Genomic DNA, 229,532 nt, shown 5'->3' with positions numbered 1-229,532 from the left:
GCGTATTCGCGACAAGCGGGAAAGCGCGGGATGGGACCGGTCGCAGACGACCGGCCCCTGTCCGGATTACATACGGTCGCCGATCACTTTCAGCAGCTTCTGGTGATCCGCGTCAAAGTTGCGGATGCCTTCGGCCAGTTTCTCTGTCGCCATGGCGTCTGCGTTCATTTCCCAGCGGAAGGTCGCCTCGTCCATCGTGACCTTTGCCATGCCGCTTGCCTTGTCCGGGCTCAGCGCGCGGGGCAGATCGGCGTTTTCCTGCCCCAGCGCGTCCAGCAACTTGGGAGAGATCGTCAGGTTGTCGCAACCGGCCAGCGCCTTGATCTGGTCGGTATTGCGGAACGACGCGCCCATGACGACCGTGTCGATGCCGTTCGACTTGTAGTAGTCATAGATCTGCCGCACCGACTGCACCCCCGGATCCTGATCCGGCGCAAAGCCATCGACGCCCTGTGCCTTCTTGTACCAGTCCGTGATCCGCCCCACGAAGGGCGAGATCAGGAAAGCACCCGCATCCGCACAGGCCACCGCCTGCGCCATCGCGAAAAGCAGCGTGAGGTTGCAGTCGATGCCCTCGTCCTGCAGCACCTCCGCCGCGCGGATGCCCTCCCAGGTCGAGGCGAGCTTGATCAGGACACGGTCCTTACCGATGCCGCGCTCGGCATAATCGGCGATGATCGCGCGCCCCCGCGCAATCGAGGCGTCGGTGTCGAAGGACAGGCGGGCGTCGGCCTCGGTCGAGACGCGGCCCGGCACGACCTTGGTCAGTTCAGCCCCCAGTGCGACGGTCAGCTTGTCGGCCTGTTCACCCGCGGTCAGGCCGGCCTTGCGTCCGGCCTCCATCTCTTGGGCGATCATGTCTTCGGATGCCGGATCGGTCAGGGCAGCCAGCACGAGAGACGGGTTCGTCGTGCAGTCGACGGGGGCGTAGCGCTTGACCGCCGCAATATCGCCGGTGTCGGCCACGACGGTGGTCATCTCGCGCAGTTGATCGAGGACGCTTTTCATGTCGTATCTCCTGTAAGTCATGCACCGCACCGTTGGTGCGGGCGTTGGCGGCACATTGCGTGATACGGGCGGACTCGTAAAGCAGCTTCGCCACACGAGGCCGGTCAGCCCTGCACCTTCATGGCCGTGGCGGCGGCAGTATAACCCCCCGCGGCACCGTCGACAAAGTGGATGTGATCGTTGCGCATGATCGAGGGCACGATGCAGGTCATGATGGCGCTGTCCTGGCGGTGCAGGCCATAGCGCAGGATGCCCCGGTCGTGGTAATGCGCCAGCAACGCCTCGATCCGTTTCGACGTCTCGTTGTCGCAATCGAGCGTCATCTTCAGACCGTCGTCCCATTTCCGGAAGTCCGAATTCCCGGCCACCGCGCGATTGTAACGCCGCGCATCGAAGCCACCCACCGTCCAGCCTGTGCGGGTCAGCAACCAGGCCATAAACGTCTGAAACAGGATTCCCGCCCGCTGCCGCAGAAGGGTGCCTGACCTGCGCTGTGCCCGCGCTTCCAAAGCGACACCTTCCGGAGGCCACTGCATCGCGGGGCCGTCACGGGGGACGGGGTGACCGCCCCGGTCCAAGGTCTGCGCCAGCGTCACGATTTCCGCCGCGACCTGTGCATACAGCCTTGCAGAGGCACCGGGCACAGGCACCACGACCAGCGACAGGATCATGTCGTTGCGGGCGGATTGCGGCGCCCAGCGGCACGACAGACCCGTCAGATCGGGCCTGACCCCCGAGGGCGCGGGGTCAAATCCGTAGATACCGTCCTTGAGCGCCTGCTCGGCCCAGGATGCACCGCCGCCGTGGAACATGGCGTAGTCGACGCCGTCAGAGACGCGGTAGCGCGCGACCGCGATCCGCAGCCCCGCGGCCCGAATGTCGCGCACCGGCACCAGCGCGGCGCGTAGCGTGATGCCGTATTCGTCCAGCGCCCAGCGCTGCACCGCGCGCATGGCGTCCGCGGCCGCGCGCGCCTGTTCCGGCCAGATCGCAAAGGTTGCCCCGTCGCCACCAAAGACAAAGGGAAACGGCTGCCCGTCCATCGCATTCATCTGCGCCGAGATGACGGCGGCGCCGACCATGTTCACGGCCTTGTAGCGACCTTTGGCGATTTCGGCAGTCGATCCTTCGATATCGGACACCCCGATCAGCCAATCCTCGGGCAGGGCCGTGAAATTGGCCGTGTCGCTAAGCCTCTCGAAATCGTCGATCAGCGGCAGGGCGGCGTAAAAGCTGGCATGTTCGATCGGTCGGTTCCTTCCCCCAGACCCCGCCGGGATCACCGCCGGATGCGGCGATCATGGCATGAATTTCGTGGACCGTGTGCAATTTCGCGTGTGCCTCGGCGCGCGTCAGTCGCCCAGATTGACGATGGCACCCTTGGCAGCGGCAGCATCCTCGGCATCGTGGGTGACCATCAGGACCGGCAGGGCACGGTCGCGGGCGCGGGCAAAGACAAGGTCGCGGATCTGCGCGCGCAGCGCCGTATCAAGACGGCTGAACGCCTCGTCCAGCAGCAGCGCGCACGGCTCTGCCAGCAGCATCCGCATCAGCGCGACACGCGCCTTCTGCCCGCCCGACAGGGTGGCGGGATCGCGGTCGGCGAACCCCGCCAGATCGACCTCCTCCAGCGCCTGCGCGATGCGTTTGCGGCGGTCGGCGCTGTTGCCGCCCGGCCGCAGGCCGAAGGCGAGGTTCGCGCCGACGGACAGGTGGGGGAACAGCAAATCATCCTGAAAGAGGATGCCCACCATGCGCCGGTGCGGGGCTGCACGGGTGATGTCGCGCCCGTCCAGCAAAACCCGCCCGGTGAAGGTGAACGCAGGCGGCAAGGTGCCCGTCACGACCGACAGCAACGTCGACTTGCCGATGCCGGAGGGGCCCATGACGGACACGACCTCTCCCGGTGCGATATGCCGGTCGAGGGCGACGAGCGGTGTGCCATCCTTGAAGATCGCCACGCGGTCCAGCGTCAGGCCCTTATCCATGCTGTAATCCTTTCCGATTGCGCCAGACGAGGGCGGGGACCAGCAGTGCCAGCGCAAAGGGGACCAGCGCCGCCCCCGTCTGCATCAGGCCGAACACGGCGATGGCCCGGCGATCGCCGCCGGACGACAGCGCCACCGCCTCGGTCGTCAGTGTCGCGACCCGCCCGCCGCCGATCAGCAGGGTCGGCAGGTATTGCCCGACGCTGACCGACAGGCCCACCGCCACCGCCGTCAGCACGGGCCGCAGCAGCATCGGCAGACGCACCCGCCACAGGATGCCGTCAGGCGAGGCGCCCAAGGCCGCTGCGACCGTGCCGTTGCGCATGTCCCACGCCCGGAACGGATCGGCCAGCGACAGAAAGACATAAGGCAGGACAAAGACCAGATGCGCCAGCATCACCGGCGCCCGTCCGACATCGGCGCCAAGGGTCAGCAGCAGCCCCTGCAAGCCCGGCAAAAACGCCGTCTGCGGGATCAGCAGCGGCAAATACAGCAGCCAGAGGCCGCGTTGCGTCAGGGTGCGGCGGTGGCGATACTCTGCCTCAAGGCATCCTACCGTCAGGATCAGTGCTGCAAAGGTCACGACACCCGCGATCAGAGCGGTCTCTCTCAAAGCCGCCAGCACGCCGTCGCCCTGCCGCATCCAGGTCTTGAGCGTAAAGGCGTCGGGCAGCGCGTCGGGAAAGCCCCAGTAGCCGGCAAAGGACCAGACACCCAGCACGCCAAGGCCCAGCAGGACCGACAGCGCGGCCACGGCCCCACCGGTCAGCGCCATGGCGCGGACCGGCGCATCCTGTGCGCCTCTGTGACCGCCGTTTATCCATGCAAGGCCCAGCCGGGCCACCAGCATTTCCCCCACCCGCCAGGCCAGCAAGGCACCCATGACAAGAGCCAGTTGCAGCAGCGCGGCAGACGACGCGAGCAGGCGCGCGGTGAAATCCGGCTGCCCCATCCATTTCACGATCTGAACGGACAGCGGCGGCGGCGTGTTGGGTCCAAGGATCAGGGCCACGTCCACGACGCTCATCCCGTAGGCGAGGACGACGTAGACCGGCAGGCGGATCTGGGCGTAGACCCTTGGAAAGACGGCCTTCAACCAGCCGGTGGTGCGACCATACCCAAGCGCCGCAGCGATCTGGCGGGCGCGGGCCGCGTCAGTCTGGCCAAGGGCTGCAAGGGTCATCAGCAGCAGAAACGGCATCTCCTTCACGACCATGCCGCCGATCATCGTCAGACCCCAGGGATCCTGCACGATCAGCCAGTCGGGCGGGTTCGTCCATCCGGTCACGCCCGGCGACAACAGGCGGGCAATCCAGCCCGATGGCGCGATCAGAAAGGCAAGGCCGAAGGCGGCGGCGGCATGCGGCACGCTGAGGAGCGGCGAGAGCAGGCGTTCGAGAACGCGAAACGCCCGCGTCCCGGACCAGCCCGCGACCAGCAGCATCACCAGCGTCAGCGCGATGACGGTCGTGCCAAGACCGGTCGTCAGCGACAGCATCACGCTGCGCGACAGGCCGGGCCAGGCCAGCAGAGCCCGAAAGGCATCGAGGTTCGGCCCCGTCAGCCCGGCGGCAGGCAGATGGCCAAAGGCCGGCAGGACCGTGCCGTAAAGTCCCGCCAGGACAGGGCCAAGCATCGCAAGCAGCGTCAGCGCCGGCACGACGGGCAAAAGGCGGTTCCTCATGCCAGAATGCGGATGCACGGTTGCACGCGATCATATCTTGCAGCCGCCGTTCGGCCCCGCGAACGGCGGCTGCCCTGATCCGCATGCACCGGCAACGGCAAACCTACTGCGCCACGCCGTAACGGCTGGTCCAGTCGTCGGCGATCCGGGTCATCCAGCTGGGGTGCGGTTCGGCCTGCACGGTGCCAAGCTGCTCTGGCGACAGCGTGGCAATGCCAAGGTCGAGGGCATCGAACAGGGCCTTCTGGTCCGTATCCAGCTTGTCGATCGCCAGCACGGTGCCGTAGCCAAGGATGCCGGGGTCCTGCGCGCGGGCCTGCGCCTCTGGCGACAGCAGGGCGTTGGCTACAACCATCGCACCTTCGGTGTGGGAGGAATTGTAGGGGATCGCCACGAAGCTCGCGTTACCGATGGTGCCCTTGTCCAGCACGAAGGTCCGGACGGTATCCGGCAGCTCGTTGTTGGCAATCGCCGCAGTCGCGGCACCGGGGCTGAAGGAGGTCGACAGATCGATCTCTCCATCAGCGATCAGCGGGAACATGGCGGTGCCGGTCGCGGGATAGGCACGGCCCTCGCGCCACAGCGTCGGCGTCAACTTGTCGAGGTAATCCCAGAGAGGTGCCGTCACCTCGGCGTAGTTTTCATCCGTCGCGGGCTGTTGCAGGACACTTGGATCATCCAATGTATCCACCAACACCTGCTTGAGGAATGTCGTCCCAAGGAAATCCGGCGGCTGCGGATAGGTAAAGCGGCCCGGGTGCGCCGTCGCCCAGTCGAGGATCGCCTGCATGGACCCCAAAGGCTCCATCGTCTCGCTGTCGTAGACGAAAACGACCTGCGCCATTGCCCAAGGGGATTCGTAGCCTTCGACGGGGACCGTAAAGTCGGTCTGCACGGTCTTGCCTGCGGTGTCGACATACTGCCAGTTCGGCAATTGCTCGGCGAAGGGACCATAAAGCAGCCCCGCATCCTTCATCGCGGCGAAGTTCGCGCCGTTGATCCAGATCATGTCGATGGCGCCGCCCGTGTCCGTCCCGGCCTGCTTTTCCGCCAGCACGCGGGTTACCGCATCGGCGGTGTCGGTCAGTTTGACGTGCTCCAGCGTGACGCCGTATTCGGTTTTCACCTTGTCGCCGATCCAGGCAATGAAATCGTTGGTCGTCGTGGACCCGCCCCAGGCGTTCCAGTACACGGTCTGCCCTTTGGCGGCGGCGATCACCGCATCCCAGTCGGCAGGGTCAGTCTGTGCGTGGGCGGACAGAGGCAGGGCCAGTGCGGCCAGAAGGGCGAGGGATTTCATCGGAGTCCTTTCACGTGAACAACTTGGATGCGCCATACAGGCGCAGGGTCGCAGTAAGGTAACATAGCCCGCCGAAGACCCAAGACAGGGGGGCAAAGGCTGCGGGGAACAGGCACAGCAGGACGAAATAGACGATGGTCTCGGTCCCTTCCAGCAGGCCATTGGAGTAATACAGGGACTTCACGCCCTGGGCCTGCGTCGACAGTCCGCGCTTTTCCGCGACGATGGCGTAGCCAAGAAAACTGGTGCCGTTGAAATAGAACGACGCCAGTACAAAGGCCGCAGGTAAACCGTTAGCAGCATCATAGAACACAAAAGCCAATGGTATTGCCCCGTAGAAAGCAAAATCACACGCGATATCAAGATATCCGCCAAAATCGGTCTTCTGCGTTGCCCGTGCGACAGCACCATCCAGCCCGTCGGCCAGCCGACTGGCCAGAAGCGGGATCAACGCCAGCAGCGGCGCTCCAAGTGCGATGGTGACCGCCGCAAGCGCCCCGAGCCCGAGGCCCAGCAGCGTGACGCCGTTGGCGCTCCACCCACGGGCGGCCAAGCCACGGCCCAGCCGGTTCAGGGGCGGGTCGATCAGACGGCGGGCGAGGCGGTCGAGCATCGTGGCATAATCCTGCGTGTTGTCACGTTCTGGCCCGGCGCACTGGCCTGCGCAATCCGCCTGACGCAAACGTGAGGCACTGTCTTAAGACATCCGCGCGGCGGGGCTGCGTCGTCCATCTTGCGCACAGACCGCGTTGTGCAGCCGTCGCGGGCGACCGGTCTGTGTATCAGCAGATCAGCCATGGGCGATCCGCGGACGCCCGCGCGCCGTCGCGCGCAGATCGGCCCCGAAAAACGTCTCTTGCCCTTCGATGCGGGCGCTGTTCACGTCCCGCGTCACGGCAACCTGCGGATCGGTCACGCCCGCAGCATGGGCCTGCGCGGTGGCACTGGCGATCAGGGCCGCTTCCAGTGCCGAAATGGCGTCCTCTGGCGTTGCAAATGTCTGCGGACCGTCGGCCAGATGGGCCACGCATCGCCCGGGCGCCGGCGCCGTCACGCTGCCTCTGGCCTGCATGACAACCTGTCCCACGACCGCGCCGATGGCATTGGCCACGTCCGCATGTTCCGGCACGATCATGCGGGTCGCCAGACGCTGCCCCACTGCGCCGTAATAGGTGGCCGCAGGCGCGCCAAGGCCGACCACAGGCACACCAAGGCCAAGCCGCGTCGTGATCAGTCCCGCGTGCCCGTCCAGACCGGCCACGGTCAACGGATGCCGCGCCAGATGTTCGGGCGTAGCTGTGCCCCAATCACGACCGTCGTCGGCAAAGGCCGCCTGCAGCAGGCAGTCGACCGTCTGCGCCGTGACCTGATCCACGATCGCGCGTGCCAGCGTGTCGGCATCCGGTGCGATCCGCTGACCGTCGCCGCGCCGTCGGCGGGCCAGCAGTGTCATCGCTTTCACGGCCGCCTCCGCATCCCAGACATCCGCCAGCCCCAGCACATGGGCCGCATCGGAGGGCGTGACATCGGCGATCAGCGCGTGACCCTGCGCCACCAGGCGCATCAGGGCCGGCTGTTCCAACCGGGTCGTCACGACGTCACCCATCCGGACAGGACCATGGATCAGACCTGCGACAATGGCCGCCTCTCGCGCGTCACGCCCGACCGGGGGAACATCCCACAGCGGCACGATAAAGGCAGCCCCGTCCAAAGGTGGGCCGTCCAGCGCCAGCGCCGCATCCAGTGCCGGATGCACCAGCGCCGGATGGGTCTGCGCCAAAAGTGCGATCGGCATCACGCGCCGGGGCCCCAACTGCAGGCCTCCCGTCAGGCCTCCGGTCACTGTCACCGCACTGTCGCCGCCCAGGCCGAAGGTCCGCATCGCCACGGCCTCGACCATGGTGCGGAATCCGCCGACCATTGCCCCCTGCGGATCGATCCGCGGACGCCCGCCCTGCAACTGGCAGATGTCGGTCGTGGTGCCGCCGATATCCGAAATCATGGCATCCTGCACATCCGTCAGCCAGGCCGCCCCGGCGACCGAGGCGGCAGGTCCGCTCAGGATCGTCTCGATCGGGCGCACCCGCGCCATGTCCGCGGGAATAAGCGCGCCATCGCCCCGCACGACCATCAACCGGGCCGCGATACCGGACTGGGCCAGATGCCCCTCGACCGCAGTGATCAGTCCGGCAATCATGCCGATCAGTCGCGCATTCAGCACGGCCGTCAGGGCCCGTTTCGGCCCGCCCAGCGCCGCCGAAAGCTCGTGAGAGCAGGTGACGGGCAGGCCGGTCCGCGCCCGGATCGCAGCGGCTGCGGTGAGTTCATGGGCCGGATTGCGCGTGGCGAAATGTGCCGCAACCGCAAAACCGGTGATCCCGCTTGCGTCGTCCAGCGCACGGTTCAGCGCCGCAAGGTCAAGGTCTGCCGCCTCAGTGCCCGCGTGCGTATGGCCCCCTGCGATGGCAAAGACAGGATCGCCCCGCATCGCGTCCTCCAGCCCCGCACGGACGAGGGATGCGGGGTCGAACCCGATCGCCACAAGGGCGACGCGTCCGCCCTGCCCCTCCACCAAGGCATTTGTGGCCAGCGTGGTGGAGAGCGCAACGATCTCGATCTCGGCCGCAGCAATCCCGGCATCGGCAATCGCCGCATCGATCGCCCCGGCCACGCCGATGGCAAGATCAGGGCGACTGGTCAGCGCCTTGGCCCGCGCCAGCACGCGAGTCGCGTCGCCATCCAGCACGACCGCGTCGGTGTAGGTGCCGCCGGTATCGACTCCCAGAAGATAACCCATGACCACGCCCCCTTTCCCTTGCCGGGTTTAGCCACAGCACCCCGGACGCCGCCACCCCCAATCGGCCGCCGTACCGCGTGACCAGTCGCCAAGCGCGCCGGGTGCAACACGTGCGGCGCTGCCCGGCCGCGTCAGACCGACAGACCCGCAGGCACGGCGTCGCACGCGGCCTCGCCCGCCAGCCACAGCGCCAGACGCTGCTGCAAGGCGCCTGCGACATCCGGCAGCGCCAGAACCTCCGGCACATCCGCCATCCGCCAGCCCTGCCCCTCGTCGCCGAACACCACGTCTGCCTGCATCCGCGCCAGCAGTCGCGCGACAAAGAACCAGCGGTCCGACCCTTGGGGTGCTGCGAACCGGCGCTGCCACAGCACGCAAGCAGGTGTCAGCACCAGACCCACTTCCTCGCGGGTTTCGCGCGCGACGGTCTGAAAGGGCGTCTCCTCCCCCTCCCGCCCGCCGCCGGGAAAATCCCACAGTCCCGCATCGACAATGTCGGGCCTGTCGTCGCGCCGGATGATCAGCAACCGGTGCCCGAGGAACAGCGCCACCTTGGCCCCGTCGAACTCCTGCGTTGTCGCCATGCCGCGCACCCCTTATCTATGACCCATGCCCAGCCTGTGCCGCGATTGCCTGACCACATTCGACACCGCACGGCGGTGCCCGGCCTGCCGCAGCCCGCGCGTGACATCACACCCCGAACTCTTCGATCTGACCATTGCCCACATGGACTGCGACGCATTCTATGCCAGCGTGGAAAAACGTGACAACCCGGCCCTTGCCGACAAGCCGGTCATCATCGGCGGCGGCCGGCGGGGCGTCGTCTCCACCGCCTGCTACGTCGCCCGCATCCGCGGCGTGAAATCTGCAATGCCGATGTTTCAGGCGCTGAAGCTCTGTCCCGACGCGGTGATCGTCAGACCGCGATTTGACGCCTACGTTGAAGCCTCTCGCGCGATCCGCGCGATGATGGACGACCTCACCCCCGTCGTCGAACCCCTATCGCTGGACGAGGCCTTCATGGACATGACCGGCACCGCCCGTCTGCACGGTGCACCGCCTGCCGTCATGCTCGCGCGCCTCGTCAAGCGCATGAAGGACGAACTCGGGCTGTCGGGCTCCATCGGGCTGTCGCACAACAAGTTCCTGGCCAAGGTCGCCTCGGACCTCGACAAGCCGCGCGGCTTTTCCCTGATCGGTCAGGCCGAGACGACGGAATTCCTGCGCCCCAGGTCCGTCCGCCTGATCTGGGGCATCGGTGCCGTCGGACAGGAAAGTCTGGCATCCGCCGGCATCCGCACCTTCGACGACCTGCTGCGCTGGGACCGGCGCGATCTGGCCGACCGTTTCGGCGGCATGGGCGACCGGCTGTGGCAACTTGCCCGGGGTCAGGACGGCCGCCGGATCAGTGCGCATACCCCCGTCCGCGGCCTGTCGAACGAGACGACGTTCCACGAGGACACCAGCGATCCCGACATCCTCGACGGGCACATCTGGCGCATGGCCGAAAAGGTCAGCGCGCGGGCCAAGGCGAAGGATATCGCGGGACGCGTGGTCCTGCTGAAACTCAAGCGCAGCGATCACGCGCTGATCTCGCGCCGGCAATCCTTGCGACACCCAACCCAAATCGCCGACACGATCTATCGCACGGCCCGCGCACTGTTCGACGCGGCAGGACCACACCCGACCTATCGCTTGTTGGGTGTGGGCCTGTCGGAACTGACCGCGGGGGCGGATGCCGACCTGTCCGGCGATCTGCTCGATCCCGACGCCGACCGCCGGGTCCGGGCAGAGCGTGCCGCCGATGCGATCCGGCAGCGCTTCGGTGAGGCCGCCATCATCAAGGGGCGCGCCCTGCGCTAAGCCTCAGAACGGAAAGAACAGCGGGATCGCAAGGACCGAGGCCGCACCGACGATCACGTTCATCGGCACCCCGATCTTGAGGAAATCCGCAAACCTGTAATCGCCCGCACCATAGACCAGCGTGTTTGTCTGATAGCCGATGGGGGTGGCGAAACTGGCCGAGGCGCCGAACATCACACCGACCACCAGCGGTCGCGGGTCGATCCCCGCCTGCGCGGCCAGTCCGACCGCGATCGGCGTCAGGATCACCGCGACGGCGGAATTCGTCACCATCTCGGTCAGGATCGATGTCACGGTATAAAGCGCCGCCAGCAGCAGGATCGGTGGCAATCCGTCCAGCACCGGCGCCAGCGTATCGACGATCAACTGCACCGCACCTGTCTCCTGCAGGCCGATGCCCACGATCAACATGGCAAAGATCAGCACGAGGATCTGCGCGTCGATGGCCCCCCAGGCCTCGTCGCTGTCGATGCAGCGCAAGATCAGGATCACGGCGACTGCAACCAGCGCCAGCACCGCGATAGGGGCTACGTTAAAGGCCGCGAGGCCCACGACCGCCAGCAGCGCCAGCAGCGCGATGGGGGCTCGCGCCCGACGATAGGCCCGCCCCGATGACAGCGTCACCGTCATCATGTCGCCCGCAGATGACAGCTGGTCAAAGGCGCCCTGTGTCCCTTCCAGCAGCAGCGAATCGGCCGGGCGCAGCCGGGCGCTGCGCAGATCCGGGCCGACCTGATGGCCGTGGCGGTAGGCGCCCAGCACGCGCATGCCGTGGCGATAGCCGATCGACATCTGATCGAGGGTCTGGCTGCCGCCGCGGCGGCCCGCAGTGACCATCGCTTCTGCAATCACCAGATCGCCGTCGGCCACGTTCATCGGCGCCGCACCGCGCCGGTAACCGGTGATCAGGCCGGGCATCGTATGCAGGGTCAGCAGTTCCGACGTGGTCGCGCGCAACACAATTTCGTCCCCCGCCGTCACGACATGGTCCGACAGATCCGTCCGGCGCAGCACACCGCCCTGCCGGATACCTGTGACCTGCACACCTGCATGGGCGAAATCGGCAATCTCGCTGACCGGCTTGTCGAGGTTGGCGAAATCCTCGGTCACGCGCACCTCGGTCAGATAGATCGCATCACGCTTGGCCGCGTTATCCATGCCACCGCGGCGGGCCGGCAGCAGCAGCGGCCCGAGCACGGCAAGCGCACCGACACCCGCGGCAATCGCGATCAGGCCGACGGGAAAGATTTCGAAGATGCCGAAGGGCTCCAGCCCCTGCTCTGTCGCGACACCGGAAATCAGGATGTTGGTCGAGGTGCCGATCAGCGTCAGTGTGCCGCCCAGAATCGCGACATAGGACAGCGGGATCAAAAGCCGCGTTTCGGCAATATCCAGCGACCGCGCCAGCCGGATCACGACGGGAATCAGCACCAGCACGACCGGCGTGTTGTTGACGAAGGCCGAGGCCACCATCGCCGCCACCACAAAGGCGATACCCGCCACCAGCGGCCGGGTCTCTGCCACACGGACGATGCGATTGGACAGCGCCTCCAGCAGGCCGGTGCGGACCAGCGCGCCGGACAGCACGAACATCGCGCCGATGGTGATCGGGGCGGAGTTCGAGAAGACCGTCATCACCTGGTCCACGGGCACGAGGCCCAGGATGATGAACAGGGCGGCAGCCCCGGCGGCCGTCACCTCTGGCGGGTATTTTTCCCAGATGAAGGCAGCCAGCAGCACCAGAAGAAGGCCCAGCGCCACAAAGGGCGCCCAGTCGGCAGGAATCAGATCGGTCATCATGTCCATCGGAAGAAGGGTTATTCGGCCGCCATCGCCCGGTCGTCGGACGCGCCGTAAGCGGCGACGCGGGCGACGACGTCACCCAGCAGCGCGCGAAGGTCTTCGAAATCGGCACGCCTCTCGAGCGTGACTTCGTTCATGTAGAGGGCGCGGTCCACCTCGATCTGGATCGCGTGGCGCCGGCGTGCGGGCTTGCCATAGGTCTGCGTGACGTAGGCCCCGGCAAAGGGCATGTTGCGCACCACCCGCAAACCCGCGTCGGTCAGCGCGGCTTCGACCTCTGCCACGATGTCGGCACTGGCGGATGCGCCGAAACGATCACCGATCACCACGTCGGGCCGGGCGCTGCCGATCGTGTCCAGCGCTTCGTGCGGCATCGAATGACAGTCGATCAAAATCCCCCGCCCGAACATCTGCCCCGATTCGTCCAGAAGCGCCTGCAGCCGATCATGCCAAGGCCGCCAGAACGTCGTGATGCGTCCGTGCGCCTGCGCGAGGGAAATCTTGCCATCGTAGATCGCCCGCCCCCCGGCCACGACGCGGGGAATCACACCCAGCCCACTGGCCACGCGGGGATTCTGCGACAGGCGCCGCACGCCATCGATGACGGCGGGATCCAGATCCTCTGCCGCGCGGTTGAAATCGACAAACGCGCGCGGCACACGCGCCAGCAAAAGCGGTGCGCCATGGCGGGGTGCTGCATCGAATAGCGCGCCCACATGAGCATCTTCCGACGATCGGATGGTCTGGGCATCCAGCCGGGACTGAGCCAGAAACGCCGCAGAATACTCTGACCCGCTGTGCGGTGACGCGAAAACCACGCAGGTCGACCGGACCGCAGGCAGCAAAAGATCGTAGGCGGCGTGGGTCATGGATGCTCCTGTCTGGGACCATAGATAGCGCGTTTACAGAAAACAGCAAAAGCCCTTGATCCCCCCGGATGATCCTTTTATAGACCGCCTACCCGACGCGGTTCGCCCGTGTCCTTGTTCGTTAAAGGGCGCAGGCAGGTCGCAAACGGAATGGATGATTAGCTCAGCGGTAGAGCACTTCGTTGACATCGAAGGGGTCACTGGTTCGATCCCAGTATCGTCCACCAGAATTCGCGGGGGGCCGGCAACGGTCCCCTTATTTTAACCCAAGGCGCAACCGCCGCGCCGCGACAAGAGGAGCCTTTCAATATGAAAGTTCGCAACTCCCTCCGTTCGCTCAAGCAGCGCCACCGCGATTGCCGCGTCGTGCGCCGCAAGGGCCGTGTCTATGTGATCAACAAGACGCAACCCCGGTTCAAGGCCCGTCAGGGCTGATACCGTGTCGACAGACCAATCGAAACGGGCCGCGACCTTGCAAAAGGGACGTGGCCTTTTTCATGGCGACACCGGGAGGATCTGACTAGATTGCGCTGAAACCAAGCGGAAGATCTGGTCCCATGTCTAATCGCGTACTGCCTCCTACCGTCCTTCTTTCCATCCTGTTCGGCGCGACCGCCCTGTCCGCGCAGGACCGGCCCTGTGCCGATGCCGCCTGGCTTGGCGGGTCAGAAGACGCATCCGACATCGCGACACGCGACACTCCCGCCGAACAGATGGCACTGGTCCTGAACGCGAACACCTTCGTCGGTCAGTTCAGCGTATCGACGCCGCAGGATATCCGGGTCGAGGCTGCCGGTCGCGGCAACGGCGACCCGACGCTGACCTTGCTGGCTGCAGACGGAACAGAGGTTGCGACGGACGACGATTCGGGCGGCAACAGTTCCGCCCGGATCGAAACGACGCTGCAACCGGGTCTATATTGCGCCGTCGTCAAAAGTTTTGACGACACGCCGATGACCGCCTTCGTGCGGGTCGGACGGCAAGAGATGGAGCCGTTGACCCCCGGCATGGACGCTGCGCCCCCGACACCCGACACGGCAGATGTGGCGCAATCCTGTGCCGAGGGTCGCGATCTGGGCACGCTGGGTGATGCGCCGCTGCAATTCACCGCCAGCGCGCAGGATGCGCCCTTTGCGCGTTTCACGCTCGACGCCCCAAGGCAGATCACGGTTACAGCCGACAACGCCGAGGCCGATCCAAAGCTGGTCGTCACCGGCCCCGACGGCAGCGTGGTCGGCGAAAACGACGACTTCGACGGGTTGAACGCGCGGGTCGACGTCAGCACGGACCTGTCCGCGGGGACCTACTGCATCGGCCTTGATGCCGTCAGCGATCCCAGCCTGCCGATCGACGTCGCCGTCAGTGCCTTCGACCCCGTCGCAGCACTTGCCGCCCTCTATGCGAGAGGCGAAGCTGCCCCACCCCTCGACGGGTCCGTGCCGGTCACCGATCTGGGAAACTTGCCACCGCAGATGGTCAAGGATCTGCGCGTCGGCTCTGATACGCAATGGTTCAGCCTGACACTTGACACGCCGGGCCTGCTTTTGGTCGAGGCCATCGCCGCCGGGGCCGACGGCGACCCCTGGCTGGCCCTGTTCGACAGTCTGGGCCGGCAGATCGCACAGAACGACGATGCCGGGCATGGGACCGATGCCCGCGTGACCGCGCGGACGCAGGCCGGTACTTATCTGATTGGCCTCAGGCAGGTCGGCGAGCGGACGGGCTTTGTCCGGCTGCTGACGGAACGGTATGTGAAAGCCCCCTGATCGCCGTGACTTGTGGACGGGCCATGCGGCGCAATGCGGCAGGCCCGTCCGGTCCTCTTGCTTACCGGAACGCGTCAGTCAGCATCTGCGACACGGTGGCCTGATCCAGATAGCCGGTGGCATTGATCTGGCGGTCCCGCTGATACCGCCGGATCGCCCCACGGGTATCGCGGTCGATGTTGCCGTCGACCGTGCCGGGATCAAGGCCAAGCTGCGACAGACGCGCCTCGACCAGCCGCAGGCTGATCGGATCGAGTGCAAGCGCGCGCTCACCTGCTTGGGCCGCGGCTTTGCCTGCCTGGTTGGCATCGGCCTGTTCCAACTGGTTGATCCGCGCCGTGGCTTCGGCCCTGAATGCCCCGCGCGGCTGTTCCGACAGATAGGCCCTGTAGGCACCGGCGTTGTCGGTGCGCACGGCGCGATCCCAGGTTTCCCGGTCCGACTTCGCTGCAGCGGTGCGATTACGTTTCTGGATCGTATCGAGGCTCTGCCGCGCCTCCGCGGCGAATGCGCCATCGGGATAGCGATCCAAGTATGAACGCAATCCCGCCTCCGTGCCGGTACTACCGGTCTGGCCCCAATAGGCCCGGTCAGCGCGTTGTTCAGCCGCGCGCCGCGTCTGCGCTTCTGCTTCCAGTTGAGCCGACCGATTGGCAGCCTGCTGATCGATCAGCGATATCTGTCCCGCGGCAAGATAGCCGGACTGGTCTACGCCATTCTTGCCTTGCCCAGGACTTTACGGCCGCACGCGTGCCGGGACCGAAAATACCGTCGATGCCCCGCGTGTCATAGCCCAGCACCTGAAGATCGCGCTGGATTGCGCGACGCGCCTCCAGCGGCAGGTTCAGCGCATCCTCGACCTGACGGTAGGCGAGGTTCGGATCCCGCAGTTCGGTCAGCCGCTGGACCGCAGCGGCGGCGTGGGGCCCGTCGGGATACCGATCAAGGTAGCGCGTATAGGCCGCCTGATCGTCCACGGCGCGGGTCTGGTCCCAGACCGTCGCCTCTGTCACACTGCTTGGCACAGTGGAGACGGGAGGCGCGGACGGGATCGGACGCGACAATCCCGGTCGGGCATTAGCCTCGATCAGCACAAGACCGGATGGCATGAAGCCCGATCCGGTCAGATCGCGGCTGCCCCGCACGCCGGCGATCACGTCGCCGCCCGGTGTCGCGATGACCCGGGATAACAGGTCGTTTGCAGCGGCGACGCTGCCTTGAACGACGGTCACGCCGCTGGGAATATCCAGATCCCCGATCCCGTTGCGCAGACCGTTTCCCATGTCGCCGTCGGATCGCGTGTCGCGGCCCATGACAAGCACCGCCGCACCCGGCGTCTGTTCCATCGTGGTCAGGACAGTCTCGACAGAAATCGCACCGTTCGCCAGCGTGAAAGGTGCGGGCGTGGCGGCGTTCGCGGGCAGCAGCCATGTGCGCTGACCGTCCGTCACGAACTGGCCCGTCAGCACGACGACCAGACGATCCGCGTTGGGGGCCGCATTGGCAAAGGCATTGGCCTGCGACTGCACATCGCCAGATCCGCCTGTGCCATAGACCGAGAACCCCAGCCGCTGCAGACTCGGCACGGCATCGGTCACCTGCCCGGCCCCCCGCACGTCGCGCAGCGTGTCATAGTCGGAAATGCCGACGATCAGGGCCGCATCCTCTGCCTGCGCCAGCGATGTGGCACAGATCAGGACAGTGGACAGCAAGAGGTGACGCATGATGTGTTGTTCCTTGTTGGATCAGGTGTCGTACGTACGGCGATCCTCGATCACGAGGCCGTCGCGGGGTAATGTGCCAGGGGCATGAAGGGTGACGTCGCCGCGCAACTTCAGGATATCCTTGACCGCCGTTGACAACGCATCCGCGTCCAGATCGGTCCCCTCGATCTGCACGATCATCCGATCCGCATCGCCGTCACGGTCGGCAATGACCCGTGCACGGTCCGCCCCGGTCTTGGCAACCAGTGCGGCGACCTGTTCGGGGCGCACGAACATGCCCTTGATCTTGGTCGTCTGGTCGGCGCGGCCCATCCAGCCCTTGATGCGCATGTTGGTGCGTCCGCAGGGGGACTGACCGTCCATCACGGCACTCAGATCGCCGGTTGCGAAGCGGATCAGCGGATAGTCCGGGTTCAATGTCGTAACGATGACCTCGCCCACCTCGCCGTCCGGGACGGGATCGCCGGTGCCGGGAGTGCAGATTTCGAGGATGACACCTTCGTCCACGATCATGCCGCTGTCGGCAGCGGATTCGTAGGCGATCAGACCCAGATCCGCAGTGGCATAGCATTGCAGGCAGGCGATGCCGCGGTCCGCGTAGTATTGGCGCAGCTGCGGGAACAGCGCGCCGCCGGACACGGCGGCCTTGCTGATCTGCAACGTCACGCCCATCTCGTCGGCCTTTTCCAGAATGACCTTCAGGTAATCCGGTGTGCCCGCATAGGCCGTGACGCCGGCAGCGGCGGCGGCCTGCACCTGCAACTCTGTCTGGCCAGTGCCGGCGGGGACCACGACAGCCCCCACGGCACGCGCGCCATTCTCGAACATCGTACCGGCGGGCGTCAGATGATAGCCAAAGCAGTTCTGCACGACATCGCCCGCCCCGATCCCGCAGGCTGCGAGGAACCGGCCAAAGCGCCACCAGTCACGACCGCTGCCGCCGGGTTCATAAATCGGGCCGGGCGATTGGAAAATATGTGTGATGTTCTGCACCGGAATGCCGCCGAACGGCGGATCCGCCCGCTGCCACTCCACCAGTTGCGATTTGCGAAGAACCGGCAGGCGGATCAGGTCACCGATCTGGACCACCTGTCCACCTGCCAGACAAGACCCCGGCGAATCCTCCACCCGCGCAATCTGCTCTTGAAGGCCCGCAAGCTGTGCTGTCGCACGGGTCTTGGCGTCGCGGGTTTCCAGATCGTCGTAAGGGGCAGTCATCGTGGTCTTCCTCCTGTCCGGGTGTCGCGGCAGTGTGCCGCCCCGGACAGGTGAAAGCTAGGGATTGCACCCTTCGTTATGCAATAACGCCGGGCGGTCAGCCGATAGGATCAGGACGGTTCAGCAGAGTTGCGGCAGATGTTGACCATCGCCCGCACCATGTCAGGAGAGACTTCTGCAGCAACACCCATGTTGTCTGCACCCGTGTCAGCATTTTCCGTCGCCGTCGCGGTATCCACGGGGGCCGCGGCCGCATCGGACGAGGTCATGCTGCCGACCGCGCCACTGTCCATGCCGGCATCCGCGGGCGGCATTTCGCTTGATCCGACTGTCATCAGCGTGGCGATGGCATCCGCTTGCGCGGCCTCGTCCAGATCCAGAAACTGCGTGCAGGACAGCATCGGATTGCCGGCCCCGGTCACGGGTTGCGCCTGCGCCAGCAGCGGTGTGGCCAGCACGGTGAACAGGCCGAACAGATAGGTCGTCTTCATTGGTTGTCTCCCAAAGCGGGACCGCGGAGTGCGGTCGCATCGGTCACCAACGCGCGCACAGGCCCGGGGTCACGGGTCCGCGACACCCTGCCGCAATGGTGGCGCGGGTCCAAAACGAAAAAGGCGCGCGCCCCTGGGGGCGCGCGCCATTTGGCATCAGTACAGTCAAAGATCAGTTCGCCGCATTGCCGGAGTTCCCGCAGATCGTGACAAGCGCCAGCACGATGTCGGAGGATGCATTGTCCATGCTGCTGCCCGTCGCCGTGCCAGAGCTGCTGTCAGCCGACATGGTTGCGCTGCTGTCGGTCACGGTGCTGCCGTCGGCAGGCGTAGTCGCATCGGCCGTGACGGTGCCAGTGTCCGTCGCGGCGGCGCCACCGGTCGCCATGCTACCGTCTGCGGTAGCCGTCGCACCGGCCGTGCCGTCAGCTGGCATGGTCCCATCCATCGTGGCGCTGCCGTCCGCGTTCACAGTTGCGTCGGATTCCGTCGGCGCCGCAGCGCTGTCCGTGGCCAGCGTCCCGGTCGGCGCGCTGGTGTCTGCAGCGGCTGCGGATGTGCTGCTGTCCGTCGAAGCAGGCGCAGGGCTGGAGGCCGTCACATCGCTGCTGCCCATCGCATTGTCGCGCCCGGCAGAGGCGAGCGTCTGCGCACTCATCTCTTGGTCCGCAGGCGCCAGCGCCATGAACTGTTCACAGGCCATCATCGCGCCGTCGGAATGGGCCGCAGCAAAGGCCGGCACAGCCGCGACAGACATCGCGACAGCGCTGATGCCGCGTAAAAGGGTCATTTTCATTTCAGGGTGCTCCTCACCAGATTGCACGCAGCAACGGCTGCCATGTGCATATCCAATGCCAAACACGCAACTTAGTTTCTTAAATCAGATCAAGAAGGCAATAATCAGCCGGCACCTTCAAGCCAACCAGCGCTTGCGCCGGCGATAGCTGCGCACATCGCGAAACGATTTACGGCCCTCCTCGGACACTCCCAAATAGAATTCCTTCACATCGGGATTCTCGCGCAGGTCCGCCGCAGGCCCCTCCATCACGACCCGCCCGCTTTCGAGGATATAGCCATGATGCGCAAACCGCAGGGCGACATTCGTGTTCTGCTCGGCCAGCAAAAAACTCACGCCTTCGCGCTCGTTCAGATCCTTCACGATGCCAAAGATCTCTTCCACCAACTGCGGCGCCAGCCCCATGCTAGGCTCGTCCAGAAGGATCGTTTCGGGCTTGCTCATCAATGCACGGCCAATCGCGCACATCTGCTGTTCACCGCCAGAGGTGTATCCGGCCTGGGATTTGCGCCGCTCGCGCAGCCGCGGAAAGTAGTTATAGACCATCTCAAGGTCGGCACTGACCGCAGCCTTGCCCGCAGTGCGCGTATAGGCCCCGGTCATCAGGTTTTCCTCGATCGTCAGATGCTCGAAGCAATGGCGCCCCTCCATGACTTGGATGACACCGCGCTTGACCAGTGCCTCGGGTGACAAGTCCTGCACCCGCTCGCCACGATAGGCGATCGTGCCTTTGGTCACCTCACCGCGTTCGGAATGCAGAAGGTTGGAAATGGCCTTCAATGTCGTCGTCTTGCCAGCCCCATTGCCCCCCAGCAGCGCCGTGATGCCGCCCTTGGGCACCTTCAGGCTGACGCCCTTCAAGACAAGGATCACGTGGTTGTAGATCACTTCGATATTGCTGACCTCCAGCAAGGTCTCGGTCTCGGCAGTCTCTCCCATGGCGCGGCCCTGTCCTCGCTTTTTCAGAAATACTCGAAAATTCGGGTGGCCCCGTGGGGCCACCCGCGATGGTTCAGAGACAGCCCGGCGTGATGTTGTTCTCGGATGCGTAAGCTGCCGCATCCTCGGCGATCAGCGGGTCGATCACGCTCTTGTCCGGCGTGATGAAATCCGTCAGCGGCACCCAGACCTTGTCGGCCGCGTTCCACTGCTGAACCAGACCTTCGCCGGACCCGGAATGGTTCTGGCAATTGACCGAAAACTCCGGCCCGATGCCTTCCATGCCCAGTTCCGTCATGCGGGCATTGGTGATCTCCAGCGCCTCCATGCCGGCGCGCATCTGGGCGGCGGTGATCTGGGACGTGCCCGCCAGTTCCTGTGCCTTGGCGATCGCCTCTGCGGTCAGCATCGCGTTGTACATGCCGCGGATATACAGCACCTGACCGATATTGGACCCGTCGCCGGCCCCGTTACCCGCGTCGATCACCTGCGTCTTGATTTCCTGCAGCACCGGATAATCCTGCACCCGGTTCATGTTCAGCGCCTTGTACCCGTCCGCGGCCATGCCAGCGGGCAGCACGTCGGGTTCAGCCCCGGCCCACCAGTTGCCGATGAACTGGTCCATCGGATAGCCCACGTTCGCGGCCTCCTGGATGGCGACCTGATTCTGGACGCCCCAGCCCCACATGATGACATAATCGGGACGCTCGCGGCGGATCTGCAACCACTGCGACTTCTGCTCCTGGCCCGGCGGGTCGACGGGCAGCTGCGTCAGGGTAAAGCCGTGCTTGGACGCCAAGGCTTCCAGCGTGCGGATCGGTTCCTTGCCGTAGGCAGAGTTGTGGTAGATCAGCGCGATCTTCTTGCCGGACAGATCGTCGCCATTCTCGCTCAGCAGGTAGTTGATCGCGACGCTGGCGGCGTCCCAGTAGGTCGCCGGATAGTTGAAGACCCAGGGAAAGGTCTCGCCGGCCGCGGCGGACGTCCGGCCATAGCCAAGCGTATGCATCGGGATGCCATCGGCGCTGACCTTCGGGATCAACTGATAGGTAATGCCTGTCGACAGCGGCTCATAGACCAGCGGGCTGTCGCCCTTGGTCGCCTCGTAGCACTCCACACCCTTTTCGGTGTTATAGGCCGTCTCGCATTCGTTGATGCGGATCATCTCGCCGCCGATCCCGCCGTCGCGGGCGTTCAGCAGGGTCAGATAATCCTGATAGCCGTCGGAAAACGGTGTTCCGTTGGCGGCATAGGGCCCGGTCCGATAGCTCAGATCAGGCACAACCAGTTCGGCAAACGCCGGCCCGCTGGCCACAAAGCCGGCCAGGGCCGCCGTGGCAAAGGTCTTCATCTTCATCTCAAGTCTCCTCCCAAAGATTGATCGTGAAAGCCGGGGTGGACCCCGGTCGGCCCCGGCGGCACCGTCGCCGCGCGGTATCAGTATGGAAATGGCCACAGACGCAGCTTCTCCTTTGCGACGCGCCACAGTTGCGCCAGCCCGTGCGGCTCCTTGATCAGGAAGAACATGATCAGACCGCCCACGGTCACCAGCTGCAGGTGCGCGACCGTCGAACTCGGCCAGCCCAGAATATCGACACCCAGCACCTTGAGGGCCACGGGAAGCAGCACAAGAAAGGCTGCGCCGGCAAAACTGCCGAAGATGCTGCCAAGCCCCCCGATGATGCACATGAAGAGCACGAGGAACGATTTCTGGATGCCAAAGGCCTCGCCCACCTCGACCGCACCCAGATAGACGGCAAAGAACAGCGCGCCCGCGATTCCGATAAAGAACGACGACACGGCAAAGGCAGACAACTTGGCGGTCAGCGGGTTCACCCCGATGATCTCGGCTGCGATATCCATGTCGCGGATCGCCATCCAGCGGCGCCCCACACTGCCCCGCGTCAGGTTCCGCGCCAGCAGCGCGCAGAGCGTGACAAAGAACAGGCAGATCAGGTATTGCGCCGCGGGGGCCGTCCCGGCTCCGGTCACGGCAAAGCCGCCCACAAACCGTTCCGGCGCGGAAATCTGGCCAGAGGCGGAATAGTTGTAGAACCACGGCACCTTGTTAAAGAGCCAGACCAGAAAGAACTGCGCGGCCAGCGTCGCCACAGCCAGATAGAACCCCTTGATCCGCAGGCTGGGCAGACCGAAGGCCGCCCCGACCGCTGCCGTGATGAACCCGGCCAGCACGACGTGGATCAGGATGCTGACATCCGGAAACGCAGTCATCAGCTTGTAGACGCTGTAGGCCCCAACGGCCATGAACCCGCCCGTCCCCAAACTGACCTGCCCGCAATACCCTGTCAGAATGTTCAGACCGATCGCCGCGATGCTGTAGATCAGGAACGGGACCAGGATCGCGTTCGCCCAGTAGTCGTTGATGACGAAAGGGATGACCAGCCAGGCCACCGCCAGAACCACCCAGTACCGCCAGCGGTCGAACTTGATCGGGAAGGTCTGACTGTCCGCCGCATAGCTCGTCTTGAAATCGCCGGCCTCACGATAGAGCATCGCATCCTCCCAAAATCGTGCAAAGGCCCTGCGTGGCCGGGTGGGCGGGCGTCGTGAGGCGCAGCCTCACGCGGGCGCACAAGCGGTCACACACGTTCAATGATCCGCTCCCCGAACAGGCCCTGCGGGCGGAACACCAGAAAGATCAGCGCCAGCACATAGGCGAACCAGTTCTCGGTCGCCCCCCCCACCATCGGCCCGATCATGTATTCGAATAACTTCTCGCCCACACCGATGATCAAGCCCCCGACGATTGCGCCGGGGATCGACGTGAAGCCGCCCAGCATCAGCACCGGCAGCGCCTTCAATGCGATCAGGCTCAGGGAAAACTGCACCCCGGATTTCGCGCCCCACATAACCCCTGCAACCAAGGCCACCATCCCCGCCAGCGACCAGACCAGGACCCAGATGAAGTTCAGCGAAATGCCAACCGACAGCGCCGCCTGATGATCGTCGGCCACAGCCCGCATCGCGCGACCCTGCTTGGTATATTGCGCGAACACGATCAGCCCGGCGACCAGAATGGCGGCCACGATGCTGGCCGTGATATCCAGCTTGTCGATGAAGAACCCGTAGAAATCCTCGCCGCCCAGATGGGCCGATACGGTCTCGACCCACTGCGATCCGCCCTGCGGGATGCCAACGTCCAGCGTCTTGATGTCCGACCCCCACATCAGGTCGCCAACACCTTCGAGGAAATAGGCAAGGCCGATGGTCGCCATGAACAGGATGATCGGCTCCTGCCCCACCAGGTGGCGGAACACGAAGGTATGCACCATCCAGGCAAAGACGATCATCACCACAAGCGTCAGCACAATCCCCAACAGCGCAGGCACCGTCCAGCCAAAGGTGTGAATATCCGTTCCGAAGGTCGCGTTGATGATATGCGCAAAGGGCACCTGCCCTTCCATGATCCCGACCAGAGTCAGCGCCGCGAACAGCGCCATGACACCCTGCGCATAGTTGAAGATACCTGAAGCCTTGAAAATCAGCACGAAACCAAGTGCCACAAGCGCGTAAAGCACCCCGGACATCAGCCCGTTGATCATCACTTCGACCAGATAGAGAAAATCAGCGGACATGGATGCGCTCCTCAGTCATGGGCAACTCCCAGATAGGCATCGATCACCTCCTGATTATTGCGGACGTCGTGGGGCGTGCCGTCACCGATCTTGCGGCCGTAATCCATCACCACGACCCGGTCAGACAGGTCCATCACCACACCCATATCATGCTCGATCAGCGCGATCGTCGTCCCGAATTCGTCGTTCACATCAAGGATGAAGCGGCTCATGTCCTCCTTCTCCTCGACGTTCATGCCCGCCATCGGCTCGTCCAGCAGCAGCAGCTTCGGCTCCGCCGCCAGTGCCCGCGCCAGTTCGACCCGCTTCTTCAACCCGTAGGGTAATCGCCCGACCGGAGTCTTGCGGATCGCCTGAATTTCCAGAAAGTCGATGATCCGTTCGACCACGGCGCGGTTCTCGACTTCTTCGCGCTCGGCCCGCCCCTTCCAGATCATCTGCGACAGGAGGCCGGTCTTCATGTGGGTCAGGCGGCCCGTCATGATATTGTCCAACACCGACATCCCGTCGAACAAAGCGATGTTCTGGAACGTCCGTGCAATCCCCAGCCGCGCGACCTCATAGGGCTTCATCGCAGGCCGCTTCTCGCCCCGGAACCAGACCTCGCCCTCCTGCGGGTTGTAGAAGCCCGAAATCACGTTCAGCATCGACGACTTGCCCGCCCCGTTCGGCCCGATAATCGCCCGGATCTCGCCCTCGCGGATATCAAAACTGATGTTCTTGATCGCCTCGACACCGCCGAACCGCAGGGTGATCCCGCGCATGTCCATCAACACCTCGCCAATCTGACGGCCATCGGCGGTGACATAGGGCACACCAGTATCCTTCATGCGCGCTGATCCCCTTCATCTGGCAAAACAAGCGTCTCCCCCTGTGATTTGGCGTAGCCAAATCCACCTGAGAGGCATGGTTTTCCGCGAAAAACCATCATTCGGCCGCCATCCGCGCCGTCTCGACAACCTTCGCGTCGCGGATCGCCAGCGTCGCCTTGATCGCGCCCTTGCGGCCGTCCTCGTAAGTCACTTCCGTTTCGGTATAGACCTCCGCCGCCCCACCGTAGAGCGCCGCAATCAAATCGGCGAACTTGTCACCCACGACCGCGCGGCGCACCTTGCGGGACCGGGTCATCTCTCCGTCGTCGGCATCCAGTTCCTTGTGCAGGATCAGAAAGCGGTGGATCTGACAGGCAGCCAGCATGGGGTCCTGTGCAATGCTTTCGTTGACCGCGTTCACATGCCCTTCGACCAGATCCAGAACGCGCGGGTGCTGCGACAACTCCTGATATGACGAATAGGCGATATTGTTGCGCTCTGCCCAGTTCCCCACCGCATTCAGGTCGATATTGATGAAGGCGACGCAGCTTTCGCGTCCGGCGCCGAACACGACGGCCTCAAGGATGTTGGGGTAAAACTTCAGTTTGTTCTCGACATATTTTGGCGCGAACATCGCACCAGACGCCATTTTGCCCACGTCCTTGGCGCGGTCGATGATCCGCAGATGCCCGCTGCCCTCTTCGATGAATCCCGCGTCGCCTGTGGCAACCCAGCCCTCTGCGTCCTTCGTGGACGCCGTGCTTTCAGGGTTCTTGTAATACTCGACGAAGGTGCCCGGCGAGCGATAGAAGACCTCTCCGTCCCCGGCGATCCGCAATTCCACACCGGGGGACGGCACACCGACGGTGTCCGACCGGACCTCTCCGTCAGGCTGCTGGGTGATAAAGACCGTAGCCTCGGTCTGACCGTAAAGCTGTTTCAGATTGATGCCGAGGCTGCGGTAGAAATCGAAGATCTCAGGCCCGATCGCCTCTCCGGCCGTATAGCCCACGCGCACGCGGGACAGACCCAGCGTATTTTTCAGCGGCCCGTACACCAGCAGATTGCCAAGACCATAGCGCAGCCGGTCCAGCGCACCCACAGGCTTGCCGTCCAGCAAGGCGGGGCCGACCCGGCGGGCGATGGCCATGTAATGATCAAAGAGCCATTTCTTGAACCGGCCCGCATCCTCCATCCGGATCATCACGGTGGTCAGCTGCGTCTCGAACACGCGGGGCGGAGCAAAGAAATAGGTCGGACCGATCTCCCTCAGGTCGGTCAACATGGTGTCGGCGCTTTCGGGGCAGTTCACGCAAAAGCCGGTCCACATCGCCTGCCCAACGGAAAAGATGAAATCCCCGACCCAGGCCATTGGCAGATAGGCCAGCACTTCGTCGCCCGCGCGCAATCCGTCGAATGTGGCAGAGTTCTTTGACGTCTCGATCACGTTGCGGTTCGACAGCACGACGCCCTTCGGCCGCCCCGTCGTGCCGGACGTATAAAGCATGACGCAGGTGTCGTCATAGGTGCGGGCGTCGGTCCGCGCCTGCATCTCGGCCCGCCGGGTCGAGGCGCGCCCCCGCTCCTGCACCTCGGCATAGGACGTCATCGCCGCGTGGTCGTATCGCCGCAGGCCCCGCCCGTCGAGGTAGATCACCTGTTCCAGCGTGCTTAACCCGGCACGCGCCTCTTCCAGCTTGTCGACCTGTTCCTGATCGCCGGCGATGGCGAAGCGCGCGCCTGAATGTTCCAGCGCATAGGCAATCTCTTCGGCGGCGGCTTCCTGATAGAGCGGCACCGGAATGCAGCCAAGCTTCTGCGCGGCGACCATCGCCCAATACAGCACGGGACGATTGCGGCCGGAAATGGCGATATGATCGCCAATGGCGGCGCCCATCTCCAGCATGCCCAGCGCCAGCGCGTCGATCTCATCCGACGCCTGCGCCCAGGTCCAGCTTTGCCAGATCCCGAATTCCTTTTCGCGATAGGCAGGTTTGCTGCCGCGCTGCGCCACGTTACGGGCCAGCAGATGCGGAATCGTCACAGCTCCGGCGTCCGGCGCGGCTGGCGGCATGCAGTCTCCTCCCTCGTCCGGGTTGACCCGGATCGCCGGTGCGCCGCCTCCTCGCGCCGCACCATTCGAAGACCATACTGCGAGGTCGATCCACTTGCGTCAAATATTTTATGAACGCTCGTTCATTTAATTTCAGATCCGCACACGAAAACGGGCGGTGGCTGATGCCACCGCCCGCAGGTCATAAGCTGATCCGTGTGGATCAGTTGAAGTTGTAGACGACCGAGACGCCCAGCGAGTTCTGTGCATCGCCGAAGTCTTTGTCAGACGAGTCATCGTAAGCCGTCGTCAGCGACGTGCGCAGCGACAGCGCGTTCGTCAGCGACACGTTCAGCGCCAGTTCGTTGGTGACCAGGGTGGAGCTGTCCGAGTAGATCACGTCGGTGTCGTTGGTGACGTAGGACGTCTCGCTCAGCGAACGGTAGTAGTTCGACGAGATCGAGGCAGCCGCTTCGGAGTTGTCGCCGTTGTTGACGGACTCGGTGTAGCGGTAGCCGGGGCCTGCCTGGATCGACCACTGGCTGGTGGCATCGTTCAGGATGCGGTAACCGATACCGGCACCCACGAAGACGTCGGTGTAGTTTTCAGTGTTCGGCGCTGCATCGTCAAAAGACGCGTTCAGCTGGCCATAGCCGAAGAAACGCGGGCCGAAGTCGCGACGGTAGTCCGCACCCATCAGCAGTTCCTTGGTGTCGACGACGCCGTTGGTTTCGCTGTAGTTGTAGGTCGCGGTGACGTCGATGCCGTTCACGCCATCGAACGTGCCGTAGCGCAGGCCAAGGCCGACTTCGTAGTTGTCGTCCTTCTGCGTGCCGATCACTGCACCGGTGTTGTCCACCAGGTCACGGCCATTGTTGTCGTTCTGGGCCGTCGCGCGCAGCGCGATCGAGCCGTAGGAACCGACGACGCGGCCTTCGTTCCCGAAACGGCCAACATCGCGCGACGCATCGTTCGCAATCTGCGTCTGCAGGTCGTCGAACTGATCGTTGGCGCCGTTGGATCCATTGAAAGTGCTGGTCTGTGCAGAGGCTGCACCAGCAAGCGTAGCGGCGGCAACGGCAGCCACAAAGATGTTGACGGTCTTGGTCATGGCAAAAATCCTTTTCAGTGCGCCCGCAGCAGCGCGGGGTCTGGCAGGTAAATGCATCTGCAACATGGAAAGTTCGAGGTATTGACCTGATTTAGGGCGTTCGCAGCATGAGGTGTCTTCTTTTTGCGACATGCGCAAAATTCGGCTTATGCTAAACTTATGATTATAAACAAATTTATAATTATCACGGGGCTGTGTTTCAAATACTGACCAATCACCCTTGAACGTGATGGAACATTTCTCGGCCATTGACAGCAGATTTGCGTCGACATGGACAATTCCGCGTTCGTCCACTCGGCCAATGCGCGATGTTCTGTGCAACGCGTATGGTCAAGGCAACAGTCCGCGCGCAAAAAAGCTGCGCGCCCCATCGGATGCCAGGACGCCAGAGCGGCAGGATCGGATCACGCCCGTGAAAAAGCCTTGCGGCAGTTGTCTCAGGGCTCGACGCGCTCTGCGGGTGCGACGCGAACGGCGGCGAACTTGAACTCCGGTATCTTGCCATATGGGTCGATGGCCGGGTTGGTCAGCAGGTTTGCCGCCGCTTCGACATAAGCAAAGGGCAGAAAGACCATGTCCGGCGATACCGCGCGATCGGCGCGCGCCATCAGCTCCACCGTACCGCGCCGGGTGGTCAGCGATACCCTATCGCCCGCCTCCAGCCCCATCCGCCGCAAGGTCGATGGATGCAGCGAACAGTTCGCCTCCGGCTCGACCGCGTCCAGAACAGTGGCGCGGCGCGTCATCGACCCGGTATGCCAATGTTCCAGTTGTCGGCCTGTCGTCAGGATCATCGGATATTCCGCATCCGGCACCTCGTCGGGCGCGATGACGTTGGCGGGGGTGAACTTGGCGCGGCCCGTCTCGCGCGGGAAACCGTCGGCGAACATGATGGGCTGGCCGGGATCGGTGGGCGACAGCGACGGATAGGTTACCGACTCGCGTTCCAGTCGGTCCCAGGTGATGTTGTCCAGCGACGACATCGTCCGCGCCATCTCTGTGTAAACCTCGCGCGGATGGGTGTATGTCCACGCAAGGCCCAACCGCTGCGCCAGATCATTAATGATGGCCCAGTCCTCGCGCGCCTCGCCCGGTGGCGGTACGGCAGGGCGGCCCATCTGCACCTGACGGTTGGTATTGGTCACGGTACCGGTCTTTTCCGCAAAGGCGCTCGCGGGCAGGATCACATCCGCATAGTTTGCCGTTTCCGTCAGAAAGATATCTTGCACGACAAGACATTCCAGCTTGGCCAAAGCCGCACGGGCATGGTCAAGGTCGGGGTCCGACATCGCGGGGTTCTCGCCCAGAATATACATGCCCTTGATCTTGCCCGCATGCACGGCGTCAAGGATCTCGGTCACCGTCAGACCCTTGTTCGGGTCGATCGGCACACCACCCCAGACCTCCTCGAAATTTGCCCGGATCTCGGCGCTGGTGACGGACTGGTAGTCCGGCAGGAACATCGGGATCATGCCAGCGTCCGACGCGCCCTGCACGTTGTTCTGCCCGCGCAGCGGATGCAGGCCCGTACCCGGACGCCCGATCTGGCCCGTCATCAGTGCCAGAGATATCAGGCAACGCGCATTATCAGTGCCGTAGGTGTGCTGGCTGACACCCATGCCCCAGAAGATCATCGCCGACTTCGCCCCGGCGAATGTGCGCGCGACATCGCGCAGCACATCGGCGTCAATGCCGCAGACCGCGCTCATCCGGTCGGGATCGAAGCCTTTCAGATGCAACTGCTCCGCCTCCCAGCCTTCGGTATAGCCGTCGATGTATTGCCGGTCGAACAGCCCCTCTTCGACGATCACGCTGCAGATCGCGTTCAGCATGGCGACGTCCGTGCCCGGCTTGAACTGAAGCATATGCGAGGCAAAACGCTTCAGCGCCTGACCGCGCGGGTCCATGACAATGAGCTTGCCGCCGCGCTTGGTGAACTGCTTGAAATAGGTGGCGGCGACGGGATGGTTCTCGATCGGGTTGGCGCCGATGACGATGGCGACATCCGCGTTCTCGATCTCGTTGAAGGTGGCGGTGACGGCGCCCGACCCCACGTTCTCCATCAGCGCAGAGACGGACGAGGCGTGGCAAAGCCGGGTGCAATGGTCGACGTTGTTGTGACCAAAGCCCTGACGGATCAGCTTCTGGAACAGGTAGGCTTCCTCGTTCGTGCACTTGGCACTTCCAAAGCCTGCGACCGTCGCCCCGCCACCGATGTCGCGCAAGCCGCCAAGGCCGCCAGCGGCACGGCTCATCGCCTCCTCCCAGGTCGCCTCGCGGAACACATCGCCCCAGTTCCCGGGATCGACGTTCAGACCCTTGGCGGGCGCATCATCGCGGCGGATCAGCGGTTTGGTCAGGCGGTGCGGGTGATGGATATAGTCGAAGCCGAACCGCCCCTTGACGCAGAGCCGGCCCTCGTTCGCCGGGCCGTTCAGCCCGTCGACGTATTTCACCCGGCCGTCCTTCACCTTCAGGCTGATCTGGCAGCCCACCCCGCAGAACGGACAGACCGAGGCGACCTCTTCGTCGAAATCAGCACTGTCGCCGACCTGTGCGGTGTCCAGCACAGAGGCCTCCATCAGCGCGCCGGTCGGACAGGCCTGAACGCATTCGCCGCAGGCGACGCAAGTGCTGCCGCCCATGGGATCGTCCATGTCGAAGACCGGATAGGCGTCATGTCCCCGGTACGCCATGCCGATCACGTCGTTCACCTGCACCTCGCGGCACGCACGGACGCAAAGGTTGCACTGAATGCAGGCGTCGAGGTTCACGCGCATCGCGACGTGGCTGTCGTCCAAAAGCGGCACATGATCAGGCCGCTTCGCCGGAAAGCGGCTGCTGCTGACGCCCTCGACCTTGGCCATGTCCCACATGTGACTGGACTTGTCGTGCGACACGTCATGGGCAGGCTGGTCGGCGACCAGCAGTTCCATCACCATGGCCCGCGCCTTCACCTCGCGCGGCTGGTCGGTCGTGACAACCATGCCATCGGTGGGCGTGCGCAGACAGGACGCCGCCAGCACACGCTCGCCCGCGATGCTGACCATGCAGGCACGGCAGTTGCCGTCGGGGCGATAGGACGCCGCGTCCTTGAAACACAGATGCGGAATGACCAGACCGCGGCCATGGGCCACTTCCCAGATCGTCTGGCCGGCAGCCGCAGTCACGGTTTCGCCGTCCAGCGTAAAGGTGATGGTCTCGGTCATGGTGTAGCTCTCCCTCGCCCCCCTGATCTAGGGTGCGACGCGGGCGTCGTCACCCCACAAGTGCGACTATACGTTCACATTTTGCGCCAGCGGGAACAACTCATACCAATGAAGGGCGCGGTCGTCCCCCCGGCCGCCCCCCGTTCCGCGTTCACCTTGGCCAGAAAAACGCCCGCCGGAGGCTGGTCTGGCGCAGCCGGGCCATTCATGCCGGATAGTCGCGCACGAAAGCCCATGTATCGCCCTGCGACAGATCGGCGTCGAACTGGTATCCCCCGGTGCGGAAGTCCTTGATCGCCGCAGGGTCGGTCAGCCGTTCCGTCACCACAAACCGCGCCATTGCCCCGCGCGCCCGCTTGGCAAAGAACGACACAACGCGGGGACGCCCGTCCTTCACCTCCAGAAACTGCGGCGTGACGACCCGCAACGATAATGCCTTGCGGTCTGCGGCCCCGAAATATTCCTGGCTGGCGCAGTTGATCAGCGTGTCTGTCCCCACCTCTGCCGCCCGCGCAATCAATGCCCTGGCGATGGTGTCGCCCCAGTAGTCGTAGAGGCTGCTGCCCCGCCGGGTCTTCAGCCGCGACCCCATTTCCAGCCGATAAGGCTGGATTGCATCGCAAGGGCGCAAGAGGCCATAGAGGCCCGACAGGATGCACAGACGATCCTGCGCAAAGGCGATGTCCTCCGGCTCCAGCGTCGCGGCCTCGAGCCCCTGATAGGTATCGCCGTCGAACATCCATGCGGCGGGCTTGACCGCCTCCGTGGCCGGGTCTGCGCTGAACGCCTTGAACCGGTCCCGGTTCAGGCGCGCCAGATCGTCCGAAATCCCCATCAGGTCGCGCAACTGCGCCAGTGTCTGGCCGCGCATCGTCTTGGCCAGTCGCACGGCATCAGCGGCGAATTGCGGCTCTGTGGGCGTCACGTCGACCGGCGACAGATTCAGCGATTTGGCGGGCGATATCGTGACGAGCATGGAACCTCCGGACAACGTTGCAGGCGTTGTAGCAGGCCCGCCCCCGGATGCCACCCGCCTGCATGTCGCAGGTCAGGCCCTAAACTGCTGACCGGCGATGTCGGCGCGCAGCATGCATGCCCGGCATGGCAACGCTCTGGAATCGGTCAGACTCGCCAAGGTCGCCGCGGCGACGCAACCCGCCGTCCACAACACCTTCCGCGGGCGGAACGAGGTGGAGGACAAGCTGGTCGAAGGGCTGAACGACACGCCCTCTCTGCCGAGCGACACCGTCACCGCCGCCGATCTGCCGATGGTGTCGGCCTTGGGCTGACCTCCCGCTTTCACCCCGACTCCGACGATGTCCGCGACTGGGGAGCATGCTGCGAGGCACGTCCATCGGCAAGGGCCGTCGCGGACCATGACACCGCCCTGCTGTCCGCCGATGCCTACGGGTCCGACAGCACCGCCAGAAAGGCGTGACCGAAGCGTTCGGCGTGCCGGTCACCGATCACGCGGGCCACCGCCCCCACATCCGGCTGACGCAATTGCGCGACCTTGGCCAATTGCGACGCCGAGCATGACATCGGCTTGTCCAACCCGTCGGGCCCGCGCGCCAGATCGGCCTGTGCGGCCAGCAGCCGGTCATAGACGGCACCTTCGGTCCGTCCCGCCAACTTCATGCGGGCGGGGTGGACCTCCTCTACCGCGCCCGCGATGACTTCGAGGAAAGCGCGGCCGTAGCTGTCCAGCTTCTTGGCCCCCACGCCGCCGATCCGCGCCATCTGGTCCAGCGTGGCGGGCTTGCGTTCTGCCATCTCGATCAAGGTCTTGTCGTTGAAGATGATATAGGCCGGACCGCCCGCCTGCTCCGCCAGAGCGCGACGCTTGGCTTTGAGTGCAGACAGCAACGGTGCGTCCTCCTCGCTGACCATCTGGCGCACCGCGGGGCTGAATTTCGCGTTGGTGATCGTGTCCTTGCGCAGGGTGATCGATTCCTCGCCCCGCAGGATGGGGCGCGCCGCGTCCGTCATACGCAGCGCGCCGTGGCGTTCGGGATCGGGCCGGAACAGGTCGCGGCCCATCATCTGGCGAAAGATGGCCTGCCATTGGCGCTTGTCCCATTCCTTGCCCACACCATAGGTCGGCAAGCTGCTGTGGCCCCGCTCTCGGATCTTGGCGGTATCGGCGCCCATCACGATGTCGATCAGGTGGCCCGCACCGAACCATTCTTCCGTCCGCAGCGCGGCAGACAGGGCCATGCGAACGGGCGTCGTGGCGTCGAAGGTCTCGGCGGGCTTGTCGCAAAGGTCACAATTGCCACAGGGCGTCGGGTCCTCGCCGAAATAGCGCAGCAGGTTCAGGCGGCGGCACTCCAGCGCCTCTGCCAGACCCAGCAGGGCATTCAGACGGCCATGATCGGCGGCACGGCGCTCGGGCGGGGCCAGCCCCTCGTCGATCTGCTGACGCCGGTACCGGATGTCCTCGGGACCATAAAGCGTCAGCGTCTCGGCCGGTTCGCCGTCGCGGCCCGCGCGGCCGATTTCCTGATAATAACCCTCGATCGACTTGGGCAGGTCCGCGTGGGCGACCCAGCGGATGTCCGGCTTGTCGATGCCCATGCCAAAGGCGACCGTTGCGGTGACGATCAGACCGTCCTCCTGCTGGAACCGCCGTTCCACATCGCGCCGCGACTCGGCGTCCATGCCACCGTGGTAGTGACAGGCCGAATGCCCCGCCTGCCCCAGCGCCTGGCTCAACGTCTCGGTCTTGGCGCGCGTCCCGCAATAGACGATCCCCGACTGTCCCTTGCGGGCCGCGGCGAACGCCAGAACTTGCGTCCGCGGATTGTCCTTCACCGCAAAGGCAAGGTGGATGTTGGGCCGGTCGAAGCCCCGCAGGAATGTCGCGGGTTGCTGGCCCGCGAACAGTTTCTGAATGATCTCGACCTGCGTCTCTGCGTCCGCGGTGGCGGTAAAGGCCGCCAGCGGGACATCCAGCATCTCTCGCAACTCGCCGATCCGCAGATAGTCCGGGCGGAAATCATGCCCCCACTGGCTGACGCAATGGGCCTCGTCCACGGCGATCATCGTGACATTCGCCTCGCGCAGCATCCGCTGCGTGCCGAAAGACGCCAGTCGCTCGGGCGCCATATAGAGCAGCTTCAGCGTCCCGGCGGCCAGCTGTGCCCAGACCGCCTCCGTCTCTTCCTCGGTATTGCCGGATGTCAGCGCCCCCGCCGCAACCCCGGCCTCTTTCAGGCCGCGCACCTGGTCGCGCATCAGGGCAATCAACGGGGAAATCACGACCGTCACGCCGGGCCGCACCAGAGCAGGCAGTTGAAAGCACAATGACTTGCCACCGCCCGTCGGCATGATCGCCAGCGTATTCTGCCCCGCCACGACCGCATCCACGATCTCTTCCTGACCGGGCCTGAAGCCGTCGAATCCGAAAACATCGCGCAGCAGCGTGTCGGCCTGCATCGTTCACCCGTTTGTCTTGTGCCTGAGCCTGCACAATTTCATGGCGCGAATCGGTAAACAAGTCCTGAACGTCATATGGCCGCGTCGCGCCTCCGCCAGTTGAACCGATCCGTGCAGCGGGGGGATGCGTCAATCGCGGATAGAGGTCGGCTGTGTGCCCATGAAGCCTTTGCATGATGCGTTTATGCCGGACATTACAATTTTGACATGTTGCTGAAAGAACCACGCATTCTCGCAGTGCTCTATCGGGTTAAAGAGATCGGACACGGGGTCGGATCTACGCCGCTTGAGGACCGTTCATGTCAGATTCAACCACCTATCATCAAGCCAATCAGGTCGCGGACGCACCGCGCCATGCGATCGCGACCCGCATTCTGCATGCGTTACTGGCCACGGCGATCATCGTGCAGCTTGCCAGCAGCCAGTTCATGAATCCGGACGACGGCGGCGACAATATCTTCGGCGTTCATGCCTATGTCGGGCTGGCCGCCTTCGCGCTGGTCCTTGGGTTCTGGGTGCAGAGCCTGATGCGCCAGCGCGGCACGCCGCTTGGCATGCTGATCCCGTGGTTCAGCGGTGCGCGCCTCGCTGCGGTCTGGACCGATTTCAAGGCACATCTGTCGGCGCTGACGCACCTTCGCCTGCCGACCCACGATACGCATTCGCCCTTTGCCGCCGCGATCCACGGGCTTGGCCTGCTGCTTGTCACCGCGATGGCTGCGTCCGGGACGCTGTACTATTTCGTCAACACCGGTGATCCAGATGCTGGCGGTCTGGTCAAGGTCGCGATGACCGTTCACACGACGCTGGCCAATCTGGTCTGGGCCTACCTGATCGGCCATGCGCTGATGGCGCTGATCGCCCATTATGGCGGCACGCTTTCCCTGTGGCAAATGTGGTCACTGCGCCGCCGTCCCGAGCTTCACTGACACCGGCGGAAAAGTAATGCGCACGGCCAGGCCGGGCGCATTGTCATCCAGCGTCAGCCGCGCGCGGTGCAGGTCGCAAAGCGCCGCCACCATCGCCAGACCCAGCCCGTTACCATCCGTCGTGCGGCTGCGTTCCAGCCGGTAAAGGCGCTGCAGCACCTTCTCACGCTCTGGCACGGGAATGCCCGGGCCCCGGTCCGTGACAACCAGTGCGACACCGGCCGCCGCGTCCGACAGGTTGACGTGCACCACGCCACCCACAGCCCCGTGCAGCATCGCGTTCTGGATCAGGTTCACCAAGAGTTGGGAGAGCAACTGCCGGTCACCGGTCACGATGGCCACCGGTGCCAGATCAGCTGTCAGGGTCACCCCCTGTGCCTCGGCGTCGGCCTCCATAAAGTCGGTCACGTCGCGCGCGACATCCGCCAGATCGACGGGGATCAGGCGGTCGCGCACGGCGCCGCCTTCGATCTGGGCCAGCTGCAGCAGTGCCTGAAACGTGCGCACGATCCGCACGGTTTCGTCCTTGGCACGCTGTAGCAGAGCGTCCTGCTCTGGTGACAGTATCGGCCCGCGCTCCATCTGGTCCAACAGCACAGAGACGCGCTGGATCGGCGTCTTCAGGTCATGCGCGATATCCGTGGACACCTGCCGCATCGCCACAATCAGGGCCTCTTGCGCGGTCGCCATGTCATTGACCGCCTGTCCGATCCCCGACAGGTCATCCTGCCGCCCGGCCACGTCCGTCACCCGCGCCGAGGTCTGTCCCCCTGTCATAGCGCTCAGTGCGATCTGGATCGTCGCGATCCGGTGCTGCGCCCGACGGGCGATCCAGAATCCCGCACCGCCGGCGATCATCAGCGCCGGCAGCAGGCCCATCAGAAAGACCGCCGTAAAGATCTCGCCCATCTCGATGATCGGCGCGCGGGATTGTCCCACGATCAGCTGACCGTCGCCAACGCGGACGCTGCGGGCAAGATAGCTTTCGGCCACGGGCACATCGCCCTGACCGATGCTGCGGCCGGACAGCGTCACGACGCCGCTGACCGGTGCGATATCTCCGGTGCTGGAGATGACCGGCCCGCGGTCGGGCAGGTAGTGCAGGATGCGGAATGCAGGATCCGTCACGCTGACGGCCTCGGTCAGCCGTTCGCGCAATTCCGCCGGGTCGGATTCCTGCCGGAAGGTGTCGATCGTCTGCTGCAGATCTGAAAGGATCGCGGCGCTCAGGTTGGCCCGGACGACGCCGTAGGCTGTCGCAAAGCAGCCCAGCGAGGCAACAGTGAAGATCAGCAACAGGATAACGGTCAGGCGCAGGGGCGTCGACCGGATCCGCGATATCCGGTCGCGCGGTGTCATGCGGCGTTGATCCGGTACCCGGCACCGCGAACGGTTTCGATCAGCTCTGTCCCGAAGGGCTTGTCGACCTTGGCGCGCAACCGGCTGATGTGGGTGTCGACGACATTCGTGAGGGGATCATAGTGAATGTCCCAGACCGTCTCCATCAGCATGGTGCGGGTCTGCACACGGCCCTTGCGCCGCATCAGGCATTCCAGCAGGGCGAATTCGCGCGGCAGCAGGTCGATGGTCTGGCCGGCCCGCGTCACCTTGCGGGTCAGAAGGTTCATCTCCAGATCCGCGACGGTCAGGCTGACGGGCTCGTCCTGCAGTCTGGGTCGCCGTCCGATCGCGGCAATCCGGGCCGACAGCTCGCCAAATGAAAAGGGCTTGGTCAGATAATCGTCTGCCCCGGCGTGCAGCCCTTCGATCCGGTCATCCACACCGCCCATCGCGGTCAGGAACAGCACCGGAGTTACATTCCGCGTGGCCCGCAGCGTCTTGACCAGCGCCATGCCGTCAAGGCCCGGCAACATGCGGTCCACAACCATGACGTCGTAACTGCCGATCGTCGCCTGCACGAGGCCGTCTGCACCGGACGGGATCAGGTCGACGCTGTGCCCTTCTTCGCGCAGGCCGTCGGCGATATAGGCCCCGGTGGCTGCATCGTCTTCGATGACAAGTATCTTCATTGGCATCCTCCTGAACCGCAAGCGACCGGCAGCCCAAGAAGGGCCTGCCGGTCATGTCTAACATAGGGAACCGGCGTCAGTTACCGTCGTTTTCGCCGTCGTCGTTTTCACCGATGGCCCCGGCTGTGCCGTCCTGATCCTCGGCCTCGGCCGCCTTTGCGTTGACCGCGCCGTCAGCGGGGTCGCGGGCATCAAACGCTGCGACACGCAGCAACGAAACAAGATGGGTGCCCGCCGCCGCTTATTCGTCGACGGTCACCTGCACTGATTGGCGCTGCGGCGTGACCTGACCGAAGCGGAAACAGAACGACACCTCTGCCGCGTCCAGACCGACACCGATACGCGCGGTCTGGTTTGCAGCTGCCATGCCCGTCGCATCGACGAGGTGCCATGTGCCATCCAGATAGACCGCGGCCACCGGGTGGAAACCCTGCGGCGTATCTGCGCAATGCGTGCCCGGCCGCTGGTGCCCGCAAACTCCGCCGCGACGTTGGTCTGCTATGCGTCCGACTGGCAGTAGCGGGACGGCATCAGGTAACGGCTGCGATCATTGGGCAACAGGCTTATGTCCAATGCAGGACGGTCGACCTCGCCCCGATTGGTGTCGTTGCACGCGAAGCCTTTTGCGACCCGCAACGGCGTTGGCGCCCCAAGTCCTTCTTTGGCTGTGTGAAGGGTGTCGGTGGCAAGCCGGGACCGGGGTGGGTTCGAAAGGCTCAGATGACGGACAATCGATCCAGATGCGTATGTCTGACACGCGCGGGCATTGAAGCCTTGTCACGGATTATTCAGGTGGTGAGGCCAATGGCCTGAAGTGCGTGCCGATCCATGCAGGAATCTCGCCAATAATAATCCATTCGATCCTCGAACCGCCGGCTGCGTTTACCAACCATTCATCGCTTGCGGCAACCACAGGACCATCGCCGGAAACAGAAGGATCAGCACGACGCGCACGATTTCAGCGCCGAAGAACGGCATCACGCCCTTGAAGGTTTCGGACATTTGCACATCCTTCGCCATCGACGAGATGACGAAGACGTTCATGCCCACGGGCGGCGTAATCAGCCCAAGCTCTACCACAATCAGCGCAAGAATACCGAACCAGATCTTGAGGTCCTCGGTGCTCATGCCAAAGCCGGAACCGTCTGCACCCATGTAAAGCCCGCCGTTCAGATCGACCAGAACGGGCCAGAAAAAGGGGATGACCAGCAGGATCATGGACAGGCTGTCCATCAAGCACCCAAGCAGGATCAGAGCGACCAGCAGGACGACCATGACCAGCATCGGTGCCATACCAGAGGCAAGGATCCACTCCGCCGTGGCCTGCGGCAGGCCGATGCGCGACATGAAGATTTTCATCAACTCCGCACCCAGCAGGATCAGGTAGATCATGCCAGTGCTTGAAGCGGTTTCCTTCAGAGCGTCCACGATGTCGGGAAATTTGATGTCCCGCGTCGCGGCACCGTAAATCCAGACCAGCGCGACGCCAATCGCGGCGGCGGGGGTCGGATTATAGAAGCCACCGTAGATACCGCCCAGCACAATGCCGAAAATGCCCAGAACAGGGATCAAACCGATGGTGGCCTCACGAAATTCTGCGCGGCCGACGCCGCCGTGGGCGGGACCGCTTTTCGGGCTAACGCGGACGTAAATCGCGATGGTCAGGATAAACAGAAGGACCGCCAGCAGACCCGGCAGCAATGCGGCGGCAAACATGGTCACGATGTTGGCTTCGACGATGATCGCATAGATGATCAGTACGACAGAGGGCGGGATCAAAATCCCCAGCACCCCGCCCGCTGCCAGCGTTCCAGTCGCCAGGGCGCCCGAATAGTTGTAGCGCGCAAGCTCTGGCAAGGCGACGCGGCCCATCGTGGAGGCCGTGGCCAAGGAAGACCCGCAGACCGCCCCAAATCCGGCACAGCCCGCGATGGCCGCCATTGCCGTGCCGCCGCGCATCCCGCCCAGCCATGCGTTGGCCCCGCGAAACAAGGCCTGACTGAGTCCAGCCTTTGCCGCCAATGCACCCATGAGGATAAACATTGGCACGACTGACAGATCGTAGACAGAGAACTGGCCGTAAGCGAGCGTCTTGAGCTGGTTGAACACGGGGGCCACGCCATTCACCAGCGAAACCCCGATTCCGCCGACAAGGATCATGGCATAGGCGATCGGCATCCTGATCGCGATAAGGCCCACCAGCGCGATGAGTGCGATGATGCCAAGGGTAATGGGGTCGGTCATGTCAGCCCTTTCGGGACAGGTCGCGCAGGTCCTGCGCAAGAGTGATCGCCGCGGCGACGGCCAGCAGGGCGAGTGAGATCAGGACAGGCACGAAGGCCATCCAGATCGGCACTTGCAGGATCGAGGTTTCGTAATTGTACTGCTTCTGATCCAGCATCCCCGCATACATCCGCCAAAGCAGCAGCAGACCGAACAACAACGCCACGATGGACGACAGCAGCCGCAGGAAAGCCACCATCCGCGGGCCCGCATTTTGCGTGAATATATCAGCTGTCACATTCGACCGCGTCAGCTGGCAATACGGCAAGAAGGCAAAGGCAGCATTTGCGACTCCCATCTCTGTCAACTCGAAATCGCCGGGAAAAGGTGCGTCGAAAATCGCACCCAGAACAGAGACCACGTTGACAGCGACAACCGCCAGCAACAATGCGCCGCCCAGCAGTGCCCACCCTGTGATCAGGGTGGGCATCAGGCCGGTCTGCGGCGACGAAGACGGGAGCGCCTCGGCCGCCATTACTTTGGGGTCGCGTTGGAGGCCACAAGGCTGCGGGCGCGGTCCACCAGACGGGCGCCGTCGATGCCCTGCCCGCTGACTTCCTCAACCCACTTTCCGACGACCGGCGACATGGCGTCACGGAACACGGTCGTCTCTGCCTCGGTCAGGACGGTATGCGTATTGCCCGCATCGGTCGCGACTTTGATGCCAAAATCATCAGAAGCCCGCCAGATTGCACCGACCTCGCTTAACCAATCGCGACCAGACGCATCGCGGAAGGCCTTCTGGATATCTTCGGGCAGACCGGCCCAGCGCCCAGCGTTCATCGAGACCTGAAACGTCGTATTGCCGAACCGTTCCATCTCGAATCCTTCGATCTGGAATTTGGTCTGTTCCTGCATCTTGAGCGGCGGAATGATCTCCCACGGAATCAGCGCACCGTCTACGACACCCTTTTGCAACGCGGGCGGCAGTTCCGGGACCGGCATCGCAATGGGGGACGCACCCAGTGCTTCGATCACCCAGGCGCCGGTACGCGTCGGAATCCGAAGTTTCTTCCCCACCAGATCAGCGGGCGAATGCACGTCTGAGTCGCGCATCTGCAGGGCCTGACCGGCGTGAACATGCAGGAACATCACTTCCAGACCGGCGTATTCCGGCTTCAGATCGTCCTCGAACATGTCGAACAAGGCGAGGTTCGCGGCAGCCGGGTCGTTCTTGTAAACGGTCGGCAGTTCCATCACCTCTGTCCGAGGGAACAGGCCGGCCGTGTAGCCGTTCGCGGTCCAGACCAGATCGACGATCCCGTCGCGGGCCTGCTGAACCAGTTCCGGCGGACGACCACCAAGTGTCATGGCAGGAAATATCTCGATCTTGACACGGCCGCCGGAATTTTCGGCAACCGCCGCGGCCCAAGGCTCCAGCATCTTGGTCTGGGCCGGCGCCTGCTGGCTCAGGAAATGGTGCAGCCGGAACGTGAATTCAGGCGTCTGTGCGCGGGCGAGGCGAGGCATCGCCAACGTGGAGGCGGCAACCGCCATCGTCCCGATCATTTCACGTCTATTCATTGATCTCTCCCTCTCGTGCTTTTCAGACGTGCCCGACGGATGTCGCAGCACCTTCTCCTCCTGAAAAGATTTGGTGCAGGATCGACCAAGCCCTGATTAAAGTCAAAATGATATATTTGATAAGGAGTATTCATAAATATGATAAATCTACGCTTGATGGATCTGAACCTGCTGTCGTTGTTGATTGCGGTGCACGATACGGGGTCCGTATCCATCGCAGGGCGGTCGTTAGGGTTAAGCCAACCCGCCACATCCAATGCCCTGAAGCGCCTGCGGGAATCGATGCAGGACAAGCTTTTCGTGCGGGGACCGAAGGGAATGGAACCGACTGCGCTGACCGCGCGGATCGTGCCTGAAATTCGGATGCACCTGGACGGTATCAACAACACGCTGACCCTTGCCCCGGTATTCACCCCAGAAACAAGCCAGCGGACATTCCGCACCGCGTTGTCCGGACTGGGCGAACAGATCTTCCTGCCGCCTTTGGCGGAACGTATTTTCAAATTGGCACCCGGCGTACGGCTAAGCAATGTGTCGTCACCGTTCGACGATTTGAACAGAACACTGACCCATCGGCAGGCGGATGTGGCGCTGGGATTGCTGCCACCGCCTGGACTGAACCTGCTTCAGGCCCATCTGTTCGATGAGCATTACCGTGTCATCGGGCCACCATCGCTGAGCGCCGATGCTGCAGCGGCCGTGGAACTGAACCGGTCGCGGCTGATTCTGGCAGTCCCCAGCGCCACCTTTGCAGACGATATCGAACAGGTCGTGGCCGACCATGGCCTGACAGACAATGTGTGCCTGAGATTGCGTCACTTCGGAGCGCTGCCCGATTTGCTGGGGACCATCGACGCGCTTGCCATCGTACCGGGTCAGTTCGCGCGTCGGCTTGCTGCGGCAGGACAGGCGCGGATGCTGGATATCGCGCTGCCACGCGGTCGCCAGAAGGTCTTGATGCTCTGGCACCCCAACACCATGACCGATCCGGCGTGCGTCTGGCTCCGCAGCGTGATCCTGGATCTGTTCCAGGATCCGGACCTGTGCGCCTGATGCCTGCTCTGGCGCGGGAAACGGCAACCGGGTATCACGGTGCGATGGATAGACCCGCGCCCCAGACGCTACGGCAGAGATGAGTACGCTTCAGAACGGATCGCTGATCAAGGCGTTTGCCTTGCTTGACCTGATCTCGGATCAGCAGCCAGAGATTACCGCCGCGATTGTTGCCCGCGATCTGGACATGAGTCCCGCGACTGCGCACCGCTATCTAGCGACGCTTGACGCGCTGGGTATCCTGTCCGCTCAACACCGGGGCGTCTATGGGTTGGGTCATCGGATCATCCATCTGGGGCAAATCGCGGAACGCACGAATCCGTTGAAAAAGCTGGTCCTGCCCATCATCGAGCGCCTTAGCCTGTCACTGGGCGAATCCGTCATGGCGGGCCGACCGGCGCCGGTCGGTATCGTATGTATGGCGACGGCGAGCGCGCCGCGCCCGATTTCGGTGCATATTCAGGTCGGGCGACAACTCGGGCTGACCTCATCGGCGCAAGGAAAGGTCTGGCTTGCGCATCAACCCGCATCGACCCTCGCCACGTTGGACGATATGACTGACGCCCTGCGGCAGGACTTGCAGCGCATCCGGGTTCAGGGTTTTGCCCGCAACTGCGGAGAAGCAGAGCCCGATATCGGTGCCGTCGCGGTTCCGGTGATCAATGGATCGGGCGAGGTCGCCCTGACCCTCTCGGTTTTCGGGATGATCAGCCGCTTTTCGGATAATCGGATCGAGGTCATGGTTGCGGGACTGACGGAGGCGGCAAGCGAAGTCGCTACGGCCTTGCCGGACGTTTAGCCTGCCGCGCAGCAAGCCCGCGCAGGGGTGCCATACCGGGGTGCAGTCCTATCCGTTGCCGACGCCGACATGCGCGCTTAGGGCCAGTCGGAAAACGTCAGGCCGCCGGCACCGGTGCGACGGTCATCGCTGTGGCGGGCCTGCTGGCGGAACTGCCGTGGCGACACACCTGTCGCGCGCTTGAAGAAATGCGAAAACTGCGTCGGCTCCACGAATCCCAGATGTTCGGCGATCCGGCTGATGGTGTCATCGGTCTGCGCCAGCCGCGTCGTCGCATCCAGCAGCATCCTTTGATGCACCAGCGCCAGCGGTGCCCGCCCCAGCCGCCGCTGGCAGATGTCGTGCAACCGATCGTAGGTCAGGTTCAGGTCGCGGCAGTAGTCCACCAGCGCGCGCCGGTCCCTGTAACCCAGCTCCACCAATTGGCGGAAACGGTGCAGGACGGTCGTGTCGGGCGGCAGGTCGGCTGCATCCTCTGGGCGAAGCATGCGCAGGGTTGCGATCAACAGCAAGCGCAGGATCGCGGCAACGGCGGCGTGTGACCGTCTGGCCGGGTCTGCGATTTCCGCGTCCAGCATCGGCAGCAGCGGCAGGACGGCTGACCGCATGCCGCCCGGATCGACCGGCGTCAGGGTCAGATCCGAAAGGATACGGTCAAGCGCCACGCCATCGGTCCCAGTGCCTGTGATCAGCACCTGCATTGATCGTGCAAAGCCAATGATCCAGACCCGTGCGCCGGCATCGACCACGATCTGCCCCTGGGCACCATGCGGCAGGACAAGGATGCAATCCGACGCAACCTCACGCGCGGTTTCCGCCCGCATTAGCCGCGCACGCCCCTGCGCCACGATGGCGATCAGGTTGAAGTCGGCAAACGCGGTCTGCCCCGCCGCATAGGTGCGCTGGCGAAAGCTGGGGGCTATCGCCTCGAAGCGCAGCAGCGCACCCAGATCGGTCAGAGTCGTGTCACGGCGCACGGCGTTTCCCATAAAAAGACAATTAATACCCATTATACGACATTATTTTATCTGGCGATAGGCGACACCATCGCGTTGGGCTGCCGTCAGGCAGGGGAGGACCGGATGGACGACGCAGAGCGCGTAGGGCAACCGACGCGGCCATATCAATTGCATCCCGCGACGGCCGGATTGTTCGCCGACGGCGCACCACGTTGCGCCGCCGCAGGAGGAACGTTCACCCGTCTTAACCCGACCACCGACATGACAGCATCGGTCGCCGCGGCCGGACGCGCCGGTGATGCCGACGATCTGACCCTGATCGCCGCCAGTCGCTTTGCCGAATGGGCCGCCTGCCCCGGGGCGGACCGCGCCGCCGTGCTGCGCCGGGCCGCCGCGCTGATCCCGCAGTATGCCGACCGGTTCGCCGCCAGCATGACCGCCGAGACGGGTGCCACGGCAGACTGGGTCGCCTTCAACCTGACCATCGCCGCCGACATGCTGCGCGTGACGGCGAGCATGGCCGAGGCCACACCCGAAACGCCCGCAAATGTGGTGCGCGTGCCCGCCGGAGTCTGCGTCGCCATCGCCCCTTGGAACGCGCCGGTGGCGCTGGGGATGCGGGCGATCGCCTTTCCGCTGGCCTTCGGCAACAGCGTTGTCTTCAAGGCGTCGGAACTGTGCCCCGTCACGCACGTCTTGCTGGGCCATCTGCTGCATGATGCGGGGCTGCCGCCCGGTGTGCTGAACATCATCACCAACGCGCCTGAACACGCCGAGGAAGTGGTCGAGGCGCTGATCGCCAACCCCGCCGTGCGGCGCGTGAATTTCACCGGGTCCACCCGCGTCGGTCGCATCGTGGCGGGAATTGGCGCGCGGCACCTGAAACGCTGCCTGCTGGAACTGGGGGGCAAGTCGCCCTTCATCGTGCTCGCGGACGCCGACATCCCGCGCGCGGTCGATGCGGCGACGCATGGCGCCTACCTCAATGCCGGGCAGATCTGCATGGCCACGGACCGGATCATCGTCGATCATCGCATTGCCGACGCATTTGTCGCGGCGCTTGTGGACCGCGCGACCCTGCTGACAGCAGGCGATCCCCGCCTGCCCGTCACCCGCGTAGGCCCGCTGGCCACCCCGGCGATTGCCGCGCGTCTGTCGGCCCTGATCGACGACGCGACCGCCAAGGGGGCCACTTTGCGCGCCGGTGGCCCCGCGCGGGGTCAGTTTATGGACGCAACGGTTGTCGACAACGTCTCGCCCATGATGCGGATCTATCACGAGGAATGCTTCGGTCCGATCGTCGGCATCTACCGCACCGGGTCCGTGGACGAGGCGATCACCATTGCCAACGACAGCGCCTATGGCCTGTCGTCCGCCGTCTGGGGCCGCGACAAGGCGGCCGCGCGCGCGGTGGCCGACCGGCTGGACAGCGGCATCTGCCACATCAACGGGGCCACCGTGGCCGACGATCCGACCATGCCCTTCGGCGGGATCAAGGACAGCGGCTATGGCCGGTTCGGCGGTACTGCCTGTCTGGACGAATTTACCGAACTGCGCTGGATCACGACGCAGGACTAAGAACCAAGGCCCGGTACAAGGGCGTTTCACCAAGGGAGAAGAACGATGACACGTCTTAATCGTCGCCAGTTCACCGGCCTGCTGGCCACCACGGGCCTGCTGCTGTCCGCGCGCGCCGCGTTGGCGCAGGACACTGACACCATCCGCATCGGGTTCTGCAGCCCCCGGACCGGCCCGTTGGCAGGCTTTGGCAAGACCGACGGCTATGTCCTTGAACAGGCACGCGCCGCACTGACCGGCGGGATCGAGGTTGCAGGCAAGACCTATGCCGTTGAAATCCTGGACCGCGACACCCAGTCCGATCCCGCGCGCGCAGCACAGCTGGCCAAGGACCTGATCAACGACGGCATCGACCTGATGCTGGCCGTGTCCACGCCAGAGGTCATCAACCCCGTATCGGACGCCTGCGAGGCGGCAGGCGTGCCGTGCCTGTCCACCGTCATGCCGTGGGAGGCGTGGTATTTCGGACGCGGGGCCAAGCCGGGCGAACCCAGCCCGTTCAAATGGACCTATCATTTCGGGTTCGGCGTCGGTGAATTCGCGCAGACCTATCTGTCGATGTGGCCGCAGATCGAAACCAACAAGAAGATCGGCGTGATGTATCCCAACGACGCCGACGGCAACGCCGTGCGCGCGGCCTTGGCCCCGCAACTGGAGGACGGCGGCTACACAATCGTCGATCCGGGTGCCTACGAGACCGGAACGACCGATTTTTCCAGCCAGATCGCCTTGTTCAAGTCCGAAGGTGTGGAAATCATCAACACCTTCCCGATCCCGCCCGACTTTGCCGCCTTCTGGCGTCAGGCGGCCCAGCAGGGTCTGTCGCGGCAGATCAAGATCGTGCAAACCGCCAAGACCGGCCTGTTCCCCGCCGAGATCGAGGCGCTGGGGTCGCTGGGTGAAAAGATCGCCTCTGCTGCCTATTGGCACCGCGATTTCCCCTACAGCTCTTCCGTGACGGGCCAATCCAGCCGCGCGCTTGCGGACGGATGGGAGGCCGAGACCGGCGAGCAATGGACCCAGCAGCTGGGCGCAAGCCTGTCGCTGATCGACGCCGGTATCGCGGCGCTGAAGGCCGCCAGCGATCCGAAATCCAAGGAGGCCGTGCGCGACGCGCTGGCGGTGCTGAACGTGGAGACCATCGGTGGTCAGGTCGATTTCACCGCCGGCCCCGTGCCGAACGTGGCCTACGGCCCGATCCTGGGTGCGCAATGGGTTAAGGCGGCAGAGGGTCCGTTTGCGCTGGATTACGTGCTGGTCGACAATGCGCCCGATCCGAACGTGCCGGTCGCGGCCAAGCTGCTGCCCTACAACGGATGACGGATCGCGTGGCAGACCGGACAGACCTGACCGCCAGCGGCATCCACAAGTCCTTTGGGGCGCTGGCGGTGCTGAACGGCATCGACTTTGCCCTGCATTCGGACGAGGCGGTGGGCATCATCGGTCCCAATGGCGCTGGCAAGTCCACGCTGCTGGCGGTGCTGTCGGGCGCCACACCACCGACGCAAGGCCGGGTGATGCTGAACGGCACGGACGTCAGCGCCTTGCCTGCCCGCGATCGCGCGGCACGGGGTTTGGTGCGCACGCACCAGATCCCCAAGCCGTTTTCCGGCATTACGGTCTTTGAAAACGTGCTTGTCGCGGCGACCCATGCGGGCGCCGCGCGGCACACGGACGCCTATGATCTGGCGCTGGATGCCTTGCAGGTCTGCGGCATGATGGATGTCGCCAACCGCCCGGCGGAAAGCGTGGGCCTGCTGGATCGCAAGCGGCTGGAACTGGCCCGCGCGCTGGCAACCCGGCCGCGCCTGCTGCTGCTGGACGAAATCGGCGGCGGCCTGACCGACGCCGAGGCGTCAGAGCTGGTGGACACGATCCGTAGCCTGCGCGCGCGGCGGATCGGCATTGTCTGGATCGAACATATCGTGCGCATTCTGGTGCAGGTGGCCGAACGGCTGGTCTGCATGGATGCCGGCAAGATCATCGCACAGGGCACGCCCAATGTCGTCATGGCCGACCCGGACGTCGTCAGCGCCTATCTGGGCGGGGTGCCCGCATGACCATCCTGTCCGTCACCGACCTTGACGTGCGGTACGGCCAGTTCCGCGCCGTGCGCGGTGTCAGCCTTGATGTGGCAAAGGGCGAAGTCGTGGCCCTGATCGGCGCCAATGGTGCCGGTAAGACGACCCTGCTGCGCGCACTGGCCGGGGCCAACCGCATTCACGCAGGTTCCGTGCATCTGAATGGCACCGACATCACCCGCAGCCCCAGCCACGCCCGCGTCGTTGCGGGCCTCGCGCTCGTGCCCGAAGGGCGCAAGCTGTTTCTGGACATGACCGTCACGGAAAACCTGATGCTGGGCCGCACCGCCGGTCGCCCCGGCGACTGGACAGTGGACCGGGTGTTCGACACGTTCCCGAACCTTGTGAAACGCCGCCACGCGGCCACCGGCACGATGTCAGGGGGCGAACAGCAGGCCACCGCCATCGGGCGCGCGCTGTTGTCCAACCCCGACGTGCTCATCCTGGACGAGGTCAGTCTGGGCCTGTCGCCGCTGGTCGTCGATCAGGTCTATGCCTCGCTTGACAGCCTGTTGAAAACCGGCACGACGATCATCCTTGTCGAACAGGACCTGTCGCGTGCCATGGCCGTGGCCGACCGCGTGATCTGCATGCTGGAAGGCCGCGTGCAACTGGACAGTGCCATGGCCGCCACCAGCCGCACAGCCATCACGCAGGCCTATTTCGGCATCATGCCGCAGGGGGAACCCGCATGATCAACATCCTGATCCAGGCCGTCCTGCTGGGCGGCTATTACGCGCTGATCGCCTGCGGGCTGGCGTTCATGTTCCAGGTCATGCGCGTCATCAATCTGGCGCATGGGTCGCTGGCGGTCGTCAGCGCCTATCTTGTCTGGACGCTGTCCGATGCCTTCGGCCTGTCGCCCTTCGTCGCCCTGATCCCGGTCGTCGCGATCATGGGTCTTGCGGGCTGGCTGTTGCAGCGCCTCGTGCTGGAACGCGCCGTCCGCGGAGGAGAGTTACTGCCCGTCCTGTCCACCTTTGGCCTGGCCATCGTGCTGGACAACCTGCTGTTCCAGCACTTCGGCGCCGACACCAAATCCCTTGCCCCCTTCATCGGTGATCTGAGCTGGGAGGCCTTTGCGTTGCCCGGCAACATCTATGTCGGCAAGCTGCCGGTCTATATCCTGATTGCCGCCGTGGTCATCATCGGTGGGCTGGATCTGCTGCTGAAGCGGACGGCGCTGGGTCGCCAGATCCGCGCCACCGCCGCAGACCCCGACACCGCCGGTCTGGTCGGCGTCGATGCGCGCCGCGCTGCCGGGATCGCGGCAGCCCTAGCCACCATGACCGTCGCCGTATCCGGCGTGGCCTTGGGCCTGCGCGGCACCTTCGATGCCTATGCCGGTGCCCCGCAACTGCTGTTCGCGTTCGAGGCGACGATCATTGGCGGCGCGCGGTCGCTGTGGGGCGTATTGGGCGGGGCCATCGTGCTGGCCATCGCGCAATCGCTGGGCGCGCAGATCCATCCGCAGGGGTTTCTGCTGGGCGGGCATGTCGCGTTCCTGATCGTGCTGTTCATCCGGCTGGCCCGGCAAGGCAAGCTGCCGCTGCGCCTGTCTGGCATCTCGCGACTGATCCAGAAAGGGCGTGCGCAATGACGATCCATCGCTGGACACGCGCATCGCGCCTGTCGTTTGCCCTGGCCGCCGTGATCCTGGTCGCGCTGGCGCTGGTCCCCGCCATCGCACCCCCCGGCGTGATCGAGCGTCTGACGGTCCTGTTCATCTACGTCATCCTGGCCGCGATGTGGAACGCGCTGGCGGGGTATGGCGGGCTGGTGTCCATCGGGCAGCAGCTGTTCTTTGGCCTTGGCGCCTACATGACGATCCGGCTGGCGGATGCGGGGCTGAACCCCTTTGCCGCGATGGCGCTGGGGGCGGTCATCGTGGCGGGCATATCGTGGGTGCTGTCGCTGTTCATGCTGCACCTGCGGGCGGGCGAATTTGCGATCGGGATGTGGGTGCTGGCGTCGATCGCGCATCTGTGCGTGAACCTCGATCCGCTGATCCAGGGGGAAACCGGAACCTCGCTGATCTCTCTGAATGCCTACGACATCGGGGACCGGCGAATGCTGATCTTCTGGGCCGCCTTGCTGGGCATGACCGGCCTGCTGGTGCTGCTGTTCGCGGTGCTGCGCACACCCACCGGCCTTGCAATGCAGGCGATCCGCGACGACGAGGAGGCGGCGGATTCCATCGGCGTCAACCCGATGCGGACCAAGCGGCTGTTCTTTGTCCTCGCGGGATTCGGCACCGCGGTCGCGGGTGCGCTGTGGCTGGCGCAGGTGTCTGCATTCCAGCCGAAAACCTATTTCAGTGTGCAGTGGACCGCCTACATGATCTTCATGGTGCTGGTCGGCGGCCTCGGCCGGTTCGAAGGGGCGATTCTGGGCGCGCTGATCTTCTTTACGGTCGAAACCTGGTTCGCCGGTACCGGCGTCTGGTATCTGATCGGCCTTGGTGCGGCGGCCCTGCTGTTTTCGCTGTTCCTGCCCAAGGGCCTGTGGGGCTGGATCGCGGATCGCACGGGCGTCAGCCTGATGCCGCTGGGCTACCGCGTGCAGACAGATAAATCACGATAAGGAGAAACAGATGATGTTATTCGGAAAGACCATCGTGGTCACAGGCGTGGCCAGCGGCATCGGCCGCCGCACGGCGGAACTGGCAGGCCAGTTGGGGGCCGAGGTGATCGGCATTGATCGCACCCGGCCGGATCAGACCTTTGGCCAGTTTCTGGAAGGCGACATCGGGACCGCCGACGGCGTCGCGGCCATCGTGGACGCCCTGCCCGACCGGCTGGACGGCTTGTGCAACGTGGCGGGCGTGTCCGGCAACACGGGGGCCGCGAACACGTTGGCGATCAACTTCTTCGGCCTGCGCAGCCTGGCGACCAGGCTGGCCCCGAAACTGCGCGACGGTGGGTCCGTCGTGAATGTGGCGTCCATTGCAGGCTACGGCTGGCGCGACAATGCGGCCCGCGCCGCCGCCATCGCCCGCACGGACGGTTTCCCCGACGCCGCGCAGATCGTGAAGGATCACGCCATCCCGAACGAGGCCGGCTATCCGGTGTCCAAGGAAATCCTGCTGGTCTGGACCATGCTCGCCGCCCATCAGGACCTGTTCAAATCGCGGGGCATCCGGGTCAATGCCGTATCTCCCGGCCCCGTCGATACCCCGATCCTGACCCAGTTCCGCGAGGTTCTGGGCGATGCGCGCGTGAATTCCGACGTGGACCGCGTGGGGCGCGCTGGCACTGCCGCCGATATCGCACCCGCGATCCTGTTCCTGTGTTCCGATGCGGCGCGCTGGATCAACGGCACCAATCTGGCAACCGATGGCGGGCTAGAAGCCGCCATCACCGCCGATGCACATTCATTCTGAAGGAGACAATGATGACCGTACAATTCCTGATCAACAACCAGGACGCGGATGCCGCCGACGGGGCGACCTTTGACCGCATCGACCCGGTGACAGGCGATGTCGCATCGACGGCCGCCGCCGCCAGCGTGGCCGACGTGCAGACCGTGGCCGAAGCCGCCCACGCCGCATTCCCCGCATGGGCCGCGATGGGACCAAGCCAGCGGCGCAAGCTGCTGAACGCCGCCGCCGACATCATGGACAGCAAGTCTGACGCCTTCATCGCCACGATGATCGCTGAAACCGGATCAACCGGACCCTGGGCCGGCTTCAATGTGATGCTGGCCGCCGGTGTCATCCGCGAGGCTGCCGCCATGACCACTCAGATCGGCGGCGAAGTCATTCCCGCCAACAAGCCCGGCACGCTCGCCATGGGCGTGCCCCGGCCCAAAGGCGTCTGCCTTGGCATCGCGCCCTGGAACGCGCCGGTGATCCTTGGCACCCGCGCCATCGCCATGCCGCTGGCCTGCGGCAACACCGTGATTCTGAAAGGGTCCGAAGCCTGCCCCAAGACCCACCGCATGATCGTCGACTGCTTCGTCGAGGCCGGGTTGCCCGAAGGCGTCGTCAACTACGTGTCCAACGCGCCCAAGGATGCGCCCGCCGTGGTGAAGGCGCTGATCGAGGCGCCGCAGGTTCGTCATGTGAACTTTACCGGGTCGTCCGCCGTGGGCCGGATCATCGGGCGTCTGGCCGGTGAAAACCTGAAGCCGTCGCTGCTGGAACTGGGTGGCAAGGCCCCGCTGGTCGTGCTGTCGGATGCCGACATCGACGGGGCCGTGAACGCCGCGATCTTTGGCGCCTTCATGAACCAGGGCCAGATCTGCATGTCGACGGAACGCATCATCGTGGACGAGGCCATCGCCGACGCCTTCGTCGAAAAGATGGCGGCCCGCGCCTCCGCCCTGCCCTACGGCAACCCCCGCGACAAGGTCGTGCTGGGTGCGCTGGTCAGCAAGGAAGCCGGAGAAAAGATGGAGGCGCTGATCGCCGATGCCACGTCCAAGGGCGCCAAGGTTGTCGCCGGCGGACAGCGCGACGGTGCGATGCATTCCGCGACCCTGCTGGACGGCGTGACCTCCGACATGCGCATCTATGGCGAGGAAAGCTTTGGCCCCGTCAAGTCGATCATCCGCGTGAACGGTGACGACGAGGCAGTCCGCGTCGCCAACGACACCGAATACGGCCTGTCGGCGGCGGTGTTTAGTCAGGACATCAAGCGGGCCCTGTCAGCGGCGAACCGCATCGAAAGCGGCATCTGCCACATCAACGGCCCCACTGTCGCGGATGAACCGCAGATGCCCTTCGGCGGTATCGGTGATTCAGGCTATGGCCGGTTCGGCGGTAAGGCAGCGATTGCTGAGTTCACCGATCTGCGCTGGATCACGATCGAGGATCCGAACCAGCACTATCCGTTCTGATGTCACTGCAAAGGCGCGCCCAGCCGGGCGCGCCTTTCACCACCGCAGGGCGCGTTCCACCGTCTTGGCCAGCCGTTCAGCAGGTCTGCCGCGTCATCGCGGAGTGGTGACATTTGCGCCGCGGCGCTGACAAGCGGCGGCTTCTACCCTTTTCCGATAGCAACCTCGATCAACGCCAACCCACGCTTGGCTTCGACATGCGCCAATGCGTCGCGCAGCGCCGCCTCGAACCCGTCCGCATCCGTGACGTGGCGCGCCCAGGCGCGGCTGGCCTCGGCCACTTTGACGAAGTCGGGACTGGGGGACAGGTCGGTCAGCGGCACCACGTTTGCGCGTGCGGCATGACCATCGGGATAGATATCCACCACCGACTGGCGCACGGCCCCCCATTCGGAGTTGTTCATCACCAGAATGACCAGAGACAGCCCCAGGGCTTCGGCGATTTGATGGCAGGCGACGGGGTTGGCGAACATGTAGGACCCGTCGCCCATCGTGGCGACCACGGTTTTTTCGGGCTGCGCGAGCGCAAAGCCCATCGCCGCCGGAAAGCCCCAGCCAAGTCCGCCGGAGTGTGGCCCGTCGAACCAGCTTTGGTGGCGGGTCAGACGCATGGACGGCAGTTGGCAGCCCAGTTCGGAAAAAACCACCGCGTTCCGGTCCGCCAAGGATTCGGACAACGCATGACTGATCCAGGATTTGGTCAGCGCCGCCGCATCGCGCGTCGCCGTGGCGGCGTCAAACCGCTTGGCTTGCGCTGCCGCATGATGCTTGGTCAAGGTCGTGCTGCGGGCCTTGGCGCTTTCCGCGCGGTCAGGCCACAACGTCTCGAGGGCCTGTTCCAGCGCCAGAATGGCCGGAGCGAGTTCCGTCGTGATCCCCAGATCGCAGCGGAAATTGCGCACGCCGGAGCGTTCGGCCAAGGGCCGCGGGCCGATCTGGATGACCACCGCATCCTCTTTCGGTTCGATCTGCGCCGGTGCCCACGGCGCCAAGGCATCAAGGCACAAGATCACATCGGCGCGGTCCAGCAACGCGCGGGTGTCCGATCCGGCCGCCATCGGATGTGTGGTCGGCAGCGACAGCTGCACGGCCCAATACTGGCACACCGGGATGCCCCACTGCTGTGTCAGACGCGACAGCGCGTCGAAGGCGTCCTGGCTTCCTGCCCCGTGCTGGGCAAAGATAACCGGATGAACCGCATTGGCCAGCAATGCAGCGACCTGTTCCATCTGGGATGCATCCGCGGCAATCGAAGCGCCCGTCATTTGTGGACGGCGAGCGGCCCCCTTTGCCGGGATCGTCTCACTGAGCACCTCGCGCGGCAGGCTGACGTAGACCGGTCCTTTGGGTGTCGAGGTGGCGATGCCGTGGGCGCGGTCCATCACGTCAAAAATCTGTTCCGGGAAGCGCAATTCGTAATCCCATTTGCAGGCCTCGCGGATCAGGCCCGCCTGATCCAGCATTTCCTGCCCCCACCCGATCGGCACCGTCCGCGCGCCCAGCCGCCCATGTTCCAGTGTCGGCGTCCGGCCTGACATCATCATCATCGGGATGTTGTCGCAGGCCGCGTTGATCGCGCCCATCGCTGCATTGGCGAGGCCCACATTGGTATGCACCATCACCGCCTGCGGCCGTCCCGTTGCCAGCGTATAGCCATGCGCCATCGCGACGGCCGCGCTTTCATACGGGACCGTGACAGTCTTTGGCAGCGGGATGCCACCGGCCTCGGCCTCGGACAGTCCTTCGATGACAGGAGGGAAATCGGTGCCTGAATTGGCAAAGATATAGTCCACCCCCAGGGTCGCCATACGTGACAGTAGGGCCGCGCCGGCCGTCATCGTCTTGGGCTGATCGGTCATGACAGATATCTTTCAAAGTTATGTCGCATGGGTCGCGCGAAAACACGCGTTCGATTCGGCCAGCCTGATGAACTGCGCAATCATCCGATTGGTAGGCACAGGGATGCCGTTCTGCGCCCCAAGTGCGACGACCGCACCGTTCAAGGCGTCAATTTCTGTGCGTCTTTGGGCTTTGATGTCTTGCAACATAGAGGGTTCGTGCATCAGATGATACGCATAGGCATGAGCCAGCAGGTCATCGACATGTGCCCGCGATGCCGTGACACCGCACGACTTTGCCACGGCAATTGCCTCTGCCACGACGGCATCCGCCAGAGCGCGGCCATCCTTAGACGCACCGACACTGCCGGGGGTGCCGTTCGTCAGCGCACAAATCGGGTTCAATGCGCAATTGAACGCCGCCTTTTCCCAGATCGCGGCGTGGATATCCGGGTTAATGCGCGCCGTCACGCGACCAGCCTGCAGCAGGTTTGCAAGACGATCCAGAATCGGATCAACGTGCCCGCTGGCGGTATAGAAATCGGTGGTCGCCGCACCGTGAGACGCGACATGGCCCGGCCCGATAAATTCTGCCGGGGTCATCGTCATGCCGACGAGGATCCGATCAGGGGACACGTAAGCCGCGATCCGTTCCGCGTTACCAACCCCGTTCTGCAGGCTAAGCACCCAAGCATTTCCGATGCGGTCCGCAATGGCAGCGAGGGCGGCATCCGTATGAAATACCTTGGTGAACAGCAGGATCAAATCGGCCGGACCCACAAATTCATCCGGTGACATTGCGCGGATCTGCACAACATCCTCACCCTCATCGAACGCGACGCGTAGACCATCGCGCGACACCGCCGCCACATGGTCCGCATTCACATCAAGCAGCGTCACGTCCGCGCCAGCACGCGCCAAACGCGCGCCGTAGACCGACCCCATGGCGCCCGCGCCAAGCACCGCGATTTTCATGGCACTGCCATTTAAAGCTTCCACGTCATCATATCTTATATATCAAGATACATATCTTCTTTAGTGACAACAATCCCGGATTGTCACTCGCTGGGCCTTTCCAAGCAGCTGACAGCCGCCTTGTCAGATTAGGTGGGCTCGTTTGATTTGTCTGGATCTGGCAAGAGCTGGAAGCAATGCTCCCCTCCCTGTCGGCTTTCATGGACCAGCCGACAACACGTCGGGAGAAGAGGTACGGCACGACCGATACATAGAGCCAGCCGTCCGCAGTCCGGATGGAGGTGAGGTCTGCCAGTCACGTCTGGTTCGGTCGGTCCGCCGCGACGTCGCGGTCAAGGATGTTGCGGGCGATTACCGAACGCTCGCCGTCGTCCTTCGGGTTGGCGAACACCGGCAAAACTACTCGACCAGCTGCGCAAACGGGGTAGTGTCCAAGGTCGTGCGACGACCGATTAACTCTGCCCAATACTGCTATCACGACTGTCAGAAGATCCTGCGTCGACACGGCTTTCAGGTCTCGATGAGCGGCGAGGGCAATTGATATGAAAATGCAGCCGTCGAGACGTTCTTAGAACCATCAAGGCCATGGAAGACACGGCGGCAAGCTGAGATGACGATCTATGAATACATCAACGGGTTCCACCATCCGCCCCGTCGACACGCAGCACTGGGCTGGAAAAGTCCCGTCTCTTTTAATTAGAATGTGGCCCAAACGAGCACCTGCGACGTCACTAAAGTGAGACAGGTCGAATCGAAGAGCATAAATCTTGCAGGTCTGGTAGCTTCAAGCCCATTGATGAGCTTAGCGCCCAGAAGCCACGGCAGAGATCGCAAGCGTTCCCGGTGCATCCTGAAAATCTGGGAGCACCACAGATCTTCCTATTGCAGCTGAAAATATCGTTCTATTTCGACCACCTGATTTCGCTTGGTAAAGTGCAGCATCCGCTGCTCGAATTGAATCATTGATATCCTGCAGCCTGTCCTTCATAGAGCAGCCAATCGATACAGTGACATGCACTTTCTCTCCTGAAAAAGCTTCCAATGGCGTATTCTCAATACCGCGACGCATCCTCTCGGCGGTGGTGTACCCTTCATCCGCATCGCTCGCTTTCAAAAAGATCACAAACTCCTCGCCACCAAATCGGCAAACGATATCATCTTCCCGTATGATCTGACGCAAGGTATTTGCAACTTCTCGAATGACATAATCACCTACTAAATGGCCATGCCGGTCATTGATCGTTTTAAAATGATCAATATCTACCATGAGTGACACACCGTATGCTTCGGGGTATGTATCCATCGCCATGTAAAAGTAATCACGTGTCGCAACATCTGTCAGACGGTCACGTTCAACCAAAAATTTCAATTTTTCTGCGAGAATTGTGCTCTTTCTGATTTGGTAGAATAAAAAGAAGTTTATCGGGATGGAGGTCAACATGGCACCGATGATTGCTTTCGGCTGAACGATAGCAGCAATATCCGGTGTGTTCTCTAACCCTGTTTGCAGGGCAACGATGCCAACAATCAGACTTGAGAGTAGTAAAGTAGAAGCCCAAACACCCCACCATGTCTTGATCTTGATCATTGGCGACCTTCTAAGGCTGTTGTGAGGTTCACAATTTGACAGAGTCCTCGTCCGAACAATATCTGCGGTACTTTAATTTGTGATTAAATCCACATGCCCCACGTGAAGCCTCGTTTCCGATACCTTGATGCATCTCTGGGTTCAGATCAATAACACCAGCCGCGCCGAGGGGCTCTGTTGATGGGATACCGTGTTGATCCCGCGTGGCAGCGTTGCCCTTATGCGCTAACAAGCAGGCCCGTTGATTTCCACCCGGAAGTGATGGGGTGGATACCCCTCCCGACGGCATCGCGTTATGCCAAAGTGACATAATTCGAGGTCACATCAAGGATGGGGCCATCCGCGGAAGTAGTGACCATCGCTGGACTGCCGCCCTGTCTCGTTGCCATGGAGGCCTGCGCGCCGGCGCATTACTGGACGCGGAAGAACGACGGGACTGATCATACCGTCAGGCCGGCGCCTTCACCTTATGTATAACAATTCGTGAAGCGACAGACGAATGACGACGCGGACGCAGTCGCAGAGGCGGCGTCCCGTCCGACCATGCGTTTTGTTGAACCCAAATCACCCCAGCAACAGGCCCGCGCCAGGGTTTCCAGACCCGGAAACTATTTGTGCGTAGCAGACCCAGCTTGAGGGAATGTTTCGGGGGTCAGGCTTGCCTCAAGACATCCATTGCCTTCCCTCTTTTTTACGCCGAGACGGCGGCACTGGCTTCGAAGCCGAAGCTGTTCTTGCCGGTCTCCAGAATAAGACAGCGATGGGTCAGGAGATCGATGAGCGCGATCGTCGTCCCGGGCGGTCCATTTGCTGAAGCTCAGGTTTGAGGTGATGATGACGCTGGTGCGCTCGTAGAGTTTGCTGAGCAGATGGAAGAACAATGCGACCTCTGATGCGCTGAGCGGCAGTCAGCCAAATGCGTTCAGGATTATGAGATCAAGGCAGATGAGGCGTTCGGTAATGTTTTGGGATAGATTCTGAACTGATTATTCATCTTGTCTCCTTAGAACCGATCGCGACAAAGGTTTCTTTCAGTGGATTCGGCTAATGATCAAACATTTCCGGCGCTTTCGCCATCCGTCTGCGTTTCATCTTGTCGTCAAAACACCTTCAGGGAGTTGTAGCGCAACAGTCGTTGACATCAGTGCAGGCGGCGCACAGCTCAAGAACGTGACTGGTGTCTTGCATGGTGACAAACTGACGCTTCAGGTTCTCGACATAAGTTTGACAGGTTTTGTCCGCTGGACCCGAGGGGACAAAGTAGGGATCGCTTTCACAGTTCCTCCGACCCCCGAACTGCTTGATGCGCTACGAAAAGGCGCACGGCAGATCGCAAATTGAAGCTCTCCGGCCTTGCGGGACAGCAATTCTTGCAGTGACTATGCGTCCATATCTGTTGAAACCTGAATTGCATAAAAGGATACCCCGACGTCGGTGGCTGCAACATGATTCTTGAGGCCGCGTAAGATGTAAATATTTCCGTGCCAGATTCGTCCGCTGTCTGAACCGGATCAGTATAATAACGTCAAATTCATCAATTGAGCCCCGCGCACTTTGGGACACCTCAACGAAATTTTCATCTTATCCGCGCTTCATCTTGTTAACGCGTGTTTGAAGGTATGATGTGAACCGAATAATCTCATGTTTAACGCAAGAGCATCAGCTCTGGCTTGTCGGGGTGGCCGCAGCGATCTGTGTTGTTGGCTCCGTTCTGTCTGTGCGCCTGACCAATCGATACAAAGGTGTATCCGGAACATTGGATCGCGTGTTTCTGGTGTTGATCAGCTTGATTACAGGGGCGACCGTATGGTCAACGCATTTTGTAGCAATGCTTGCCTATGATCCAGGTTATCCACATGGCTTCGAGCCTATTGCAACAGTGCTATCTTTGCTTATCGCTATCTTCGGCATTGCTGTCGCAACAGCTACGTTTAAATACCTCCCGGTCAAACAGCCGTTCATTGCGGCTGGGACGCTGCTCGGCCTCTCGATATCGGTCATGCATTATGTCGGAATATCAGCCTATCGCGTGCCGGGTATTTTGACATTTGACATGACCGCCGTCGTCATATCGATCGGCATGAGCATGCTGTTTGGTATCGCAACGTATCATCGTGTGGCTTATCCCCTAACACGTTATTGCTGGATAGGAGGAATGATTTTCCTCGTCCTGGCGATCTGCAGCCTTCACTTCGTCGGCATGAGTGCAATTACCATCATATTGAACCCAACCGTCGCTGCGCCCACCGCGCAACTCTCGGATATGGTTCTTGCGGGTGGCGTCATTGCGGTTGTTACGATCCTCTTGCTGCTTGGCTTTGCGTCATTCGGAATTGAAGCCAAGCTGACAATGGATGCGAAGAATAACGCGATCTACGCCGCAAATCACGATGGTTTGACCGGGTTGCCGAACCGTCGAAAAATGGTCGAGGATGCGCGGGTCCTTTCGCGAAAGCTGGAACGGGATCCTGGGGCCAGCCTCGCAGTCGTTTTTATCGACCTGAATGGCTTCAAAACCATCAACGACCTGCATGGTCACCACGTCGGTGATGCTGTCATCTGCGCAGTCGCACAGCGCCTGAAGAAAGCGGCGCGAGAGACGGAAATCATCGCGCGCACCGGTGGTGATGAGTTTGTCATTCTATTATCGCCGATAGCAAGCATCGAAAATATAGATAAATTTGCGCGCCGCCTTCATGCTCAGATCATTCCGCCAATACAGATAGGAGATTTGAATGTTGGGGTGGGTGCTGCGATCGGTATTTCGACGAGTTTAAACGATAGTCGCCAATTCGATAGCCTGTTAAATATGGCCGACCTGGCGATGTACCGCGCGAAAAACTCAGGCCTTCCCGTCTGCATATTCAACCCCGATATGGACGTGGAAAACCGCGAAGAACTGCAGTTGATGAGCGATCTGAGGCAGGCCTGCAGCAATGGCGAGTTTGAATTGGTCTATCAGTTGCAGAATGACGTGGTGTCACTCGCCCCAGTGGGCTTTGAAGCGTTGCTGCGGTGGAACCATCCGATCCGCGGCTTGGTAATGCCTAACAGCTTCATTCCCGCTGCAGAAAAATCAGGCTTGATACGCGAGATCGGGCGTTGGGTGCTGGTCACGGCGTGTCACGAAGCCGCGAGCTGGGATTTGCCCCTCACGATTGCCGTGAATGTCGCACCGCAGCAGCTCGTCGAACCCGACTTCGTGGGGCATGTGGTAGCTGCACTGAAACAAAGTGGTTTGTCGCCTGAGCGACTTGAGTTGGAAATGACGGAGGAAGGCATCGTCGAGGATGCTGATCTGACTTTGGATGTGATGACGAAGTTGAAATCGCTCGGTGTGCACATTGCGATGGATGATTTTGGTACAGGGTATTCTTCACTTTCCATGTTGCAGACGTTTCCGTTCGATAAAATAAAAATTGATCGTAGCTTCGTGCAAGATGTCCACCAAAACAAAAAACGTGCCGCAATTGTAAGGGCTACATTACTACTCGGAGGAGCGTTTGACATCCCCATCCTAGCGGAGGGTGTAGAAACCTTGGATGAACTTAGTTTTCTGCAGGACGTCGGCTGCACGACCGCTCAAGGCTACCATTTTGGCAGACCTATGCCGCAGGAAGAGATGCGGAAGATTACGCGTCCGGATAATAGTTGCAGCAGCTCGACCCTCCTGATGGAGCCTGAAATCGCTAATTCAATAAATCGAGACCCCTCAGCTTTATCATTTTCGTAGATAGATAAATTATCATCATCGATGCAATCAGTTTTGTTCAAAATATTATCAACCTTGGACTAGAACCGCAGACTAGACATTTTTAGCCGCATGATACTAATTGCCTGGCCAAGGCTGCGGAAATCAGCCTTGGTGCATCCGAAGGGAAATTTCAGATTTTCCGCAAACCGACTGTTGGTGAAATGCGGTGTTTCGGCCAGCCTCACAGAACGCCTACATCGCGCGCTACAACCGTGCCGTGTTTCATGTCATGGCCAACTCAGGCCATATTCCCTTGATCGGCGCAGGTGTTTGCCGGCCACCCAAAGAAGCAGGATTCGCATCTGATCGACCGCCGAGACCGGCCTCCAAATCATGATCGATTTCTCCCGCTCGACGCCGGTTCTGGTGGTCCGCTGCTTGAGGACTGCCCGGACGGTCTCCCGATGGTTGCATTGCCAGACAATTTCGTCGAGGTAACGCTGGTGGTGAGGTAACATCGGTGCACCTCCAGTGTTGGTCCCCATGATCTCGACGGCTCTGATTTTCATTTCTTACTCATCAATATCGATGCGGATCTTGCGCCAGACACGTCGTTTGGGGCCGCCATGCTTGCGCGCCTTCCCTTTCGACCTTGATGCCAGTGTTGTCGATGAAAAAGTGCCGCGATGCGCTAGCGTCCCAAGGCTCGCTGCGAACTTCGTCCGCATGTGACGATAGCCAAAGTTACACTTACGGGAGGCTCGCCACCTGTTGAGGTCCGATGACACGCAACGTCTGGTCGAAGGCGATGCCAACTGGCGTTAGGCACAATTTGTCATCGACGAGGTTTATCTTAGGTGACTGCCACCCCATGGATACGGATTCGCAGCGAACCACGCTTGTCGTTCGACAAACTGAAGATCGTTAATCATGGCAATCGCCTCGCGCGCGACGGCCGCATTTTCTTTGAAGGTCACGCGCTGGGGGCTGCGCCAATCGACGTTTGCAAATTCGGTGACCCAAATCGGGCGGCGATATTCGTTATAGTCCGAAATGAGCCAATTTCGGAACTCGCTCACATTCCCATTGGTGGAATAATAATGAACGGCTATGAAATCGACGCGAAGGCCACGGGCCTGCACCTGATTCATGAACTGCCTTTGCCAGGAATTAGCGCCGAGCGTCCCGTCCTGGGTTGTCACCGGGCTGCTCAGCCGCAGACCCCGCGCCTCGAGCGCAGGCCAACCCTCCGACCGCCCTCAGCGCATTCCTCCTAACGGCGTAATGGGACCCAATGCACATCGGAGCCAAGGCAGAGGTATAGCCCGCCTGAAAGATGCCGTGAAAGGCCGCTCCAGTATGCAGACGGGTCCGGGCAGCCCAGCTCTGCTTGGCGTTGCTGGAGCAAATGCTGGGTGCACTGAAGCATCCGACGCGCTGCGGTTGCCGTCCGCACCTTTGCATTCGGCTTCGCGATCTCCGCCCCCGGACCCCGGCGGCGCTGCAGCGCCGCACAGGTGGCGCTCCGCCCTCCCGAACCCGCCAGGGTCCCTCCGCCGGACCAAAGAGCGCTCCGCCCCTCTGGACACCCAAGGCAGGGTCGTCGTTCGCCACTCCCCCCTGACCTCGGAACGAAGTGCTGCAAATGTCCGCTTAGTGCCGCGCGCGCCATCGCGACCATGGATGGGTGGATTTGTGATCAGGCTGCTTTCAAAATGACGGATACCGCGCGCCTCGATCAGTCCCGCTGCCGGTTCTGGCAGCCCATCCAGTTGTTCGTGACGGCCGGACAGGTCAGCGACTATGATGGAGCCAGGGCGTTACTGAGCAGCCTTCCGACCGCTGACTGGCTTCTAGGCAATCGAGGATACGATGCGGACTGGTGCCGCGAGGCCCTTATCGACAAGACGATAACGCCCTGCATTCCGGGTCGAAAGTCACGAGAGAGACCCGTCAAATACGACAAGCGCCGCCATCGAAAGCGCAAGGGGATCGAGATCATGGTCGACCGCCTAAAAGACTGGCGGCGCGTTGCCACACGCTATGACAAAAGTCCCCCGGTCTTCCTCTCAGCGATAGCTCTCGCCGCAACCGTCATCTTTTGGATATGAGTCTTGAACCTCAATAATTAAGGATCAAGATTCACCAATGACTCCATTCCGGTTTCAACACGCTATCAGATCTAACAGCGGCGCACTCTGAACTTTAACGGCGGCACGCATTTCCGAAGCAGTCAGGCTGTCGCTCCTGATAAAGGATAAGAAGTTCATGTTGATATTATTGAAAAGAAGCGCCCCGATTGGGTCTGATTCGACGTCTTGCCGAATGTGCCCGTCTGCCTGCATCCGGCGTATGAAATCGCAGACCTGATCCGACAGGCGTTCGTCCAAGGCCACATACCTGCGGCAGAATTCGGACTGCGGGTTCAGCATCGTCTGCGACACGGCCACGCGCCACATTTGACGCGAGGTGCTGGTAAAAGAATAGGTCCAATAGACGCGGCTAAGCGCATCGAACCCTGTCGCCGCATCCGGATAGGACTGGGCAATGCACCGTTCCGCCTGCGCGAGCACCTTTTCGGTTTCCTCGGTGACGCTGCTGAGCAAAATATCGGCCTTGGATCCAAAGTAGTTGTAGAATGTCGCGACCGACAACTCTGCCGCTGCAGCGACATCCTCGATCCGCGTCTCTTCATATCCTGTCTCTTGAAACATCCGGCAGGCCTCTGCGATGATCCTGCGGCTGGTTGCTTCTTTTTTACGCGCCCGAAGTCCGACCATGATGTGCCGCTCTGATTTTCTATAGTGACTACAATTATTGATTGACTTCAATTTAGGTCCAACACAACGATGATTGCAACAACAAGCGACACCCATGGGAGAGTGAAGATGAGAGAGACCGACACACACGCAATGGCCGCTTCTGGTGTGATGCTGCTTCTGGCCGGGGCTGCGCATGCCGAGGGCGAGATCAACGCGCTGGTCTGGTGCGATCACACCGACCCCGCGCTGCTGGAACCGTTCGAGCAGGCGCATGACGTGAAGGTCAATGTCAAGGAATACGAAGGCACCGCTGCCGGTCTGGCGATCCTCGACCAGTCGCGCCCTGGCGATTGGGATGTGATGGTTATCGACACGGTCGACGTCGGCCGCGCCGTGGATCAAGGTCTGCTGGCCGCCCTCCCCGATGACATGGCGACCGAAAGCTTCTTTCCTGATCTGGTGATGGCCGACAGCAACGGCCGCGACGGCACGATCTATGCGGTGACCGAAAAGTTCGGCTACAACACCATCGCCTACGACAAGACCAAGGTCGATCCGGCCGACATGGCCGACATGGGCACACTGTGGTCCGACAAATACGCCGGCCGCATCGCAGTCTATGATTATTACCTGCCCGTGTTGGGCCTGATTGGCCTCGAACAAGGCATCGCAACCGCGGACCTGACCGCCGACAGCGTCGAAAGCCTGCGTGACCGTGCCTACGCGCTCAAGGCGAACGCCAAACTTGTCGGCGATGTCGTGGCGAGCCAGACCGCGCTTGCGACAGGAGAGGTCGATATCCTGGTCGGCGGCGGCGAGTGGGTGACGGCAGCGCTGGCCGCCGAGAACCCCGCGCTGGACTGGACGGTTCCGTCGCAAGGGGCATTGCGCTGGTCCCAATCGATCGCGGTGCTGGAGGATTCTCAGAACAAGGACATGGCGACGGAGTTCGTCAAATATATCGTCAGCCCCGAAGGACAGGCGCGTCTAGCGACATCATCCTGCTATTGGGGCATGCCAGCGAACCGGGCCGCGGGCGACGAACTGACCGACGACCAGAAGACCGCGCTGCGCTGGGACAATCAGGACGATTATCTTGCCAAATCCCAGCTGTATCCGGTCCCTGACGCCGACCTTGATCTTGCAATGCAGGATCTGTGGACTGACATGCTGCAGCAGTAACCCCTGTTTAACGGGCCTTGGCGGCTGACCGCCAAGGCGACCTGCCCCCGGACCGGACCCTCCGCATGACCAGCATCGCAAGCGCAGAACGGCGCACGGCCTTTATCTTCGTCGCCCCTGCCCTGCTGTGGACGCTGGCCTTTTTTATCGTGCCATTTGCCGCGATGGTCTTGCTGAGCCTTGCACATCTGGAGGGGCGCGAGATCGTGCAGGCCTATGATCTGGGCAACTACGTCAAGATCTTCACCGACGCCTCTCTGCTCAAGGGCGTCTTCGTCTCGCTCGAGATCACGGCGACCGTGACGGTGATTTCCGTCATGCTGGCATGGCCGCTGGCATGGATCATCGCGACGCAGGTGCCGCCGCGCTGGCAACGTCTCGCCATCATGTTAGCGGTTCTGCCTTTCTGGACGTCCTACGTCGTGCGGTCCTACGCTTGGGCGCTGGTGCTTGGGCAGAACGGCGTGCTGATGCAAGGCCTGATCGGCCTTGGCCTGCTGGATGCGCCCATTCAGATCATGGCGACGCGGACCGCTACGGTGATCGGCTTCGTGCATTTCTTCGTCATGCTGCTGACCCTGACGATCTATGCCAACCTGATCCAGTTGTCCCCGAATTATGCCCGCGCCGCCGCCGATCTGGGCGCTAGCGGCTGGCAAACCCTGCGGTTGGTCATCCTGCCGCTGACCCTGCCCGGCATCATGACCGGGGCCTTCCTGACCTTCGTGCTGTGCATCGGCGACTATATCACGCCGCAAATTCTGGGCGGCAACAACGAGTTGTCGATGCCGCAGCTGATCATGCTGCAACTGGGGCGGCGGGGCGATTTTCCGATGGCCTCTGCCCTGTCGGTTGTGCTGATGGCGCTGGTGACGCTGGCCTACGCCGCCACCGCCCGTTGGCTCAAGATGGACAGGGTCTGATGCGCATCCTCTCATGGGCCTACCTTGTGGCGATCTTCGCCTTCATCTTTCTGCCCGTCGTCGTGCTGGTGCTGTTTTCCTTTCAGGCAGGCCGCCTGCCCGTGCCGCCCTTCGACGGCCCCTCGCTGAAGTGGTATGCAGAGGTGCTGGGCGACGGCGACCTGATGGCGGCGCTGCGCAACTCGTTCTTCGTGGCACTGGTGTCGTCCACGATCGCGCTGACCCTGGGGTTTCTGGCGGCTCAGGGCCTTGCCCGTGTCCGCCTTCCAGGATCGGTCGTCATGCGTGGCCTGCTGATCGCGCCGATGACCGTCAGCTATCTGATCATCGCGCTGGGGTTGCTTAGCCTGTTCAACCATTTGGGTGTGCGCCCGTCACTCTGGGCCACGGGGATCGGTCACGTCGTTATCAACCTGCCCCTGTGCTTTGCCATCCTTTTTGCGGCCATGGGCGATCATCAGAAGAACGCCGAACGCGCCGCCCGCGATCTGGGCGCGTCTGAGTTGAAGGTCGTCACGCTGATCACCGCGCCCATGCTGAAGCCCGCCCTGCTGGCCGCATTCTTCTTGTCCGTCACGTTCAGCTGGGACGAGTTCATCATCGCCTTCCTGCTGACCCGCTTCGACGTGACCTTGCCAGTCGAGATCTGGTCGATGCTCCGCTCCGGTCTGTCGCCCGCAACCAATGCCATCGGGTCGCTGGTCTTCCTCGTGTCCATCGCGATCCTGATCGTCCTTGAACTGACCATTTTCCGAAAGTCGAAATCATGACCGCCGACGTCGCCCTGTCCGCCATTAGCCAGACCTTCGGCACCTTCCGGGCGCTGAACCGGATCGACCTGTCCTTTGGTGCCGGCGAATTCGTTGTGTTGCTCGGCCCGTCGGGCTGTGGCAAGTCCACGCTGCTGTTCATCCTTGGCGGCTTCCTGACGCCCACCGAGGGCACGGTCATGATCGGCGGCCGCGACATGGACGGCGTTGCACCCAAAAACCGCCCGACCACAACGATGTTTCAGGACTACGCCCTCTTCCCCCACATGACCCTGCGCGACAACGTGGGCTTCGGCCTGCGGATGAAGGGGATGGGGCGCGGCGCCCGCAATGCCAAGGCGGACGATATGCTCGACCTCGTCGGTCTGCGCGACAAGGCAGGTGCCAAGCCCCACGAACTCTCCGGCGGGCAGCGACAACGCGTCGCCCTCGCCCGTGCGCTGGCTGTCGATCCCGATGTGCTGCTGTTGGACGAACCGCTCGGCGCGCTCGACCTCAAGCTGCGGCGCCAGATGCAGGACGAGCTGAAGGCGATCCAGCGCAAGGTCGGCACGACCTTCGTTCATGTCACTCACGATCAGGAGGAAGCGATGGCCATCGCAGACCGCATCGTCGTGATGAACCATGGCCGGGTGGAGGATTTCGGCACGCCGGAGGAGATTTATCTGCACCCCAAGACGCTGTTCACTGCGAACTTCATGGGCGACATGAACCGCATCCCCGCCGGTCTGGTCGCCACCGACGCTGGCGCGATCCATGGTGTGCGTCCGGAAAACGTCGGCCTTTCCGGGGAGGTCGCACTTGGCCACGCGCAGCTTGAGAGCACCGCGTTCTTCGGCACCTATCACCGCTGCCACTTTCGCAGCGACGACAACGCCCATACGCCCTACATCGCCCATCTGCCGCCGGGGGACCTGCCCGCCGTGGATGACACGGTACCCCTGTTCGCGTCCCGCGTCGTCACCCTGAAGGAATCCGCATGATCCATGCCCAGCCAAGCGACTGGTACCGCGTCCGCACACTTTCGGACGGGGTCACATGGATCGACGAGCCGCACATCAAGGAGTTCTTTCGCTGCAACGTCTGGCATGTCCGCGGCCGCGACCGGGACATGCTGGTCGACAGCGGCATGGGCGTGCTGAGCTTGCGCGAATGGGTGCCGCTTGTGACCGAACGGCCCCTTGATGCCGTCGCGAGTCACACGCATTTCGACCACGTCGGCACGCACCACGAATTTCCCTGCCGCCTGTGCCACGCCGCAGAGGCCAACATTCTGGCCAACCCCACCCGCGCCAACACCTACGCCGACGCCTACGTCACGGACGAGATATTCACAACGCTGCCGCCGGCACCCTATCAATCGGCGACCTACACCGTAAAATCGGCCCCCGCGACGCGGATCCTGCAGGACCACGACATTATCGATCTAGGCGACCGCAGTTTCGAGGTGATCCATACGCCCGGCCACAGCCCGGGCGGCATCGCCCTGTGGGAACAGGCGACGGGGCTGCTGATCTCGGGCGACATCGTCTATGACGGCCCCTTGATCGAAAGCGGCGACCCGCAGGACCAAGCGAATTACGTCGCCAGCATGAAACGTCTGCTGGACCTGCCTGTGCAGACCGTTCACGGCGGGCACTTTCCGTCCTACGGCGGCGACCGCCATCGCCAGCTGATCACCGACTGGCTGCGCGACAAGGGCGCCTGACCTTCCTCAATAGACCAGAACCGCAATGTGACCGACTTCGACTCGTCGCTTGGCGGCAACACGATGCCCCGCCTTGGCGACCCCGCCAGGATGGTGCGCCTGCCTGCATAGGACAACGCCGACGGGCTGGACGCCTGCTATGTCGGCATGCCGACCGATGCGATAGCTTGCCTCGGCCCCCAGTATCGTTCCGATGGCCACGAACCAGATCATGTCGCCGATGTGATAAAGCCCTTGTGCCGCCAACGCGCCGCCCAGCACGACCGCGACGGTTCCGGGCGTAAAGACAGAAGTCAGAAACACTGCCGCGAAGAAGGCCATCAGCCCAATGACCCAATAGCCTCAGACGCCCATCGCGACGATGGTCGGCAAAATGCGGGTCATCGCGACACCATCCGCGACAGTCGGGATTGGTCTGTCCGGGTGCCCATCAGCTAAAGGATACCGGTTAAAAAGCGGTCAATTCGGCTGCCCGGCCGATACAGCGCAGTGACGGCGGCGGCGGCCAGCAGGCCGGTCACAGCACCGCCAAGCACGTCCCCGACATAGTGAATACCAATGTAGACCCGTGAAAAAGCCACGACCACAGCGGCCAGCGTAAACCAGACCGCCTGACGTCGGATCACGCTGAACGCGAATGTTGCGGCAATCGCAAAGGCGGCGGTGGCATGATCCGATGGGAACGACGGGTCAGCGCTGGGGGGCACCAGCAACGTCGTGACGCCTGCCACATAGGGCCGCATCCGATCCACGCCCAGCAACACCAGCTGATTGAACCCCAAGGCGAGGATAAAGGCGAGCCCCGCCGCGACCAGCACATGCCGCTTGGCCCGGCGGTCGGCACCGGACCACCACTGACCTGCGACGGCAAGCACAAGCAAGGGCACGCCCCACTGGGAAATGCCGATCATAAAGGCATCCACTACGCCCTGTCCGGAAAGGGCGTTGATCGTCTGCGTGACTGCCACGTCAAGATCATACAACGCCGTCATTTATTGGCCTCCATTGGCATCAAACACACGCTGCGCATAATCCGCCAGCGCCGCTTCACATTGCGTCAATGCCTCACGCGCCGTGCCGGCAAGCGGCGCATGGTAGAAGTCGAGAACCGAGATACGCCCCAGCCAAGCCTGCAATTTCTTTAGCTCGCTGTCCTCTTCTTCAAGTTCTGCGAAGGTGAACTTTTCTTTGGCAATCTCGCGCGCAATCTCGGCCGTAAAGGCATCGCATTTGCCCAGAAACTCTTGATAATGCGAATCCCGGTCTGCCTTGAACCGCGCAGTGACCTTGTCTTCTTGGGTCTTGTCGAGCGAGGTCGTGACCAAAAGAAAAGCCTCGCCCCCCATCTCGGTGGCATCGTTTTCAAGCATCTTCAGCTGGCGCATGTGTTCATCGGTCCGGGGCAGCAAACAGACGCCATTTTGCAGATAGACCGCCCCCATCGCCTTAAGTCGCCGCCAGAATGCTACGCGCTTCGCGGCGGGTTCGGACGGGACCTTATAGGTCATCAAAATCCAGGTTATGTGTTCCATCGTTGCGTGTTAATGTTGCGGCTGTAACAAGTCAATGAAGCCAGCCATCCTCCCGACCGCGCCGATCATCTCGCTGAACTTGTCGGAAAGGCGTCTTGGCTCAACTTTCACTCTGCGAGAGGCTGAAATGGCTATCGTGCCCGTGAGAACCGTGAGACCGGGAGCCGCCAGAGCTTTTTGATCGAAGATTTCAGTGACAGGTGAATGTGGTGGGTTGGATTGATGGCATCAAACGATGGGCGCGATAGCTGAAACGCGAAATCTTCGCGGTCTGGATCACTGCGCGTGACCCCAGAACCCCGGTCGCTGCCAAGGTGGTGGGTGGGATCATTACGGCTTATGCCATTAGCCCGATCGACTTGATACCGGATTTCATTCCCGTCCTTGGATATCTGGATGACCTGCTGATCGTGCCACTTGGTCTTATGCTCGCCGTGCGACTTATCCCAGATGCGTTGATGATCGAGTTTCGGGAACGCGCCGACATTATGTCTGAACGGCCGCGAAGCATCCTCGCCGCGGTCGTCATCGTTGCCATCTGGATTCTTGCAGGTATCGGGGCCGGCTTGCAATTCTTGAACCGATAATCCGCGCAGTGCGGAACGGTCGTGTTTCGACAAATTCTTTGGTGACAGGACGCGCATGGCCGGAATTTGAGGTCTCGTGCCCGCGATGATGCTTGGAGAATCGTAGTGCACTTGCTCCGCTGGCGTGGCCGACGATTTGAACGTTGATCCGCCGGGTGTGAATGCAGGCCACTTCCGCAGAACAAGAAAGGCGGTGTCATGACCGTGGCAAGTGCCGCGTGCCACGGCGTGCATGGGATCGCGGCACTCCGAAAATGACGACGGGCTCACGGATCACGAACGCCGCTGTTTGTGGCCATGAGATATCTGGATCGTCACATAAGATCAGACAGACCCAACCGAAAGGGTCACGTCAACCGCATGCAACCTCTGGCGAGGCAAGTTGTTTATGGCTGCGATGTGCGGAAAAATCGCCCTCATGAGTAAGGTCAGGCCAAATGCAAGAGGCCTTGGCGGATGAGCAAGGTTGGGCATAGCGAAATTTGGAAAACAACATCAATTTTGTCGTTATGTCCGCGAGCCGGACCTAGGTGCCGACTGCAGCGAACGGCAGGAAGGAGCCCTTTGTTACTGAGCGAGCCATACGTAGGCCACGTAAGCGACCAGGACGACGACGCCGATGACCCTGCCGATGACCGGACGCGTCAAAAGCAATGCCGTCAGTGCCAATGATGCTGCAATCATGATCGGCAGGTCGAAGGTCATGAACCTGCCGGCAACGGGCACAGGCTTGATCAAGGCCGTGACGCCCAGAATGCCCAGCACGTTGAAGATGTTGGACCCGACGATGTTGCCGATTGCGATTTCCGACTGGCGCCTGAAAGCCGCAATGATGGATGTGGCCAGTTCGGGCAGTGATGTGCCCACCGCGACGATCGTCAGGCCGATGAACGCTTCGGACACGCCAAAGCCGCGGGCGATGGACACCGATCCATCGACCAGAAAACGTGCGCCAAACATCAAGACGACCAGACCACCAAGGACCCAGAGCGCAGAGACAAGCACGGAGGACGGCACAGACGTGTCAGCGTCGTCATCAGCGGCATCGCCGGGTTGCAGGTAAGCCCAAGTCAGGTAGCCCGCCAAGGCAAGCACCAGCAACCCACCCGCCAGCCGCCCGATTTCGCCGGTTGCAAAGATCGGGACCAAGACGATCGCCGCCGCGACCATGACGGCCGTATCGCGCCGGAGCGTCGCGCCAGAGACTCGGATCGGCCAGACCAGACTGGTCAGGCCGACGATCAGCAGGATGTTGGCGATATTCGATCCGACGATGTTGCCCACCGCGATGTCTGGCACACCGCGCAATGCCGCCTGAACCGAGACCAGAAGCTCTGGCGTCGAGGTCCCGAAACCTACGACCGTCAGGCCGATCAGCAGTGGCGGGATTGCCATGCGCCGGGCAATCCCGACGCTGCCGCGCACCAGCGCCTCGCCACCGAAAAACAGGCCGATCAGGCCAGCCAAAACATAGATGTAATCCAACGAAACAACCCTCGCAGGCAGTTCGTCCGCCCCTCGCCGAAATAGGCGTGACACTCGCGTGACCCAAGAGCATTTGCGAAAGATTTCTTGCCGCGACAGTAATGCACGCCCCCGATCCGCCGGGCTGCCAATTCCCGAAAAAAAGGTGTTACTCATCGGTGCACGTCATTGCGTGCCGCCCTATCTGACAGCGGAACATCATGAGAAGATGAACCCGATGCGAAAAACCTGTATCTGCATTGCCATGTCCTGTCTTGCGCTGACGGGATCTCTGGTTGGTGGTCCGGCCTTTGCCGACGATTCCACCGAAATACGACTGCCGCTTGGCTCTGTGCTCATGACGCGGACGTTTGCGAACGATGATCTGACACTCGCCACCGATGTGGACACGCTGACATTCCAAAGCGCCTATTTTCCAGAGGTCGAAGCGCTGTCGGGTAATTCCTTCCTGATCTTTCTGGCAACAGGCGAACACGCCTGCGCTGGATACTATATCTGGGGCACGCTCGACGACAGCGGACTGCGCGCAGCGCCGCAGTTCGGCAGCTGCTCTGACCGAGGCGAAGTCCTGCGCACCGCCAAAGGATTGATGCTGGTCATGCCCGGCCCGAAAGAGTCCGCTGCCGTGAGCTACTTCCTTAACAAGGATGGGACCGTCACCGAAAACAGCCAGGGCTTGGAAGCGGATGGGATCGTCGATCCGTTTTAAGGCAGTCAAAACTCTCGGATCGACCATATGTCTGCAAATTCCGGTCACCGGACCTTGCCGCTGGCGGCGGCAAACGGCAGGTTCGAGCCCAATGTGCAAAATGCTGCGTTCATTACCAATGGCGGCTTTTCCGTTTGATGAAGAAGAAGCTCTGGAATCTGGCGGAGTTATAGTCTGCGGTGCAGATGTCACAATTTTGCCGTTTCCGTCATTTATCATAATTCACAGAGACGTCTGAGGCGAAGTGCGATGGAACAGAGTATTGAAGTCCGACCAGCGAAATTTGGATTGCTGGGTTCATGCTGGGTATTGCAAGTCTCGTCGTTATTCTGATCCAAATTTCTGTGTTTTTTGAGCCGCAAGAGAAGAGTTCCAGTTCGATCATAGGCGAGATTGCTGCAGATATAAAGCAATCAGCCGCACGTGTATTGGCGGGGGAACCAGCCCCAGAGCCCACTCCGCTGCCCCAAAATTATAGTCAGTTCATCACAATTGCTGCGCTGTGTGTGGCGGCTGTCGCGGTCGTGCTTGGCGCCATTGGAATTTATCGAAACGAACCACACCTGCTTTCATATATGGCTGTTATTTTCGGCGTTTCATCATTTATGATGCAATATATGTTCTGGTTGGCGATCCTGATTTGCGGCGTGGCCTTGCTCATCAGTATTATCGGAAATCTCGACAGTATTTTCGACTAGATACACAAGCTCTTATCTATAAAACAGACCTTTGCCGTTCGAACCGCTTGCAGCGAACGCTGGTAGAAAGCCCAAACTGCATGATGCCGCAAGACCTATGTATGTCATCTGTGGATGGGCCCAGCATGGCACAGAACTCTTTTGGATCGGTGATCACGATATGAATTTGGGATTGGGCGTGCGCTTAATTAAAGTTGGACTGGGAAAACTTAGCGGCATCCAGTAGGGTTTGGTGGTCCCAGAGATTTTCTATCGCAAATGAAGGAACGGAATTTATGTTTGGTTTTCAAAGACTGACGCCTTCCGAAGTCAATTTCTGGGTGGTCGTGCCCTTGGCCGTAGGCATAACGTCAGGGCTATACATCCTCATTTTTGGAGCCCCAGACCCTGTCATTTCGAGCGAAGGTAAGCGCACTCTACAGTGGTATTTGCATTATTCAGAACAGAATTACGGTCGGTTTATGACGGCTGCTGCCCTGATGGGCGTTGGTGTTTTATGTGCGGCCCTTACCAAGCTCTTCCCCTATGGCAGCCCAGATTGACGACAGGTGGATCACGCACTCACAGCGAACCAAGCGATCATTTATCCTAGACGTTGACTTGAGAGTTTTTACTGTGTCTGAGATTTAAAGCGGACACTCGACCAATGAGGTCGGAAAGCAGCTTTGTCCGCTCAATGGAAATTAACTCCGTGAGCGGCGAAGGTCCGGTTCGAGCCCTTCTTACTGAATGCCATTCCGCAGCATTGAGCATGTGCAAAAAATCCAACCTGTCACGAAGGATTCTGATACATGTTAGTGATTACGTCAGAGCGTTTGAGTAGAAAGCGGGAACCCTCGGGAGATAGCAAATCAGTGTTCCCTAGTATTTTGGGATGTTTCGATGGTTCTGAAGACGCTGAAACAACTCTTCGCGCTGCCGCCACTCTGGCGACGAATTTTTCGTCTGATCTTCAGGTTCTCCACATCCTTGAACTCCAGAGTTGTGCGACTTCTGGCATGTCCGATTTCACTCATTTCTCTCTGTAGATGAAGCGACTGTTTGACACCGAGCCGATGACGATTTGCCCGTGCAACCGGTATCGTTGAAGCCGCAGGTTGCGCTGCGTCTCGACACGGCTGCTCAGCGGTATGCCTGCTGAAGCGATCCTCGCTTATGCCCGAAACGAAGCCGTGGATCTGATTATTGCAGGACGCCATGGGCTGGGAACGTTGCATTGCTCACTGCTCGGACGTGTCGCGCAGAAACTGATTTCCCACGCGACATGTCCCGTTTTGACCGTTCAACGATAATTGCTTCTGAGTTGGCTCTCGACTCCATGAGTTGAAGAGTGTGATTTGCGATTTTTAATAAAAGACTATTTCCCATAGGCTAATTTAGTCACAGGTCATATCGATTTCTTGTAGAGCAGCTATCGGCGATATAATTCGCCGGCGCCACCTGCGGTTGCAAAACCAATTGATTGCAATTGTGATCGACATCGAGTCCGCGAAGATCAGTTCAACGTGTCCACCATATTTTCCACCATGATATTATGGTTCAGGCGGAAGAGATTCTTCGGATCGTATTTCGCCTTGATCTGCCGCAGCCGGTCGATGTTGGAGCCATAGGCTTCGGGTATGCGACCGTCGTCGTCGGAGGGCATGAAATTCACGTAGACGCTGCCAGCCCCGTGAGTTGCCGTCTGATCATAGAGCTTGCGCGCCCAGGCAATGCACGATTCATCGCGCGACGTGTCAGTCCAGCGCGTGTGGACGTTCATGACGAAGTGCCGGTTGCGTTGGGGAAACGGTGTCGAGGCTGGATCAACACGGGTCATGGCCCCGCCAAGATGGGCGATGAAGACCTCTGACTGCGGATCGGGCAGCGTTCCGACCGCCGCCAGGATGCTGTCGATGACCTCGTCCGTCAGCTGAAGGAAGTCATTGCTCTTCCAGTAATTGCGCGCGCCGGGCGTCAGCAGCGGATCGAAGGCCTGTTGCCAGTCCGTGTAACTGTGCGGACCTATGACATCGGCAATTGGGTTGCCGAGCTCACGCAGCTGACGCAGCGCCTCCTGACCCTCCCGCATGTCGCCAGCATAGCACGCCGCAAAGATCAGGACTTCCGTGCCGTGCCACGCCTCTGGGATGAAGGGGAGTGGTGGAGCCTGCCGCATGACCGCCCAGACGGTCAACTCATTCGGCGCGATCATGCACAGGCTGCGATACGTTTGCAGCAGGTGCCGTGCATCCGCGATCGGGTGAACGATCAGGCCCGAGAGAACCTCTGGCCCGACCGGGTGCAGCGTGAACGCGAAAGACGCCACGACGCCGAAATTCCCCCCGCCGCCGCGAATGGCCCAAAACAGGTCCGCGTTCTGCGTCCTGCTGGCAATGCGCACGACGCCATCGGCGCAGACGACTTCGGCAGAAAGCAGGTTGTCGATGGTCAGGCCGTGCTTGCCAGTGAGCCAGCCAAAGCCGCCACCAAGCGTCAGACCGGCCACCCCGGTGGTCGAGTTGATGCCCAACGGCACGGCAAGACCGTAAAGCTGGGTTTCCTGATCGACATCGGACAACAGGCACCCCGCCTCGACGCGGGCGGTTGCCTTGTCCGTATCAACGTCAATATTGCGCATCTGCGACAGGTCGAGCAGCAGGGCATCGTCTGCGACGGCGTGGCCGGCGATCTGGTGACCACCACTCTTGACCGCCAGCAACAGGTCATTGTCCCGCGCAAAGTTCACGGCCAGCTGAATGTCATGGATGTCGCGCGCCTGAATGATCACGGCGGGGCGGCGATCCACCATGCCGTTCCACAAGGCGCGCGACGCGTCGTAACCGGTGTCACGTGTACCGATCAACTTGCCGCGCAACGAGGATTTAAGGTCGGTCAGTGCTGCCTCTGGGACGGCGGTCGTCCCGCCGTTCAGTGTCTTCATGGTCCGGGTCATGGCGTGCGCTCCTGCTTGAGGGATGTCGGGCCTTCAGCCTGCGCTCGCGCGATGGATGGGGCCAGTCCTGAAACTGAATCAGTGTCTTCTCGCGGGATGGGCCATTTTGTGTTAGCATTGCGCCAGGCAAAAACGCCTTTCCTATAAAGGATGCGCGCCATGACCCTCGGAAGTTACGGACAGTTCTGCCCGGTCGCGATGGCGGCCGAAACACTTTGCACACGCTGGACGATGGTCGTAGTGCGAGAGATGGTGGCAGGCTCCACCCGGTTCAACGACCTGCGGCGCGGTGTGCCGCGCATGTCGCCCAGCCTGCTGTCGCAACGCCTAAAGGAACTGGAGAGCGCCGGCATCGTCGTCCGGGCACCCGCACCTGAAGATCCTGCCGTTCAGGAATATCGCCTGACCGAGGCCGGTCAGGATTTGCAGGCCGTGGTCGAGGCATTCGGGATGTGGGGGCAGAAGTGGATTGAAACGCAGGCGACGCTCCGGAACCTCGATCCGTCTTTGCTGATGTGGGATATGCGGCGCAACCTTGACCCGCAGCCCTTGCCCGCACATCGAACCGTCGTGCGCTTCACCTACCCCGAGCTTGCGGCGGCGCGGCGCCATTGGTGGCTGGTGGTGACCCCCACGGCAGAGGTCGATCTGTGCTCCTCCGATCCGGGGTATGAAGTGGACTTGTGGGTCACGACCGATCTGCGCACCATGACCGCGATCTGGATGGGTTTGGCGAAGGTCGGTGATGTGCGCGACAAGATCCAACTCGACGGTGATCCGGGAATTGCGAGGACGATGCAAACCTGGCTGGGCCTCAGTCCCTTTTCGCGCCAACCGAAACGGGTTCATTGAACCTAAGCATCTGGCCGGAGGGGCGGTCCAGAAATCTGACTATGCGGGTTAACGCCAGCCCCTGCATGCTTGGATCAACTCGCCATACCACATCGGACAGGTGAGCATCTCTGGAAGGAGCATCGATATGCGTTCCTGCATGACATCACACCCTCACGGCCAGCCGTCCCGTCACACCGGCTGCGGCCGCAGCGCCATTTCTGGCATACCGGCACTTGCCCTGTCTTGTTTCGTGTCGGTCACCCCCGCCATGGCCCAGTCCACCGCCACGACTGACGAAATGATCGCTGAGGCGCTGACCGCAGCCCCCGCAAATATCCGGGACACTGCAACCATCTCGGATCTGTCGGGCAACATCCTGCGCGACGGCACAAGCGACTACACCTGCTTTCCGGCCCCTGACGGCGTTGCCGGGCCAATGTGCATGGACGCCGAATGGCGGCGGTGGATGGCGGCCTGGATGGGCGGCACCCCGTTCACCGCAGAACGTGTGGCCGTTGCCTACATGCTCGCCGGTGACGCGGCAGAGGGCGGTGCCAGCAACAGCGATCCCGCCGCGTCCCAACCAACGGCCGACAACGAGTGGGTCGTCGAGGGCCCCCACATGATGGTCATCGCGCCCGACCCGGCGGCGTTCGCAGGGCTTCCGACCACCATTCAGACCGACGGCCCCTATGTCATGTGGTCAGGCACACCTTACGCTCACCTCATGGTGCCCGTCGCTGCGCGGCCGGCACAGCGAGTCGTGCCAACACAGTAAGACGGAGGATGCGAATGAGCATAGCATGGCCATGCGCCCCGACGCGCCTACCCGACCGGGCACGGACTATACCATCTGCCTGCCGTCTCAATATTGATCTGAATCGATGTGACGGTCGTTGCATGTCGCTACCATCGAACGTTCTGCGGCAGTTTCGGGAGGATTGCCGCGGCAACCACCGGCAGCGCTCACGAATTCTTCAACACATTTTTTGTGGCACCATATTTTATCAATGAATTTTACCCCAATCATTTGGAGTGAGCGCTGCCGCACATCATAATATTTCTTGTTTGAATTGAAGGTCACGAACGACCATGCTGCTGCGATAATTCATTAAAAAATGAAAGGCTAAATCATAATTTCCATATTTTTAGTTATCGTCATGTCATCTCTATTTTTTCTCGAGGGACAAACGAAGCCTCTACTAACGAATACGAACGATGAGCGTTAGCATAAGGATGTATAAGTCATCAGACTGCCGGTCATCACGTTTCAAAAACTTGATAGAATTTGGGGGTAAAAATTTTACGAGACCTGTTGGATGACTTTTGGTAAACTCAATCCCATCGCTTAAGATCTTCGGTCAGTGAGGCGGCGCATTGCCATGAACTCTGCCCCGTTTTTTAAATTACACGACTAACCGGCTAACGTTTATTACAATCTGTATCAGGAAAATATCCAAAATTCGGTAGTCGATCAGCCTTTAAGCGGTTCGTGCCTTGAAATTAGATATTCGAATCGAAATGGAGACAAACCCCAATGGGACACACTCTTGGAAAAGACGGCATTCCATCCATGCCGCCAGAACAGCTGGTTCAAATGTCACTATCGGAAATCGATGATCTGCGTCGTAACACACCCTTGGTGCGCACCCATGACATGCGCGTCACCGCGTTGCGCTGTGACGACGTGGAAAAGCTGTCATCTGATCCCCGCCTGCTACAGCTTCCAGGTGCACCCTATGCTGACGCCTGTGGCATACCACAGGGGCGATGCCGCAGCTTTCTCGAAGGTTCGATGTTGTTGAGTAACGGGCCCGATCACAAGCGGCGCCGTGGTGCATTTGCCAAAACCTTCGCACACCCGGTCCTGCGCAGCAAACGCGGCCAGGTCCGCGTGGTGGCGGACCGGATCGTCGCCGATCTGCCGCGCGGCACCGATTTCGATTTCCTCGCCCTCTGCGCTTCGCGTCTGCCGGCCGAAGTGATTGCACAGGTTCTGGGCCTACCGGTCGAACAAAGCACATGGTTCGCGACACAAGTCTATTCGCTCAGCCGCAGCCTGATGGTTCCGTATGATGTCGCACATCATGCTGAGATCGAAGCCGCTGCCGAAGCGCTCTACGGTTTCGTTTCGGAAGCGCTGGACGCGCGCCGTAAGGTCCCGCGCGAAGACTTTCTGTCGATGCTCGTCAATGACGAAAGCGCCCGTGCGCTGGCGTCAGAAGAATTGATCTATCAGGTCATGACGGTGATCCTTGCCGGAAGCGATACCACCCGTTCGGGATTCAACCTGACCGTTGGGCGTCTGTTGCATGATCGTGCACTCTGGGAAGCGGTATGTGCCGATTCCGATCTTATCCCGCCGGCCATCGACGAGGCGTTGCGGATCGAACCGCCGGTCGGATCGCTGCCTCGCTATACGGCCGCGCCCGTCACCTTTGGCAATATGACTGTCGCGCCCGGCCAGGTGCTGGGCCTGTCCAGTCTTTCCGCCATGCGCGACGAGACTCGCATCCGACATCCGTTGGCGTTTGATTTGTATCGCAAGGATCATGTGCGCCCGCATCTGGTGTTCGGTGGTGGCGCACACCGATGCCTTGGTGAAATGCTGGCCCGGATCGAATTAGAAGAGGGGCTCGCCGCTCTGATTGCAGGTGCGCCGGGGATCGCGTTGATTGAGGCCCCGCAAATGTTGGGATTTTCCGGCATCCGTCAGTCAACGCCTCTCATCGCCCATATTTCATGATCAGATCGTTCAAAGCAGATTACGGTGACGGTGAATCTGGCTAATTGCTATGGCGGATGCGCCCGGAATTCATCTTTGGGCTCAAGGTCTTCGAAGCCTGAATAGCTATGTCAGTGAGCATCGCGCCGTGTCATTTGAGGATCTGCAAGTGCAGCTCGGCACGCCGGTCCACCATTGCTTCACTGAAGTCCTCGATCCAGTTGGCCAACCGTCGGCCGCAATGCCGTCCTTGTCGCCCTGCCCCGACAGGATCTCGATACGAAGGTCGAAGTTCCTGCGATCAAATAAATACCCGCGCGCACGGTCATGAGACCCTCAAGGTAATCGCGCGATACACGAAGCGAGCCGAAAAGTGCCGACTCCTCAGCCCGAAACCGTCCGTATTGGAGACGGGTAAATTTTTGGTCAAATGAGCCTTCGAGATTTTCATCAAGGGTCGCACACGGTGCGGCCCTTTTGCATTTTTCGCGTCGCAATTCCGCAACGCCGCCCAGAATTTTCGCCAGAAATGCGGTGGCGAGCGATTAAAACAACACACCGCGGCAAGCAAACAATTGTCCAAGACCTGATCTGCCTTAGACAATTAAGCAAGATTTTCAAAAAATACAATGCCTTAAGGGAGGTAAATGGCGGACTGGGGAGGATTCGAACCCCCGACCCCTTGATTCGTAGTCAAGTACTCTATCCAACTGAGCTACCAATCCGCGTAGGGGGGATTTAGCGGGCGGTGTGGGGTGATGCAAGGCCGAAAACGCAGAAAGTTTCACGCCGCCGCAGGTGCGAGTGCGAAGTCTGCTTTCGGCAGCGCAATCTGGAACACCGTACCCGCAGCCCCCGTGTCCTGAAGTGTCAGGCGACCGCCATGCCCGCGCACCAGATCGCCAGAGATGACCAGCCCCAGACCGGCACCGCCCTTGCGGACGCCGCCCTGAAACGGCTGGAATAAATGGTCGCGCGCCTTTGGAGGCAGCCCCGGCCCGGTGTCGGATATCGTGATCCGCCACGCCGTGTCGTCCTCCTCGCCGCGCAGACAGATCTCGCCCGGATCGCCCGTCGCCATGATGGCCTGGCGGGCATTGCGCACAAGGTTGGACAGCACCCGGAAGATCTGCTCGTCATCGGCGCGCAGCACCATCGTGGCGGGAATGTCCTCGGCGAAGGAGAGGGGATACTCCCCTGCAGCCAGCCGCTCGCTTTCAACGACTTCCTCGACGATTCGCGACAGGTTGACCCGCGTGAGGCGCGGCGCAGGCTCGTCGGCGCGACCGAAGGCCAGCGTGCTTTCGCACAGGTGCACGGCGCGGGTTATGGAGCCGACGAGCTTGGGCGCCATGCGCTTGACCAGCGGGTCATCCGACCCCTCGATCCGGTCCGTGAACAGTTGCGCAGAGGTCAGGATGTTGCGCAGATCATGGCTGACCTTGGCGACCGCGCCACCCAGTTGCGCCAGACGGTCCTTCTGCTTCAGCGAGGACGTCAGCTGCGTCTGCATCATCTGCAGCGCATCCTCGGCGTCGCGCAGCTCGCGCACACCGGCACTGGGGGCGATGATGCGGCGGGCATCTTCTGGCGCCGCCGCATAGTTCTGCATGTGGCCGATGACACCCTTGATGGGCCGCACGAGGAAAGCCTGCACTGCGATGAACAGCAGCATCGCCGTGATGGCCGAGATGATGGCCGACAGAAACAGGACGTTCAGGCCATATTCCAGCATCGCCGCGCGCAGCGGCATTTGCTTCATCGTGATTTCGATCAGCACGCCGGCACCCTGCACGGGATTGCCAAGCACGCGGATGATCCGCGGCTCGCTGTCCCACAGAGTCGCCAGCGCATCGCCGATCAGCGTCAAACGCGAAGGCGCGCGCATGTCGTAGGTTGCAGAGATCGGCGCCGGGATGGTCGACGACAGCGCCAGTTGCCGCATGTCGTCGCGCCGCAGCACGACGTTGAACACGCCAGCACTCTTTAATAATTCGCGTTCCAGATCAGGGGCGATCATGTCCGTCGCCTCGACCGCGAGGGACGCGATCTGCGCGCGTTCCAGTGCGGCCAGCAGATAATCCTCGCGGAACCGGGCGACGGAGGGGACAAAAATGAACACCTCTGCCAGCATCACGAAGATGACTGTCAGGATCAGGAACCGACCCGAGAGGGTATTCAGCATTGCGTCTCCGTCTTACGGGATCCAGCGTTGCACCAGACCCACGACCTTTTTCACCATGGCGCTGTCGAACAGCTTGGGACTGAAATACGCCCCAGCCGCCCGCTTGTTCAATTCCATATAGGTCGGATACGGCAGAACGGTATTGCTGATCGCCGTCATCTTGAGGTTGTTCGCAATCGCCACGGCCCACAGGCCGATCAATTCGCCCGCCAGATGGCCGACGATGGAGGCGCCGACAGGTTTGCCGCCAACGACCATGACCTTGATCAGGCCGGTGGTGCGGCCTTCGGTATTTGCGCGGTCATTGTCGGCGTAGTCGGACCGTACGACCGTCAGCTTCGCCCCGTGCTTCTTGCGCGCCTGCGCTTCGGTCAGGCCGACCTGCGCCAGTTCGGGGTCGGTATAGGTGGCCCAAGGGATATGGTCGGTGCGCGCCTTGGCCGGCAGGCCGAACATCAGGGCGCGGACAAGCTGGCCGCCGTGGTAGCCTGCGACGTGGGTGAATTGCAGGCCGCCAGCTACGTCGCCTGCAGCGTAGACCTTCTTGTTGGAGACGGAGCGCAGGTTCGCATCCACCTTCAATCCCTTGCGGTCGTAGGCGACTTTGGCCTTTTCCAGGTCCAGCCCTTCGACATTCACCGCGCGACCGACCGCCATCAGCAAGTGAGAGCCGGTAAAGTCACCTTTTGGCGTGTGGACGGTGATCGTGCCGTCGCCTTCACTGACCCGGCTGGCCTGGGCATCCTCGACAATCTCGACGCCCTCGGCGCGCAGGCGGTCCAGAACGATGGCGGCCAGTTCGGGGTCGTCCTTGCCCATCGCCTTGGCACCCTCGATGACTGTGACCTTGCAGCCAAGGCGCAGGTGCGCCTGCGCCATTTCCATCCCGATCGGGCCGCCTCCGATGATCAGCAGATGGTCCGGCCGCTCTCGCAGATCGAAGATCGTCTCGTTCGTATGGACGGTCACCATGTCCAGCCCGTCGATCGGCGGCACGAAAGGGCCGGAGCCCGTGGCCACCACGAATCGCCGGGCAGTGATGACAGTGTCGCCCGCCTGCACCTCGGTTTGCGAGATGAAGCGGGCATTCTCGCGGATCACCGTGCAGCCCAGCCCTTCGAAACGGTCCTGACTGTCAACGGGGGCGATGGTGTCGATCACGCGGCGGACGTGATCCTTGGCGGCCGCATAGTCGACGTCGGGCCAGACCTCTGCGACGCCGAAGGGCGCGTTTTCGATCCCCGCGTGGGCATGCTTGGCCGAGGCAATCAGTGCCTTCGATGGGATGCAGCCGTAATTCAGGCAGTCGCCGCCCATCTTGTGCCCTTCGATCAGGACGACCGAGGCCCCCATCTGCGCGGCCCCGGCGGCGACGGACAGGCCCGCGGACCCGGCCCCGATGATGCAGACGTCAGCTTTGATGCGGTTCATGTTCACAGACCTTTCTTGCCGCGGACGGCCTTGAGAAGCAGCGGCAGTGCCGCCAGCAGGCACAGCCCGAGGATCGGCAGCAGGATCGCGGGCTGGAAGATGATGCCGAGGTTCGGCGTCTCGCCCTTGGCAAAGACCTCGCCAAGCCCTGCCCCCACCGATGTATAGACCACCGCCCCCGGCATGATGCCAAGGAATGTCGTCACCGCAAAGCGGTAGAGCGGCACGCCGACCAGCGCCGGTACGAGGTTGGCGACAAAGAACGGCACGGCGGGCACGAGCCGGATCAGGAAGAGCATCGACCACTGATTCCCCTCGTCGTCGATTCCGTCCTTGATCCGCTTGACCACGCCATCGCTGGCATCCATCCGCTTGGCCAGCGTCTGGCCAAGGCCCCAGCGCGCGGCCAGAAACAGTAGAATCGCGCCGATGGTCGCACCCGCGACGTTATAGATCGCACCGGGCAGCACCGGGAACCCGGCGGGGAAACTGCCGAACAGGAAACCGCCCGTCAGCGTGGCGATCGTGGCCCCCGGCAGGCTGAAGGCGACAATGGCCGCATAGGCCCCGATGAAGCCCAGCACGCACAGCAGATAGTTCGCATCGCGGAACGCCAGCAGCGCCTCGCGGTTCTGGCGCAACGCATCGAAGCTGAGGTAATCACGCAGAAAATAGGCCCCGAGCGCCGCCACGACGACGATCCCGATCAGGGGCAGGCGGCGCAGGAAGGGGTTCGGGGAACTCTCGTCGGACATCGTTACTCTTTCTGCCGTGCGGGCCTGTGTCAGGCGTCTTACATGGCGCAGCGCGGCGCACGTGGGTAGCCGTCTCACGGGGCATTGAACGGATCGGCGTTTCAAATCGCCCCTGGGGCGTAAACTGTAACAATTCAGGCGAGTGGAAAGTGGGTCTCGCCGCACATCTTCGCGCAGGTCGGCGTTGACACAGACCGGTGCCCCACTTAAAGGGCAGGTCTGAATGAATGATGGGCCTCGAATCCAAACCCGGGTTTGGCCCCCGAACCGGAGGACACGCGATGAAGCGCACGTTCCAACCCAGCAACCGCGTCCGCAAGAACCGTCACGGTTTCCGTGCCCGTATGGCGACGCCGTCTGGCCGCAAGATCATCAACGCCCGCCGCGCCAAGGGCCGGGCCAAGCTGAGCGCGTAAGCGCCGACTTGACGATGACCGACATGACACCGCCGGATGGACCCGATCAGGGTGAACCGGCGGTTTTGTCGTGTCCGCAGGTCCTGACGCAGCGGCGTGACTTCATTGCCGCAAGTCACGGCCGCAGGCAAGGCACACCCGGCATCCATCTGCAGGGTCGCCCGCGCGACGATGGCAGTGACATGATGCGTGTGGGCTATACCTGCTCCAAGAAGGTTGGCAATGCCGTTGCCCGGAACAGGGCGAAGCGTCGTCTGCGCGAGATCGCGCGCCTTATCCTGCCTGTGCATGGCCGGGCCGGATGGGATTATGTCCTTGTCGGTCGTCCGCAAACGACGGCCACCCTGTCCTTTCCCCAACTCCAGTCCGATCTGATCCGCGCGCTGGACCGCGTCCACCAGTGACGCCGCTCGCTCACGTTGTGGCCCTGCCGGTGCGCGCCTACCGCCTGCTGCTATCGCCGTGGGTTGGTCATGGTTGCCGGTTTCATCCAACCTGTTCCGCCTACGCGCTGGAGGCGTTGCAGCGGCACGGCGCGATCCGCGGCACCTGGCTGACACTGCGGCGGATCGGTCGATGCCATCCCTGGGGTGGATCGGGAATCGATAACGTTCCGGACTAGGCCTCGGGCGATTTTTCGTCGAAAAATCCGCTAGCGCTGCTTTTCGAACGAGATGCTGACGTCGCCGATGTCGATCCCGTACCGCTTGATATAGGCCCGGTTGAACAGGCGGGTATCGGTCTGCAGCCACATCCAGTCATCGAACGTGACGCGCATCGTCTTGGACGTGCCGTCTGCGGACGGTACAGGCAAGTCAATCTCGTAGGTCCAGTTGAACCGGTTGTCCTGTTCACGCCCCTGCGCCGTGCCGATGACACCGGGCGCGGTGCCCGTCCACGTATCGTCGCCGGTCTTGGTCAGCGACCAGACGCGTTGTTCGGTGCTACCGTCCTCGTAAACGAAATCCTCGGTCAGGGTCAGGATGCGACCGTCCCAGTCCCCGTGGATATTCACGACAAAGCTGCGGCGCACGGTGCCGAGGATATCCTGGAACTGGCCGTAGGCTACCAGATCGCCATCGAAAAAGTCTTCGAGGTTCAGTTTGGCGTCACTGAGGCTGGCATCCTGAAACGATGGCTTGCCGGTGCAGGCGGCCAGCAAGGAAAATGCGATCAACAGGGCATAGCGCATGTGTGGTACCTCTTTCGACGATCACTTAGGCTTGCGCGCAGCCGCGACCAGTGCAATTTCACTTGGGTTTCGACCCATGTGGCAGTAGGTGATGCGCCATGCTTGATGACTCCGACATCCATCCGCTTTTTCACGGTGCGCCCGATACGGTCGCCTTCAAGAAATTGCGCAAGCGACTGGTACGCGACACACGCGAGGCCATCGACCGCTATGGCATGATCGCACCGGGCGGAAAATGGCTGGTTTGCCTGTCGGGTGGCAAGGACAGCTACACTCTGCTGGCAATCCTTTACGAGTTGCAATGGCGTGGCTTGCTGCCGGTGGAACTGCTGGCCTGCAACCTCGACCAAGGTCAGCCGAACTTTCCGGCGACCGTCCTGCCTGCCTTTCTGACGCAGATGGGTGTCCCGCATCGCATCGAATATCGCGATACCTATTCCGTCGTGATGGACAAGACGCCGCAGGGCCGCACGCTTTGCACGATGTGTTCGCGCCTGCGCCGCGCGAACCTCTACCGGATCGCACGCGAGGAAGGCTGCACCGCCGTCGTGCTGGGCCATCACCGCGACGACATCCTCGAGACCTTCTTTCTTAACCTTTTCCACGGCGGCAAGCTGGCCACCATGCCGCCGAAGCTCAAGAACGACGAAGGCGACCTGTTCCTCTATCGCCCCTTGGCCCATGTGGCAGAGGCGGATTGCGAGAAGTTTGCCCGCGACATGAACTATCCCATCATTCCCTGCGACCTGTGCGGCAGCCAGGACGGGTTGCAGCGCCAGCAGATCAAGCGCCTGCTTGACGGCTGGGAGGCCAACAGCCCCGGTCGGCGGCAGAAAATCTTCAGCGCACTGATGAACGCACGCCCCAGCCACCTGCTGGACCCGGCATTGTTCGATTTTGCGGGCTTGACACTGGATCACAATGACCCGGAATCCCCTTGACCTTTGGGGCCTGCGCGGTTTGAAGCAACCCCACCAGTTTTCACAGACGGACGGTCCCGACGTATGGAAGATCAAAACAAGAACCTGATCCTGGCCCTCGTGCTCAGCACGCTGGTCATCATCGTCTGGACCTTCCTGTTCCCGCCAGAGGCGCAGGCCCCCGCGACGCTGGACGCGGTGCAGGAACAGCAGGACGCCACGGCGCCCGTGACAGACACCACGACAGGCGGCATCGCAGCACCTGCCGATGCGGTCGCCAACGAACCCGCTACCGAAGCGCCCCGTGTCACGATCCAGACCCCGGAACTGAGCGGCACGATCTCGCTGCTTGGCGGTCGCATCGACGACCTGAAGCTGACCCAGTATCACGAGACGATCGACGACAGCTCGCCGACCGTGACGCTGCTCTCCCCTTCCGGCACGCCGGACGCCTATTTCGCGTCCTTCGGCTGGGCCGCCGTGGATGGCGTTGCTGCCGATGCGGTGCCCGGTCCCGATACCCTGTGGACGGTGGAAGACGGCGAGACGCTGACCCCAGAGACCCCGGTCACGCTGGCCTACGACAACGGCGCGGGCCAGATCTTCCGCACGACGATCTCGGTCGATGACAAATACATGTTCAGCGTCGACCAAAGCGTCGAGAACACCGGCGCCGCCGCCGTCAGCCTGCGCCCCTACGGCCTGCTGCGTCAGGAAGGCATGCCCTCCGACCTGCAGAACTTCTTCATCCTGCACGAAGGTCTTGTCCGCATGACCGACGGCACGCTGGAAGAGGTCAAGTACAAGAACATGGTCGACTTCGCCGTCGATCCGAACGAAGGCACCAACGCCGAGCGTCAGGACGTCACGAGCGCCGGCTGGATCGGGTATACCGACCACTACTGGATGACGACGCTGATCCCCGACCAGTCCGTCCCCTTCCGGTCCACCGCCAAGTATTTCCCCAGCCGCGACATCTTTCAGGCCGAAGCCGTGCAGGAACCGCAGTCCGTCGCCCCCGGTGCCACCGCGTCGGTGACGACGCAGCTTTTCGCCGGTGCCAAGGAGTGGGAGACGATCGGCGACTATGAAAAGGCCGGCGTCACAGGCTTCATCGACAGCATCGACTGGGGCTGGTTCTTCTTCCTGACCAAGCCGATCTTCTGGGTGCTGCACCACCTGAACCTGCTGATCGGCAACATGGGGTTTGCCATCATCGGCCTGACGTTCTTCCTCAAGCTGCTCGTGCTGCCGCTGGCCTATAAGTCCTACGTCAGCATGGCCCGGATGAAGGAGCTTCAGCCCGAGATGGAGAAGCTGAAGGAACGCAGCGGCGACGACAAGGCCGCGCTGCAGACCGGCATGATGAAGCTTTACAAGGAAAACAAGGTGAACCCGGCGGCGGGCTGTCTGCCGATCCTGATCCAGATCCCAATCTTCTTCTCGCTTTACAAGGTGATCTTCGTCACGCTTGAACTGCGCCACGCACCGTGGATCGGCTGGATCCAGGACCTTTCGGCGCCCGATCCGTCGTCGATCCTGAACCTGTTCGGCCTGCTGCCATATGCCACGCCGGGCATCACATCGCCCTTCCACATCATCAGCCTTGGCGTGCTGCCGATCCTGCTGGGCATTTCCATGTGGCTGCAGCAGCGCCTCAACCCGGCCCCTGCCGATGCCACGCAAAAGATGATCTTTGCCTGGATGCCTTGGGTCTTCATGTTCATGCTGGGGCGGTTCGCGTCGGGTCTGGTGCTGTACTGGATCACGAACAACACGATCACCTTTACCCAGCAGTATCTGATCATGCGCAGCCATGGTGCCAAGCCGGACGTGTTCGGTAACATCAAGGGCACCTTCAGCCGCAAGAAGGGCGAACCTGTCGCTGCCAACAGCGGCAAGAAGCCAAAGGGCAAGTAGGCCGCTGGCATAACTGACACGTACGGGGGCGGGCTGACCGCCCCCTTCGCATTGAAAGGGTCCGTCATGGAACTGCGCTTTCCCCCGGTTGAAACTCCCGACGACGACGCCCTCGAAAAGGGGCGGCTGCTGTTTGCGGGCCAGACGGAATTCGTCAAAGGCGTCGTCGCGATGGACGGCCTGCCCCCGGCTGACCGGCTGGAGGTCTGCTTTGCCGGCCGGTCCAATGTCGGCAAGTCGTCCCTGATCAACGCACTGACCGGACGCAAGGGGTTGGCGCGGGCGTCCAACACCCCGGGCCGCACGCAGGAAATCAACTTCTTCACCGCGGGCGATCTTTATGTCGTCGACCTGCCCGGCTACGGCTTTGCCAATGCGCCGGTGGCAGTGGTGTCCAAGTGGCAGGCACTTTTGAAAAATTATCTGCAAGGCCGCCCGACCCTGCGCCGGGTCTTCGTGCTGATCGACGCGCGCCACGGCGCCAAGGCGGTCGATGAAGAAATCATGACCCTGCTTGACCGCTCTGCCGTGACCTTTCAGGTCGTCATGACCAAGACCGACAAGGTCAAGGGCGCAGCGCTCGACGCAGCACTCGACGCCACGCGGACGGCACTTGCCAAGCACCCCGCAGCCTATCCGGAACTGATCCTGACCAGCTCTGAAAAGGGCGAAGGGATCGAGACGCTGCGCGCCGTCATTGCGACAATCGAAGCATAAACGTCGCACCCCCCTTTTCAGGGAGCGACGCTACACTACCGTCAGACTCATCATATCACACGTCGCTGAATGAGGGTTACGGTATGCAGATTAAGGCACCAAGCTGGCACGTCATCAAATGGATCGCCGGGGTCTTTGCCGGACTGGCGGTGATCGGTGGCGTCATCGGCGCCGCAGTCGTCAGCCTCGGGCTCGTGACGATTTCGGCAAGGCCGCCGCACATGGCAATCACGACCGCCATGCTGCATTATACCTTCAAGCGCTCGACCGCCAACGCCGGCAGCGATGTCACAGTCCCCGCCGATCTGGACAGCCCGGCCCGTGTCGCGCTTGGCATCCAGCATTACGCTAACGTCTGCTCCAGCTGCCACGGCGGCCCGGATCTTGGGCAAAGCCCGATCGCCCTGTCGATGCGCCCCCGTCCGCAGCATCTGGCGGCCGTCGTCGAACAGTTCAGCGACGAACAGCTTTACGTCATCCTGCGCGATGGGGTGCGTTTTTCGGCCATGCCGGCGTGGCCCGCCAGCCAGAACTTCGATGAAATCTGGTCCGTCGTCGCCTTCCTGCGCGCGCTGCCGACCATGACCAATACCGAATACATGGACGCCACCCGCCGCGCTCTGCCCGATGGCGCAGCGGAACTGGCCTTCAACGCGCCCGATCAGCTGGGCGACCTGAACGTCGGCATCAAGGCCCCGCCGATGGAGGAATACCTTTACGCAAGCCCCGGCACCGGCTGGCACGAATACGCAGCCAACGGTGACGTCATCGCCACCTGTGCCGCATGCCACGGCGAAAACGGCAGCGGCGACGCCACGCTGGGCCAGGCCCCGAATTTGACCGTCCCCTCAGCCGCCTACATCAGCAAGGCGCTGCACGAATACGCCAACGGGACGCGGCCTTCGGGCATCATGACGACCGTGGCGGCAAGCCTGACCGATGAACAGATCACGGGACTGTCCGCGTATTATGCCAGCCTGCCCGATGTCGCCTCTCCGCGGGAAGAGGCCGCAGTCGGCGATCCGGCAGCAGGTCAGATCATCGCCACCGCCGGTCTGCCGGACCAGGCGCTGCCAGCCTGCTATACCTGCCACCAGAACGTGCAAGCTGCTGCTGGCATGACGATTCCGCCCATCGCGGGTCAGTCATCCTCCTACCTGCGGCATCGTCTGGACGCCTTCGCCGGGCCAAACTGGACCGGATCGGGTGCCAGCGCGTGGCAGCCGATGCACTGGATCGCAAAATCCCTCGCCCCCCAACAGCGGGCCGATCTGGCTGCCTATTTCGCGCAACAGACGCCCGGCAGTGCGGCACCCGTCTCTACCTTGCAGCCAATGGATCAGGCCAACGCACAGCAACTGGTCGAAGGTGTCTGCAAGGAATGTCACACCGTGTCTGGCATCGGCGGCCCGTCCGGCGAATATCCCAACCTGACGGTGCAGACGGCGACCTATCTCGACCAGCAATTGCATGCCTTCAAGGGCGGTAATCGCGTGGCAGAGCGGATGCGGCAAGTGGCCGAGAAGCTGTCGGACAAGGACATGTCTGACCTCGCGCAGTATTTCGGCACACCGGCCGCCCTGCCCTCTCCCGCACCGCAGGACGTCTTTGCCACGGCGGAAGAGATCGCCACGGGGGGCCAGATCGCCTCTGCCGGTATCCCAGAGAAGAACATTCCCGCCTGCCTGACCTGCCACGGTGCCGAACCGACCGCCGCTTTGCCGATCATCGCGCGGCTGCAGGGGCAGGCCCCGCGCTATATCCAGGATCGCCTGCAGACCTTGGGCAGCGAAAAGAGCGCCGACCTCGACACCATCAGCCCGATGCACGCGATCGCACGCGACATGACCGTCGACGAACGCCACGACGTGGCGGCGTGGTTCGCAGCGCAGGCGCCGCTGCCCAAGTGATCGCCGCTTGAGCGCCTGACGGACCTCCGCTATCCCTTGGGGCGACAAGGCCCCGGGGGATAGCCATGAGGACGCAGAACATGAACCGAGACTGGATCGCCACGGCGCGCACGTTGTCAGAGGCACTGCCGTATCTGCAACGCTATTCCGGCGCCGTTGTGGTGGTGAAATTCGGCGGCAACGCCATGGGCGACGCCGATGCCATGGCCGAATTTGCCCGCGACATCGTCCTGATGAAACAGGTTGGCATGAACCCCGTCGTGGTCCACGGCGGCGGTCCCATGATCAACGAGATGCTGACGAAACTCGGGATCGAATCGAAATTCATCCGCGGCAAACGCGTCACCGATCAGGCGACCGTCGAAGTCGTGGAAATGGTGCTGACCGGCCTTGTGAACAAACGCATTGTGCAGGCCATCATGGACGAGGGCGGTCGCGCGGTCGGTCTGTCCGGCAAGGACGACGACCTGATGGTGGCAGAGGCGGATGATCCGGAGCTCGGCTTCGTCGGTCGCCCGGTCGAGATGAACGTGCAGGTGCTGCGCGACCTTTACGGCGCCGGTATCATTCCCGTTGTAGCCCCGGTGGCGACCGGTATGGACATGCTGGAAACCTTCAACGTGAACGGCGACACCGCTGCCGGTGCCATCGCCGGTGCGTTGAAAGCGGACCGCCTGCTGCTGCTGACCGACGTTGCCGGCGTCAAGGACGCGAATGGCGAGGTCCTGACCCAGCTGAACCCCGAGCAGATCCGTGCCATGATCGCTGACGGCACCATCGCCGGTGGCATGATCCCCAAGGTCGAAACGGCACTGAAGGCGATCGAAGAAGGTGTGCGCGCCGTCGTGATCCTCGACGGCAGGCTGCCCAATGCGTCGCTGCTGGAATTGTTCACCGAACACGGCGCAGGATCGATCATCAGGTCCACGGAGTCGCGGGTCAAGTCGCGTCAGGACTAGGAGATGACCCTGACCCTGATCGTGCTGCGACACGCCAAGTCCGGCTGGGGCGATCCCTCCCTGCCGGACCACCACCGCACCCTGACCGAACGCGGCCACCGTGACGCAGCGGCCATAGGCGCGTGGCTTGCCGCGCACGGCCACATCCCGGACCTGATCCTCAGCTCTGACGCCGCACGGACAGTTCAGACCATTGCAGACGTCATTGGCGACTTGGGGCAGGACGTGCAGACGCAATTGCTGCCGATGCTCTATAATGCATCCGCCGACACGATCCGGCGAGTCATCCGCAAACAAACGGCAAACACGCTGCTGGTCTGCGCCCATAACCCCGGCATCGGTCATCTGGCCTCCGAATTGGTCAGCAATCGGCCAAGCCATTCCGGCTTCGACGATTATCCGACCGCCGCAACAGCCGTCATCTCCTTCGACGTCGCATCCTGGGCAGAAGCCGAGACAGGCAACTGCCTCTCGTTCATCATCCCCGCCGACCTCAAACCGTAAGGACCGCGCACCTTACGGCGCGCGGTCCCTTTCTTCTCGTTTCAGGTATCTCAAAGGAGCCGCGGCCTGCCGTGACCGGGCACTAGTGACCGAGGATCTGGCTCAGGAACAGCTTTGTCCGCTCGGACTGCGGGTTATTGAAGAATTCCTTCGGCTCGTTCTGCTCTACGATCTGGCCCTGGTCCATGAAGATCACGCGGTTTGCCACGGCTTGGGCAAAGCCCATCTCGTGCGTGACGCAAAGCATGGTCATGCCCTCTTCCGCCAACTCGATCATGGTATCGAGCACTTCCTTGATCATCTCCGGATCGAGGGCCGACGTCGGCTCGTCGAACAGCATGATGCGGGGCTTCATGCACAGGGATCGCGCGATGGCGACACGCTGTTGTTGGCCACCGGACAACTGGCCGGGATATTTCAACGCCTGATCGGGGATCTTCACCTTTTCAAGGAAGTGCATCGCCGTCGCTTCGGCTTCCTTCTTGGGTGTCTTGCGGACCCAGATCGGGGCCAGCGTGCAATTTTCCAGGATCGTCAGATGCGGGAAGAGGTTGAAGTGCTGAAAGCACATGCCGACCTCTGAACGGATCTTGTCGATATTCTTGAGGTCCGACGACAGCTCTGTCCCGTCCACGATGATCTGGCCGGACTGATGTTCCTCTAACCGGTTGATGCAGCGGATCAGCGTCGATTTGCCCGACCCCGACGGCCCGCAGATGACGATCCGCTCGCCCCGGTTGACGGTCAGGTTGATGTCACGCAGCACGTGGAACGTGCCGTACCATTTATTCATGTTGTTGATTTCGATCGCGACCTCGTCGCTCACCTGCATGGCGCTGCGATTGACGGTGCGGTCTGTGACGGCCTCTGACATTGTCATGCCTCCCTTAACGGTTTTCGCGCTGGAGTTTCTTCTCCAGATGCAGTGAGTAGCGGCCCATGCTGAAGCAGGCGATGAAGAACATCAGGCCGATGAAGACGTAAAGTTCCCAGTAGATGCCGTTCCAGTCGGTGCTGGCGCGGATCGAATTGGTCAGGCCCAGCGGGTCAAGCAGACCGATGAAGACCACCAGCGTCGTGTCCTTGAACAGGCCGATGAAGGTGTTCACGATACCGGGGATCGAGATTTTCAGCGCCTGCGGCAACACGATCAGCTGCATCGACTGCCAATAGGACAGGCCCATCGAATCCGCACCCTCATACTGTCCCTTGGGGACGGCGGCGAGGCCCCCGCGCACGACCTCTGCGATATAGGCGGACGAAAAGAGCGTCACCATGATGATGACCCGCAGCGTCAGGTCAAAGTTCGTGCCCGGCGGCAGGAAGTAGTTCAGCAGCAGCGACGCTGTGAACAGCCAGACAATCAGCGGCACGCCACGGATGATCTCGATGAACCCGACGCTTAGCTTGGTCACGATGAACAGGTCGGACGCGCGTCCCAAGGCCAACATGATCCCCAGCGGCAGCGACAACACGATGGCCGACACGCCGATGACGATGGACAGAAGGAAACCGCCGAACTGCTTGGACGTGACGGAGTTCAGCCCGATGGGGAGAACGTCCGACAGCGCCGCCGCGATGGGACCGGCAAGGAACAGCCAGAACAGCACCGGGACCAGAATGGCCGCAACCACGCCGGCAATCGGGTTGACCTTGTCGGCGGCGCGGAACGCCACGACGCCCAGCACGAAACCAAGGGCGACCATCAGCGGCAGCCAGATCGGCCCCCCCCACAGCAGCATGAAGATCAGAAAGGGCGAGGCGAGCGAAAAGCCCAGGAACCAGCGCGGGAAAGTCCCGAATAGCACCGGGGCAAGGCCAGCCAGCAACACGACCAGCGCCACGACGGGCCGCCAGTAATACTCCTGTGGATAGAAGCCGAACAGCAACTGGTTCCAGCGGTCCCGGATCACGCCCCAACAGGCCTGATCGGTCGACTGCCCCAGACCATCTAGGATCTCGCGGCATTGGGACAGCGACGTGGCATGCCAGGTCGGCGCAACAGCCCAGGGCAGGATGCCCGACAGGACATACCAGATGACGTAAAGGGCGATGACCGTCATGATGGCGTTCAGCCACGTGGGGAACAGGTTCTCCCTGACCCACTTGATGGGCCCCGAATCCTTTACCGGTGGTTCCTGCTGGGCGATCATGCCCTCGCGGACGAAGGCGACGGTCTGTGCGTGTGTATCGCTCATCTCAACGCTCCTGCAGTTTCATGGAATTGTTGATGATGTTCATCACGAAAGAGATGATCAGCGACAGCGCGAGGTAGAACAGCCCCAGCAGCAGCATGCATTCCAGCGCCCGGCCTGTCTGGTTCAGCGTGATGCCACCCAGCGTGGCGCGCACGTCCGGATAACCTACGGCGATGGCGAGGGACGAGTTCTTGGTCAGGTTCAGATACTGCGAGGTCAGCGGCGGGATGATGACCCGCATCGCCTGCGGCAGAATAACGAGGCTCATCGCGCGATTGGGACGCACGCCAAGGGCCGCTGCGGCCTCTGACTGTCCTTTGGATACCGACAGGATGCCGGCGCGGACGATTTCAGTGATGAAGGCGCCGGTATAAAGCGACAGCGCCAGCCACAGGGCCATCAGCGGGTTGCTGATCTGGATGCCGCCGCGAAAGTTGAAACCGGCCAGCGCCGGGTAATCCAGCGAAACGGGACGCCCCATCACGAAGTAGGTAATGACGACGGGAACCAGCGCGATGACGAACATCGGCCAGACCATCGGCAACAGACGGCCCGTGTCGAACAGCACCTTCTTGGCGTAGCTGCGATACACGAAGGCCCCGACGATGGATGCGATGAAGATCGCAACCAGCACCATAGACCCCGGTCCCCAGACCGGCCCGGGCATGTAGAAACCACGGTTGGTGATGGCGAAGCTGTTCCAGATCATCGAGGCGGCTGGCGTGCCGCCTTCGACCGGGCGGAACGCACTGGGCTGCGGCGTGCCTTCGGTGAAAACGGCATAGATCAGCAGGATCCACAGCAGCAGGGGCACGTTGCGGAACCCTTCCACGTAGACTGCCATCAACCGGCTGACGATCCAGTTCTTTGACAGGCGGGCGACGCCGGCCAGAACCCCGATGATCGTGGCCAGAATGACACCGAGTGCGGCGACCAGCAGCGTATTCAGGATGCCGACGTAAGCGGCCTGCAAGTGAGTGCTGGCGCTGGTGTATGGAATAAGGGCCGTTCCGATATCGTAGCCGGACCGCGCCTCCAGAAATCCAAAATTCGGCTTCAGGCCAAGCTGCGTCAGGTTCGCCAGCAGGTTGTCGATCAACCAGTAGATTCCCAGACACACCAGAATCAGCGTCACGACCTGAATGGTCAGCGAGCGATAGCGGGTGTCATAAATCAGCTGACTGATACGAAAGCTTTCGCGTGGCGGATGATCCGTCATCGATGACATATTAAATTCTCCCCGGGCGGTACCAGTCTTCTTAAAGTGCTCCGGTTGGCCCGGATGCACCACGCGCTGGCGAGCGTTCTGACGATTTTTCAGGCAGAATGACGAAAGGCCCGGCACATGCCGGGCCTTTCGCCTGTTTTTTTAGCGGAACGGCGGGGAGTACAGCAGGCCGCCATCGGTCCACTGGGCGTTCAGACCACGCGCCAGACCGATCGGGGTGTTCTCACCGATGTTGCGCTCGAAGATCTCGCCGTAGTTGCCACCGGCAGTGATCGCGTTCACGGCCCAGTTCTTGTCCAGCTTCATCATCGCGCCAAGGTCGCCTTCGGTGCCGAGGATACGGTTCACTTCAGGGTTGTTGGTCGGTGCAGCGGACATCTCGCCGATGTTGGCCGAGGTGATGCCAAGCTCTTCGGCAGCGATCAGCGCGTTCAGCGTCCACATGGCGATATCGCCCCACTCGTTGTCACCGTGACGGACCAGCGGACCGAGCGGCTCTTTCGAGATGATTTCGGGCAGCAGGACGTGATCTTCGGGTGTCTCGAAGGTCGCGCGGGTTGCGGCCAGACCGGAAGCGTCCGTCGTGTAGACGTCGCAGGCACCGGCAAGGTACTGCTGCTGCGCTTCTGCGTTGGTCTGGATCGGCACGGGCTCGTAGCTGATGTTGTTGGAGCGGAAGAAATCGGCCAGGTTCAGCTCTGTCGTGGTGCCGGTCTGGATGCAGACGGTCGCACCGTCCAGATCCTTGGCGGACGTCACGCCCAGTGCCTTCGGCACCATGAAGCCCTGACCGTCGTAGTAGTTGACGCCGATGAAGTCGAACTTCAGGTCGGTGTCGCGCGACAGCGTCCAGGTCGTGTTACGGGCCAGCAGGTCGATCTCGCCGGACGACAGCGCGGTAAAGCGGGTCTCGCCTGTGGTGGGGACGAATTCGACAGCGTTCTTGTCACCGAAAATGGCGGCGGCAACCGCACGGCAGACGTCGACGTCGAAGCCTTCCCAGACGCCGTTCGCGTCGGGTGCCGCAAAGCCGGTCAAACCGGTCGTGACGCCGCAGTTCAGATGGCCACGCGCCTTTACGTCGTCCAGCGTTGCCGCGGACGCCGCAGCCGCCGTCAAACCGGCGATGGTCAGCGTTCCAAATAGTACGGTCTTGTTCATGTTTACCTCTTCCTGAGTATCCGCCCATCTCGGGCAGCCAATTTTTCCACCCGGCACGGGGCGGTTGAGTTTTGACGGGTCTCCCCTTCAATGATCATAGAGTGGGCGAATTCCTGCCCAGAGGTCAAGTGCCGCCGCCGGGTCAAACGCCTGTATCTGCCTGCTGGAACGGCAGTTTGACCGGCGGCGCCTCAATTGTGATCGGTTCAGACGCGCCGGCTCATCTCGACGAAGGCGGCACCATCGATGAACGCCTGCCGCTTAAGGGCCGCAACTTCGGCCGCTTCCTCGTCGTCGCCCCATTGGCTGATCTGGAAATCTTCGTCGATCCGGCTCAGCGGCCAGGCCTGCTGCGGGGTCAGCTTGCCCAAGGTCACGGCAAAAGCCAGCACCAGTGAACCGGACAGTTGCACCAGGTCGTGAAACCCCGTCAGCGCGAAATTGTCGAACCGCAAGACGCGTTCGTGCAGCCGGGCAATGGACGTGGGCGGCTGGTCCACAGGCATGATACCGGTCGTCACATGCAGCGGTGCATCCAGCGCCTGCGCGGCCCAGGCGAGCCATGGATTCCACGCCGCGTCCTGCAAGGCGATCAATGTATCAGGCGCCGCCGCGCGATAGCACATCAGATCGTTTTCACCGTAAGCCGCCAGCATCGCCGCGACCTCTGCATGTTGCGGGGCGACCTTGTCGATGGCAGAATTCGCGGCGCGGGTCACGGGCATGGTCGTGGGATCGATCTTGTCCGTCTGCGCCTGCCATTCGGCAGCGGCAGCCTGTGCCATGGCGCGGGTCGGCAGGATCAAGGCCTGCTTGTAGGGCGTCTTGACCGCCCGCCCGTCCAGATCGACGGAAAATCCGCCGTCCCGTTCCACGACATCGGCCTGTGTCCAGAATCGTTTGGGGGCCCAGTCGTTCATGCGGGTTCTCCGATCAGATCGTCGATGGCGGCGTCCAGTACGGCGAAGCTGTGGATCAATCGGTCGGCCCGCAGGCTGTCGGGGGCGTGATAGCCCCAGCCGACGCCGATCGTCGCCACACCCGCCGCACGCGCCATGTCCATGTCATATGTCGTATCGCCCACCATGACGGCGCGGGCGGCTGTCACACCGGCCTCGGCCAAGGCCGTCATCACCATCGCCGGATGCGGTTTGGACGGGTGAAAGTCCGAGGTTTGGCGACTGACGAACAGGCCGTGCAGATCGTGCTGGTCAATCAGACGGTCCACGCCGCGCTTTGACTTGCCCGTCGCCACGGCCAGCAGGGTGTGATCCTGCGCGTGCAGCCGCAGAATCGCCTCCTTGGCACCGGGAAACAGGGGGCTCTTGCGTTGCAGATCCGCCGTCGCGTGATCGCGAAAGGCCGCGCGATAGTGGGCCGTCAGCCGCTCTTGCGTGGCGACATCATAGCCGGGGCACAAAGCGCGAAAGGTTTCCGGCAGAGACAGTCCGACGATGGACAGCACGGCGGCGCGGTCGGGCGCGGGCAGACCTTCGGCGGCAAAGGCCTCTGCCATCGCGCCGATGATTTCCGCCTGACTATCGACAAGGGTGCCGTCGACGTCGAAGATCACAAGCCGCAAGTCAGGCATCAGTCAGGCATGTTGAAGGGATCGACCGGCGCGTGGCTGACGTGCCATCCGACGAAATCCCACGTCCGCTGCATGTGGTCCGGCAGGGGTGCAGTCAGATGCAGGATCGCGCCTGTCTCGGGGTGTTCGATCGTCATGCTGCGGGCGTGCAGGTGCATCTTGCGGCTGATGTCGCCACCCATGCCAGCACCCCAGCCATCGCCAAGGTTTTCCTGCTCGGTCCCGCCATACTTGCCATCACCGATGATCGGATGCCCGATTTCAGCCATGTGCGCGCGCAGCTGGTGCGTCCGGCCCGTGATCGGGACAAGGGCAACCCAGGCCGCCCGCTTGGCGAGCGTATCCAGCACGGCGTAATCGGTCGTCGCGCGCTTTGCACCTTCGGTGCTGTCCACTTCTTTCGGATGCACGCAACGCATCTTCTCGTTCTCGCCGCCCTTGCCGTGGCCGGGCGCCTTGATCAGACCGTATTTGATCGTCGCCGCACGCGGATGCGGCACGCCTGCAACGGCGGCCCAGTAGATCTTGCGGGTAGCGTGGTGTTTCATGTTCTCGGTCAACTGCTTGGCCGCCATCCGCGTGCGCGCCAAAATCAGAACGCCGGATGTATCCTTGTCCAGCCGGTGCACCAGCCGCGGCTTTTCGTCATAGCCGAACATCAAGGCCTCTGACATCGCATCGACGTGGCGTGTGGTGTTGGTGCCGCCTTGCGTCGCAAGACCGGCAGGCTTGTTGAGCACGATCATGTGGTCGTCGCGGTAGATCACGCAGGACATGATCAGCGCGGCATCGGCCTTGGTGACCCCTTGCTTGAGCATGCTGCGCTCTGCATCGACCTGCGCCTCGGTCGGCAGGGGCGGGATGCGGATGCTTTGGCCCACTTCCAGCCGGGTGTTCGACTTCACCCGTCCGCCTTCGACACGGATGTCGCCCTTGCGGCACATCTTTTCGATGCGGCCCTGCGTCAGGTGCGGAAATAGCCGCCGCAGATAGCGGTCAAGCCGCTGGTCGCCGTCGTCCGGGCCGATCACCCGCGTCTGCACACCACCGCTCATGCCAGCACCATCCGTGTCACGTTCATGCCAAGGACTAGCGCCGCCAGTCCGATGATCACGCTGCCGCCGACATAGGCCGCCATCAGCGCGAATTGTCCCCGTTCCATCAGCGCCACCGCGTCGAGGGAAAAGGCCGAAAATGTCGTGAACCCACCCAGCAGGCCCGTCATCAGAAACGGCGCCATCCGGGTGCCGCCACGTTCCGCCAGGACGACAACGATGACCCCCATCAGGAACGAGCCGAAGATATTGACCGTCACCGTGCCCCAGGGGAATCCCGGTCCGATCACACGCAGGGTCAGCTGGCCTGTCAGCCAGCGCAACGTCGCGCCAATCGCCCCACCAAGAGCCACGGAAAGTCCGGTCAAGATCATGCCCCTCCTGTCGCCCGAACGGGTCAGCTTGTCAATTCGTGCTGCCTTTGCGCTTGTCCCGCAGATTGGCAAAGAAATCGAGGCGCTTCTTCAGATCCCGCTCGAACCCGCGATCCACGGGCAAATAGTAGATGCCGCGCTTCATCGTCTCGGGAAAGTAGTTCTGCCCCGAAAAGCCGTCCTCGGCGTCGTGGTCGTAGGCATAGCCCGACCCGAAGCCCTGTTCCTTCATCAGCTTGGTCGGCGCGTTCAGGATATGGCGCGGGGGCGGTTCCGACCCGGTCTGCTTGGCTGCCGCCATCGCCGCCTTGAAGGCGACGTAGCCTGCGTTCGATTTGGGCGCGAGTGCCAGATAGGTCACCGCCTGCCCCAGCGCCAACTCGCCCTCGGGACTTCCCAGCCGCTCGTAGGTCTCCCACGCCTGCAAACAGATGTGCTGCGCCTGCGGGTCGGCCAAGCCGATGTCCTCAACCGCCATCCGCACGATGCGCCGCGCGAGGTAGCGGGGGTCTTCACCCCCCGTCAGCATCCGCGCCAGCCAGTAAAGGGCCGCATCCGGGTCCGACCCGCGCACGGATTTGTGCAGCGCAGAAATCAGGTTGTAATGCTCGTCGCCGGACTTGTCGTATTTCGTCGCCCGCTTCATCAGACGAGAGGTCAGCGCATCGGTGCCAAGCGGTTTGTCGGATTTCCACGCCGCGACCTGTTCGATCAGATTGAGCAGACTGCGGCCGTCACCATCGGCCATGTTGATCAGCTGCCCCCGCGCCTGCGCATCCAGCGGCAGGGCGCGCCCCAACTCCTGCTCGGCCCGTTGCGCCAACCGTTCAAGGTCCGCTTCGGTCAGACGCGTCAGAATCAGGACCTGCGCGCGGCTCAGCAAAGCGGCATTCAGCTCGAAGCTCGGGTTCTCGGTCGTGGCACCGACCAGCAGGATCGTCCCGTCCTCCATATGAGGCAGAAAGCCGTCCTGTTGCGCCTTGTTGAAACGGTGGATCTCGTCGACGAACAGCAGCGTGCCCTTGCCGTTCTGGCGCCTGATTTTCGCAGCCTCGAAAACCTTGCGCAATTCCGGCACGCCGGTGAAGATCGCGCTGATCTGCACGAAATGCAGATCAGTCTCGTCCGCCAGAAGCCGCGCGATGGTCGTCTTGCCAACACCTGGCGGCCCCCACAGCACCAGCGATGACAAAGAGCCGGAAGCCAGCATAGCCCCCAGCGGCGCATCAGGCCCCAGCACCTGTTCCTGCCCGATCACTTCTTCCAGCGCCTGCGGACGCAGACGGTCCGCCAGCGGGCGGGGGCCGGAACTGGCGGCAGAGGGTGTCGAGGTGTCAAAAAGATCGGCCATGCAGCGTATCTAGGCGCGACAGAGGCCCTTGGAAAGCCCGCCCGGTCACAGCACCCCGGCATGGCGCGCGCGTTGGATCGCCTCTGCCGTCGTGCGCGCCTGCAAGGCCACCCGCGCGCCCGCCAGCCGCGCCTTGAGCGCGCTGCGCGTGATGCCCAGATGGGTCGCGGCCGCCTCTTGCCGGTCACCATCGGCGATCAGGCGCAGCGCATCCGCCTGCGCAGCCGTCAGAAGACCCGACCGCTGTGTCAGCATATGCAACTCGGCCAGAAGCGACTGCAGGTCATCCATCTCGTCGTCATTAAACTCGCGGCCGGGGTGGGTGACCGATGCGACCGACCGCGACGGCACCTGCCCGCACCCCAGCGTCACGCCGTGGATGACGCCAAACCTGCGCCCCTGTGCCAGAATGCCATAGGGATCCAGAAATGCAGGATCGCTCCACCGGGTCGGCGTCATCGTCATGAAGCCCCAGGCCAGAAGCGGGTCGCGCAGCCCGAAGGATTGCGCGCGGTAGTAGGCCAGCCATGGGTCCGGAAAGGTCTGCACCGTCAAAAGCGGCACCGCCGCGCGGTAGTGCAATCCCAGCAACAGCCCGTCGGGTGCGATGCCCCGCATCTGGCTGATCAGGTCGTCAATGTCGGTCCGGGGTGTCATGGTCGGTCTGCCTTCGATCCGTGCGAGGATCGGCCAGTCCTGCGGCACCGCGGCTAACGCCGGGTTATGGATCAACCCGTTGACACAAATGCCAAACGAAAAGGGCCCGATCCGAAGATCGAGCCCTTTCGTATTCTGCCGTGCGAAAGGCTTACGCCTCTTCGTCGATCTCGATCAGGCGGGCCTTGTCGGCGGCACCCTTGGCATCGCGGTCGCGGTCGACCAGTTCGATGATCGCCATCGGCGCCATGTCGCCATAACGGAAACCGGCCTTCATCACGCGGCAATAACCGCCCTGACGCTCGGCGTAGCGCGGGCCGAGGATTTCGAACAGTTTCGCAGTGTGGATGTCCTGCTTCAGCTGGCTGTCGGCCTGACGGCGGGCGTGCAGATCGCCGCGCTTGCCCAGCGTGATCAGCTTGTCGATGATCCGCTTCAGTTCCTTGGCCTTCGGCAGGGTCGTCTTGATCTGCTCGTGCTCGATCAATGATCCGGCCATGTTGGCGAACATCGCCTTGCGGTGTTCGTGGGTCCGGTTCAGTTTGCGGTAGCCGCTTGCGTGACGCATTTGGTCATCTCCTAATTATACTTTGTGCAGCGGTCTGATGCGTGTCAGCCGCATTATTGGGACAGGATTGTCCAGGTGTTCCCCGCCACTGCGGGCATTGTCGAAAGGGGCGGATCGTTGTCCGCCCCCTGTTCTTCAGAACTGGTCTTCGAACTTCTTGGCCAGGTCTTCGATGTTGTCTGGCGGCCAGTCCTCGACGTCCATGCCAAGGTGCAGACCCATGCCCGACAGCACTTCCTTGATCTCGTTCAAGGACTTACGGCCAAAGTTCGGGGTGCGCAGCATCTCGGCTTCGGTCTTCTGGATCAGATCGCCGATATAGACGATATTGTCGTTCTTCAGGCAGTTTGCCGAACGGACGGACAATTCCAGCTCGTCCACCTTCTTCAGCAGCAGCGGGTTGAACTCCAGCCCGTCGTCGTCGCCACCGGCATTGGCCGATTCCGGCTCGTCGAAGTTGACGAAGATCTGCAACTGGTCCTGCAGGATGCGCGCGGCATAGGCCACGGCGTCATCCGGCGTCAGGGACCCGTCGGTTTCGATCTTCATGGTCAGCTTGTCATAGTCCAGCACCTGACCTTCGCGGGTCGGCTGCACGTCATAGCTGACCTTCTTGACCGGGGAATAGATCGCGTCGATCGCGATCATGCCGATCGGCGCATCCTCGGGCTTGTTCTTGTCGGCAGCGACATAGCCCTTGCCGGTGTTGACCGTCAGTTCCATGTAAAGGTCGGCACCATCGTCAAGGTGGCAGATCACGTGATCCTTGTTCAGGACCTCGATGCCTGCCGTCTCCGAGATGTCGCCGGCGGTGACGATGCCCGGACCCTTGGCCTGAACGCTCAGACGCTTGGGGCCTTCGACATCCATGCGGATCGCGACGCCCTTGAGGTTCAGGACGATGTCGGTGACATCTTCACGGACGCCAGAGACGGAGGAGAATTCGTGCAGCACGTTGTCGATCTGCACGGCGGTGATGGCGGCACCCTGCAGCGACGACATCAGGATGCGGCGCAGCGCGTTGCCAAGCGTCAGGCCAAAGCCACGCTCCAGCGGTTCTGCGATCAGGGTGGCCTGACGCTGGGGGTCGTTGCCGACCTTCACGTCCAGCTGTGTCGGCTTGATCAGCTCAGCCCAATTTTTGTGGATCATAGTCCCTCCATCCTTGCTCGACTTCATGTCCAAAAAGTCGGGCGCTCGAGGTTTCAAAACGGCAGATCGGGGCCGTGCAGAATTGCACGGCCCCCACCTTTAAATGGTACGGATCAGACCCGGCGACGCTTCGGCGGGCGGCAGCCGTTGTGGGCCATCGGGGTCACATCACGGATCGAGGTGATGTTGAAACCGGCGGCAGCCAGCGCACGCAGCGCGGACTCTCGGCCCGAACCGGGGCCCTGCACTTCGACTTCCAGCGTTTTCACGCCGTGTTCCTGGGCTTTCTTGCCAACATCCTCGGCGGCCATCTGGGCAGCGTAGGGGGTCGACTTACGCGATCCCTTGAAGCCCATGGTGCCTGCGGACGACCAGGCAATCGCGTTGCCCTGCACGTCCGAGATCAGGATCTTGGTGTTGTTGAAAGAAGAGTTCACATGCGCAACGCCAGCTGCGATGTTCTTGGAGACCTTTTTCTTGCCGGTCCGGCGGGTATCTCGTGCCATGATCGGATCTCCTTATTTCTTCTTGCCAGCAATGGCCTTAGCGGGGCCCTTGCGTGTGCGTGCGTTTGTGTGCGTGCGCTGACCGCGAACGGGAAGGCCACGACGGTGACGCAGGCCGCGGTAGCAGCCAAGGTCCATCAGACGCTTGATGTTCATCTGGGTTTCACGACGCAGGTCGCCTTCGACGGTGACATGTTCGTCAATGTATTCGCGGATCTTCAACACTTCGGCGTCGGACAGATCGTTCACGCGGCGCGCGGCATCGATGCCGGTCGCTTCGCAGATCTGTGCGGCGGTGGTGTTGCCGATACCGGCAATGTAGGTCAGGGCGATGGGAACCCGCTTTGCAGAGGGGATATTGACGCCGGCAATACGTGCCAAGGTAGCTTCCTTTTCGTTGCGGGTCCGTGATACCAGACCCTTTTTTCACAACGCAGGCCCGTCCGACGCGCGGCGGGCCCATGTCATATGAGGTATTCCGTAACCTTTGGGTGCGACCCGGTCACGGCAGGTGATTCCCTTGCGGGATGGGGGTATCTAGAGGCGTGACGGGTGGGGGTCAACCCCCCTTGCCCGCAGGATCAGGTCAGCGCTTTCTTGATCTGCGCCGCAACCTCGTCCATGCTTGCCAACCCGTCCACGGATGTCAGGTCGCCACGCGCATAGTAATAGCCGACCAGCGGGCTGGTCTGCTTGTAATAGGCCAGCAGGCGCGTCTTCAGGCTGTCGGCGTTGTCGTCCGCGCGGCGCACGAATTCCGTCTTTTCACCGCAGTTGGTGCAGACGTGATCGGCAGGGATCGGCTTGGTATCGTCGTTATACACTTCGCCGCAGTTCTTGCAGGTCGACCGGGCCGTGATGCGCGCGACAAGCGCTTCATCATCGACCTTCATCTCGATCACGCGGTCCAGATTTTCGCCCAGTTCGGCCAGCAGATTGCCCAAGGCATCCGCCTGCGCCAGCGTGCGCGGGAAACCGTCGAAGATATAGCCGTTCGCGGGGGCATCATTGGTCAGATGCTCGCGGATCAGGCCGATGACGATCTCGTCCGTCACCAGTTCTCCACGATCCATCACGTCAGCCACACGCTTTCCCATTTCGGTGCCCGATGTGCGGGCTGCGCGCAGCATGTCGCCGGTGGACAGTTGCACCATGCCACGTTCATCGACCAGACGGCGTGCCTGTGTGCCTTTGCCCGCCCCCGGCGGTCCCAGTAGGATAATATTCATCGACGCGCCGGTCCCCTCCGCTTGGTCGTACTGCGCTTGCCGCGCAGTTGCGATTTTTCGATCAGCCCCTCGTACTGGTGCGCCAGCAGGTGGGATTGAATTTGTTGAATGGTGTCCATCCCGACCGAGACGATGATCAGGACCGATGTGCCACCAAAGTAGAATGGCACCGCAAACTGGCTGCGGATGATCTCGGGCAGCAGTGCCACCAGCGCGAGGTAGCCAGAGCCGAGGACCAGAATGCGGTTCACGACGTAGTCGAGGTATTCCGCCGTCTTCTTGCCCGGACGGATGCCGGGGACAAAGCCATTCTGGTTCTTCAGGTTGTCGGCGACCTCGTCGGTCTTGAAGGCGACTTCACGGGTGTAGAAGTAGGTGAAGAACACGATCATGATCGTGAAGAACAGCAGATAAAGCGGCTGGCCGGGGCCGAAGTAGGCCAACAGCGTCGACATGAAGGCGTTCGACGACCCGCCAGAGAAGGTGCTGATCGTGGTCGGCAACAGCAGCAGGGCGCTGGCAAAGATCGCAGGAATCACGCCGGCCGGGTTCACCTTGATCGGCAGGTGCGACGACGACGCATCATAGACCTTCATCCCGCGTTGCTGGCGGGGATACTGGATGTGGATCTTGCGCAGTGACCGTTCCATGAACACCACGAAAGCCAGGATCGCGATCACCATCAATATCACGCCGACGATCACGAAGGGGCTGATGGCACCCGACCGTCCCTGGCTCAGGAAGCGGGCCAGTGCGGCGGGCACTTCCGCGATGATGCCGACGAAGATGATCAGGGAAATGCCGTTGCCGATGCCGCGGCTGGTGATCTGCTCGCCGACCCACATCAGGAACATGGTGCCGCCGACGATCGTGATCACGCAGGCCGCCACAAAGAACAGGCCCGGATTGGATGCAAGGCCACCGGCCTCCAGCGACTTGGCCAGACCGTAGGCCTGTGCCGTCGCCAGCAGAACCGTGCCGTAGCGGGTGTACTGGTTCATCTTGCGACGCCCCTGCTCACCCTCTTTCTTGAGGTTCTTCAGCGGCTCCCACATGGACCCCAGCAACTGCACGATGATCGAGGCGGAGATATAGGGCATGATGCCCAGCGCGAATATCCCCATACGGGACAGCGCGCCACCGGTGAACATCGACAGGATGCCCCCGATGCCTGCCGCCGCACCGGTCATGAATTCGCGCAACTGCACGCCGTCGATGCCCGGAACGGGAATATAGGTGCCAAGGCGATACACCATCAGCATGCCGATGGTGAAAAGGATGCGGCTGCGCAGCTCTGTCGCCTTGCCGAAGGCGCCCCAGCTCATGTTGGCGGCCATTTGTTCTGCAGCGGATGCCATGCAAGTCTCTTTTATATGAAAAACGCCGCCAAGCGGGTGTCCCGATGGCGGCGTTTGGGAAAACTCAGACCCTATCTAGGCGACACGCGCGCCGCCCGCAAGCGATCAGGCCGCCGCAGCGTCCGCCTTGGGCTTTGCGGTCACGGTCACGGTGCCGCCGGCCTTCTCGATGGCCTCGATCGCGCCCTTGGATGCGCCGTGGACGTGCAAGTTTATCTTGGATGTGATCTCGCCCTTCGCCAGCACACGGATGCCGTCCTTCAGACGACGGATCAGACCGGAGGCGATCAGCGCGTCTTCGGTCAGGTCAGCCGATGCGTCGATCTTGCCCGCATCGATGAACTTCTGGATCAGGCCGACGTTCACGACCGAGTAGGTCTTGGCGTTGATGTTGTTGAAACCGCGCTTGGGCAGACGCTGGTACAGCGGCATCTGGCCGCCCTCGTAGCCCTTGATCGCGACGCCCGAGCGGGACTTCTGACCCTTGATACCACGGCCACCGGTCTTGCCCTTGCCCGAACCCGGGCCACGGCCGACGCGCTTGCGGCGGTGGGTTGCGCCTTCGTTGTCGGACAGTTCATTCAGCTTAAACATTGTCGCTTCTCCTTTGGCCGGAGGACCCCGTCCAGCGACGGAAATGGGGCACACGGCATTTCATACATGTCCGAACCCGGAAAGGTGCGGACTGGCGGCGTATAGCGGTGCGGCCTGACAGCGTCAAGCCGCACCAAGGGTCTTAAAAGAACGCCTGCAGACCGGTGATCGCGCGCCCCAGGATCAGGGCATGCACGTCGTGCGTCCCTTCGTAGGTGTTCACGGTTTCAAGGTTGATCATGTGGCGCATGATCTGGAATTCGTCGGAAATCCCGTTGCCGCCGTGCATGTCGCGGCTGTCGCGCGCGATGGTCAGCGCCTTGCCGCAGTTGTTGCGCTTGATCAGGCTGATCATCTCGGGCGCGGCCTGACCGCTGTCCATCAGGCGACCGACCTGCAGGGCGGCCTGCGTCCCCAGCGTGATCTCGGTCTGCATGTCGGCCAGCTTTTTCTGGAACAGCTGGGTCTGCGCCAGCGGCTTGTTGAACTGCTTGCGGTCAAGGCCGTACTGCCGCGCGGCGTGGAAACAGAACTCTGCCGATCCCATCACACCCCATGCAATGCCGTAGCGCGCGCGATTCAGGCACCCGAACGGCCCCTTCAGACCCTGCACACCCGGCAGCAGGGCATCCTCGCCCACGGCCACGTCCTTCATCACGATCTCGCCGGTGGTGGACGCACGCAGGCTCAGCTTGCCCTTGATTGCGGGGGCAGACAGCCCCTCCATTCCCTTTTCAAGGATGAAGCCACGGATCTTGCCGCCATGCTCCTCGGACTTTGCCCAGACGACAAAGACATCGGCGAAAGGCGCGTTGGAAATCCACATCTTGGCGCCGTTCAGCACATAACCGTCGGCGGTCTTCTTGGCGGTGGTCTTCATGCCCGCAGGGTCGGACCCGGCGTCAGGCTCGGTCAGGCCAAAGCAGCCGATGTATTCGCCGCTGACCAGCTTGGGCAGGAACTTCCGACGCTGCTCCTCGGACCCGTAGGCGTGGATCGGGTACATCACCAGCGACGATTGCACGGACATCATGGACCGATATCCCGAATCGACCCGCTCCACCTCTCGCGCGATCAGACCGTAGGTGACGTAGGACGCGCCAAGGCCACCGTATTCCTCTGGGATGGTGCAGCCCAGCAGGCCCGCTTCGCCCATCAGGGGAAACAGGTCCGGGGCGGCAGCCTCGTCGCGGTAAGCCTGAATGACGCGCGGCTGCAGCACGTTCTGCGCGAAATCCCGCGCCGCGTCGCGCAGCATGCGCTCGTCTTCGGTCAGTTGGGTTTCCAGCAGCAGGGCGTCGGCCCAGTCGAAGGGGCCAAGGTCCGGGCCCATGCCGATCATATCTTTTGCCATTGTGTCAGTCCTTTGCTGTCAGCCGGTCCGCGAAGGTGTCCAGCAGTTTGTGTTTCAGGATCTTGCCAGTCGGTGCGGCGGGCAGTGCGTCCACCGGAAAAATGCGTGTGGGCCGCTTATAGCCGCTCAGACGCGCGGCGGCAAAGGATGCAAGCGCGCGGGTATTGAAAGCAGCGGGATCGCGGCACTGGACGAAGGCCAGGATATCCTCGTCGCCCTGCGCATTCCGGGCGCCGATCACGGCGCACTGGATCACGTCCGCATGGTCGTTCAGGGCCGCCTCGACCTCTGGCGGGTAGACGTTGAAGCCGCCCCGGATGATCAGTTCCTTGGCGCGACCCACGATGTGCAGCCGCCCTGCCGCATCGATCCGTCCCAGATCGCCGGTCCGCAGCCAGCCGTCCTTCACGGTCTGCGCCGTCAGGTCGGCGGCGCGGAAATAGCCCTTCATCACGTGCGGCCCCTTGGTCAGCACCTCGCCCGCATCCGCACCGGCGGGCGCGTCGATGCGGACCGACACGCCGTCAAAGGGCAGTCCGGCACTGGTATCGGGATCACCGATCACATTCCGTGTGCCGCTGACGCCGGCGGTGCTTTCGGTCATGCCGTAGCCGTTCTGCAAAGGCAGGTCATAGAACGCCTCGGCCTTGGCCTTCCATGCGGGATCAAGCGGGGCGGCCCCAGACGAGACGTAGCGCAGCGCGCTGCCCGTCAGCCGCATCATGCCCTGATCGGCGGCGTATTGCATCAACAGGGCGTGCATCTGCGGGACACCCGGAAAGATCGTGGCCCCACCGGTCAGGGCGGCGTACAGCTTTGCGGGGCTGAACCGGGTTTCCAGTTGCAGGGTCGCCCCACTGATCGCGGTCGCGACGAGGACGGAGGCGAGGCCGAACACATGGGTCAGCGGCAGCACGCCATAGATCCGGTCGCCCTCGGTCATTGCCCGGATCCGGGCCGACAGGCTGCCCGCAAAGATCAGGTTGGCGTGCGTCAGCATAACGCCCTTCGGCGCGCCCGTGGTGCCGGTGGTATAAAGGATGACGGCCACGTCGTCCGTGTCGGCATCCGGAGCCTGCGGGTCCAGCCGGGCCATGTGGAATGCGCCGAAACCAGCATCCTGCGGCGCGGCGTCCCCGGCATGGGCCGCCGCCTCGGCCGAACAGCCGCTGGTATAGATCACGACCCGCGGCAGGGCATGGTCGATCACCTTCGCCAGTTCGGGTGCCGTCATGCGGGCATTGACCGGCACGGCGATGGCCCCGGCCCGCACGGCGGCGTGGATGAAGACGGCGGTCGCCAGACAATTCTCGGCGACGATCAGCACGCGGTCACCCGGGCCTGTGCCAGCCGCCGCCAGCATATCTGCGGCGGCGGTGACGTGGGCGTCGAGGGCCGCAAAGCTGGTGGTCAGCCCTGCGTCGATGACCGCGGCGGCGTCAGGGCGCACTGTCGCCTGGCGCGCGATCAGGGCGTCGATGTGGTCCGATTCTGACATGGCAACACCGCCTCCCCGCGGTGGTCGGCTCAGGCGACGGCGAGGGCGATGAAGCGGTCCATGTGATACAGCGTGTCGCCAAAACGGTGATCGACCATGACCAGACGTTTCGCGAGGTGCGCCAGACCATATTCCTCGGTCATGCCGATCCCGCCGTGCATCTGGATCGATTCCTCGGCCACCAGACGCGCGACCTGCCCGATCAGGGTCTTGGTCGCCGCGACATGAACGTCGCGCACGGCAGACTCTGCCTCCAGATGACCGGCAAGGTTGATGACGGCGGACCGGGCCTGCTCGATCTCGATCAGCACGTCGGCCATGCGGTGCTGCAGCGCCTGAAACTTGCCGATCGGCTGACCGAACTGCTTGCGCGTCTTCAGGTAATCGACCGTCAGGATGCGGATCGCTTCCATCAGACCGACCGCCTCTGCGCTGATCGCACAGGTGGCGCGGGCGTATGCGGTGGCGAGGGCGGCGTAGGACTGTCCTTCGTCCCCCAGCAGCGTGCCGGGTGTGTCGTCCAGCGTGACCTCTGCGGCGTGACCGCCACCGGTCAGCGGGTAGCTGCGGCGCGTCAGACCGGGCGCGTCGGCGGCGACAAGATAAAGGCTGATGCCGTCCTGATCCGCCACGCCGCCCGCCGTGCGGGCGCTGACGATCAGCGTGTCCGCAGCACCGCCGTTGATGACGACGGCCTTGCGGCCCGAAAGCTTGCCACCCAGAGCCGTCGTGCTGACCCGCGACAGGTCATAGCGGCTGCCGGGTTCGGCATGGGCCAGCGCCAGTTGGCGTGTGCCTGCAATGATCTCCTCCAGCATCGCTTGCTGGTCGTCATTGCCCAATGCCGCAATCAGACCGCCGCCCAGGATGCCGGTGTCGATCAGGGGATCGGTCGCACCCACACGGCCCATCTCTTCGGCGACCAGCGCCAGATCGAAGCCCGCGCCGCCAAAGCCGCCCTGTTCCTCGGTGAACAGCGCGCCGATCACGCCCATTTCAGCCAGACCGTTCCACACGTCCTGGGACGTGCCTATCTCGCTGTCCGCGATCTGCTTCAGCAGGTCGGGGGTATACTTGTCGCGCAGGAACCGCCGCAGGCCGTCCTGCAACATCTGGCGTTCGTCTGTCAGATCAAAGTTCATGGCGTCCTCACAGTTCCAGAATGGCTTTGGAGATGATCGCCCGCTGCACCTCGTTCGACCCCCCGTAAATCGAGAGCTTGCGGTTGTTCAGATATTGCCCCGTCCGCGCGCGGGCGTAGTCCGGGCCGATGGGGGCGTTGTCGCCGTCCACCGCCTCTGACGGGAACGGCATCGCATAGGGGCCGACGGCCTGCATAGTCAGGGCGTTGATTTCCTGACGGACCTGCGTGCCCTTGACCTTGAGCATGGAGCTTTCGGCGCCGGGCGCCTGCCCCGCCGCTGCGGCGCTGATGACCCGCAGGTTCGTCGTGGCCATCGCCATCAGGTCGATCTGGACCTGTGCGATGCGGGCGGCGAACAGCGGGTTTTCGATCAGCGGTTTGCCAGCTGACAATTCCAGCCGCGCGATCCGCTTCAGCTGCTCCAGCCCTGCGCTGGCAAAGCCCACACCGGCGATGTTCGTGCGCTCATGCGTCAGCAGGTACTTGGCGTAGGTCCAGCCCTTGTTTTCCTCGCCCACCAGATTGGTGGCGGGCACGCGGACATCCTCGAACCAGACCTCGTTCACCTCGACGCTGCCGTCGATCAGCTTGATCGGGCGCACGGTGATGCCGGGGCTTTTCATGTCGATCAGCAGGAAAGAGATCCCTTCCTGCGGCTTGCCCTCTTTCTGGGTCCGCACGAGGCAGAAGATCCAGTCGGCGTGCTGCGCCAGCGTGGTCCAGGTCTTTTGCCCATTGACGATGTAATCGTCACCGTCGCGCACGGCCATCGTCCGCAGGGACGCGAGGTCGGAGCCGGCACCCGGTTCCGAATACCCCTGACACCACCAGTCGTCGCCGTTCAGAATGCGCGGCAGGTAATGCGCCTTCTGCGCGTCCGACCCGAACTTCATCAGGACCGGCCCCAGCATCGCGATGCCGAAGGGGACGATGCGCGGTGCTGCGGCCTTGGTCATCTCGTCCTCGAAGATGTGGCGCTGCACGGCGTCCCAACCGGTGCCGCCGTATGCGACAGGCCAGTTGCCCGCCAGCCAACCACGGGCGTTCAGGATGGCGTGCCATTCCTCGTGGTCCTGCTTGGTCAGCTCTTCGCCCGACTTGACCTTGTCGGACAGGCGCGCAGGCAGGTTGTCGGCCAGAAAGGCGCGGACTTCGTCGCGGAACGCGATCTGGTCGTCAGTGTAATTCAGGTTCATGTCACTTCCCCTTCAATAAATCTCGAACAGGCCGGCAGCCCCCTGGCCGCCACCGACGCACATGGTGACGACGCCCAGCTTGGCGCCGCGCCGCTTGCCTTCGATCAGCAGATGGCCGGTCATGCGGGCACCCGTCATGCCAAACGGATGACCGACGGCGATGGACCCACCGTTCACGTTCAACTTGTCGTTGTCGATGTGCAGATGGTCGCGGCAATAGATCAGCTGGCTGGCAAACGCCTCGTTCAGCTCCCACAGGTCGATGTCATCGACCGTCAGCCCAGCGCGTTCCAGCAGGCGCGGCACGGCGTAGATCGGACCGATGCCCATCTCGTTCGGCTCGCAGCCCGCTACGGCGAAGCCGCGGAAGGCGCCCAGCGGTGTCAGGCCCGCGCGCGTCGCCTCTTTCGCGTCCATCATCACAAGTGCAGCGGCACCGTCGGACAATTGCGAGGCGTTGCCCGCCGTGATGAACTGATCCTCGCCGCGCACGGGCGACAGCTTTTGCAACCCCTCCAGCGTGGTCGAGGGGCGATTGCATTCATCCTGCGCGATGGTGATCTCTTGCTCCGAGGTTTCCTTCGTCGCCTTGTCCATCACCTGCATGGTCACGGTCATCGGCACGATTTCATCGTCGAACTTGCCGGCCTTCTGCGCTGCTGCGGTGCGTTGCTGGCTTTGCAGGCCCAGCTCGTCCTGCGCCGCGCGACTCACGCCATAGCGGGCGGCGACGATGTCGGCGGTTTCCACCATCGGCATGTAAAGGTCGGGCTTGTTCTCCAGGATCCAGGCCTCGCGCGAGTTGCGGACGGGCGGTTGCACCATGGAGATACTCTCGACCCCGCCGACGAGGATGGCTTTCGCCCCCTCCTGCACAATCATGTGTCCGCCCATGGCGATGGCCTGCAATCCGCTGGCGCAGAAGCGGTTCACTGTCGTGCCGGCGATGGATACGGGCAGGCCTGCACGGCTTACGATCTGCCGCGCGATGTTGCCGCCCGTGACATATTCCGGATAGCCGGTGCCCCAGATGCTGTCTTCGATCAACGCGGGGTCGATGCCCGCGCGGTCCACTGCAGCCTGTGCGACATGGCCGCCCATCGTGGCGCCGTGGGTCATGTTGAACGCGCCGCGCCCGGCCTTGCCGATGGCGGTGCGGGCGACAGAGACGATGACGGGATATGACATGGGATGTCCTTTCAACGGGTCGGGATCAGCGGTTCAGGCTGGCAAAGGTTTGACCGTCCGCCACCAGCCGCTCCAGCAGCGGTGCGGGGGTCCAGAAATGATCGTCGGTCGTGGCGAAGGCACGGATGTCAGACAGGATGCTCTCCAGTCCGACCGTATCGGCATACTGCAGCGGCCCGCCGCGATGGCGCGGAAAGCCGTAGCCCGACAGGAACACGACATCGACGTCCGAGGGGCGCTGCGCGATACCCTCGTCCACCACCCAGGCGGCCTCGTTCACCATCGCGGCCATGGTGCGACGCACGATTTCATCCGCGGTAAAGGCGCGCGGCGTCAGGCCCAGATCTGCGCGGGATTTGTCGATGATCGCGGTCACGGCGTCGTCCGGGCGGCCCTTCGGGCTGTCCGCGTCGTAGATGTAATAGCCATGCTTGGTCTTCTGACCCAGCCAGCCTTCGTGATAAAGCGCGTCAGCGAACACCGGTGAGCGGTCGCGCGGATGCGCATCCGCCGCCTTGCGCTGACGGGTCATGTATCCGATGTCGAGGCCGGCGAGGTCGCTGACCTGATACGGCCCCATGGCAAAGCCGAAATCGACCAGTGCGGCGTCCACGGCATAGGGGCTCGCCCCATCCAGCACCATGTGGTCCACCGCCGTGCGGTAATGCGACAGGATGCGGTTGCCGATGAAGCCGTCGCAGACACCGGCGCGCACGCCGATCTTGCCCAGACGCTTGGCCAGTGCGAAGGCCGTTGCCGTCACGTCGGTCGCCGTCGCGTCGGCCACCACGATTTCCAGTAGCTTCATCACATGCGCCGGGGAGAAGAAGTGCAGTCCGATCACGTCTGCGGGCCGCTTGGTCGCCTGCGCAATCCGGTCTACGTCGAGGTATGACGTGTTCGTCGCCAGCACCGCACCGGGCTTGCAGACCCGGTCGAGTTCCGCGAAGACCTCTGTCTTGACGTCCATGTTTTCGAACACGGCCTCGACCACCAGATCGGCGTCGGACAGGACGTCATAGCCCACCACCGTCGCCAGCATATCCGACAGGATCGCGTCGCGCCCTGCCTCGGTCAGCTTGCCGCGCTTGACGGCGCTGGCCAGGTTGCGGGCAATGGTGTCGCGGGCCTTGTCGGCCGCGGCGTCGTCGCGTTCGACCAGCGTCACGTGCAGACCGGCCAGCACCATCGCAGTCGCGATGCCGGCCCCCATGGTGCCGCCGCCGATCACGCCGGTGCGGCTGATGTCGCGCGGCGAGACGCCGTCGATCTCTGGCACCTTGGCCACGGCGCGTTCGGCAAAGAAGGCGTGCATCAGGCCGGACCGCTGCGGCGTGTCGAGCATTGACAGGAACAGGCGACGCTCCTCGGCCAAGGCCTCGTTAAAAGGCAGCGTCGTCCCCGCGATGACGGCATCCAGCACGGCCAGCGGGGCGACCTGCCCCTTGGCGGTCTTGGTCAGACGCTGGCGCCATGTGGCGATCAGGTCAGGGTCGGCGCCGGGGAACGGCAGGTCGGTCACAGCGCGCGGCCCGGCCCCGTCGGCCACAAGGTGTGCCGCGTAGGCCAGCGCGTCGGCGCGCAAGTCGCCATCGGACAGCGTATCGACAAATCCCATGTCCAGCGCCTGCGCTCCGCTGACCGGCTTGCCACCCGTCATCAGGCCCAAGGCGGCCTCCAGCCCGACAAGGCGCGGCATCCGCTGGGTACCGCCGGCACCGGGGATCACGCCGAGTGTCACCTCCGGCAGACCCAGTTTGGCCGTGGCGGTGGCGATCCGGTAATGCGCGCCCAACGCCACCTCCAGCCCGCCACCAAGGGCGGTGCCGTGGATGGCTGCGACGACCGGCTTTATCGCCGCGGCGATCCGGTTGATGACGTCCGGCAGAAAAGGCGCAACGGGCGGCTTGCCGAATTCGGTGATGTCGGCGCCACCGATGAAAAGACGGCCCGCGCCGATGATGACGGCAGCCTGCGCCGCAGCGTCGTCGTCAAAACGGGTGATGGCGTCCCACAGCCCTTGCCGCACGACCTGCCCCAAAGCGTTCACCGGCGGATTATCGACCGTGATGACGGCGATATCGCCTTCGATTGTATAGTCTACCTTCGCCATGACCGTCTCCTCCGCCGTGTTGGGCTATGACATAACGCATTGCGCCATCATTTCAACATGCAAAACTATATTCTACTATGCGGAATTATAGATTCCGCATGCCAGCGCTTCCGCCCTGCCCCATCATCCGTTCAAGATCGCGCACGGTGCCCAGCAGCTTTGGTCCCACCTCGTCCTGCATGCGGGCGACGGGCAGCGCCTCGGGCATCGCGCCGCAGGTAAAGATCACGGGCTCTCCCAACTCTCGCGCCAGAAACGGCACGGCGACGGCATGGATGTTGGCCGCGAAATAGCTGTCGGGGTCGGTGATGACGAAACCCTGCGTCACGATCTGGTTGTGTGCGGCGCTGCGGTCCGCGACGGCCTGCGCCGGGGTCAGTCCACGGTCGCCGTCCGCATCTCTGACGGCAGCCGCAAAGCCGTCCTCGGACAAGGCAGCCAGCATGCAATGGCCCGAGGACGACCCATGCAGCGGCAGCCTGTGCCCGACTTCCAGCCACAGGGACGCGACATTGCGCGGACGCCATGTCTTGACGATGAGCATCCGCCCCAGATCGCGGACCAGCATCAGCGACAGTGTCCCCGTCTCGTCCGCCAGACGTTGCATCAACGGCCCGGACAGGTCGACAAAGGACAGCGATGCACTCGCCATATTGCCCAGCGCCAGCAGCGCGGGACCGGGGCGGTACCGGTCGTGGCGGCGGGCGTGTGTCAGATAGCCCAGCGCCTGCAGCGTGAAGGTCAGCCGCGAGACGGTGGATTTCGGCAGGCCTGTGCGGTCCGAAATCTCGGCATTGCCTAAGCCGTCGTCAGAGGGGCGGAAGGCCCGCAAGACGCTCAGCCCCCGCGCCAGCGTCGTGGCAAAGCGCCGGTCCTTCTCGATTTCGCTGTCCATCGTGTTCATCCTGTCTGACCCCGCGTCATCTATAGCGAGTTCGGAATCAGAAGCGAGATGATCGGAAAGCTCATCAGCAGGATCAGAACGACCACGTCGATCGCAAGGAACCGCCAGATGCCGGCGAAAATCTTGTCGATCGGCACGGCCTTGCCCACGACGTTGCTGATGACAAAGACGTTCAGGCCGACGGGCGGCGTGATCAACCCGATCTCCAGCAGTTTGACCACCACGACGCCGAACCAGATCAGGTTGAAACCGTAGCTTTCGACCAGCGGCACCATCAGCGGCAGGGTCAGCACCATGATTCCGATGGGGTCGAGGAACATGCCGAGGATCAGGTAGATCACCGCGATGGCGGCCAGCAGGAAAGCGGGCGAAAGTTGCGCATCACCGACAGCCGTCACGATGGCAGGTGCAACACCCGTCAGCGCGATGAAGGCGACAAAGATCTTGGCGGCGGCGGCGATCAGAAAGATGCTCGACGTCTGGATGCAGGTCTCGCGCAAGGAGTCCCACAGGTCGTGCAAGGACAGCTTGTGCTGCGCGAAGCCGATCAGGCAGGCGGCGGCGACGCAGATGGCCGCAGCCTCGGTCGCGGTGAAGAAACCGCCGTAGATGCCGCCGACGATCAAGCCAAAGAGCGCGATGGCAGGCCAAGCGCCCACGGCGGCGGCCAGTTTGTCCTGCAGGGAAATCTCGCCCTCGTAGGCGGGGGCGGCCTCTGGCTTGGACTTCACCCAGACATAGATCGCCAGCAGAAAGCCTGCCAGCGACAGGATCCCCGGCAGGATCCCCGCCAGAAACAGGGAGGAAATCGAGGTTTCCGTAAAGATCCCGTAGATGATGAACAGCACCGACGGCGGGATCAGCGACCCCAGCGTGCCGCCCGCCGCGACGGATGCGGTGGCAAGACCCTTGTCATAACCCATGCGCAGCATCTCGGGCGAGCAGATGCGACCCATGGTAGAGGCACAGGCAATGGACGATCCCGTGATAGCCGAAAACCCGCCGCAGCCGACGACGGACGCCATGGCGACCCCGCCCGGCACCTTGGCCAGCCAGACGCGCGCGGCGTCATAGATGCGTGTCGTGATGTCGGCACGGTAAGCGATGTGTCCAAGGGCGATGAACAGCGGGATCATCGACAGGTCGTAGGAATGGATCAGGTCGAAGGAGTTGGAAAACACCAGAGAGGTCGTGGGCCGCATCGCCCTGTCCGGCGTAAACGCCCCGGTGCGGGTGGCGAAAATGACAAAAGTGCCGATAGTGCCGATGCCCGCCAGCGCAAAGGCGATGGGCACGCGCAGCGCCAGCAGGCCGATCACGGCGGCAAAGGCGATCAGGCCGATCAATGTGCCGTCCATCAGGAATGATCCTCTTCGGCGAAGGTGGAGGAGGTGGTTTCCGACAGCGCCGGGATGCCACCGGCCCGCAGGGTGCGGATGTCGGCAATGACCAGCAGCAACAGCCGCAGCCAGCAGAACGACATGCCGATCAGGAACAGCACGCGGCCCGGCCACTTCGGCAGGTTCAACTGGCCGAAATAATAGCTGCCGCTGCCGATGGTGTGGGTCACCTCGCTCCACCCGGCGTACAGCAGTGGGGACAGGGCAAACAGACCGACGAGGCCACCGAAGACGACCAGCCAGCCCTGCGCGCGCATCGGCAGGCGGTTCGACAGGAACTCTACCACGATGTGCGCGCGGGCGGTGGTTGCGGCGGCCAGCGGCAGGACGATGGCGACGACCATCAGTTCGCGGACCATGACGATCGTGTCCGGCACGCCGGAATTGACGGTGATGCGCAGCAGGACACTGACGGTGATCAATAGCCCAAGTGCGACCACGGCACAGCACGCCAGATCAAGCAACAGCCGTTCGATGCGATACAGCATCGGCCCCTCCCCTAGAATTCATGCGTAAAAGCCGGGCTGCGCCGTCATGACGGCGCAGCCCGTGGTCAGGTCAACGTGTCCAGGGATAGCCCTGCGCGTCGCGCTCTGCGGTGTATTTGTCCAGCAGCTCGCGGTAGGTCGCGAGCATGCCCGCACCGTCCAGACCGGCGGCCGTCGCCTGCTCGACCCAAGCGTCGATGTAGGGTGCGCCGCGCTCGACCAGCTTGTCACGCTCGGCCGCATCCAGTTCGATCACCTCGACGCCCGCGTCTTTCATCGTCTGCACGGCCGCGTCGTTGTCGGCGTTGATCAGCTCGCCCAGCGTATCGGCCATGCCAACACCGGCTTCGTTCAGCGCGGTCTGCTGTTCGGGTGTCAGCGCATCATAGGCAAATTTGTTCATGAAGATGCCCAGCGCGCCGACCTGACCCCAGTTCAGGATCGTGTAGCTGCTCATGACTTCCTGCTGCTTCAGCGCGGCCACGGCATAGGAATAGCCCTGCGAGCAATCCAGCAAACCGGTATCGAGACCCTGATAGGCGTCATAGATCGGCATGGCGACCATGTTGGCCCCGAGGTCGCGGAAGACATCACCGTAGGCACCCACACCGCGCACCTTCAGACCAGAGACATCGTCGACCGTGCGGATCGCCGCACCCTTGCAGCCGATGTTCACGGCAGAGGTCGTGAACGTGCCCAGATAGACCAGATCCTGCACCGCGAGATTTTCGGTGATCGCGGGATCGGTGCGCATCAGCTCGTCCGTGGCGCGCATGCCGACCCAGGCGTCGCTGTTCAGCAGCGGCAGGTCGGCGATGTCGTAGGCGACCATTTCCTGCGGAAAGTAGACGCCGATGATCGTGCCAAGGTCGGCCACGCCATCGCTGACACCCTGCAAAGCCGCGTCGGCCTTGAACAGCGCGCCGCCCCACTGGATGTCGATGGTGACATCGCCATTGGTGCGGGCCGCCACGTCGTCGGCAAAGGCCTGCGTCGCCTCGGCGCGGGCACCGCGGTTCGGACCCGCCTCGCCCAGAATCAGTGTGGTTTGCGCGGCCAGCGACGTTGCCGCCATGCCAAAGGCCACCGTTGCGGCAGTCAAAGTCGTTCTCATCGTCGCTCCTCCCAGAACTTCCACTTATACGAATACAGTTCCACTATACGGAATTAAAATTCAGCGCAACGGGATTTACCACGACAGGCGGAAATCGCCCATCGGTTGTTTTTCGTTAGCGTAAGACGTGCCTCAGGACGCAGGCGGCGACAGGAATGTCCGCGTGCTTTCACCTGCGATGCCACTTGGATCAGCAGAGCGGTCCTTCAGCGCAACGCCGGACAGATTCAACGCCTCAGCCTGCCCCAGCACGTAGGCCGCCCGTACCGCGGCACGCTTCGGCTCCAGACCCGCAGGCCGCACATTCGAGATGCAGTTCCGACGGGCATCGTTCAGCCCCAGCGCGGGCGCCCATGTGAAATAGAGGCCGAGCGAATCGGGCGAGGACAGCCCCGGCCGCTCTCCGATCAGGACGAGCACGGCCCGCGCCTGCAGCAGGGCGCCGACGTGATCACCGATGGCGACACGGCCCTGGGTCACGATGACCGGTGCGGCAATCCGCAGGTCCGGTCGCAGCGGCAGGAACGCCTGTAGAAACGGCACCGTGTTGCGCTGGACGGCAAGGGACGACAGACCGTCGGCGATAACCAACGCAAGGTCCGGTCGATCGGGCGTCAGCCGGTCCGCATCGACAGCCAACAGCTTGCCGCCCTTGGGCGGGTGGCGCAGGTAATCGTTCCGGTCCACCGCCTGACTGCGCAGCGCGATGGCCGGGGCCAGTCCCGCGATCCCGGCCAGACCGGCCGTCAGCGCGTCCACGTCCAGCGGCAGATGGACAGCGTCACGGGCCTGCGCATGGGCCTGCTGAAAGGCCAGCAATTCCCGCGTCGGCAGGCTGGTCCCCACCCGCCCCAAGCCGATCCGCGCATCGGTAAATTGACGCAGGATGCGCCACGGATCTTCGGTCAGTGGGCCCGGTGCGGTCATGGCTGCAACCGCGCAAGACTGCGGGCAAAGCCGTCGGGAATGCCGCCCTGCAGGCGAAAGCCGTCGGCGCTGTCCATGATGCCCATGCGGCCCAGCCAGGCATCGAACTCCGGCGCGGGCTTCAGCCCCAATACCCGGCGCAGATACAACGCGTCGTGGAACGAGGTCGTCTGATAGTTCAGCATGATGTCGTCCGCCCCCGGGATTCCCATGATGAAGGTGACACCGGCGACGCCCAGCAGGGTCATCAGCGTATCCATGTCGTTCTGGTCCGCGTCGGCGTGATTGGTATAGCAGACGTCGCAGCCCATCGGCAGGCCCAGCAGCTTGCCGCAGAAATGATCCTCCAGCCCCGCGCGGGCAATCTCTCGGCCGTCGAACAGATACTCCGGCCCGATGAAGCCCACGACCGTATTGACCAGCAGCGGATCGAAATGGCGCGCGACGGCATAGGCCCGCGCCTCGCAGGTCTGCTGGTCAAGGCCGTGGTGTGCGCCCGCCGACAGCGAAGACCCCTGCCCCGTTTCGAAATACATGACGTTCTGCCCCACTGTTCCACGGTTCAGCGACAGGGCGGCATCCCGCGCCTCGGCCAGATCGGACAGGTTGAAGCCGAAAGAGGTGTTCGTGGCCTCGGTGCCGCCAACGCTTTGGAACACCAGATCGACGGGGGCGCCGGCTTCGATGCATTCCAGCGTGTTGGTCACATGGGTCAGGACGCAGGACTGGGTCGGGATCGCATATTGGTCGATGATATCGGCCATCAGATGCGACAGCCGGCTGGCTTGTGCGACGTTATCCGTCGCCGGGTTGATGCCGATCACCGCGTCGCCCCCCGCATACATCAACCCGTCAAGGATGGACGCAGCAATGCCATTCACATCGTCGGTCGGGTGGTTCGGCTGGATGCGCGTCGACAGCCGGCCCGGCAGACCGATGGTGTCGCGAAAGGCGGTCGTCACGTGGCATTTCTTGGCGACAAGAATCAAATCCTGATTGCGCATGATCTTGGCGACCGCCGCTGCCATTTCCGGCGTGATGCCGCGGCGCAGCGCGGCCAGAACGGGCGTCGTGGCCAAGTCCGACAGCAGCCAGTCGCGGAAATCGCCGACCGTCAGGTGGGAGATGGGCGCGAACGCCGCAGCATCGTGCGTATCGACGATCAGACGCGTAACCGCGTCGTCCTCGTAGGGGATCAGCGCCTCGGTCAGGAAGGTGGCAAGCGGCAGATCCGCCAGCACGACCTGCGCCGCCGCCCGTTCACGCGCCGTCTGCGCGGCCACCCCGGCCAGCCGGTCGCCCGCCCGGTCCGGGGTCGCCTTCGCCATCACCTCGGCCAGAGTGGCGAATTTAAAGACGTGGCCGCCGACGGTCGCGCGATAAGACATGAGGATAACCCTTTGTTCGCATCCATCCTACAGGTCGCGCGCCGGACGGAAAGACCAAGGTCGCGGCCCCCGCGGCCTGGGTCTCGGATTGCTGAACCTTTGGGCAATGCTGTTCAGACTTCCGCTTGCGTTAAGCACTGACCCGGCTAACGTAGTCACACCACTGTCATCCGGCCCGGTTAACGGCTGCCGACACGTTCCGCTGCAATCATGATCGGAGTTTCCCATGATCTCGAAAACCACATTGCTGACAACCGTCAGCGCCGTTTCCGTGCTGTTCGCCCCGCTGGCGCAGGCCCAGTCGATGGACGAGCTGGTCGCCGCCGCCAATGCCGAAGGCCGCCTGACCACCATCGCCCTGCCCCACAGCTGGTGCGGCTATGGCGCCGTCATCGACGGGTTCAAGGCGAAGTATCCCGACATCGAGGTCAACGAACTGAACCCCGATGCAGGATCGGCGGACGAGCTGGAGGCAATCCGCGCCAACGTCGGCAACACCGGCCCGCAGGCGCCTGACGTGATCGACGTCGGCCTGTCCTTTGGCCCCGCCGCGATGGAAGAGGGCCTTGTGCAGCCCTACAAGGTCGCCACCTGGGACAGCATTCCCGAAGGCGCCAAGGATGCGGATGGCAACTGGTACGGCGACTACTACGGTGTGATGTCGTTCCTCGTGAACACCGATCTGGTGGACAACGTGCCGACCTCCTTTGCGGACCTGCTGAAGCCGGAATATGCCGGTGCCGTGGCACTGGCCGGTGACCCCCGCGCGTCCAACCAGGCGATCCTTGCCGTGATGGCCGCCGGCATGTCCACCGGTGCAGAGCCGGGCGAGGCCGCCGCCAAGGCCGGTCTGGAATACTTTGCCGAGATGAACAAGATGGGCAATTTCGTCCCCGTGATCGGCAAGGCCGGCACGCTGGCGCAGGGCACGACGCCCATCGTGATCCAGTGGGACTACAACGGCCTGTCCGCGCGCGAGACTCTGAACGGCAACCCCCCGGTCGAGATCGTGGTCCCCTCCGACGCCGTCCTCGCCGGTGTCTACGTGCAGGCGATCAGCGCCCATGCGCCGCAGCCCAACGCGGCCAAGCTCTGGATGGAATACCTTTATTCCGACGAAGGCCAGCTGGGCTGGCTGGCCGGCTACTGCCACCCGATCCGGTTCAATGACCTCGCCAAGGCGGGTTCGATCCCGCAGGACCTGATGGACGCGCTGCCGCCCGCCGCCAGCTACGAGGCTGCCGTGTTCCCGACCCTTGATCAGGTGAACGCGAACAACGCCGCCGTCGTGGCGGGCTGGGACAGCACAGTCGGTGCAAACGTCCAGTAAGCGGTTGACATGACAACGCCTCTCCCGGACTTGTCCGGGAGAGGTATTTCAAAGGCGGGGCCTGATGGCGCGACACGCGACACTCGTTGATACGGCGCAAAGATGGGTGGGCCTCGTGCCCTTCATGCTGTTCACCGGTCTGTTCCTGATCGCACCGACGCTGTTCATCGTGATCGGCGCATTCCGCACACCCGCCGGTGGCTTTACATTACAGAACATCCTTGACCTGAACACGCCGACGATCCTGTCCGCCTACTGGGTGTCGATCAAGGTCAGCTTCTTGTCCGCCCTGCTGGGGTGCCTGATCGGCTTCGCCATGGCTGCCGCGATGACGCTGGGGGGCGTCAGCAAACGCGTCAAAAGCCCGTTGATGACCTTCTCCGGCGTGGCCTCGAACTTTGCCGGCGTGCCGCTGGCCTTTGCCTTCATCGCGACCATCGGCCCGGCGGGCCTGATCACCATGTATCTGCGCACCGAATGGGGCATCAACCTGCGCATGTATGGCTGGAACCTGCTGAGCACATGGGGCCTGATCATCACCTACCTCTTCTTCCAGATCCCGCTGATGATCCTCATCATCACACCCGCGCTGGAAGGGCTGAAGCGTGAATGGCGCGAAGCCGCTGACATCCTCGGCGCAACACGCGCGCAATACTGGCGCATGGTCGCCCTGCCGATCCTGTTCCCCTCGATCCTTGGCACCATGGCGCTGCTGTTCGCGAACGCCTTCGGCGCCGTCGCCACCGCCATCGCCCTCACCGGCCCGTCTTTGAACATCGCGCCAATCCTGCTTTATGCGCAGATCCGGGGCGACGTGCTGGGCAATCCGAACCTTGGCTATGCGCTGGCCTTCGGGATGATCCTGATCACCGGGGCCGCCAACACGCTTTATATCGTGCTGCGCCTGCGGGCCGAGAGGTGGCTGAAATGAACCGCGTCGCCGCCTATGCCGCCATCATCTTCGGGTGCCTTTATTTCCTGATGCCGATGATCGGCATGGCCGAATTCTCGCTGTCGATGCGGCGCGGAGTCTATTCCCTCGACGCCTACCGCGTCGTGCTGGCGGACCCGCAGTTTCAGGCGACCTTTGTCTATTCGCTGGTGATGGCGCTGGTCACGATCATCTTTGGCGTGCTGCTGGTGGTACCCACCGCCTACTGGGTGCAGTTGAAAATGCCCGCCCTGCGCCCGGTGGTGGAATTCGTGACACTGCTGCCCCTCGTCATTCCCGCCATCGTCGTCGTCTTCGGCTACATCAGGCTCTACAACACCTCCAGTTTCCTGCCGCTGACGGGCTCTGTCACCGGCACGAACATCCTGCTGATGTTCGGCTACGCGACACTCGCCCTGCCCTACATGTACCGCGCCGTCGATACGGGCCTCCGCAGCATCGACGTCGCCACCCTGACCGAGGCCGCGCAGTCCCTTGGCGCCGGCTGGTTCCGCATCATGTCGACCCTGATCCTGCCCAACGTGCTGGGCGCGGTGCTGTCGGGCGCCTTTCTGACGCTTGCCATCGTGATCGGCGAATTCACCATGGCCGCACTGCTGAACCGGCCTGCCTTTGGCCCCTATATGCAGATCCTCGGCGCCAACCGCGCCTATGAACCCGCAGCGCTCGCCGTGATCGCATTCGCGATCACCTGGGCCTGCATGGGCCTGATCCAGATGGTCAGCCGCCTGTCCAAACATAAAAGAGCTTGATGCATGGCGTTTCTGGAACTGGCCCACCTCGATAAATCCTTCGGCGCGAACCACGTCGTCAAGGACTTCAACCTGAGCATCGAGAAGGGCGAATTCGTCTCTCTTCTCGGCCCGTCGGGCTGCGGCAAGACGACGGTGCTGCGCATGGTCGGCGGGTTCGAGGATCCGACGGCAGGCAGCATCAGCATCGACGGGCAGGACGTCACGCGGCTGAAATCCAACCAGCGCAACATTGGCATGGTGTTTCAGGCCTATGCACTCTTTCCAAACCTGACGGTCGCGCAGAACGTGGCCTTCGGCCTGAAAGTCGCAGGCATCGACAGGAAAGAAACCGCCGACCGGGTTACGGAAATGCTGACCCTGATCGGCCTCGCCGACCTTGGCGCGCGCTACCCTTTCCAGCTTTCGGGCGGTCAGCAGCAGCGCGTGGCCCTCGCCCGCGCGCTGGCGGTGCGGCCCAAGGTGCTGCTGCTGGACGAACCCCTGTCCGCGCTCGACGCCAAGATCCGCGCCAGCCTGCGGCGCGAGATTCGCGGGATCCAGCAACGCCTTGGCATCACCACGATCTTCGTCACCCACGATCAGGAAGAGGCGCTGTCGATGTCCGACCGCGTCGTCGTTATGACCCAAGGCCGCGCCGACCAGATCGGCACCCCGTTCGAGATCTACAACAACCCCGCCACGCGCTTTGTCGCTGGCTTCGTCGGCACGCTGAACACCTTTGACGCCACCCTGACCGATCCCGCCACCGGCACCGTCAGTCTGGGCGACACGCAGGTCGTGCTGAACCGGCCGGTCAAGGCTGCAGCGGGTGCACCGGTGGCCTTGGCCATGCGCCCCGAATCCGCGACGCTGGGCGCCGGTCAACCGGGTGACGTCACCTTGACCGGCCGCATCACAGAGGTGCAGTTTCTGGGCGCGATCATCCGGATCACCGCCGATCTGGGCAAACAAAGCCTGACGCTCGATACCTTCAACCGGTCCGAAACCCCGCCGCCCGCCGTCGGATCGGATGTCACGATCAGCCTGCCCCACAGCGGTATGGTCGTTCTGGCCGACTAGGTCCGGGCGGCCCTCAGCTGACCTTGCACAAATCCTGCAAGGGCACCCTTGAAATGCGCCAACCATAAAGTTAGCTAACTAATCGTTGCTAACCTAATGGTATTCCGATGTCAGACGAGCGCCGCCACTTCCTCGACCTCGCCTTCAAGCTCTTGCGCGACATGCGCAAGCGCTACGACGCCGAGGCGAAATCGCTGGACATGACCCTGTCGCGCGCCCGCGCCCTCCAGAGGATTCAAGAGAAGGAAGGCCTGACCCAGACCGAACTGGCCGAGGAACTGGAGATCGAGACGCCGACCCTGAATCGCCTGCTGGACAAGCTGGAACAGTCGGACTTCATCGAACGGCGCCAGATGGACGGCGACAAGCGTGTGCGCTGCATCTACCTGACCGAACCCGCCCGCCCCAAGGCCGACCGGATCGCGACCTTCAGCGCCGGCATCCGCCGTCAGGCGTTTGACGGCGTCGACCCCGACGATATCCGCGCCGCGACGCGTCTGATCGAACAATTGATCGCAAATCTGGACGGTCCCCAGTCATGAGCCGGATCGACCCCACCCTGAGCGAGGAGACCGCCACCCCGGTCAACCAACCGGACCCGGAACCGCAGGCCCCGACCCGGCCGCCCTTCGTCCCGATGGCGCGGCACCGGGCGGCAGGCTATTTCGCGGCCTCGGCCATGCTGGCGCTGACGCAAGGACTGGCGCAGGGCTTCATCTCGGCCAACCTGCCCCAGATCGGCGGAGAGCTGGGCGCCACCACGAACCAGTCCCTGTGGCTGATGGCCGCCTACATGGCGCCCCGCGCGTCCCTGCCGCTGCTGCTCATCAAGATCCGCACGCAATACGGCCTGCGCGCCTTTGCCGAGGTTGGCATTGTCCTTTACGTCATCGTCGCCGCCGCCAGTTTCCTGATCGACGACCTGCAGTCCGCCGTCGTGGTCCAGTTCGTGTCGGGCTGCGTGTCGGCCCCGCTGTCGACGCTGGCGTTCCTTTACATGCTGGAACCGCTGCCCCCCGAGAAGAAGCTGAACGTCGGGCTGGCCGGTGCGCTGACCTTCATCACGCTGGGATCGCCATTGGCGCGCGCGCTGTCTCCCACTTTGCTGGGCGACGCGGGCTGGGCGCCGGTCCATACGCTGGGACTGGGCATGGCGCTGATCAGCCTGTGCCTCGTGTTCCTGATGCCCCTGTCACCGCAACCCCGTGCCCGCGTGATCGCGGTGCTTGATATCGTCAGCTACGCGCTGATTGCCATTGCCTTCGGCGGCTTGACGATCGCTTTCCTGATGGGGGCCACGCTGCACTGGACCCAAGCGCCGTGGCTGGGAGAGCTGATGGCCACAGCCCTCGCCGCAGGCGCCATGGCCGTCGCGATCGAGTTGAACCGCAAGGCCCCGCTGCTGGACATCCGCTGGCTCGCCAGCCCCGCCATCCTGCACCTGACCGGCGCGCTCCTGTTGTTCCGGATCATCCTGTCGGAGCAGACCTCTGGCGCGCCGGGCCTGTTCCGGGCGCTGGGGTTGGGGTCTGCACAGATCGCCCCCCTGTTCTGGATCATCGTCGCCGCCAGTCTGGTCGGCGGACTGGTCGTCGCCCTGCTGCTGAAACCGGGGAAAGAGCCCGCATTCCACATCGCGGCCCTGATCCTGATCGCCTTGGGCGGCTTCATGGACGGCCACGCCACGCTGCTGACGCGCCCCGCGCAGATGTATGTCAGCCAAGCGATGATCGCCTTCGCCAGCGCCCTGTTTCTGCCGCCTGCCATGTTGTCGGGGATGATGCGGGCGCTGGCCAAGGGGCCGACCTATATCCTGAGCTTCATCATCGTCTTTCTGTCGACGCAAAGCATCGGTGGCGTCATGGGCTCGGGGCTGTTCAACAGCTTCATCACCCAGCGTCAGGCCCTGCATATGCATGACCTTGGTGACCAGCTCACGCGGACCGATCCCATCGTCGCCCAGCGCATCGGCGCCGCGGCGCAGGGGCTGGCCCCCACACTCAGCGATCCCGCCCAGCGCACGGCACAGGCCGTGTCGGGCATCGCCACCGATGCGGCCACGCAGGCGACGGTCATGGCCTACAACGACGCCTTCCTGCTGCTGTCGCTGATCGCAGCGGTGGCGTTGGCGCTTCTTCTTACGCACCTCTGCGTTGCCAGCTGGCTGACCAAACGGTCCTGCCCCGCCGCGCAACCTGTCTGAAAGTCACGAAAATGCTACATCTCAAACGCCTGTTTCCAACGCTGCTTGCCGTCTTGATCGGCGGCATCGGCGTCCTTGTCGTCCTCTTTGCGTGGCAGTTGCCGCCTTTCGCCAACACGGTCGCCACGACCGAAAACGCCAACGTGCGCGGCACCGTCACGACGATCGCGCCGCAGATCTCGGGTCACGTCGTCACCGTCGCGGCGCAGGATTTCCAGACCGTCCAAAAAGGCGACGTTCTGGTCCGCCTCGACGACCGGCAGGCGCAGGAACGTCTGGCGCAGGCACAGGCGGCCCTGAATACAGCCAAGGCGACGCTCGACACGGGCGACCAGTCGATCCGGTCGGCCGAGGCGACGCTGCACGCACGCGAAGCCGTACGCGATTCAGCGCAGGCCGCGGTCGAGACGGCGGATACCAACTGGACCCGCGTTGCCTCCCTCAAGGACCGCGGCGTGGTCTCGGCCAGCACCGCCGACGCGGCGGATCTGACCCGGCAGCAGGCGGCCTCCGCGGTCGAAGCCGCGCAAAGCCAGATTGAGGTCAGCCGCGAGGACGTCGCCGCCGCCCGCATCAACCGCCAGTCGCTGGAGGCCGGGATTACCAGCGCCGAAGCCGCCGTGGAACTGGCGCAGATCGATCTGGACAATACCGTGATCCGCGCCCCCGTCGACGGCCGTCTGGGCCAGATCAGCGTGCATGCGGGGCAGTTCGTCAGCGCCGGCAGCGCCCTGATGGCATTGGTCGGTCAGGATATCTGGGTCATCGCGAACTTCAAGGAAACAGAGCTTTACGGCATGCAATTGGGTCAGACCGCGACGGTCACTGTCGACGCCCTGCGCGACCGCGCCTTCACTGGTCACATTGCAGAATTTTCTCCCGCCACGGCGTCAGAGTTCAGCCTGCTGTCGGGCAGCAACGCGACCGGCAACTTCACCAAGATCGCACAGCGCCTGCCGGTCCGTATCGAGCTTGATCCCGGTCAGACCCAGCAGGAATATCTAGCCCCCGGTCTGTCGGTGACAGTCCGTATCGACACCGCGGCCACACCCTCGCAAGGCAGGTGACAGCGAAACGTTGCACCCCCCACGGATGTGAACAGAACAATAAATCCCAAACTGATCATTAATTTGAAATCTTTTGAAACTCTGAAACGCAAAGCAGCGTGTCTACCCAGTTAGAGTAGTTACCGTTTGCCAAGCGTAGCCCGATGTTCCGAGGGAAGCACGCGGTCATCTGCACTGTTCAAGAGTAAAAGTTTTAACTGGGAAGGGATGACGTCATGACATTTTCGATGAGACACCTGCTGACGGGGACGACGGCCGCCGCCGTCTGCCTGACGGCAACACTGGCCGGTGCATCCTCGCACCGCGAGGCGCCCGCGATCACCGAGACACCCAAGATTGATGGCACGGACTTCTACATGTTCCGCAGCTACGAGCCGACGCGCGGCAATTACGTGACATTCATCGCCAATTACCAGCCGCTTCAGGCGCCTTACGGCGGTCCGAATTATTTCACCATGGATCCCAATGCGATCTATGAAATCTCCATCGACAACAACGGCGACGCTGTCGAGGACATGACCTTCCAATTCAGCTTCAACAACGACTTGAGCAACAAGGGTTTCGGCAAGGAACTCATGATCGGTGACAAGAAGGTTGCCATTCCGCTGCGCAACTTCGGCCCGATCACGGCAAACGACTCGAAAACCAATCTGAACGAAACCGAAAGCTATACCGTCAACGTGATCCGCGGCGACCGTCGCAGCGGCACGTCGGCCCAGTTGGTGATCGGCAACGGCAACGGCAATTTCGTCAAGCCGGTCGACAATATCGGTCAGAAATCGCTGCCGAACTACGCGGCCTACGCCAACAAGTTCGCCTATGACAACGTCACGATCCCCGGCTGCGACGGCAAGGCCCGCGTGTTCGTCGGCCAGCGCGCCGAAGCCTTCGCCGTGAACCTTGGCCAGGTCTTTGACCTCGTCAATCTGGTGCCGCTGCAGGGCGCGGACAACAACAACTTTCCGCAGTACAACGTCGGCAACTATCCCTACAAGGGCGTCGGCATGCAGCAGCAGCGCGCCAACGACGACCTGATCGGCAAGGCAAACGTGACCTCGATCGCACTGGAAGTGCCGATCAGCTGCGTCACGGCAGGCTCGGAGCCCGTCATCGGTGCGTGGACGACGGCCAGCCTGCCGCAGGGCTCGCTGGAAGACCCCTCGCCCACCTACGAGCAGGACGCAAAGTTCGGCGGTGCCTGGGTCCAGCAGTCCCGGCTCTCCGCACCGTTGGTGAACGAACTGGTCATCGGCCTGCGTGACAAGAACCTGTTCAACGCGGCAGAGCCGACACAGGACAGCGCTCTTGCAACCTATGTCACCAACCCGACCCTGCCCGCATTGCTTGACTCGCTCTTCCGCAAAGCCTTGGGCGCCAAAGGCAACATCGCGCCGTCGAAATTCCCGCGCAACGATCTGGTGGCCGCATTCCTGACCGGCTTCAAAGGCTTCAACCAACCTGCCAACGTGGTGCCTTCTGAAATGTTGCGCCTGAACACCGCGGTGCCGGCGACGCCGCTGGCCAACCAGAACGTGTTCGGTGTCGTGGCCGAAGACCTTGCAGGCTTTCCGAACGGCCGTCGTCCTGCTGACGACACCGTCGACATCGCCCTGCGCGTGGTGATGGGCGCACTCTGCTGGCCCGTTCCGCTGGGTGCTGAACTGGGCGCGCCTGGTGCTGTCGAAGATACCGGCAGTGACCTGATCAACCTCGGGTACTGTGCAAGCTCCACCGCCCCTGTCGGCAACCTGCCGTTCACCGATGCTGCACCGATCAAGCCCAGCGAACTGCCTGCAGCGTTCCCCTACCTGAACACGCCGCTTCCCGGCAGCCGCAGCTAAGGATCAGTGGATATGACACGCACGCAGAACATGACGCGCAACGCAGCTTTCGGTCTTCTGGCCGCCGGCTTTCTGGTCGCCTGTGACAATGCCAACGGCAATGTCGTCAGCCAGGGGATTGCCAGCCTGGGCAGCGATTTCGTCAACGCGTTCAACCGCGATCCGAATGCGACGCCGGTGGCGCTGGATACGGTGACCCTGACGCAGACCCCGACGATCGAGCCGTTCAACCCCTGAAGGTGGGACCGCCCCGACACGACAACGAAGGCCGCCCCATCAGGGGCGGCCTTTCTGCATTGCAAGATCGAACGTTACCGTGGAACGGGACCAAACCGCCGTGCGACCACCATCACTTCGCGCTGTGCTGGCGTGGCGTGCAGGCGGACCACCCGACTGGTCAGGGTCACGGGGGTTCCGTCGACCTCTGCCGTGATGGTCACGTCATAGACGTCGGACGTCAGACCGGCCCCGTTGACCCCCAGTCCGCCCAGCGCCGCCAGATCCGCCTCTGTCACAAAGCCCTGACGGTCGCGCAGCGTCGCCAGCCGCGACGCGGCCGCAGCGTTGCCCAGCACCGCAGCCAGAACCGGGGCCGGCGCCGTGTTCAGGTTGACCGCCCCCGGCAAGGGCAGCGCCGTGATCAGACCGGCCAGCGTTGCCCGCGCCGTTGGGTCAAGGTCGCGCAGGTCAGCGATATCGCGGACCGGACCGTCCGCCTGCAACTGCCGGACGATGCTCTGCGCGACCTGTGGCGGCAGACCGGCTTGTGCCAACAGCAGGTCCAGCGTCTGCACCTGCGCCAACCCGCCCATCTGCCCCGCCAGTTGATTGACGTCGAACAGCGCCTGCGCGTCGCTGATCGTCACAGAGAATGTGCCGCTTTCCAGTTGCACCGGCGCCTGCTGGATCGCGGCCCAGCTTTCGGTGAAATTGTCGGTCTCGGGCGCCGCGATCATGTCGCGGTAAAGCGCGTCCACCACCGAAGCTTCGCCACCCAGCGCCAGCGCCTCGGCCTGACTGGCGGCGGCAGCCCGCCGTGTGCGGTCGATCAGGTTATCCTGAGACGTGAACATCAGCACGACCAAGGCCGCCCCAAGGGCCAGCGCCACCAGCACATTGACGAGGATGATGCCGCTGTCGCGCTTCATGGCTGCGTTGCCGGCACCGCATCGCCTGTCGCCGCATCGCCGAACAACACGTCGCTGGGGCGGTCTTCAGGCACCTTTCGCGGCACCGGCGCAAGTCGCAACAGCGTACCTTGATCCGGGCCAAGGTCGACTGCCATCTCGACCCCGGCCGGATTCAGGCCATCCTCGGCCACCGGCCAGACATCCGACCAGCCACCCGCAAGGTCGCGGACGCGAAACGTCACGGTCGCGATATCGGGCAGCAGGGTCTGATCCATTCCGCCTGCGCTGCCGACCGCATCGACACTGCGCACCAGCGCGCCGTCGGTCATCTGCCACGACAACGGCGATCCCGTGCGGCGTCCAACGCGCAACACGCCATCCGACAGTGACACTTCGCCTGCGGCGGACTGGATCAGATCCCGGCTGAACAGCTGCAGCGCGCGGTCGATCCGGGCAATCTGCTCTAACCGTCCATCGGTGCGGTCACGGACCCGGATGATCGCGTCCAAGGTCGTGAAGGAGGCAAGCCCTACCAGCGCGAACAGCACCAGCGCCACCAGCATTTCCACCAGTGTCAGTCCGGCGTCGCCCCTTCGGGGCGCAACATTGCAAGCCCTTCGGGGCGCAACAACGCAAGCCCGGCGGGGCGATGTCATGCGCCAGTGGCGCCGATCAGGACGGTCGCCCCCTGCTGCACGCCCAGCACCGCCAGCGCCCGGTCGCACTGGCCGCCTTCGGTGAAACGGTATGGCCCCAGAACGCCGTCGAAGCCGCCGTCGCGCAGCAGGCCCGCGCGGTTTTGCTGCCCCAGACGCCCCAGCAGGCGCGCCATCTCGACAGCATCGAAGGCGAGGCCGGCCAGAACGCCCGCCTCTCCGCCGGATTGTTCCTCGAAGGCCAGCGCGAAGGCTTCGTAGCGGATCGGATCGGGTGCGGCGAACCAGGCATCCAGCAACGCCGGGGTCCGGTAGGGGATGATGGCCGACCACTGATCGGACCCTAAAATCTGTATGCCCGCCGCTTTCAGCACCGCCGCCTGTTCAGTGAAGGCACCGCCGACCACCGGCAGATAGACGGCATCGGGCAGGGTGCCATCGCTGCGCAACCGGTCGACCAGACCCGCCGCCGTATCCGTCACGACCGGCGCCAGCACGCTCGCCCCGACCCCCGCACCGACGGCGGCAGCCGCCGCCGCATGCAACTGCCCGAACGCGGTCGAGGGCACGACGACACCAACCCGTCGCTTGCCGCGCGTCGCGGCAAAGCCGATCACGGCGCGGGCCGACTGCAGCGGTGTGATGCCAAAGACAAACAGGTTGCCGCCAGCCACGGTGCTGTCATTCGTCAGCGCCACGACAGGCACTCGCCCGACGGCCGCGGCAACGGCCCGGCTTTGCCCCGAAAGTAACGGCCCCAGCAGCATCTGCGCCCCACCCGCGACGGCGGCTTGCGCTGCGGCAACGGCCTGCTCTTCGGACCCGCCAGAGTCGTAGACGGCGACTTCGGCGCCCGGACCGATGTCGTTACCACCAAGGCTTGCAGCGGCGCGCATCATCTGACCTACTGAGGATTGCGGTCCCGACAGCGGCGCCAGAAAGGCCGCCTTGCCGATTGTGCCCGCCGGTGGCAACGCCGGTTCGCCGCCTATCGCGCCGCACCCTCCAAGAAGGCCCAATGCAGATGTTCCGCACAGCCCCATCAGAAACCGCCGACGGGCCACGCCTGCGAAGGGTAAAGCGGGCGATGGCCCTGCTGGCATTGGCATGTCTGACCGCCCTGATCTATCTGGCGGCACTGGTGGCCACGATGCCCGCCAGCGCCCTGTCCGATCTTGCCACGATGCCGCGCCAAGTCACAGCCCTTTATGGCACGATCTGGCAGGGTCGCGCCGATCTGATCGACGGATACCGGATCGACTGGGATCACCGCCCCGGCGCTCTGCTGGGCCTGCGGCTGGCGGCGGATGCGACGCTGCAGGGGCCGGACACGCTGCTGCGGGGAACCGTGCGGGTCACACCCTGGACGATCTCGGCCCGCGACGTGACCGGGCGGGCCGGGCCGGGCCTGCTGGCACTGGCCGACGGTCTGGCGATCGCCGGATGCAACACCCGCGCCATCGTCGATGTGCCCTACATCGCCCTCGCCCGTAGCTGGGCCGCTGCCGAGGGTCGCATCGACGTCGAGGCGGGCGATTGCACCCAAAACAACGGCCGCATCGACCCGGTGCCGGCGATGACGCTGACGCTTGGCACCCGGTCCAACGACGCGACCGGGCGGCTGACCACCGGCGATACCCTGCTGGCAGAGGCATCGGTAAAAGGCGACCATCGCCTGACCCTGACCCTGCACCCGGCAGGATCAGCGCTGATCCCCGGCCTGCCGACCGGTGCGCCGATCACGCTCGACTATCCGTTCTGACGGGTCAGTTGACGAGGTTGTTCAGATTCACGATCGGCAGCAGGATCGACAGGACCAGCAGCATCACGATGCCCCCCATCAGCAGCAGCACGGCCGGTTCCACCAGCGCCACCAGTGCAGCCACCAGCGCATTGAGATCGCGCGCCTGATCGTCCGCCGCGCGGGTAAGCGTGGCACCCAGCACGCCACCCGCCTCGCCGCTCGCCACCATTGCGATCAGCATCGGGGGAAAGACATTGGCATCGGCCAGCGCGCGCGACAAGGCGGTGCCTTCACGGACGCGGGCGCTGGCGGCCTGCACGCTTTGCCGGATGTACAGGTTCGGCACCGTCTGGGCCGCCGCCTCCAGCGCGTCGGTCAAAGGGACCTGGCTGACGGTCAGGGTCGACAGCGTGCCCGCGAACTGCGCCGCGTTGGATTTGAGGACAAAGCTGCGGCTGACCGGTGCGCGGGCCAGGAACCGGTGCCAGCGCATCCTGACCGCCGGGCGGCGCAGGACAGCCCCCGTGGCAAAGACAGCCGCCACGACCCCGGCCAAGGTCACCAGCCCCCACTGGTTGATAAAATCCGACACCGCGATCAGGGCGCGCGTCAGAAACGGCAATTCCGCCCCGCGCGAGGTGAAGACCCGCACGATGTCAGGCACCACGAAAGTCAGCAGTGACACGATCACCGCCAGCGACACGACCGCGAGGATGGCAGGGTAAAGCAGTGCCAGTTGCACCGTCTGCCGGTTCTTGGCCCGCGTTTCGACGAAACCCGACAGCAGGTCCATGACGCGACCCAGCTGCCCCGAACTCTCGCCCGCCGCGACAGAGGCGCGGTAGTAGTCGCCGAAGGTCTGCGGATAATCGCCCAACGCCTGCGCGAAGCTGCGGCCGTCCAGTACGGACGACCGCAAGTTCAGGAGCAGGGTCGATACGGCGGGCTTGTCGGACTGATCAGCCACAGTCTTTAAGGATTGCTCGACCGAGATGCCGGACCCGATCAGCGTCGCCAACTGCCGGGTCACCAGCGTCAGCGCGCGGATCGGCACGGCCTTGCGGCGGACCGCTGGCGCACCGCGCCGTGCCGTCGTCGGCTCGACCGAGACGGGCATCAACTGGCGCGCGCGCAGGGCCGCGCGGGCGGCAGCGGCGTTGCCGGCCTCGACGATCCCCTTGGTCGTCTTGCCCGCCGGATCGACGGCGGAATAGGCGAAGGCGGCCATCTAGCCCTCGACCTCCGGCCGCGCGTCCTCGTGCACGGCGCGGGCGATTTCCTGCGGGCCGGTCAGCCCTGCCCGCATCTTGGCAATACCGTCCTGCAGGATACCGGTGCCGCGCGTCCGGGCGGCGGCGATCAGGTCAGCCTCGGCCCCCCCGTCATGCAGCATCCGTTCCAGCGCCGTATCGACCTCGATCACCTCGTACAGCGGCAGCCGCCCGCGATAGCCCGATCCGTGGCAGGTGTCGCAGCCCTGCCCGATCTGCACGACCTCTCCGGCCGGGACCAGCCCCGACAGCAGCGCGCTTTCCGCCTCGGTCAGAGCGTGATCCGCCGTGCACTCCGGGCAGGTCTGACGGACCAGCCGCTGCGCGATCAGGCCGCGCAGCATCGGCGCCAGCAGGAACCGCTCGACCCCCATCTCCACCAGCCGCGACACAGCACCAATGGCGGTGTTCGTATGCAGGGTCGAGATCACGAGGTGCCCGGTCATCGCACTTTCCACCGCGATCTGCGCCGTCTCGCGGTCGCGGATTTCGCCCACCATGATGACGTCAGGGTCCTGCCGCAGGATCGCGCGCAACCCGCGGGCAAAGGTCAGGTCGGTCTTGGCGTTCACCTGCATCTGCCCCACGCCGTCCATCGTGTATTCGATCGGGTCCTCGACCGTCATGATGTTGCGCTGCCGGTCGTTCAGCATGTCGAGACCCGCATACAGCGTCGTCGTCTTGCCCGACCCCGTCGGCCCCGTCACCAGCACCATGCCGTCGGGCCGCGCGAGGATGCGTTTCAGCCGCGCGTTGTCGGCCTCCGACAGGCCCAGATGGTCGATCCCGCGCAGGGTCTGGCCCCGGTCCAGAAGGCGCAGCACGACGCGTTCGCCGAACTGACTGGGGATCGTCGAAATCCGCACGTCCAGATCGTAGCCGCCGACGCGCAAGGACACGCGACCATCCTGCGGCAGACGCTTTTCGGCGATATCGAGCTTGCCCATCACCTTGATCCGGCTGACCAGCAGCGGCGCCAGCGCGCGCTTCGGGCTGATCACCTCGCGCAGGACCCCATCAATGCGGAAGCGGACCAGCAGGCGACGCTCTTCCGTCTCGATATGCACGTCCGAGGCACCTTCCTTCACCGCCTCCAGCAGCAGCGCGTTGATCAGGCGGACCACCGGCGCGTCGTCGTTCTGCGCCAGCAGGTCGTCGACAGAGGCGGAATCCGCCAGCGAGGCGAGGCTGTCATCCGCATCCGCGGCCACCTGTGCGGCCTCTGACGCCGAATCGCGGTAGGCCACGCCGAGGGCGGCCTCGAAGGCGGCCGGCGTGATCTCGGTAAAGGTCAGCGGCACACCTGCGATGCGCTGCGCCTCCATCAGCGCGCTGACGGGGGCGTCGGCCCGGCACAGGCAGACCGCACCGTCGTCCGGCGCCAGAACGACGCCGTGGGTCTGGGCAAAGCCGTAGGTCAGGCGCGGCGCGCGCAGCAGGGTCTCGCTCATCGGGCATCCTCCAGCAGGATCCGGGCCGAAACGACGCCGGGCGCGGGCCGGCGGTCCACCTCGATCGCCGCGACACGCACGCGCTGCGCGACCTCCAGATCGGCGATCCACAGGACCATCGCGGCAAAACCGGCATCTTCCAGAGTGACCCGCAACCCGTCCGATTCCGGTGCAAGGCGGCGCAGTTGCAGCCCCGCGCTGTCGGCGCTTTGCGTCACACGGGTCGCAATCGGCACGACGGGCGGCGGCGCTAGCGCAGGCGCCGGATCGGCGGCGCGGGCCAAGGCCGCCTGCGTGATCAGGCGGTAGGCCGCAATCTCCTCCGCCAATGCGGCACGGTGGGTCTGCAACGGCTGCCAGACGAATTGCCATGCGATCAGCAGCACGACCAGCGGCGCGGCCCCGGCAATCAGCACCCGCTCTCGCAGCGACAGGTTCGTGAACCAGCCCATCATGACGACGCCCTGCTGATCCGCATTTCCGCCTCTGCCCCGCCATCGCCCGCGCTGGCCGCACCCGGCCGGACGGCAAAGCCGCGTTCGCTCAAGCCCCGTTCGACCGCCTGAAGGCCATCCAGATCGGCGGCCTGCACCAGCACGACCAGTTCATTCCCTGCCGCACCCCACGCCAGCCGGCGAAAGCTGGCGGCAGCCCCGGCATCGCTCAGCGCCAGGGACACGTCGGACAACAAGGGCAGCAGCGCGCTCCCCTGCGGGGCCGCCACGGTCGGGGCGAGGCGCGCCAGGATCGGCCCCACGTCAGACGTCACCGCAATCCCCGGCAAGGGGCCGGCCATGGCCGCCTGCGCCGTCACCTTCGCACGGTCCGCGATCCGCGACAGGGCTGCGACATCGGCGGCAAGCACGGCCAGATGCGCCATCAGCCCCAGCGCCAGCACGCCTGCCACGACCATGACAGGCCGCCACGTCCGCGCCGCATCGCCCGGGCGCACCCGCGGCAGCCCGTAAGCCAGTTCAACCAGATCGGGCGGCGCGGGGATCGCGGGCACCGATGCCACACTCGTGGGCAGGGGATCACCCAAAGACGCCACAGCAGGCTGCCCCGCGCGCGTCCACAGCAAAGGCAACATGGCGGCAGAGGCCGCAAAACCCGTCCCGTCGGCGGCGCGCACGACACAGCGGTCCGCGTCGCGCCACACCGCCCACCCCTCTGCCGGGCGGGGGATCAGAAGGTATTCCGGCAGGATGCGGTCGGCTGCCACCGGACAGGCATCCAGCACGCCACGGTCGACGATAAAGGCCAGCTGCGGCGCACCGGCACTGGCCACGACCGGTCCCGGCGCCACGCGGGTCCGGTCGACAGAGGCGGCAATCCGGTCTTCTGCGGCAAAGGTCAGCATCGCCGCGCGTTGACGGGCACTGCTGCGGGGCAGGACGATCAGGGTACTGCCCACCTGCTCTGCGGCCAGCAGAAACGGGCGCGGTACACCGTCGCGCAACACCTCGGTCAGACGCCTTTGCAAGGCCTCGCCGCCGGGGCGGGCAACCTCTGGCGTCGTCGTGAGATTCAACTGGGGATCAGACACGCCTTCAGGGGCCGCAAAGCCCGCCTGATCGACGCTAACCCCTTGTGGTATCACGAATTATTTCCTTTTCACCCACCCTGTAGACTTGCTATGATCATACGAGCCACGCTGGCGAAAGGAAAACAGTTTCATGCCCCTGCTGCGTCCGCTGCGTCCCCGCCCGGCCAAACGTCGCGCGCCCGATGCCGGCGTCACCTTGATCGAGATGATGGTCGTGCTCGTCATCATCGCGCTGGTGGCCGCGATCATCGTGCCGAACGTCATCGGTCGCCCGGACGAGGCCCGCGTCGCCGTCGCCCAGACCGACATCCGTGCCATCGGATCGGCGCTGGAACTCTACCGTCTGGACAACCAGACCTATCCCACGACCTCGCAGGGGCTGGAGGCGCTGGTCACCCGTCCAACCAGCCCGCCGGAACCGCGCAACTGGGTCGCCGGCGGCTATCTGGCGCAACTGCCGGTCGATCCTTGGGGCAATGGCTATCTCTATCGCTCGCCGGGTGACACCGGCGGCTTCGACCTCGTGACGCTGGGGGCGGATGGCGCGCCGGGGGGCGACGGGCCTGCGGCGGATATCGCCCACGGCCAGGCGACCGCCGGCAATTGAGGGCCGCGCGCGCGCCACGCAGGGGCAAGGCTGGCGTCACCTTGGTCGAGGTGCTTGTCGTGCTGGTCCTGATCGGCGTCATGGCCGGGGCCGTCGGCCTGTCGCTGGGTCCTGCGGACCGTGGCGACGCCGTGGGCCGAGAGACCGATCTGCTGACCGCGCGCCTGAACCGCGCCGCCGACGAGGCCTTGCTGACCGGCGCGCCGGTGGCGTTCGTCTGGGACCCGCAGGGATACCGGTTCGAAGTGCCGGGCCCGGACGGATGGGTGCCGCACCCGGTCAGCCTATTGGGCGACCCGCATCCCATGGCCGGCGGCGTGGATCTGTCGCAGGGCGAATCGGACGGCCGCTTCGTCGTCACCGCCGATCTGCTGCCAGAAACCGGCCAGCCGCTGGTCGTGACCCTGCGCGGCGGCCAAATCTCGGACGTCCGCGTCCAGTTCGACGGCGTCAACGCCCAGCGACTGGCACCCGCGTCATGACGCAACGCGCACCGCAGGCAGGCTTCACCCTGATCGAGGCGCTAGTGGCGATGGCCGTGCTGGCGCTCGGCGCCGTCTCGCTGCTGACCGCGACCGAGGGCCATTCCGCGCGGATCAGCGCCCTGACCGACCGGACCGCTGCCCGCTGGACCGCGGATTACGCTTTGGCTCTGGCCGGATTGGGCGATACGCCAGAGGCAGAGATCACGATGCTGGGACGCCGCTTTTCCGTCGGACTGGATGTGGCGGACGTGGACGGCGCGGATTTGCAGTCGCTCACCGTCTCGGTCTCTGTCCCGGGTGACAGCGTCGACGCTGTCCTGTATCTTGCAACCGGTTACCGATTGGCAGGTCCGGAATGATGCGTGTTTCGCTGGGCAAGATCCTTCAGGGCGGCGTGGCCGTTCTGGTTCTGGGGTCGCTTGCGGTAGCCGCAGCGCCGTTGACATGGCATCTGCGCGGCCAGACGACGGCCCTGCCCGCGGCCGCGCCTGTTGCTGTCGCCGCCGTCACACCGCCAGCGCCCCCCGACATTGGCCCGATCCTGACCCTTGCGCCCTTTGGCAGCAGCGCTGTCGCGGCGCCGCAGACGGCGGCGGCAGCACCTTCGGACTTGACGTTGCTGGGCATCGTCCTGCGCGACGATCCGGCCGAATCGATGGCCCTGATCGCCGCGGACGGCACGCCCGCAAACTTTCGGACCGGCAACAAGATTGGCGACACTGCCATCCTCGACCGGGTCAACGCCGACCACGTCGTCCTGCTGGTCGGAGCAGAGCGCGTGATCCTCGGCTTTCCGAACGCTGATCCGGTGACCCTGGATGAAGGGGTCATCGCACCCGCGACGACCCCCAGCCCGGCGGACCTGCTGGCCGCAATCTCGGCCGCGCCCGCGACCGAGGACTACACCGAACCCGACGCCGCACTGCCGCCGCCTGTCACGACGCAGGACTACATCGACCTGTGGCGCGCGCGTATCACGGCAAATCCCAAACAGGTCTTGGACGAAATTGGTTTGGTGGCTGGCGATAATGGCTATACCATTGCTGAAAATCACGACAGCGGAGTTACCCGCGCAGGACTACAGGCAGGAGATCTGGTGAAAACGGTAAACGGCCAGCCCGTCGGCAATGTCGACAGCGACCGCGCCCTCTATGACGAGGTCGCCAATTCGGGCATGGCCCGGATTGAGGTCGAACGCGATGGCCGCACCATGACCCTGTCGTTTCCGCTGCAATGATGCGCCTTCTTGCATCCTGCGCACTCATCGTGTCGCTGACGGTCACGTCACTGCGGGCGCAGACGGATACCTATACGATCAACCTGCGCGACGCCGATATCTCGGTGCTGGCGGAACAGATTTCCGACATCACCAAGCGTACGCTGATCCTCGACCCCGCCCTGACAGGCAATGTGACCGTTGTGTCCGCCGAGGCGCTGGACGCCGTCGGCGTCTGGTCCCTGTTCCAGTCGATCCTGCGCGCGCGCGGCTTTGTCGCCGTGCAGTCCGGCACCGTCTGGCAGGTCGTGCCGGAAGCGGAGCAGCGCACCGTTAGCGGCCCCGGCGACAACACGCCCGTCGGCGCGCAGGACGTCGTGACCGAGATGCTGCGCCTCGACCGCCTGCCCTCGGCCGAGGCGGTGCGCGTCTTGCGGCCCCTCGTGGCCGAAAGCGGCTATCTTGAAGCGGTGGAGGATCCCAACGCGATCATCATCACCGACACCCGCGCCAACGTCGACCGCATCATGCAGATCGCCAATGCCTTCGACGGCGACGCGCAGGTCCGGGCAGAGGTGATCCGCTTCCGTGCCGCCGACGCCTCTTCCGTCGGGCAGGCGATCCTCGACGTGCTTGGCCCCGCCGGGACCGGCGCACGGCTCAGCGTCGATGCGGGGGCGAACCTGCTGCTGGTGCGCGGCTCGCCAGCGGACATCGAGGAAATTCGCCAACTGGCACAGGCCATGGACGTGCGCCCGCCAGAGGCGCCGGGCGCACAGGTTTCGACCAGCGTCTTTGCCCTGCAATACGGCGACGCGGCGATCATCGCGGACATCATCCGCGGCACCGTGGGCGACGCCACAAGCATCACGAACCCGATTGCCGCCGACGTGGGCGCCGCCGCAGACACGACCGCGGTGGACGAAAACGGCGACCCGGTCGCCGGCGTCTTTACCCCCGTCAGCCGCCAGCCGACCGCCGTCCCCGCCGTCACGATCACGCCGTCGATCGAGACGAACGCCATCATCGTGCGCGGCACATCCGCTCAGGTGGCCGAGATCGGGCAGTTGATCCACACGCTCGACAAGCGCCGCCCGCAGGTGATGATCGAAGCCGCCATCGTCGAGGTGTCCGGCGACGTGGCCGAACGACTGGGTGCGCAGCTGGGCTTTGGCACCACACAGGCGCAGGGCGCACTGGGTGCGTCGTCGTTCAGCAATGGCGGCGTGTCGTTGCAGGGCGTGCTGGCCGCCGTCGGTGCGCCAGCCTCTGTCGCGCTGTCCACCGGTGCCACCTTGGCCGCCAGCAACAACGACTTTGGCCTGCTGGTGCAGGCGCTGTCGAATTCCAGCCGCGCGCGGCTGCTGTCCACGCCGTCGGTGACCACGCTGGATAACGAACCCGCCACCATCGTCGTGGGCCAGAACGTGCCGTTCCGCACCGGCAGCTTTGCCACCGATGGCAACACGCTGACGCCCTTCACCACCATCGAACGGCAGGATGTCGGCATCACGATGAACGTGGTGCCGCGGATCACCGCGGGCGGTGTCGTGCAGCTGGTGATCGAGCAGGAGATCAGCTCTCTGGTCAACGGCAATGTCGAAGGGGCCGCCGATCTGGTCACCAACCGGCGCGTCATCAACACGACCGTCATGGCCGACAACGGCGGAACCGTCGTGCTGGGCGGCCTGATTACCGACGACCGCCTGAACAGCGAACAGAAGGTGCCGGGTCTGGGCGACATCCCCGTTCTCGGAAACCTCTTCAAGTCCCGCAACGCCAGCGAAAGCCGCCGCACGCTCTTTGTCTTCCTGCGCCCGACAATCCTGCGCGACCGCGCCGACATTCAGGCCGCCGCCACCAACCGGATGAACCGGCTGCGTCAGGCCGACGCGACGGGCGTCCCGCGCACGATCCTGCGTGAACAGGAAGTCCGTCAGCTGCCGCTGGAAATTCAGGGCCTTTACTGACCCTGCAGCAGCGTCGGTAAGATGCCTTGCCCGCGTCCGCCTGCGCCAAAGTCCTGCCATATTAACCTTACATCTCTCGTGGCAGGAACACCGGACGACACGATCCGGCGCAGGACCAAGATCGAGGGTCAGCACGATGACGACAGCAGCACTGCAAGCCACCACACCGGCGCCGCGACCGACGGCGCACCGCGCAGGTCCCCCCGCGACCGGCGACGTCCGACAGCGGTTCCTGCAAATCTACTGGACGCGGCATGACGAACTCGAGGTGCTGCTGGACCGGTCAAGCTATCCCGGCGAAGCCATTGACGCGATGCGCGATGCCGCAGCGATTCTGCGCCGGGTCATCGGGTCCGCCACCGCGATCGGACTGGATGATCTGGTCCACGCGGCACAGCTTGTCGAAAACCACATCCGCACCCGCATGGCAGAGCAGATCATCGACTTTCACGACGTTCGAGGCGTTCTGAACGCCTACCTCGACATCTCCATGCAGGTCTGCAACCCGACAGAGCGTGTTCTGGACGAAGGCTGATCCCATCCATGCTGGCGCGGGACGCGAGACGGGGGCCGTCGCGCCACCGCAGGGCCGCCGAAACTGCGCATAATCTACAAGCCGTTTGACTGACCCGCAGTCAGCCGCCGATGCGGTGGCATGACAGGGATCAAAATAATCCGCCCGGCGTTCAACCGCACAGCTGCAAACGGGATGGACCACATGGCGCTTTCACACCTCAATTACAGGGACCACGACCTGCTGTTCGGCGAGGACGCGCTGGAACCCGGAGATGCCGTCGTGCATTTCGAACACGGGCTGGCGCGCTATGACGGTCGCATGGACTGCGACATTGGCGACGTCGACCAGACCCTGACCACCTTCATGTACCGCGATGGCGGCAAGCTGATGCTGCCCGCGCGCGAGGGCGAGGATTTCTGGCGTTTCGGCGCGCCGGCCGACAGCCTGACCCTCGATCGGCTAAAGGCCGGCGACTGGCTGAAGCGGCGCGACGAGATGATCATGGAACTGCGCGAAAGCGCCGACCGCATGATCGAGATCGACGAAGCACGGCGGTCAACGGACGCCGTGCCCCTGAAACCGAAGGCCAAGGCTTACGGCGCCGTCGAGGCCGACTTTGCCCACAAACCCACCAAGGATCAGGACCGCGCCATCCGGGCGGTGTTGCAGGATATGGGACAGACGACGCCGATGGACCGTCTGCTGGTGGGCGATGTGGGCTTTGGCAAGACCGAGGTTGCGGTGCGAGCCGCCGCCGCAGCGGCGCTGAGCGGCCATCAGGTTATCGTCGCAGCCCCGACCACAGTGCTCGCGCGCCAGCACTTCAACACCTTCCGCACCAGGCTTGAAGACCACGGTATCAAGGTGGCCGAACTTTCCCGCCTGACCACGGCCGAGGATCGCGCGGCCACCCTCGACGGCCTGAACAGTGGCGCCATCGCTGTCGTCATCGGCACGCAGGCGCTGCTGGACGATGCCATCACCTTTGCCGCACTTGCGCTTGTCATCATCGACGAGGAACAGAAGTTCGGCGAAGAACAGAAGACCCAGCTCCGCCATCTCGCGCCCGGCGTGCATGTCCTCAGCATGACCGCCACGCCGATCCCGCGGTCGCTGGCGGCGGCAGAGGTTGGACTTGTCGATGTGTCCGTCGTGGCGACTGCCCCCAAGAACCGCAGGCCCGTCGAAACACGGCTGTGCGCCCGCGATGTCGACGCCGTGCTGCAGGCGGTCGAGACTGAGACCGCACGCGACGGCCAATCCTACATCGTCTGCCCCCGCGTCGCCGGTGTCACCGAACTGGATGCGATCCTGAAAACGCGCAAGGTCGGCTTTACCTATACCATCGCCCACGCCCAGATGCCCGACGAGGAGATGGCCGCCGCGATGCTGTCCTTCATGGACGGCGATGTCGACGTGCTACTGTCGACTTCGATCATCGAAAGCGGTCTGGACAATGGCCGCGCTAACACGATGGCTGTCTGGAACGCCGACCGGTTCGGCCTGTCGCAACTGCACCAGTTGCGTGGCCGGATCGGACGCAGCCAACTGCCCGCCCACATGCTGCTGATGACCGGCATCGACCTCGACACACCCGGCGAAGCCGCCGACCGCTTGACGGCCTTTTGCGAGATGTCAGAGATCGGCGCCGGTTTCCGCATCGCCCGCAAGGACCGCGATATCCGCGGCTTTGGCACGCTGGACGGGACAGAGCAGTCGGGTCAGATGTCGCGCCTTGGGATCGGCCTCTATCGTCACATCCTGAAACATCACATCGGCATGACGCCCCGCGCCGCCAAGACGCGCAAGGCGTCCTGACGGCGTTGCTCAGCTTCAGATCCGCGCGCCAGAGGTTGCGTCGAACAGATGGACACTGTCCGGTTCTGGCACGACATGCAGCGTCTCGCCCTCGGTCAGCCGCCGTGCGCCCGGCACGCGGACGACGAGTTCCACCGCAGGGTCATCCTGCAGGACCGTATGGGCATAGGCGTCGGCCCCCAGCGTTTCGACCGCGCGTACCCGCAGCGGCAGTGCACCGGCATGGCTCGCCTCGACCGTCGTCAGGTGTTCGGGCCGTAAACCGACCGTGACCCGTCTGCCCTGATGACCCGCTGCTACGGGCAGCGCGATCGTCTGGCCACTGGCCACAAGCAGGCCTTCAGTCCCAAGCGTTCCGTTGACGAAGTTCATCGCAGGCGACCCGATGAAACCGGCCACAAAAACATTGGCGGGCCGGTCATAGATCGCCATCGGTGTGTCGATCTGTTCGGCCACACCCGCATTCATCACGATCAGCCGGTCGGCCAGCGTCATCGCCTCGGTCTGGTCATGGGTGACGTAAAGCGAGGTGGTGCCGACCGTGCGCTGCATTTCCTTGATCTGCAGACGCATCTGGACCCGCAGCTTGGCGTCGAGGTTCGACAGCGGCTCGTCGAAAAGGAACGCCGCCGGGTCGCGCACCAGTGCGCGGCCCATGGCGACCCGCTGGCGCTGACCGCCGGACAGGGCGCGCGGCTTGCGGTCAAGGAAGTCCGACAGGTTCAGCATGGCAGCCGCCTTATCCACCCGCGCCTTGATCTCGGCCTTAGGCATGTTCGCGATCTTCAGCCCGTAGGCCATGTTGTCAAAAACCGTCATGTGCGGGTAAAGCGCGTAGTTCTGGAACACCATCGCGATATCCCGCGCGCGGGGTTCCAGATCGTTGACGACGCGGCCGCCAATGTCGATCTCGCCGCTGGTGATTGCCTCAAGCCCCGCGACCATGCGCAGCAGGGTGGACTTGCCGCAGCCGGAGGGGCCGACGATCACGACGAATTCGCCGTCGGGCACGTCGATGGACACGCCGTGGATGACCTCTTGCTTGGCATAGGTCTTGCGCACGTCGCGCAGGGAAATCGTCGCCATTACTTTTCAGTCTCCACAAGGCCTTTGACGAACCAACGCTGCATCAGCACCACGACCAGCACGGGCGGCAGGATCGCCAGCACCGCCGTCACCATGACAAGGTTCCACGGCGTATCCGCATCTGCGAAAGAGATCATCTTGCGCAGGGCGATGACGATGGTGTTCATCGAATTGGAATTGGTGACCAGCAGCGGCCACAGGTATTGCGTCCATCCGTAGATGAACAGGATCACGAACAGCGCCGCGATGTTTGTCGTCGACAGCGGCAACAGAATATCCTTGAAGAACCGCCACGGCCCTGCCCCATCGACGCGGGCCGCCTCCAGCAGCTCGTTCGGGATCGTCATGAAGAACTGGCGGAACAGCAGGGTCGCCGTGGCCGAGGCGATCAGCGGCAGGATCAGGCCCGCGTAGGTGTCGATCAGGTGCAGCTGCACCATGACCTTGTAGGTCGGCATGATCCGCACCTCGACCGGCAGCATCAGCGTGATGAAGATCAGCCAGAAGCAGGCCATGCGGAACGGAAACCGAAAGAAGACCATCGCATAGGCCGACGCCATCGAGATGATGATCTTGCCCACCGCGATCCCGACCGCGACGATGGCCGTATTCGCCAGCAGCCGCCCAACGCTGACCCCGCCAATCCGCCCGATGCCGCCCGAAATGGCCTCGCCGTAGTTCGCAGGGCCTTCGGCCCCCGGCAACAGCGGCAACGGCGGGCGCAGGATGGTCTGCAGCGTATGGGTCGAGGCGATGACGACGTAATAGATCGGGAAGGCCACGATCAGCACGCCGAGGATCAGAAAGATGTGAGCCACCACGCGACTGCGCTGGGACGATCCCACCATGCCGTGGTCAGCCATAATGCACCCTCCGTTCGACATACTTGAACTGGAAGGCGGTCAGCGTGATGACGATGGCCATCAGGATCACCGACTGCGCGGCCGACGACCCCAGCAGGAAGTTGTTGTAGCCGTCGTTGTACACCTTGTAGACCAGCGTCTCGGTCGCCTTGCCGGGGCCACCGCCGGTGACGGCGTGGATGATCCCGAACGTGTCGAACAAGGCGTAGACGGAATTCACGACCAGCAGGAAGAATGTCGTGGGTGCCAGCAGCGGGAACACAATAGTCCAGAACCGGCGGGCAGAGCCTGCACCGTCGATGGCAGCAGCCTCGATCAAGGACTTCGGGATCGCCTGAAGCCCTGCCACGAAGAACAGGAAGTTATAGCTGATCTGCTTCCAACTGGCCGCCGCGATCACAAGCCCCATCGCCTGACTCGAGTTCAGCAACGGGTCCCAGTCGATCCCCATCTGGCGCAGCGGCCAGGCCAGCGTGCCGAACGACGGGTTGAACATGAACAGCCACAGCATGCCGGCAATGGCGGGGGCGACCGCATAGGGCCAGATCATCAGCGTGCGATAGAACGCCTTGCCGGTCAGCACTTTTTCCGCCTGCACCGCCAGCAGCAGGGCGATGGACATCGACAGAAAGGCCGTCACGACGGAAAAGAACGCCGTCACCTGAATGGAATTGAGGTAGGCCGGATCGCTCAGCACCTTGCGAAAGTTGTCGAGGCCCACGAATTTCGAGCTCAGCCCGAAGGGATCCTCTTTCAACGTCGACTGCCACATGGCCTGAAACGCCGGCCAGTAGAAGAACACGAGCGAGATCAGCAGCTGCGGCAGGACCAGCAGCCACGGCAAAAAGCGGTGGGGGAATGTTGCGCGGTTCATAGGGGAATCCGGCCGCCCCGCAGGCGGGGCGGCCGGTCACAGGTCACTGACCCATGGCCTCCTTGATGGCGGCGTTGCCACGCTCGACGGCATTGTCCAGCGCCTGCTGGGCGGTCTGGTCGCCGGCCAGCATCTTTTCGAACTCCTCGTTCTCGATGTCGCGGATCTGCGGCAGGTTCGGCAGACGCACACCCTTGGAGTTCTCGGTAGGCGCCTTGCCCATCATCTGCGTGATCGGCGTCTCGCGGCCCGGATTTTCGTCATAGAACCCGCTGGCCTTGGTGGCCTCGTAAGCCTCCATCGTCACCGGCAGATAGCCGGAGGTCTGGTGCAGGTATTCTTGCACGTCGGCCTGCGACAGGTAATCGAAGAAGGCGGCGACACCGGCGTAGGTCTCGTCCGACTTGCCGCCCATCACCCACAGCGACGCACCGCCCGGAATGGTGTTCTGCGGGCCATTGCCTGCGGTGTCATAGGGCAGTTGCCCGATGCCATAGTTCATGCCGGACTTGACGATATCGCCCAGACCGCCAGAGCTTTCGGTGAAGATCCCGCATTCCCCCGCAAGGAAGATCTGCTTGGCCTCTGACGTGCGGCCGCCGTACTTGAACGTCCCGTCCTTCGCCAGATCGGCGATCTGCTGGAAATGGTTCACGAAGATCGGCGCGTTGATCAGCAGTTCCGGCGTGGCCCCCGGCTCCAGCCCGTTGCCTTGGGTGGCATAGGGCACGTTGTTCCAGGCGGCGAAGTTTTCCAGATGGATCCACGTCAGCCAGGTCGAGGTATAGCCGCAGGGGGCGGCACCCGTTTCCTTGATCGTCTTGGCCATGGACCAGACATCGTCCCAGGTCGCGGGCGGCGTGTTCGGGTCAAGGCCCGCTTTTTCAAAGATGTCCTTGTTGTAATAGGTGATCGGCGAGGACGAGTTGTAGGGGAACGACAGCATCGTGCCGTCCGGCTTGGAATAATAGGCCACGATTCCCGGCAAATAGGCGGACTTGTCAAAGGTCATGCCGGCATTGGTCAGCACGTCGGCCACGGGCATCACAGCGCCTTCGGCACCCATCATCACACCGGTCCCCACGTCGAAGACCTGAATGATGTCGGGGGCCTGCCCCGCGCGGAACGCGGCGATCCCGGCGTTCAGCGTCTCGGGATAGGTGCCCTTGAAGACGGGCATGATCTTGTAATCGGACTGGCTGGCGTTGAAGTCGGAGGCGATCTTCTCCACGACTTCCGAATTCGCCCCGGTCATCGCGTGCCACCAGCTGATGTCGGTCTGTGCCTGTGCGGCCATGCCCGACAGAGTCAGGGCTGCCAGCGACGCGGCCAGCGTGTTCAATTTATTCATGATTTTCCTCCATAAGATGCCTTGCGACAAGGCTGTCGACTCGGGTGCGGTCTAGCGGCGTCATGTAAGGATTATGCGACACATCAGCCTCCCCACTGATGGGTCCCGTCACATTGCCGAAAGCGGCCATCGTCATCGTCGTACCAAGTCTCAAGACGAACGCCGGGAAAATCAAGGGTGCTGTTTTCAAGGCGGCGCGTTCTGGTCGCCCCCTGTCACGCAACGCCACCAGCCGGGGGTCTGTGGATTATCGCGCGCGGGTAAAAAAAACCGGGGCGCAGATGCTGCGCCCCGGTCAGGATCAAGATTTACTGGTTCCAGGACGCGACGAGTTCGTCGTAGCCGATGGTCTTCGGCTCTTCGTCTTCGTTTTCCAGCTTGGGCTTGGGCGCACCCGGCTGGTCCAGCCAGTATTGCGCGTCCATTTCTTCGCCCAAAACCGGGCCAAGTTCACCCTGGATGCCGGACCGCTCGATGCGCTCCATCACGTTTTCCATGTCGGCACACAGCTGATCCAGCGCATCTTGCGATGTCTTCGCACCGGACATTGCGTCGCCGATGTTCTGCCACCACAGCTGCGCCAGCTTCGGATAGTCAGGCACGTTGGTACCGGTGGGCGACCAGCGCACGCGGTCGGGCGAGCGGTAGAATTCCACCAGACCGCCCAGTTTGTCAGCCCGTTCGGTGAAGTGGTCGGAGTTGATCGTCGACTCGCGGATGAAGGTCAGGCCCACGTCGGACTTCTTCACGTCGACCGTCATCGAGGTCACGAACTGCGCATAAAGCCATGCGGCCTTGGCGCGGTCCACCGGAGTCGATTCCATCAACGTCCAGCTGCCCACGTCCTGATAGCCGACCTTCATGCCCTCTTCCCAATACGCACCATGCGGGCTGGGGGCGAGGCGCCATTTCGGCGTGCCATCTTCGTTCATCACCGCGTCCGAGGCGACCAGCGGGGCCACGAATGTCGTGTACATGAACATCTGCTGCGCGATGTTGCCTTGGGCGGGGACCGGACCGGCCTCCGAGAAGGTCATGCCGGCAGCAGAAGGCGGCGAGTAGTCCTTGAGCCACTTGATCGCTTTGTCGACCGCATAGACCGACGCGGGCGAATTCGTGGCACCGCCACGGGTCACGCAGGCACCGACGGGCTGCGAGTTTTCGTTCACGCGGATGCCCCATTCGTCGACCGGCAGGCCGTTGGGTTCACCTTTGTCGCCCATCCCGGCCATGGACATCCATGCGTCGGTATAGCGCCAGCCAAGGCTGGGGTCCTTCTTGCCGTAGTCCATGTTGCCATAGACCGTATCCTCGACCCCCATGCGCGACAGGTCGCGGTTGGTAAAGAATTCGGCGATATCCTCGTAGGCGGACCAGTTCACCGGAACGCCCAGATCGTAGCCATACTTTTCCTTGAAGTCGGCCTTGTTCTGCTCGTCGTTGAACCAATCGTACCGGAACCAGTAAAGGTTCGCGAACTGCTGGGTCGGCAGCTGGTACAGCTTGCCATCGGGCGCGGTCGTGAACTGCAGGCCGATGAAATCGTCCAGGTTCAGCGTGGGCGAGGTGACGTCAGCACCTTCGCCGGCCATCCAGTCGGTCAGGTTGCGGACCTGCTGATAGCGCCAGTGCGTGCCGATCAGGTCAGAGTCGTTGACGTAGGCGTCATAGATGTTCTCGCCCGACTGCATCTGCGTCTGCAGCTTTTCGACGACGTCGCCTTCACCGATCAGATCGTGGGTGATGTTGATACCGGTGATCGCGGTGAACGCCGGGGCCAGCACCTGGGATTCGTATTCATGCGTCGTGATGGTTTCCGACACGACGTTGATGTCCATGCCGACGAAAGGCTGGGCGGCGTCGACGAACCACTGCATCTCGGCTTCCTGATCCGCGCGGGACAGGGTCGAGACGTCGCCGATTTCCGCATCAAGGAACGCGGTGGCCGCGGCCATGTCAGCCCACGCGGGCTGGGTCAGGGCGAGTGCCAGTCCCAGCGCCGTGGTGGATCTGTAAAGAACGTTCATTATAGGTTTCCTCCCTTTTTGGTGAACGATGGTGGCCGGTCCGATGGTCTGGACCGGGATGTGACATGATCTAGACCCAGCGGAACACCGCAAAGGCATAGACCAGACAGACGATCAGCGCGTAGGGCTGCGGGCCAAGCGCTAGCCCCAGCCACGCGAGATTGATGAAAGCGGAGCCGAGCAGCGTGATGAACAGCCGATCACCGCGCGTGGTCTCGATCCGCAGGACGCCCTTGCGGGGCACTTCGGGAAACCGGATCGCCAGCACCGTGAATGTGGTCAGCAGCACGGCGATCACGATGAAGAACGCGGCCGTGGGCCAGGTCCATGCCATCCAGTCAAGCATTGCAGGCTCCTTTCAGGGCGCGCATCACACCCGTCCCAGGGCAAAGCCCTTGGCGATGTAGTTGCGCACGAAATAGATGACCAAGGCCCCCGGCACGATCGTCAGGACACCGGCGGCGGCCAGCACGCCCCAGTCGACGCCGGCGGCGCCCACGGTACGGGTCATGGTGGCGGCGATGGGCTTGGCGTTGACGGAGGTCAGCGTGCGCGACAGCAGCAGTTCGACCCACGAGAACATGAAGCAGAAGAACGCAGCAACGCCGATGCCGCTGGCAATCAGGGGGGTGAAGATCTTGATGAAGAACGCCGGGAAGGAATAGCCGTCGATATACGCCGTCTCGTCGATTTCCTTGGGCACGCCGCGCATGAACCCCTCAAGAATCCAGACCGCCAGCGGCACGTTGAACAGGCAATGCGCCAGCGCCACGGCGATATGCGTGTCGAACAGGCCGATGCTTGAGTACAGCTGAAAAAACGGCAGCGCGAAGACGGCGGGCGGCGCCATGCGGTTCGTCAGCAGCCAGAAGAACAGGTGCTTGTCGCCCATGAAGCTGTAGCGCGAAAACGCATAGGCGGCGGGCAGCGCCACAGTCAGGCTGATCGCCGTGTTCATCACGACATAGATCAGAGAGTTGACGTAGCCCATGTACCAGCTCGGGTCCGTCAGGATCGTGTGGTAGTTGGCAAACGTCAGGTTGCGCGGCCACAGGCTGAAGGCGCCCAAGATTTCGGAGTTCGTCTTCAGGCTCATGTTGATCAGCCAGTAGATCGGCAGCATCAGGAACAGCAGGTACAGCCCCATGACGACGGCACTGCCCGACGGGCGGAACCGACGGGTCGCGGTGCGCGGCTTTTCGATGGTCATCGCACGCGTGTCGACGACGACTTCGGGGATCGCGGTATCGGTCATTTGCCATCCCTTTTGTCGAGGGTCGTCATCACGGTATAGAACACCCAGCTGATCGCCATGATGACGAGGAAATACATCAGACTGAATGCGGCTGCGGGGCCGAGGTCGAACTGTCCCAACGCCATCTTCACAAGGTCGATGGACAGGAAGGTCGTGGCGTTCCCCGGCCCGCCGCCCGTCAGCACGAAAGGTTCGGTGTAGATCATGAAGCTGTCCATGAACCGCAGCAGGATCGCGATCATCAGCACACCGGCCATCTTCGGCAGCTCGATATACCGGAACACGGCCCAGCGGCTGGCCTGATCAATCTTGGCGGCCTGATAATAGGCATCGGGGATCGACCTCAGCCCGGCGTAGGCCAGCAGCGCCACCAGCGAGGTCCAGTGCCACACATCCATGACAATGACCGTCATCCAGGCATCAAAAATGTTCTGTGTGTAGTTGTAATCGATGCCGAACGCCGCCAGCGTATAGCCCAGCAGGCCGATATCGACCCGGCCGAAGATCTGCCAGATCGTGCCGACCACGTTCCACGGGATCAGCAGCGGCAGCGACATCACGACAAGGCAGAAGGACGACCAGAATCCCTTTTTCGGCATGTTGAGGGCGACAAAGATGCCCAGCGGCACCTCGATCGCCAGAATGATGGCCGAGAACATCATCTGCCGGCCCAGCGCGTTCCACATCCGGTCCGAATGCAGCATGTCGTCGAACCACGACAGCCCCGCCCAGAAGAACTGGTTGTTCCCAAAGGTGTCCTGCACCGAATAGTTCACCACGGTCATCAGCGGGATCACGGCAGAGAAGGCGACCAGCAGCAGGACCGGCAGAACAAGGAACCACGCCTTCTGATTGACGGTCTTGTTCATGCGGACGTCCCCCGGGGTGCGATGCGCCAGTCGTCGGCGTAGACGTTGATGCCCTGCGGCGCAAAGGTGATGCGGTTGGTATCCGCCGCAATCGCCTCGCCTTCGGCGGCGACGGCGTTGATTTCCCGGCCCGCGACATCAAGGCGGACGATCTTGTGGCGACCCACATCCTCGACCCGTTTCACGGTGGCGGGGATGCCGTCGTCGCCCGACGACAAGCGGATGAACTCGGGCCGAACGCCCAGCTGGGTCTTGCCCGCCGTGATGTAGTGGCCGTCCAATGGCACGGTGACGTCGCCGACGCGGGCGCTGGTGCCGTCGATCTCGGCGTCGAACAGGTTCATTCCGGGCGAGCCGATGAAGTAGCCGACGAAAGTATGCGCGGGGCGCTCGAACAGTTCCTGCGGAGTGCCGATCTGGACGACGCGACCGTCATACATCACGACAACCTTGTCGGCAAAGGTCAGCGCCTCGGTCTGGTCGTGGGTCACGTAGATCATCGTGTGCCCGAAATCCTGATGCAGCTTCTTCAGCTGCGTGCGCAATTCCCATTTCATGTGCGGGTCGATCACGGTCAGGGGTTCGTCGAACAGCAAGGCGTTCACATCCTCGCGGACCATGCCGCGCCCCAGCGAGATCTTCTGCTTGGCATCTGCCGTCAGGCCGCGCGCCTTGTGATCCAGCTGCGCCTCCATGTCGATCATGGCGGCGACCTTCTGCACCCGGCGCTTGATCTCGGCCGCGTCCATGCCCCGGTTCTTCAACGGAAAGGCTAGGTTTTCGCGCACAGACATGGTGTCGTAAACGACGGGAAACTGGAACACCTGCGCGATGTTGCGGTCGGCGGTCGGTGCTGTCGTCACGTCGTGGCCGTCGAACAGCACGCGGCCTTGTGACGGGATCAGCAGGCCAGAGATGATGTTCAGCAACGTGGACTTGCCGCAGCCAGAGGCGCCGAGAAGCGCGTAGGCCTCGCCATCCACCCAGTCGTGGTTCAGTTCCTTCAGCGCAAAATCGTCCTCTGTCTGCGGGTTTGGCAGGTAGGAATGCGCGAGGTTGTCGAGGGTGATCTTGGCCATGGGTCAGGCGGCCTCTGCATAGGGGGCGGTCGCGACGAGGTCGCCATTGTCCGCGAAAAGATAGACACGCGACGGGTCAAGGTAGACCGGCAGCGCCTGCCCCGGCTTCAGGTCGCGGATACCGTGGATCAGGCCGACCCAGCGGGCGTCGCCATGCGCCAGGTGGACGAAAGTCTCCGACCCGGTGATCTCCATCACGGACAGGGTCGTGTCGAACCGGATGCGGTCGTCGCCACCGTCCAGCGTCAGGTGGTTGGGCCGGAAGCCGAGCATGTAGCGTCCGTCATCCACGTCGCGCTCGACGGCGGGGATGGATTTGTCCTTGCCGAAATGCATACGGTCGCCGCGCTTTTCCACGCTCAGGAAATTCATCGGCGGGTCGGAAAAGACGCGCGCGGTCGTGGCGTCGGTGGGATTGCGATAGACCAGCGAGGTGGTGCCGAACTGCGTCACGCGCCCTTCCCACAGGGTCGCGCAATTGCCGCCCAGCAGCAGCGCCTCCTCCGGCTCTGTCGTCGCATAGACGAAGATGGAGCCAGACTCTGCAAAGATGCGCGGGATTTCGGCACGCAATTCCTCGCGCAGCTTGTAGTCAAGGTTCGCCAGCGGCTCGTCCAGCAGCACAAGACCCGCGTTCTTGACCAGCGCGCGGGCCAGCGCGCAACGCTGCTGCTGCCCGCCCGACAATTCCAGCGGCTTGCGCTGCAGCATCGGCGTCAGCTGCATCAGCTCGGCCGTCTCGCGCACGCGGCGGTCGATCTCTTTCTTATCCAGACCCATCAGCTTCATGGGCGAGGCAATGTTGTCGTAGACGCTCATCGCCGGGTAGTTGATGAACTGCTGGTAGACCATCGCGATCTTGCGGTCCTGCACACGCTGGCCGGTCACGTCGTCACCGTTCCAGCGGATGCGGCCCTTGGTCGGCACATCAAGGCCCGCCATCAACCGCATCAGCGTCGTCTTGCCCGAAGACGTCGGCCCCAGCAGGACATTCATCGTGCCCTTCTCCAGGGTCAAAGTCGTCGGATGGATGAAGGTCTGCGCGCCGACCACATAGCTGACGCCGTCAAGTTCCAGTGTCATGCGATGTCCTTCAACTGCGGGCGGCGGGCGGTCATGTAGGTATCAAGTGCGGCACCATCGGCACCGTGCAGGCCCAGCTTGCTGCGCCGCCACAGGACATCCTCGGCGGTGCGGGCGAATTCATGGGTCATCAGCCAGTCGACCTCTGCCGCCGTCAGCGTGGCGCCGAAATCCTGCCCCAGATCGGCGGCAGCCTTGGCCTCGCCCAGGATCAGCGCCGCATCGGTGCCATACGCGCGGATCAGGCGGCGCGCCCAGCGCTCTGTCAGGAATGGATAATCACGCGTCAGATCGGCGATCAACCGGTCCACGTCGCCCACCGGAAAATCGCCACCGGGCATCGCCACACCGGCGGTCCACGGCCCTTGGGCCACATCCAGCCGCTTGCCGATCTTCTCCAGCGCGCTTTCGGCCAGACGGCGATAGGTCGTGATCTTGCCGCCAAAGATGTTCAGCGCGGGCGCGCCGGCACTGTCGTCCAGCTTCAACGTATAATCGCGGGTGGCCGCCGTCGCGGAACTGGCCCCGTCATCGTAAAGCGGCCGCACGCCGGAATAGGTCCAGACGATGTCATCGGTGCTGATCGGCTGCTTGAGGTAGGCGTTGACGAAATCGACCATGTAGCGCTGCTCTTCCGGCGTACAGACCGGCTTTTCGCCCACGTCGTGGTGTTCCTGATCGGTCGTGCCGATTAGCGTGAAATCCGTCTCGTAGGGGATCGCGAACATGATGCGTCCGTCGGTGCCCTGAAAGAAATAGCATTTGTCGTGATCGAACAGCCGCTTGACGACGATATGGCTGCCGCGCACGAGGCGCACGTCGTCCTGACTGTTGGACCCGATCTGCTGGCGCAAAATCTGCCCCACCCACGGCCCGCCTGCATTCACCACCATGCGCGCGCGGACAACCCGCTGCGCACCGGTCTCCGTATCCTTCAACGTAACGACCCAATGACCGCCCTCGGTCTGCGCGGACACAACCTTGGTCCGGGTCAGCACGCTCGCGCCCCGCGCCACCGCATCGCGGGCATTCAGGGCCACAAGGCGGGAATCCTCGACCCAGCAATCGCTGTATTCATAGGCTTTTGTAAAGCTGTCGATCAACGGCGCCCCTTCGGGCGTGTTGGTCAGATCCAGCGTCTTCGTGCCCGGCAGGATCTTGCGACCGCCCAGCGTGTCATACATCAGCAGGCCCAGGCGGATCAGCCAGGCCGGGCGGCGCCCCTTCATCCACGGCATGACGGTCGACATCAGCTTGGATGTCGGCGTGTCGTTTTCGAACCGCATGTCGGGGGAATAGGGCAGCACGAAGCGCATAGGCCAGCTGATGTGCGGCATCGCGCGCAGCAGCGTCTCGCGCTCAATCAAGGCCTCTCGGACCAGTCGAAACTCGAAATACTCCAGATAGCGCAGGCCGCCGTGAAACAGCTTGGTCGACGCAGAGGACGTGGCAGAGGCGAGGTCGGACATTTCGGCCAGCGTTACCGACAGCCCACGGCCTGCCGCATCGCGCGCAATGCCGCAACCGTTTATGCCGCCGCCAATGACCAGCAGGTCACGGATATCCGTGTCGTCACTCACACTGGATCCTCCCAAATCCTTACGAACACTATTGCGTTGACGCACCCAAAAGAAAACCCCCATTTTCGGTTTTCTTCGTTTTTGGCAAAATCGGCGGATATCAGGAGGTTCAGTGCGGTAATCGTCAGGACAATCGGCAAATCTGGCTTGATGGCGCGCCAAAACGAACATCAGAGACCAAAAGCCATGTTCCTTTTTTCGCAAACCCTGCCATAGTCAGGCCGTCACCATCGGAAGACGCCCATGTCGCAAACCATCAGGCACCCAGAGATCCTCGACATCGCACGGCGCGACGGCAAGGTGACCGTCGAACATCTGGCAGAGCATCTGGGCGTCACCCTGCAGACCATCCGCCGCGACCTGAGCGAGCTGGCCGACGCGGGCAAGCTGGAACGTGTCCATGGCGGGGCGGTGCTGCCGTCCGGCACCGTGAACATCGCCTACGAGGAACGCCGCCGTCTGAATGCCGAAGGCAAGACCGCCATGGCCAAGGCCTGCGCGGCAATAATCCCAGAAGATTGCGCCATCTTTCTGAACATCGGCACCAGCACAGAGGCCGTGGCGACCGAACTGCTGCACCATCGCAACCTGCTGGTCGTCACCAACAACATGAACGTGGCCAACATCCTGACGCGCAATCCCGACTGCGAGGTGATCGTGACCGGCGGTGCCCTGCGGCAGTCCGATGGCGGCCTGACCGGCGACATCACCACCGCCACGATCCGGCAATTCAAGTTCGACATCGGCGTGATCGGCTGTTCGGCCATCGACCCCGACGGCGACATCCTCGACTTCGACCTGCGCGAGGTCGGCGTCAGCCAGACGATCCTGAACCAGTCACGCCGCAAGATGCTGATCGCCGACTCGACCAAATTCAAGCGCAAGGCCCCGGCCCGGATCGGATCGCTGTCGGATATCGACGTCTTCTTTACGGACGCCACCGTGTCGCAGGGCCTACAGGACCTCTGCACGCGGTGGCACACCGATATCCGCGTCAATCAGCCCTCTGCCGAACCGGCCTGACGCACCGCGGGCGATCATCCCGTCCGGCCGAACGTGCCTTCATAGCCGGCTCCGATCTTGGCCGAGATTTCGACCCGCGCGTTGGGCGCGATGCGGTCGTGGGGAATCTCGACCTGACGGTCGATGGCAATGCCCGATTGCAGTACCGCATCGCGCTTGAGGTTGCTCATCGACACCCAGTGCGCCACGCGGGTCACGCCCAGCCAATGCAGCACGTCGGTCGAGAGTTCCTGCAGGCGCATGTCGTCGACACCGGCGACCTGATGGGTATGCGTGAAATATTCGCCCGGCAAGTCGCCACCGCTGGCCCGCTTGCGCGCGTTGTAGACAAGGTATTTCACCACCTCGCCCAGCGCGCGGCCTTCCTTGCGGTTATAGACGATGATGCCGACACCGCCCTGCTGCGCGCCCCGGATACACTCCTCGATCCCGTGGATCAGATAGGGACGGCAGGTGCACAGGTCGGACCCAAAGACATCCGACCCGTTGCATTCGTCGTGCATCCGGCAGGTGACCTGCGTGCGCGCCTGCCCCAGACGCGCGGGATCGCCGAATAGATAAACGCTGGTGCCACCGATGGGCGGCAGGAACAGCGGCAGGTCGGGGCGTGCGACAAGATCGGGATACATCCCCCCCGACTGGTCGACGAGGGCCTGCCGCATCACGCCTTCGTCCAGCCCCAGCCGCCGCGCGATCCCCGGCAGATGCCAGACCGGGTCGATCGAAATCTTGGTCACGCTGATGTCGCCCTGCCGCGACAGGATACGGCCGTCCGCCTGCAGATCCCGCCGAAACAGGGCCGTGGCGATTTCCGGAATCGCCAACTGCCCCGTGGTCACGGCGATGGTCGGACGCAGGTTCAGCCCGGCCGCAATCTCGGCCCCGAAGTCCTGGACGACTCGGTGACCGAAGGGATCGAAGGTGACGATACGTCCGGGGTCGGACCACTGGGGAAACGGCCCGATCTGCACCATCGGCTGCGTGTCGGTGTAATCCGCATGATGCTCTGCCGCCAGCGCGCCGGTGGCGACGGACAGCCCGCCATAGACGGCATAGCCGCCGGCGTGCACGCCGATGGCGTTCCGGTCCGGCGCGGGCGAGGTCACGACAGGGCCGCGGGCGCGGGCACGCGCGGCACCCCAGTTCAGGGGATAGGGCGTCGTCATGGGGTCATCCTGTCGTCAACGTGAAAATCCGGAATGGCCGCCGCCCCGTGCCGCGCATCCTGATCGCGGCCACCGCGCAGGATGAAGACGATCTGCTCGATCCGGCTGGCCACGACGACGGCGGCGGTCAGCGGCACCAGCGCCGTGATCCCGGTCAGCACCACGAGGGGCCAAAGGGCGAACAGCAGGAACGCCCCGATGCGGGCCGAGGTGAAGTGGAACATCAACACTTTGCCCGTCATCAGCCACGACAGCGGCAGATAGAGCAGCGGCACGATGAACAGCAGCGCCAGCGACACGGGCCAAGCGGCAAAGACCTCTGGCACCGACAGCCACATGAACAGCACAATGGCCACCGACAGCAGGTTGTCGACCACCGCGTCCAATGTCGCGCCAAAGTCCGACATCCGCCCGGACCGGCGCGCCAGCCAGCCGTCCACCCCGTCGGTCAGCACGGCAACACCGTACAGCGCCAGCGGCAACAGAACCCTCCCGCTCAGCAAAATCCCCGCAATCGGCAGGATCAGAACCCCGCGGCTCAGCGTCAAAAGGTTCGCGGCCTTGACCGGGCCACCCTCGCGCCAAAGGTAGTGCAACGACGTCACGCGACAGCCTCGGCCGTCAGGCGCAAGGTCGTCGGCTGTGCGATCAGGCGGTCGGCGGCATAGGCATTGTGGTGCATCGGGCAGACGATGCGGCACGCCTCATCGACATAACCGAACTTCAACGGCCCGCCCCGGTGTGGGCACAGGTTCTCGATCAGAAACATCTCGCCCTTGTGGGACAGCAGGAAATAGTCGCGTCCATCGCGGACGATGGGCGGCAGGTCGCGCCCGATCCACGTGCTGCCGTCAGACGTCGACATGAAGACGCCCCGTGGACCCGGCTGGGAAGGCCGCGAAATCGGCGGCCTTGTGCAGCAGCCCCATGCCACCGACCTGCACCTTGCCGTCGTGCCGTTCGGCCGTGTCAGGCGTCACCAGCGCCTGACCGGAGGCATCGTGCAGAGGCGCGGCAAAGGTGGCGGCCCCGTCCAGCCGCGCCGCCTCGAACGCCTGACAGACGGCCAGCGCGTGCCGGTCCGCTGCCGCAAAGGCAAGACGTGTCAGTTCGGCGCCAAGGATGACTTCCGTCCCGACCTCTGCCCCGAACCGCGCAACCAGCGGTTTGACGACCTCGTTGATGACCATGTCGGAATGGTGGATGTCGATATGCGCGTGTTCGCCGAAATAGGTGCCATCGACCTGCGGGTGATGCCGCTTGAGGTAGCGGTAATGCTGCCCGGTCGACACCTGATAGCTGGTCTCGGCATAAAGCAGGAACCCGATCTGCCGGAACAGGTTGCGCGGGCTCTGGAACAGATAATGGATGACGTTGTGCAGGTGCAGCGCCTCGGTATCGAAGATCGGCCAATAGCCGTTGTATTCGGTGTTCAGCCCGAACCCGCGCAGGGTGTCGCGGAACAGCACGCTGTGCTTCTTGTCGTGGGTGCCATAGCCGAACTCGTCGATCAGGATGCGGAACAGTGCCGACTGCGGCGCGCCGAACTCTCCGATCACACCCATGGCAGAGGCAGAGGCCTCTGCCAGCAGATCGGCAGAGGACTGGATCAGGAAGTTGCGATAGTAGGGCTCGCCCTGCGGCACCCCCTCCAGCCACGTCAGAAAGGCGGACGGCGGGCACTTGCGGATGCCGTCCAGCATGCCGGCGATATAATCCTCCACCCCCTGCCCCGCGATCCCCGGCCGCAGATCGTTCACGACGGGTTCGATCAGCGCCTCTTCAAGGGCCGCCCGATACCCGTCCAGGGCATGGGTGGCCTTGGGGTCATACCGGTCGTGCAACATCTGCACGACGGAGCCGGGTGCATCGACCTGCGGCAACAGGACAAACCGGTTCTGATAGGTCCGCATCAGCAGTTCCTGCTGCACATGGCGCACGATCTGCCGCGACGGATGGTCCGACAAGGCCGCATGATCGATCCGCAGGTCGAACACCTGCGGCGCGCCATCCGGGGTGCGGTCCTGCAGGGCCGCACCGGCGGCAATCATGTCCTGAGCGATCATGCTTCGTCCTCCTGCCTGTCGTAGATTGTCACCGCGACCCCGCCGATCACGCAGCACTCAACGATCCTCCAGCGGGAAAGGTCCATGGGGCGGCCCTCAAGGTACGTCGGCGCATCCGTAGCCCCGGCAATGACCGGGATGTGTTTGATGACAATGCGGTCGACCAGATGCTGCGCGAACAGCCCGTGCAGGATTTGGCTGCCGCCTTCGACCATCAGGGACGCGATCCCGCGCTCCGCAAGGCCGTGGGCCAGCAGGCGCAGATCGACCCTGTCCGCCCCGCAGTCGATAAATGAAATGCCGTCATGGTGCCGCAGCCGCGCGCGGGCCGCGTCCGGCAGGGCCTGCGGCACCGCGAACAGGGTCGGCTGACCGTCGGTCAGGATATGGCTGTGCGCGGGAATGTTGCCGTCATTGGTCGGGATCACCCGCAGCGGGCTGCGGCCCGTCACATGGCGCACGGTCAGTTCCGGATCGTCGGCCCGCACGGTCCCGGCACCGACCATGATCGCATCGTGGGCAGCCCGCTGGGCATGGAACCACTGCCCCATCTCGGCCCCGTAAAACCGGAACAATGCCTTGCTCGACCCGCCGCGGGTCAGGGTCAGCTTGCCGTCGATCGTCAGTTCGGAAAAGGTCGTGATCTTCATGGTTGCACCGCCGACAGACGCCCGCCGGATCGTCCCGCCACCGCCAGCACCACGACCGCCAGCCCAAAGGGCAGCACTGTCCGGAACAATCGGTACAGCAGCAGCCCCGTCGCCAGATCGGCGCGCCCCAGCCCGCCCAGCCCGACCATGATCGTCGCCTCGAAGGATCCCAACCCACCGGGACTGTGGCTGAGGACGCCCAGCCCCACGGCCAGCACATAGATCGCCATGAACCCCGCCAGATCGCCCGCCAGATCCGGCGGCAGAAACAGATACAGGACCAAGCCAGAGGCCACGATATCGACCACCGCCGCCAGCATCTGCAACGCCGTCAGGCGTCGGCTGATGAAGTCCAGCCGCGTCTGCCAGACCGTCGCCGACCGCCCGTCACCCAGCCACGCCAGAAACGCTGCAACCGCCAACACCAGTATGATACCGCCCAGACGCACGGCGGTCGCGGCGTCAGCCCACAGGAGCGCGTCGGGCCGGACCGCCAGGATCGCGCCGCACAGCGCGATGCTGACCAGCCAGAACGCCACCCAGCCAGAGCCCACGACGCTGAGCAGCGGGCCAAGGTCGTTCCGCGCGACGCCGTACATCCTGACGCGCACCGCCGTGCCGGTCACCAGCGGAAAGCCCAGAAAATTGGAGATGCCAAAGGCCGTGGCCCCGGTGACGGCCGCCGCAGCGCGCGCGATTTGCAGCGGCCTCAACGTGCTGACCGCGATCACGTCATAGGCAGCCAGCCCGCAATAGCTCACCCCCGTCAGCGCCAGCGCCAGTGCGATGGTGCCAGTGTCCAGACGGTGCCACGCCGCGATCGTGTGCGGCCAATCGATGTGCCACAGGAACCACGCCGCCAATACGCCGCCCGCCCCGAAGAGGCAGGGCACGATCCACCTGAAAAGGTGCCGTCGGCCCTTGTGGGCGTCAGAGTCTGCTGGTGACATTGATCTTTCATCCCAGGCCCCGGCTCACGCGCGCGATGCGCGTTCGACCTCGGATGGACCTGCAGATCCGGATCGCTGACACTGTCAGCTAAAATGATCGGGCCGCATATCAATGTGAAGGGATTGCCATGGTTTCGGTTCCGCGCAGTTTTCCGCGACCGCGGCACAGGATGAACGGGCGCCGGAGGGCGCCCGCAATCACGTTCGCGCGTTCGGACGGCGATTCCGTCAGGCGTGCGATGGCGCCTCCTGTCCCACGCGGGTCAACGACATGTAGATGACGATCCCGATGATGGCAGCCAGAAACAGCGCGCTCGTGACGATCGTGCCAAGGCCAAGGCCGCCGTAATCCGCAGGCTGCGACAGCAGATCGCCAAAGGAAGCACCCAGAGGCCGGGTAAAGATATAGGCGATCCAGAAGGCCCAGATCCCGTTCAGCGTCAGCGCAAAGTATCCTGCCGTGATCGACGCGATGATCATCCCGAACAGGATCCCCGTGGCAAGGTAGCCCAGCCCGAAATGCTCTGCCACCAGATCGCCCGCCGCCGTGCCAAGCGCGAAGGTGAACAGGATCGCAAGCCAGTAGAACGCCTCGCGCCGCGTCGTCTTGACCTCGTGGATCGACAGCGTACGCTCTGATCCATACCAGGCTGCGAAGGTCAGCCCCAGCAGGACGGTGAACAGCACCGTCGTCGTGACCAGCGACACACCAAAGTTGTCGACCAGATTGTCCGTCACCAGCGTCCCCACGATCGAGATCAGCACGACCGCCAGCCAGTAGGACCACGGCACATAGCGCTTCTGACGGAACTGCAGCACCAGCGCCACGACCAGCACAGCCGCCATCAGCAGCGACGTGGCCGTCAGCCCCAGGCCGAGATTGACCGCCAGAAAGTCGGCAGCCGTCTCGCCCATGGTCACGGCCATCAGCTTGATCAGCCAGAAACTGACCGTCACCGCCGGGACACGGTTCGGGGTGTCATGCGTGTGGGCCGTGCCGGTATCGGCAGCGGTCCCATAAGTGAGCGTCGTCATGTCGAGCCTCCTTCAGGCGGGATCAGTTGGTCATCAGGGCAATGCCCTGCGCAAAGAAATCATCGGCGCGCGTATCATCGTCGGCGTTGCACCGCTCCGTCCCCTTGGACTGAAGCGTATCGATGGTCGCGCGGTCCGCCTCTGCCACTGTGGCGACGGCAAGCGTGCTGCGGAACTGTTCCAGCATCACCTCGCAGGGCAGCGCGCGCCCGTTGGCGTCGGTGGTGGCCACGCCCGACACCGTCCGGGCGACGCCCGCTGCGTCACCGCCTGCAGTCGGGTCGGCAAGGGCCGTCTGCAGGCGGACCAGCGTCACATCCACCTGCCCGGCATCGGGCGCCTTGGCCCGCAGGGCAGACAGCGCATCGTCGATGGCGCCATCGACATGGCCCCAGGCGCTGGTATTGTTGGGCCGCAGCGTGGACTGCGCGTCATCCCATGCGGTTTCAAGGTCGGTGATCCGCGTCTGCGCCGCGGCCAGATCGCCGGTCGCCACAATGGATTGCACGTCGGTCGTGATCGTCTGGAAGGGCGTCATGTCACCCAGACGGGCCGCCGTGGCCTGTGACGCCGCGGTCGGGGCCGGTGACAGTGCTGTGTAACCGACCGCAAAGACGGCGACCGGAACGATGATCAGCACAGTGCTGAGCAAGAAGTTCTTCATGGCAAAAATCCTCGGTGGATCCGGCCAGCAGCCGGACAATCAGATGCAGGTCACCGCGATTGCGTCACGGCGCCTGCAACCGTGTTTCTGGTCCGCCTGTGTGCAGCGTCGTTTTCGCGATCATTGCAATTCTGCAATCTTGGAAGGCAGGCACCGCTGCAGTGGCGCAGCCCGCAAACGCCAAACGCCGCGTTCATGCGCGGTTCAGTGCCGCCGACACGACGACCAAGGATCAGGCGCTGCCGGGGCCGGATGGCATGACTTTGGCCAGACCGCGCGGGTCTCGGTCAGGATCTGCGCTAGCCGTCATCATCAAGATGAGGCGAGACTTGGCTGATACAATTTTATTCTCTTGATAAGATTCCCGCCGTGACGCTTGGTTCAGTCACACATTTGCCTGATTTAACACCTTAAGATCGCCGATCTCTATCAAAGCTAAACTGCAAAAAATGAGGGATAAATCTTGGCTAAGGCTTACACGTTTGAAGCGCTTGGCCTCCTGCATCAAGGCATTGACGAGAGCATTCTCAACATCGTCAAACTTGCAGGCTGCTTGCTGGAAGCGCCGGTATCTCATGTCTCCGTGGTCGAAACAGTAGAAGGACGGCAACTCATCGCCGCGTCCGTTGGTCCACTTTTCGATCCGATGGATCATTGCGAAACATGTCTTGAAGACTCGATTTGCAAGCATGTCGTCGCGACACGCCGGACCGTCGCGATCCCTGACCTGCAAAAAGACATTCGCACGCAGACCAATTCCCTTCTGCAAGCGCAGAATTTGCGGTCGTATATCGGAAGTCCGATCCATACGACGACCGGCAGGGTGATCGGTTCCCTGTGTTGTATGACGCATACGATCAGAGACTGGTCAGCGCGCGATATCGAGATGCTTGAAAAGCTTGCATGCTGCGTCGATGACATCATCAAAGCACGGACGCTGGCGCTGGAAGAACGCAGAGCGCGAGAGCGGCTTCAGGACCTCCTCGCAAGCCGCAGCAGTTACATCGCGCATATCAGTCATGAAATCAGGACGCCGCTGACCGGCATCATCGCTTCGATCAAGATGTTGAGCCACGCCAAGTCTGATCGGCAGTCGGCGCGTCTGAATGACATCCTGACCCGATCAGCAGACAAGCTGATGACCTTTGTAAGCGATGTTCTGGATCTCGCCAAGATTGACGCGGGGCAGATCGAATCCGTTCTGGAGGAAACCCCTCTTGTCGATCTCATGAGCGACATTCTGGCCGAGTTTTCACCTCTCGCAGAGTCGAAATCAGTGGCACTCGAGATCGACAACCAGCTTGGCAAAAACACCTATTTTGTCGACCGAAAGGCGTTGACGACCATTGTGCAAAATCTGGTCGGCAATGCGGTCAAGTTCACCGATTCCGGATATGTCCGGGTCCACCTCAAGGAAGACTCCTACGGCCAGATCGTGATTGAAGTCTGCGACACGGGGATCGGGATCGCGTCGGCCGATCACGCGCGAATCTTCGAAGAGTTCGAGCAGGCGGACGCGAATATTTCCCGAACCTATGGGGGGACCGGACTCGGCATGACCATCGTGAAGCGGACCGTCGAACACCTGAACGGATTGATAACCGTCGACAGCAGGCTGGGCCATGGCGCAAAGTTTACGGTCTCGCTCCCTTTGCAAATCGCCAATGGTCAATCGCAGGCAGCATAAGCCCGGAAACCGGCAGATGGGCTGCTGCCGGTGTCGAGGACAGCTGGTAACGTCTGCAGAGCGCGGCGCTCGATGTCGTCGCACACGTCGGTCTTGGCGAAGAAAATAAGCGCCCCGTCGCCGGGTTGTCCTCTCATCCGGCATTACGGATCGTCCGCCCGTCTTATCGCTTGCCAGCCATGGAAACCTCCTGCTCACGGCGCTGACGTTTGACGGAATGTATCGGGCGCGCGCAATGCACCGGATCGGATCAGCAAATCCGGGCCATCGCGATTCTTTTCTGCTATTGATTCATATCAAGTCCCACGACCGCGACTCGGTGTATTCATCCAAGCATTCACAAATGAGGGTCATGATGTTCAACAGGATACTCGTCTGCTTTGACGGATCAGACCATGCCGCCGCGGCGCTGCGGATCGCCGCTGACCTTGCCAACAGGTATCGCGCCACCATGGTGATCGTGCATGTCCCCGAGATCCGCAACGATGCCATCGCCGTTGGATCCGAAGTGATCTTCGTCCCCACCGACGAGGCCGAAGTCCGGGCGCGGGCCGCTGAAGTTCTGGAACAGGGCGCAGCCATCGCGACAGAGGCAGGCCACGCTGCAGCATCCACAAAAGTGCTGCGCGGCAGCGCGGCAGAGGCCATCCTTGCCTACGCCAAGGATGACGGCATCGATCTCATCGTCTCCGGACGCCGCGGGATGGGCACACTGCGCGGCCTGCTCGTCGGCAGCGTGTCGCAAAAGCTGACGTCGCATGCGGCGTGCCCGGTTCTGACGGTGCAGTGACCTTGGCATACGCGCTGCGGACATCAACGGCAGGTGCCGCGTGACCTTGAATGGACACGACGCGACGCGTGTGCCTGCGTGATTCCGGACCTCGGACCTGACGACCGCACCGCGCCTGTCACGCTGACCACGACTGGCGACAGCCTGGCGCTCGCGGGCGCACTGACGATCGAAGCTGTGGCAAGGCTGGTGCAGGCCGCATCCCCCGTGCAAACAGGGTCTGCCAGCGCGATTGACATCGCCGGCCTGACCCGCATGGATACCGCTGGCGCGTGGTGGATCATCACCCGGCTGTCGGCAGGCGCGCAGGCCGGCATCCTGAATGCGACACCGGCGCAGACCCAGTTGATCGAAACGGTGCGGCGCAACATGACTCCGACGGCCATCATTCCGCCGATACCGCATGGCATTGCCGCAAGTGTCGGAGCCTTCGGACAGCGTGTCGCGGGGGCAGCGCAGACGGCCAAGGAGCTGTTGTCGTTTCTGGGTCAGGTCGTGGCCACCCTTGGCGGGCTCGTCCTGCGGCCCGGTCGTCTGCGGCTGACGTCGCTGGTGCATCAGTGTGAGCAGGTCGGCCTGAATGCCGTCCCCATCGTCGCCCTGATGGCCTTCCTGATCGGTGTCGTCCTCGCCTTTCAGGGATCGGCGCAGCTGCGCCAGTTCGGGGCAGAGGTTTTCGTCGTCGACCTGATCTCGATCTCGGTGCTGCGCGAATTGGGCATCCTGCTGACGGCGATCATCGTGGCGGGCCGGTCGGGGTCTGCCTTTACCGCCGCCATCGGTGCCATGAAGATGCGCGAGGAAATCGACGCCCTGCGCACCCTTGGCCTTGATCCGGTCGCGGTGCTTGTCGTGCCGCGCGTGCTGGCACTGATGCTGATGCTGCCGGCGCTGGGGTTCATCGCGGACCTGTCGGGATTGGTCGGCGGTGCGGCCATGGCGTGGATCGACCTTGGCGTGTCACCCGCCGTGTTCCGGTCGCGGCTGCTGTCGGATACCGACGTCTGGCACTTCGGCGTCGGCATGATCAAGGCGCCGTTCTTTGCCCTGATCATCGGCATCATCGGCTGTTACGAAGGCATGCGTGTCGGCGGCGATGCGGAATCGCTGGGGCGGCGGACATCGACCTCTGTCGTGCTGTCGATCTTCATGGTGATCGTGTTGGACGCGCTGTTTTCCATCTTCTTCGCGACGGTGGGGATCTGATGCCGGACCGTGTCGCCGACCCCATCATCCGCGTGCGTGACCTTGTCACCCGGTTCGGCACCCATACGGTCCACGACGGGCTGAGCCTCGATGTCAGACGTGGAGAGATCATCGGCATCGTCGGCGGATCGGGCACCGGCAAGTCGGTGCTGCTGCACGCCATCGTCGGCCTGCTTTCCCCCGCCGCAGGCACGATCGAGGTCTTCGGCCAAAGCGTGCGCAACACCGACGATGACGCCTATCGCCATCTGCGCCGTCGCTGGGGTGTGATGTTTCAGGACGGCGCGCTGTTTTCGTCCCTGACCGTGCGCCAGAACGTCGAGGCGCCGATGCGCGAACAACTCGACCTTTCCGATGACCTGCGCGAAACACTGGCCGCCCTCAAGGTCCGCATGGTCGGGCTGGAGGACGCGGCGATGATGCAATTCCCGTCAGAGCTTTCGGGCGGCATGCGCAAGCGGGCGGGCTTTGCCCGCGCGATCGCCCTCGACCCAGAGATCGTGTTTCTGGACGAACCCACCGCCGGCCTCGACCCCGTGGGGGCCGCCGCATTCGACACGCTGATCAAGCAGTTGCAGGCGGCGCTGGGGCTGACGGTCTTTCTGGTGACGCACGACCTCGACAGCCTGAACGCAATCTGCGACCGCATCGCCGTGCTGGCCGACCACAAGGTGATCGCGGTCGGCACCATGGCGCAGATGATGGACATCGATCACCCTTGGGTCCGCGCCTATTTCCACGGACCCCGCGCCCGCGCAGCCACCGCGTCAGCGGGGCGATCCTGATGGAAACCAAGGCGAATTACATCCTGATCGGCGCCTTCACCCTGCTGGCTATCGTGGGATCGCTGGGCTTTCTGGTCTGGCTGGCGGGCCTGCAACTGGACCGCCAATACGCCACCTACGGCATCTATTTCGACGACGTCTCGGGCCTCGACGCTTCTGGCGACGTGCGGTTCAACGGGCTGCCCGTGGGCCGCGTCATCGGTCTGGCCATCGACCCCGCCGATCCGTCCCGCGTCCTGACCACGGTCGAGATCGACGCCGCGACGCCGGTCCGCGCCAATACAGTGGCCCAACTGCAATCGCAGGGCGTGACGGGGGTCAGCTACATCTCGCTGTCCGGCGGCACGGTTGATGCCGGCCCGCTGATCGGGGTCGATGGCGGTCTGCGGATCATCACGTCGCGCCGGTCGACGTTGCAGGCGCTGGTCGAGGATGCGCCAGACCTTGTGACCGAGGCGACGCGCCTGCTGGAACAGTTCCGCGCGATCACCGGGCCGGAAAATCAGGCCCATGTCACCGGCATCCTCGGCAACCTCGACACCGCCTCGGCGCGACTGGATCAGGCGCTGACCGACTTTTCGGACATCACCGGGACGGTCAGTGCCGCGACAGACCAGATCTCGCGCTTTACCAACCGGCTGGATGGGCTGTCTGCCGCCCTGACACAGACCCTGACGAACGCCGACACCACCCTCGCCGCCGTCACGCGCACCTTCGACAGCGCCGACACCGTACTGACCGATGCGGCCCCGGCCGTGGCAGCCACGACAGAAGCGATCACCAGCGTCCGCACGATGCTGCGCGACGAAGTGCCCGCGATCCTCGCCGATATGGCCGCAACGGCGGCACAGGCGCGCGCCGCGATCACCGACCTGCATGACCGGTCGGGACAGGCGCTGGACGGGCTGGCCGCAACCCCCGATTTGCTGAACGCGCGCCTGACCGAACTGCAGCAATCGCTGGTGGATGCCAGCACCGCCTTTGCCGCCGTGACCGAAGCCTCCGACAGCTTCAACACGCTGGTCTACGGTGACGGCACCCTGATGGTGGCCGAGGCGCGTGACGTGCTGGCCACGGCCCAGCGCACGATCACGACCATCGCGGCGATCACGCAGGACGACGTGCCCGCCATCGTCGCCGACATCCGCACCGCCGTCGCCACAGCCACCGCTGCGGTGGACCGCGTGGCGACGGACATCACGGGCGCGACCTCACGCCTCGATCCGCTGGCCACCACGGCAGAGACGACACTGACCGCCGCCCGCGATCTTGTCGTCCGGGCGCAAGGGAGCCTCGACGGCCTTAACGCTACGCTGACCGGGGCAAACGGCGCGCTCGCGTCGGCGCAGGTGGCTTTCGACAGCGCGACGGGTCTGATGCAGACCGACCTCGCACCCGTCATCACGGACATCCGCAATGCCGCAGACCGGATCAGCACCGCCGCCGATCAGGTCGCCGGCGACGCCCCCGCGATCACCGCAGACCTGCGCGCCCTGATCGCCCGCGCCGACGCCGTCGTGGCACAGGTGCAGGGCGCCGTCGCGTCCAGTGCCCCCGGCATCGGCACCTTTGCCACGACCGGCCTGCCGGAACTGTCGCGCCTCGCCTCTGACGCGCGCGGGCTTGTGACGTCACTCGACACCCTCGTGCGCCGGATCGCACAGGACCCGGCCCGCTTCATCCTCGACGACCGCGTCCCCGAATACAGGAGATGACAATGACCCACCTTTTCCCATCCCGCAGCACCCTGACCCGCAGGGCGCTCTTTTTTGGCGGCGCTTCGCTGCTGGGCGGCTGCAGCGCGATTTCAGCCCTCGATGCGGCGGCCACGCCACTGGACACCTATGATCTGGGCCCCGCGTCCGGCACACGAACCGGCCCCCGCACCGCAGCCACCCTTCTGGTAGCAAGGCCAGAGGCCGCAGCCCCCATCGCAACCGACCGCCTGATGATCCGGCCCACGCCCGCCGCCGTCACCTATCTGCCCGACGCCCGGTGGAGCGACGATCTGCCCGTCGTCGTCCAGTCCCTGCTGATCCGCAGCATCGCGGCCACCGGGCGCGTCGGCTATGTCGGCAAGACGGATGGCGGGCCGGTGCCGGACACCGTCCTGCTGGTGCGGATCGACGCGTTCGAGGTCGAGGTGGCAGGCCCCGAGACCTACATCGCACGGATCGACATCACGCTGACCGCGATCGACGACCGCAGCCAGACGGTCAAGGCCTCGCGCAGCTTTGCGCAGTCCACAGGCGTCAGTGACACGATGCCCGCAACCATCGTCGCGGGCTTTCAAAGGATCGTCGACGTGCTCGCCCCCGCCATGGCCGACTGGGCCGCAGCACAGGCCTAAGGCCTCGTGGCCCTCCACACCGCGTAACAAAGCGGACGATCCCGTCGCCGACAAGGCATTGTCGTCCCGCAAACGGCCAACGGTCTTGGGTCCATCCGGGTCGCAAGGTCCCGCAATGCCTGTGTTCCATCTGACGCAGGCCCGCAGCCGCGCTGTCAGTCATCACGGCTTTGAAAAGACGCGGCGTCCGCCAGCCCTCCGACCGCGACCGGGATCACCACGCTGGCCGCGAACCCCGCGTCCTGTCCCACAGGCGGCGAGGTCAGTGTCAGCGCCGACCCGATCCGGTTCATGACCGAGGCAACAATCGCCAGCCCCAGACCGCTGCCCGCCGCCGCAGTGCTGCCACGGGCAAAGCGGTCGGTCAGACCCGCCAGCACATCCGGCGGCACGACCGGCCCCGCATTCGTCACCACCAGCTGTCCATCTGCCGCAAGGCTCACCGTGACAGTACCATCCGATCCATGTCGCAGCGCGTTTTCCACCAGATTGCGGCACAGAATGCCAAAGATATCCGGGTCGAGGTGCGACATTACCGGCGCGTCGGCCAGCGACACCGTCACCCGGCCCAGCGCCAGACTGCGCGTCAGATCATCGACCACGATCCGCACGACCGGCCTCAGATCCTGCGCCCGGTCTACCGTCAGCCGCCCGCCTTCGGCACGGGCCAGTTGCATCAACCTCTCCGACAGCCGGGTCAACCGCTTCAGCGTCGCCTCGATCTCGCCAGCCCGCGCGCGGGCGGCCGGGTCCGCCGTCTCGGACTGCAACCGCTGAGCCTGTGCTATGGCCCCGGCGAGTGGCGTGCGCAGCTCGTGCGCCGCATTGGCAGCAAAGCTGCGCTCTGCGGTAAAGGCCGCGTCGAGGCTTCCCAGCAGCGTGTTCAGCGTCGCGGCCACCGGCGCGATTTCAAGCGGCAGATCGTCGGCCGGAACCTGTGACAGATCGCGGGCATGCCGCGCGGCCAGCCGTTCGCGGAACCGCCGCAGCGGCGCCAGCCCCGCCCGCACCGCCAGCACGATTGCCAGCAACGTCACCGGCAGCACGATCAGCAAAGGCAATCCCAGCGCCAGCTGCGTGTCCTGCGACACCTGTCGCCGGTGCGCCAACGGCTCTGCCACGGTGATCCGCACAGAGCCTTGCAAGGCATCCTCGTTATACAGTCGGTAGAGCGGAGTCTGCCGGAATCCAGCACCGTCATACTCCGGAAAGTCAGCGGGATCGGCGGTATGCGACTGCAGCAAGACCCGCCCCTGCGCATCGCGTACCACGAAGGTAAAGAACTCGTCATGCGCCGCCACCGCACCCAGCCGCTGAGTGATGCCTTCCTCCTCGCGCTCCACGATATCCATGACCGCCAGCGGCAACAGCCGCTGTGCCACTTCCTGCAAGGCGGAATCAAAGACCTCGTCCATCTCGTGTCGCACGGTCACCGCCGTCACCATCGCGGCCGCGACCCACAGCACTGTAATCAGCGCACCGATGGCCAGCCCCAGACGCGCCTGCAAACTGCGCGGCAACGTCATGGTGCGCCCAGCCGGTATCCCATGCCGCGCTCCGTCGCGATCACGCCGGCGCCCAGCTTCTTGCGCAGCCGGCTGACGTGGACCTCGATGGTATTGCTCTCGATCTCTGACCCGAAGGCATAAAGCTTCTCCTCCAGCTGCGCCTTGGACAGCAACTGACCGGGCCGCGACAGAAAGGCGTCGAACAGCGCCCATTCCCGCGCGGTCAGCTGCACCGGCTTGCCGTCCAGCAGGATGCTGCGGGCCGCCGTGTCGATCTGCAGCGGCCCATGCACGATGATCGGGTTCGGGTTGCCGGTATAGCGCCGCGCCACGGACCCGATCCGCGCCGACAGTTCCGACAGATCGAACGGCTTCACCAGATAATCATCGGCCCCGGCGTTCAGCCCGGCGATCCGGTCCGAGATCTGGTCCAGCGCGGTCAGGATGATGACGGGCGTCACATCGCCCCGCGCCCGCAGCGCCTTCAGAAACCCGATGCCCTGCCCGTCGGGCAGCATCAGGTCCAGCAGCACCAGATCATAGGCAGCACCCCGCATCGCATCCCCCCGCCGCGTCCAGCCGCTTGACCCAGTCCACCGACTGCCCGTCGGCGGCGATCTGGTCGCGCACGGCGGCGCCCAGCACCTGGTCGTCCTCGACAATGAGTATACGCATGCTGTCCCCGATCCCGTTGACCCCGATCTGCCGGTTCATCCTGACGTCTTGCTGACGGCGTCATCGCGCGACCTTCAGCGTCCCGTCAGCTTCACCCGGCATAGAACATGCAACGGGCCGCATCACGGAGTTTGGCGCATGACGAAGACACTCACAATGCTGGCCGTCCTGATCCTGCTGCCCGCCGGGGCGGCCCTGGCTGGGGACGACTGCTTTGTCCCCATGTCCCTGTGGCAACCCCGCGCGGCGGTGATCGCGCTGGCGGCCCAGAACCACTGGACCCTGCGCCGGATCAAGATCGACGACGGCTGCTACCAAATCGACGGCACCGACGCTCAGGGCCGCCGGATCGAAGTGACGCTGCACCCGGCCACCCTGCAGGTGACCCGCATCGAATACGAGGATCACGATGACGCAGACAATGACTGACCCCCTCACCCTGACGGCAGGCTGACGCAAAAATCTACCCGCCGTCAGGCCCCCTTCAGGTCCCGCCCCCAGATCGAATGCACCACCCAACACGGAGTTTCCACGATGCGAAAGACCCTCACGTTCCTGGCCGCCACCACGGCCATCACCGCCGGCATCGGCCTTCCCGCGTGGAGCGCGATGCGCGCCGACACGCCGGCGAACAGCGTCTCGGCCCCGTTCGCCGCGCGGACCAGCGACGCGCAGCTGATCCTTGTCAGCGGCGACGACGATGACGACGACGATTATGCCGAGCGGTCTCGCGACCGCGAAGACGACGATGACTGCGAGGATGACGACGGCAACGCCCCCTGCTCCGGCCTCGCCAACCCGGCCCCTGCCGGCACCACCGCCCCGCCGCAGAACGGATTGTTCGGCGACGGGCCGCCCCCGCAGGTCCAGCTGAAATGAACCCACGGCGGCGGACCCCGCGCCGCCGCCCGTAAAACCGACAGGCCGCACCGCCCCACGGCCCCTTTTCAGGAGAAAGATACGATGAAAGCCCTGCTGACCGCCCTCTCGCTGACCACGGCGCTTGTCATGCCCGCGATGGCCATGGCCCGCCCGGTCACGCTGTCCACCCAATTGACCAACTACGGCGGTGACGGCGCCTATCTGGCGTTCTACGTCACCGACGCCAGCGGCGCCTATGCCGGCAGCCTCTGGATGGCGGGCGGAAAATCGCGGTATTACCAGCACCTGATCGACTGGCAGCGTGCCACGGGCGGCGATACGGCGCAGATCAACGGCATCACGGGCGCCAGCGTCGGCGCAGGCCGGACGCTGGACATCTCGCTCGACCTGTCTGACGCGCTGTTCGATGCGGGTTACGTCCTGCACATCGACGCCGCCGTCGAAAACATGCGCGAAAGCCCGAACGAGATCGCGATCCCGCTGACCAAAACAGGCGCCGGCACCCCGGTCAAGGGCCGCCGCTATATCGCCGATTTCACCTACGACATGTAAAGGGCACGTCCCATGATCCGCGTCACCCACCGCTGGCCGGGGCTTCTTGCCCTCGCGCTCCTCCTCGTGCTGACGATCAGCGGCGCGGTGCTGTCCGTCTTTCCGGCGGCAGAGCGTCTGAGTGCGCCGCAGGCCGCAGCAGACCTGACCGTCGCCGCCCTCGCGACGCGGATCGTGACCGCCTATCCGGGGGTCGAGCAGATCAAGCGCTCGCCTTCGGGCAAGGTCACCGCCTTCTGGTTCGACGGCGACACCCCCGGGTCCGCCGTGATCGACCCGGCCACGGGACAGGGCGCAGGCAGCGCCGACCCGAACCCGGTGGAGCGTTGGCTGACCACCCTGCACCGCTCGCTCTTCCTCGACGATACCGGCCGCATCGTTTCGGCGATCGGAGCGGGCGCGATGATGGTGCTGGCGATCAGTGGCGTGCTTCTGGTCCGCCGCCGGGTTGGCGGTCTGCGCCGCTGGTTCACCCGCCTGCGCGGTCCCCTTGCGGGGCGGATCCACGTCGAAATCGCCCGCGTCGCCGTGGTTGGCCTCGCGCTGTCCTCCCTGACCGCCCTGTGGATGACCGCCTCCACCTTCGGCCTCATCCCTGACACCGCCGCCATGCCTGCCTTTCCGGCGCAAGTCAGCGGCCAGACCGGCGTGGCGCTTTCCAGTGTCGAAACCTTGCAGAATACGCCCGTCGCCGACCTGCGCGCCCTCAGCTTTCCCTATGCGGGCGACGCCACCGACGTCTTGACCCTGACCACCGACAGCGGCACCGGCTACATTGATCAGGGCACCGGCGCGCTGCTGGGCTGGGCTGACCTGACCGGCTGGGCCAAGGTGTCGGAAACCGTCTACATGCTGCACACCGGACAAGGTGCTGCCGCCCTTGGCCTTGTCCTCGGCCTGATGGCACTGGGCGTGCCGATCATGGGCGTCACCGGCGTCATCCTGTGGTGGTCCCGCCGCCGCGACCGCCCGCGTCTGGCGCACAACCACCCCGCCGCCACCGCCCGCACCATCCTGCTGGTCGGCAGCGAAGGCGGCAGCACGTGGAGCTTTGCCGCAACCCTCCACGCCGCCCTGACCACCAAGGGCCAGACCGTCCACGCCGCGCCCATGTCCAGCTTCGACGCCGCCCGCTGTGCGCGCGCGCAGCACATCATTGTCATGGCTGCGACCTATGGCGACGGCGACGCCCCTACATCGGCCAAAGGTTTTCTCGATCAGCTGGCTCCGAACACCGGCACCGCCACCCTCACCGTCCTCGGCTTTGGCGACCGCAGCTTTCCCGCGTTCTGCGCTTATGCCGCCAAGGTCGCCGCACGGGCCGAAGCGCTTGGCTGGCACCCGCTGACGCCGACCGCCACCGTCGACCGCCAGTCGCCGCAGGACTTCGCCCGCTGGGGCCGTGACCTCGGTCAGGCCATGGGCCTTGATCTCACCCTCGACCACCAGCCCACCTTGCCGAAAACCCACCCCCTGACCCTGATCGCGCGCCGCGATTACGGCACCGCCGTCCAGGCCCCCACCGCGATCCTGCGCTTCGCCGTGCCGCACGTGCCCCTGTGGCAGCGTCTGACCGGACGCAGCCTTGGCCGCTTTCAGGCCGGCGACCTGCTGGGCATCCTCCCCGCAGGATCCGCCATCCCGCGCTTCTACTCCCTCGCCTCTGCCCGCCGCGACGGGTTTATCGAGATCGTGGTCCGCAAGCACGCAAACGGCCTCTGCTCCGGTCAGCTCATGGCGCTGGAACCGGGCGATACCATGCCCGCGTTCGTCCGCCAGAACGCCAGCTTTCATGCGGGCCGCGACCGGACACCGCTGATCCTGATCGGTGCAGGCACCGGCATCAGCCCCCTCGCGGGCTTCATCCGGGCCAATGACAACCGCCGCCCGCTGCACCTGTTCTTCGGCATGCGCCACCCGGACAGCGATTTCCTGTATGGCACCGACCTGACCGACTGGCAGGCCTCCGGTCGCCTTGCGGAGCTTGCCACCGCAACCTCGCGCGGGGCCCGCAAGACCTACGTGCAGGACACCATCCGCGCCGAGGCCCCGCAGCTTGACGCCCTGATCCGCAGCGGCGCGCGCATCATGGTCTGCGGTGGCCGCGACATGGCCGCCGGCGTGTCCGAAGCGTTGGCCGAGATCCTGATGCCCACCGGCCTGACCCCCGCCGCGCTCAAGGCAGACGGGCGCTATGTCGAAGATGTCTACTGACCTGACCCGCCACGCCCTGAACGGGCCCACCATGGGCACCCGCTGGTCGGCGTTGTTCTTTGCCGCGCGCGGTGTCGATCCCGCCCCGGTGCAGACCGCCCTGCAAGCCGCCGTCGACGACGTCGACCACCAGATGTCCACATGGAACCCCGATAGCGCCCTGATGCGCCTGAACGCCGCCCCGGTCGATCGCTGGTGGCCGGTCCCCGCCCACCTGATGACCGTCCTGCAACTGGGCCTTCAGATCGGCAAGGACTCAAACGGCGCTTTTGATATCGCCATGGGCGACACCGTCACCGCCTGGGGCTTCGGCCCCTCGGATGCGGACCCCACCGCGATCCGCGCCCTGCTGGATCAACCGCGCCGACCGGCCCACGAGCTGCTGGAAATCGACCCGACGGCGGGCTTGGTCCGCAAACGCGCGCCCATCGCCCTCGACCTGAACGGCATCGCCAAAGGCTACGGTACCGACCGTCTGGCCGAGACGCTGGCCACCTTCGACATCACCGCCGCTCTCGTCGGCATCGACGGCGAGATGCGCGCCATTGGCCTGCGGCCCAGTGGCACCCCCTGGACCATTGCGGTCGAAAAACCCGACCCCGACCGCCGCACGCCCCAGTCCATCCTGTCCCTCACGAACGCCGCCGTCGCGACCTCTGGCGATTACCGCCACTGGGTCACGGTGCAGGGCCGCCAGTTGTCGCACACCATGGACCCCGGCCGGGGTGCGCCGCTGCTGGCCTCCCCCGCCTCTGTCACGGTCATCGCCCGCACCTGCGCGCAGGCGGACGCGTGGGCGACCGCATTGATGGTGCGAGGTGCAAAGACCGGGGCCGAGATGGCCCGCCAGAACGGCCTCGACGCCCTCTTTCTAACCCGCGCGGACGACGGCACCGTCAACAGCATGGGCATCGGCCCGCTGTTCGGTCATACCAATCCCGGCGGCAATACGCCCGCCCTTGCCCCCACAGGACTCACCCCATGACCCGTCGTACCCACCCGGAAACCCATATGGTTCACCGCATCGGCTGGCTGCGCGCCGCCGTCCTTGGGGCGAACGACGGCCTCGTGTCCACCGCCAGCCTTGTCGTCGGGGTGGCTGCCGCCGGGTCGGGCCGCACGGAAATCCTGATCGCGGGTCTGGCCGGTCTGGTCGCGGGTGCCATGTCGATGGCGGCGGGCGAATACGTCTCCGTCAGCTCTCAGACCGACGCCGAACAGGCCGACCTCGCCCGCGAACGCAAGGAACTGGCCGACACACCGCAAGAGGAGCTTCAGGAGCTGACCGGCATCTACATCGCCCGCGGTCTGGACCCTGATCTCGCCGCGCAGGTGGCCGTTCAGCTGACGGAAAGGGACGCCCTCGGCACCCATGCCCGGGACGAGTTGGGGATCTCGGAAACCGTCACCGCCCATCCGATTCAGGCCGCCGTGGTCTCTGCGATCACCTTCGCCACCGGGGCCGTGATCCCGCTGCTGGTCGCCGTGCTGGTGACCGCGCAGATCACGCTCTTCGTCGCGCTCACCACCCTCGTGGCCCTCGCCGTGCTGGGCGGTCTGGGTGCATCAGCCGGTGGGGCCGGTGTCGTCAAGGGGGCGGGCCGCGTCACGTTCTGGGGTGCACTGGCGATGGCCGCGACCGCCGCGGTCGGCATGATCTTCGGCGTCGCCGCCTGACGGCCGTGCGGCGATCAACGGCTTCCATGTGACTTCACCTCGCGACGACCAAGCTGTGCACGATACAACTCCGAACTGCGCGTCAGCGCCGAAGTCTGTGCCACCCCCGATTTGGAGGGTAAATGCGCAGACGATTTCGCCGCTGCCTGCACCGAGGTCATGGACAGCGATCATTACACGTTCAAACCCGCACTATGACTGAACGGGCCGAACGTCTGGCAGACTGCCTGCGTCAGGCCCCTCCACCTGCGTCGGTGTTATGCGCAACGCCCTGAGGGCGTTCAGGATGACGGCAATGTCGATCGCCTCTTGGGCAAACGCCCCCTGCACCGGCGTCAGGTAGCCCAAGGCCGCCACGACCATACCGACAACGGACAGCCCGATCCCCACAGCGACGCTTTGCAACGCAATGGCGCTGGCCTTTTGCGCCACATCGATGCCCGGCAGCAGACGGTCAAGGTGATCGACCAGCAAGACGACATCCGCCGCCTCGGCCGATGCAGCGGCACCGCGCGCCCCCATGGCGACGCCGATATCGGCAGCGGCCAGCGCCGGGGCGTCGTTCACGCCGTCGCCCACCATCATCACGCGCCCGGTCTTGCGCTCTGCCAGAACCAGCGCGACCTTTCCATCCGGCGTCAGGTCGGCGTGGACGTCGTCAAGCTTCAGCCCCTGCGTCACCGCCTCTGCCACGGCGCGGCGGTCGCCGGTGGCCAGCAGGATGCGCGCAACCCCAAGACGCCGCAGCCCCGCCAGCAGGTCCGCCGTGCCAGTGCGAAGGGCGTCGGCCATTATCAGGTGACCGGCAGGTTTTCCATCAACGCCAAGGGCCACGACAACCGATCCTGCCTTGGCCATGGCGCCATCGGGGCCAGCAGACCCTACCTGGGCCGCCACAAAATCCGCGCCACCGACTACCACACTGCGGCCATCGACCGTGCCTGCGACGCCTTCACCGGGGCTTTCCACGACGGCCTGCGGCACCGGCAGGGTCACGCCACGCGCCTTGGCCGCCGCAACGATGGCCTGCGCAATCGGATGCTGCGACCCCTGATCGAGGGCCGCGGTGAAATACAGCACCTCGTCCTGCGACAGCACGCCCTGCGGGACGATCGACACGATCTGTGGCCGCCCGTCGGTCAGTGTCCCGGTCTTGTCAAGGATCAGCGTCGTGATGTGGGCCAGCGCCTCCAGCGGTGCGGCCCCCTTGATCAGCACGCCAAAGTGCGCGGCCCGCGACAGGCCCGCAACCAGCGCCACCGGCACGGCAAGGATCAGCGGGCAAGGCGTCGCGATCACCAGCACGGCCACGGCGCGGATCGGGTCGCCGGTGAACCACCAGGCGGCCGTGGCCAGGGTCACCGTCACGGCAAGGAACATCAGCGACCAGCGGTCCGCCATCCGCGCCATCGGCGCCTTCGACGCCTGCGCGGCTTCGACCAGCCGCACGATCCCGGCAAAGGTGCTGTCGGCGGCGGCGCGCGTCGCCCGCAGGTCGAACGCAGCGCCAGCATTCGTCACGCCGCTCATCACCTCCTGCCCGGTGGACACGCGCACCGGCATCGCCTCGCCGGTCAGCGCGGACTGATCCAGCACCGCACTGGCGCTGGTCAGCGTGCCGTCGACGGGGGCGACATCGCCTTGCCGGATCAACAGCAGGTCGCCGGGTGCAATATCGTCCAGCGGCACATCCTCAAGCGCTGTGCCCGTGTGCCGGGTCGCGGTGCGCGGCACGCGCGTCAGCAGCGCGCTCATCTCGCGGCGGGCGCGGCCTTCGGCAAAGCGTTCAAGGAAGGTGCCGCTAGCATACATCAGCGCCACCACCGACGCCGCAAGCATCTCTCCGACCAGCAGGGCCGCCGACATCGACAAGGCCGCCACGATATCCAGCCCGACGTCGCCCTTCAGCAGGCTGCGCACGATCTCGACCAGCAGGGCCGCAAGGACAGGGCCGACGCCTGTCGCCCAGACGATCGCCGCCGTATCGGGCCGCCCCAGCATCCACAGAACGCTGCCGGCCACTAGGCCAAGCGCTGCGATCACCAGTATCGCCGTCGCGCGCCAGTCATTGGACACCGGTTTCATGGGGTCACGCTCCACCGAACGGGGCCGGCGCGCCAGACCGCCAGTGCCACCGGCATCCTCGCCACGCCATTCAAACCGGGTAGTTCTCTGCCATCTCATCACTGTCATCGTCGTCTGACTCAGCAAGCCATGCCTCGGCCGCGGCCCGGTCATCGAGGGGAAATGCCTTGATGGCGATGAAGGGGATCACAGCGCCCTCGAATTCGGCGGCGGCACGCAACCAGCCGGCGTCGGACAGCACCGCGCAGCGGTCAAAGCGGGTCAGCAGCGACAGCAGGCCTGGCATTCGGGCAATCTCTGCGGTGATCGCGCCCAGCGTCGGCATGTCGAAATCCTTTACGGTGTAAAGCATGGTGCCGTGGGTCAGCCCCTCCGACTGCGCGATCAGATCGTCGAGCGCATGGCCCGTCGCCTTCGCATCCAGCAGACCGGACAGCACGACGTCGATCCGGTCCGGCGCGGGTTTCGAGATGGTCATCATGGGTGTCACTCCTTTTTGCATCTCTCGCATGATGCGCGCCTCAGGCAACGACGGCGTTGATACATGTCAAGATTGCAACATCCGCGACCTGCCGCTGTCTACCCCGGTACATTGATTGCACGGGCCGGAATTTTTATGAATCAACGCCGCCCCGACCACGATAGGCGCCACCCGGCAAAACAAGAGATGCGATGACGGCGTCGTCTCGGCGGGCCGGGTGCCGATCGCGAAACAGATTGGCGCGCTGCTGTGACCGCTGGCCGGTGTGCCCGGCCAGCGGTTTGCGGGATCAATAGACGGCGGCCAGCCCGTCGGGCTTGACCGAGGGCAGCACGATGACGTCCGCCCCGTGCACGGCGCGGGTATGGATGTCGATCACATCCTGATTCAGCATCCGGATACAGCCCGAGGACACAGCCTTGCCCAGTTCGCGCGGCGACGCATCGCCATGCACTCGGTACAGCGTATCGACGCCGTTCTGGAACAGGTAAAGCGCCCGCGCGCCCATCGGATTGCCCGGCCCCGGGTCCATGCCGCCTTTGTTCGCTGCAAAGGCGACAAGCTCCGGTTTGCGGGCGACCATCTCTGCAGGCACCTTCCAGCGCGGCCACTTGCGGCAGAATTGCAGACGTGCGGTCCCCTCCCAGGCAAAGCCGGCGGCCCCCACGCTGACGCCATAGCGCATGGCGCGGTCAGGGTTCATGACGAAGTGCAGCAGCGCCGCATCCGGGTCGACGACGATCGTGCCGCGCGCATGATCCGGCCAGGGATTGGCGACCTCCTGCCGCCACAGCGCGGGGTCGAGGATGCCCGGCGGAATGGCCGGGATCAAATAAGGTTCGGTCGTGATGGCGCCGTAAAATGCCGGCATCGGCGGCGGCGGTGGTGTGGGTGCTATTGGTGGCAAGGGTGCGATTGCGGGCCGGGCACATGCAGCAAGCCCGGCCATGGCCCCAAGGGCCATGACGGATCGTCTGGTGAACATGGTGAAATCCTGTTGTCAGTCTGAACGAAGCAAAGCGCTATCAAGCGCAGGCGTTCAGACCGGACGCGGCGGGTCGCGCGGCGGCGCGTCGTCGCGTCCGTGCAGATATAGCTCTGGCGTCCGCGGCCGGATCGCACGGACGGCGCGGTCGAAGCTCATGTCAACAGTGGCGGGCAGCGCCCGGTATGGTGAACAGGACGTCCCGGGCAGGCCGGAGGTACGACACCGTTTAGGGGCCTGGACCTTCTGGATGCCGTCTTGGCCCACTTGCGTCACGATGTCACCGGTCGGCGACGCGATGACGTGCGATTGGTTACTGGGAAAAGACCCAGCCGCGGCAAAGGCACCCCACGGCAGGATGATCAGGATCACCAGTAACGAGATTGCAGATCGGATCATGCCCTCAATCTGGGTCAGATGATCGGCAATGTCCATGCCGGCCCCGACTACCGCGGATCACGTTTGCAGTGGGCCGCGGTATTACGATGCGATCCGCTGCCGCCTTACACGGCTAGCGTTGGCCTTTGATCCCGCATCAAAATGCCCGCCGGACAGATGAGGGCCGCCAGCGCACCGGTCCCCGGCACGTACGACCCCAGCGCATAGCCGGCCAGGATCGCCGCAGTCGTGACGATCCGCATCACCGGCAGCAAAAGGACCCCCATGATCGTCAGCATTACCACGAAGCCCGACACCGCAATGGCCGAGGTGACGAGGAACCCCACACCGACCCGCCGTAGCGGCAACGCAACCTGCATCTCGGTCGCCCATTTGCCCATTGCAGCTTTTTCCAATTGCGTCACGGTCACCGGCGACGCCGGGGCGACCTTGGCTATGAAGCCGATTGGTAACGCGAAACGCTTGAGAACAGGGTGATCAATCCATGCCTCCCTTCGCGCAGAGGCCGCAAAGTCCAGATCCAGCCCGACGAGGTGCGGTGTCGAAAAGGCCACAAAATCGAAAACAGCTTTGCCCGGCTCAAGCACTGGCGCCGCGTCGCAATCCGCTACGACAGATGCCCGAAGGTTTGCCAGTCAGCACGCGCTCTCGCCGCATTCGTCATGTTCTGGTTACGAGTCCAGACCCTCGTTTTGGGAATCATCAATCGGGTTGAGGCTGCGAGGTCTGCATGACTCACCTTCCTCGAATTATGGAGGGCTTGATGAGCAATCTGTATTGGCTGAACGAGGCTCAGATGGAGCGGCTTCTGCCTGATTTCTCGATGCGCCATGGCGTGCCGCATGTGGAAGACCAGCGTGTCCTTAGCGGCATTATATTAATCAATAGCAACGACTTACGCCGGCGCGATGCACCGGCTGCGTATGGCCCCACAAGCCCCCCTACAACCGCTGAAAACCCTTACAATTAAAGCCAAAAGGTCTTTTCATCAGCCATCAGCCATCAGCCATCGCCGCGAGCGTGATCTTTTGGTCATGAGTCCAGAGCATAGTCTTGGGGAAGATTCCCCAGGGCTTGTCAAATATGCAGTCGCCTCAAAAAGGCGATCCTACTTCGTGCGAAAAATTCTCAATCAGCTAATTTCGCCGGCGAGTTACTCCAAAGCAACCGAACCTCATCGGCCAGTGTCATGGGGTCATAAGGCTTAGAAATAACTCCGATCGCGCCATCCGCCATCATCTCTTCAATATCGCTCCTCGAGGACTTAGCGGTGATAAAAACGACCGGTATATTTTTTAAGGCTTGCTCTTTCAGGAGTCTCCTCAATATCTCTGGCCCGGACATTTCTGGCATCATGACGTCGAGAAGGATTAGATCCGGATTAAAGGCCTCTATTTTTTGCAAGGCCTCATGGCCAGTTTCATATGAAGCCACATCAAAACCGCCGATCGCTTCCAAAGACATCTCGGTCAAGAAACGAATATCAGGTTCATCTTCGACGTAAGCGATACGTGTAAGCTCATGTCCCATGCGTTTCCCCAATTTTAACTTGATAATTCAATACGGATAGCAAACTAAAATACCCTGAATAACCAGCTAATGATATTTAGAGCTTTAAATAAATTTGGAAAATGTGTTAGCGCTGCCAGCTGATCCTACCTCAAGACAAAATAGGCTCACTCACATAAATATCTCATAATATTTATCACTCAGGGGAATTTAGCGCCTCTGAAACTCAAGAAATCCCATTCACGCGTAATCCGAACTGAAGCCATTGCAGGAAGTTCAGGGCCGGCCTGTAACACTATCCGTGCCAATTGGCGAGTCTCATTAAGCTTGAAGGCGTTTCGGAACTCATCCGGGATCGCTGTCGACATGGGAAGGATTGCGGAAATGTGACCTGCTCTGACCTGATGTCCGGACTTGACGCTTACAGCATCGCCAACGGCAATATCGAATATGTATCTTTTGGGGAGATAGGCCAGAACGTAAGCGTCGCCCCAATATAATGTCAAAATTGTTTCACCCGGATTGAGCACCTCACCCGGCGCTGGCACATTGTCGCCAACCACGCCAGCAATGGTCGCTTGATGTACGCCGCCGCTATAGCGTGTCTTCAACGTCTGGACAGCCTCTGCCGCCTGATTTCTGCTGACGTCGAGGGCCGCAATTTCCTCTTTTAATCCGTTGATCCGGGACGACAATGTTGCAGCCTCGACTTCAACCGCATACCGGTTGGCCTCGAAGTCGGCCACCCTCTCTGCTGAAATCAGACGTCCTTTTTTCAACCTGTCCATTTCAGCCTGTCGGGCCGTAACACCCTGCAGGCGCACCTGGGCTCTTGGCAAAAGGTCAGTTGACAAAGCCAGGTCGGATTTCAACTGCGCACCGCGCTCAACGAGTTCAGCCTCTCTCATCGTCAATTCCGCAAGACGGCCGAGAATATCGATGGACTCGGCCCGCAGCAGCATGTCCCCTGCCTCGACTTTCTCGCCCGGGCGTACGGCAACTTCCGTGACCCTCACCAGAGAATCGGCTCCAATCTCGCTATGATCACGCACGACGAGTCCATCAGCCCGCAGGAAAATGATGTCACCGGCCACGTAATCCCCAAACCCCGCAAAAAATACCGCGAGGATTGACAAGTAGATAAGCCGATCCCAGTTTCGGCGTGGCCGAAAGCGCGGCTCTACGTTGAGTGTATCTGCGCGAGTCCGTGTTTTGAGCTTTCTCATGTGATTACCCTCTGACCTTGTTGACCTTTGGCGGCACGAACGGGTCACGATATGAACTTCGGAAAATCCATTCGTCGACATAGGCGCATAGCCTGAGACCCCGCATGAAAAGGCCGTAGTATATGCTGAATCCGAATATGAAAGGCCATTGCGTGCGCGCCGCGTGCGGTGTCACCATTGCGGCCAGCAGGAAAACAAGGGAGTCGAGCCCAATCAGTCCAATCTGTGCGCCAGCGAGAATGAAAGGCGCAAGATCGCCGAACGCAAACCACAGCCAGCCGAAATAAATTGGCAGTGCGACAGCCGCGACCACGTTAAATAAGAAGAATTCCAGTTCATGGGCAAGTTCACCCCACCTGAACCGCGGCGATGCTGGATTCATCAAAGATGCATGTTTGCGATATCGCAGATGGATCGCATCGCGTTCCCAGCGAAACCTCTGCTTGATCAGCACCCGCCATGTGGTCGGAACGTCCGTGTAACAAACGGCATCCTCGGCAAACCTGACGCTCCAGCCAGCTGTCCTCAGGCTCAGTGTCAGGTCCAGATCCTCACCGCTTCCCGCGTCGAATCCGCCGACTGAATCAAGCGCTGTTTGCCTGAACGCCCCGAAGGCACCCGAGACACAGGACACCAGCCCTAAGCGGTCCGCAGCCTGTTTTCCCAAGGAAATTGTGACATTGTATTCAATTGACTGAAATGCGGCCAGGAGACTAGCGTCTCCATTGCGCACCAGAACGGATCCGGCGACAGCACCAACGGCAGGGTCCGCAAATGGATGTAGAATGTCACGGATCGCATGCCGGTCAAAACTACAGTCACAATCAACGATAACCACGATATCGCCGCTGGTCAGCGACGTACCGAGGTTCAGTCCGGCCGCTTTGCCCGACCGCAACTGGGTCGCATGGGCGGCGGTGACCAGGCCTGACCGTTGCAGGTCGGCAATCCGTCGCGCCATGTCATCTGTCGACCCATCGCTGAGCACGATGATTTCGTCCGGTACGCGGCTTTGCTCGTGCAGAGCGCGTACACATGTCTCGATCTTGTCTGACTCGCTGTGACCGACCACCACCACGCTGACGACCTGTGGCAGGTCATCAGGCACGACGTCGGGTCGCCAACGGGGCATCAGTACGGTGAGCGCAAAAAGCAGAAAATACCTTGGGATTTCGAAGACCACCAGAAACCAGAACATCAACAGAAGGCTGTCGAACGTCTGGGCGAAAAGATAATCAAGAATACCAGTCACTGAAGAAGCTCTTCCGGACCGAAAAGGCGCAGCGCGGCGCGCAGATCGTCGCGGACCGTCGCGTCGGCGATCGCGCGGGCCGCGTCTGTCTGTGGTTGCGCCTTTTCAGGCCTACAGGCGGGCATCAGGACGAAATCAGAGGTCTCGCCGGTTGCGACGACGACATCCTGCGTCAAGTTCTGGCGAAAGGTTTCGCGCCAGAGCTGGCGTGCATCTCGGGCATGACGCGCACCGGATTCCTGCCGCACGACGTCCAGCCCCTGATAATGGATGGCGCCCAAGGTAAACGGCTTCTGGGACAGGTTGAAATCGGCAGCGGCCAGGTTGAGCGCGATGACCAATTCGATCGGAAAGTCGCCGAAACGCAAGGCACGCTGGGCGACGCCGTACATGCTGGAGCCGTTGCGCAGATAGGATTGCCCCTTCTCGGTGATGTGAATCATGTGAACGTCGCGGAGGGGCGCAGCTTCGCCCGTGGTCCGCGTGTCGCAACGTGCACAGACAAACGCGATCTGCGGTTCGGACGTGGTGCCACTGCACGCGTTACAGCAGGTCATGACACCGGGTCGATCATAGTCGCGGCCGAAGTGCTGCAACTTTCGTCGACATTTCGGACAGACGAGATCGTCGCCTTGCGCAAAATCGCTTTCTGGACGCTGTGTCGCACATCGAAAATGATGCAGATAGGATTGGTCAAACAGGTCGGCGGACTGACACGCAGGGCATTCCTCTCTGACGATCAATTTTGCGGACTGGCAGGCCGGGCAATGGTGGAGACGTTCGAAAAATGTCGTCCTGATCAGTTTTTCCGCTGCCAGCTTGGCGATCAATGGCGTCATGTCGGACGGATCGCAGATCGTGTTCCACGCGATCAGACCGTCATGGTCGTGCGCACGCCGCGGCTCCAGGGTGCCACCGGACACGTGGATGCGGGCCAACAATCTGTCAGAGGGATCCTTGCTGGAAATCAGATCCCCGTGCAGTTCAAGCTGTCGGTTATGAAATTGGTCAACCAGCAATCGGATACTGGTCACATCGTGCACATTGGCACGCGCCATGTCGATATCGGCGGAAGCCCCCAGCTTCCCGGTCTGGTCAAGCACCGGCAACAGATTGGCACCGCGGACCGCCCAGAGTTCTTGCAGGTTCACGAACTCCTGTATGACGATGGCATCGATGCCCAGCAGACCGGGTGCAGGCATAGGGCCATTGTTGACAGGCCACTTGAGGACCGCGAGGCCAAGATCGGCGGAGAACTCATTGGTGCCGGTCCGGTTTGGCGCCGGCATCTGTCGCGCCGGCGCCGGTTCCAGAACCAGTTCGCACACAACGTCGATATCCAGCGGCTTGGGCACCACGCGATCAAATATTTCGCAGTTTACCTTGTCGGCCAACAAGCCGCGCGTGTCACCGGTGATCGCGACAAAGACCGGGCGTGGCCGTTCGCCCTGATCCCCGAGAAATTTGCGCACCACCTCCAGCCCGCTGAAATCCGGCAGGTGAAAATCCGTCAGGACGACATCAAAATCCTCAGCCTTCAATGCAGTCAGCGCCGACGCGCCGGTCGCGACTGCGACGACATGATGACCTGCCTGGGTCAAAACAAGCTCGATCAGATCTTTCGTGACCGAACTGTCCTCAACCAACAAGACCCGCCGGCTGTCAATTTTCGATGCAACCGTGTTCGCCATGTATCGCCCACTCATCCTGCCTTCCAGCGATGGTCTAGCCTTTCAGAGTTAATTGTTTCTTTCCGGCCAAAATATTTCGCGAACGCCTTCGCGTTCGTATTTGCGAAAGGATATTGGACGTAATGTCGTCCCGTTCGAATGCCCTGTGAGAGGTCGTATTGATGCGGGAAAAAGTTCTTGAGCTGGTGGAGCGCCATTGTGCAACGCTGAGGTTCGAAGCGGATGCATTGGCCGATGCCTTCAGGCACGTCGAAACGTCTCGTGACCCGCAGGCCCTTACGGCCCTCATTGCGGCAGCCCACAAACTGAAGGGAAGCAGTGGCAGTATCGGGTTCAAGCAGATCAGCGATCAGGCACAAATCATCGAGCACCTTGCGAAAGACTCGGAGAAGCGTCAACTGTCTTCGCCTGAAATGGATCAATGGCATAAAGGTCAGGCGGAATTGCAGTCATTGATCGCAAAAATCACACCGCATCAGTCGAGTCTTTACACCCGATTTCTATAAATCCCTTACGACAGAAATATCTAGCAACTGTATTTCTTAGGCGCCCTGATGGGTCCAAGTCAGACGCGCTTTGCCAACCGCGTTCGCGATTTTGACGCGCTTTCGCGTAATTGCCATGACGACATATCGTTTTCCGGCGTCGAAAAGGCGGTCAGTAAAGACCTTCACGACAGCGCTATGATGATTGGCGACAAGGACTGTCTGGAACGTGGTCCGTGGCAGCCGGGCGTGTTCGCGCTGACCAGGTTGGCGACAGAGGCACCCGCCAAGAAGTCGATCTCAATCGATGCCATTTTCGTCAAATCACGTCGCACGGCCCCGAGACTTCGTCCAAAAAAGGGGGGGCGTGGCCGTCTGATCAATCGCACAATGCGCGGTATGAACACCGGGCTGCATGCCGTGACCGATGCGCGTGGTCCGCCCATCCGATTCGTCGTGACCGCCAGTCAGGTCTGCGACATTACCGGAGCCAGAGACTGCCGCCCCGATCCCAGAATCATTACGATCTCCCTCAATCCAACCACCTGCGCGCCTTTCCCTTAGCCTCAACAGAGGCGCCATTCGCATCAGCGCCAAACTGGGGAATTCTCATCTAGCCGTTTTGGTGAGATCAAGCCCAGACCTCACAAGCGTTTGAAACACAAATGCGCGTCGACACACGCTACGATCAAAGTCCAAAGGTCTCCCTCTCTGCCATAGTTCCCGCGGCGGTCATGATCTCTTAATCACGCCTCCGGACCCATCTGCATCTCTGATCGTCTGTTCTGACCCCGTCACCGACCGTGGCAATGGCAAGTGAAAAAGCGGTACATGGCGTCTCGGCCTTGTGGCGTAACCACGTTTCCTGGCGAGACGGCACCGTCTTTCTTCATCGTCTCGAACAGTTGAGTACGGCCACTGAGGACCGCAAGACAGAAGGAACGTATCATGAGCGAGTTAACATTGGCATAGTTGTCAGCCGTAATTGGCTGGATCTTGTTTCTCTGCTGGATGGCCAGAACCTGCTGACGTCGAACACGAGAGCTGGGCACAACCGCCTCGTCGATCTGGCGCGGTTGATCGACGCCTTGATCTGCTGCGAAGCAAGCGTGCAATTGCAGACGGACGGCGCCAGCTGCGACACGTCATATTCCGGACAGCCCTCGTCGCGCGCCATCCCAACTCCGTCCTGAAACCAATCGCTGACCGTCAGCGCGCCGCCAGAAAAATCGCACATGCTTATCTTCATCGCCGTCGCCGGAAGGCCCGTCGCATTCGCGGACGCCTCGCGTAAATCTTGATGAAAGCGGAACTGTCAGACCGGTTTATGAAAATATTTCCCAATTTAATCTTTCATTTTTATCAAAAATAAAATGAACCAACTTGAACTATATGGAGCCCCATAACGTTCCAGAAATGACTTCTGATTATTGCAGCCTTCTCTGTGTTGCCGATTGCGAGGAGCTTTGCATCATGAAACGATTTTCACATTCTGAACCGGGAAAATCACAAGAGTGGCGTGACGACGATGACGTCGGTGTGACAAAGGGCAGGGAATCGGGCTTGCTCGCCAAACGTGGGTCAGACTGGACGACGGGCCATGGAAACGGTTCTGATAAGGCCCACGGCAACGCTGATCGCGTCAAATTGAATCACGACGAGGCCCGCAACGAAAAGCATCGGGTGGACCAGAACGACGACAAGCATCGCAGCCACGACGATTCCGGGCAGACCGATAGCGAACACAATGACCAAAGTTGCACAAAAGACGAAGACAGCAATGATCACGGCGATACGCAGTCTGATCCTGTCGATCAACCGTCCTGTGTGGCCGACAACATCCTGTTTGTCGGGACACAAGCAGATGAACTGATCTTTGGCGCATGTGGAGATGATGAACTCTACGGTGCCCGCGGCAACGATATCATCTTCGGTGGGGCTGGCGCTGACTACCTGTCGGGCAACTGGGGATCAGACGTGCTGACCGGAGGAGCGGGCGCGGATATATTCGCATTCGATGGCGATTTTGACGACGATATCGTGACAGATTTTTCGGCAGCCGACGGCGATACGCTTGTGTTTTCCTTCTACACGCCGGACCAGATCGCGATGACGGCCGAGATGCTGCTTGATCTGTGTGTACAGGACGGCAACAACACCCGCCTGTCTCTCCCTGGCACAAATGAACAGGTCATCTTGCAAGATACCGATCACGCCACACTGACTTTGGATCAGATCAAGGTCATGGTTTATGATACCCAGGCGGACTTCATCGCCTGACAGGGGCGCTGCTGCAAAACGCTGTTCGCGAAGGATGCACATGGCGCATTCATGCGGATGGACGGGCGGGGTGGGCAATCCTGCAACCGCCCGTTTTCGCGCGGCGCACTGGTCCAGCGACCCCGCGACCCGGGCGCGGGTCTTTGCTGATCCAGCTGCACGAAGGGGGCTTGGCGCGCGCCGCAGGACGGCCGTCCCGGCCTGGGGTGTTCGCGGGCGCGATTGCCACAAACGAACCCTGCGCGCCACACGGCACGATGGCCGGAATCCGGATCTTCGGCACCATTGAACCGATTCAATGCCTTTGGCACCGCCGAAATCGGTGGCGGGGCCTGATCTTGGCAAGAACAGGGGCTCTCCTGTTTCAGGCAAAGGTTAGGCTGCGGCGCAGCGCGAACCCCGGGCCTCATTCTTCCTCTGTTCTTGACAGGAAATCTCTCATTAAACCGTCTCTCACCTGAGAAATCATCCAAATTTCATGTCTTTTTCATGAAATCAGGTTTTACCGATTGCATATGAACGCCCTAGAGTAGTGAGCGCAGCAAGATGACCCACGTGAACGCCATGTTTGAAAGTGCTGCGATCATCTTTCTGGCAACGATGTTTCTTTCCGATATCCGCTATCGGCTGCAGTCATCCGTCTGGATTAAGGGGATAATCCTCGGTGCAATGTTCACTGTCGTTGGCGCGATCGTCATGAACAACTCGGTCGAATTGATTGCCGGCACGCGGACCGACCCCAGGCTGGCCGTTGTGGCCCTTGCGGGCACATTCGGCGGCCCGATTGCTGCAATTATCTCGACAATAGCGCTTGCCGCATTGCGACTGTCTTACGGTGGCGTTGGTGCGGTGCCCGGTGCATTGACTGTCGTCGCGGTGGGTTTAACCGCCATCGCGATTGCCGCGTGGTGGACCCGCGGCAAAGGGCGCCGGATGAACACGACATATCTTTGGGTTCAGGCCTTGGCACCTGCCATAGTATCTCCGATCGTGCTGTTTTTTTCCACACCCGTGCCATTACCGGTCCTGCTCATCTCGCTGGCCTTGTTTGTGCCGGTCAATATTTTCGTCGTGTGGATCATGGGTATTTATTTTCTGCGCGAGGATGAACGCAGAACGGCCGTGGCCGCCTATGCAGAAGCCGAGGCGCGGATCACCGGTATTGCCAACAACGCACCGTCCGCATTGTTTCAATTCGAAAACACGGCCAACGCACAACCTGTATTTACATATATATCAGATGCCAGTTGGCGCATCCTCGGCATTACGGCACCCGAAATGTTGGTTGACGCCACCCCTTTCCTTGGCAGGCTCGACCAGAATGCAAGGGACGAGCTAAGCCAGATGATCGCCAAATCCCACGCAGCGCCGCAGGCGTTTTCGATCGAGGCACAGTATCAGCGCGCCGACGGCACACAGACATGGATCGTCATTGCAGCCGATGTCCGCCGGAAATTTCCCGGCAAGCTGATCTGGAACGGGACAATCACTGACATCGCCAACCAGAAGAATGCCGAAAAGGCGAAGGATGAATTCATCTCCGTCGTCAGCCATGAGCTTCGGACGCCTCTGACGTCGATCCGTGGCTCCCTGAGCCTTATCATCAATGGATCGGCCGGCGTACTTCCGGGCAAGGCGACACAGATGCTGGCGATCGCCAATCGCAATTCAGAACGATTGGTGGTTTTGATCAACGACCTGCTGGAGGTCCAGAAATTCACCGCGGGGAAGATGCGGATTTCAAAGACACGCGAATCCTTGCGGGCGATGATGGAGCAAGCCTTCAGCAGTGGACGCAATTACGCGCCGGACAAAGACATCCGCTTTACACTGATTGACGATGCGCCGTCGGCAGCCGTGATGGTGGACGCCGACCGTTTTCACCAGTCGCTTGTCAACCTGCTGTCGAATGCCGTGAAATTCACCCCCGCCGGGTCCGCGGTCACGATGCGCTGCAATTGGCATACCACCGGCGTCAGAATATCTGTTTGCGACCAGGGTCCCGGTATTTCCGACGAGTTCCGCGATCGAATCTTCAGCCAGTTTCAGCAGGCCAATGCGACCGTCACACGCGATGTCGGCGGCACGGGTCTGGGGCTTTATATCACCCGCGCGATTATCGAGGCCATGGATGGACAGATTTCCTTTGACTCGGTGCCCGGCGAAGGCGCGACCTTTCACATCGATCTGCCGCTTGCCTCGGCGACACCCTACGCGGCCGACAAAGTGCCGCCGCCACGACATCAGGTCGCCGTCAGGCGCCTTCTGATTTGTAGCAGCGATGACAGCATCATCATGTCGACTCGCCTGGCGCTGGAGGAGATTGGTGTCAGTACTGACATTGCCCCTGATGCAGACACCGCAAGACTGCTGATGCAGACACTCGATTATGTGACCTGCATTGTCGACGCCGTCGCAGCCACGGATCATGCCGCGCTGCGCAATCTGGAAGCAGCGGCAAACCTCATGAGGATACCGGTGGTCATCCTGAACGAAAACGCGACAGTCGAGACCAGATCGATGATGATGGCCGCGGCAGGTGCCGCCACATCGGTCGCCGATTGCCTCAATGCGGAAATATTGCGAGCCGCCATCGCCGGACTGACGAAACAGACCAACCAGGGACTGTCGAAAGTCCTCTATGTCGAGGATGATCTGTCCCTGCAGGAGATCATCGGCCAAAGCATCGGGGACACCGCCGTGACGACCTGTGCCGGCACCGTGGCCGAGGCTCGCGCGCGCCTTGAGGTCGAGAGGTTCGACCTTGTCCTTCTCGATCAATTATTGCCCGACGGTCGCGGGCTGGATGTCATCGACGATATTCCGCTTGAAACCTCGATTGTCCTCTATTCCGCTTTTGACATCTCACCCGAGAGTTCGGATCGCGTCGAGCGTTCCCTGACAAAGTCAGTGGACTCGGAAATGACTGTGATCGAGGCGGTCCTGTCGATCCTGGCGCGTCGTCATCACTACCCCGATTCTGCAGTCGCACCAGAACGCGTATCGCAAGGCGTCAATTGAAATTTGGCAGGTCATGCCCTGTCCTGTGTGCCGCGTCACCGACTTTTGAAATTATCGTAAGACTGGCAGAGCTGAAAAATCACCCAAATGAAAAAGACTTTCCCCAGTGATTTAATGGCAGAGCGCAGAACGCTTCTTTATGCGATCGCGATCGTGATTGCGCCGATTTGTGCCGTGATCCTGCTTGCCTCCATCGTCATTCGGGACAACGCGGAACGCCTTTCCGTGCTGCAGACCCAGAATACGCTCGCCGATGCATCGCTCGCGGCCAGCCGGATCATTACCGAACTCCAGCGTGAAAGGGGTATGTCATCGGGCTTCATCGGCTCGGCCGGACAGGAGTTTGGCGCGGCATTGAAGGGTCAGCGGGCTGCCACTGATGACGCCGTCTTCGACAGTTTGAGCCACCTGAGAGAAGAGGCATTTCCGAATCGCTCAGTGCGCGGGGCAGTCGGCATAAAAGGGGATCTCACCAACCAGATCTGGACGTCTCTCAACCTTGCCGACGTCATCGCGCAAGATATTCCGGCGATGCGCCAACGGGTCGATGCGCTGGATGTGGCGCGTCCGGACATGATGACGTTCTACACGGACAAGATCGGCACATTGCTGGCCGTGACCGACCTGCCGGCGGTTGCGGGCACCATCAGCGAAAAAGACCGCCTAGGCCAGACGATCAACCTGATCGAGGAAGCCGTTGAATTTCTGGGCCGCGAGCGTGCAGCGGGGGCAAACGGTTTTGCTTCGGACGCCTTCGACTTGGCAAAGCAGTTGGAAATGGCCGAAATGCAGGCCAGTCAGACGACGCTTTTCAGCCGGTTCCAACGCCTTTCATCGCCGATCTACGCAGAGGAGCTTCAATCAATCCTGTCCGGCAACGACGGTCAGCGGCTCGACGATCTGCGCAGGCAAGCCCAGAACGGTAATGCCAATGCGGCCACCGGACCGGAATGGTTTGGGGCGGCGACCGCAGTGATCGACGGATTGATGACCTTTTCAAACGATCTGCGTCTTGCTCAAAAGGCAGCGATCGCCGCGTCCCGGGCCGACATCACCCGCCGCTACTGGCAGACGGTCGCGATCACAGGCACGGCGCTGCTTCTGTCGCTTCTCATGGCGATCTGGCAATCACGCAGTTTCGTGTCACCGTTAAGGGACCTGGCAACCAGCCTGAGACGCGTTTGCGACGGTGACACCCAGATCGAGGTCAGGGGGCGTGACCGGCGCGACCTTGTCGGGGTCCTCGCCAGATCCGTCGGACAAATTGTCGAGATGGGATCGAGACGCTTCCACGATGTCCTCGATGCGGCGCCGATCGCCACTTGCGTCGAAAGCGTCGATGGAAGCATGTACCGGCAGAATGCAGCGATGAGCCGGCTTCTGGGCATCGATCATGACGTGGATCCGCGAGTGCCACCGACCGCATACATGGATGATGCCCATCAAGCCGGAGAACGGGCCGCCGTGTCTTTGCTCGTCAACGGACAGCACGCGCGGTCCAGCGGCGAGGTTACGCTTCACCGGCCTGACGGCAAAGTCGTGCTGGGACTCATCAGCCGGTCATATCTACCCGGTGCGGGCAGTACGCCAGCATGTGTCATATCGCAGATCATGGATATGACCGAAGCGCGCAAACTCGATATCGTGAAAAGCAACTTTGTATCCACGATCAGCCACGAATTGCGCACGCCGCTGACGTCTGTCCGCGGCGCGGTTGGCATGATCCGCGCCAAGGCGAACTGGGCGCCCGAGTCGTTGGAATATCGCCTGATCGAGATTGCACAAAGCAATTGCGAACGTCTGCTCGCACTCATCAACGATCTGCTTGACATGGACCGCCTCGCGCAGGGCGGCGTCACACTCGAGATCAAGCGCCACGATATTGCCGCGCTGTGCGCTCAGACGATCCGCAAGCTGGAACCCTATACGAGCAATTTGAAGGTGAATGTCTTGCCATTGGCCACGTCACGCGCGTTTCATGCTCGCACCGACGCGGGCCGTTTTGTGCAGGTGTTGTCGAATCTAATCTCGAATGCGGCGAAATTTTCACCGACAGGCTCGGACATTGCGCTTAATGTCAAAGCTGTCGGCCCGACGATCCGTATCAGCGTCACCGACAAGGGGCCCGGTATTCCCATCGACTTCGTCGAACATGTCTATACGCGATTCAGGCAGCAAGATGGATCAACCTCTCGTAATTTTGGCGGCTCCGGCATCGGCCTGCATATCGCCAAGGGCCTCGTGGAGCTCCTGGGCGGCGAGATCGGGTTTTTCAACAATCCCGCAGGCGGTGCGACCTTCTGGTTCACCATTCCGGCAATGGGTATTCAGGCATCCGCGCACGACACGGGCGAAAGTCACGCAGAACCCCAGACGCCGGGTTTGCCGCGCATCCTTCATGTGGAGGACGATCCAGCCTTTTCGCACCTTCTGAGTTTAGCGATGACGGATCGTGCGACCGTCATGACAGCTCTCTCGGTCTGCGATGCCAAAAGCAAGCTGGCGAAATATCAGTTTGACCTCATTGTTCTGGACCTCGAACTTCCCGATGGCGCCGGTCTGGAAATCCTGAAGGAAGACGCAGTGGCAGGCTCCTGCGTTCCCGTCATCTGTCTGTCGGCGCATCTGACTGACGCGCCTTCATCAAGATCGCGGTTGAACATCCAGAAGTCCGGCACCCCCTTCGAGGATATCTGCGATGCCATTCTGACCACACTCGCCGCTCACTCAGGCGATGAAGTGCGGATTTAGAAAAGACTGTCCTGTCCGCAGGGGAGTAAGCCGCGCCAGGCCTGCCGGAGACTTGCAACCTGAGAAGGATGAGCGTCATGGAAAAAAGCAAGATGGCCAACCGCTGGTCACCAGAGCTCCGCGCCCGCGCGGTGCGGATGGCGCTGGATCACCGTAAGCGGTGTATAGGCCCTGCGCTGCTCCCCAACCTTGGACCGCCGGATGCTGGAGTTTACCGGCTCGGTCATTGCGACGGGCTGGTTGCGCCGCCGGGATAATGCAGGGCGATCGGGACGTTATATCCGATCGCACTGTCAGGTCGGTCCTCGTTGCAGTGCCTACGCCACGTCTCCAGTTTTTCTTGCGCATCCGCAAGGCTCATGAACCAGTGCGCGTTCAGGCACACAGACCGAAACTTGCTGTTGAACGCCAATGCGCCCCTCTCGGCAGATTGCTTTGTAATCGCTTGGCGGGCAGTGGGAGAACCAAACCGGCGCCGCTTCTGGGCAATCGTGTTCATGTCCAGACGGATCGCCGGGTTATCGGGGATGGTGTCCCGTGTCGTGGCGTAGCTCACGTTGAGCCTCGCGCTTCTGGGCGGGCGGAGCTGGTCAGTCGCACTGCGCAGCAGGCAAGCTGACGGTCAGATCATTGCAGACTGGTACGAGCGTTTCCAGCGTCATCGAGCGGCCCCGCTCGACTGTCCATTCCTCAGTCTGCTCCATCAGGATCGCGCCGACGAAACGTCATATCGCGGCCTCGTTCGGAAAGATCACCGCCGCCCGCGCGATCATGGGGCAAACGGGTTACCGTTTGAATACGCCGCTATCGGATAGGTCGGGCCTGTCAGACAAAACCTAGTCAGGCAAGCGAACAGGCCGTCATGGTCTGAGCGCGGATCGAGCTGGATGTTCCAAGGGAAATCGCATCGAAACGACAAGAAAGCTGTGTCGGCCGTTGCGCAAAGATGACGCGCTGACGGCGCATTTCGCACTATGATTTCCATGGCATCCGCACCCACGACATCTGCGTTCTCAAACCACTTTTACGCAAATGGAAATTTGCCGGGCTCATCAGACGACAGAGCCCGATGGACATATGACGAAGGCTACCGTCAAAGATGGATTTGCTCTATCGTCTTACTTGGCGGAGGACCAAGTCATGATTGAGACACTGGGCGAAACGACAACCCTGGCGCTGATCGGACTTGTCGGTGGAATACTGCTCGGCCTCTCTGCACGCTTGGGCCGGTTCTGCACATTGGGCGCGATCGAAGATGCGGTCTATGGTCACGACGCCACGCGACTGCGGATGTGGGGCATCGCGATCGGTGTTGCCATCTGCGGCAGTTTCACACTGGCCGCTGCAGGCTTGCTTGAAACGGAACGGACGATCTATCTTTCGTTCGCGTTCCAGCCGCTGGCGAGTGCCGTCGGCGGCTTGATGTTCGGCTATGGTATGGCCCTGGCAGGGAACTGTGGCTACGGTGCGCTGGCCAGACTGGGCGGTGGCGATCTGCGGTCGTTTGTCATTGTGCTTGTGATGGGGCTGGCCGCTTTCGCCACTATTTCCGGGCCACTCGCCTATCTGAGGGTCGCGTTCTTTCCGCAGTCCCAGGCCTTCGTGACGCCTGGCATCGCGCAGGGTCTCGCGGCGACGCTCGGTCTGAATGTCAACAGCATCGGCATCACGATCGGCTTGGGCGTGTTGGCTGTCACGCTGTCTGCGTCTGCCTTCCGCGCGGAGCGGCGCGCAATCCTGTGGGGCACCTGCGTCGGTCTGGCGGTTGTTTCGGGATGGGCCGGAACGCAGTGGGTGGCCCTGAACGGGTTTGCGCCGACAGTCGTGGAGTCACATACTTTTGCCGCCCCCTTGGGGGAAACGATGCTTTACGCCATGACGGCCAGCGCACGGTCGCTGTCTTTCGGCGTCGGGTCCGTGGCAGGCGTTCTGCTTGGGGCGTTCATCGGCTCCCTCATCAAAGGCCACTTTCGTTGGGAAGCGTGCGAGGATCCACGCGAATTGCGCCGCCAGATTGCCGGTGCCGCAATCATGGGCGTAGGGGCCGTGCTGGCGATGGGATGCAGCATCGGTCAGGGGCTGTCCGCGATTTCGGTGCTTGCCTATTCAGCCCCGCTGGTCATGGCGGGTATATTCGCGGGGGCTTGGATCGGCCTGCGCCAATTGATCACCGGGTTTGCCCACATCGCCTGAATACTCTTTGCGTGACGCATCGCGTGCCTGTATCATTCAAAAACGTGAATATGGGAGAGTGGCGATGAAGTTGACGCGCAGAACAGCAATATCGGGGATGATCGCACTGGCCGGTGGGACGATTCTGCCGCGACTCGCCTGGGCCAACGCGACTCTGACAGTCGGGTCCGGGACGCTGGATACACTCAGCGATGGTCATCTTGTGCTGCCGCGTGATTTCGTTCTGGCCGACATTCCAAAGGCGGATGCGGACGCGGTGCTGGCCGATTTCGGTCTGGCCGATGCCGATACGCTGCTGCCGGATTGCAACCTGACCCTGTGGCGCGATGGCGATCGGGTCGTGCTGTTCGACGCTGGGTCCGGCCCTGACTTCATGCCGACGGCGGGTCACGTCATGGCGGCGATGGATGCGCTGGGACTGGCCCCAGAGGATGTGACTGACATCGTCTTTACCCACGGCCATCCGGATCATCTGTGGGGCGTGCTTGACGATTTCGACGAACCGCTTTTCGCGAACGCCCAGCACCACATGGGACAGATCGAATTCGACTACTGGACCGATCCCGGCCTGCCTGATACGATTCTGCCAGAGCGGTTGATCTTTGCCGTCGGGGCCGCCCGGCGGCTGGAGGTCTTGGCCGATACCATCAACCTGTTCGCCGACGGTGCAGAAATCATCCCCGGCGTGACCGCCCGCGCGACGTTCGGGCATACGCCAGGACACATGTCGTTCGAGGTTGCCGCCGGCGACGAGATGATCGTGGTGCTGGGCGATTGCATCGCCAACCATCACATCGCCTTTGCGCGGCCTGACTGGCCGAACGGGTCCGATCAGGACACCGCCACAGCGGTCGCGACGCGCACGGCCCTGCTGGAACAGCTGGCTGACGCTGACACCGTTTTCGCTGGCTTCCACCTGCCAACGCCCGGAATCGGGCGTGCCAAGCGCCTCGGCGAGACTTACGAATTTGTGGCGCTGGCCTGACGGCTGGCGCGGCTTCAGCCATCCGACAGTGCGACACACCAAGGCAATCGGGGGCAGCCAGAGGGCTGCCCCATGCCAATACCGTCACTCGAACACGAGACCGTCGTGCGGTGCGGCGTCGCCGTGATTCACCGCCCGCGGGGGGTGACAGCAATGACGCGCAAACGGCCGTCCGCTTTCATCGTGCCGAAAACGGATTTTAAACGGCCGGCGGATCCTACTTTCCAGCGGCCTCGCGGGCGATGTCGTCCAGCAGGGTCTGGACCTCCTGCATCGCGCCGTCCGGCTGGTGGCGGTATCCGACCTGCACGGCGCCGTCCTTTTCCGTGACGAACACGCCGTAGGGGCAGTATGCGATATTTTTCGAATCCGCCTCCATGACCTTGCGCGACAGGGTGGCGGAACAGAACATGTAAATGTCGGCATTGTCGAAGATCGTGACATCGCTGCCGACATCGGCCTTTGTGCGTTCCAGCATCTCACCGACGTGGCTGACCCAATCGACGACCAGCCCACGCCCGACGATGGCGCTTTCAACGCCGAAGGTCGCATCATCAAAGCTGCCATCGTAGTCGTAGACGGTGGAGTCCTGCGCCAGTGCCGGGCTGGCGATCAGAGTCAGAGCGAGAGCAAGTTTACGCATGGGGTTGGTCCTTCTTGTGATGGCGCGGGCCTCCTCAGGACGGGTCAGCGCTTTGCAGATAGGCGATCAGGGCGTCGATTTCGGCGGGGTCGCGGACGCCGCGGAATGACATCTTGGTACCGGGCATCGCATCCTTGGGATTCGCCAGAAAGGCGTGCAGCTTGTCCATGTCCCAGACCTCGCCAGCCGCCATCGCGTCCTGCAGGGTGCCGGAATACTTGAAGTCCGCGATGCTGCCGATGGTCCGGCCGACGACACCGTTCAGTTCGGGGCCGACGCGGTTCTTGGCGCCCTCCCCCACCATGTGACAGGACTTGCACTGACGGAACGCCTTTTCGCCGTCGGCGATCAGGGCCGGGTCGGCAGCGGCCATTTCGACCGCGGCAGAAGGTGCTGTATCCGCTGCGGGTGCGGGATCAGCGGCAGGTGTCGCCGCCTGATCGGCAGCGGCCGTCTGTGTTTCCGCCGGCGCAGCCTCTGTCGCCGGTGCTGTCGCGACAGGGGCCGCAGCCGCCTGATCCGCCTTTGCGGCATCGGCCTTTGCGGCCGTCTCTTCCGGCGTCACGTCCACGACGCTGGCGTGCATCGTGATCTCGACGCTGTCCTTGCAGTTTTCCATGCAAGCGGCTTCGGAAAACAGCGGCAGTTCCGTCGTCGCGCGATCATCGTCGATGAAGTTGTCGACGTTGGGCATGGACACTTCGGTAAAGTTCTCGTTCGACAGCGTGAAATCCTCGTCCACCAGATCGTTGAGGTAGAGGATATAGGCCGTCAGCGCATAGGTCTCGTCATCCGTCAGCGACGCCGCGTGTCCGAAAGGCATGGCGCGGTGGACGTAGTCATAGACGGTGGACAGGTAGGGCCAGTACGAACCAACCGTCTTGACCGGATCCTTGTTTTCCAATGTGCCGTCACCGCCGGCCAGGACCGGCCAGCGGCCAACGGCCTCGCCGAAATCTCCGTGGCAGACAGAGCAGTTGTTGACGTAGATGTCTTCGCCGGTCAGCACGTCACCGCTGCCCACGGGCAAGCCGGTGCCGTCGGGGCGGATGTCGGTGTTCCAGGCGGCGACTTCGTCGGGCAGGGCCGCACGGCCGATGCCGTAGCCGCCATCTTTCGACGGGGCCACGTCCTGTGCGGCGGCAGCGGTGGCGAGCGTCAGGAGAGCGGCTGCGAGATTAAGAGATTTCGACATTTTCAGCCTTTCCGTCAGCGTCGATGGCCCAGGTCTGGATGCCATTGTTGTGGTAGATCGAGTTTTCGCCACGGATCTTGCGCAGCGCGTCCTTGGTGGGCTGGACATAACCGGTGCTGTCATGCGCCCGGCTTTGCAGCAGCAGCGGCGACCCGTCCCAGTCCATTTCATAGTAGAAACGGTGCATCGATTTATCGAAGCTGGGGCCGGACATCCGGGCCTGATGCCAGTTCATGCCGCCGTCGGTCGTCACGTCCACCTGCGGGATCGTGCCGCGACCGGACCACGCGACGCCGGTGATGACCAGCGGACCCTTGCCATGGGTGATCGGCGCCTGCGGGCTGGGGCTGGTGATGACGGATTTCGCATCCATCTCCCACGTGAACCGGCGGGCGACGCCGTTGGCCAAAAGGTCGGTGTATTTCGACGTTTCCTCGCGGGCCATCCAGGGGGCGTCGCCCACCTCGATCCGGCGGATCCACTTGATCCACATGTTGCCTTCCCAGCCCGGCACGACCAGCCGCAGCGGATAGCCCTGTTCGGGGCGCAGCGCCTCGCCGTTCATCTTGAAGGCGATCAGACAGTCGTCCAGTGCCTTTTCCATCGGGATCGACCGGTTCATGCCGGCGGCGTCTGCGCCTTCGACCATGATCCATGTGCCGGCGGTTTTCACACCGGCCTCTTCCAGCAGCAGCCGCAGCGGCACGCCGGTGTATTGCACGTTGTGGATCATGCCGTGGGTGAACTGGCAGCCGTTCAACTGTGCGCCCGCCCATTCCATGCCGGAATTCGCGGCGCATTCCAGGAAATAGACGTGGTTCTCACGGGGGAAACGCATCAGGTCTTCCATCGTGAAGACCAGTTCCTTTTCCACCAGACCGTTGATCATCAGGCGATGTTCCGACGGGTCGATCACGGCGACGCCGCCGTGGTGCCGCTCGAAACACACACCGTTCGGCGTGATGATCCCGTCCAGCGCATGCAACGGCGTGAAGTTGACCGAAGACACCGCGTCGGCGGTCAGCCACGGCACGTCGCGGCGGATCACGTCAGCCTCGAACTTGGACGGCACGCCGTAGGGCATGGCATCGACGCCCGCTCCAAGGTCCTGCCGCCACGGCTGGGCGTTCACGATCAGCGGGTCGGCGGTCTGTGCGGCCAGCCGCGTGCCCGCCAGCGCACCACCGACAGCGGCAGCGCCCGTCAGAAAATTGCGGCGGGATGGCTTCATGCCCTTGTAATGTTCCATTGCTCTCTCCTTCACGGCCTCGGGGCCTATGGCCGCACGTAGGCGTAACCGTCTTCTTGCAGGGTGATCAGTTGCACGACGCCAGAGGGGACGACCGTCGCCTCTGACATCAGGGGAATTTTCTGGCCAGCCTTCTTTTCCATGCCCGCCAGCGTGTTGGCACAGGCGTCAAAGGTCAGGCCCTCGTGTTCCATCGTCATGGTGGCGATGCGATCGGCAACGGGGCTTTTGCCTTCGATCAGCATGGTCAGGCCGGGGCCGTAGGTCACGACCTCGACCGTGACGGTATCGCCTTGTTCCGTGTAGTAGCTGATCAGGTTGTCGACGTTGTTCAGCGCCATGTTCATGACGGCGGGGTCGTTCTGGTCAACGTGAACGGCGACCTTGTGATTGACGCCCTCTGCCGCGGCGAAGGTGGCCGAGACGGCCAGCAGTCCTGCAAGTGCGATGCTCTTCATGGTGTTCCCCTTATTCACTGACGACGACGGATGTGTTGTCGGGCACCGACACGGTGCCCTGCTGCTTGATGTAGGCTTCGACCACGTCCCAGATCTGCGGACCTTCGGTCGCCTCGTTGACGGACGCCCAGCCGGCGACGGTATAGGCCTTGTCGGCCTCGATCGCCTCGCCGGTGGACAGCAGCGTCAGGTCGCTGATGCGGTCGCCGATGTTCTTGGTGATGTCGATCCGGTAGCCGATGCCGCCAACGCGGACCATGTCGCCGCCCTGCTGGTAATAGGGATCGGGGTTGAACAGGTTGTCGGCCACATCCTCCATGATCAGCTTCAGATTGTCGCCGGTCATCTCGGACCGGTAGGCCTTGCCGTAGGTCATCGAGGTGACGTTCCAGATGTCCTCTCGGGTGATGTCGGACCCCGGCAGGATCGACGGCCCCCAACGCACGCCAGGCGACAGCGCGATCTGCGCGTCCCGCTGGTCAAGAAGCGCGTTGCAGATCAGGTCGTCCCAGGTACCGTTGAAGTTGCCGCGCCGGTACAGCAGCGAGGTGTCGTCGGTGCGCCCGATGACCTCTTCCAGCCGGTCCTTGAACGGCGCGCGCTCAGTGTCGATGGCCTCTGCGACCTCTGCATCCGGTGCAATCACGTCGGAAAAGATCGGGATCAGCTTGTGGCGGAACCCCATCATCTTGCCGTCGCGCACGTCCAGATCGACGCGGCTGACGAATTTGCCATTGGACCCGGAGGCCACGATGATCGTCTCGCCCACCAGCACCGGCTCGGGCAGCGCGTCGTGGGTGTGGCCCGACAGGATCACGTCAAGGCCGGTCACGTTCGCGGCCATCTTCTTGTCCACGTCAAAGCCGTTGTGCGACAGGCAGACGACCAGTTCGGCGCCCATGCCGCGCACCTCGTCTACCATCTCTTGCATGTGTTCGTCGCGGATACCGAAGGAGTATTCCGGGAACATCCAGCCGGGGTTCGCGATGGGCATGTAGGGGAAGGCCTGACCGATCACGGCGACCTTGACGCCGCCACGTTCGAAGAACTCGTAGGGTTTGAAATCCTCGCTGGGTTCGTCCCATTCAGCGTCGAAAATGTTCTGCCCCATCGCGGCAAAGGGCAGGCCCTGCACGATGTCCCTCACCCGGTCGGACCCGAGGGTGAATTCCCAGTGAAAGGTCATCGCGTCGGGCTTCAGCAGGTTCATGACGTTGACCATGTCCTGCCCCTGCGTCTCGTAACAGGTCATGGACCCGTGCCACGTATCGCCGCCGTCCAGCAGGATCGCATCCGGGCGGTCGGCGCGGATCGCCTTGATGACCGTGGCGACGCGGTCAAGGCCGCCCATCTTGCCGTAGCCCTTGGCAAGGGCCTCGAAGTCGCCGGACGACAGGGCGTAGTGGGACGCGGACCCGTCGTCGATGCCGTAAAGCTTGCGGAAGTCGGCACCGGTGATGTGCGGCACCTCACCCTTATTGGGGCCGACGCCAAGGTTCACCGAAGGCTCGCGAAAGTAGATCGGTTTCAGCTGCGCGTGGATGTCGGTGACATGGATCAGCGACACGTTGCCAAAGGTATCGAACTGCAGCAACTGGTCCTGCGTCAGCGCCTGCTGCGCCGCCAGCCTGCCCCAGCGCCCAAAGCCCGAGGCCCCGACGATGGCCGATGCAGCGACGCTGGCCTGGAGGAAATCGCGGCGAGAGATCATGGGGCGGTCCTTTGGCAGGTAACGTATTCGTTTGTTTGAATGTTTTTAGAGAGACAAAACCCGCGCGCGGTCAGACCGGGCGCGGGTTCTGGTCTTAGGGACGGACTGACGGTCCTTCGACAGACAGGCCATTGCCGCGCGAGGCCACGTAGAGTTCGAGGGCGTCGAATTCCGGGCTGCCGACGCTGTAGGTTTCGGCCCGCGTGTCGCGGATGCAGCCCTTGAACCGGTTCTGCACCTGCACCAGACCGTCGTTCTTCAGCCGGAAGGCCGGAAAGCCGTTGGTCTGGCCCTGCGACAGGTGATCGGCGCGGATGTAGTTGTCATAGTTCTGCTCGTGGCAATTGGCACAGGACAGTTCCAATTGGCCGTAGCGGGTATAGTACATCTCTTCACCCTGCTTCCACATGTCGTGGACCGGGCCGTCGATGGCGACGTTCATCGGCATGCCGCGCGACTGGATCGAGATCAGCGCCTCCATCCCGGTCATGTCGTCGCCGTCATACTTCCACGCCTCTGCACCCATGTTGTCGGTGCGGCAGTGGTTGATCTGGGACGCCAGCGTGCGCAGTTCACCGGCCTTCTCGTTCCACTTGGGATAGACGGCACGCACGCCCTTCATGTCCGCCTCAAGGTTCTCGTGGCAGGACGCGCAGGACTTGTCCGCAGTGCCTTCGACGGTCGACCACATTTCGGTCGCGCGGTCGACGGCAATGACGGCCGGATTCTCGAAGTCGTCCATCTCCATCTGCTGCAGCGACGCATCGCGAAAGCGCCAGCCGGAATAGATGGTTTTCAACCCTTCGACGTAATCGGGGGCCGGCGCATCGGTGATCATCTCGACATCGCCGTTGATCACCAGCTGATTGTCGTCCTGCGCCACAGCGCCGGTCGCCAGCAGCGCGATGGCGGCTGTCAGACGTATCGTGTTCTTCATTATCGTCCCTCCCCTGTCGTCCTCCGCACCGGTTTACCCGATCGCGATATCCTGGCTTTCCGTGTAGACGGACCCGTCGTCGTCGTACCATGTAAAGGTGAATGTCCCGGCTTCGGGCACCTTGGTCTCGAACTCGAAGTAAGGGTTCGTGGAAATCGCGGGCTCCATCGTCACGTCGATGACGTTCTGGCCGTTGAAGTCGCAGGTGAAGCGGTTGATGATCTCGCGCGGGATCACATTGCCGGCGTCATCCTTGCGCTGGCCGGATTCCATCGGGTGCGAGATCAGCGTCTTGAGCGTGATCGTGTCGCCGGCAGCGGCCGTTTTGGGCACGCGGACCTTGGGTTTAACGTTTTCCATTGTTCATCTCCTCCTGATCAGCCGCCGCAGCCGCCGATGGTAACCTTGACCTCTTGCACGGCCTGCACAAAGCTGCCGTCCGCCATCTTGGCGATCGCCATGACGTTCTGCGTCTTGGCCAGACGGATCCGCGTGGATGCCATCTGCGACGCGGCCAGCGGGCCGAAGTTGAATGTCGCGGCATTGGGCGTCGGGTTGCCCGTCGCCAGCAACAGGATCGACACTGCACCCGGTGCGTTGACCTCGACCGGCACGGTATTCCCGTTTTCCGCGATCTCGGGTGCCGTCAGCGTCAGGCCGCCCGTGCCCATCTCTGCCCCGCCGGTGAAGGCGGCGATGGAATCCTCGGTCGCCGTCGCGAACGCGCGGAACGGCAGCGCTGCGGCGACCGAAGCCCCCAGCGCCATGATGAATGTCTGTCTGCGTGTGATTGTCATCGGATGACCTCTCCCTCTCGGTCCCGTTATTCCTTGAGCGTCGTCAGATAGGCGACGACGTCCTCGATCTGTTGTGCGCTCAGCAAGGGCGGCAGCGGTTCGGTGCCGGCCTTGCCCGTAAAGGCATCACCCGGACGGGTGTAGCCGCTGACCTTGTAGAAGGCCGGCATCATCGTGTCGGGGAACATCATCTTGGCGTTCGCCACGATGCCGCGCAGTTGGGTTTCGTCCCAGCGGTCGGCCACGCCGTCCAGCGATGGCCCGACGTTGCCCTGAAAGGCCGCATCCAGCGCCGACACCTGATGGCACGCCACGCAGTTCCCCATGGAGCGGGTGGTCATCACCTCTTGCCCTGCGGTCCCGTCGCCGGGCTGGCCCGAGAGAGAGACCGCAATGGCGCCCGCGTCGTCAAAACTGACATCGGCCGGGGCAACCTCTTGCGCGGCAGCCGCCGTGGCAAGGCACAGGCCTGCAATGGCTGTTATCGTGCGGATCATGACGCCTCCCCTGCGTATTCGTTTCCTCTTGTGTGCAATGGTAGACCGAGGTGGCGTCACAACGCAAATACAAATTACGATTATTGAATGTTTCTGCGGCGCAGCATGAGTAACCGCTTGATTTAATCTGGGAATCCGCCTGCAGCGATCATGCGCGCGTGGTATTTCTGAAACGGCTCGTCGCCATCGTAGCCGTGATCCTTGATCCAGTTCAGCATGTTGAACGTCGTGGATTTGCTGAATGCGCCCGGCACGGTGGCCACCGCAGCCTGAGTCGCAGTGGCGTCATCGGGCACCTCTTCGGGGAAATACATGATGGTCGGCGTGAACAGCAGGTTCCAGCGGCTGACCATGTCCTTTTCCGGCAGCGTGGTGCCGTCGAAATCCGTCACGTCCACGTCGCCGAACATGTTGATCTGCACAAAGAAGAAATCATCGGTCAGAATGTCCTCGATCGCGGGCAGGACAAAGACCTCTTCGTGCATCTTGGTGCAGTAGATGCAGCCGCGCTGTTCGATGATGATGGCGAATCGTTTGCCCTCGGCATTGGCCTCAGCCAGATCCTCGCGCAGATCCTTGAAGGTGTCGTGCAGCCAGGGCGCCTTGTGCAGCCCGTCGTCGCCCAGCGTGACGGCGGCGGCGGGTGCGGCGATCAAGGCAAGCGCGGTGGCGAGTTTCATCAGCATTTTGGACCTCCCTACCCCAGCGATCCGACACCGGGAATGGTGTCGATCATCCACTGGGCGATGACGTTGACGGAATTGGTGACGATCAGGATGGCGAACAGGATCAGCATACCGCCCATCGCCTTTTCGACATAGCCCATGGCGCTGCGGTGGCGCTGGACCCAGCCCAGGAAGGGTTTGGCGAACAGGGCGGCCACGACGAAGGGTGCGGTCATCCCCAGACCGTATACCGCCAGCAACAGCGCACCACGCCAGATATCACCCATGCCGGACGCGATCATCAGAATCGCCGCGAGTGCCGGGCCGACGCAGGGCGTCCAGCCGAAACCGAAGGCAAGGCCCATCACATAGGCCCCCACGACGGTTGTCGGCGCCACGGTGCTTTCGACCCTCGCCTCTCGGTACAGAAACGGCACGCGGATCACGCCAAGAAAGTGAAGCCCGAAGACGAACAGGATGGCGGCGGCCACATAGGACAGCGGTTGCTTCCACTGCCCGAACGCCTGCCCCACCGCCGTCGCCCCCATGCCCAGCAGCATGAAGATCGTGGTGACCCCCAGCGCAAAGAAGATGGCCTGCACCACCAGCCGCCCCTGCGCCCCCGGTGCGATGGCATCGTCGCCGCGCAGCTCCGACATCGAGATCCCGGCCATGTAGCACAGGTAAAACGGCACCATCGGCAGGATGCAGGGGGTGAAGAACGACAGCAACCCCGCAAAGGCCGCGCCCAGATAGGTCATGTCGAACACGCAGCCGTTCCTTGAATTATTCACATATTCAAATTATGATGAGTGTAAGTTGCCGCGTCAATCATCCCCTGAGGTTCCGCACATGATCAGCCTGCGCCCTGCCCTGTTCGCCCTTGGCCTGCTGTGCGGCCAGGTGGCTGCGGCACAGGACGCCGTGCCGCAGATGGAACTGGTGATGATCGAACAACCGGGCTGCCAGTGGTGCGCCCGCTGGAATGCAGAAATCGCGCCGATCTATCCCAAAACGCCAGAGGCCGCCCGCGCGCCCTTGCGCCGGATCGACCTGCACGCGCCGGTGCCCGACGACCTGACGCTGGCCCGCCCTGCCGTGTTTACCCCGACCTTCGTGCTGGTGGTAGAGGGGACCGAGGTGGACAGGATGGAAGGCTATCCCGGGCCGGATTTTTTCTGGCCGCTTCTGGACGAAATGCTGGCCAAGGTTGAAAGCGTCGGAGACAATTAGGCGCATGACGCCCGGCTTGCGATCCGTTAAGGGTCGTTTACAGGAAGATGGACTTGAAATCATGGGCAGACACGTGGGTATTCCAATCATCGACGACAGCATCTGTGCCGAAGATCTCGACAAGATGATGAAGAACGCCACAGATGCCGCAAACTTCCTCAAGGCCATCAGCCACGAAGGGAGGCTGATGATCCTATGCCATCTCGCCAGCGGCGAGAAGTCGGTGACAGAGTTGGAAAATCTGCTCTCAGCCCGTCAAGCCGCCGTCTCGCAGCAACTGTCGCGTCTGCGCCTTGAAGGATTCGTCGTGCCGCGTCGCGACGGCAAAGCCATCTATTACAGCCTCGCCGACGACCGGTCGCGCCAAGTGATTGATCTCGTTTACGACCTGTTCTGCGGTCAAAATTAAGCGCGACGCGGTAGGCGTCTCACCGAAAGCAGTCAGCACCTCCACGGATGGTTCGAAGCCTGAGCTGCTGCCGGTTTCGTGGACACCGGGTTAGGTTTGCATAGCTCGGTCCTCGAACGCCATAGGGCTGAGATAGCCCAGCTTCGAATGCCGTCGCCTCGGATTGTAAAAGCGCTCGATGTAGTCGAACACGTCGGCGCGTGCCGCGTCACGGGTGCGGTAGACCTTGCGGGCTGTCCGTTCGATCTTCAGCGACGAGAAGAAGCTCTCCATTGCTGAGTTGTCCCACACATTGCCCGCACGGCTCACCCGGCAAATGATGCCGTTGTCCAGCAGCAGGCGCTGAAACTGCTCACTGGTATATTGCGATCCTTGGTCTGAGTGATGGAGCAGCGCGTCAGCCTTTCCGCGCCGCCAGACGGCCATCCGCTGCCCGGCAGTGGTTTGCAGGTCATTCCGGTGGAATGACTGGCAAACCATGAGAGGGATCAGCGCATCCATGACCAGTGAAGCATCCCGTTCCGCCTTCATGGACCAGCCGACGGTGAGCCATTGATGCGCCATTGGTTCAAGCACAATGGCGAACCCTGGAGAACAGGTCCAGCACGACCGCCACGTAGAGCCAGCCCTCTGCGGTCCAGATGTAGGTGAAGTCGGCAAGCCACTTCTGGTTCGGCCGGTCTGCTGTGAAGTCGCGGTCAAGGATGTTGTCGGCGATGACCGACCGCTCGCCGTCATCCTTCGGGTTCCCGCGGCGTTTGGGCCGCGCTCTCATTGCATTTAGCCGCATCAAGCGTTCGATCCGGTGCAGTCCACATGCGAGACCTTCTTCCAGAACGTCACGCCAGACCCGGCGGGCGCCATAGGTGCGATCGCTGGCCTTGAAGCTCTTGTCGATCGACTGGACGAGCTTTGCATCCTGAGCCGCGCGTTCGCTTATCGGCCTTCTGAGCCAGGCATGAAAGCCGGATCGGGAGACGCCCAGCACCGCGCACATCCAGCTGACCGGCCAAATGTGCCGATGCTTTGCCACGTAAGCGAACGTCATGTCGCTTCCCGCGCGAAGTAAGCTGCCGCCTTTTTTTAGGATGTCACGCTCCGCCTTGAGCTTGGCGACCTCTTTCTTCAGGGTCGCAATCTCGGCCAATTCTGCGCGTTGCAAGCCATTGCCGGGAAACGCCGCAACAGGCGCTCCCATCAATTCCCGCATCCAGCGACGCAGCACGCTCTCCGCAAGATCCAGGTCCCGGCACGCCTGAGCGACCGCAACGCCTCGCTCGGTCACCAGCCTTACCGCCTCGATCTTGAACTCGCGGCTAAACTTCCGTCTCGTCATATCCACTCTCCAGTTCAATGGTCACGATCTTATCTTCGTGTCCACAAAACCGGCAGCAGCTCAGCCACGGGATTTTTCGTGGGGCCAGATGCAAAGCGATCAACGGTACAAGGCGGTGATTGGCTCTGGGTGACGGCGAGACAGCTTCTTTGAGCGCGGCTGCCTGCCGCTGTCAGCTTATGCCTGCTGGTGCGGTTTTACTTCTGCGGTGTTGATGTGGCGTTGATGCAAGACGCCAACGACAAAAGCCGAGCGAAACGCTCGGCCTTTATGTCTTTGATATCACGTGTATTTTTGGTTGCGGGAGGGGGCAGCCAGCACTATCGAACGACACTAAAGTGCTTCGCAAATTGAAGATCCAAATCGCGACGAATATCGGAAGACAATGTAAATTTTGTGTGCTGTCCCTACTAAGTCCTGCATGCGAAACTTCTTGATTATCATTGGCACATGCGGACTGATATCTTAGCTGATTGCCAAGCCCAAATACAGATCACTTCGGCAAGTTAGGTTTTTCCCAACGTGCCGCCTCATGGAGAGATATATTTATCCACCTTATAGTCTTGCACCACGCTTAGATCCTTGAACCTTCCCTTCCGTATATCACGCCTACGGTACTTTTTTGAAGGGATGTGACGGCGAGTTCCACTAAACTCATCATAGCCAAATACATGTATCTGTACTGTAGAATCCTCCCCCAAGTCGAGAATTTCTTACAGCGACTTGCAGTGGCTGATTGCATCTCTAATTGACTTCGAAGGCACATCAATGAATTCAACTGGATCCCGGGTGTCAAAAACTCGAACCAATCTCCTACTTTCATCTCCAGAGCTCAAATCAGGAACTTTGGAGGCGTTCGTCCTAATAGCGTGATAACCCCACCCCGTTGCGCCCTTAAATCCCTTTATTCCAATCCTAACCATTATGTCTATATCTACCATTTTTCGCGTTCCCGAGTTTTTAAACGCAATTTGATAGAAACTGTCCCCCGCATACAATTGCCTTCTGGCAATCTCCACCGAGAAAATTACACTTGGAATAAGGGAATGTCAGCAGATCGTGTTGGCGATCCTCTGGTCAGGTGATGATCGCTCGGAACAACGACACTGGATCGGCCCACCTGCGCGCCACCAGCCACCGCGCGTAGCCATCGAGATACTTAGTCGCCGGACCACGCCATAGCGGGATGAACTCCTCCCATTGGGCGTGGAGGGAGTTCACGGTGTTGAGGTGATAAGCCTTCGGCGTGTGACGACCTCGCCTGCCTGCGATGAGAACGTGGTAGGAAATCCCGCGGCTTTTCGCGATAGCTTCATATTGCGGCGCGCCGTCGAATAGCACCATCGCGTCGGGTGCCACCTGGGGCACGAGCGCAGCGTCGATCGCCGGCTGGCGCTTGTTGACGATGTGCTGGAAGCTTGCGCGACCGGCACGGTCAACGACGCCCAGTATCGGCTCCTCATACGCCTTGGCGATGGCCTGCGGTGGTCTGCGCTTCGGATATTCATACCAACGCAGACGAGGTGGCTTGGGCTGCGAGGAATCGCGCTGGTGGCGCACCCACTCCCGGGAGCCCTTACGGCTCTCACGCTGCGCCGTATCATCGGTCTCGATAATACCAGAAAGCACATCGGGTGCGACGGTCTTGAGCTGGTCCAGAACCAGCATCCGCCAGCGCCAGACAGTATCCCGGGAGACGCCCAGACGGCGGCCGAGCTTTCGGCACGAGAGCGGCGCATCGTCGGGGTCGAGCATGTTGCGCGCCACCTCGATGAACAGGCCGGGGCGGTGGACGCGGGCAAGCGGGGTGCCAGTCCGGCCGGTCCAGGTCCGATCGCAATCGCCACACCGCCAGCGCTGCGCACCAGTTCGGGTCGTGCCCCAGCGGGAGCGATGCTTACCACCGCAATCCGGGCAAGCCCGTTCCTCGCCGACGGCGTCGATCTCGACCACGGCCTCGGCGCGTCTGCGGGCGGTGGCGAGCGCAGCCTCTGCCTTGGCGATTTGCGCAGGAGGCAGATTTGAAATAGATCTTAGCAAACGGTCGAGCAGGCGCGCAGATGTATCGGTCGCGGGCATCGGCTTCTCCAGCGGGTCCGGGGCCAAGCAACATTGGCCCGATCACCTCCTAACGAAGCTTTACCAACACGATCTGCTGACATTCCCTGGAATAATCTTATGATAATTGACCCACCAAACGACATAAGAAGCAATCATACCAAGAAAAAACCCCAATCCACTACTCAAAAATAGATCGAACCATGGCTTTGTATTCATTGTAAATTGGGCCTCATCTAGACATGCAAGAACGCTCAAACGAAACAATTACGAACTGATCTGGTTATTCATATAAATCTAAAATTGGTAGCGCTTTGAAGATAAAATTTGAAGTCTGATCCGATGACGGTATAGTTTTCATTTAAGCCGGTCAGCCATACGGATTCCTTCGGCAAAGGCAGAAAACACGTCTTCAGATGATTGGAACACTTTAGTCAATCTAAAATGCCGCGCGACTTCAAGCAAAATATCCTCAGTTCCCCTTGCTTCGCGATTGCCCATCGCCCAAGTTCGACCGGGGTGGATGGTATCCCATGGCGATTTATTATTTGCTCTCGTCGTTGCTGCGTCACCATGCTTGCCGAGACCGAATAGAATTCGAGTTTCGTTGTTCCATATAGGCCGAAACAAATCTATCAGATAACTTTCCGCCGCAGTCTGATATCCACTCTGAACGGCTAAAGCACGGCATTCAAAATCTGCCACATCTATCCCAGAAACTTTATCAATACTCTTACGATGTTCATTTAACCGCCTGTAAAGCCTCGTCTCCTGTTCGACAATCGATTTAGCGCCAACTGGAGGATCCGCTTTTCCGACGTAAATAGGCGTCTCGGTTGCTGAAATCGAGGCGTAAATTTCTTCATTGCCTGTATAGTAAATGGCATAGACGCCAGAACCATAAGTCGGCTCGATCGCGCTTAAGCGCACTCTCTCTTGAGAAATCAAGGCCAGAGCCACGAAATGTCCGATTAGCCTTGGTTCTGATGGATCAAAAAATGAATTTGGCATACGTATAGCATCAACATCTCTCTCAAGCTGCTCTAAACCGAATTTCATTTCTCCAATTGCGTCAAGAATTTTTTTCTTTAAATAGTCATTCATATCCGCGCTGCGAATTACTTTTGCAAATTCACTCAAGCTGGAAGCAATCTCGTACGTGGCTCGAAGCTCAGGTTGACGCACCATCACGCTAACTCAGAATCATCTAGCCGTGCGGCTACGCTCTTACCGACCAGTCTAGCGAGTTCGGCCGGAACGGCATTGCCGAGTTGCCTCATGCATTCTGACCAAGCGCCATGAAATTTGTAAGCATCTGGGAACGTCTGAATTCGAGCGGCCTCGCGAACCGTAAAATACCGAACTGATCCATCAGCTCGACGAAGCATGTTCTCTCCACCCGGGACGCCATGCACACCTGCTTTAAGAGTCTTAGACGGCTCATCAATGTAGCTACCCGTATGACCGGGATAAATCCGCGCGTTCGGCTGATATCGGTGATTCAAAATTGAAGATGAAGTCTCAGATTTTGCTGGTTCCGACAAATTGCAGATTGCGTCGCGCGTTGTTCGCCAAGGTGAACTACTAGGCTTTTCGTCCCTTGAGAGCCGTCGCGATAGTTGAAGAGCGCGTCCCTCCAGCACGCGAGCTGATTTTGCGACTCTATGACGATCCCAATAGGTTCCAAAAAGTTGGTCCCAAACAAGTGCTTCTTGTGTGTTGTCACCTTGGGCAAAAGACCACCTAGCATCGACATCATCTCGGAAACCGACGAAAATCACACGTTCACGCCGCTGTGGCACCCCGTAGTTTGCAGAGTTTAATAGTTTCGTTACCACCTGATAGTGAAGATCGGGACGATGTGTGGAGGTGTGATGTTGCTCAAGACGCCGAAGATGCTCCTGCCACGATTCTGAAGGCTTACTAGTCATTCCTGGGTGTTCTAACTGCAGCTTTACATATTCGAAATACGGCAGAAAAGCAGATCGCGTCAGCCCCTTGACATTCTCAAAAATGAATGCCCGAGGCCGTGTTTCTCGCACTGCACGAATAGCTTGGGGAAACATGTCTCGCGCGTCATCAAACGCTCGATGCTGCCCGCCCAAAGAAAACGGCTGACAGGGTGGTCCACCGCTAACAAGATCTATTTTGCCTTCATACTGGACGAAGCTCACCTGCCGAACATCATCCTGAACTACCCGCCAAGGTAGTTCATCACCTTTTTGTTCACCGCATAATGCGCCATGGTTGTCCCGAAGAGTGTCGCAACACCATTTATCATGCTCTACAACTAACTGAGGCACGAAACCTGCACTCGCCAACCCGATCCCAAGTCCACCAGCTCCGGCGAAGAGTTCTAACGACTTCCGTGCGTTGGATCGGGCAGATAACCTATTCAGCACTTTTCGCATCCTCAATCCAGTGGCACGTTTAGACCAAAAACTGCACTACCTATCAAGAACGTAATGACAACTCGGCGGCAGACATGCGGTTACGTGAAGTTAAGAGTCAGTGTGACGCAGCGTGATCAGATGATAGACGAACAGTACGAAGCGCAGCCAAAAAACTTGACCTCCGGACCGATGTCGATGCACGTTTGAATACATTCATAAAATTTCAAAAATGAGCATTTAGTGTCCTTACCTCCGAAGCCAAACTTTATGAACATGGCCGTTTATACAAAAATCGAAGCTGACCCTACCATCGAAATGGCCGCAAAGCGTGATGCGATAGCCGCATGCGACGGATGCACTGCTGAATTAGGCCGACTTGACGACAAATCGGTTGAAAACAGATTCGATGAGTTCAGTTGGACCAAACTACATTTGGGACAGCCTCTAACAGGCAAGCCAAACGACACCTACGGCCATGTGAAAGTATTTGAAGATTGGGGTGACCGGTTACAGATCATCACACGAGATCCCATTGATCTTGTTAAGAAAAATCTTAGAATCCTATCTGGCCTTGCTCCTGCGGCCACTAAGCAACAAGTCACACTAGCCGAAAACTGGGCCAAACGCCAGCTCCTCGGAGCTGGCCACTCCTCAAAACCAGTCAGTTTAACGGGGACGGTTTGCTTCATATTTTTGCCCGACTCAGGAGTCACGGTTGAAGACATGTTCATCAACAACCCACAGCCACTCCCATGCCGCCTTGGTCTACCGTCCTTTTGGGATGACATGTGGGGAAGTGCGCCCCCCTTCGGAACTAAGCTCGAATACATAGGATATATCCTGATCGGGAAGGCGATGAGAAATATTCGGTCTGTTACTGTTTTCCATCCGGGCTACAGAAGCGTTCGCGACTTATGGAAACCTGGCGGAAAGACGGAACCACATCCCAACGGCCCACAAGATCACGTTGTACTCGGCGGCCTGAGCGAACTAGTGTGCGATCAAGTACTCGCCACGGCAGCACAAAAGGAGATTTACGGTTTTGAAGTCAGATATTAAAATAGTACCTGCGTTGCGCGAAGCTGTACAAGACTATGTTGCCGGCGTTGAGGACCGTTTTGGGGGCACAAAGCTGTCGACGGTCTTGGCGGTCTTACGGGTAGAAGGCCTTCGCGACATGCAGCCAACAGCGGATTTAATACTTGAGTTTCTCACAAAGAAATATTTAGATTGTCATCATTTAGAGAAATTATTTATTGCGCTGTCGAGAATCGTAAAAACTTTTGAGCTTAACGACACCAGAATCGCTGGAGCGGCAGAGCTACTAATGACATCCAGTTCACTCAGCCTGCAGCCAAATGAAGCAGCTCAATTACTAGATCTATTTGTTGCATCCGGCGGAGACTTAACACCAAAGGTTCTTATAAACCTAAGCCAAGTAAAAAATTCAGAAACACGTCAATGGGTGTATTTTGCAGTAAATTATGCATTCGTTGGAGACGTATCAGCGCTTGCCAAGACATTTCGCTCGCTGCTCAACGATCATGAAGTCAATTGGAAATCTATCTATATCATAGACTATATTGATGACATTCATCAACTGTATAAGATATCCGGTTTAAATATGATACTCAAATCATACGCTGAGAACATTACAAGTGAAGCCGAAAAAGAAGAACTCTACTCGTTTTACCAAGATCTGACCGGACGCGACTATCGGCCACAAAAAACTGAAATGGCTCATTCGCAATCAAGTGAAGTTACAATGTACTCGAGATTTCTTCGAGATGATATCTCCAAGAAATTAAGCAACAATCCGACTAAAGCGTCACGCGCGATACCATTTACAGACAGAATGACAGCGTAAAAAATGGGAGACAGGCAATTACCTTTTCATGACATAGCATTTCCATTGGTGAACAGCGTACTGCGGTCGTACGTAGAATTTTTTGATTCCACCGCTTTGCGAACAATTGACCCTATGTCGGTTGACGACCAGCTTATAAATCGCCATTTCTCATGGCTCGCACATCATGGTTCCGGCGCACCTGGTCTTCGCTATTTACTGGAGGGAACAGCAAATGAGAAATTGCATTCACTACGAACGAAGTACATTGGCGAGCGAGAGAAGTTAGAAAGATTTCCAGAACTTCTGTCGAATCTCGAGAATAAGGATAGCGTCACACTTGAATACATGAACCGTAGAGAAGAAACGGATACCGAGCAACCTGAAGTGGTCCGCGACGCCCCGACGCGGATTTCGCAGCTAGTTAAACAGGCTGTTTTTGATGTCTGGGCGGAAAATACTCCAGACTCCTACAGTATTGTAATGCCATCACCTCTAAAGGTTATTTCGGACTTCTTGACGATCCCAGAATTTCAAGGATCACGAGCATATCCGCACGTGGTGCTGCGATCTCTTTTGTTTGAAGCCCACAATCTGGTACCATTAGGACTTCCAGCAAGTAATTTCGAAGAGTTTTCGATCTCAGAACTTGAACAGGCATACGGGTCAATAAATACCTCATTCAGGGCTCGATATCGCAGCAAAGGGCAAGACAAGTTACCTGTTCCTACTGGTGGCCAAAAAAGTAGCCGCATCTCACGTTTATTGCGCGACACTTTAGGTATGCTTGGCATGCTGGAAATGCGATTTGCAATTCCGAAAGGCCGGGATAACGACTCTAAGCCGCAATTTGACGCAATACAAAAAATCTTGGCGACAGTAAGGAAATCAAATCTTTGGGACGACATTCCGCTTTACGAATATTCAAGACCGAAATCACTTCAATCTCTTCCAGAATTGAGTGAGCTTGTAAATTATATTTTTGGTCTACCGCTCCCAATCAGAGGTGCTGATACGCTCTTCCGTGGCGGATTGACATTCTCATCTAGAGGAGGCCTGGTTACAGCAATACATGGAGGCCCAGGCTCTGGAAAAACGTCTCTTTCGCTCGGTTTATGTGCCTACCTAGCGGGACTAGGAATAAAAACACTCTACCTTACTGCCGAAGAAACAGAAAGTGATCTAAGGGCGCGTGCGACAGGTCTGATACCCGGAGAAATTAGGCGCTTGCCATTTTACCCTGAAAAATCCGAGGACTGGTTATTTTATCAGCCAATTTCATTAGGTGGCACTAATGATAAAGAAGAAGGCTCATCCGCCAAACCCTTGAGCCGAATGACTTCAGCATTCTCCGAAATTAGAGATATACTATTGAATCAAAGTGGTGGTCCTGAAGATGGAATTCCACTTCCATGTTCAACAGTTGTAGTTCTTGATGGCCTGCACGAGATCGCAACGCAGTCACTTATGTCAAATAGCGGCAGTAAATCTGAAGCTCGTAGAGAATTTAACCAATTTCTTGAAACCTGCAGGCAACTTAAAGCACTCGTTATTCTGACGACCGGCGTTGATTGGGAAGCAGACAAATCTCTTGACTACTTGGTCGATGTTTCACTCCGATTAAGTCACGATACACACTCGGACAATGGCGTGAAACCTCATCGGCTTGTGACTTTGTCCAAGGCTCGACATCAACTTTGCTCTCCAGGTACACATGGATTTCAAATCTCGGGTCGAAAGGGAGTTAGATTTACTCCTCAAATGAACTATCAACTGGACACACTGTCGATATGGAATGCACATCTAGCCGATAAGTCCAGACACAAACGCGTACTTCTAAGCGCATTTCGGCAGGAGGACTTGAAAAGGTTTCCTGATACCGATCGAGGACGACTGCCAACGTCTTTAAGTGCCACTGAAATTGATAAACGTAGTGTGAAATTATGGCGGAGCTCAAATATCTTTATTAATGGAGAAGGGTCCGGCGGCAAAGCAGCTTTAGCTCTTAAAGTTGCGATCGCGCCGTACTTTTCTTCTTCCGATAATAATCTAGCATCCATGCCAGCAGAAAATGTTCTGATCATATCATTTCTTTATCCTGAAGAGTATTATAAAAATCTACTTGATAGACTCACAAGCCTCGCAGAACTTGAAAACAAAAAATTGCCTCAAGGTTACGAGCCAGAGATAAGTGTTATTCACCTTTATCCTGGGCATCTCAAACCTGACGTTCTATTCAACCGAATCTTTTGGGCAATTCGCTCAGCTGAACTTTCCGGTGATAAATTTACATCTGTTGTTATTGATGGTATTCACAATGTTTTTCTGCAGTTTCCAGAAATTGAGAGACAGACTCTTTTCTGGCCACAACTATTCAACATGCTCAGAACTATGGATATGAGTGTAATTATGACTCATACATTACTGTCTGTCCGGGAAGTTATTAAGGGTGGGCATAGAACTACAGCAGAAGTATCTTATCGATTTGTCGACGACAATCGCTCCGGTCCGCTGCGGCATGCCCTCGTTAATCAAACGGACTTCAGGATTGAGGTCGACCCTGCGATAGGAGGGGGTCTTCCAGAAGACCAACATGCCTTTGTCGTTGAAATACACTCGGCGATTGGGCAATCGCTGCCTTCTGCCTATGACAAATTATTCTGGAGTCGCGAACGATTAGTTTTTTTTGAAGATCGCGAACCACGCTTGCCCGTGTAATGTGCGCGCACTTCTTCGAATAGAAAACAATACACCTTGTGGTCGAACCTACCACGTGGAGTCTAGTTGCCCACATAGAGGCTTGTAAGCACTAACAACCATATCTATGATACAAAGCGTAGCCGCTTGGCTACACTGCGTTTCTAGGAGAATACTGGCGCTTGCCAGGGCACTTGGAAGCAATGAACGGACCCTCCGGGGCCCTGTGAGTTGTGACTGTGCCATCCTCAGCAGCCCCCCTTACAGTTCATTGTCTACGCGGTTTCATTTCTTGGAGCCCTGCCATGACAAGTTCTGCTAAATCGCCCGCCGCCAATGCGGCCACCCACCCGCACCACATCCTCACTGACCTCGTGCGTCTTCTGGCGCGTGAGGCTGCCCGTGCCGACTTTGCAACGGGTTGCAGGCCTGCGACGCGGGAGCAGTGAGATGACCAAACTCCCCTTCCCCGCCAATGCCACCTACTTCAGCGTCGCTCAAGTCTGTGAGCTGATGGGCGTTTGCGCCAAGACCGTGCTGCGTCGGATCGCCAGTGGCGAACTGCCCGCGACCAAGTTCGGTCGGGACTGGCGCATCGCCCGGTCGGACCTCCGGGCATACCTTGCGGCACGCGGCAATCAGGTTGCGGCCCATGTCCTCTAACGTCCTAAAAATGCCTGCTTCTCTCGGATGTCGGGAGAACGGGCCTACCAATTTTGGATACAAATTCGCGGCCGCATTGTCCCGAATGTCAGCCTTTGGGCTGCAAAGGGGCCAGCTGTCCCATGCTGTCCCCTGCCGCCGCATGCAAAAGGAATGAACCCATGCCGTTCGATCAATCCCACCACTCGCTCGCCGACGTCATCGATAAACTTCAGGCGCTGCCTAATCTGAACGACGCCCGACGGCGTGATCTGATTTCTGCTGTCATCAGGATTGCCACCTATCTCGGACGCACCCCTGCTGATCTGCCGATCGATGCCCCCGCACTCCGCGCAGCACTGGCAAACATTCATCCGGCCCAGATCGGGATCAAGGCGAAGTCCCTCAGTAACGTCAAAGCAAACTTGGCGGCTGCACTTAGGATTACCCGGTTCATGCCCCGCAATCTGCCTGTCGCAGAACGCTCGACTGCCTGGGTCGGATTTCTGGAAGCCACCAATGCGGTGTGTCAGGCCAACGCGCTGTCGCGCTTTGTCAGCTATTGCTCCAGCAAAGGCATCGAACCCGACGACGTGACTGATGCCGTCATGGCCGGCTTTCGAACTTACATCGATGCCCGCATCATTGGCAAAGACCCTGGCCGGTTGTGCAATGAGATGGCGCAGACGTGGAACGGCATCGTGACGCGCAATGACCTGCCGCTGGCGAGCCTGACGACGACAAAAAACCCGCAGTATCGCTGCCGCCCCCTGACATCCTATCCATCGAGCATGTTGGTGGAAATCGAAGCCTATCTGAAGCGGCGATCCCACGTTGACCTGTTTGCTCCGGATAGTCCCGACAACGCCCTTCGCCCGACTTCGCTGCGCAACACGAGGGTCAATTTGACCCAGTATTGCGATGCCCTCGTCAATGCGGGCATGCTTCCCAGCGAGTTTACCTGCCTCGCCTCTGTGGTAACAGCATCGCATATGAAGCAAGCGTTCAAGGCCCACATTGATCGGACCGGCGTACCGCTAAAGTGCGGGACCTTGCAGAACATGGCGGCGACACTGGTCGTCGTCGCGCGCGACTATCTTGGCGTTCCGTCCAAGCATCTCGATGAGATGCTGGACGTCAAAAAGCGCGTCTCGACCAATCCCAAAGGCATGACGCCAAAGAACAGTGAGGTGCCCCCCGAAAACTGGACACTGACGTAAGCTCCGATTTGCTGTCTGTTGATCTTCACCACGAAGGAGATCGAAGATGTCGAAACGAAAGCAGCACGCCCCTGAGTTCAAGGCGAGGGTGGCGCTTGAGGCGTTGAAAGGTGAGGCGACCGTGTCGGAACTGGCGAGCCGGTTCGGGGTGCATCCGACGATGATCAACCAATGGAAACGTGCGCTGCTGGACGGCGCGTCCGGTGTCTTTGAACGCGGCGGCCGCAAGACGCCGGTCATCGATGAAGACCAGGTCAGGGATCTGCATGCCAAGATCGGGGAGCTGGCGGTGGCCAACTCTTTTTTGGAAAGAAAGCTCAAACCTTGGGGCGGGAAGTGAGGCGCAGCATGGTCGAGCGCGACCATCCGGACCTGTCGATTGGCCAGCAGTGCGCGCTGCTACAGGTTTCTCGGTCGTCGTTTTACTATACGCCGCAGGGTGAGACGGAGCAGAACCTCGCGCTGATGCGGCTGATCGACGTGCAATTCCTGGAGACGCCCTTCTTCGGCGTTCGCCAGATGACGTGGCACCTGCGCAACGAGGGACACGCGGTGAACGAGAAGCGCATCCGTCGGCTTATGCGCCTGATTGGTTTGATGCCAATCTACCAGAAACCCAACACCAGCAAGCCGGCGAATGGGCACAAGACCTATCCCTACCTCTTGCGCGGGCTGCGCGTAGAGCGGCCCAATCAGGTTTGGTGCGTGGACATCACCTACCTGCCGATGCGCAGAGGGTTTCTTTATCTGGTGGCGATCATGGACTGGCACACCCGAATGGTTCTGGCCTGGCGGATCTCGAACACGCTGGACGCCGACTTCTGCGTCGACGCGCTGAACGAGGCAATCTATCGGTTCGGGCCACCTGACATCATGAACAGCGATCAGGGATCGCAGTTCACATCGTTTGCCTGGACAGATCGCCTGCGGCGGTCGTGCGTCCGCATATCGATGGATGGCAAGGGCCGCTACTTGGACAACATCTTCATCGAGCGCCTGTGGCGCACGCTGAAATACGAGTGCGTCTATCTGCATGTCTGGGAGACCGGGTCTCAGGCCCGCGCGGGTGTCCGGACATGGATGGGGTTCTACAATCACCGCCGCCCGCACAAAGCCCTTGGCGGCCAACCACCGGCCGTAGTCTACTCGCTGAAAGTCGAAGCAACGCAACCCGATCAGCAGGAGCAGATCAGAGCTTAGAAAGCGCCAGATCCTGTCCAAGGGAAGGGGAGCACCTCAGCCCACGATTTTTCTCTTATCTGATAAATCCAATCCAGTGTAGCCGCGGCGGTATTCAACTCCTCAAGCGCAATCTGATATACTGCCCCGGTACTTTCCGAAATAGTTATCTCCAAACAAGCATTTACTTCATTCAGAGTCCAACGACCCCACACAGTTTTTGGCATCTTAACCTCCAGCCAATTCAACATAGGGCCAGAAAAATCAGAAATCTTTACGGTCCGCTACAGAAATCCGTCAATGTAGCAACATATGTAGCTTTCACTCGCGGCTGAATTAAAAGATGATTTCAACCGGAATGCCGCTAGTGGCGTTGATCGCGTTGCAACGGGTTGCAATCGATAGTGGAAGACAACCGTGGAAGTGTGCCTATGATGTGGAGGGCCAAGGTTCAGCTGACACCGCATATTGCGGGCTGCTAACCGGACTAGGAAAGGCCCTCACCATGCGCGCTGCGATTTACGCCAGCTATTCGACCGACCTGCAAAGCGATGCCTCGATTGATGACCAGCACCGCTTGTGCCTGCGCCTCATCGCCAGTCACGGGTGGTCAGAGGCCGAGACCTATGCGGATCGCGGTATCAGCGGGGCATCGCATCTGCGCCCCGCCTACCAACGCCTGCTGCAGGATGCCCGCGACAACCGACTGGATGTCGTCGTCGCCGAAGGGCTGGATCGTCTCAGTCGCGATCAGGAACACATCGCTGCGTTTTTTAAACAGATGCGGTTTCATGGGATACCGATCGTCACGGTCGCCGAGGGCGAGATTTCCGAACTGCATATTGGCCTGAAGGGCACGATGAGCAGCCTGTTCCTGAAGGACCTCGCCCAGAAGACCCACCGGGGCCTCGAAGGGCGCGTGCGCAAGGGCAAGTCGGCGGGGGGCGTGACTTACGGCTACGATGTCGTCCGCGACCTGCTGGCGGACGGCTCCATCACCACAGGCGAACGGGTCATTAATGCAGCGCAGGGCGTCGTAGTGCGGCGCATCTTCACGGACTACAGCCACGGCATCAGCCCGCGTGCCATCGCCGCCAGCCTGAACCAGGACGGCGTCGCAGGACCACGCGGCACCTGGGGATCATCGACCATCTACGGCAACGACAAACGCGGCACCGGCATCCTGAACAACGAACTCTATCTGGGTCGCCTGGTCTGGAACCGGCAGCGGTTCATCAAGGACCCGGATACCGGCAAACGTCAGGCCCGGATGAACAAGCCGGACGACTGGATCATCGAACAGGTGCCTGACCTGCGGATCGTCAGCGATGACCTCTGGGAGGCTGTGAAGGCCCGCCAGAAGGCCACACGCAGTCTGGCCATCCGCAACAGCATCAGGGCGGTGGGGCGCATGAAGCGGGCTACCCACCTGTTCACAGGCATGCTGAAGTGCGGCACCTGCGGCGGTGGGTTCATTCAGGTCGGCAAGCAGTACTAAGGCTGCGCCAAGACGCGGAACAAGGGCACCTGCGGGAACCGCCTGACCATCAAACGCAACGACTTCGAGGCCCGTGTCCTGTCCGGCCTCAAGGACCAGTTGCTGCACCCGGACCTCATTGCGGAATAGGTCCGGGCCTATCAGTCCGAGTTCAACCAGCTGAGCGGCACAATCCGCGCGGATCGCCTGGCGGATATCCGCGAACTGGCTAAGATCACGCGGCAAATAGATCAGATGGTGAATGCCATCGCAGAGGGCATGTTTCATCCCAGCATGAAGGACAAGATGACGACGTTGGAATCAACCAAGGCGACGCTCACGGCGAAGCTGCGGGATGCCAATGATGCTGCCCCTGTCTTGCTACACCCCGGACTGGCCGACCGGTATCAAGAGCAGGTGGCCAACCTGACGGCGGCCTTGGGCAGCGACAGAACCAAGGCAGAAGCGACCTCAATCATCCGCAGCCTTCTGACGGAAATCCGGCTCATCCCGCAGGACGGCGTGCTTGCGATTGAACTGGTGGGGGCGCTGGCGGGTCTACTGTCATTGGGCGGTCCCAGAAACGACGAAAGCCACCCGAAGGTGGCTTGTTCGACAATAGTGGTTGCGGGAGTAGGATTTGAACCTACGACCTTCAGGTTATGAGCCTGACGAGCTACCGGGCTGCTCCATCCCGCGACAGGGTGTTTTAAATCGTTTGAGAGATACAGGTTGAACGTTTGGGTTCAACCACGGGTGTTTCTTACTAGGTGTGGCAATGACTTACTCTCCCACGTCTTAAGACGCAGTACCATCAGCGCTGTGGCACTTAACGGCCGAGTTCGGGATGGGATCGGGTGTTTTGCTCACGCTATGATCACCACACCAAGAAAGAAACACCGGCGGACGCACCCGTGTGCGTCCGCCGGGTGGCAGAGCACGTTCGCAAAGCAAATGTGCAGCCACTCAGCAGAACACTTCGGTGCATCTACCTATGTTTGTCATCAGCGGCCTGCGTTTTCACGCGGACCGTCGTTCAAGCCAAGTACGGCTAATGTTGTGTATGTATTATGATTTGGGTCAGTCGAAGTCTCGCTTCTACTGGATCAAATCAAGCCTATCGGACCATTAGTACCAGTCAACTGAACACATTGCTGCGCTTACATCTCTGGCCTATCGACGAGGTGGTCTACCTCGGTCCTCAGGGATACCTTGTTTTGAGGGGGGCTTCCCGCTTAGATGCCTTCAGCGGTTATCCTGTCCGATCATAGCTACCCTGCACTGCCGTTGGCACGACAACAGGTCCACCAGTGGATCGTTCACCCCGGTCCTCTCGTACTAGGGGCAACTCCTCTCAAGTATCCTACACCCACGGAAGATAGGGACCGAACTGTCTCACGACGTTCTAAACCCAGCTCACGTACCTCTTTAAACGGCGAACAGCCGTACCCTTGGGACCTGCTCCAGCCCCAGGATGAGATGAGCCGACATCGAGGTGCCAAACGGTGCCGTCGATATGGACTCTTGGGCACCATCAGCCTGTTATCCCCAGCGTACCTTTTATCCGTTGAGCGATGGCCCTTCCACGCGGGACCACCGGATCACTATGGCCGTCTTTCGACTCTGCTCGACTTGTCAGTCTTGCAGTCAGGCTGGCTTCTGCCATTGCACTCAACGAGCGATTTCCGACCGCTCTGAGCCAACCTTCGCGCGCCTCCGTTACAATTTGGGAGGCGACCGCCCCAGTCAAACTACCCACCACACAGGGTCCCGGATCCGGATAACGGACCGCGGTTAGACATCAAGCAGAGCAAGGGTGGTATCTCAAGGGAGGCTCCACCAGGACCAGAGTCCCGGCTTCAAAGCCTACCACCTATCCTGCGCATGCTGTACCTGATGCCAGTGTGAAGCTATAGTAAAGGTGCATGGGGTCTTTCCGTCTAACCGCGGGTAGCCTGCATCTTGACAGGCAATTCAATTTCGCTGAGTCCACATTTGAGACAGCGGGGAAGTCGTTACGCCATTCGTGCAGGTCGGAACTTACCCGACAAGGAATTTCGCTACCTTAGGACCGTTATAGTTACGGCCGCCGTTTACCTGGGCTTCAATTCGGAGCTTGCACTCCTCCTTTTAACCTTCAGGCACCGGGCAGGCGTCAGACCCTATACGTCGTCTTGCGACTTCGCAGAGCCCTGTTTTTTTTGTAAACCGGCGCCACCCCCCTGGTTTGTGCCCCCGCCCAAAACTTGCGTTCTGAACGGGCCTCCTTCTCGCGAACTTACGGAGGTATTTTGCCGAGTTCCTTAAATGTGGTTCTCTCAAGCGCCTTGGTATTCTCTACCAGTCCACCTGTGTCGGTTTAGGGTACGATCTTATAGGAGGGCTATTTCCAGGAACCTGTTGGCAGCCCATTCAATCCGATAAGGATGAACTACGTTTCAGATCCGTCACCACTCCACGGCCCAGGAATATTAACCTGGTTCCCATCGACTACGCCTTTCGGCCTCGCCTTAGGGGTCGGCTTACCCTGCTCAGATTAGCTTTAAGCAGGAACCCTTGGACTTTCGGCGAGGGAGTCTCTCACTCCCTTTGTCGCTACTCATGTCATCATTCTCACTAGTGATCTCTCCACCCCATCCCTCACAGGGGGGCTTCACAGAAAGCTCCGCGTCTCCAAAGCAGCCTAAACTGCTGAAGAGACATGGAACTATGTCACACTACGCTCTGCTACCGCGTATATTGCTATACACCCTAGACTTCGGCTCATGGCTTGAGCCCCGTTACATCTTCGCCGCAGGACAGCTTGTTTAGACCAGTGAGCTGTTACGCTATCTTTAAAGGATGGCTGCTTCTAAGCCAACCTCCTGGTTGTTTTGGCCGTCCCACCTGCTTTCCCACTTAGCCATGAATTAGGGGCCTTAGTCGTAGGTCAGGGTTGTTTCCCTCTTCACACCGGACGTTAGCACCCGATGTGTGTCTGCCGTCTAGTACTCCTCGGTATTCGGAGTTTGGTTAGGATCAGTAAGCCGGTAAGGCCCCATTACCCATCCAGTGCTCTACCCCCGAGGGTATTCGGACGACGCTCTACCTAAATAGATTTCGCAGAGAACCAGCTATCTCCGAGTTTGATTGGCCTTTCACCCCTAGGCACACCTCATCCCGACCTTTTTCAACAGGTGTGGGTTCGGACCTCCAGTTAGTGTTACCTAACCTTCATCCCGGACATGCCTAGATCACTCGGTTTCGGGTCTGATCCCACAAACTCAATCGCCCTATTAAGACTCGCTTTCGCTGCGCCTACACCTAACGGCTTAAGCTTGCTTGTGAGACCAAGTCGATGACCCATTATACAAAAGGTACGCTGTCAGGCCTCAAGGACCCTCCAACTGCTTGTAGGCGTTCGGTTTCAGGTACTGTTTCACTCCCCTCGTCGGGGTGCTTTTCACCTTTCCCTCACGGTACTGGTTCGCTATCGGTCAGTAAGGAGTACTTAGCCTTCGAAGGTGGTCCTCCGATGTTCAGACAGGATTTCACGTGTCCCGCCCTACTTAATACGTCCAATTGAGCTTCCAATACGGGGCTGTCACCCACTCTGGCTATCCTTTCCAGGATATTCTTGTCACTCTCATGGCTCGGCTGGTCCCCGTTCGCTCGCCGCTACTAGGGGAGTATCTGTTGATTTCCTTTCCTCCGGGTACTTAGATGTTTCAGTTCCCCGGGTTTGCTTTTCTAAACCTATGTATTCAGTCTAGAAATACCTGGTTTATCCCGCTGTTAGCTGTCTTGCGACAGTAACAACAAAATATCAGGTGGGTTGCCCCATTCGGAAATCCATGGATCAAAGCTTATTCT

The 229,532-nt window shown here is 62.1% G+C and carries 212 protein-coding genes, 3 tRNA genes, 2 rRNA genes and 13 pseudogenes (1 of these 230 cut by a window edge); 90 read left to right on the top strand and 140 right to left on the bottom strand.

Annotated elements, in window-relative coordinates:
- Positions 1-66: 66 nt before the first annotated feature.
- From tal to GLR48_RS07280, 8 genes are all read right to left on the bottom strand, one after another.
- Positions 67-1,008, bottom strand: a complete 942-nt coding sequence (gene tal, locus GLR48_RS07315) for a transaldolase (RefSeq protein WP_237060197.1) — start codon at positions 1,006-1,008, stop codon at positions 67-69.
- 104 nt (positions 1,009-1,112) lie between these two features.
- Complete coding sequence (locus GLR48_RS07310; RefSeq protein ID WP_237060195.1) at positions 1,113-2,291, bottom strand: DUF3095 domain-containing protein; 1,179 nt, start codon at positions 2,289-2,291, stop codon at positions 1,113-1,115.
- A 69-nt stretch (positions 2,292-2,360) separates the two neighbouring features.
- The gene (locus tag GLR48_RS07305; protein ID WP_237060193.1) at positions 2,361-2,996 is read right to left on the bottom strand and encodes an ATP-binding cassette domain-containing protein; all 636 of its coding nucleotides are present in this window, start codon (positions 2,994-2,996) and stop codon (positions 2,361-2,363) included.
- Positions 2,989-4,680 carry an ABC transporter permease gene (locus GLR48_RS07300; RefSeq protein ID WP_237060191.1) on the bottom strand — a complete coding sequence of 564 codons (1,692 nt, stop codon included), beginning with the start codon at positions 4,678-4,680 and terminating at the stop codon, positions 2,989-2,991. The genes GLR48_RS07305 and GLR48_RS07300 overlap by 8 nt, the downstream gene beginning before the upstream one ends.
- A gap of 103 nt (positions 4,681-4,783) precedes the next feature.
- Positions 4,784-5,980: an ABC transporter substrate-binding protein gene (locus tag GLR48_RS07295; protein WP_237060189.1), complete on the bottom strand. Its 1,197-nt coding sequence runs from the start codon at positions 5,978-5,980 to the stop codon at positions 4,784-4,786.
- A 10-nt stretch (positions 5,981-5,990) separates the two neighbouring features.
- Positions 5,991-6,593 (bottom strand): CDP-alcohol phosphatidyltransferase family protein, encoded by a 603-nt coding sequence (locus GLR48_RS07290; RefSeq protein WP_237060188.1) that lies wholly within the window; start codon positions 6,591-6,593, stop codon positions 5,991-5,993.
- Between the two features lie 177 nt (positions 6,594-6,770).
- On the bottom strand, positions 6,771-8,777 hold the full coding sequence (locus tag GLR48_RS07285) for a hydantoinase/oxoprolinase family protein (protein ID WP_237060186.1): 2,007 nt from the start codon (positions 8,775-8,777) through the stop codon (positions 6,771-6,773).
- 131 nt (positions 8,778-8,908) lie between these two features.
- Positions 8,909-9,361: an NUDIX domain-containing protein gene (locus GLR48_RS07280; protein WP_237060184.1), complete on the bottom strand. Its 453-nt coding sequence runs from the start codon at positions 9,359-9,361 to the stop codon at positions 8,909-8,911.
- Positions 9,362-9,386: 25 nt separating this feature from the next.
- Here GLR48_RS07280 and GLR48_RS07275 point away from each other — a divergent pair, with 25 nt between their 5' ends.
- Complete coding sequence (locus tag GLR48_RS07275) at positions 9,387-10,640, top strand: DNA polymerase IV (RefSeq protein ID WP_237060182.1); 1,254 nt, start codon at positions 9,387-9,389, stop codon at positions 10,638-10,640.
- A gap of 3 nt (positions 10,641-10,643) precedes the next feature.
- Here GLR48_RS07275 and GLR48_RS07270 read toward each other — a convergent pair whose 3' ends face one another.
- Complete coding sequence (locus GLR48_RS07270; protein WP_237060180.1) at positions 10,644-12,437, bottom strand: SLC13 family permease; 1,794 nt, start codon at positions 12,435-12,437, stop codon at positions 10,644-10,646.
- Between the two features lie 20 nt (positions 12,438-12,457).
- Positions 12,458-13,312 (bottom strand): N-formylglutamate amidohydrolase, encoded by an 855-nt coding sequence (locus tag GLR48_RS07265; protein WP_237060171.1) that lies wholly within the window; start codon positions 13,310-13,312, stop codon positions 12,458-12,460.
- A 152-nt stretch (positions 13,313-13,464) separates the two neighbouring features.
- Between GLR48_RS07265 and GLR48_RS07260 the strand changes: the two genes are divergently transcribed.
- From GLR48_RS07260 to GLR48_RS07250, 3 genes are all read left to right on the top strand, one after another.
- Positions 13,465-13,539: transfer RNA gene (locus tag GLR48_RS07260), tRNA-Val, on the top strand.
- A gap of 82 nt (positions 13,540-13,621) precedes the next feature.
- Positions 13,622-13,747 carry a type B 50S ribosomal protein L36 gene (gene ykgO, locus GLR48_RS07255; protein ID WP_072857948.1) on the top strand — a complete coding sequence of 42 codons (126 nt, stop codon included), beginning with the start codon at positions 13,622-13,624 and terminating at the stop codon, positions 13,745-13,747.
- A 122-nt stretch (positions 13,748-13,869) separates the two neighbouring features.
- On the top strand, positions 13,870-15,078 hold the full coding sequence (locus GLR48_RS07250) for an ABC transporter substrate-binding protein (protein ID WP_237060169.1): 1,209 nt from the start codon (positions 13,870-13,872) through the stop codon (positions 15,076-15,078).
- 61 nt (positions 15,079-15,139) lie between these two features.
- On the opposite strand, the gene GLR48_RS07245 is transcribed toward GLR48_RS07250, so the two are convergent.
- From GLR48_RS07245 to yaaA, 14 genes are all read right to left on the bottom strand, one after another.
- Positions 15,140-15,622, bottom strand: coding sequence for a peptidoglycan-binding domain-containing protein (locus GLR48_RS07245; RefSeq protein ID WP_237060167.1), 483 nt, complete (start codon positions 15,620-15,622; stop codon positions 15,140-15,142).
- Positions 15,623-15,680: 58 nt separating this feature from the next.
- Positions 15,681-16,802, bottom strand: a complete 1,122-nt coding sequence (locus tag GLR48_RS07240) for a peptidoglycan-binding protein (protein ID WP_237060165.1) — start codon at positions 16,800-16,802, stop codon at positions 15,681-15,683.
- 21 nt (positions 16,803-16,823) lie between these two features.
- Complete coding sequence (locus GLR48_RS07235; protein WP_237060163.1) at positions 16,824-18,020, bottom strand: phenylacetate--CoA ligase family protein; 1,197 nt, start codon at positions 18,018-18,020, stop codon at positions 16,824-16,826.
- A 110-nt stretch (positions 18,021-18,130) separates the two neighbouring features.
- Positions 18,131-18,511: a hypothetical protein gene (locus tag GLR48_RS07230; RefSeq protein WP_237060160.1), complete on the bottom strand. Its 381-nt coding sequence runs from the start codon at positions 18,509-18,511 to the stop codon at positions 18,131-18,133.
- A 172-nt stretch (positions 18,512-18,683) separates the two neighbouring features.
- On the bottom strand, positions 18,684-19,307 hold the full coding sequence (locus GLR48_RS07225) for a hypothetical protein (protein ID WP_237060151.1): 624 nt from the start codon (positions 19,305-19,307) through the stop codon (positions 18,684-18,686).
- A gap of 117 nt (positions 19,308-19,424) precedes the next feature.
- Positions 19,425-20,246, bottom strand: a complete 822-nt coding sequence (locus GLR48_RS07220) for an ABC transporter ATP-binding protein (RefSeq protein WP_237060149.1) — start codon at positions 20,244-20,246, stop codon at positions 19,425-19,427.
- 73 nt (positions 20,247-20,319) lie between these two features.
- Positions 20,320-21,603: an ABC transporter substrate-binding protein gene (locus GLR48_RS07215; protein WP_237060147.1), complete on the bottom strand. Its 1,284-nt coding sequence runs from the start codon at positions 21,601-21,603 to the stop codon at positions 20,320-20,322.
- 80 nt (positions 21,604-21,683) lie between these two features.
- The gene (locus tag GLR48_RS07210; RefSeq protein ID WP_237060145.1) at positions 21,684-22,760 is read right to left on the bottom strand and encodes a branched-chain amino acid ABC transporter permease; all 1,077 of its coding nucleotides are present in this window, start codon (positions 22,758-22,760) and stop codon (positions 21,684-21,686) included.
- An 86-nt stretch (positions 22,761-22,846) separates the two neighbouring features.
- Positions 22,847-23,842 carry a branched-chain amino acid ABC transporter permease gene (locus GLR48_RS07205; RefSeq protein WP_237060143.1) on the bottom strand — a complete coding sequence of 332 codons (996 nt, stop codon included), beginning with the start codon at positions 23,840-23,842 and terminating at the stop codon, positions 22,847-22,849.
- 11 nt (positions 23,843-23,853) lie between these two features.
- Positions 23,854-24,672, bottom strand: a complete 819-nt coding sequence (locus tag GLR48_RS07200; protein ID WP_237060141.1) for an ABC transporter ATP-binding protein — start codon at positions 24,670-24,672, stop codon at positions 23,854-23,856.
- A gap of 97 nt (positions 24,673-24,769) precedes the next feature.
- Positions 24,770-26,728: an AMP-binding protein gene (locus GLR48_RS07195; protein ID WP_237060139.1), complete on the bottom strand. Its 1,959-nt coding sequence runs from the start codon at positions 26,726-26,728 to the stop codon at positions 24,770-24,772.
- 202 nt (positions 26,729-26,930) lie between these two features.
- Positions 26,931-27,818, bottom strand: coding sequence for a DUF481 domain-containing protein (locus GLR48_RS07190; protein WP_237060137.1), 888 nt, complete (start codon positions 27,816-27,818; stop codon positions 26,931-26,933).
- Between the two features lie 437 nt (positions 27,819-28,255).
- Positions 28,256-31,027 (bottom strand): formate dehydrogenase subunit alpha, encoded by a 2,772-nt coding sequence (fdhF, locus tag GLR48_RS07185; RefSeq protein ID WP_237060136.1) that lies wholly within the window; start codon positions 31,025-31,027, stop codon positions 28,256-28,258.
- 205 nt (positions 31,028-31,232) lie between these two features.
- A complete protein-coding gene (gene yaaA, locus GLR48_RS07180; RefSeq protein ID WP_237060134.1) occupies positions 31,233-32,003 on the bottom strand; it encodes a peroxide stress protein YaaA in 771 nt (256 codons plus the stop codon).
- A gap of 97 nt (positions 32,004-32,100) precedes the next feature.
- On the opposite strand from yaaA, the gene GLR48_RS07175 reads away from it, so the two are divergent.
- Positions 32,101-32,316 carry a hypothetical protein gene (locus GLR48_RS07175; protein ID WP_237060132.1) on the top strand — a complete coding sequence of 72 codons (216 nt, stop codon included), beginning with the start codon at positions 32,101-32,103 and terminating at the stop codon, positions 32,314-32,316.
- A gap of 115 nt (positions 32,317-32,431) precedes the next feature.
- On the opposite strand, the gene recQ is transcribed toward GLR48_RS07175, so the two are convergent.
- Entirely contained in the window at positions 32,432-34,465 is a 2,034-nt protein-coding gene (gene recQ / locus GLR48_RS07170; RefSeq protein ID WP_237060130.1) for a DNA helicase RecQ, read from the bottom strand.
- A 299-nt stretch (positions 34,466-34,764) separates the two neighbouring features.
- On the opposite strand from recQ, the gene GLR48_RS07165 reads away from it, so the two are divergent.
- Entirely contained in the window at positions 34,765-35,394 is a 630-nt protein-coding gene (locus GLR48_RS07165) for a cytochrome b/b6 domain-containing protein (protein WP_237060128.1), read from the top strand.
- On the opposite strand, the gene GLR48_RS07160 is transcribed toward GLR48_RS07165, so the two are convergent.
- From GLR48_RS07160 to GLR48_RS07130, 7 genes are all read right to left on the bottom strand, one after another.
- Positions 35,365-36,753 carry a sensor histidine kinase gene (locus tag GLR48_RS07160; protein WP_237060127.1) on the bottom strand — a complete coding sequence of 463 codons (1,389 nt, stop codon included), beginning with the start codon at positions 36,751-36,753 and terminating at the stop codon, positions 35,365-35,367. The genes GLR48_RS07165 and GLR48_RS07160 overlap by 30 nt on opposite strands.
- A complete protein-coding gene (locus tag GLR48_RS07155) occupies positions 36,750-37,424 on the bottom strand; it encodes a winged helix-turn-helix domain-containing protein (protein WP_237060125.1) in 675 nt (224 codons plus the stop codon). The genes GLR48_RS07160 and GLR48_RS07155 overlap by 4 nt, the downstream gene beginning before the upstream one ends.
- A gap of 76 nt (positions 37,425-37,500) precedes the next feature.
- Positions 37,501-37,638 (bottom strand): hypothetical protein, encoded by a 138-nt coding sequence (locus GLR48_RS07150; RefSeq protein ID WP_237060123.1) that lies wholly within the window; start codon positions 37,636-37,638, stop codon positions 37,501-37,503.
- Positions 37,639-37,665: 27 nt separating this feature from the next.
- A complete protein-coding gene (locus tag GLR48_RS07145) occupies positions 37,666-37,842 on the bottom strand; it encodes a hypothetical protein (RefSeq protein ID WP_237060121.1) in 177 nt (58 codons plus the stop codon).
- Positions 37,843-38,306: 464 nt separating this feature from the next.
- Positions 38,307-39,668 (bottom strand): TRAP transporter large permease, encoded by a 1,362-nt coding sequence (locus tag GLR48_RS07140; protein ID WP_237060119.1) that lies wholly within the window; start codon positions 39,666-39,668, stop codon positions 38,307-38,309.
- A 1-nt stretch (position 39,669) separates the two neighbouring features.
- Positions 39,670-40,137 carry a TRAP transporter small permease gene (locus GLR48_RS07135; RefSeq protein ID WP_237060112.1) on the bottom strand — a complete coding sequence of 156 codons (468 nt, stop codon included), beginning with the start codon at positions 40,135-40,137 and terminating at the stop codon, positions 39,670-39,672.
- Between the two features lie 44 nt (positions 40,138-40,181).
- Positions 40,182-41,231: a TRAP transporter substrate-binding protein gene (locus GLR48_RS07130; RefSeq protein ID WP_237060110.1), complete on the bottom strand. Its 1,050-nt coding sequence runs from the start codon at positions 41,229-41,231 to the stop codon at positions 40,182-40,184.
- A 138-nt stretch (positions 41,232-41,369) separates the two neighbouring features.
- On the opposite strand from GLR48_RS07130, the gene GLR48_RS07125 reads away from it, so the two are divergent.
- The gene (locus GLR48_RS07125) at positions 41,370-42,284 is read left to right on the top strand and encodes a LysR substrate-binding domain-containing protein (RefSeq protein ID WP_237060108.1); all 915 of its coding nucleotides are present in this window, start codon (positions 41,370-41,372) and stop codon (positions 42,282-42,284) included.
- A 79-nt stretch (positions 42,285-42,363) separates the two neighbouring features.
- On the top strand, positions 42,364-43,083 hold the full coding sequence (locus GLR48_RS07120; RefSeq protein WP_237060106.1) for an IclR family transcriptional regulator: 720 nt from the start codon (positions 42,364-42,366) through the stop codon (positions 43,081-43,083).
- Between the two features lie 77 nt (positions 43,084-43,160).
- Here the strand turns inward: GLR48_RS07120 and GLR48_RS25925 are convergent, their stop codons facing one another.
- On the bottom strand, positions 43,161-44,060 hold the full coding sequence (locus GLR48_RS25925) for a helix-turn-helix domain-containing protein (protein ID WP_237060104.1): 900 nt from the start codon (positions 44,058-44,060) through the stop codon (positions 43,161-43,163).
- A 105-nt stretch (positions 44,061-44,165) separates the two neighbouring features.
- Here GLR48_RS25925 and GLR48_RS07110 point away from each other — a divergent pair, with 105 nt between their 5' ends.
- From GLR48_RS07110 to GLR48_RS07075, 8 genes are read left to right on the top strand one after another with little or no spacing between them, the layout of a single operon-like run.
- A complete protein-coding gene (locus GLR48_RS07110) occupies positions 44,166-45,620 on the top strand; it encodes an aldehyde dehydrogenase family protein (protein ID WP_272911382.1) in 1,455 nt (484 codons plus the stop codon).
- A 45-nt stretch (positions 45,621-45,665) separates the two neighbouring features.
- The gene (locus tag GLR48_RS07105) at positions 45,666-46,940 is read left to right on the top strand and encodes an ABC transporter substrate-binding protein (protein WP_237060093.1); all 1,275 of its coding nucleotides are present in this window, start codon (positions 45,666-45,668) and stop codon (positions 46,938-46,940) included.
- Between the two features lie 8 nt (positions 46,941-46,948).
- Entirely contained in the window at positions 46,949-47,680 is a 732-nt protein-coding gene (locus tag GLR48_RS07100) for an ABC transporter ATP-binding protein (RefSeq protein WP_237060091.1), read from the top strand.
- Positions 47,677-48,396: an ABC transporter ATP-binding protein gene (locus tag GLR48_RS07095; RefSeq protein ID WP_237060089.1), complete on the top strand. Its 720-nt coding sequence runs from the start codon at positions 47,677-47,679 to the stop codon at positions 48,394-48,396. The genes GLR48_RS07100 and GLR48_RS07095 overlap by 4 nt, the downstream gene beginning before the upstream one ends.
- Positions 48,393-49,301, top strand: a complete 909-nt coding sequence (locus tag GLR48_RS07090; RefSeq protein ID WP_237060087.1) for a branched-chain amino acid ABC transporter permease — start codon at positions 48,393-48,395, stop codon at positions 49,299-49,301. Before GLR48_RS07095 ends, GLR48_RS07090 begins: the two co-directional genes overlap by 4 nt.
- Positions 49,298-50,284 carry a branched-chain amino acid ABC transporter permease gene (locus GLR48_RS07085; protein WP_237060085.1) on the top strand — a complete coding sequence of 329 codons (987 nt, stop codon included), beginning with the start codon at positions 49,298-49,300 and terminating at the stop codon, positions 50,282-50,284. The genes GLR48_RS07090 and GLR48_RS07085 overlap by 4 nt, the downstream gene beginning before the upstream one ends.
- Before the next feature lie 10 nt (positions 50,285-50,294).
- Positions 50,295-51,083: a coniferyl-alcohol dehydrogenase gene (locus GLR48_RS07080; protein ID WP_237060083.1), complete on the top strand. Its 789-nt coding sequence runs from the start codon at positions 50,295-50,297 to the stop codon at positions 51,081-51,083.
- A gap of 11 nt (positions 51,084-51,094) precedes the next feature.
- Complete coding sequence (locus GLR48_RS07075; protein WP_237060081.1) at positions 51,095-52,540, top strand: aldehyde dehydrogenase; 1,446 nt, start codon at positions 51,095-51,097, stop codon at positions 52,538-52,540.
- Between the two features lie 143 nt (positions 52,541-52,683).
- Here the strand turns inward: GLR48_RS07075 and GLR48_RS07070 are convergent, their stop codons facing one another.
- The 3 genes and pseudogenes from GLR48_RS07070 to GLR48_RS07060 form a co-directional block, all read right to left on the bottom strand.
- On the bottom strand, positions 52,684-54,399 hold the full coding sequence (locus GLR48_RS07070) for a thiamine pyrophosphate-requiring protein (protein ID WP_237060079.1): 1,716 nt from the start codon (positions 54,397-54,399) through the stop codon (positions 52,684-52,686).
- Between the two features lie 18 nt (positions 54,400-54,417).
- Positions 54,418-55,353: a ketopantoate reductase family protein gene (locus GLR48_RS07065; protein WP_272911381.1), complete on the bottom strand. Its 936-nt coding sequence runs from the start codon at positions 55,351-55,353 to the stop codon at positions 54,418-54,420.
- Between the two features lie 199 nt (positions 55,354-55,552).
- Positions 55,553-55,732: pseudogene (locus GLR48_RS07060) on the bottom strand (IS3 family transposase); the annotation flags it as partial.
- Positions 55,733-55,813: 81 nt separating this feature from the next.
- Here GLR48_RS07060 and GLR48_RS07055 point away from each other — a divergent pair.
- Positions 55,814-56,053, top strand: a pseudogene (locus GLR48_RS07055) (IS3 family transposase); the annotation flags it as partial.
- 102 nt (positions 56,054-56,155) lie between these two features.
- Here the strand turns inward: GLR48_RS07055 and GLR48_RS07050 are convergent.
- Both GLR48_RS07050 and GLR48_RS07045 read right to left on the bottom strand, forming a co-directional pair.
- Positions 56,156-56,941 (bottom strand): GGDEF domain-containing protein, encoded by a 786-nt coding sequence (locus GLR48_RS07050; protein WP_237060078.1) that lies wholly within the window; start codon positions 56,939-56,941, stop codon positions 56,156-56,158.
- Between the two features lie 691 nt (positions 56,942-57,632).
- A pseudogene (locus GLR48_RS07045) lies at positions 57,633-57,903 on the bottom strand (ATP-binding protein); the annotation flags it as partial.
- 85 nt (positions 57,904-57,988) lie between these two features.
- Between GLR48_RS07045 and GLR48_RS07040 the strand changes: the two are divergent.
- Positions 57,989-58,282 carry a PilZ domain-containing protein gene (locus GLR48_RS07040; RefSeq protein ID WP_237060076.1) on the top strand — a complete coding sequence of 98 codons (294 nt, stop codon included), beginning with the start codon at positions 57,989-57,991 and terminating at the stop codon, positions 58,280-58,282.
- Positions 58,283-58,565: 283 nt separating this feature from the next.
- Positions 58,566-60,674: a putative bifunctional diguanylate cyclase/phosphodiesterase gene (locus GLR48_RS07035; protein WP_237060068.1), complete on the top strand. Its 2,109-nt coding sequence runs from the start codon at positions 58,566-58,568 to the stop codon at positions 60,672-60,674.
- Positions 60,675-61,144: 470 nt separating this feature from the next.
- On the opposite strand, the pseudogene GLR48_RS07030 reads toward GLR48_RS07035, so the two are convergent.
- The 3 genes and pseudogenes from GLR48_RS07030 to GLR48_RS07020 form a co-directional block, all read right to left on the bottom strand.
- Positions 61,145-61,316 (bottom strand): annotated as a pseudogene (locus GLR48_RS07030) (IS5/IS1182 family transposase); the annotation flags it as partial.
- Positions 61,317-61,483: 167 nt separating this feature from the next.
- The gene (locus tag GLR48_RS07025) at positions 61,484-61,837 is read right to left on the bottom strand and encodes a glycosyl hydrolase (RefSeq protein WP_237060066.1); all 354 of its coding nucleotides are present in this window, start codon (positions 61,835-61,837) and stop codon (positions 61,484-61,486) included.
- Between the two features lie 40 nt (positions 61,838-61,877).
- Positions 61,878-62,072 (bottom strand): annotated as a pseudogene (locus GLR48_RS07020) (N-acetylglucosaminyltransferase); the annotation flags it as partial.
- A gap of 323 nt (positions 62,073-62,395) precedes the next feature.
- Here GLR48_RS07020 and GLR48_RS07015 point away from each other — a divergent pair.
- Positions 62,396-62,746: pseudogene (locus GLR48_RS07015) on the top strand (transposase); the annotation flags it as partial.
- A gap of 54 nt (positions 62,747-62,800) precedes the next feature.
- Here GLR48_RS07015 and GLR48_RS07010 read toward each other — a convergent pair.
- On the bottom strand, positions 62,801-63,415 hold the full coding sequence (locus GLR48_RS07010) for a TetR/AcrR family transcriptional regulator (protein ID WP_237060065.1): 615 nt from the start codon (positions 63,413-63,415) through the stop codon (positions 62,801-62,803).
- 108 nt (positions 63,416-63,523) lie between these two features.
- Here GLR48_RS07010 and GLR48_RS07005 point away from each other — a divergent pair, with 108 nt between their 5' ends.
- The 5 genes from GLR48_RS07005 (at position 63,524) to GLR48_RS06985 (ending at position 67,980) form a co-directional block, all read left to right on the top strand.
- Positions 63,524-64,579, top strand: coding sequence for an extracellular solute-binding protein (locus GLR48_RS07005; protein ID WP_237060063.1), 1,056 nt, complete (start codon positions 63,524-63,526; stop codon positions 64,577-64,579).
- A 65-nt stretch (positions 64,580-64,644) separates the two neighbouring features.
- Complete coding sequence (locus tag GLR48_RS07000; protein WP_237060061.1) at positions 64,645-65,502, top strand: ABC transporter permease; 858 nt, start codon at positions 64,645-64,647, stop codon at positions 65,500-65,502.
- The gene (locus GLR48_RS06995; RefSeq protein WP_237060059.1) at positions 65,502-66,272 is read left to right on the top strand and encodes an ABC transporter permease; all 771 of its coding nucleotides are present in this window, start codon (positions 65,502-65,504) and stop codon (positions 66,270-66,272) included. Before GLR48_RS07000 ends, GLR48_RS06995 begins: the two co-directional genes overlap by 1 nt.
- On the top strand, positions 66,269-67,255 hold the full coding sequence (locus tag GLR48_RS26045; RefSeq protein WP_442915769.1) for an ABC transporter ATP-binding protein: 987 nt from the start codon (positions 66,269-66,271) through the stop codon (positions 67,253-67,255). Before GLR48_RS06995 ends, GLR48_RS26045 begins: the two co-directional genes overlap by 4 nt.
- Entirely contained in the window at positions 67,252-67,980 is a 729-nt protein-coding gene (locus GLR48_RS06985; RefSeq protein ID WP_237060057.1) for an MBL fold metallo-hydrolase, read from the top strand. The genes GLR48_RS26045 and GLR48_RS06985 overlap by 4 nt, the downstream gene beginning before the upstream one ends.
- A gap of 6 nt (positions 67,981-67,986) precedes the next feature.
- On the opposite strand, the gene GLR48_RS06980 is transcribed toward GLR48_RS06985, so the two are convergent.
- The 5 genes from GLR48_RS06980 to GLR48_RS06960 form a co-directional block, all read right to left on the bottom strand.
- Positions 67,987-68,301 (bottom strand): hypothetical protein, encoded by a 315-nt coding sequence (locus GLR48_RS06980; protein ID WP_237060055.1) that lies wholly within the window; start codon positions 68,299-68,301, stop codon positions 67,987-67,989.
- Positions 68,302-68,414: 113 nt separating this feature from the next.
- Positions 68,415-68,972, bottom strand: a complete 558-nt coding sequence (locus GLR48_RS06975; RefSeq protein ID WP_237060053.1) for a phosphatase PAP2 family protein — start codon at positions 68,970-68,972, stop codon at positions 68,415-68,417.
- A complete protein-coding gene (locus GLR48_RS06970) occupies positions 68,973-69,488 on the bottom strand; it encodes a Chromate resistance protein ChrB (protein ID WP_237060051.1) in 516 nt (171 codons plus the stop codon). It abuts the gene before it with no gap.
- Between the two features lie 155 nt (positions 69,489-69,643).
- Entirely contained in the window at positions 69,644-70,210 is a 567-nt protein-coding gene (locus GLR48_RS06965; protein WP_237060049.1) for a hypothetical protein, read from the bottom strand.
- 456 nt (positions 70,211-70,666) lie between these two features.
- Positions 70,667-71,584: a calcium/sodium antiporter gene (locus GLR48_RS06960; RefSeq protein ID WP_237060047.1), complete on the bottom strand. Its 918-nt coding sequence runs from the start codon at positions 71,582-71,584 to the stop codon at positions 70,667-70,669.
- Positions 71,585-71,642: 58 nt separating this feature from the next.
- Here GLR48_RS06960 and GLR48_RS06955 point away from each other — a divergent pair, with 58 nt between their 5' ends.
- The 4 genes from GLR48_RS06955 to GLR48_RS26040 all read left to right on the top strand — a co-directional run bounded on the left by GLR48_RS06955 (position 71,643) and on the right by GLR48_RS26040 (position 74,283).
- Complete coding sequence (locus tag GLR48_RS06955) at positions 71,643-72,293, top strand: hypothetical protein (protein WP_237060045.1); 651 nt, start codon at positions 71,643-71,645, stop codon at positions 72,291-72,293.
- A gap of 299 nt (positions 72,294-72,592) precedes the next feature.
- Positions 72,593-72,991, top strand: coding sequence for a hypothetical protein (locus GLR48_RS06950; RefSeq protein ID WP_237060043.1), 399 nt, complete (start codon positions 72,593-72,595; stop codon positions 72,989-72,991).
- A gap of 275 nt (positions 72,992-73,266) precedes the next feature.
- Positions 73,267-73,533, top strand: coding sequence for a hypothetical protein (locus GLR48_RS06945; protein ID WP_237060041.1), 267 nt, complete (start codon positions 73,267-73,269; stop codon positions 73,531-73,533).
- Between the two features lie 555 nt (positions 73,534-74,088).
- Entirely contained in the window at positions 74,089-74,283 is a 195-nt protein-coding gene (locus tag GLR48_RS26040) for a universal stress protein (protein WP_442915768.1), read from the top strand.
- Positions 74,284-74,486: 203 nt separating this feature from the next.
- Here the strand turns inward: GLR48_RS26040 and GLR48_RS06940 are convergent, their stop codons facing one another.
- Positions 74,487-75,926 carry an FAD-binding oxidoreductase gene (locus tag GLR48_RS06940; protein ID WP_237060039.1) on the bottom strand — a complete coding sequence of 480 codons (1,440 nt, stop codon included), beginning with the start codon at positions 75,924-75,926 and terminating at the stop codon, positions 74,487-74,489.
- A gap of 159 nt (positions 75,927-76,085) precedes the next feature.
- Between GLR48_RS06940 and GLR48_RS06935 the strand changes: the two genes are divergently transcribed.
- Both GLR48_RS06935 and GLR48_RS06930 read left to right on the top strand, forming a co-directional pair.
- Complete coding sequence (locus tag GLR48_RS06935; RefSeq protein ID WP_237060037.1) at positions 76,086-76,778, top strand: winged helix-turn-helix transcriptional regulator; 693 nt, start codon at positions 76,086-76,088, stop codon at positions 76,776-76,778.
- 139 nt (positions 76,779-76,917) lie between these two features.
- Complete coding sequence (locus GLR48_RS06930) at positions 76,918-77,538, top strand: hypothetical protein (RefSeq protein ID WP_237060035.1); 621 nt, start codon at positions 76,918-76,920, stop codon at positions 77,536-77,538.
- 87 nt (positions 77,539-77,625) lie between these two features.
- Here GLR48_RS06930 and GLR48_RS06925 read toward each other — a convergent pair whose 3' ends face one another.
- Entirely contained in the window at positions 77,626-77,844 is a 219-nt protein-coding gene (locus GLR48_RS06925; RefSeq protein ID WP_237060027.1) for a hypothetical protein, read from the bottom strand.
- Between the two features lie 453 nt (positions 77,845-78,297).
- On the opposite strand from GLR48_RS06925, the gene GLR48_RS06920 reads away from it, so the two are divergent.
- The gene (locus GLR48_RS06920) at positions 78,298-79,506 is read left to right on the top strand and encodes a cytochrome P450 (protein ID WP_237060025.1); all 1,209 of its coding nucleotides are present in this window, start codon (positions 78,298-78,300) and stop codon (positions 79,504-79,506) included.
- 627 nt (positions 79,507-80,133) lie between these two features.
- Here GLR48_RS06920 and GLR48_RS06915 read toward each other — a convergent pair.
- From GLR48_RS06915 to GLR48_RS06900, 4 genes are all read right to left on the bottom strand, one after another.
- A tRNA-Arg gene (locus tag GLR48_RS06915) sits at positions 80,134-80,210 on the bottom strand.
- Between the two features lie 59 nt (positions 80,211-80,269).
- Complete coding sequence (locus GLR48_RS06910) at positions 80,270-81,670, bottom strand: sensor histidine kinase (protein WP_237060023.1); 1,401 nt, start codon at positions 81,668-81,670, stop codon at positions 80,270-80,272.
- 12 nt (positions 81,671-81,682) lie between these two features.
- A complete protein-coding gene (locus GLR48_RS06905) occupies positions 81,683-83,101 on the bottom strand; it encodes a dihydrolipoyl dehydrogenase family protein (RefSeq protein ID WP_237060021.1) in 1,419 nt (472 codons plus the stop codon).
- A 2-nt stretch (positions 83,102-83,103) separates the two neighbouring features.
- Positions 83,104-83,856 (bottom strand): TVP38/TMEM64 family protein, encoded by a 753-nt coding sequence (locus tag GLR48_RS06900; RefSeq protein WP_237060019.1) that lies wholly within the window; start codon positions 83,854-83,856, stop codon positions 83,104-83,106.
- A gap of 281 nt (positions 83,857-84,137) precedes the next feature.
- On the opposite strand from GLR48_RS06900, the gene rpmH reads away from it, so the two are divergent.
- From rpmH to yidD, 3 genes are read left to right on the top strand one after another with little or no spacing between them, the layout of a single operon-like run.
- Positions 84,138-84,272: a 50S ribosomal protein L34 gene (gene rpmH, locus GLR48_RS06895; RefSeq protein WP_072858510.1), complete on the top strand. Its 135-nt coding sequence runs from the start codon at positions 84,138-84,140 to the stop codon at positions 84,270-84,272.
- A gap of 23 nt (positions 84,273-84,295) precedes the next feature.
- Entirely contained in the window at positions 84,296-84,676 is a 381-nt protein-coding gene (rnpA, locus tag GLR48_RS06890) for a ribonuclease P protein component (RefSeq protein WP_237064416.1), read from the top strand.
- Positions 84,673-84,894 (top strand): membrane protein insertion efficiency factor YidD, encoded by a 222-nt coding sequence (yidD, locus tag GLR48_RS06885; RefSeq protein WP_237060017.1) that lies wholly within the window; start codon positions 84,673-84,675, stop codon positions 84,892-84,894. The genes rnpA and yidD overlap by 4 nt, the downstream gene beginning before the upstream one ends.
- Positions 84,895-84,924: 30 nt before the next feature.
- Here the strand turns inward: yidD and GLR48_RS06880 are convergent, their stop codons facing one another.
- Positions 84,925-85,464, bottom strand: coding sequence for a DUF3833 domain-containing protein (locus GLR48_RS06880; RefSeq protein ID WP_237060015.1), 540 nt, complete (start codon positions 85,462-85,464; stop codon positions 84,925-84,927).
- A gap of 98 nt (positions 85,465-85,562) precedes the next feature.
- Here GLR48_RS06880 and ttcA point away from each other — a divergent pair, with 98 nt between their 5' ends.
- From ttcA to GLR48_RS06850, 6 genes are all read left to right on the top strand, one after another.
- The gene (ttcA, locus tag GLR48_RS06875; protein WP_237060013.1) at positions 85,563-86,405 is read left to right on the top strand and encodes a tRNA 2-thiocytidine(32) synthetase TtcA; all 843 of its coding nucleotides are present in this window, start codon (positions 85,563-85,565) and stop codon (positions 86,403-86,405) included.
- A gap of 63 nt (positions 86,406-86,468) precedes the next feature.
- Positions 86,469-88,304, top strand: a complete 1,836-nt coding sequence (gene yidC, locus GLR48_RS06870; protein WP_237060011.1) for a membrane protein insertase YidC — start codon at positions 86,469-86,471, stop codon at positions 88,302-88,304.
- 66 nt (positions 88,305-88,370) lie between these two features.
- Entirely contained in the window at positions 88,371-89,021 is a 651-nt protein-coding gene (gene yihA, locus GLR48_RS06865) for a ribosome biogenesis GTP-binding protein YihA/YsxC (RefSeq protein WP_237060009.1), read from the top strand.
- Positions 89,022-89,104: 83 nt separating this feature from the next.
- On the top strand, positions 89,105-90,931 hold the full coding sequence (locus GLR48_RS06860; protein ID WP_237060001.1) for a c-type cytochrome: 1,827 nt from the start codon (positions 89,105-89,107) through the stop codon (positions 90,929-90,931).
- Positions 90,932-90,996: 65 nt separating this feature from the next.
- Complete coding sequence (gene argB, locus GLR48_RS06855; protein WP_237059999.1) at positions 90,997-91,890, top strand: acetylglutamate kinase; 894 nt, start codon at positions 90,997-90,999, stop codon at positions 91,888-91,890.
- 3 nt (positions 91,891-91,893) lie between these two features.
- Positions 91,894-92,394, top strand: a complete 501-nt coding sequence (locus GLR48_RS06850; protein ID WP_237059997.1) for a SixA phosphatase family protein — start codon at positions 91,894-91,896, stop codon at positions 92,392-92,394.
- Between the two features lie 82 nt (positions 92,395-92,476).
- Here the strand turns inward: GLR48_RS06850 and GLR48_RS06845 are convergent, their stop codons facing one another.
- The 29 genes from GLR48_RS06845 to GLR48_RS06705 form a co-directional block, all read right to left on the bottom strand.
- A complete protein-coding gene (locus GLR48_RS06845; protein ID WP_272911380.1) occupies positions 92,477-93,268 on the bottom strand; it encodes an amino acid ABC transporter ATP-binding protein in 792 nt (263 codons plus the stop codon).
- A gap of 13 nt (positions 93,269-93,281) precedes the next feature.
- Positions 93,282-94,592: an ABC transporter permease subunit gene (locus GLR48_RS06840; RefSeq protein WP_237059995.1), complete on the bottom strand. Its 1,311-nt coding sequence runs from the start codon at positions 94,590-94,592 to the stop codon at positions 93,282-93,284.
- A gap of 1 nt (position 94,593) precedes the next feature.
- Positions 94,594-95,820, bottom strand: coding sequence for an amino acid ABC transporter permease (locus tag GLR48_RS06835; RefSeq protein WP_237059993.1), 1,227 nt, complete (start codon positions 95,818-95,820; stop codon positions 94,594-94,596).
- A 141-nt stretch (positions 95,821-95,961) separates the two neighbouring features.
- Entirely contained in the window at positions 95,962-96,981 is a 1,020-nt protein-coding gene (locus GLR48_RS06830; RefSeq protein WP_237059991.1) for an amino acid ABC transporter substrate-binding protein, read from the bottom strand.
- A gap of 206 nt (positions 96,982-97,187) precedes the next feature.
- Complete coding sequence (locus tag GLR48_RS06825) at positions 97,188-97,901, bottom strand: ATP12 family chaperone protein (protein WP_237059989.1); 714 nt, start codon at positions 97,899-97,901, stop codon at positions 97,188-97,190.
- Positions 97,898-98,572 carry an HAD-IA family hydrolase gene (locus GLR48_RS06820; protein ID WP_237059987.1) on the bottom strand — a complete coding sequence of 225 codons (675 nt, stop codon included), beginning with the start codon at positions 98,570-98,572 and terminating at the stop codon, positions 97,898-97,900. Before GLR48_RS06820 ends, GLR48_RS06825 begins: the two co-directional genes overlap by 4 nt.
- Complete coding sequence (locus tag GLR48_RS06815) at positions 98,572-99,627, bottom strand: RluA family pseudouridine synthase (RefSeq protein ID WP_237059985.1); 1,056 nt, start codon at positions 99,625-99,627, stop codon at positions 98,572-98,574. The genes GLR48_RS06820 and GLR48_RS06815 overlap by 1 nt, the downstream gene beginning before the upstream one ends.
- Positions 99,624-100,001, bottom strand: a complete 378-nt coding sequence (crcB, locus tag GLR48_RS06810; RefSeq protein ID WP_237059983.1) for a fluoride efflux transporter CrcB — start codon at positions 99,999-100,001, stop codon at positions 99,624-99,626. Before crcB ends, GLR48_RS06815 begins: the two co-directional genes overlap by 4 nt.
- Before the next feature lie 31 nt (positions 100,002-100,032).
- Positions 100,033-101,352, bottom strand: coding sequence for a replication-associated recombination protein A (locus tag GLR48_RS06805; RefSeq protein WP_237059981.1), 1,320 nt, complete (start codon positions 101,350-101,352; stop codon positions 100,033-100,035).
- Between the two features lie 45 nt (positions 101,353-101,397).
- On the bottom strand, positions 101,398-102,009 hold the full coding sequence (locus tag GLR48_RS06800; protein WP_237059978.1) for an autoinducer binding domain-containing protein: 612 nt from the start codon (positions 102,007-102,009) through the stop codon (positions 101,398-101,400).
- Positions 102,010-102,160: 151 nt separating this feature from the next.
- Positions 102,161-102,577, bottom strand: coding sequence for a 50S ribosomal protein L17 (gene rplQ, locus GLR48_RS06795; protein ID WP_237059976.1), 417 nt, complete (start codon positions 102,575-102,577; stop codon positions 102,161-102,163).
- Between the two features lie 135 nt (positions 102,578-102,712).
- Positions 102,713-103,729 (bottom strand): DNA-directed RNA polymerase subunit alpha, encoded by a 1,017-nt coding sequence (locus GLR48_RS06790; protein WP_072858529.1) that lies wholly within the window; start codon positions 103,727-103,729, stop codon positions 102,713-102,715.
- A 113-nt stretch (positions 103,730-103,842) separates the two neighbouring features.
- Positions 103,843-104,235 (bottom strand): 30S ribosomal protein S11, encoded by a 393-nt coding sequence (rpsK, locus tag GLR48_RS06785; RefSeq protein ID WP_072858530.1) that lies wholly within the window; start codon positions 104,233-104,235, stop codon positions 103,843-103,845.
- Between the two features lie 12 nt (positions 104,236-104,247).
- Positions 104,248-104,616 (bottom strand): 30S ribosomal protein S13, encoded by a 369-nt coding sequence (rpsM, locus tag GLR48_RS06780; protein WP_237059973.1) that lies wholly within the window; start codon positions 104,614-104,616, stop codon positions 104,248-104,250.
- 200 nt (positions 104,617-104,816) lie between these two features.
- Positions 104,817-105,464, bottom strand: a complete 648-nt coding sequence (locus GLR48_RS06775) for an adenylate kinase (RefSeq protein ID WP_237059961.1) — start codon at positions 105,462-105,464, stop codon at positions 104,817-104,819.
- The gene (secY, locus tag GLR48_RS06770) at positions 105,461-106,822 is read right to left on the bottom strand and encodes a preprotein translocase subunit SecY (protein ID WP_237059959.1); all 1,362 of its coding nucleotides are present in this window, start codon (positions 106,820-106,822) and stop codon (positions 105,461-105,463) included. Before secY ends, GLR48_RS06775 begins: the two co-directional genes overlap by 4 nt.
- 105 nt (positions 106,823-106,927) lie before the next feature.
- The gene (gene rplO, locus GLR48_RS06765; protein ID WP_237059957.1) at positions 106,928-107,416 is read right to left on the bottom strand and encodes a 50S ribosomal protein L15; all 489 of its coding nucleotides are present in this window, start codon (positions 107,414-107,416) and stop codon (positions 106,928-106,930) included.
- 142 nt (positions 107,417-107,558) lie between these two features.
- Positions 107,559-108,770: an acyl-CoA dehydrogenase gene (locus tag GLR48_RS06760; protein ID WP_237059955.1), complete on the bottom strand. Its 1,212-nt coding sequence runs from the start codon at positions 108,768-108,770 to the stop codon at positions 107,559-107,561.
- A gap of 4 nt (positions 108,771-108,774) precedes the next feature.
- A complete protein-coding gene (locus GLR48_RS06755) occupies positions 108,775-110,268 on the bottom strand; it encodes a class I adenylate-forming enzyme family protein (protein WP_237059953.1) in 1,494 nt (497 codons plus the stop codon).
- A gap of 29 nt (positions 110,269-110,297) precedes the next feature.
- Positions 110,298-111,410 carry an acyl-CoA dehydrogenase family protein gene (locus GLR48_RS06750; RefSeq protein WP_237059951.1) on the bottom strand — a complete coding sequence of 371 codons (1,113 nt, stop codon included), beginning with the start codon at positions 111,408-111,410 and terminating at the stop codon, positions 110,298-110,300.
- A 7-nt stretch (positions 111,411-111,417) separates the two neighbouring features.
- Positions 111,418-112,608, bottom strand: coding sequence for an acyl-CoA dehydrogenase family protein (locus tag GLR48_RS06745; RefSeq protein ID WP_237059949.1), 1,191 nt, complete (start codon positions 112,606-112,608; stop codon positions 111,418-111,420).
- A gap of 12 nt (positions 112,609-112,620) precedes the next feature.
- Positions 112,621-113,796 (bottom strand): acetyl-CoA C-acyltransferase, encoded by a 1,176-nt coding sequence (locus GLR48_RS06740; protein WP_237059947.1) that lies wholly within the window; start codon positions 113,794-113,796, stop codon positions 112,621-112,623.
- Between the two features lie 25 nt (positions 113,797-113,821).
- Complete coding sequence (locus tag GLR48_RS06735) at positions 113,822-115,909, bottom strand: 3-hydroxyacyl-CoA dehydrogenase NAD-binding domain-containing protein (RefSeq protein ID WP_237059938.1); 2,088 nt, start codon at positions 115,907-115,909, stop codon at positions 113,822-113,824.
- 85 nt (positions 115,910-115,994) lie between these two features.
- Positions 115,995-116,804 carry an IclR family transcriptional regulator gene (locus GLR48_RS06730; RefSeq protein WP_237059936.1) on the bottom strand — a complete coding sequence of 270 codons (810 nt, stop codon included), beginning with the start codon at positions 116,802-116,804 and terminating at the stop codon, positions 115,995-115,997.
- Between the two features lie 29 nt (positions 116,805-116,833).
- The gene (locus GLR48_RS06725; protein WP_237059935.1) at positions 116,834-118,171 is read right to left on the bottom strand and encodes a TRAP transporter large permease; all 1,338 of its coding nucleotides are present in this window, start codon (positions 118,169-118,171) and stop codon (positions 116,834-116,836) included.
- Positions 118,171-118,701 carry a TRAP transporter small permease gene (locus tag GLR48_RS06720; protein WP_237059927.1) on the bottom strand — a complete coding sequence of 177 codons (531 nt, stop codon included), beginning with the start codon at positions 118,699-118,701 and terminating at the stop codon, positions 118,171-118,173. Before GLR48_RS06720 ends, GLR48_RS06725 begins: the two co-directional genes overlap by 1 nt.
- Positions 118,702-118,771: 70 nt before the next feature.
- Complete coding sequence (locus tag GLR48_RS06715) at positions 118,772-119,815, bottom strand: C4-dicarboxylate TRAP transporter substrate-binding protein (RefSeq protein ID WP_237059925.1); 1,044 nt, start codon at positions 119,813-119,815, stop codon at positions 118,772-118,774.
- Positions 119,816-119,947: 132 nt separating this feature from the next.
- Entirely contained in the window at positions 119,948-120,742 is a 795-nt protein-coding gene (eutC, locus tag GLR48_RS06710) for an ethanolamine ammonia-lyase subunit EutC (protein WP_237059923.1), read from the bottom strand.
- Positions 120,739-122,130 carry an ethanolamine ammonia-lyase subunit EutB gene (locus GLR48_RS06705; protein WP_237059921.1) on the bottom strand — a complete coding sequence of 464 codons (1,392 nt, stop codon included), beginning with the start codon at positions 122,128-122,130 and terminating at the stop codon, positions 120,739-120,741. Before GLR48_RS06705 ends, eutC begins: the two co-directional genes overlap by 4 nt.
- Before the next feature lie 226 nt (positions 122,131-122,356).
- Between GLR48_RS06705 and GLR48_RS06700 the strand changes: the two genes are divergently transcribed.
- From GLR48_RS06700 to GLR48_RS06660, 9 genes are all read left to right on the top strand, one after another.
- Positions 122,357-123,460, top strand: coding sequence for an ABC transporter substrate-binding protein (locus GLR48_RS06700; RefSeq protein WP_237059919.1), 1,104 nt, complete (start codon positions 122,357-122,359; stop codon positions 123,458-123,460).
- Between the two features lie 64 nt (positions 123,461-123,524).
- The gene (locus tag GLR48_RS06695; RefSeq protein WP_237059917.1) at positions 123,525-124,391 is read left to right on the top strand and encodes an ABC transporter permease; all 867 of its coding nucleotides are present in this window, start codon (positions 123,525-123,527) and stop codon (positions 124,389-124,391) included.
- Positions 124,388-125,164 (top strand): ABC transporter permease, encoded by a 777-nt coding sequence (locus GLR48_RS06690; RefSeq protein ID WP_237059915.1) that lies wholly within the window; start codon positions 124,388-124,390, stop codon positions 125,162-125,164. Before GLR48_RS06695 ends, GLR48_RS06690 begins: the two co-directional genes overlap by 4 nt.
- Positions 125,165-125,167: 3 nt before the next feature.
- Entirely contained in the window at positions 125,168-126,226 is a 1,059-nt protein-coding gene (locus GLR48_RS06685; protein WP_237059913.1) for an ABC transporter ATP-binding protein, read from the top strand.
- A 107-nt stretch (positions 126,227-126,333) separates the two neighbouring features.
- Positions 126,334-126,768: a MarR family winged helix-turn-helix transcriptional regulator gene (locus GLR48_RS06680; RefSeq protein WP_237059911.1), complete on the top strand. Its 435-nt coding sequence runs from the start codon at positions 126,334-126,336 to the stop codon at positions 126,766-126,768.
- Positions 126,765-128,429 carry an MFS transporter gene (locus GLR48_RS06675; protein ID WP_237059909.1) on the top strand — a complete coding sequence of 555 codons (1,665 nt, stop codon included), beginning with the start codon at positions 126,765-126,767 and terminating at the stop codon, positions 128,427-128,429. Before GLR48_RS06680 ends, GLR48_RS06675 begins: the two co-directional genes overlap by 4 nt.
- Positions 128,430-128,440: 11 nt before the next feature.
- A complete protein-coding gene (locus GLR48_RS06670; protein ID WP_237059907.1) occupies positions 128,441-129,496 on the top strand; it encodes an HlyD family secretion protein in 1,056 nt (351 codons plus the stop codon).
- Between the two features lie 215 nt (positions 129,497-129,711).
- Positions 129,712-131,337, top strand: a complete 1,626-nt coding sequence (locus GLR48_RS06665; protein ID WP_237059905.1) for a DUF4331 domain-containing protein — start codon at positions 129,712-129,714, stop codon at positions 131,335-131,337.
- A gap of 12 nt (positions 131,338-131,349) precedes the next feature.
- On the top strand, positions 131,350-131,574 hold the full coding sequence (locus tag GLR48_RS06660) for a hypothetical protein (RefSeq protein WP_237059903.1): 225 nt from the start codon (positions 131,350-131,352) through the stop codon (positions 131,572-131,574).
- A 74-nt stretch (positions 131,575-131,648) separates the two neighbouring features.
- Here GLR48_RS06660 and GLR48_RS06655 read toward each other — a convergent pair whose 3' ends face one another.
- The 3 genes from GLR48_RS06655 to GLR48_RS06645 are packed head-to-tail and all read right to left on the bottom strand — an operon-like array spanning position 131,649 to position 134,166.
- Positions 131,649-132,485 carry a type II secretion system protein GspK gene (locus GLR48_RS06655; RefSeq protein ID WP_237059901.1) on the bottom strand — a complete coding sequence of 279 codons (837 nt, stop codon included), beginning with the start codon at positions 132,483-132,485 and terminating at the stop codon, positions 131,649-131,651.
- The gene (locus GLR48_RS06650; RefSeq protein ID WP_272911379.1) at positions 132,482-133,123 is read right to left on the bottom strand and encodes a prepilin-type N-terminal cleavage/methylation domain-containing protein; all 642 of its coding nucleotides are present in this window, start codon (positions 133,121-133,123) and stop codon (positions 132,482-132,484) included. The genes GLR48_RS06655 and GLR48_RS06650 overlap by 4 nt, the downstream gene beginning before the upstream one ends.
- The gene (locus GLR48_RS06645; protein WP_272911378.1) at positions 133,120-134,166 is read right to left on the bottom strand and encodes a penicillin-binding protein activator; all 1,047 of its coding nucleotides are present in this window, start codon (positions 134,164-134,166) and stop codon (positions 133,120-133,122) included. Before GLR48_RS06645 ends, GLR48_RS06650 begins: the two co-directional genes overlap by 4 nt.
- Between GLR48_RS06645 and gspN the strand changes: the two genes are divergently transcribed.
- Positions 134,148-134,885, top strand: a complete 738-nt coding sequence (gene gspN / locus GLR48_RS06640) for a type II secretion system protein N (protein WP_237059897.1) — start codon at positions 134,148-134,150, stop codon at positions 134,883-134,885. The two genes, GLR48_RS06645 and gspN, sit on opposite strands and share 19 nt — an antisense overlap.
- Before the next feature lie 4 nt (positions 134,886-134,889).
- Here gspN and GLR48_RS06635 read toward each other — a convergent pair whose 3' ends face one another.
- The 4 genes from GLR48_RS06635 to gspL are packed head-to-tail and all read right to left on the bottom strand — an operon-like array spanning position 134,890 to position 139,189.
- Positions 134,890-136,095 carry a type II secretion system F family protein gene (locus tag GLR48_RS06635; protein ID WP_237059895.1) on the bottom strand — a complete coding sequence of 402 codons (1,206 nt, stop codon included), beginning with the start codon at positions 136,093-136,095 and terminating at the stop codon, positions 134,890-134,892.
- Positions 136,096-137,589 carry a GspE/PulE family protein gene (locus GLR48_RS06630; protein WP_237059893.1) on the bottom strand — a complete coding sequence of 498 codons (1,494 nt, stop codon included), beginning with the start codon at positions 137,587-137,589 and terminating at the stop codon, positions 136,096-136,098.
- On the bottom strand, positions 137,586-138,044 hold the full coding sequence (gene gspM, locus GLR48_RS06625) for a type II secretion system protein GspM (protein ID WP_237059891.1): 459 nt from the start codon (positions 138,042-138,044) through the stop codon (positions 137,586-137,588). The genes GLR48_RS06630 and gspM overlap by 4 nt, the downstream gene beginning before the upstream one ends.
- On the bottom strand, positions 138,041-139,189 hold the full coding sequence (gene gspL, locus GLR48_RS06620) for a type II secretion system protein GspL (protein ID WP_237059889.1): 1,149 nt from the start codon (positions 139,187-139,189) through the stop codon (positions 138,041-138,043). The genes gspM and gspL overlap by 4 nt, the downstream gene beginning before the upstream one ends.
- Before the next feature lie 76 nt (positions 139,190-139,265).
- Between gspL and gspG the strand changes: the two genes are divergently transcribed.
- The 7 genes from gspG (at position 139,266) to GLR48_RS06585 (ending at position 145,748) form a co-directional block, all read left to right on the top strand.
- Entirely contained in the window at positions 139,266-139,742 is a 477-nt protein-coding gene (gene gspG / locus GLR48_RS06615) for a type II secretion system major pseudopilin GspG (protein WP_237059887.1), read from the top strand.
- The gene (locus GLR48_RS06610) at positions 139,739-140,224 is read left to right on the top strand and encodes a prepilin-type N-terminal cleavage/methylation domain-containing protein (protein WP_272911377.1); all 486 of its coding nucleotides are present in this window, start codon (positions 139,739-139,741) and stop codon (positions 140,222-140,224) included. Before gspG ends, GLR48_RS06610 begins: the two co-directional genes overlap by 4 nt.
- On the top strand, positions 140,221-140,586 hold the full coding sequence (gene gspI, locus GLR48_RS06605) for a type II secretion system minor pseudopilin GspI (RefSeq protein WP_237059878.1): 366 nt from the start codon (positions 140,221-140,223) through the stop codon (positions 140,584-140,586). Before GLR48_RS06610 ends, gspI begins: the two co-directional genes overlap by 4 nt.
- A complete protein-coding gene (locus GLR48_RS06600) occupies positions 140,586-141,464 on the top strand; it encodes a type II secretion system protein N (protein ID WP_237059876.1) in 879 nt (292 codons plus the stop codon). The genes gspI and GLR48_RS06600 overlap by 1 nt, the downstream gene beginning before the upstream one ends.
- Positions 141,461-143,413, top strand: coding sequence for a type II secretion system secretin GspD (gene gspD / locus GLR48_RS06595; protein ID WP_237059874.1), 1,953 nt, complete (start codon positions 141,461-141,463; stop codon positions 143,411-143,413). Before GLR48_RS06600 ends, gspD begins: the two co-directional genes overlap by 4 nt.
- Before the next feature lie 136 nt (positions 143,414-143,549).
- A complete protein-coding gene (locus GLR48_RS06590) occupies positions 143,550-143,948 on the top strand; it encodes a hypothetical protein (RefSeq protein WP_237059872.1) in 399 nt (132 codons plus the stop codon).
- Between the two features lie 183 nt (positions 143,949-144,131).
- The gene (locus GLR48_RS06585; protein ID WP_237059870.1) at positions 144,132-145,748 is read left to right on the top strand and encodes a helicase-related protein; all 1,617 of its coding nucleotides are present in this window, start codon (positions 144,132-144,134) and stop codon (positions 145,746-145,748) included.
- 15 nt (positions 145,749-145,763) lie between these two features.
- Here the strand turns inward: GLR48_RS06585 and GLR48_RS06580 are convergent, their stop codons facing one another.
- The 11 genes from GLR48_RS06580 to glpD all read right to left on the bottom strand — a co-directional run bounded on the left by GLR48_RS06580 (position 145,764) and on the right by glpD (position 157,815).
- Positions 145,764-146,834, bottom strand: a complete 1,071-nt coding sequence (locus tag GLR48_RS06580) for a sn-glycerol-3-phosphate import ATP-binding protein UgpC (RefSeq protein WP_237059860.1) — start codon at positions 146,832-146,834, stop codon at positions 145,764-145,766.
- Positions 146,834-147,697, bottom strand: a complete 864-nt coding sequence (gene ugpE / locus GLR48_RS06575; protein ID WP_237059858.1) for a sn-glycerol-3-phosphate ABC transporter permease UgpE — start codon at positions 147,695-147,697, stop codon at positions 146,834-146,836. Before ugpE ends, GLR48_RS06580 begins: the two co-directional genes overlap by 1 nt.
- Complete coding sequence (ugpA, locus tag GLR48_RS06570) at positions 147,690-148,571, bottom strand: sn-glycerol-3-phosphate ABC transporter permease UgpA (protein WP_237059856.1); 882 nt, start codon at positions 148,569-148,571, stop codon at positions 147,690-147,692. The genes ugpE and ugpA overlap by 8 nt, the downstream gene beginning before the upstream one ends.
- A gap of 43 nt (positions 148,572-148,614) precedes the next feature.
- Positions 148,615-149,922, bottom strand: a complete 1,308-nt coding sequence (gene ugpB, locus GLR48_RS06565; protein WP_237059854.1) for a sn-glycerol-3-phosphate ABC transporter substrate-binding protein UgpB — start codon at positions 149,920-149,922, stop codon at positions 148,615-148,617.
- A 308-nt stretch (positions 149,923-150,230) separates the two neighbouring features.
- Positions 150,231-151,949, bottom strand: a complete 1,719-nt coding sequence (locus tag GLR48_RS06560) for an ABC transporter substrate-binding protein (RefSeq protein ID WP_237059852.1) — start codon at positions 151,947-151,949, stop codon at positions 150,231-150,233.
- 70 nt (positions 151,950-152,019) lie between these two features.
- Positions 152,020-152,295: a DUF2160 domain-containing protein gene (locus GLR48_RS06555; RefSeq protein ID WP_237059850.1), complete on the bottom strand. Its 276-nt coding sequence runs from the start codon at positions 152,293-152,295 to the stop codon at positions 152,020-152,022.
- Positions 152,296-152,319: 24 nt separating this feature from the next.
- Positions 152,320-153,159 (bottom strand): carbohydrate ABC transporter permease, encoded by an 840-nt coding sequence (locus GLR48_RS06550; protein WP_237064408.1) that lies wholly within the window; start codon positions 153,157-153,159, stop codon positions 152,320-152,322.
- 41 nt (positions 153,160-153,200) lie between these two features.
- Entirely contained in the window at positions 153,201-154,073 is an 873-nt protein-coding gene (locus tag GLR48_RS06545; protein WP_237059848.1) for a carbohydrate ABC transporter permease, read from the bottom strand.
- A complete protein-coding gene (locus GLR48_RS06540; RefSeq protein ID WP_237059846.1) occupies positions 154,070-155,152 on the bottom strand; it encodes an ABC transporter ATP-binding protein in 1,083 nt (360 codons plus the stop codon). Before GLR48_RS06540 ends, GLR48_RS06545 begins: the two co-directional genes overlap by 4 nt.
- Before the next feature lie 3 nt (positions 155,153-155,155).
- Positions 155,156-156,235 carry an ABC transporter ATP-binding protein gene (locus GLR48_RS06535; RefSeq protein ID WP_237059844.1) on the bottom strand — a complete coding sequence of 360 codons (1,080 nt, stop codon included), beginning with the start codon at positions 156,233-156,235 and terminating at the stop codon, positions 155,156-155,158.
- Positions 156,232-157,815 carry a glycerol-3-phosphate dehydrogenase gene (gene glpD / locus GLR48_RS06530; protein WP_237059842.1) on the bottom strand — a complete coding sequence of 528 codons (1,584 nt, stop codon included), beginning with the start codon at positions 157,813-157,815 and terminating at the stop codon, positions 156,232-156,234. The genes GLR48_RS06535 and glpD overlap by 4 nt, the downstream gene beginning before the upstream one ends.
- Positions 157,816-158,058: 243 nt before the next feature.
- Here glpD and GLR48_RS06525 point away from each other — a divergent pair, with 243 nt between their 5' ends.
- Positions 158,059-158,838, top strand: a complete 780-nt coding sequence (locus tag GLR48_RS06525; protein ID WP_237059840.1) for a DeoR/GlpR family DNA-binding transcription regulator — start codon at positions 158,059-158,061, stop codon at positions 158,836-158,838.
- 14 nt (positions 158,839-158,852) lie between these two features.
- Here the strand turns inward: GLR48_RS06525 and GLR48_RS06520 are convergent, their stop codons facing one another.
- From GLR48_RS06520 to GLR48_RS06485, 8 genes are all read right to left on the bottom strand, one after another.
- Positions 158,853-160,004, bottom strand: coding sequence for a GTP cyclohydrolase II (locus GLR48_RS06520; RefSeq protein WP_237059838.1), 1,152 nt, complete (start codon positions 160,002-160,004; stop codon positions 158,853-158,855).
- Positions 160,001-160,609 carry a CDP-alcohol phosphatidyltransferase family protein gene (locus GLR48_RS06515; protein WP_237059836.1) on the bottom strand — a complete coding sequence of 203 codons (609 nt, stop codon included), beginning with the start codon at positions 160,607-160,609 and terminating at the stop codon, positions 160,001-160,003. The genes GLR48_RS06520 and GLR48_RS06515 overlap by 4 nt, the downstream gene beginning before the upstream one ends.
- Entirely contained in the window at positions 160,606-160,869 is a 264-nt protein-coding gene (locus GLR48_RS06510) for a Rieske (2Fe-2S) protein (RefSeq protein WP_237059826.1), read from the bottom strand. Before GLR48_RS06510 ends, GLR48_RS06515 begins: the two co-directional genes overlap by 4 nt.
- A complete protein-coding gene (locus GLR48_RS06505; RefSeq protein ID WP_237059824.1) occupies positions 160,856-162,070 on the bottom strand; it encodes an iron-containing redox enzyme family protein in 1,215 nt (404 codons plus the stop codon). Before GLR48_RS06505 ends, GLR48_RS06510 begins: the two co-directional genes overlap by 14 nt.
- Positions 162,067-162,720, bottom strand: a complete 654-nt coding sequence (locus GLR48_RS06500) for a RibD family protein (protein WP_237059822.1) — start codon at positions 162,718-162,720, stop codon at positions 162,067-162,069. The genes GLR48_RS06505 and GLR48_RS06500 overlap by 4 nt, the downstream gene beginning before the upstream one ends.
- Positions 162,717-163,670, bottom strand: a complete 954-nt coding sequence (locus GLR48_RS06495) for a hypothetical protein (RefSeq protein ID WP_237059820.1) — start codon at positions 163,668-163,670, stop codon at positions 162,717-162,719. The genes GLR48_RS06500 and GLR48_RS06495 overlap by 4 nt, the downstream gene beginning before the upstream one ends.
- 228 nt (positions 163,671-163,898) lie before the next feature.
- The gene (locus GLR48_RS06490; RefSeq protein ID WP_237059818.1) at positions 163,899-164,705 is read right to left on the bottom strand and encodes a COG4705 family protein; all 807 of its coding nucleotides are present in this window, start codon (positions 164,703-164,705) and stop codon (positions 163,899-163,901) included.
- Between the two features lie 22 nt (positions 164,706-164,727).
- Positions 164,728-165,369: a hypothetical protein gene (locus tag GLR48_RS06485; protein WP_237059816.1), complete on the bottom strand. Its 642-nt coding sequence runs from the start codon at positions 165,367-165,369 to the stop codon at positions 164,728-164,730.
- Positions 165,370-165,832: 463 nt separating this feature from the next.
- Here GLR48_RS06485 and GLR48_RS06480 point away from each other — a divergent pair, with 463 nt between their 5' ends.
- The 6 genes from GLR48_RS06480 to GLR48_RS06455 all read left to right on the top strand — a co-directional run bounded on the left by GLR48_RS06480 (position 165,833) and on the right by GLR48_RS06455 (position 172,187).
- The gene (locus tag GLR48_RS06480; RefSeq protein ID WP_237059814.1) at positions 165,833-167,056 is read left to right on the top strand and encodes a GAF domain-containing sensor histidine kinase; all 1,224 of its coding nucleotides are present in this window, start codon (positions 165,833-165,835) and stop codon (positions 167,054-167,056) included.
- 355 nt (positions 167,057-167,411) lie between these two features.
- Complete coding sequence (locus tag GLR48_RS06475) at positions 167,412-167,846, top strand: universal stress protein (RefSeq protein WP_237059812.1); 435 nt, start codon at positions 167,412-167,414, stop codon at positions 167,844-167,846.
- A gap of 81 nt (positions 167,847-167,927) precedes the next feature.
- The gene (locus GLR48_RS06470; protein ID WP_442915830.1) at positions 167,928-169,052 is read left to right on the top strand and encodes an ABC transporter permease; all 1,125 of its coding nucleotides are present in this window, start codon (positions 167,928-167,930) and stop codon (positions 169,050-169,052) included.
- A complete protein-coding gene (locus GLR48_RS06465) occupies positions 169,052-169,837 on the top strand; it encodes an ABC transporter ATP-binding protein (protein WP_237059810.1) in 786 nt (261 codons plus the stop codon). Before GLR48_RS06470 ends, GLR48_RS06465 begins: the two co-directional genes overlap by 1 nt.
- Entirely contained in the window at positions 169,837-171,552 is a 1,716-nt protein-coding gene (locus GLR48_RS06460; protein WP_237059808.1) for an MlaD family protein, read from the top strand. Before GLR48_RS06465 ends, GLR48_RS06460 begins: the two co-directional genes overlap by 1 nt.
- Positions 171,553-171,554: 2 nt before the next feature.
- On the top strand, positions 171,555-172,187 hold the full coding sequence (locus GLR48_RS06455) for an ABC-type transport auxiliary lipoprotein family protein (protein WP_237059795.1): 633 nt from the start codon (positions 171,555-171,557) through the stop codon (positions 172,185-172,187).
- A 155-nt stretch (positions 172,188-172,342) separates the two neighbouring features.
- Here GLR48_RS06455 and GLR48_RS06450 read toward each other — a convergent pair whose 3' ends face one another.
- Both GLR48_RS06450 and GLR48_RS06445 read right to left on the bottom strand, forming a co-directional pair.
- Entirely contained in the window at positions 172,343-173,713 is a 1,371-nt protein-coding gene (locus GLR48_RS06450) for an ATP-binding protein (protein WP_237059792.1), read from the bottom strand.
- Positions 173,710-174,370: pseudogene (locus GLR48_RS06445) on the bottom strand (response regulator transcription factor). Before GLR48_RS06445 ends, GLR48_RS06450 begins: the two are co-directional and overlap by 4 nt.
- A 138-nt stretch (positions 174,371-174,508) precedes the next feature.
- On the opposite strand from GLR48_RS06445, the gene GLR48_RS06440 reads away from it, so the two are divergent.
- From GLR48_RS06440 to GLR48_RS06415, 6 genes are all read left to right on the top strand, one after another.
- The gene (locus GLR48_RS06440; RefSeq protein ID WP_237059790.1) at positions 174,509-174,799 is read left to right on the top strand and encodes a PepSY domain-containing protein; all 291 of its coding nucleotides are present in this window, start codon (positions 174,509-174,511) and stop codon (positions 174,797-174,799) included.
- Between the two features lie 105 nt (positions 174,800-174,904).
- Positions 174,905-175,249, top strand: a complete 345-nt coding sequence (locus GLR48_RS06435) for a hypothetical protein (RefSeq protein WP_237059788.1) — start codon at positions 174,905-174,907, stop codon at positions 175,247-175,249.
- 84 nt (positions 175,250-175,333) lie between these two features.
- Entirely contained in the window at positions 175,334-175,804 is a 471-nt protein-coding gene (locus GLR48_RS06430) for a DUF2271 domain-containing protein (RefSeq protein ID WP_237059786.1), read from the top strand.
- A 12-nt stretch (positions 175,805-175,816) separates the two neighbouring features.
- Complete coding sequence (locus GLR48_RS06425) at positions 175,817-178,018, top strand: PepSY domain-containing protein (RefSeq protein WP_237059784.1); 2,202 nt, start codon at positions 175,817-175,819, stop codon at positions 178,016-178,018.
- On the top strand, positions 177,999-179,003 hold the full coding sequence (locus GLR48_RS06420) for an FAD:protein FMN transferase (RefSeq protein ID WP_237059781.1): 1,005 nt from the start codon (positions 177,999-178,001) through the stop codon (positions 179,001-179,003). The genes GLR48_RS06425 and GLR48_RS06420 overlap by 20 nt, the downstream gene beginning before the upstream one ends.
- Positions 179,000-179,695: a VIT1/CCC1 transporter family protein gene (locus GLR48_RS06415; protein WP_237059779.1), complete on the top strand. Its 696-nt coding sequence runs from the start codon at positions 179,000-179,002 to the stop codon at positions 179,693-179,695. Before GLR48_RS06420 ends, GLR48_RS06415 begins: the two co-directional genes overlap by 4 nt.
- Before the next feature lie 192 nt (positions 179,696-179,887).
- Here GLR48_RS06415 and GLR48_RS06410 read toward each other — a convergent pair whose 3' ends face one another.
- From GLR48_RS06410 to GLR48_RS06390, 5 genes are all read right to left on the bottom strand, one after another.
- Positions 179,888-181,780, bottom strand: coding sequence for a heavy metal translocating P-type ATPase (locus GLR48_RS06410; protein ID WP_237059777.1), 1,893 nt, complete (start codon positions 181,778-181,780; stop codon positions 179,888-179,890).
- A gap of 70 nt (positions 181,781-181,850) precedes the next feature.
- Positions 181,851-182,261 carry an STAS/SEC14 domain-containing protein gene (locus tag GLR48_RS06405; protein ID WP_237059775.1) on the bottom strand — a complete coding sequence of 137 codons (411 nt, stop codon included), beginning with the start codon at positions 182,259-182,261 and terminating at the stop codon, positions 181,851-181,853.
- Between the two features lie 289 nt (positions 182,262-182,550).
- Entirely contained in the window at positions 182,551-183,246 is a 696-nt protein-coding gene (locus GLR48_RS06400) for a L,D-transpeptidase (protein WP_237059774.1), read from the bottom strand.
- A 54-nt stretch (positions 183,247-183,300) separates the two neighbouring features.
- The gene (locus GLR48_RS06395; RefSeq protein ID WP_237059772.1) at positions 183,301-183,681 is read right to left on the bottom strand and encodes a hypothetical protein; all 381 of its coding nucleotides are present in this window, start codon (positions 183,679-183,681) and stop codon (positions 183,301-183,303) included.
- A 68-nt stretch (positions 183,682-183,749) separates the two neighbouring features.
- Complete coding sequence (locus tag GLR48_RS06390; protein ID WP_237059770.1) at positions 183,750-184,232, bottom strand: hypothetical protein; 483 nt, start codon at positions 184,230-184,232, stop codon at positions 183,750-183,752.
- Between GLR48_RS06390 and GLR48_RS26035 the strand changes: the two are divergent.
- Positions 184,203-184,319 (top strand): annotated as a pseudogene (locus GLR48_RS26035) (IS5/IS1182 family transposase); the annotation flags it as partial. The gene GLR48_RS06390 and the pseudogene GLR48_RS26035 overlap by 30 nt on opposite strands.
- An 89-nt stretch (positions 184,320-184,408) precedes the next feature.
- Positions 184,409-184,576 (top strand): annotated as a pseudogene (locus GLR48_RS06385) (IS5/IS1182 family transposase); the annotation flags it as partial.
- Between the two features lie 197 nt (positions 184,577-184,773).
- Here the strand turns inward: GLR48_RS06385 and GLR48_RS06380 are convergent.
- The 4 genes from GLR48_RS06380 to GLR48_RS06365 form a co-directional block, all read right to left on the bottom strand.
- Complete coding sequence (locus GLR48_RS06380; RefSeq protein ID WP_237059768.1) at positions 184,774-185,175, bottom strand: response regulator; 402 nt, start codon at positions 185,173-185,175, stop codon at positions 184,774-184,776.
- A 179-nt stretch (positions 185,176-185,354) separates the two neighbouring features.
- The gene (locus GLR48_RS06375) at positions 185,355-186,380 is read right to left on the bottom strand and encodes an HlyD family secretion protein (protein ID WP_237059766.1); all 1,026 of its coding nucleotides are present in this window, start codon (positions 186,378-186,380) and stop codon (positions 185,355-185,357) included.
- 4 nt (positions 186,381-186,384) lie between these two features.
- On the bottom strand, positions 186,385-187,632 hold the full coding sequence (locus GLR48_RS06370) for a glycosyltransferase family 2 protein (protein WP_237059764.1): 1,248 nt from the start codon (positions 187,630-187,632) through the stop codon (positions 186,385-186,387).
- On the bottom strand, positions 187,629-189,323 hold the full coding sequence (locus GLR48_RS06365) for a response regulator (protein ID WP_237059762.1): 1,695 nt from the start codon (positions 189,321-189,323) through the stop codon (positions 187,629-187,631). The genes GLR48_RS06370 and GLR48_RS06365 overlap by 4 nt, the downstream gene beginning before the upstream one ends.
- Before the next feature lie 161 nt (positions 189,324-189,484).
- On the opposite strand from GLR48_RS06365, the gene GLR48_RS06360 reads away from it, so the two are divergent.
- The 6 genes and pseudogenes from GLR48_RS06360 to GLR48_RS06335 all read left to right on the top strand — a co-directional run bounded on the left by GLR48_RS06360 (position 189,485) and on the right by GLR48_RS06335 (position 197,860).
- Positions 189,485-189,829, top strand: a complete 345-nt coding sequence (locus GLR48_RS06360) for an Hpt domain-containing protein (RefSeq protein ID WP_237059760.1) — start codon at positions 189,485-189,487, stop codon at positions 189,827-189,829.
- A 225-nt stretch (positions 189,830-190,054) separates the two neighbouring features.
- A pseudogene (locus GLR48_RS06355) lies at positions 190,055-190,300 on the top strand (IS5/IS1182 family transposase); the annotation flags it as partial.
- Between the two features lie 317 nt (positions 190,301-190,617).
- Positions 190,618-191,001: a hypothetical protein gene (locus tag GLR48_RS06350; RefSeq protein WP_237059758.1), complete on the top strand. Its 384-nt coding sequence runs from the start codon at positions 190,618-190,620 to the stop codon at positions 190,999-191,001.
- A gap of 199 nt (positions 191,002-191,200) precedes the next feature.
- A complete protein-coding gene (locus GLR48_RS06345) occupies positions 191,201-192,088 on the top strand; it encodes a calcium-binding protein (RefSeq protein ID WP_272911508.1) in 888 nt (295 codons plus the stop codon).
- A gap of 546 nt (positions 192,089-192,634) precedes the next feature.
- Complete coding sequence (locus GLR48_RS06340; RefSeq protein WP_237059755.1) at positions 192,635-195,109, top strand: ATP-binding protein; 2,475 nt, start codon at positions 192,635-192,637, stop codon at positions 195,107-195,109.
- Positions 195,110-195,196: 87 nt separating this feature from the next.
- Positions 195,197-197,860, top strand: a complete 2,664-nt coding sequence (locus GLR48_RS06335; RefSeq protein ID WP_237059753.1) for a nitrate- and nitrite sensing domain-containing protein — start codon at positions 195,197-195,199, stop codon at positions 197,858-197,860.
- 223 nt (positions 197,861-198,083) lie between these two features.
- Here GLR48_RS06335 and GLR48_RS06330 read toward each other — a convergent pair.
- Both GLR48_RS06330 and GLR48_RS06325 read right to left on the bottom strand, forming a co-directional pair.
- Positions 198,084-198,269: pseudogene (locus GLR48_RS06330) on the bottom strand (integrase core domain-containing protein); the annotation flags it as partial.
- A 181-nt stretch (positions 198,270-198,450) separates the two neighbouring features.
- Positions 198,451-198,612, bottom strand: a pseudogene (locus tag GLR48_RS06325) (IS256 family transposase); the annotation flags it as partial.
- 388 nt (positions 198,613-199,000) lie between these two features.
- On the opposite strand from GLR48_RS06325, the gene GLR48_RS06320 reads away from it, so the two are divergent.
- Positions 199,001-200,053, top strand: coding sequence for a YeeE/YedE family protein (locus GLR48_RS06320; protein ID WP_237059751.1), 1,053 nt, complete (start codon positions 199,001-199,003; stop codon positions 200,051-200,053).
- A gap of 64 nt (positions 200,054-200,117) precedes the next feature.
- On the top strand, positions 200,118-201,038 hold the full coding sequence (locus GLR48_RS06315) for an MBL fold metallo-hydrolase (RefSeq protein WP_237059749.1): 921 nt from the start codon (positions 200,118-200,120) through the stop codon (positions 201,036-201,038).
- Positions 201,039-201,255: 217 nt separating this feature from the next.
- Here GLR48_RS06315 and GLR48_RS06310 read toward each other — a convergent pair whose 3' ends face one another.
- From GLR48_RS06310 to GLR48_RS06260, 11 genes are all read right to left on the bottom strand, one after another.
- Positions 201,256-201,681 (bottom strand): DUF302 domain-containing protein, encoded by a 426-nt coding sequence (locus GLR48_RS06310; protein ID WP_237059748.1) that lies wholly within the window; start codon positions 201,679-201,681, stop codon positions 201,256-201,258.
- 34 nt (positions 201,682-201,715) lie between these two features.
- A complete protein-coding gene (locus GLR48_RS06305; protein ID WP_237059742.1) occupies positions 201,716-202,876 on the bottom strand; it encodes a c-type cytochrome in 1,161 nt (386 codons plus the stop codon).
- A complete protein-coding gene (gene soxC / locus GLR48_RS06300; protein WP_237059740.1) occupies positions 202,860-204,125 on the bottom strand; it encodes a sulfite dehydrogenase in 1,266 nt (421 codons plus the stop codon). The genes GLR48_RS06305 and soxC overlap by 17 nt, the downstream gene beginning before the upstream one ends.
- 26 nt (positions 204,126-204,151) lie before the next feature.
- Positions 204,152-204,583 (bottom strand): DsrE family protein, encoded by a 432-nt coding sequence (locus tag GLR48_RS06295; RefSeq protein ID WP_237059738.1) that lies wholly within the window; start codon positions 204,581-204,583, stop codon positions 204,152-204,154.
- A gap of 10 nt (positions 204,584-204,593) precedes the next feature.
- Positions 204,594-206,294, bottom strand: coding sequence for a thiosulfohydrolase SoxB (gene soxB, locus GLR48_RS06290; RefSeq protein WP_237059730.1), 1,701 nt, complete (start codon positions 206,292-206,294; stop codon positions 204,594-204,596).
- 94 nt (positions 206,295-206,388) lie between these two features.
- Positions 206,389-207,231, bottom strand: coding sequence for a sulfur oxidation c-type cytochrome SoxA (gene soxA / locus GLR48_RS06285; RefSeq protein ID WP_237059728.1), 843 nt, complete (start codon positions 207,229-207,231; stop codon positions 206,389-206,391).
- Positions 207,232-207,264: 33 nt separating this feature from the next.
- Positions 207,265-207,591 carry a thiosulfate oxidation carrier complex protein SoxZ gene (gene soxZ / locus GLR48_RS06280; protein WP_237059726.1) on the bottom strand — a complete coding sequence of 109 codons (327 nt, stop codon included), beginning with the start codon at positions 207,589-207,591 and terminating at the stop codon, positions 207,265-207,267.
- A gap of 17 nt (positions 207,592-207,608) precedes the next feature.
- A complete protein-coding gene (soxY, locus tag GLR48_RS06275) occupies positions 207,609-208,028 on the bottom strand; it encodes a thiosulfate oxidation carrier protein SoxY (protein ID WP_237059724.1) in 420 nt (139 codons plus the stop codon).
- A gap of 26 nt (positions 208,029-208,054) precedes the next feature.
- Positions 208,055-208,525 carry a sulfur oxidation c-type cytochrome SoxX gene (gene soxX / locus GLR48_RS06270; RefSeq protein ID WP_237059716.1) on the bottom strand — a complete coding sequence of 157 codons (471 nt, stop codon included), beginning with the start codon at positions 208,523-208,525 and terminating at the stop codon, positions 208,055-208,057.
- A 122-nt stretch (positions 208,526-208,647) separates the two neighbouring features.
- Positions 208,648-209,211: a thioredoxin family protein gene (locus tag GLR48_RS06265; RefSeq protein WP_237059714.1), complete on the bottom strand. Its 564-nt coding sequence runs from the start codon at positions 209,209-209,211 to the stop codon at positions 208,648-208,650.
- Positions 209,212-209,222: 11 nt separating this feature from the next.
- Entirely contained in the window at positions 209,223-209,960 is a 738-nt protein-coding gene (locus GLR48_RS06260) for a cytochrome c biogenesis CcdA family protein (RefSeq protein ID WP_237059712.1), read from the bottom strand.
- A gap of 82 nt (positions 209,961-210,042) precedes the next feature.
- On the opposite strand from GLR48_RS06260, the gene GLR48_RS06255 reads away from it, so the two are divergent.
- Together GLR48_RS06255 and GLR48_RS06250 are read left to right on the top strand one after the other, a co-directional pair.
- Entirely contained in the window at positions 210,043-210,423 is a 381-nt protein-coding gene (locus tag GLR48_RS06255) for a hypothetical protein (protein WP_442915766.1), read from the top strand.
- A 61-nt stretch (positions 210,424-210,484) separates the two neighbouring features.
- The gene (locus tag GLR48_RS06250) at positions 210,485-210,832 is read left to right on the top strand and encodes an ArsR/SmtB family transcription factor (protein ID WP_237059710.1); all 348 of its coding nucleotides are present in this window, start codon (positions 210,485-210,487) and stop codon (positions 210,830-210,832) included.
- Between the two features lie 90 nt (positions 210,833-210,922).
- Here the strand turns inward: GLR48_RS06250 and GLR48_RS06245 are convergent.
- The 4 genes and pseudogenes from GLR48_RS06245 to GLR48_RS06230 all read right to left on the bottom strand — a co-directional run bounded on the left by GLR48_RS06245 (position 210,923) and on the right by GLR48_RS06230 (position 216,637).
- Positions 210,923-212,168 (bottom strand): annotated as a pseudogene (locus GLR48_RS06245) (IS3 family transposase).
- Between the two features lie 1,077 nt (positions 212,169-213,245).
- On the bottom strand, positions 213,246-214,247 hold the full coding sequence (locus GLR48_RS06240) for an IS1595 family transposase (protein WP_237059708.1): 1,002 nt from the start codon (positions 214,245-214,247) through the stop codon (positions 213,246-213,248).
- A gap of 336 nt (positions 214,248-214,583) precedes the next feature.
- Positions 214,584-215,366 carry an Eco29kI family restriction endonuclease gene (locus tag GLR48_RS06235; protein ID WP_237059706.1) on the bottom strand — a complete coding sequence of 261 codons (783 nt, stop codon included), beginning with the start codon at positions 215,364-215,366 and terminating at the stop codon, positions 214,584-214,586.
- A 47-nt stretch (positions 215,367-215,413) separates the two neighbouring features.
- Positions 215,414-216,637, bottom strand: a complete 1,224-nt coding sequence (locus GLR48_RS06230) for a DNA cytosine methyltransferase (RefSeq protein ID WP_237059704.1) — start codon at positions 216,635-216,637, stop codon at positions 215,414-215,416.
- A 249-nt stretch (positions 216,638-216,886) separates the two neighbouring features.
- Here GLR48_RS06230 and GLR48_RS06225 point away from each other — a divergent pair, with 249 nt between their 5' ends.
- The 7 genes from GLR48_RS06225 to GLR48_RS06195 all read left to right on the top strand — a co-directional run bounded on the left by GLR48_RS06225 (position 216,887) and on the right by GLR48_RS06195 (position 225,701).
- Positions 216,887-217,678 carry a hypothetical protein gene (locus GLR48_RS06225; RefSeq protein ID WP_237059702.1) on the top strand — a complete coding sequence of 264 codons (792 nt, stop codon included), beginning with the start codon at positions 216,887-216,889 and terminating at the stop codon, positions 217,676-217,678.
- Complete coding sequence (locus tag GLR48_RS06220) at positions 217,662-218,486, top strand: hypothetical protein (protein WP_237059700.1); 825 nt, start codon at positions 217,662-217,664, stop codon at positions 218,484-218,486. Before GLR48_RS06225 ends, GLR48_RS06220 begins: the two co-directional genes overlap by 17 nt.
- Before the next feature lie 114 nt (positions 218,487-218,600).
- Positions 218,601-221,183 carry a hypothetical protein gene (locus tag GLR48_RS06215; protein ID WP_237059698.1) on the top strand — a complete coding sequence of 861 codons (2,583 nt, stop codon included), beginning with the start codon at positions 218,601-218,603 and terminating at the stop codon, positions 221,181-221,183.
- Between the two features lie 429 nt (positions 221,184-221,612).
- On the top strand, positions 221,613-221,825 hold the full coding sequence (locus tag GLR48_RS06210; protein ID WP_237059696.1) for a helix-turn-helix domain-containing protein: 213 nt from the start codon (positions 221,613-221,615) through the stop codon (positions 221,823-221,825).
- A 161-nt stretch (positions 221,826-221,986) separates the two neighbouring features.
- Entirely contained in the window at positions 221,987-223,024 is a 1,038-nt protein-coding gene (locus GLR48_RS06205) for a hypothetical protein (protein ID WP_237059694.1), read from the top strand.
- A 46-nt stretch (positions 223,025-223,070) separates the two neighbouring features.
- Positions 223,071-224,224 (top strand): IS3 family transposase gene (locus GLR48_RS06200; protein WP_237059692.1). Its coding sequence is split into 2 segments (ribosomal slippage): positions 223,071-223,323 and positions 223,323-224,224, totalling 1,155 coding nucleotides; the frame shifts between segments, so codons are not numbered across the junction.
- Between the two features lie 484 nt (positions 224,225-224,708).
- A complete protein-coding gene (locus tag GLR48_RS06195) occupies positions 224,709-225,701 on the top strand; it encodes a recombinase family protein (RefSeq protein WP_237059690.1) in 993 nt (330 codons plus the stop codon).
- Positions 225,702-226,302: 601 nt separating this feature from the next.
- Here the strand turns inward: GLR48_RS06195 and GLR48_RS06190 are convergent.
- From GLR48_RS06190 to GLR48_RS06180, 3 genes are all read right to left on the bottom strand, one after another.
- A tRNA-Met gene (locus tag GLR48_RS06190) sits at positions 226,303-226,379 on the bottom strand.
- Positions 226,380-226,450: 71 nt separating this feature from the next.
- Positions 226,451-226,565: ribosomal RNA gene (rrf, locus tag GLR48_RS06185) — 5S ribosomal RNA — on the bottom strand.
- A gap of 222 nt (positions 226,566-226,787) precedes the next feature.
- Positions 226,788-229,532, bottom strand: a 23S ribosomal RNA gene (locus tag GLR48_RS06180); it runs 89 nt beyond the window's last position.

The sequence above is a fragment of the Loktanella sp. M215 genome (assembly GCF_021735925.1).
GTDB lineage: Bacteria > Pseudomonadota > Alphaproteobacteria > Rhodobacterales > Rhodobacteraceae > Loktanella.
This window is presented reverse-complemented; position numbering and strand designations above follow the sequence as displayed.

Coding starts and splice junctions, on each gene's coding strand:
- tal (WP_237060197.1), bottom strand. CDS start 1,008: ATGAAAAGCGTCCTCGATCAACTGCGCGAGATGACCACCGTCGTGGCC.
- GLR48_RS07305 (WP_237060193.1), bottom strand. CDS start 2,996: ATGGATAAGGGCCTGACGCTGGACCGCGTGGCGATCTTCAAGGATGGC.
- GLR48_RS07300 (WP_237060191.1), bottom strand. CDS start 4,680: ATGAGGAACCGCCTTTTGCCCGTCGTGCCGGCGCTGACGCTGCTTGCG.
- GLR48_RS07295 (WP_237060189.1), bottom strand. CDS start 5,980: ATGAAATCCCTCGCCCTTCTGGCCGCACTGGCCCTGCCTCTGTCCGCC.
- GLR48_RS07290 (WP_237060188.1), bottom strand. CDS start 6,593: ATGCTCGACCGCCTCGCCCGCCGTCTGATCGACCCGCCCCTGAACCGG.
- GLR48_RS07285 (WP_237060186.1), bottom strand. CDS start 8,777: ATGGGTTATCTTCTGGGAGTCGATACCGGCGGCACCTACACCGACGCG.
- GLR48_RS07280 (WP_237060184.1), bottom strand. CDS start 9,361: ATGGCGACAACGCAGGAGTTCGACGGGGCCAAGGTGGCGCTGTTCCTC.
- GLR48_RS07275 (WP_237060182.1), top strand. CDS start 9,387: ATGCCCAGCCTGTGCCGCGATTGCCTGACCACATTCGACACCGCACGG.
- GLR48_RS07270 (WP_237060180.1), bottom strand. CDS start 12,437: ATGACCGATCTGATTCCTGCCGACTGGGCGCCCTTTGTGGCGCTGGGC.
- GLR48_RS07265 (WP_237060171.1), bottom strand. CDS start 13,312: ATGACCCACGCCGCCTACGATCTTTTGCTGCCTGCGGTCCGGTCGACC.
- ykgO (WP_072857948.1), top strand. CDS start 13,622: ATGAAAGTTCGCAACTCCCTCCGTTCGCTCAAGCAGCGCCACCGCGAT.
- GLR48_RS07250 (WP_237060169.1), top strand. CDS start 13,870: ATGTCTAATCGCGTACTGCCTCCTACCGTCCTTCTTTCCATCCTGTTC.
- GLR48_RS07240 (WP_237060165.1), bottom strand. CDS start 16,802: ATGCGTCACCTCTTGCTGTCCACTGTCCTGATCTGTGCCACATCGCTG.
- GLR48_RS07235 (WP_237060163.1), bottom strand. CDS start 18,020: ATGACTGCCCCTTACGACGATCTGGAAACCCGCGACGCCAAGACCCGT.
- GLR48_RS07230 (WP_237060160.1), bottom strand. CDS start 18,511: ATGAAGACGACCTATCTGTTCGGCCTGTTCACCGTGCTGGCCACACCG.
- GLR48_RS07225 (WP_237060151.1), bottom strand. CDS start 19,307: ATGAAAATGACCCTTTTACGCGGCATCAGCGCTGTCGCGATGTCTGTC.
- GLR48_RS07220 (WP_237060149.1), bottom strand. CDS start 20,246: ATGGGAGAGACTGCCGAGACCGAGACCTTGCTGGAGGTCAGCAATATC.
- GLR48_RS07215 (WP_237060147.1), bottom strand. CDS start 21,603: ATGAAGATGAAGACCTTTGCCACGGCGGCCCTGGCCGGCTTTGTGGCC.
- GLR48_RS07210 (WP_237060145.1), bottom strand. CDS start 22,760: ATGCTCTATCGTGAGGCCGGCGATTTCAAGACGAGCTATGCGGCGGAC.
- GLR48_RS07205 (WP_237060143.1), bottom strand. CDS start 23,842: ATGTCCGCTGATTTTCTCTATCTGGTCGAAGTGATGATCAACGGGCTG.
- GLR48_RS07200 (WP_237060141.1), bottom strand. CDS start 24,672: ATGAAGGATACTGGTGTGCCCTATGTCACCGCCGATGGCCGTCAGATT.
- GLR48_RS07195 (WP_237060139.1), bottom strand. CDS start 26,728: ATGCCGCCAGCCGCGCCGGACGCCGGAGCTGTGACGATTCCGCATCTG.
- GLR48_RS07190 (WP_237060137.1), bottom strand. CDS start 27,818: ATGACCAAGACCGTCAACATCTTTGTGGCTGCCGTTGCCGCCGCTACG.
- fdhF (WP_237060136.1), bottom strand. CDS start 31,027: ATGACCGAGACCATCACCTTTACGCTGGACGGCGAAACCGTGACTGCG.
- yaaA (WP_237060134.1), bottom strand. CDS start 32,003: ATGCTCGTCACGATATCGCCCGCCAAATCGCTGAATCTGTCGCCGGTC.
- GLR48_RS07175 (WP_237060132.1), top strand. CDS start 32,101: ATGTCGGCGCGCAGCATGCATGCCCGGCATGGCAACGCTCTGGAATCG.
- recQ (WP_237060130.1), bottom strand. CDS start 34,465: ATGCAGGCCGACACGCTGCTGCGCGATGTTTTCGGATTCGACGGCTTC.
- GLR48_RS07165 (WP_237060128.1), top strand. CDS start 34,765: ATGTCAGATTCAACCACCTATCATCAAGCCAATCAGGTCGCGGACGCA.
- GLR48_RS07160 (WP_237060127.1), bottom strand. CDS start 36,753: ATGACACCGCGCGACCGGATATCGCGGATCCGGTCGACGCCCCTGCGC.
- GLR48_RS07155 (WP_237060125.1), bottom strand. CDS start 37,424: ATGAAGATACTTGTCATCGAAGACGATGCAGCCACCGGGGCCTATATC.
- GLR48_RS07140 (WP_237060119.1), bottom strand. CDS start 39,668: ATGACCGACCCCATTACCCTTGGCATCATCGCACTCATCGCGCTGGTG.
- GLR48_RS07135 (WP_237060112.1), bottom strand. CDS start 40,137: ATGCCCACCCTGATCACAGGGTGGGCACTGCTGGGCGGCGCATTGTTG.
- GLR48_RS07130 (WP_237060110.1), bottom strand. CDS start 41,231: ATGAATAGACGTGAAATGATCGGGACGATGGCGGTTGCCGCCTCCACG.
- GLR48_RS07125 (WP_237060108.1), top strand. CDS start 41,370: ATGATAAATCTACGCTTGATGGATCTGAACCTGCTGTCGTTGTTGATT.
- GLR48_RS07120 (WP_237060106.1), top strand. CDS start 42,364: ATGAGTACGCTTCAGAACGGATCGCTGATCAAGGCGTTTGCCTTGCTT.
- GLR48_RS07110 (WP_272911382.1), top strand. CDS start 44,166: ATGGACGACGCAGAGCGCGTAGGGCAACCGACGCGGCCATATCAATTG.
- GLR48_RS07105 (WP_237060093.1), top strand. CDS start 45,666: ATGACACGTCTTAATCGTCGCCAGTTCACCGGCCTGCTGGCCACCACG.
- GLR48_RS07095 (WP_237060089.1), top strand. CDS start 47,677: ATGACCATCCTGTCCGTCACCGACCTTGACGTGCGGTACGGCCAGTTC.
- GLR48_RS07090 (WP_237060087.1), top strand. CDS start 48,393: ATGATCAACATCCTGATCCAGGCCGTCCTGCTGGGCGGCTATTACGCG.
- GLR48_RS07085 (WP_237060085.1), top strand. CDS start 49,298: ATGACGATCCATCGCTGGACACGCGCATCGCGCCTGTCGTTTGCCCTG.
- GLR48_RS07080 (WP_237060083.1), top strand. CDS start 50,295: ATGATGTTATTCGGAAAGACCATCGTGGTCACAGGCGTGGCCAGCGGC.
- GLR48_RS07075 (WP_237060081.1), top strand. CDS start 51,095: ATGACCGTACAATTCCTGATCAACAACCAGGACGCGGATGCCGCCGAC.
- GLR48_RS07070 (WP_237060079.1), bottom strand. CDS start 54,399: ATGACCGATCAGCCCAAGACGATGACGGCCGGCGCGGCCCTACTGTCA.
- GLR48_RS07065 (WP_272911381.1), bottom strand. CDS start 55,353: ATGAAAATCGCGGTGCTTGGCGCGGGCGCCATGGGGTCGGTCTACGGC.
- GLR48_RS07050 (WP_237060078.1), bottom strand. CDS start 56,941: ATGATCAAGATCAAGACATGGTGGGGTGTTTGGGCTTCTACTTTACTA.
- GLR48_RS07040 (WP_237060076.1), top strand. CDS start 57,989: ATGATCAAACATTTCCGGCGCTTTCGCCATCCGTCTGCGTTTCATCTT.
- GLR48_RS07010 (WP_237060065.1), bottom strand. CDS start 63,415: ATGGTCGGACTTCGGGCGCGTAAAAAAGAAGCAACCAGCCGCAGGATC.
- GLR48_RS07005 (WP_237060063.1), top strand. CDS start 63,524: ATGAGAGAGACCGACACACACGCAATGGCCGCTTCTGGTGTGATGCTG.
- GLR48_RS07000 (WP_237060061.1), top strand. CDS start 64,645: ATGACCAGCATCGCAAGCGCAGAACGGCGCACGGCCTTTATCTTCGTC.
- GLR48_RS06995 (WP_237060059.1), top strand. CDS start 65,502: ATGCGCATCCTCTCATGGGCCTACCTTGTGGCGATCTTCGCCTTCATC.
- GLR48_RS26045 (WP_442915769.1), top strand. CDS start 66,269: ATGACCGCCGACGTCGCCCTGTCCGCCATTAGCCAGACCTTCGGCACC.
- GLR48_RS06985 (WP_237060057.1), top strand. CDS start 67,252: ATGATCCATGCCCAGCCAAGCGACTGGTACCGCGTCCGCACACTTTCG.
- GLR48_RS06980 (WP_237060055.1), bottom strand. CDS start 68,301: ATGGCCTTCTTCGCGGCAGTGTTTCTGACTTCTGTCTTTACGCCCGGA.
- GLR48_RS06975 (WP_237060053.1), bottom strand. CDS start 68,972: ATGACGGCGTTGTATGATCTTGACGTGGCAGTCACGCAGACGATCAAC.
- GLR48_RS06970 (WP_237060051.1), bottom strand. CDS start 69,488: ATGACCTATAAGGTCCCGTCCGAACCCGCCGCGAAGCGCGTAGCATTC.
- GLR48_RS06950 (WP_237060043.1), top strand. CDS start 72,593: ATGCTGGGTATTGCAAGTCTCGTCGTTATTCTGATCCAAATTTCTGTG.
- GLR48_RS06945 (WP_237060041.1), top strand. CDS start 73,267: ATGTTTGGTTTTCAAAGACTGACGCCTTCCGAAGTCAATTTCTGGGTG.
- GLR48_RS06940 (WP_237060039.1), bottom strand. CDS start 75,926: ATGACCCGGACCATGAAGACACTGAACGGCGGGACGACCGCCGTCCCA.
- GLR48_RS06935 (WP_237060037.1), top strand. CDS start 76,086: ATGACCCTCGGAAGTTACGGACAGTTCTGCCCGGTCGCGATGGCGGCC.
- GLR48_RS06930 (WP_237060035.1), top strand. CDS start 76,918: ATGACATCACACCCTCACGGCCAGCCGTCCCGTCACACCGGCTGCGGC.
- GLR48_RS06920 (WP_237060025.1), top strand. CDS start 78,298: ATGGGACACACTCTTGGAAAAGACGGCATTCCATCCATGCCGCCAGAA.
- GLR48_RS06910 (WP_237060023.1), bottom strand. CDS start 81,670: ATGCTGAATACCCTCTCGGGTCGGTTCCTGATCCTGACAGTCATCTTC.
- GLR48_RS06905 (WP_237060021.1), bottom strand. CDS start 83,101: ATGAACCGCATCAAAGCTGACGTCTGCATCATCGGGGCCGGGTCCGCG.
- GLR48_RS06900 (WP_237060019.1), bottom strand. CDS start 83,856: ATGTCCGACGAGAGTTCCCCGAACCCCTTCCTGCGCCGCCTGCCCCTG.
- rpmH (WP_072858510.1), top strand. CDS start 84,138: ATGAAGCGCACGTTCCAACCCAGCAACCGCGTCCGCAAGAACCGTCAC.
- rnpA (WP_237064416.1), top strand. CDS start 84,296: ATGACACCGCCGGATGGACCCGATCAGGGTGAACCGGCGGTTTTGTCG.
- GLR48_RS06880 (WP_237060015.1), bottom strand. CDS start 85,464: ATGCGCTATGCCCTGTTGATCGCATTTTCCTTGCTGGCCGCCTGCACC.
- ttcA (WP_237060013.1), top strand. CDS start 85,563: ATGCTTGATGACTCCGACATCCATCCGCTTTTTCACGGTGCGCCCGAT.
- yidC (WP_237060011.1), top strand. CDS start 86,469: ATGGAAGATCAAAACAAGAACCTGATCCTGGCCCTCGTGCTCAGCACG.
- yihA (WP_237060009.1), top strand. CDS start 88,371: ATGGAACTGCGCTTTCCCCCGGTTGAAACTCCCGACGACGACGCCCTC.
- GLR48_RS06860 (WP_237060001.1), top strand. CDS start 89,105: ATGCAGATTAAGGCACCAAGCTGGCACGTCATCAAATGGATCGCCGGG.
- argB (WP_237059999.1), top strand. CDS start 90,997: ATGAGGACGCAGAACATGAACCGAGACTGGATCGCCACGGCGCGCACG.
- GLR48_RS06850 (WP_237059997.1), top strand. CDS start 91,894: ATGACCCTGACCCTGATCGTGCTGCGACACGCCAAGTCCGGCTGGGGC.
- GLR48_RS06845 (WP_272911380.1), bottom strand. CDS start 93,268: ATGTCAGAGGCCGTCACAGACCGCACCGTCAATCGCAGCGCCATGCAG.
- GLR48_RS06840 (WP_237059995.1), bottom strand. CDS start 94,592: ATGAGCGATACACACGCACAGACCGTCGCCTTCGTCCGCGAGGGCATG.
- GLR48_RS06835 (WP_237059993.1), bottom strand. CDS start 95,820: ATGTCATCGATGACGGATCATCCGCCACGCGAAAGCTTTCGTATCAGT.
- GLR48_RS06830 (WP_237059991.1), bottom strand. CDS start 96,981: ATGAACAAGACCGTACTATTTGGAACGCTGACCATCGCCGGTTTGACG.
- GLR48_RS06825 (WP_237059989.1), bottom strand. CDS start 97,901: ATGAACGACTGGGCCCCCAAACGATTCTGGACACAGGCCGATGTCGTG.
- GLR48_RS06820 (WP_237059987.1), bottom strand. CDS start 98,572: ATGCCTGACTTGCGGCTTGTGATCTTCGACGTCGACGGCACCCTTGTC.
- GLR48_RS06815 (WP_237059985.1), bottom strand. CDS start 99,627: ATGAGCGGTGGTGTGCAGACGCGGGTGATCGGCCCGGACGACGGCGAC.
- crcB (WP_237059983.1), bottom strand. CDS start 100,001: ATGATCTTGACCGGACTTTCCGTGGCTCTTGGTGGGGCGATTGGCGCG.
- GLR48_RS06805 (WP_237059981.1), bottom strand. CDS start 101,352: ATGGCCGATCTTTTTGACACCTCGACACCCTCTGCCGCCAGTTCCGGC.
- GLR48_RS06800 (WP_237059978.1), bottom strand. CDS start 102,009: ATGACACCCCGGACCGACATTGACGACCTGATCAGCCAGATGCGGGGC.
- rplQ (WP_237059976.1), bottom strand. CDS start 102,577: ATGCGTCACGCAAGCGGCTACCGCAAACTGAACCGGACCCACGAACAC.
- GLR48_RS06790 (WP_072858529.1), bottom strand. CDS start 103,729: ATGATCCACAAAAATTGGGCTGAGCTGATCAAGCCGACACAGCTGGAC.
- rpsK (WP_072858530.1), bottom strand. CDS start 104,235: ATGGCACGAGATACCCGCCGGACCGGCAAGAAAAAGGTCTCCAAGAAC.
- GLR48_RS06775 (WP_237059961.1), bottom strand. CDS start 105,464: ATGAATATTATCCTACTGGGACCGCCGGGGGCGGGCAAAGGCACACAG.
- secY (WP_237059959.1), bottom strand. CDS start 106,822: ATGGCATCCGCTGCAGAACAAATGGCCGCCAACATGAGCTGGGGCGCC.
- rplO (WP_237059957.1), bottom strand. CDS start 107,416: ATGTTTAAGCTGAATGAACTGTCCGACAACGAAGGCGCAACCCACCGC.
- GLR48_RS06760 (WP_237059955.1), bottom strand. CDS start 108,770: ATGGCAAAAGATATGATCGGCATGGGCCCGGACCTTGGCCCCTTCGAC.
- GLR48_RS06755 (WP_237059953.1), bottom strand. CDS start 110,268: ATGTCAGAATCGGACCACATCGACGCCCTGATCGCGCGCCAGGCGACA.
- GLR48_RS06750 (WP_237059951.1), bottom strand. CDS start 111,410: ATGAACTTTGATCTGACAGACGAACGCCAGATGTTGCAGGACGGCCTG.
- GLR48_RS06745 (WP_237059949.1), bottom strand. CDS start 112,608: ATGAACCTGAATTACACTGACGACCAGATCGCGTTCCGCGACGAAGTC.
- GLR48_RS06740 (WP_237059947.1), bottom strand. CDS start 113,796: ATGTCATATCCCGTCATCGTCTCTGTCGCCCGCACCGCCATCGGCAAG.
- GLR48_RS06735 (WP_237059938.1), bottom strand. CDS start 115,909: ATGGCGAAGGTAGACTATACAATCGAAGGCGATATCGCCGTCATCACG.
- GLR48_RS06730 (WP_237059936.1), bottom strand. CDS start 116,804: ATGGACAGCGAAATCGAGAAGGACCGGCGCTTTGCCACGACGCTGGCG.
- GLR48_RS06725 (WP_237059935.1), bottom strand. CDS start 118,171: ATGGACGGCACATTGATCGGCCTGATCGCCTTTGCCGCCGTGATCGGC.
- GLR48_RS06720 (WP_237059927.1), bottom strand. CDS start 118,701: ATGCTGTATCGCATCGAACGGCTGTTGCTTGATCTGGCGTGCTGTGCC.
- GLR48_RS06715 (WP_237059925.1), bottom strand. CDS start 119,815: ATGAGAACGACTTTGACTGCCGCAACGGTGGCCTTTGGCATGGCGGCA.
- eutC (WP_237059923.1), bottom strand. CDS start 120,742: ATGACCGCACCGGGCCCACTGACCGAAGATCCGTGGCGCATCCTGCGT.
- GLR48_RS06705 (WP_237059921.1), bottom strand. CDS start 122,130: ATGTCTTATCGCGCGACCGTCGGCGGCCACGTCTTTAAATTCGCCACT.
- GLR48_RS06700 (WP_237059919.1), top strand. CDS start 122,357: ATGATCTCGAAAACCACATTGCTGACAACCGTCAGCGCCGTTTCCGTG.
- GLR48_RS06695 (WP_237059917.1), top strand. CDS start 123,525: ATGGCGCGACACGCGACACTCGTTGATACGGCGCAAAGATGGGTGGGC.
- GLR48_RS06690 (WP_237059915.1), top strand. CDS start 124,388: ATGAACCGCGTCGCCGCCTATGCCGCCATCATCTTCGGGTGCCTTTAT.
- GLR48_RS06685 (WP_237059913.1), top strand. CDS start 125,168: ATGGCGTTTCTGGAACTGGCCCACCTCGATAAATCCTTCGGCGCGAAC.
- GLR48_RS06680 (WP_237059911.1), top strand. CDS start 126,334: ATGTCAGACGAGCGCCGCCACTTCCTCGACCTCGCCTTCAAGCTCTTG.
- GLR48_RS06675 (WP_237059909.1), top strand. CDS start 126,765: ATGAGCCGGATCGACCCCACCCTGAGCGAGGAGACCGCCACCCCGGTC.
- GLR48_RS06670 (WP_237059907.1), top strand. CDS start 128,441: ATGCTACATCTCAAACGCCTGTTTCCAACGCTGCTTGCCGTCTTGATC.
- GLR48_RS06665 (WP_237059905.1), top strand. CDS start 129,712: ATGACATTTTCGATGAGACACCTGCTGACGGGGACGACGGCCGCCGCC.
- GLR48_RS06660 (WP_237059903.1), top strand. CDS start 131,350: ATGACACGCACGCAGAACATGACGCGCAACGCAGCTTTCGGTCTTCTG.
- GLR48_RS06655 (WP_237059901.1), bottom strand. CDS start 132,485: ATGAAGCGCGACAGCGGCATCATCCTCGTCAATGTGCTGGTGGCGCTG.
- GLR48_RS06650 (WP_272911379.1), bottom strand. CDS start 133,123: ATGACATCGCCCCGCCGGGCTTGCGTTGTTGCGCCCCGAAGGGCTTGC.
- gspN (WP_237059897.1), top strand. CDS start 134,148: ATGTTCCGCACAGCCCCATCAGAAACCGCCGACGGGCCACGCCTGCGA.
- GLR48_RS06645 (WP_272911378.1), bottom strand. CDS start 134,166: ATGGGGCTGTGCGGAACATCTGCATTGGGCCTTCTTGGAGGGTGCGGC.
- GLR48_RS06635 (WP_237059895.1), bottom strand. CDS start 136,095: ATGGCCGCCTTCGCCTATTCCGCCGTCGATCCGGCGGGCAAGACGACC.
- GLR48_RS06630 (WP_237059893.1), bottom strand. CDS start 137,589: ATGAGCGAGACCCTGCTGCGCGCGCCGCGCCTGACCTACGGCTTTGCC.
- gspM (WP_237059891.1), bottom strand. CDS start 138,044: ATGATGGGCTGGTTCACGAACCTGTCGCTGCGAGAGCGGGTGCTGATT.
- gspG (WP_237059887.1), top strand. CDS start 139,266: ATGCCCCTGCTGCGTCCGCTGCGTCCCCGCCCGGCCAAACGTCGCGCG.
- gspI (WP_237059878.1), top strand. CDS start 140,221: ATGACGCAACGCGCACCGCAGGCAGGCTTCACCCTGATCGAGGCGCTA.
- GLR48_RS06600 (WP_237059876.1), top strand. CDS start 140,586: ATGCGTGTTTCGCTGGGCAAGATCCTTCAGGGCGGCGTGGCCGTTCTG.
- gspD (WP_237059874.1), top strand. CDS start 141,461: ATGATGCGCCTTCTTGCATCCTGCGCACTCATCGTGTCGCTGACGGTC.
- GLR48_RS06590 (WP_237059872.1), top strand. CDS start 143,550: ATGACGACAGCAGCACTGCAAGCCACCACACCGGCGCCGCGACCGACG.
- GLR48_RS06585 (WP_237059870.1), top strand. CDS start 144,132: ATGGCGCTTTCACACCTCAATTACAGGGACCACGACCTGCTGTTCGGC.
- GLR48_RS06580 (WP_237059860.1), bottom strand. CDS start 146,834: ATGGCGACGATTTCCCTGCGCGACGTGCGCAAGACCTATGCCAAGCAA.
- ugpE (WP_237059858.1), bottom strand. CDS start 147,697: ATGGCTGACCACGGCATGGTGGGATCGTCCCAGCGCAGTCGCGTGGTG.
- ugpA (WP_237059856.1), bottom strand. CDS start 148,571: ATGAACCGCGCAACATTCCCCCACCGCTTTTTGCCGTGGCTGCTGGTC.
- ugpB (WP_237059854.1), bottom strand. CDS start 149,922: ATGAATAAATTGAACACGCTGGCCGCGTCGCTGGCAGCCCTGACTCTG.
- GLR48_RS06560 (WP_237059852.1), bottom strand. CDS start 151,949: ATGAACGTTCTTTACAGATCCACCACGGCGCTGGGACTGGCACTCGCC.
- GLR48_RS06555 (WP_237059850.1), bottom strand. CDS start 152,295: ATGCTTGACTGGATGGCATGGACCTGGCCCACGGCCGCGTTCTTCATC.
- GLR48_RS06550 (WP_237064408.1), bottom strand. CDS start 153,159: ATGACCATCGAAAAGCCGCGCACCGCGACCCGTCGGTTCCGCCCGTCG.
- GLR48_RS06545 (WP_237059848.1), bottom strand. CDS start 154,073: ATGAACAAGACCGTCAATCAGAAGGCGTGGTTCCTTGTTCTGCCGGTC.
- GLR48_RS06540 (WP_237059846.1), bottom strand. CDS start 155,152: ATGGCCAAGATCACCCTCGACAACCTCGCGCATTCCTACCTGCCAAAC.
- GLR48_RS06535 (WP_237059844.1), bottom strand. CDS start 156,235: ATGACACTGGAACTTGACGGCGTCAGCTATGTGGTCGGCGCGCAGACC.
- GLR48_RS06525 (WP_237059840.1), top strand. CDS start 158,059: ATGTCGCAAACCATCAGGCACCCAGAGATCCTCGACATCGCACGGCGC.
- GLR48_RS06520 (WP_237059838.1), bottom strand. CDS start 160,004: ATGACGACGCCCTATCCCCTGAACTGGGGTGCCGCGCGTGCCCGCGCC.
- GLR48_RS06510 (WP_237059826.1), bottom strand. CDS start 160,869: ATGTCGACGTCTGACGGCAGCACGTGGATCGGGCGCGACCTGCCGCCC.
- GLR48_RS06505 (WP_237059824.1), bottom strand. CDS start 162,070: ATGATCGCTCAGGACATGATTGCCGCCGGTGCGGCCCTGCAGGACCGC.
- GLR48_RS06500 (WP_237059822.1), bottom strand. CDS start 162,720: ATGAAGATCACGACCTTTTCCGAACTGACGATCGACGGCAAGCTGACC.
- GLR48_RS06495 (WP_237059820.1), bottom strand. CDS start 163,670: ATGTCACCAGCAGACTCTGACGCCCACAAGGGCCGACGGCACCTTTTC.
- GLR48_RS06490 (WP_237059818.1), bottom strand. CDS start 164,705: ATGACGACGCTCACTTATGGGACCGCTGCCGATACCGGCACGGCCCAC.
- GLR48_RS06485 (WP_237059816.1), bottom strand. CDS start 165,369: ATGAAGAACTTCTTGCTCAGCACTGTGCTGATCATCGTTCCGGTCGCC.
- GLR48_RS06475 (WP_237059812.1), top strand. CDS start 167,412: ATGTTCAACAGGATACTCGTCTGCTTTGACGGATCAGACCATGCCGCC.
- GLR48_RS06465 (WP_237059810.1), top strand. CDS start 169,052: ATGCCGGACCGTGTCGCCGACCCCATCATCCGCGTGCGTGACCTTGTC.
- GLR48_RS06460 (WP_237059808.1), top strand. CDS start 169,837: ATGGAAACCAAGGCGAATTACATCCTGATCGGCGCCTTCACCCTGCTG.
- GLR48_RS06455 (WP_237059795.1), top strand. CDS start 171,555: ATGACCCACCTTTTCCCATCCCGCAGCACCCTGACCCGCAGGGCGCTC.
- GLR48_RS06450 (WP_237059792.1), bottom strand. CDS start 173,713: ATGACGTTGCCGCGCAGTTTGCAGGCGCGTCTGGGGCTGGCCATCGGT.
- GLR48_RS06440 (WP_237059790.1), top strand. CDS start 174,509: ATGACGAAGACACTCACAATGCTGGCCGTCCTGATCCTGCTGCCCGCC.
- GLR48_RS06435 (WP_237059788.1), top strand. CDS start 174,905: ATGCGAAAGACCCTCACGTTCCTGGCCGCCACCACGGCCATCACCGCC.
- GLR48_RS06430 (WP_237059786.1), top strand. CDS start 175,334: ATGAAAGCCCTGCTGACCGCCCTCTCGCTGACCACGGCGCTTGTCATG.
- GLR48_RS06425 (WP_237059784.1), top strand. CDS start 175,817: ATGATCCGCGTCACCCACCGCTGGCCGGGGCTTCTTGCCCTCGCGCTC.
- GLR48_RS06420 (WP_237059781.1), top strand. CDS start 177,999: ATGTCGAAGATGTCTACTGACCTGACCCGCCACGCCCTGAACGGGCCC.
- GLR48_RS06415 (WP_237059779.1), top strand. CDS start 179,000: ATGACCCGTCGTACCCACCCGGAAACCCATATGGTTCACCGCATCGGC.
- GLR48_RS06410 (WP_237059777.1), bottom strand. CDS start 181,780: ATGAAACCGGTGTCCAATGACTGGCGCGCGACGGCGATACTGGTGATC.
- GLR48_RS06405 (WP_237059775.1), bottom strand. CDS start 182,261: ATGATGACCATCTCGAAACCCGCGCCGGACCGGATCGACGTCGTGCTG.
- GLR48_RS06400 (WP_237059774.1), bottom strand. CDS start 183,246: ATGTTCACCAGACGATCCGTCATGGCCCTTGGGGCCATGGCCGGGCTT.
- GLR48_RS06395 (WP_237059772.1), bottom strand. CDS start 183,681: ATGGACATTGCCGATCATCTGACCCAGATTGAGGGCATGATCCGATCT.
- GLR48_RS06380 (WP_237059768.1), bottom strand. CDS start 185,175: ATGGGACATGAGCTTACACGTATCGCTTACGTCGAAGATGAACCTGAT.
- GLR48_RS06375 (WP_237059766.1), bottom strand. CDS start 186,380: ATGAGAAAGCTCAAAACACGGACTCGCGCAGATACACTCAACGTAGAG.
- GLR48_RS06365 (WP_237059762.1), bottom strand. CDS start 189,323: ATGGCGAACACGGTTGCATCGAAAATTGACAGCCGGCGGGTCTTGTTG.
- GLR48_RS06360 (WP_237059760.1), top strand. CDS start 189,485: ATGCGGGAAAAAGTTCTTGAGCTGGTGGAGCGCCATTGTGCAACGCTG.
- GLR48_RS06350 (WP_237059758.1), top strand. CDS start 190,618: ATGGCAAGTGAAAAAGCGGTACATGGCGTCTCGGCCTTGTGGCGTAAC.
- GLR48_RS06345 (WP_272911508.1), top strand. CDS start 191,201: ATGGAGCCCCATAACGTTCCAGAAATGACTTCTGATTATTGCAGCCTT.
- GLR48_RS06340 (WP_237059755.1), top strand. CDS start 192,635: ATGACCCACGTGAACGCCATGTTTGAAAGTGCTGCGATCATCTTTCTG.
- GLR48_RS06335 (WP_237059753.1), top strand. CDS start 195,197: ATGAAAAAGACTTTCCCCAGTGATTTAATGGCAGAGCGCAGAACGCTT.
- GLR48_RS06320 (WP_237059751.1), top strand. CDS start 199,001: ATGATTGAGACACTGGGCGAAACGACAACCCTGGCGCTGATCGGACTT.
- GLR48_RS06315 (WP_237059749.1), top strand. CDS start 200,118: ATGAAGTTGACGCGCAGAACAGCAATATCGGGGATGATCGCACTGGCC.
- GLR48_RS06310 (WP_237059748.1), bottom strand. CDS start 201,681: ATGCGTAAACTTGCTCTCGCTCTGACTCTGATCGCCAGCCCGGCACTG.
- GLR48_RS06305 (WP_237059742.1), bottom strand. CDS start 202,876: ATGTCGAAATCTCTTAATCTCGCAGCCGCTCTCCTGACGCTCGCCACC.
- soxC (WP_237059740.1), bottom strand. CDS start 204,125: ATGGAACATTACAAGGGCATGAAGCCATCCCGCCGCAATTTTCTGACG.
- GLR48_RS06295 (WP_237059738.1), bottom strand. CDS start 204,583: ATGAAGAGCATCGCACTTGCAGGACTGCTGGCCGTCTCGGCCACCTTC.
- soxB (WP_237059730.1), bottom strand. CDS start 206,294: ATGATCTCTCGCCGCGATTTCCTCCAGGCCAGCGTCGCTGCATCGGCC.
- soxA (WP_237059728.1), bottom strand. CDS start 207,231: ATGAAGAACACGATACGTCTGACAGCCGCCATCGCGCTGCTGGCGACC.
- soxZ (WP_237059726.1), bottom strand. CDS start 207,591: ATGGAAAACGTTAAACCCAAGGTCCGCGTGCCCAAAACGGCCGCTGCC.
- soxY (WP_237059724.1), bottom strand. CDS start 208,028: ATGACAATCACACGCAGACAGACATTCATCATGGCGCTGGGGGCTTCG.
- soxX (WP_237059716.1), bottom strand. CDS start 208,525: ATGATCCGCACGATAACAGCCATTGCAGGCCTGTGCCTTGCCACGGCG.
- GLR48_RS06265 (WP_237059714.1), bottom strand. CDS start 209,211: ATGCTGATGAAACTCGCCACCGCGCTTGCCTTGATCGCCGCACCCGCC.
- GLR48_RS06255 (WP_442915766.1), top strand. CDS start 210,043: ATGATCAGCCTGCGCCCTGCCCTGTTCGCCCTTGGCCTGCTGTGCGGC.
- GLR48_RS06250 (WP_237059710.1), top strand. CDS start 210,485: ATGGGCAGACACGTGGGTATTCCAATCATCGACGACAGCATCTGTGCC.
- GLR48_RS06240 (WP_237059708.1), bottom strand. CDS start 214,247: ATGCCCGCGACCGATACATCTGCGCGCCTGCTCGACCGTTTGCTAAGA.
- GLR48_RS06230 (WP_237059704.1), bottom strand. CDS start 216,637: ATGCGAAAAGTGCTGAATAGGTTATCTGCCCGATCCAACGCACGGAAG.
- GLR48_RS06225 (WP_237059702.1), top strand. CDS start 216,887: ATGAACATGGCCGTTTATACAAAAATCGAAGCTGACCCTACCATCGAA.
- GLR48_RS06215 (WP_237059698.1), top strand. CDS start 218,601: ATGTCGGTTGACGACCAGCTTATAAATCGCCATTTCTCATGGCTCGCA.
- GLR48_RS06210 (WP_237059696.1), top strand. CDS start 221,613: ATGACCAAACTCCCCTTCCCCGCCAATGCCACCTACTTCAGCGTCGCT.
- GLR48_RS06205 (WP_237059694.1), top strand. CDS start 221,987: ATGCCGTTCGATCAATCCCACCACTCGCTCGCCGACGTCATCGATAAA.
- GLR48_RS06195 (WP_237059690.1), top strand. CDS start 224,709: ATGCGCGCTGCGATTTACGCCAGCTATTCGACCGACCTGCAAAGCGAT.